The following is a 225708-nucleotide window of genomic DNA, read 5'->3' as shown; positions in this document are numbered from 1 at the left end:
GCCGAGCTGATCGCCACCGGGATCTCGCGCGAGGAGGCCGAGTCCGGTCCGCACGCGCACGCGATCACCCGCTGGCTCGGCAAGGACGCACCGGACCACACGCCCCGGACGACGACGCTGCACGTCACCGGGCCGGGCTGGCTGCTGGTCTGCTCGGACGGTCTGTGGAACTACTGCTCCGAGGCGGCACCGCTGGCCGACCTCGTCCGTCAGACAGCTGCGGGGTGTGGTGGCGAGCCGAGGGCCACCGCGTCCGCACTGGTCGACTGGGCCAACGCCCAGGGCGGCCAGGACAACATCACCGTCGCGCTCGCACGCATCTAAGGAGAGGGACCCGAGATGGCCGACTTCACCGCCAGCGTCTACCAGAACGAGTTCCTGCCCGACGGCGGGACCGACGTACACGCGATCGTCACGGTGAACTGCACCGGTGCCGGCGCGGCCGGGCAGTCCGGTAGCGGCGACGCGGGCGAGATCATCATCGTCGACACCTCCGGCTCGATGGGCCGCGAGGGCGTCCAGGCGGCGGCGTACGCCGCACAGACCGCGCTCGACCAGATCCTCGACGGGGTCTGGTTCGCGGTGATCTCCGGCAACGACCGGGCGCAACTGGCGTTCCCGCCTTCGTCGGAACCGGTGATGGTCCGGATGGACCCGTACACCCGGCAGGCAGCCAAGGACGCGGTGTCCCGCTTCTACGCCGACGGCGGTACTGCGATGGGTACCTGGCTGCGGCTGGCGTCGCGGGTCTTCGCGACCGTCCCGTCGCTGTCCCAGAAGCACGCGATCCTGCTGACCGACGGCGAGAACCAGCACGAGACGCCGGAAGCGCTGACCCAGGCGATCGAGTCGGTGACCGGCCAGTTCCAGTGCGACACCCGCGGCGTCGGCGTCGCCTGGCAGGTGGACGAAGTACGGCGGATCGCGCAGGCGCTGCTCGGCACCGTCGACATCATCCCGGCGCCGGACCAGCTGGCCGCCGAGTTCTCCAAGCTGATTCAGAATGCGATGAGCCGCGGTGTCGCGCAGGCCGACCTGCGGGTGTGGGCGCCGCAGGGTGCCGAGGTGCTGTTCGTACGGCAGGTCGCGCCGACGGTCGAGGACCTGACCTCACGCCGTACGGCGATCAACCCGCTCACCGGCTCGTACCCGACCGGCTCGTGGGGCGACGAGTCCCGTGACTACCACGTGGCGATCCGGCTGGCAGCTAAGGCGATCGGGCAGGAGCAGCTTGCCGCCCGTGTGCAGCTGGTGATCGGCGATCAGACCGTCGCGCAGGGTCTGGTCAAGGCGCTCTGGTCGGCCGACGAGGCGTTGACGACCCGCATCAGCCCGGAGGTCGCGCACTACACCGGGCAGACCGAGCTGGCGCAGGCGATCCAGGACGGTCTGGCCGCCAAGGCCGCCGGTGACACGGCGACTGCGACGACGAAGCTTGGCCGAGCGGTGCAGCTCGCGGCCGCGACCGGCAACGAGGAAGCGACCACGCGGCTGCGCAAGGTTGTCGACATCGACGACCAGGAAACGGGTACGGTGCGGCTGAAGCGGACCGTGGAGAAGGCCGACGAGATGGCTCTCGACACGGCCTCCACCAAGACCACCCGGGTGAAGAAATGACCGTCAACTGTCCGAGTGGGCACCCGTCCACCTCGACCGACTACTGCGACGTCTGCGGCCTCCCGATCCCGGCCGGCACACCTGCCACGGGCTCGGACCCGGCCGGTGCTGCAGCGAGTGGGTCGGCCGCTCCGGCGCCCGCGGGTGCCGGGCTCGGTTCCGGGGTCTCAGCGCCCGCCTCCCCGGACGCCGCTCCCGCGGGGCAGCTGTGCCCCAACTGCTCCGAGGCAGCCTCACTCGACGCGTTGTTCTGTGAGAACTGTGGCTACGACTTCACCACCGGCACCATGCCGCGAGCCGCGTCGGCGCTGGACCTCTCTTCGTCCGGCCCGACACCGCCTGCTCCGCCGGCGGCAGTCGCGGAGTGGGTCGTCGAACTGTGGGTCGACCCCGACTGGTACGCCGTACAGCAGAGCGACGACCCCTGCCCGTCACCCGGTCTGCCGACGGTGATCCCGTTGACCGAGAAGAGCCTGCTGATCGGCCGCCCGTCCCGCAGCCGGAACATCCACCCGGAGATCGACTGCGGTGACGACACCGGCGTCAGCCGTCGCCAGGCGCAGCTCACCACGGACGGCCAGCGCTGGTGGGTCGAGGATCTCCAGTCCTCCAACGGCACGTACGTCGCCTCCGCCGCCGGCCCGCTCCCCGAGGACCCGATCATCCCCGGCCAGCGCCAGGAGCTGAACCCGGACGACCGCATCTACGTCGGCGCCTGGACCCGTCTCGTCGTACGCAAGGCCACCCCGGAAGAGCAGGCCGGCCAGGCCTAGGACGTCGCGCCGGCCTGTGGCTCCCGGGTCCAGGTCGGCGACGGGTTGAAGCACAACCACTCGATGACGGTCGAGCCGACCACGATCGGGATGGCCCACGCCCACGGGTGGTGCGGGAGGCTGACGATCGCGATCGCGGTCCAGAGCGCGACCCAGCCCCCGCCGTACCCGCGGAGGACGCCGCGGTACCAGAGGCCGCCGGGCGCCTCGGCGGAGCGCTGGCCGAGGTAGACGAACAGGTACGACGCGATGGTGATCGGCCAGAAGTACCAGAGCCGGCCCCAGTCGTACGGGACCATCACCAGCGCGGTCAGACAGACTCCTGCGATCGTCCAGTGGTAGACCTCGCCGGCCCAGTTCAGCCCGCGGCGACGCAACGTCAGCACGATCGCCAGCGGGCCGAACAGCACGGCGAGAATCCCGGCCACGACATGCAGGATCAAGGCGATGTCACGCATCGCAGCGACTCCCCCCGGAGCTCCCTGACATGTCAGGGAGCATAGGGCGCAAGGTCGTCGCTCGTCTGCACCTCGGGCGGGCGAGTTCAGCTCTCCGGGAAGGACAGCACCCGGCGGACCGCGAAGTTCCGATATCCCATGCGTTCAAAGGACTTCGCCATCGGCACATTGCCGAAGTCCGTGTCGGCTCTGATGTGCTCTGCACCCAGCTCGGCGTGCATGTGGGTGATCTCGGCCAGGAGCTCGTCGATATACCGGTTGCCGCGATGCTCGGGCAGAACGCCGAGGTATCCGACCGTCGGTCCACCCGCGTTCGCAGACGGGATCGCGAAGCCGATCAGCTTGCCGTCTTCGTTGTATCCGAGCCGCCACCAGGCCCGGTCGCTGTTCGGCATCGACTTGTACAGGTCGAGTTCCTCGCGGGCCGCGGTCTCGACCCCGACCCGCGCGATTTCCCGCGCCGTCGCGGCATCCAGACTGCCCTGGCTGACCTGCATGAACACGTCGACGAACGCTTCGTCGTCGGCAGGTTCGAACCGCAGCCGGTTGGAGCGCGGCGGCAGGCCGTACTCCGGCTTCCACTCGTACCGCAGCCGATCGGTGATCGCGGTCAGCCCGGCCGCCGTGGCCGCCTGCGCCCGCGGCTCGAGCGCGGCAACAACCTCCGGCTGCTGCTGCCAGTCGCTGGCCAGGAAGAAGTGGTACTCCGGCTGCTCGCCATCGGCCGGCCGTTGTGCGAGGGCGTGCTTGATCAGTTCGGTCCACGCCGGGACCGCGTCGTCGTCGCCCACGTAGTACAGGCCGTCGATGCTGAACGGCAGGTCCTCGCCCGAACCGCCCCACCAGATCGCGAGGGCGCGGATCACGCCGTTCTCCTCGACGACCCAGGTCCAGTCGTCGCGGTAGTAGCCGTCGGCAACGTATTCGACGTACCGGTCGTGGGTGACGGTGTTGACGGACTTCTGCTGCTCGATCAGAGCAAGGATGGTGTCGAGGTCGGCCTCGACGGTGTTGCGAATCGTCACAGATCCTCCAGCAGGAGGCGCGGATCCGCTCAGTGCGAGCTGTGGGAGCGGGTCGGGTGCGCCGGGAAACAAGTCGGTGTGCTCATCGGTCGCTCCTTCCACTCCGGGTCTGGTCTCGCCGGGCCAGAGACTATGCGCCGACCGGGGTCATAGTCCACCTGTTATTCACACCTGGGATGTACGAACGTTTGTTTGCGGGGGAAGCGTGCAGGCATGAGAACCCTCATCGCCGCCGTGGTCCTGGCGACCACCGCCGCCTTCGGCACCACGGCCTACGCCGCCCCAACCTCCAGCACGTACGTTGTCGCCTCTGCAGCCGCGATCGACACCTGTGCGCTGAGCTCGCTGCCGACGCAGGCAGCCGACACCCTCGACCTGATCCACTCCGGCGGGCCGTTCCCGTACCGCCAGGACGGCACCGTCTTCCAGAACCGGGAGGGCATCCTCCCCGACGAGTCGAGCAGCTATTACCACGAGTACACCGTGAAGACGCCCGGCTCGTCCGACCGCGGCGCCCGCCGGCTGATCGGCGGCGGCGCGACGACCGACCCCGAGCACGTCTACTACACCGGCGACCATTACGCCTCGTTCTGCGAGGTCGACGAGAACAGCTGAACCCCTGAGAGTAGTCTCGTCGGCACGTTGAGTGATCACTCCATGGATGGAAGGACGCCTCACCGATGCCGACTCCGCGACCGGGCCGCGCTGTCCTTTTGGTAGCTGCCGGTCTGTTGCTGTCCGCCGCGTTAGTCGTCTTCGGCCGGCCTGAGGCAGGGCTGGCCGAAGCGACCGGCGATCCGCTCAAGCTGACCAACGGGTTCTACGTCGATCCGGGTTCGGCCGCGGCGGCCTACGTACGGCGGCATCCCGAGGACACCGAGCTCGCGACGAAGATCGCGGGTCAGGCGTCGGCGCGGTGGTTCGGCATGTGGAGCGGGGACGTGAAGGCGGGCGTCGCGGCGTACACGATGGCCGCGGACCGGGCCGACAAGCTGCCGGTGCTCGTCGCGGACAACCTGCCCGGTGGACCGTGCGGGATCGGCGGCGGGGCGGCGTCCGAGGCGGCGTACCGGGCTTGGATCGGGGGCTTGTCGGACGGGATCGGAGTACGGCCGGCCGTCGTGGTGCTGGAGCCGGATGCGCTGGCTCGACTCGATTGTTTCCCGCCGGCGGAGTGGGACGGGCGGATCGCGATGCTCAAGTACGCCGTCGGGCTGCTTGCAGTGAAGAACCCGAACACGTGGGTGTATCTGGACGCGGGGAACGTGGGGTCCGGTGATGCGAAGGAGATCGCGCGGCGGCTGCGGTTGGCGGATGTCGGGAAGGTCCGCGGGTTCGCGCTGAACACCGCGAACTACTTCACCACCTCTGAGTCGGTTGCTCGCGGTACGGCGCTCCTGCAGGCGCTCGGCGGCGGATCCCACTTCATCATCGACACCAGCCGCAACGGCAACGGCTCCGACGGCAGTGCCTGCAACCCACCCACCCGCAAACTAGGCACTCCCCCCGCCGTCGCCACCTCCCCCGTAGACCTCCACCTCTGGCTCCGCACCCCCGGCGAATCCGACGGCCCCTGCGGCCAAACCCCCACCCTCCCCATCCGAACCTTCTCCCCGCTCCTCGCCCACCACCTAATAACCGGCACCTAAAGGACACCGCTCCGCGGCGACAGACTTATTACCGCCTCCGGCGGCGCCGCGAACCACCCCCACGCACACCTCCACCCGGCGAGCGAACTGCGCCCAGGCGACGGCTTGCGCGTATCTCCCCCACACAACAGCAAGCGGTCCCGGGCTTTTGCCCGGGACCGCCTTTGGTGCTGTATGCTGTCGGACTTCAGGTCAGAAGTCCATGCCGCCCATGTCGGGCGCGCCGCCCGGAGCGGCTGCTGCCTTCTCCGGCTTGTCGGCGATGACGGCCTCGGTGGTGAGGAACAGGGCCGCGATCGACGCTGCGTTCTGCAGCGCGGAGCGCGTCACCTTGGCCGGGTCGATGATGCCGGTCTTGATCAGGTCGACGTACTCACCGGTTGCGGCGTTGAGGCCCCAGCCCGGCTCGAGGTTGCGAACCTTCTCCACCACGACGCCGCCCTCGAGGCCGGCGTTCACGGCGATCTGCTTCAACGGCGCCTCGACCGCGGACCGCACGATGGCGGCACCGGTGGCCTCGTCACCCTCGAGGTCCAGCTTCTCGAACGCGATCACCGACGCCTGCAGCAGAGCCACGCCACCACCGGCGACGATGCCCTCCTCGACGGCCGCCTTCGCGTTGCGAACGGCGTCCTCGATGCGGTGCTTGCGCTCCTTCAGCTCGACCTCGGTGGCCGCGCCGACCTTGATCACCGCAACGCCACCGGCCAGCTTGGCCAGCCGCTCCTGCAGCTTCTCGCGGTCGTAGTCGGAGTCCGACTTCTCGATCTCGGCGCGGATCTGGTTGACCCGGCCGCCGATCTGGTCCGCGTCACCCTCGCCCTCGACGATGGTCGTCTCGTCCTTGGTGACGACGATCTTGCGGGCCTGGCCGAGCAGCTCCAGGTCGACCGAGTCCAGCTTGAGACCGACCTCCTCGGAGATCACCTCGCCGCCGGTGAGGACGGCGATGTCGACCAGCATGGCCTTGCGGCGGTCACCGAAGCCCGGCGCCTTGACGGCGACGGCCTTGAAGGTGCCCTTGATCTTGTTGACGACCAGGGTCGCCAGCGCCTCGCCCTCGATGTCCTCGGCGATGATGGCCAGCGGCTTGCCGGTCTGCATGACCTTCTCCAGCACCGGGACCAGGTCCTTGATGCTCGAGATCTTGCTGTTGACGATCAGGATGTACGGGTCGTCGAGAACCGCTTCCATCCGGTCGGTGTCGGTCACGAAGTACGGCGAGATGTAGCCCTTGTCGAAGCGCATACCCTCGGTGAGCTCGAGCTCGAGGCCGAAGGTGTTGCTCTCCTCGACGGTGATGACGCCTTCCTTGCCGACCTTGTCCATCGCCTCGGCGATGATCGAGCCGACCTGGGTGTCCGCGGCCGAGATGGACGCGGTCGCCGCGATCTGCTCGCGGGTCTCGACCGGCTTCGCGAGCGACAGCAGCTGCTCGCTGACGGCCTCGGTCGCCTTCTCGATGCCCTTCTTCAGGCCCATCGGGTTGGCGCCGGCCGCGACGTTGCGCAGACCCTCGCGGACGAGAGCCTGAGCCAGCACGGTGGCCGTGGTGGTGCCGTCACCGGCGACATCGTCGGTCTTCTTGGCAACTTCCTTGACGAGCTCGGCCCCGATCTTCTCGTACGGGTCCTCGAGCTCGATCTCCTTGGCGATGGAGACACCGTCGTTGGTGATCGTGGGGGCGCCCCACTTCTTCTCCAGTACGACGTTGCGGCCCTTCGGGCCGAGCGTCACCTTCACGGCGTCGGCGAGGGTGTTCATACCCCGCTCGAGGCCGCGGCGCGCCTCTTCATCGAAAGCAATCAGCTTGGGCATTCTCCGCGAGTCCTCCCGCGTCGAGTCTTTGTGGTCCAGCCGGCCCGGATGCCCGCGACGGACGGCACCGACCCGCGACGCTCATGTCCCGCCGCGCTCCGGCACCTCATCGAGGCCGTCTTCTTGCACACTCCCCGGGCACGAGCACTTATCACTCTCGCCCTTGGAGTGCTAACCAAGTATTAGCACTCGACCCAAACGAGTGCAAGCCAGACCACCTGCGCTCACGCGGTGAGCGGGGCCTCCGCCGGGCCGAAGACGATGATCCGTACGCCGGTCTCGGTCCGCGGCTGGTGCCGGCTGCCGGCCCGGTAGTAGAGGTACGTCCCCGCCGGGTAGGACCGGCCGTGGTCGAGCAGCTCGCCCGACGCGACGTAGATCAACTCGTCCCGGTCGTGGACATCGACCTCCGGCCAGGTGATCCCGGCCTCGAGGTCGAAGGCGCGGACCAGCACCTGCCCGCTGGACGGCAGAGCGCGGCGGACGATACCCGGCGCGACCGGGCTGGTTTCGGCGTCATCGAGCAGGACTGCTTGAGGTTCGTTCGGCATGGTCACAATCTGGCAGCCCGGCCCAGTCCGGCAACAGGCTCCTCCCGGTCCCGCACCGGACGCATCCGGTCACAGTGACGCTACGGTGAGCCCATGCTGAACCTGCGCCCGGCCGGTCCGGACACCTGGCCAGACGTGGCTGCCGTGATGGGCGAGCGCGGCGACCCGTCCCGCTGTTTCTGCCAGTACTTCCGCCTCCGCGGCAAGGCCTGGTCCGACAGCAGCCCCGCTGACAACCGCGAGGGTCTCAAACAGCAGGTCTGCACCTCTGAGCAGCCGCCCGGAGTCCTCGCGTACGACGGGAGCACGCCGATCGGCTGGTGTGCCGTTGCCCCACGTACGGCGTACCCGCGCGTCGTCGCGTCGCCCAACTGGCGCACGGACCACCCGGATGCCTGGGTGATCACCTGTTTCGTCGTACCGGTCGGCCATCGCCGCCAGGGCGTCGCCGCGGAGCTGTTGTACGGCGCTGTGGACCTGGCCCGCTCGTACGGCGCCTCCACCGTCGAGGCCTGCGCGGTCGACACCACCGCAACAGGCCGGATCTCGTCCGCCGACCTGTACCGCGGCCCGCTGTCCGTCTACCTGAGCGCCGGCTTCACCGAGGTCAGCCGCACCAGCCCGCAGTGGGTCCTGGTCAGGTCAGCTGTGCAATGAGGTACTTCGGCGCGGTCAGCCGCCACGCCTCGGTGATCAGCTCCCCGAGCTCCTCCTCGTCGGCCAGCTCCAGCTGGATCAGCACCCACGCGAACCGACCGCCGTCCCAGGACGGTGCGTAGACCTCAGGATCCTCGGCAACGAGCGCCTCCTGCTCCTCCCGGAGCGCCTTCAGGTGGAGGCGGCTCTGGTCCTCGGACATGTACGCAAAGCTCTTGTTCCGAACCTTGAACACCGGCTGCCCCGCCCACCCCTCGTGTTCCTCGGCGCCCGGCAACCCCGCCATCACCTTCACCACCGCCTGCGCATCCATACCCCAACGCTAGGCACCCCCACCGACAGTTCCGTCAGCTGGTGACGACCACTGCCACGGTTGCACCCGGCTTCAGCATCGTCCCGGGAGCCGGTGACACCTTCAGCACCTCCCCGGGGGGATAGTTCGGCGACCTGAGCGTGTAGATCTGGGACTTCAGCCCGACCTGCCGGAGCACAGCGGCGTACGCGGACCCCGTCGGCCCGTTGAGGTCGACCCGGAGGGACTGGAAGCTCGGCACGCCGGTCCGGTCCGGCACGATCGCGATCCGGGCAAGCATGCGATCGACCTCCGCAGCACTCGTGGACGAGTCGGCGCGGAACCACACCTTGAGGGACGGGATGCTGACCGTGCTGCCACAGGTCGTGGTGTTGGCCTTCGGGTAGTTGGAGACCGAGCAGGTCGTCCGCTGCCGCTCGGCGGGAACTCCCCCGATCTGGAACTTCTCATCAGCACGGAAATCGACCCGTGGCCGGCCGTAGTACAGCTCCACACTCTCGACCCCTGCCGGACGGAACGCCCCGCAGAAGAGCGCTGCGCTCGGGTCGTCGATCAGCAGGGTGTCCTGCTTCGGCGTACCGCATTGGCTCTTGTTGGTCGGCCAGTCCGCCGGGACGGCGATCGCAGCGTGGCCGAAACCGACCATTCTCATCGCGGGCGGTGCCGGCGCCGGGGTTGGTGATGTGACGGGGGCGATTGGTCCACGCGAGGTCAGCAGGGTCGATCCACCGATCACAGCCACTACAGCAACCGCGGCGACCAGTCCCGCAGTACGGCGGTGGCGCCGGCGGGCTGCTCCGGAGTACAGGGTGTCCAGTGGGGGTGGGCCGACCGGGGTTTGCTCGGCAGTGCGTTCTAAGAGGTCTGTGAGGTTCATCGGGGGTCTCGCAGTTCTGACAGGTGTGGGTCCTGTGCGAGGGCCTTCACTGCACGGGACAGGCGGCTCTTGACCGTGCCGGCGGCGACGCCGAGGACAGAGGCCATCTGCTGTTCGTTGAGGTGCGCGTAGTAACGCAGTACGACGGCTGTGCGCTGGTCGTCGGGCAGTCCGTCGAGCGCTCGCATCACTGCGTCCGTTTCGTCGATGCCGGCGGTCGGATCGACGTCGGCGTACTCAGGCAGTACCGCTGACGGCCGCTCTCCGTGCCACCGGCGCCGTCTGGACGAGCGGAAGCAGTTGATCAACACCCGGTGCACGTACGCGTCCCGGTCGTCGGCGGCGCGGACGCGGCTCCACTTGACCAGGCAGCGTTCCAGCGTGGTCTGGACGAGGTCTTCGGCTTCAGGCGGGTTGCAGCCGAGCAGAACCGCCGCACGGACCAGCGTGGGCCAGCGCGCGGTCACGTACTCGCTGAAGTCGTCCATACCCCTCCTCACCCGTACAGACAGGGTGACGGCCCGCGCTGGTTCCCCCTACTTGATGACCGTCAGCGTGACAGTCTCACCCGGGCTCAGGAGGGTCCCGGGCGACGGCGAGACGCTGACGAGGCGGCCGGGCTTGTAGACGGTCGACGTCCTGGTGCTGATCTCAGTCCTGAGCCCCAGCTCGCGCAGACTCTTCGCGTACGCCGTACTGTCGCGGCCGTCCGTCGTCCGGGAGCTCGGCACACCGACCCGGTCGGGCAGGATCTCGATCCGCGAGAGGATCTCGTCCACCACCGATGCATCGGTGGACGAGGACGCCCGGAACCACACGTGCAACGACGGGAGACCCACCGCACCCCAACACACGTCGTCACTCGCACACGTGGTCTTCCGGCGCTCGGCGCGCACTCCGTTCACGAGGAAAACCTCGTCGACCTGGAAGCCGCTGGGCGGATCAGTACCGAGCTCCACGCTGTCGACGTCCGGCGGGCGCGGCAGGTCGCAGTACGACGCTGCAGCAGGGTCGTCGATCAGCACTGTGTCGCGGTGCGGGATGCCGCAGCGAGAGGCGTTCGTACCCCACACCTTCGGTACGGCGATCGCCGCGTGCCCGTAGCCGACCATTCGCATCGCTACCGGTCCCGGGGGCGGGTCAGGGGTGATGATCAGTGTTCCGCCGCCGTTGGAGCTCAGCGCATTGGTGACGCCGATGACGGCCAGCACCGTGATCGCGGCGGCTGCTGATGCCAGCACGCCACGGCCTCGGGTCGCATCGGGGCGAGGCTCCACCCCTTAAGTCTCAGCGCTGGGCAAGTGTCTTGTCACGAAAGTCGTCAGGGGTGGATCAGGGGTCGGTCGGTACCGATCCGGATGCCGTGAACAGCACGGAAACGGGACAGTAGAGCCATGACGAACTCCAACGCACCGTTCCAGAACCTGTCCGGCAAGGTCCTCCGTCGCTCCTCGAACCAGCGGATGCTCTCCGGCGTCTCCGGCGGCATCGCCGAGTACCTCAACGTCGACGTGACCCTGGTCCGCCTCGGCTGGGTGGGCCTCACCCTCATCACCGGCGGCGCCGCGATGATCGGCTACGCGGTCGCGTGGATCGTGATCCCGGAGTCCGACGGCAAGGCCGTGTGGCAGAACGTTCAGCAGTCGGTCAACCAGAACCAGGACTCGACCGAGAACGACATCGCCTCCCGCATCTACGACGACACCACCACCAACAACAAGCCCCCGGCGGCGTGACACCGCCTGCGCCTGTAGCGGGCGCAGCCCCAGTCACTCGGGCGGGGTGACCGCAGCGGCGGTCACCCCGCCGTCGACTGTCTAGACCTTGAGAGCCGGCCTGCGCAGTGCCGCCAGCGCCTGGTCCGGGTGGTCGGCGAAGACGCCCTGCAGACCCAGAGCGGCGAATCGCTTCAACTCTGTCGGGTAGTCAGTAGCAGTGGGCAGGAAGCGACGCTCCGCACGGAACGTCCAGACCTGTACAGCCAGACCGAGCCGGTGGGCCTGCTCGACCAGCCGGGTCGGCTCCCCCAGACAACCGTCCGCAGTACGTGGAATGACCAGGTCCTTGTGCGGCGCCAGCACCTGCGCGTACGTCGCGATCTCCCGTAGCCCGGCCGGCTCGATCAGGTCGGCGTACGTGCGACCGTCACCGGTCCGCAGGAAGTCGTTCGGCGCACTCTCCGAGTCAATCAGCTGGACCAGCGGCACCCGTGTCATCACCGAGAGCCGTCGCAGGCTCGTCGGCTCGAACGACTGCACCATGATCTCGTCCTCGCGCAGTCCGAGCGCCAGGATCCGCTCGGTCAGCAGCTCCTCCAGTGGCAGTCCGAGCCGCCGGAAGTACGCCGGGTGCTTGATCTCCGGGATCACCCCGATCGGGTGACCGAGCCGCGCGGACTCCCGCCGCGCCAGTCCGACCACCTCGTCGAAGGTCGGGATCGCCTCCAACCCGTCGTACGCCGTGTTGTTCGCCCGGAGCGCGGGCATCCGTTCCCGGGCACGGAGCGTGCGCAGCTCGGCGAGCGTGAAATCCTCGACGAACCAGCCGGTGACTGCTGTCCCGTCAACGATCTTGGTGATCTTCCGGTCGGCGAAGACCGGGTGCTCGGCGACGTCCGTCGTACTCGAGATCTCGTTCTCGTGCCGGCAGACCAGCACGCCGTCGAGGGTCGCGACCAGGTCCGGTTCCAGGTAGTCGGCGCCCTGTGCCGCGGCCAGCCGATAGGCCGCCGGCGTGTGTTCCGGGCGGTAGCCACTCGCTCCCCGATGCGCGATCACCAACATGGATCCAGGACAGGGGCCGGACATTGCCCAGCGGGAACCCGTTGCCCAACGCAAGGTGAAGGTCTACCGACCGTCACGATGGTGCGGTTCGGGGCTGTCCACAGACGCGATTAATTCGCATGCAAACTGTCGGAGCGGAGACCTAGCCTGAGGGGGCCATGAGACAACTGCCCCTCGCCGATCCCGGCGTCCCGAATCACCGCTCGCCGGCCCGCTATCTGTGGTGGGTGGCCGGCGGTCAGGCCCGCACGCTCGCGGGCGGGATGGCCTTCGGCATTGTCTGGATGGGAGCGCAGGCGTTCATCCCGGCGATCCTCGGGCGGGCGATCGACGAGGGCATCGCGGCGAAGGACGGCGAGCGGCTGCTGCAGTGGACCGCGCTGCTGTTCGCGGTCGGCGTGGTGCAGGCGCTGGCCGGCATCATGCGGCACCGGTTCGCGGTGACCAACTGGCTGATGGCGGCGTACCGGACGGTCCAGGTCGTGACGCGGAAGTCGGCCCACCTCGGGGCGACGCTGCCGAAGCATCTGGCGACCGGAGAGGTGGTCAGCGTCGGCGCCGGCGACCTCTCCTACATCGGGAACCTGATGGAGGTCTCGGCCCGGTTCGCGGGCGCGATCGTCGCGTTCGTCGTGGTCGCGGCGATCCTGCTCTCGTCCTCGACCGTGCTCGGCCTGGTGGTGCTCATCGGCGTACCGATCATGCTCTTCTGCCTCGGGCCGATGCTGCGACCGCTGCACCGGCGGCAGTCCGCGCAGCGTGAGGCGGTCGGCGAGCTGAACTCGCTGGGTTCGGACATCGTGGCCGGGCTGCGGGTGCTGCGCGGTATCGGCGGTGAGGAGTCGTTCTCCCGGCGGTACCGGAGTGAGTCGCAGGAGGTGCGGAAGGCGGGTGTGCGCGTCGCCGGCATCCAGTCGATGCTGGACGCGGCCCAGGTGCTGCTGCCCGGGATCTTCGTCGTGCTCGTGGTCGGCCTGGGTGCGCACTTCGCGCTCCGTGGCGATCTGAGCGCCGGGTCGCTGGTCGCGTTCTACGGGTATGCGACGTTCCTGGTGCTGCCGCTGCGGACGGCGACCGACTTCGCCAACCAGCTGATGCGTGGGCTGGTCGCGGCGGGCCGAGTGATCCGCGTGCTGAAGCTGGAGCCCGACATTACCGATCCCGCTGCGCCGCTGCAGCTGCCGGACCACGGCGACCTGGTCGATCCGGTCTCCGGCGTACGGGCGCGCGACGGACTGCTCACCGCGGTCGTCTCCGCCGAGCCGGACAGCTACGCCGAGCTCGCGGACCGCCTGGGGCGGTACGACGAATCGAGCGAGGTCAGGTACGGCGGCGTGACGCTGGCCAGCGCTACCCGAGCGGATGTCCGGGAGCGGATCCTGGTGAGCGACACCGGCTCGCAGATGTTCACCGGCGTACTGCGGACCGAGCTCGACCCGGACGGCCGTCGTACCGATGACGAACTGATGGCAGCGATGCGTACGGCGTCCGCGGAGGACGTGCTGGTCGCGCTGCCGGACGGGCTCGACTCCGAGGTCGAGGAGAAGGGCCGCTCGTTCTCGGGCGGTCAGCGCCAGCGGCTGGTGCTCGTGCGGGCGCTGCTCGCGGACCCGTCCGTGCTGGTGCTGGTCGAGCCGACCTCCGCCGTGGACGCGCACACCGAGGCGCGGATCGCGGAGCGGTTGCGCGACCACCGAGCCGGCCGGAGCACCGTCGTACTGACCGCGAGCCCGCTCCTGCTCGACCGCGTCGACGAGGTCATCTTCGTTGCCGCCGGCCGAGTGGTTGCCACCGGCAAGCACCGCGAGCTGCTCGAGAGCGAGCCGCAGTACCGCCGGACCGTCACCCGCCAGACCGAAGAAGAGGAGGCCCTCCGATGAGGCAGATCCTGCCCGTCGCCGGGCCGGTCGAGATTCGGCAGCATGCGCGCCGGCTGGCGCGGCGGCACCCGCGCAACCTGTTGATCGCGCTGCTGCTGCACGTGCTGGCGGCGGTGTCCGGGCTGGCGGCGCCGCGGCTGATCGGTGACCTGGTGGAGGACGTGCAGAACGGCACGACCGCCGCGAAGGTCAACGAGGTCATCGTGGTGATCGCGGTCTTCATCGTCGCGCAGTCGTTGCTGACGCGCTGGGCGCGGTACCGGTCGTTCGCGCTGGGCGAGCAGGTGCTGGCGGAGCTGCGTGAAGAGTTCGTGGACAACGCGTTGGCGCTGCCGATCGGGACGGTCGAGCGGGCCGGCACCGGCGATCTGCTGTCGCGGACGTCGCGGGACGTCGACACGTTGTCGCGGACGGTGCGGTTCGCCGTACCGGAGACGATCATCGCGTTCGTCACCGTGATCTTCACGGCTGTCGCGACCGTGCTGGTCGGGGTCTGGGTGCTGGTGCCGCTGGTCGCGATGGTCCCGCTGCTGTGGCTGAGCACGAAGTGGTATCTGCGTCGCGCGAAGGACGGGTACCTGCGGGAGAACGCGGCGTACGCGCAGATGACGAGCTCGCTGGCTGAGACTGTCGAGGGTGCTCGGACTGTCGAGGCGTTGCGGCGGTACGACGATCGGGTTCGGCGCGGGGATGTGGATATCCGCGGGTCATATCTGGCCGAGCGCTACACGTTGTTTCTGCGGACTGTGTACTTCCCGGTGGCCGAGTTGGGCTATCTGGTGCCGGTCGTGGGGACGCTGCTGTTCGGTGGGTGGCTGCACCTCAACGGTCATGTCTCGCTCGGTGCGGTGACGGCTGCTGTCTTGTATGTGAACCAGCTGATCGATCCGGTTGACCGGTTGCTGTCGTGGTTGGACGAGCTGCAGTCCGGTGGTGCGGCGTTCGCGCGGCTGCTGGGGATCAGCGACGTACCGGACGACCGGACGCCGTCGGGGCAGAAGCCTTCGTCGGAGCTGGTTGAGGCGCGCGATGTGCGGTTCTCGTACGTCGAGGGTCGCGACGTACTGCACGGTGTGGATCTGACCATCCAGCCGGGTGAGCGGATCGCGATGGTCGGGCCGTCGGGTGCCGGCAAGTCGACGCTGGGGCGGTTGGTCGCGGGTATCCACCCGCCACGGACCGGTTCGGTGACGGTCGGCGGTGTCGGCATGACGGAGCTGCCGCTGGACGAGCTCCGCAAGCAGGTCGCGCTCGTGACCCAGGAACACCACGTCTTCGTCGGCACACTGCGAGACAACCTGTCGATGGCGCGACCGTCAGCGTCCGACGCCGAACTGCTGGAGGCGCTGGAAGCAGTCGACGCCCGCGAGTGGGCGCAGGCGCTACCCGACGGCCTGGACACCCGAGTCGGCTCCGGCCAGCTAGCACTAACACCTGCGCAGGCGCAGCAGTTGGCACTAGCCCGCCTGGTCCTAGCCGACCCCCACACGCTCGTCCTAGACGAAGCAACCTCCCTGATCGATCCCCGAGCCGCCCGCCACATGGAACGCTCCCTAGCCGCAGTACTAGAGGGCCGGACAGTAATAGCCATCGCCCACCGCCTCTACACCGCCCACGACGCCGACCGAGTAGCAGTAGTAGAAGACGGCCAAATCACAGAACTAGGCAGCCACGAAGACCTAGTAGCCCGCCAAGGCTCCTACGCCGCCCTCTGGAACTCCTGGCACGGCTGATGCTGAAAGACCCCCGCCAGGCTGGCGGGGGTCTTTTAGCGTTTGCGTAGTAGGAGTACTGCTGAATCCACATGTGGAGGCGGGGTAAACGCCTTGCGGGGAAGCCGAAGCCCAATAGACGGGTCGTAGTACCGGAACCACCGATTAGCACCGGGCGCCTCGCCGCGCGCCCACCGGTTCGCCACCTGCCGCTGAAGCACCAGATCAGCCGACACCAACCGCGATCCCGGCGCCAACAACCGCTTCAGCAACAACGTAGAGACGTTGTACGGCGGACTAGACACCACCCGGAACGGCCGCGACGGCAACCGAAGATCACCGGCATCAGCACGAACCACCGTCACCGGCGCATCAGCAAACCGCCGACGTAACCGATCGGCACGACCAGGATGGAGTTCGACGGCGACCACCCGGGCACCGGCCCGGACCAGCGGTGCAGTCAGCGCACCGAGTCCGGCCCCGACGTCGAGGACGAGCTCACCGGGTTTGACCCCGGCCGCGTCCACAACCCGTTGGGCCCAACGACTATCGAGCGGATGCCATCCCCAGGCACCCCTCGCCTGCCCGGAGCCGGGCACGACGGACCATCACGAAGTACGTAATCATGCAACGGACCCTAGATCGTCGAACCCCAACAGCTCAAAGCATTTTCGGCGCCGCCCCGAGCGACAGAACCGTCTCCGTCGTACGCCGCTCCGCCAACTCGAGCCGGCTCCGCTTCGCCACCGACGTGCCCTTCGCAAGCTCCCGCCGTACGTCGAGAAGCCGCACCGGCAGCACATCAGTCATCAACAGCGGCGCGAACTCAGCCTGCTCGGTCGACCACCGATCGCCATCCCGCTTGAACGTGAAGCGGACCAGCAGCCCCTCGGCCTTCGTGCTCTCGGGCTCGCGATGCGCGGCGACCAGATTGCCCAGCCCGTACGCGACCCACTTCCCGTTGATCTGCTCCATCGGCTGCACGACATGCGCGTGGTGACCGATCACCAGATCAATGTTGCTATCAGCAAGCAGTTCCGGCGCGACCTCCCGCTGCTGGTCATTCAGCTTGCTCGAGTACTCCGTACCCCAGTGGCAGCTGACCAACACGAGATCAGCCCCACGATCCTTAGCCTCCTGGGCCTTCCGAGCGATCGTCTTCGCATCGATCTTGCCCGCACGCCAGGTCTGCCCGTTCGGATACGGCAACCCGTTGAACCCGAACGTGAAACTCAACGAAGCGATCTTCACCCCACCGACGTCAACGATCGTCGTCTGTTCAGCCTCGGCCCGCGACCGCGCCGTACCCGCGTGCTTCAAACCCACCTTCTCCAAGGTGTTGAGCGTCCGGTCGACACCGTTCGCACCGCCGTCGAAGCTGTGGTTGCTGGCCGTCGTGCACAGGTCGTACCCGGTCTGCTTCAGCGCGCTCGCGATCTGCGGAGGCCCTTGGAAGAGCGGGTAGCCGTGGTACGGACCACCGGCAGGTGCGAGCGGGGTCTCCAGGTGCGCGATAGCGAGATCCGCCTTCTGCACAAGGGGTTTCACGCTGCTCATCAGCGGCGCGAAGTCCCAGTCCCCGCCCTTGCCGTCACGCTTCGCCGTCGTCCACAGGCGTTCGTGAAGCAGAACGTCGCCAGTCGCGACAACCGTGATCCGATCGGGCTGGTCGCCCTGTTTCGGGTTCGCGGTCGTGGTGCTCTTCGTGCCGTGATCGCTGGTCGTATCCGCGTAGGTGTCCGCGATGCAACCGGTCGTCGCCAGCGCCGCGGCGCCGGCCAGCATGCCCCCGAGCACCGCACGTCGTCGTACTGCCATCCCCACCCCCTTGTTGCCGATGAAGACGCGGCACCCAAGGATTTGGTTGGGACGGAGATCTGATCGTGTCCTACGCGATCAGGTTCGTACTGCCGGCCTTCCCTTCCGGCCGGCTGTCCTGGCAGGCGTCGACCAGGTCGTCGAGGGAGATCTCGAGCGTGGCGGCGACGGCAGCCACCGTGAACAGGGCCGGCGTCGGGATCCGGCCGGTCTCGATCTTGCGCAGCGTGTCGACCGAGACGCCGCACGCCGCAGCCACCTCGACCATGCTGCGCTCGCCGCGCGCCTCGCGGAGCAGACGGCCGAGCTGACGACCGCGTTCGCGGTCCCAGGTGGACAGAGGTGGTCGGACCATGAGTGTGATAATAGTACCGGTATAGTTATCCGGTGAAGTCGAGTCGCGAACGAGGAAGCACACGATGGTCGAGTTGAAGATGCCAGCGGAGATCGAGCAGATGCGCGAGGCCGGACGGGTCGTCGGTACTGCGCTGGCCGCGGTGAAGAAGCAGGCCGCAGCCGGGGTCTCGCTCCGCGAGCTCGACGAGGTGGCCCGCGACGTACTGCGTTCCGCCGGGGCGGTGTCGCTTTTCGAGGGGTACCAGCCGGGGTTTGCGACGTCGCCGTTCAGCGGGGTGATCTGCACCTCGGTGAATGACGCCGTACTGCACGGGTTGCCGAGTGACCTTCGCCTAGAGGATGGGGACCTCCTCAACGTCGACTGCGGTGCGTCGGTCGACGGATGGTGCGCGGATGCAGCGACCAGCTTCTGCGTCGGTACGCCGCGAGCCGAGGACCTCGAGCTGATCGCGACCACCGAGGAAGCACTTGCGGCCGGCATCGCGGCCGCCGTCGAAGGCAACCGCATCGGCGACATCAGCGCCGCGATCGGACGCATCGGCAAGCGCGACAACGTCGGCACCAACCTCGACTTCGGCGGCCACGGCGTCGGCCGCCGCATGCACGAAGACCCCCACATCGCCAACGGCGGCCGCCCCGGCCGAGGCCTCAAACTCCGCGCCGGCCACGTCTTCGCCATCGAACCCTGGTTCTGGTCCGGCCCCGGCTCGACGTACGTCATCGACCAAGACGGCTGGACCCTCCGCTCCGCCGACACCACCCGAGGCGCCCACGCCGAACACACCGTCGCCATAACCCCCGAAGGCCCCCAAATCCTCACCCTCCCCTAAGTACTGCGGTCATCCCACGCTCCGGACTACGCGCGGCTCCTTCGTCGCCGTGCTACGCCGTCACCCCACCCACCCTCCGGCTATCGCCGGAACATCCCCTTCCGGCTATCGCCGGACGTGCGCGCTTATCGCGCGGTCGACCGACACGTGTACCCGCGAACCGCACGACCGCGAGGGCACGCGAGGCCCGCGCAGTCGCCCCCGCCCACCAGGACGTGAGCCGCCGCCGCGGATCGACCGCGTCTGCGCCATCGGCGTCGGCGTCATCCGCAGCATCCGCGCCATCGGCTGCGGCGACTGCGGCGACTGGTGGGTGCCGTCGTGGTCAGGCGGGGCTGGTGCTGTCGTGTCTATTCGCCTGCGAGGTCCTCGTCGGCTACTTGCCCATCTGTCAGAGGCTATCTACGTGTCCTCCGTAGAAGGTCACGCGTGTAGCAGGGTGGAAGCCGATGGATTGGTAGAGCGCGGCGGCTGGTGGGGATTCGAAGCCGATTTTGAGGTGGCGGGCGCCGTTGGCTGCTAGGCGGTCGATGCCTGTGGTGAGCATGGCTCGGGCTAGGCCTCGGCGGTGGTATTCGTCTTCGACTCTTACCGGCTCGACGAGACCAACCTTGGTCACCGGGTCGAACCAGTAGAGCGAGTACGCGACGGCTCGGCCGTCGAGCGTCTCGATGGCGAGGTCGAGCGCTGGGTCGTACAAAGAACATCGCCGAAGGCGCTCGCCAACCTGGTCGCCGTTCCGGTGGCGCATCGGGTGCCGAGTGCCCGGTCGTTGCGTGCGGTCGACGAGGACAAAGCCCTCGGGAGGCGTGTCGATCCGCGGCCGGTCGATGGCATCCATCCAGGCAATGCTTGATCGCTCACCGGCAACGAGCCCAGCTCCGTCAACCAGTTCGCGCAGCTCGCGATCGTCATCACGCACAGGAACCTCGAACGAACCCGCCGCGTGACGCCGGACCTGCGCCACCGCGCCTGCCCAAACCTCATTCAGAGAAGGGCTCGTCGCCCCCGGGACGATGATCGGGTCACACTGCCAGACATCGTCGGCCCAACTCGTCAACAGAATCCCGGCCACCGGCCCGTCATCATCGACCCAGAACAGTTGGTCGACAACGTCCGAGCGACGCGCCTTCCGCGACCACCACTGCACATCGGCCGCCTCCCACACACCAGCCTCAGCCTCGGATAGTCGGACGCGCTGCAACAACGCAGTAGCCAGCGTCAGTGCTTGATCCCCCGGGACTTCGACTTCCCGCACAGGCAACACGCTCACCCCCTCCCCCATACGGTGGACGTATCAGGTTAGGTGGTGGGGAGGGGCGACCGGTGAGAAGGAGAGCTGTCGCCATCGTCGTGGTGGTGGGCTGCGTGGGGGTCGGCCTTGCGCTTCGGGGGTCTGACGATCCGGAGCGCGTCAACGAGGGCGATGCTTTCGGCAAGGCGGACGGTTCATACGAGATCGGCATTCACACCGCGCGGATCAACGATGACGTCTGGTACTTCGCGCCGGCCATCACCAATCAGTCGTCGGAGAAGTTGATGCTGGAGGACGTCGAGCCCGGAACCTTGCCCGACGGTCTGAGCTTTGTCGGAGCCAGACTCTTCGACAAAGAGGCGTTCATCGCCGGCATTCCGATGTCGTGGGACAGCAGCGGTGGCTCAGCCAACGATGATCCGTCGACGAAGCCGTCAACGGCGGTCGAGGGCTTCACGCTCCTCCCGGGACAGACGTTGCCGGATGACAAGATCGTCTACTTGCATCTGCGGGTCACCACCAGCCGGCGGCCGCTCAAGTCCGATGGCGTCAGGTTCATCTACGAGCAACGTGGCAAGCGTTACGCACAGACGCTGAGCGCGAATCTGACGATCGCTCCATCAACACCTCAGCGATAAGCGGCAGCCGGCGTCAGAAGAGAGGTTGTTGATCCGGGACTTCTGGCGGTGGTTGGCGGCGGGGTGGGGGGCGGAAGCGGGTGGTGGTGGGGTCGGGGTCGCCCCAGCCGGATTCTGCGCCGTCGACGACGCCGGTGGGATTCATGCCGTTGATGGGTTTGGAGCGGTGGGAGGAGCCTCGGCCGAAGCCGTGTTTGTCGAGGAGGGGACGGGCCTTGTCCTCGAAGGCTTTGCGGTAGCTGGGGCTGGCGTAGGAGCCGTGGGCGTAGAGGGATTCGTAGCGGGAGACCAGGTCGGGGTGGTCGTGGGCGAGCCAGCTCATGAACCAGTCTTTGACGCCGGGGCGTAGGTGGAGGATGAGCGTGGTCACACCGGTCGCCCCCGCTTCGGCCAGTTGGGCGAAGAGATGGTCCAGGTGGTCGGCGGAGTCCGTCAGCCAGGGCAGGACGGGCGCGACCATGACACCGCACGGGAGGCCCGCCTCGCGGATGGCGCGGATGAGATCCAGGCGCCCGCGAACCGACGGTACGCCGGGCTCGAGGCGGCGGCGTAGCTCTTCGTCGCCTAACGCCAATGAGATGCCGATGCCGACCCGCACTTCGCCGGCCGCTGCAGACAACAGCCCCAGGTCTCGCCGGAGCAAGGTGCCCTTGGTCAACACCGACAGGGGTGTGCCGGACGCCGCGAGGGCTTCGATGATGCCGGGCATCAGGCGGTAGCGACCCTCAGCACGCTGGTAGGGATCAGTATTGGTGCCCAGGGCAACTTGCTCGTGGTTCCAGGACGGGCGGGCCAGCTCACGTCGCAGTACGTCGGCAACGTTGGTCTTCACCACGATCTGGCGGTCGAAGTCCTGGCCGGTGTCGAGCTCCAGGTACTTGTGGGTCGGTCGAGCGAAGCAATACCTGCAGGCGTGCGTGCACCCGCGATACGGATTGACCGTCCAGTTGAACGGCAGACCCGTGCCAGGCACCGAGTTCAGCGCGGACCGCGCAACTACCTCATGGAACGTGATCCCCTGGAACTCCGGCGTCGTCACCGACCGGACCAGCCCCGCGATCAACCCGAGCCCCGGCAAGGTCCCCGGAGTCTCGACGTCGATTTGCTGACCGGCCCATCTCATGCCATATAGTCGAACACATGTTCGAGCTTGCAAGCAAGTCAGCGAAAGGCGTCGGCGTTGGCGAGCGCCCATTCGCGGTACGTCAGCGCGGGCCGGCCGATGAGCTCGGGCACCGCCGGCTCGGGCTTCATCGGCCACTCCGCCATCATGCGGAAGCCATCGAGCAACCACTGCGCCGTCTCCAGTCCGATCGCTGGCGCAAGTTCGTCGAGGTATTCCTGCGGCGTCTGTTCGATGAAGCGCACCTCGCGCCCGATCGCCTCCGCAATCTGTTCGACTTCCTCCGGCGGCGTAAGCGCCTCCGGCCCACTCATCATGATCTTCTGGCCGTTGAAGCGTTCCGACAGCAGCACCACCCGCGCCACAGCGGCGATGTCCCCGAGGTCGATCGGCGTCTGCACAGCCCCGGCGTACGGCGCTCGTACGACGCTCTCGGCCTTGATCGACGGTGCCCAGCCGAGCGTGTTGTTCATGAACTGGCCCGGTCGCAGGAACGTCCAGTCGAAGCCGCCCGCCTCGATCGCGCGCTCGATCCAGTAGTAGTGCCACGCCGACGGATCCCCCTGCGCCTCATACTCGGCCGGCTCCCCGGACAGTACGACGACCCGCCGTACGCCGGCATGCTGAGCACAGCGGACGAAGTCGTCGACGTACGCCGGAAGCGGCGCGAGGTAGACCGTGTCGATGCCGGCCAACGCAGCCGGAAGCGTCGAAGGCCTGCCGAGGTACCCGCGAGCGATGTCCACCTCGTCCGGCAACGCCGCCCGGGCCGGATCGTTGGTCAGCGCCCTGACCTCCGCACCCGCCGACACCAACTCGTCCACGAGCAACCGCCCCACGCTCCCGGTCGCCCCTGTCACCAAGATCGTCATGCCACTCCCCTCTCGCCGACAATTCTCGTAGGGTATACGAGAATTCAAACCACCGCCTATCGTTGTCGACGTGAGCGAGCGCCGGAGCGGTCAGGGTCAGCCAGACAAGACGCTGGCGTTGCTGTGGCGAAACCACCGCCGCCCAACGGCCGAGCCAGGACCGAACGAGCCTGCCAGGCAGCGCGGCGCGGGCCGGCGACCGTCGCTCAACGTGGACGATGTCGTGCAGGCAGGCATCCGGCTGGCGGACGAGCAAGGACTCGCGGCGGCGTCGATGGGCGGCCTCGCCAAGGAGCTCGGCGTCGGCACGATGACGCTGTACACGTACGTGCCGTCGAAGGACGAGTTGCTGGATCTGATGGTCGACCAGGTGCTCGTCGAACGCGAGCTGCCCGGCCCAGGTGCATCACGCCCCGACGACTGGCGCGCGCAGGTGGAGATCTACTCGCAGCAGACCCGCGCGATGTTCCAGCAGCACCTCTGGATGTCGCAGGTCTCGACGATCCGCCCGCCGGTCGGCCCGGGCATGCTGGCCGGCCGCGAGTACCTGCTGTCCGCGGTGATGGGCCTCGGCCTCAGCGCGACCGAGACGAACACGGCCGCACTCGCGATCACGACGTACGTCGACTCCGCGGCCCACCTCGAGGCCGAGAGTCGACTCGTCGAGCGCGCCACGGGGCAGACCAACGACGCCTGGTGGTACGAGCGGAACGACCTGTGGGAGACGTACTTCGACGTCGACAGGCATCCCACGATGACCGCGATCTGGCATGCGAACGGCTACGAATCCACCGCAGCCGACTCGTACCGCTACGGCCTCGACCGCCTGCTCGACGGCATCGAAGCCATGAAACCCCTATAAATCAAGGGAGATCCAGGCGGGATCATGATCCGTCCCGTCCCGCGCCAGCTTGCGACGACGGCCGATGAACGAACCGGTCAACCGCGGCGCCAGCGCCGGCGACAACCAGATCTGGTCGATCAGATCGAACGTCCGCGGCTGCCCGGACTCCTTGAACGTCGACGTCCACGCCGGGCTCGCCGGCAACTCCACCGTCGTCTGCACAGTCCCGACCTCGGTCGGCGCCGTCAACGCGCTGACCAGCCCGGCCTTCTCGTAGGCGACCAGCGCGGGCGAGTCCGGAGTGTCGTTCATGTCGCCGCACAGCAGATACCGCTGCCGCGTGCTCATCCGCGACGCCATGATCCGCACGATGGTTTCGGCCTGCTGCGTCCGCAACAGCTGCGCCGCCGCCTCGGCCGCAGCCTGGTCCGGCACCTTGAAATCGACGTACTTCGACTTCAGGTGCGTGCCGAACACCGTCAGGATCCGCCGGCCGCGGTCGTCCAGGATCTCCGCCTCGACCAGATCGCGCGAGAAGATCGGCCGATCCGGTACGTCGGGATGGAACGTCCGCTGATAGCTCGTCACCCCGCCGATCGGCCGGCGCGACAGCAGCCCGATGTCGATGAACCGCGTCGAGTCGTTGCCGTCGATCACCATCACGTGCTGGTACGCGCCGTTCAGGTGGTCACGGTTGAACTCCCGCAGTACGTCGACGTTCTCGACCTCCTGCACGATCCAGACGTCGACGTCCGGAGCGAGCAGCCGCTCCGCCACCCGGTTGGTATCCTCGGGCTTCTTCGCTGTCAGCAGCTTGCCGTTCCCGTCGAGCTGCAGCCGCCGCCGGTGCTCGTCGTCGAACGTGTACGTCGCCGGCACCGAGCCGGTCCCGTTCGCCAGCACGTCGACCGCACCCTCGAAGTTCCACCGGTCGAACAGGTTGTTCAGGTTGAACGTGCCCACCGTGAGAGCCATGTCCCCCACCTCCCCTAACGGAAAGGTACGCCGCCGTCACGAACTCCAAACGAACTTTCAGGTGCGGATACCCGACAAAACATCGGCGCCGACCGGATTGAGACTGTGCCGGACGGAGCTGCCGATTCGGTGCGTCGTAACGAGGCCCGTGTCGTGCAGGATCCTCGCGTGTTCGCTGGCCGACGCCATCGAGATCCCGACGCGCGCCGCCAACTCACTGGTCGAACACGCGCCGATCGAGATGCCCTTCAGCACAAGCGCTCTCGTCTTCCCCAGCAGATCGGCAACGGCGCGATCGCGGTCCGGACGCCGTACGACGACCTCCGGCGCACCAGGGTCGTGCCGCACCGGGTAAACGAGCACGGGTGGCAGCGTCGGGTCGAGCAGCATCATCGGGTACTTCCAGCAGAAGAACGACGGCACCAACCGCAACCCCCGGCCTTCCAGGTACAGGTCGCGGTCGATGTGCGGCGTGTCCACCGAGAGCACCGGCGCCTCCCAGCGCAGTGACTGATGCAGCTCCGGGATCAGCGACTCGAACCCGTTGCTGGCCACGGTGTCGTTGTGCCGCGCAACGGCCGGCTGGATCGTGGTCGCGATCATCGGCATCTGCGGCGCGATCTTGGTCCGGTGGAACGAACGCAGGCCATGCACCAGCCGGGACATCACCTTCGTGTCACCGGTCGCGAGCCGCCGGGTCCAGGCCGGCAGCCGGACGCTGTCCGACAACCGCCGCAACTCCGACCTCAGCTGAACAGCGGGTGTCGCCGCGACCGCGGTCAACCCGGCATCGAGTCCGTCCCCCGCCGCCCGCGGCGTGAGGAAATCCGGCGAGTACCCGACCGGCGGCGTCAACGCGAGCAGCTCCTGCTCGAGCGCGCTCAAGCGGGATCTCGCCCGCTCCCGCCAAGCCCCGAAGAGCTCCGGCTCCTCGTCCCCTTGCAGAATATGGAGCCCCAGCAGGACCTCCCACAACGGATCCGGCCGCTGCGCGATGGTCGTCCTGGCCAGGTCCGTGCATTCGAAATGAATGCGGAACACCACGACCCCCTCCCCCGAGGAAGTCACCCACCGTGGTCAGTAGGCGACCCTTCGACAGTAACAGCCGAAGGGTTCACCCGCTGTGACGAATTACTCCCACTCGATCGTGCCCGGGGGCTTGCTCGTGACGTCGAGGGTTACGCGGTTGATCTCGTCGACTTCGTTGGTGATGCGGGTCGAGATGCGCTCGATCACGTCGTACGGCAAGCGGGCCCAGTCGGCGGTCATCGCGTCCTCGCTGGTGACCGGCCGCAGTACGACGGGATGCCCGTACGTGCGGCCGTCGCCCTGGACGCCGACCGACCGGACGTCGGCCAGCAGGACCACCGGGAACTGCCAGATGTCGCGGTCGAGACCGGCCGCGGTCAGCTCGGTCCGCGCGATCAGGTCGGCCGCGCGGAGGATGTCCAGCCGCTCGCGGGTGACCTCGCCGATGATCCGGATGCTCAGGCCGGGGCCCGGGAACGGGTGCCGGTAGACCATGGTCTCCGGGAGGCCGAGCGCCAGGCCGAGCTCGCGGACCTCGTCCTTGAACAGCGTCCGCAGCGGCTCGATCAGGCTGAACTGCAGGTCGTCGGGCAGACCGCCGACGTTGTGGTGCGACTTGATGTTCGCCGCGCCGGTGCCGCCGCCGGACTCGACCACGTCCGGGTAGAGCGTGCCCTGGACCAGGAACTCGATGTGCCGCTCGGCGTCCACCTTGCGCGCGGTCACCTCGAACGTCCGGATGAACTCCCGGCCGACGATCTTCCGCTTCTGCTCCGGATCGGTCACCCCGGCCAGCGCGGACAGGAACTGCTCCTCGGCGTCGATCGCCTCGAGCCGGATCCCGATCGCGGCGACGAAGTCCTTCTCGATCTGCTCGGACTCGCCGGCCCGCTGCAGACCGTGGTCGACGTACACACAGGTCAGCTGGTCGCCGATCGCCTTGTGCACCAGGGCCGCCGCGACCGCGGAGTCGACGCCGCCGGACAGCGCGCACAGCACCTGCTTGTCGCCGACCTGCTGCCGGATCAACTCGACCTGCTCGTCGACGACGTTGGTGGTCGTCCAGTCGCCCTTGCAGCCGGCGATCTGGTAGAGGAAGTGCTCCAACACAGCCTGCCCGGCCTGCGAGTGCAGGACCTCCGGGTGCCACTGAACGCCGGCCAGCCGCCGGTCCAGGTCCTCGAACGCCGCGACCGGCGCCCCCTCGGACGCAGCCAGTACTGCGAAGCCGGCGGGCGGCGCGTGGACGGCGTCGCCGTGCGACATCCACACGTTCAGGTCCTCGGGGATGTCCGCGAGGAGCGTGCCCGGTTCGCTGACGGTGACCGGCGTACGGCCGAACTCGCGCAGGCCGGTACGGCGTACGTCGCCGCCGAGCGTCTGCGCCATCGCCTGGAAGCCGTAGCAGATCCCGAACGCCGGTACGCCGGCCTCGAACAGCCCGGTCTCGACCCGCGGCGCGCCCTCGGCGTACACCGACTGCGGGCCGCCGGACAGGATGATCGCCTTCGGCTCGCGTGCCAGCATCTCCTCGACCGGCATCGAGTGCGGCACGATCTCGGAGTACACCTTCGCCTCGCGCACGCGGCGCGCGATCAACTGCGCGTACTGCGCTCCGAAGTCGACAACCAGGACCAACTCATGCTCTGCCACCCGCAAAGCCTATCGGTGCAGGTCAGCAGGGCTGTAATCCGCAGGCCGGGCGGTCACCGGCAGCGGGTCGCTGGTGATCTCCAGGCCCGGGAAGCGGCGTCGCATCGCTGCCTCGTAGCGGGTGGCGGCGGCCTGGTCGCCGATGTAGTCGGAGATCTGGTGCGGACCGAACCACAGCCGCACTCGGCACCGGGAGGATGAACTCACGAGCGCGACGCTAGCGACGTCAGTTGTCCCCGGTGTTACCGTCCGTTACAACCAGGAGACGCTTCGGCGCGCGGAACGAGAGCAGGTCGATCATCGGCGGCTCGTCCACCAGCCGCACACCGGCCAGCAGTTCCCGAGCACACTCCAACGCCACCCGAGCCTCCAGCCGAGCAAGCCCGGCGCCGAGGCACCGGTGGATGCCGATCCCGAAGGCCAGATCGGCAGGCCCACCATGCCCGCTCAACCCAAGCAGAACCGGCGCCCCCGCCGGCACCTCCGCCTCTCCAATCACAGTCGGCCGAGCAGCAACCCGCCGCCAAGTCGGCACGGAGGAAGCCTCCCGGAGCACTTTCTCCACAACTCCAGCCGGTTCGATCAGCTCACCAACGGACCGGTGGAAGGCGGTGGAGATCAGTTGGGTGGTGGTTTCCTGGCCGGCTATCAGCAGGAAGTAGCCGACCGCGCAGACTTCCTCATCAGTCAGGCCGAGGGAGACCAGCGTCCCGAACAGATCGTCGCCGGGCGTCTTCCGCGCAGCCGTCGTCCGAGTCCGCAGCCACGCGTAGAACTCGGCCGCACTGTGAGCCAGCTCCAGCTGCCGATCCTCGTCCGGCCAGCCCCAGAACAGTTCGAGCGAGTCCAGGCTCCAAGCCTTCAACGCAGGTACGTCGACGTCCGCGACACCGAGCAAGTGGAGCAACACAAGCGCCGGCGGGTCCGCCGCGATCGCGTGCACGAGGTCCACCTGCTCTCCGGCCGCGAGACGCACCGACGCCGCCTCGACCCGCGCAGACGTCAGCTCACGCGCAAGCGGCTCAACAGCAGCCACCCGCGCCGGACTGAAGAACCGCGCAACCGCAGCCCGGATCGGCCGGTGCGACTCACCCGCGTTGTTCGCCAGCGTCGGCGGCAGCGCGAACCCGACCCCCGACAGCACCCGCAACGCCTTCACCGACAGCGGAGTATGTGCGAGTACGGCGTTGTCCGGCCGGAACGTCTCCGGATCCAGCAACACCTCCCGCGCCAACGCCGGATCGTCGACAACCCAGTAGCCCAGCGCCTCGTCGTACCGAGCCGGACAACCGCTCACTCGAACCAGCTCGGGACCGCGGCCTTGAAGGCTTCCTGGTCGAGCGATCCCGCGCCGGCGGGGATCCGGCCGATGACCGGCACTCCTGTCACCGCCGGCAGGTCCGCCAGGTTGCACTCCTCGGCGAGGTCCGGCTGCTCCGGCCACGAGCCGATCACGAGCCCTTCAATCGGCAGGCCTCGCGATCGCAGCGCCTCGACGGTCAGCCCGGCATGGTTCAGCGTCCCCAGGCCGGCCCGCGCGACCACCACGAAACAGAACGGTGTCGTCAGCTGCCCGGCAAGATCCGCAAGGTTGTTGCCCTCAGCATCCAACCCGACCAGGATGCCGCCGGCGCCCTCCACCAGCACGGTGTCGTTCGTCAGGGTCAGCTGGTCGATCGCCTTGGCGTGGGCGGCGACCGGCGGCAACGTGACGCCCTGCCGTCGCGCGGCCGTGGTCGGCGCCAACGGATCGCGCAGGCGGACGCCCTCGTGCAGCTTGGTCAGACCGGTCAGCCGGTGTACGTCGTCGAGGTCCCCCGGCTCGTCCGGCCCGACCCCGGTCTGCGCCGGCTTGACGACAGCGACCGTCCCGACGGCCCGGACAGCCAAGGCGGCGGTGGTGATGGTCTTGCCGACCTCGGTGTCGGTGCCGGTGACGAGGATGATCATGAGACCTGCCCGATCGCGTCGACGATCACCGCACACGCACGGTCGAGATCGTCGCTGGACAGACCTGCGTGGGCGGTCAGACGGAGCCGGGAGACTCCATCAGGCACAGACGGCGGCCGGAAGCTGCCGACGAGTACGCCGTTGCGCCGGCACACCTCCGCTGCCTCGACCGCCTGCTGCGGGCCGGGCATCGGGACCGACACGACCGCTCCCGACGACGGCGGTACGTCGCACGCCGCCGCCAGCCGAGCCGCCGCCGCGTGAACCGCAGCGGGACGATCCGGCTCGGCCTCGAGTACGCCGAGCGCTGCCAGCGCGGCTGCGCAGGCGGCCGGGTTCAGGCCGGTGTCGTAGATGAACGGGCGCGAGCGGTTGATCAGGTGCTCGCGCAGAACCCGCGGCCCGAGGACGACCCCGCCCTGGGAGGCCAGCGACTTCGACAGCGTCATCGTGACGACCACATGATCCAGTCCGGCGAGCCCCGCGGCGTGGACCGACCCGCGCCCGCCTCCGGTGACCCCCAGCCCGTGGGCCTCGTCAACCAACAGCACGGCCCCACGCGCAGCGGCAACAGCTGCCAACTCGGTCAGCGGCGCTTCGTCGCTCAGCACACTGAACACCGACTCAGTCATCACAACAGCGTGTGGTTCGTTGCGCTCGGCAAGTACCTTCTCAACGGCTTCCACGTCGTTGTGCGGGACGATCTCGACGCGGGACCGTGCCAGCCGACACGCGTCCACCAGCGACGCATGGATGTGTTCGTCGGATACGAGCAGAGTTCCGGGGCCGCCGAGCGCGGTGACCACGCCGAGGTTGGCCAGGTACCCGGACGAGAACGCGAGCGCGGACTCCTGACCCACATAGGCAGCCAGCGCGGACTCGAGCTCCTCGTGCAAGGTCGTCGTACCAGTCACAAGCCGCGACGCCGTTGCTCCAGAACCCCACATCCGCACCGCGTCAGCGGCGGCCGTCATCACGCGCGGATCACGCGCGAGACCCAGATAATCGTTCCCTGCAAGGTCGATCAGGTCGTCGTCCGCGTCGCGCGCACGCAGCCGCCGGGTGAGACCCCGCGCCTCCAACGCGGCCGCCTTCGGGGCGAGCCAGTCCTCGAGCATCAGCCGGCCTCCTCGATCGCGCCGGTGATCCCCGCCGCGATGATCGCGATCTCCTCGTCGGTGCAGACGTACGGCGGCATCGTGTAGACGAGGTCGCGGAACGGGCGCACCCACACCCCACGCCGCAAGGCCGCATCAGTCATCCGCGGCAGATCCACCGGCCCACCGAGTTGTACGACGCCGACCGCGCCGAGCACGCGCACGTCCTTCACCGCAGGCAACTCGCGCGCCGCGGCCAGGCCCGACGACAGCCCAGCAGAAATCGCGCCCACCCGCGCGGCCCAGTCCTGGGACAGCAGCAGATCGATCGAGGCCAAGGCGACCGCGCAGGCGAGCGGGTTCGCCATGAAGGTCGGGCCGTGCATCAAGGCGCCGCCCGGGCCGTTCGAGACGGTCTGGGCGACATCCGTCGTACAGAGCATCGCTGCGAGCGTGAGGTAGCCGCCGGTCAATGCCTTGCCGACGCAGAGGATGTCGGGCTCGACGGAGGCGTGTTCGGAGGCGAAGAGTGTGCCGGTGCGGCCGAAGCCGGTGGCGATCTCGTCGAGGATGAGGAGGAAGCCGTGGCGGTCTGCCAGCTCACGTAGTACTCGCAGGCAGGCAGGGCTGTACGGATACATGCCGCCGGCGCCTTGGAGGATCGGTTCGACGATGATCGCGGCGATCTCGTCCGAATGTTGCTCGGCAAGCGCGGCGACGGACTCAGCCCAAGCCTGCAGCTCAGGATCGTCGGCAGGGCGGTCGAAACCGGCGGGCGGCTGTGGGCCGAAGACTTGTTCCTTCAGTGCGCCGGTGAAGAGCGAATGCATGCCGTTGACCGGGTCGCAGACGCTCATCGGGGCGAAGGTGTCGCCGTGGTAGCCGCCGCGGACCGTCAGCATCCGGGTCCGGCCGTTGTTGCCGCGGGCAACCTGGTACTGCAGGGCGAGCTTGATCGCGACCTCGACCGAGACCGAGCCCGAGTCGCAGAAGAACACATGCCGCAGCGGCGCAGGCGTGATCTCGACCAGCCGCTCGGCCAGCCGGATCGCCGGCTCGTGGGTGAGCCCGCCGAACATCACGTGGCTGAAGTCGTCGACCTGGCTCTTCACCGCGGCGTCGAGCACCGGGTTCCGGTAGCCGTGGATCATGCACCACCAGGACGCCATCGCGTCGATCGCCTCGACCGTCCCGCCGGCACCGTCGTCCAACTGCAGGCGCACGCCGGACGCGCCCCGGACCAGCCTGACCGGCGACGGCTCGGTGAGCGACGAGTACGGATGCCAGAGCAGCGCCGAATCCTGCTGTAGCAGTCCATTGACCGACTGTGACACCGTCTCCCGCCTCCATCCTGAGGATCCACCACGGTAATCGCTGGGCGCCGTCGGCGGCGTCGCGGGTGGCCAGGATGTGGGCGACGTCTCCTACTGCTGCGTGCCGGCCGTTGCGATATGCAACGTCACCGCGTCCGGATGCAACCGCGACCGCGCCATCGCGGTCACCGTCTTTCCGCCTTCGACCGACTCGTCGCGAATCCACTGCACCGGCGCCGCCAGCCCGATCCGGGCGACCTGCGAAGCGGTCTCCAGGAAGTTCCGCGACTCCACCACGGTCCACGGCCGGTCCCGCTCGTACGTGATCGCCTCGGCGGTCCGCACCGGCCGCTGCCACTGCCCGTCGGCGGTGCGCTGGTTGCCGTACAGCAACTGCCCGTCCGGACGCAGTACGGCGATCCGGTCGGTCCACTCGCCCGCGTCGATCAGCTCGGCGGCACGCAGTACACCGGCGTACCCGGCGTCGTGGACGCTTTGCGGTGCGAGCCGGGCGAACCCGTACGCCTCCAGACCGCGCAGGTGACGCTCGAGGACGCCGAGTCGGCTGAGGGCCTCAGGTACTGCGAGGATCGCGACCTCGACCTGGTACCCGGCGGCCTTGAAGCGCTGGGCCGAGTCGGCGAACGCGTCCGGGTCGAGGAGCTCGGTCTCGACGATCGCGTCGTACCGCTGCTCGAGCACGTGCGCCTCGGCCATCGCGTACCAACGCCGCCCCTCGGCCTCGACGTCCTCGCTCGGCGTCGGCGGTACGTCGGTGATCGGCTGGTAGAAGCGTGGGTGGTACGGCTCGTAGGCGGCCGGGTTGAGGATGATCGGACGACCGCGGTGGCGCAGGATCGCGGCGACCAGCGCCGTGATCGTGGCTTTGCCGTCACCCGGCTGACCGCCGACGAGCACCACCACCGGCTGCTCCTGCCGGCTCCCGCCGAGCTGGTCGGGCACGATCAGGTCGCGGAAGATCCGCGCACTCTCCCCCGCATCCAGCAACTCCCGGTCGGCCGCCGACCCGGTCCCCCACAGACTCGTCACGACTACTCCAGTGTCCCGTCGTCGTCCTCGTCTTCGTCACTCTCGTCCTCGTCGACGAGGTCGTCGTCCGCACCGTCGTCGTCGGCTTCGTCGGCTTCGTCATCGACGTCGTCATCATCGTCTTCGTCTTCGTCGTCGATGATGAGCAGGTCGTCGGCCTCTTTGCGGATCCGCTTGATCGCTCGCGTGTCCAGCGGGGTGAGCTCCAGCCCGCGCGCCGCCCAGGCCTGCTGTTCGGTCCGCCGGCTCGTCGCGACCTCGGGATCGGCCGCGACGTCCTCGGCCGTGATCGGCCTGGCATAGAAGCCGATCGCCTGCCGCACACCCTCCTGCGCGATCTCGAACGCCATCGCATCCGGCGCCGACCACCTCGCCGTACCGAGCTCGGTGAGCACGTTGACGGCGGCGACGTTAACCACACGTGGACTTTAGCTGATCGTCCGGGTCACGCCGGCACCGGAGCACACCGCGCTGAACGACAGATGAACCCCTGGCGCAGTTATGTTTCCAACGCTGCGACGGGAAGGGAACCGGCTACCCGATCGCAGCGTCTGCTTCTTCGCAAACCACGTCAGCTTGAACGCAACCTCAAGCATCGGAAAGCCGCGGTGGGCGCGGCTCGCACGGATGGGACAGTCATGGCTTTCGGTAGGTCAAACAACAACAACAGCAACGGCAAGAAGAAGAACGAGGCCGAGCACACCTCGGGAGCGCGTCCGTCCACCGAGCAGACGCACCAGGAAGGCCAGACCCGGCGCCAGAAGGACCAGGGTGGCCGAAAGGCGCACAAGGCCGGCCGGGTGAAGCTCAACCCGAACACCGCCAACGGCCGGGCTGCAGCCGCAGCCAAGAAAGCCGAGAAGAAGAAGGGCAACGGCCGCTAACAGCGGCTGATGCTGCGGGCCGTCCGGCAAGGACGGTCGCGGTGGCCGGGGCGATCGCGGTGCGGTCTGCCCCGGCTTGCTGTTGTCAGCGGCGCCGGGAGCCGCGGTTGGAGGGCCGTCCGGCCTGGCCGCCGCGACCCGATCTACCACCGCCGTGCTTGCCACCGCTGCCGGCGGCACCGCCGGATTTGCCGGCGGTGTCGCCCGAGCTGCGGCGTGCGGCACCCGACTTGCCGGAGCCGCCGGGCTTGCTTGGCGTAGACCGTGCGGCCGGGGCTTCGAGGGCGGACTTGACCGCGTTGAAGGCGTCGTTGGCGTTGCGGGCCGGGCGGACGCCGGTCAGTTTGGGGATGGCCGCGCGCTGCCGGCGGGTGTGGGTCTGGATGCGCTCGACGACCCGGCTCCGGACCTCGTCGCGATCCGCGTCGTTCAGGTTCTCGACCGCCTTACCCCGATCGAGCGCCACGTCGAACCACTCGGTGTACCCGTGCGTGTGGACGACCTGGTTGGGCGACTTCTGCCCCAACCGCCGGTACTGCGACATCACGTCGTACCGCTCGTCCAACCCGAGCACCTCGTCGCGCAGTCCGAGCTCGACCTGACGGTCGTACGTCGCCGCAACCCGCTCATCGATCTCGCTCGCGGACCGATCGACCGACAACACGACCTGCCGGGTAGCCGGCGCGACCGCCCGTTCCGGATCGTTGCCCATGGCCCGTGCCAGTGCGTTCACGATCGCGTCGTAGTTGTTCTCGTGGATCTTCCCGGCGCCCTTCGGGTCGAGCCGGGTGAGTACGGCGTACGCGTCCTCGGCCATGCTGCGCGGGAAGTCGCGGCGGATCGCGTTCCGCGCCTCGGCGACCGCGTCCACCTCCCAGCCCTCCAGCAGCGAGCGGACATAGACACTCGTACCGCCGACGATCACCGGCACGCCGCCGGACGACCAGGTCTCCTCCATGTGCCCGCGCGCCTGTGAGACGAACGTCTCCAGCTCGAGCTTCCGCACCGGCTCGGTGACGTCGATCATCGTGTGCGGGATGCCGCGCATCTCTTCGGGCGTGGTCTTGCTGGTGCCGATGTCCATGTACCGATAGACCTGCCGCGAGTCGGCGGAGACGACCATCGTCGGCAGCCCGAGCTCGTCCTGGATCCGCAGACACAGGTCGACCGACACCGCGGTCTTGCCGGCCGAGGTCGGCCCGTACAGAGCGACCAGCAGGCGAGGGACGGCGTCGGGCATGCCCACCAGCCTAGCCGGGCTCAGCCCGAGGTCAGTTCACCGTGGACCGAGCAGCGCGCCGACCAGCCCATCGGGTGGACCTGGACGACCATCCGGCGGCGGCACTCAGCGCAGTACCGCGGCGGCTCCAACGCGAGCGCCCAGCCGCAGTCGTCGTGCCCACCGGCGGTCAGCTCCAGGCCGCAGCGGCCGCAGTACACCTCGGTCACAACGTCTTCTGCAGCTCTTTCACCGGCATCTTCAGCTCGGTGAGCAGGTCGAGGTCGGCCGTCGCCGGGCGGCCCAGGGTGGTCAGGTAGTTGCCGACGATCACGGCGCTGATCCCGCCGAGCAGCCCCTCCCGCGTACCCAGATCGCCGAGGGTCAGCTCGCGGCCACCGGCGTACCGCAGGACCGTGCGCGGCATCGCGAGCCGGAACGCGGCGATGGTCCGCAGCGCGTCCTTGCCGTCCATGACCTCCATGTCGCCGAACGGCGTACCGGGCCGGGGGTTGAGGAAGTTCAGCGGCACCTCGTGCGGGTCGAGCTCGGCCAGCTGGGCGGCCAGCTCGGCACGCTGGTCGAGCGTCTCGCCCATCCCGACCAGTCCGCCGCAGCACAGCTCCATGCCCGAGTCGCGGATCATCAGGCAGGTCTCCCAGCGCTCCTCGAACGAGTGTGTGGTGACGACGTCGCCGAAGTACGACCGGGCCGACTCGAGGTTGTGGTTGTACCGGTGCACGCCCCAGGACTTCAGCTCGTCGACCTGCTCCTGGGTGAGCATGCCGAGCGAGCAGGCGATGTTGATGTCGACCTCGGCGTTGATCGCCTCGATGCCGGCCTTCACCTGGCTCATCAGCCGCTGGTCCGGTCCGCGCACCGCGGCGACGATGCAGAACTCGGTCGCGCCGGTCTTCGCGGTCTCCTTGGCGGCCTCGACCAGCTCGGGGATGTTCAGCCAGACCGACCGGACCGGCGAGGTGAACTGACCGGACTGGGAGCAGAAGTGGCAGTCCTCGGGGCAGCCGCCGGTCTTGAGCGAGATGATCCCCTCGACCTCGACCTCCTCGCCGCACCACTTCACCCGGACGTCGTGCGCGAGCGCGAGCAGTTCGGGCAGCCGGTCGTCGGGAACGTTGAGAACCTCGACCAACTGCTCCTGGCTCAGCCCCGTGCCCTGCTCCAGAACCTGCTCACGTGCCACGTCCAGGATGTCGCTCATACCTTCTCCTGCCTCATCAGAACGGTCGGCTCAGAGTAGGTCAGACGGGTACGCCGGTTCTGCGGCGGGCGTCACGTGCAACACCTCGAACCGAAGTGCCTCACGACCACTCTCCGCACTCCCCGGAAAAGAATCTGGATATTTCTGCGGAACCTCGTAACCCCCCGTAGATGGGCTCGTTGATGTGTACGAAGGCGGTTACCGCAAGGAAGACCGCCACCTGATTACCAGGAGCAACAAAAGCTGATCATTACGATCAGCACGCAGAGTGGTCACAAGGCCTCGAAGCGCTGGGAATCGGATGTAAGGTAGTAACCAAGAGCTCGGGTCGCCAGCCATGGTTGGTGACCCGATCCCAAAGCGCCGGGCGCCTCACCCCGGCTTGAGTGGGTCCCTCGGGAAACGATTTGGGCGGAAACGTTCCCGAGGGACCTGCTCCCTTTTCTGAAGCTTTTCCAAAACCTCAGCAAAGTTACTGCTGAGGTTTTTTCATTTGCCTTTGAGGTATTCCTCGCAGTTTTGTTACGGCTTCGTCACGGACTGTTTCGGGAAGATCGGGAGCCGGAGCGCACCGGGTGCGTCATCCGGGACGACCGGGTTCGACGGCTTCACCGGTTGCACCCGCTGGTACGCCGTACCGATCGCCGGCCGCGGGTCGTCGCCGCCCTTGTTCGGCCAGAACGACAATGCGCGCTCGGCCTGGGCGGTGATCGTCAGCGACGGGTTCACGCCGAGGTTCGCGGAGATCGTCGAGCCGTCGACGATGTGCAGACCGTCGTACCCGTAGACCCGGTGGTACGGGTCGACCACGCCGGTCTCGGCCGAGTCGCCGATCGCGCAGCCGCCGATGAAGTGTGCGGTCATCGGCACGTTGAACGGCTCGCCGATCGTGCCGCCCGGCGTACCGTTCATCAGCTTCGCCATCCGCCGGACCACCTGGTTCGCGACCGGGATCCAGGACGGGTTCGGGGCGCCGTGGCCCTGCTTGGACGTCAGCCGCCAGCGGCCGAGCCGGTCCCGCTTGCCGTACGTCGTGATCGAGTTGTCCGCGGTCTGCATCACCAGCGCGATCACGGTCCGCTCGGACCAGTGCTTGAGGTCGTACAACTTGCGGATGTTCCTCCGCTGTACGCCGAGCTCCCGCAGCCAGGTCCGCCAGCGCGGCTTGTCCCCGTCGCCGTCGGTCAGCACGGTCTGCAGCAGCGACATCACGTTGCTGCCCTTGCCGTACCGGACCGGCTCGATGTGGGTGATGTCGTCCGGATGGAACGACGACGTGATCGCGACCCCGCGGCTGTAGTCGACGTCGCGGTCCTTCGAGATCGCGCCGAGCAACGACTCCGAGTTGGTCCGGGTCAGCACGCCGAGCCGGTCGGACAGCTGGCGAAGCTTTCCCTCGTCGCGCAGCCGGTGCAGCAGCTTCGCCGTACCGAGAGCCGACGCGGCGAAGATCACTTGCTGCGCGGTGAAGCGCCGGGTGAGCTTCTTGTTGGAGGTACGGCGGGTGTCAACGGCGTACCCGCCGCCGGCCAGCGGCTCGACCGAGGTCACGGTGGTCAGCGAGTAGACCTCCGCGCCGGACTTCTCGGCCAGGTAGAGGTAGTTCTTCGTCAGCGTGTTCTTCGCGTTGTGGCGGCAGCCGGTCATGCACTCGCCGCAGTCGATGCAGCCGGTACGACGCGGGCCTGCGCCCCCGAAGTACGGGTCGTCGACCTCGACACCCGCCTCACCGAAGAACACGCCGACCGGCGTCGGGTGGAACGTGTCCCCCACGCCCAGATCGTCGGCGACCTGCTTCATCACCTTGTCCGCGGGCGTGAAGCCCGGGTACGTCGTGACGCCGAGCATCCGCTTCGCCTGGTCGTAGTACGGCGCGAGCTCGGACTTCCAGTCGGTGATGTGCGCCCACTGGCGGTCGGCGTAGAACGCGGGCAGCGGTTCGTACAGCGTGTTCGCGTAGACGAGGCTGCCGCCGCCGACCCCGGCGCCGGACAGGATGATCACGTCGCGCAGCGCGCTGATCCGCTGGATGCCGTACATGCCGAGCTTCGGCGCGAACAGAAACCGCTTGGTGTCCCACGAGTTCTTCGCGAACGTAGTGTCCTCGAACCGCGCACCGGCTTCGAGTACGGCGACCCGGTAGCCCTTCTCGGTCAACCGCAGCGCCGACACCGACCCACCGAAGCCGGACCCGACGATGACGACGTCGTAGTCGAAACTCACGGGCGGCCGATCTTCTTCAGCACCCGGAGCGCGCCGGTCATCAGCTCGGCGAACTTCTCGTCGGACAGGCCGTGCGAGGCTGCGATCGGGATCAGTCGTTGGGTGGCGATCGCCTGCGGTTCGACGTACCGGCGGATGCCTTCGACGCCCTGGCGGCGGCCGAGGCCGGACGACCGCATGCCGCCCATCGGTGTGTCGATCGAGCCGAACGTCGCGCCGTACCCCTCGTTGACGTTGACCGTGCCGGCCATCAGCTGCGCGGCGACCGCGCGACCACGGCGGCCGTCGCGGGTCCAGACGCTCGCGTTCAGGCCGTACTCGCCCTCGTTCGCGCGCTGGATCGCCTCGGACTCGTCGGAGAACCGGTAGATCGAGACGACCGGCCCGAAGGTCTCGTTGTCGAAGCACTCCATCGCGGGCGTGACGCCGGACAGCACGGTCGGCTCGTAGAACAGCGGCCCGATATCCGGTCGCGGCTTGCCTCCGGCCAGCACCGTGGCGCCCTGCGCGCGGGCGTCCTCGACATGGCGGGTGACCGTCTCCAGCTGCGCCTTCGAGATCAGCGAACCCATGTCGACGTCCCAGCCGCTGCCGGCCGAGAGGCGGAGCTTCTTCACCCGGTCGACGAAGGCCGTGACGAAAGCGTCGTACACCTGGTCGGCGACGTACAGCCGCTCCATCGAGACACACAGCTGGCCCGCGTTCGCGAAGCACGCGCGTACGGCGCCTTCGGCGGCACGGTGGATGTCGGCGTCACGCAGTACGAGCATCGGGTTCTTGCCGCCGAGCTCGAGGCTGCAGCCGATCAGCCGCTCGCCGCATTGCTTCGCGACGAGCCGGCCGGTCCTGGTCGAGCCGGTGAAGCAGATGTAGTCCGCGTTCTGGATCAGGGCACCGCCGACGGTCGGGCCGTCACCATTCACCGCGAGCCAGGCCTCCCGCGGCAGGCCGGCTTCGTACAGCAGCTCGATCCCGCGGAGTGCGGTCAGCGGGGTCTGGCTGTCCGGCTTGTGCACGACCGTGTTGCCGGCCAGGATCGCGGGCAGCCCGTCGCTGATCGCCATCGTCAGCGGGTAGTTCCAGGGCGAGATGATGCCGACGACACCCTTCGGCACGAACCGCTCCTCGGCGCGGGTCAGCACCGGGAAGATGCCGAGCTTGCGCTGCGGCTCGAGCAGTTCCTGCGCCTTGCGACCGTAGTACCGAGCGGTCAGCGCGACGTGCGCGAGCTCCTCGAACGCCTGCTTCCGCGCCTTGCCGGACTCGCGGATGATCAGGTCGACCAGCTCGTGCCGGTGGTCGAGGACCAGGTCGTGGTACCGCAGCAGGATCGCGGCGCGCTCGGCGAGCGGCACCCGTCGCCAGCTCTGCTGCGTCTTCCGGGCCAGCCGGACCGCCGCGACCACGTCGTCCTCGCTCGACACCGGCAGATCCGCGATCGGCTGCCCGGTGGCGGGTGCGTACGACGTCCTCGTACCTGCCGTCGCCCGCAGCAGCCCCGACAACCGGCGGATGACCGACTGATCGGTCGCGTACGACGCGGTCGGATCGAGCTCCGGATCCGCGGGAATCGACGTCTGCTCGCTCATCTGCCTAGGCTACCTGCCGGTAATCGACAGTGTCAGTATCAGATCCCCATTAAGCTGAGCGGCTGAAGCCTGCGAAGGGGTGGAACGTCAAGATGGTGGACAGCGGGGGGCTCTGGACGCCCCCTGAGGACGAGCTCGGCGAAGCGCTGCAGACAGCCCAGGTGCTGATCGAAGAAGGCCGGGCCGACGAGGCCGGGCCGTACCAGCAGCGGGTCATCGAGCTGGCCAGGGAGCGGGCCGAAGGGTCTCCGAACCACTACGAGGCCAAGCATCTGATGGCCGCGACCCAGTACGAGCTGGCCGGCTCACTGAACGCATCGGGCCGGCACGAGGAGGCCCTGGTCGCGCTGCACGAGGCCCAGCTCGGCTACACCGAGCTGCAGGATGCCGGCGTGCTGGATGCGACCAGCTTCCTCGCCGACATCCGCGCCCGGCGCGCGATGACGCAGGCGCATCGCGGTCACGGCGCCACCGCAGTACTGGAGATGGACGGCGCGGTGATCGCGTACGGCCAGCTGGTCGGCGGCGCGGACGGGCTGAAGCACCAGCCCGACTTCGCCCGGGTGCTCGCGATGAACGCCCTGATCCTGCGCCGGTACGGCGACCCCGCGCTGGCAGTGGCATCCGCGGACGCGGCGACCCAGCTGTTCCTGCAGCTAGCGGACCAGATCAACGAGAGCCCACAGTCATTGTCGTACGCGCGCTACCTCTGTACAGCGACCGCCGTGTCGGCCGACGTCCACGCCGCCGAAGGACGACTCGACCTCGCGCTCGAGGCGGACGAGATCGGGCTGACGACAGCCGACACGCTCGCCGACTCGGACTCGACGACCGACATGCGCACCCTGGTCGCCGCCCTCGTCCGGAAGGGGAAGCACCTCGGCATCATCGGCCGGCTCGAGGGCGAAGCGTGCCTGCGGACGGCGTACGACACCGATGGCGAGACGGCGGTCCGGGTGGTCGAGGAGCTGGACCGTGGGCTGCCGTTGACGCTGGTCGCTGCGCTGGAGAACGCGGAGATCAAGCTGGGGCCGTACGAGCAATACCACCGGCTGCTGGCGTTGAGCGAGCCGGCGCCGGGGATGACGCTGGCGACGGTCTCGGGCCGGACGGACCCGGAGTCGGCCGCCGTACGTGCGACCGAGCTGGCGGAGCTCGTGCGGCCGCTGCTGACGCAGGACGCGGACGCGGCGTTGACGCTGGGGCTCGAGGCGCACTACCTGTTCGCGATCTCGTCGGAGCGCGAGTCGCACCGGATGCGGTACGAGACCAGCACGTATGTGCCGATCTGGGCGCAGCTCCTGCTGGACGTGTCCGAGGCGTACTACCAGGCCGGCCGGACCGAGATGGCGCTCGACCTGGGCGGCTGGTGCGCGGAGGTCGCGACCGCGCTGATCCCGTTCACCGACGACAACGAGACGATGAAGGACCTGGCCGGGTCCTGCTACCGGCACCACGGCGACCTGCTTGCGGCCGCCGGCGACCTGACCGCGTCGCACCACGCCCACGAGGCCGCACAGCAACTCCAGCTCGGCGGTTGACGTCCAGCCCGGCCGGGCGGACGCTGACGCTGGGAGGGGGTGCGGGCGATGGATGTCGTAGAGCTGCACAACCGCACTGTCACGGACTTCGCTGAGCTGGCCGCAGAAGTCGCAGAGAACCAGTGGGCGGAGCCGACACCGTGCTCGGACTGGGACGTCCGGACGCTGGTGAACCACGTGGTCGGCGAGGAGCGCTGGACCGTACCGCTGATGGAGGGCAGGACGATCGCGGAGGTCGGCGACGCCTTCGACGGTGACCTGCTCGGGGACGATCCGGCAGGTACTGCGGCTGCCGCGGCCCGCGAGGCGACCGCCGCGGCGGCCAGGACCGTCGACAAGGTGCATCTGTCGTACGGCGACGAGGACCCGGACGAATACCTGCGCCAACTCGCGGCCGACCACCTGATCCACGGCTGGGACCTGGCGGTCGCGATCGGCGCGCAACCCCGCCTCAAGCCCGACCTGGTCGCCGACGTCGCTTCATGGTTCGCAGAACGCGAGGACATGTACCGCAAGGTCGGCATGATCGGCCCCCGCCTCGAAGGCTTCACCGACCCGGCCGACCAGCTCCTCGCTGCCTTCGGCCGCGACCCGCACTGGAGCCCGGCGGGTTAGATGTCCTGGGCGTCGGCGCGGAGGGCGCCGACGAAGAGGCCGGCTTCCATCTCGGTCATGCCGGTCTCGGAGACGACCAGGGCGGTGGCCTGGTGGAGCTCACCGGCGGCCTTGAGGGCGCGGGTGCGTTCGGCCAGGTTGGTACCCGGTCGGCGTACCAGCGGCGTACCGGTGGTGGGCGGCACGTAGCGGCCGAGGCGGATGTCGTCGACCAGTTCCTTGGACTGCTTCAGGTCCAGTCCGGTGCGGTCGCGGATCAGCTTGACCGCGAGCACTGCCTTCTTCGTGGTGATCAGGAAGCGGATCTGGTCCACGTCATCGGGAGACAGTTGGCCCCGCGCTGCGGCGAGGGCAACATTGTCCGTGTCCTGGCTGCTCCGTCGGCTGAAAAGTCCCATGCGGCAATCCTTCCAGAACCCTTCAAGCTGTGGGGACTCGTAGCATTTCGCTCAGCCTGCGAGCAGATTGCGGATCTCGTCCCAGGCCCGTGCGCCGAGCTCGCGATCGGCCTCCTCGGTGCCGCCGCGCGCCATCCGCTGACCGGCGGACTTCGGGTCCTCTCCCGGCAGCACCGGCCGATGTCCTGCTTCCGGCCCGACCACGATCCGGGTACGGCGTTCACCGCGCCGCCGGACGATCTCCTCCGCGAACTCCACCGACGGCCACACCCGGTCGTCCCCACCGGCGATCAGCAGTACTTCGCCGATCCGCTCGACCGGGATCCGAGCCTGCTCCGCATCGGCAAACCGCTGCACGCTCTGGCGGTACAAGCCGGTGTAGCTCGGCGGATCGTCCTCCGCCTTCCACTCAGAGTCGAACGGTACGAACGGCAGCGGCTGGCCCTGCCACGTCCACGCCGACCGCTGGCTCCCGTCCTCCAGGACCCGGGCCCAGACGTAGGCGCTCGGGGCGAACGCGACAACCGAGTCCACCCGATCGTCGAGCGCGCCAAGCAGGAGCGCAGCCTCGGCACCCCACGAGCTGCCCATCACGACCAGTCGATCGTTGCGGGCCGCGAGTTCGTCCAGCGGGAACGACTCCAGCGGCACGTCGTGTGTGACGGTCCACCGCGGCGCGAGGACGTCGTACCCCTCCGCCTCGAGCAGACGGGCACGCTGAACGTCCGGCGCCCCACTCGAGCCGTGCAGGAGGAGTATGCCGGTCCTCAACCTACGACGACCTCGACCCGCTGGAACTCCTTGAGCTCCGTGTAGCCGGTGGTCGCCATCGCGCGCTTGAGGGCGCCGACCAGGTTCATCGTGCCGTCCGGGACCCAGGACGGGCCGAACAGGATCTGCTCCATCGTGCCGGTGACGCCGACCTCGACCCGCTCACCGCGGGGCAGGTCCTGGTGCCAGGCCTCGGCGCCCCAGTGGTACCCACCACCCGGCGCGTCGCTCGCCCGCGCCAGCGGCGAACCGACCATCACCGCGTCCGCGCCGCAGGCGACCGCCTTCGCCACGTCGCCGGACCGCCCGACCGAGCCGTCCGCGATCACGTGCACGTACCGACCGCCGGACTCGTCCATGTAATCCCGCCGCGCCGCCGCCACGTCAGCGACCGCCGACGCCATCGGCACCGCGACGCCGAGCACCTTCCGCGTCGTGTGCGCCGCGCCGCCGCCGAAGCCGACGAGCACGCCGGCCGCACCGGTCCGCATCAGGTGCAACGCCGCCTGGTGCGTCGCGCACCCGCCGACGATCACCGGTACGTCGAGGTCGTAGATGAACTGCTTGAGGTTGAGCGGCTCGGCCTGCCCGGAGACGTGCTCGGCCGACACCGTCGTACCGCGGATGACGAACAAATCGACGCCCGCATCCACGACGTGCTTGGCGAACTGCTTGGTCCGCTGCGGCGACAGCGCGCCGGCCACGGTCACGCCGGAGTCGCGGATCTCCTGCACCCGCTGGGAGAGCAGCTCGGGCTTGATCGGCGCCGAGTAGATCTCCTGCAGCCGGTGCGTGGCCTGCGTCTGGTCGAGGCTGGTGATCTCCTCGAGCAGGCTGGTCGGGTCCTCGTACCGGGTCCAGAGACCTTCGAGGTTCAGTACGCCGAGACCGCCGGCCTTGCCGATCGCGATCGCGGTGGCCGGCGACATCACCGAGTCCATCGGCGCGGCCAGGATCGGCAGCTCGAACCGGTACGCGTCGATCTGCCAGGCGACCGAGACCTCCTCGGGGTCCCGCGTCCGCCGCGACGGCACGATCGCGATGTCGTCGAACGCGTACGCCTGCCGCCCACGCTTGGCGCGGCCGATCTCGATCTCGGTCATCTGGTTCCTAACGGGTTGCAGGCGGTGTCAGCGGCCGGAGTAGTTCGGGGCCTCGACCGTCATCTGGATGTCGTGCGGGTGGGACTCCTGGAGGCCGGCGGAGGTGATGCGGACGAAGCGGCCGTTGTCCTGGAGCTCCGGAACCGTGCGGGCGCCGGTGTACCACATCGACTGCCGCAGGCCGCCGATCAGCTGGTGCGCGACCGCCGACAGCGGGCCCCGGTACGGAACCTGGCCCTCGACGCCCTCGGCGATCAGCTTCTCGTCGGAGCCGCCGTCGTGCTGGAAGTACCGGTCCTTCGAGTACGACTTGCGCAGCCCGCCGGACTGCATCGCGCCGAGCGAACCCATCCCGCGGTACGCCTTGAACTGCTTGCCGTTGATGAACACCAGGTCGCCCGGCGACTCCTCGCAACCGGCCAGCAGCGAGCCCAGCATGACCGTGTCCGCACCGGCGACGAGCGCCTTGGCGATGTCTCCGGAGTACTGCAGGCCGCCGTCGCCGATGACCGGGACCCCGGCCGGCTTGCACGCCAGCGAGGCCTCGTAGATCGCGGTGACCTGCGGTACGCCGACGCCGGACACGACCCGCGTCGTACAGATCGAGCCCGGACCGACGCCGACCTTGACGCCGTCCGCACCGGCATCGACCAGCGCCTGGGCGCCCGCACGGGTGCCGACGTTGCCGCCGACGATGTCCACGCCGCGGGTCGCCGGGTCGGCCTTGAGCTTGCGGATGATCTCCAACTGCGCCTGGGAGTGACCGTGCGCGGTGTCGACGACCAGCACGTCGACGCCGGCCTCGACCAGCGACATGGCGCGCTTGTACGCCTCGCCGAAGAAGCCGATCGCGGCGCCGACCATCAGCCGGCCGCTGGCGTCCTTCGTGGACAGCGGGAACTTGTCCCGCTTGACGAAGTCCTTCAGCGTGATCAGGCCGGTCAGCTTGCCGGCGTCGTCGACCAGCGGCAGCTTCTCGACCTTGTGCTTGCTCAGCAGGGCCATCGCGTCGTCGGCGGAGATGCCCTGCTTGCCGGTGATCAGCGGCTGCTTGGTCATCACCTCGCGGACCGGGCGGGACAGGTCGTTCTCGAAGCGCATGTCGCGGTTCGTCACGATGCCGACCAGCACACCGGCGTCGTCGACGACCGGCACACCGGAGATCCGGTACTGCGCGCAGAGCGCGTCGGCCTCGCCGATGCTGGCGTCCGGGCCGATCGTGATCGGCTGCGCGATCATGCCGGACTCGGAGCGCTTGACCAGGTCGACCTGCTGGGACTGGTCCTCGATCGAGAGGTTGCGGTGGAGGACGCCGAGACCGCCCTGGCGGGCCATCGCGATCGCCATCCGGGCCTCGGTGACGGTGTCCATCGCGCTGGACAGCAGCGGGATGTTCACCCAGACGTTGCGGCTGACCCGGGACCGGGTGCTCGCCTCGGAGGGGATGACGTCGGACTCGTTCGGCTGCAGCAGCACATCGTCGAAGGTCAGGCCGAGGACGGCGAACTTGTCGGGAACTCCAGCGGGTGTGATGTCCATGGGTAAAACAAGCACCTTTACACGGCGAGTACGGAACCCCATCGTATCCGCGCGCCCACCGAGCCCCGAATCGGCCGTCCACAGCACTCCGCCCGCCGCAGTTGCGCGGCGGGCGGAGCGGGTGGTCGGTTACTTGTTGACCGGCGCGTTGACGATGTTCAGGATCGCCAGGACATCCGCGTCGGCGGTCGACCCGTGGGTGCGCTCGATCGCCGCGTGCTTGCCCTCGGGGTACTGACCGGTCGAGTGCTTGCCCTTCGGGTAGGCCTTGCGGACCGAGCCCGTGGTGACCTTCCCGCTCGAGTGCTTCCCGGCCCCGGCCTTCTTGGCCGATGCCGGCTTCTTGGCGGTCGCCTTCTTCGCCGTCGGCGGCTTGCCCGCCTGCGACTCACCGAAGAACAGCTTCGCGCTCTCGATGGTGACCGGCTCACCCGTGGGCGTCGGCAGGACCGGGCTCAGGATGTCGCCGATGATGCTCGCCGGGTCCTTCTGGTCCGGAACCTGGGTGACCGGGTCGCTCGGCTTCTGCTCGTCACCCGGCGTGCTCGTATCCGAACCGCTGGTGCCGCTCGCCCCGGTCCCGTCGGTGCCATCGGTCTGGCCCGTGTCGCCGGTGGGCGTGCTGGTCGGGTCGCCGGTCGTCGTGTCGCCCGTACCCGTGTCGACGTTCGCCGGCGGCGTGGTCGTGTCAGTGCCGGTCGGCGTGGTCGGCGGCGGCTCCGTCGGCGTGGACGGCGGTGGCGTGTCGGTCGGAGTCGACGGCGGCGGAGTCGGCGTCGTCGTACCGTCCGTGTCGCCGCCGCCGGTCGTGTCGGTCGGCGGGTCGGTCTTGGTGTCGGTCGGCTTGTCGGTGTTGACGTTGCCCGGGTCGTTCGTCTTGATCCCCGTCGGCACCGGAATCGTCGGCTTGTCCAGGATCGCCATCGGCTTGTCCGTCGGCTCGACCACCGGCGTCGGCGTCGACTTGATGTCGATCGAGTTCGGGTCGACGATCAGCGAGCCGCCCTTGCCGGCTTCCTGCGCAGCGCGCTCGGCCTGGACCTGCTGCTTCTTGTAGTCCTTGCCGACCTTGACGATCTTGGTCTTGTCCATCACCGGCAGACCGTCGAGGTCTTCCTTCGGGAAGCTGGTCTGCGGACGGACCGCGTCGACCATCTTCTCGATGACCTTCTCGTACGGCGACAGCGGATCACCGTTGACCGCGGCGGCCACCCCGGAGACCGACAATGCGGCCACCGCCGCCACCCCGAGCGCCAGACCACGCGTCGCCATCTTGCGGGCGAACGGGTCGGTGATCGGGTTGAGCGCGGCACAACGTGCCAGGAAGCTCTCCGGATCGTCGATGGTCTCCACCGGGAGCTCGTCCTCGACCTCAACCGCCAGCCGTAGCTCGGCCAGCAGCTGAACGGCCGCGTCGTACTCGCCCGCCGAGCGGGCGGACTCCCCACCGGCGGCGAGCAGATCGAGCAGCGCGTCATCGGCCTCGATCGCGTCCAAGTCAAAACGGTCAGCCATGATGCTCCTCCCCTGCTCTTCCTCGTTCCAGCTGTGCTTCATGCCCCACAAACCCCCTGAGCGTGTTCAACGCTCGATGCTGTGCGACCCTCACCGCCCCCGGTGTCATCCCCAGTGCCCGGCCGGTCTCCTCGGCTGACATCCCCGCTACCACCCGGAGTCGCAGGATCTCCCGCAACTTCTCCGGCAACTTGTCCAGCAGCCCCATGATGTGCTGGACCTCCGACTGCCGAACCGCACGCTCCTCCGGCGTCGGCGACTCGTCCGCGCCGTCCGGCAGGTCCGGCGTCGAGACGTCGGCAACCGCGAACGCACGCTGGGCATCGGCGACCTTGCGGGCCGCGATGCCGTAGACGAAAGCCTCGAAAGGCCTCCCCTCGTCGCGGTACCGGCTCAGCGCGCCGAATACTGCGACACAAACCTCTTGTGCGACGTCGTCGACCATGTCGGCGCCGCCGGGATAGGTCCACAGACGGGACCGTACGTATCGGTGCGCCACAGCGCGCACTCTGGTGAGCAGGTCATTGAGAGCTGTTCGGTCCCCGTCGCCGGCCAGCGCGGCAAGATCCCTAAGCTCGACCCGGTCGTGGGTGTCAGGTACTCGGACCTCGGTCACCCCTCGCCCCCTCGTGTTCAGACCGGTCAGCCTGAAAGATGGTACGGCGCTCAACTCTTCTTGCCTAGTGGCAATTCGTGGTCACTACCGGCCACTTGATCACGATCTGTCACTACTCACGAGTTCACTGATCTCGCTCTCGACCAGCCGTGCCAGATCCACGTCCGTTCCGGCGAAATAGCCGGCCAGTTCGAGCGACAGGATCCCGTGCAGCCGGGTCAAAAACGAGACTGCTCGGTCCGATCCGCCCGTGGCGTCGACCAGCACGCTCATGATGGTGTCGTCGGGTACGGGCGTCCCGTAGATCAACAGATAGCGCTGCGGGTTCGCGAGTGCCCAGGTGCGGATCACCTGAGCCAGCGCGACCACGTCCGCGCCCCCGTCGTACGCCGATCTGACCGTGTCGGCGAGGTTGCTGTACGCGTCGCGGATCAGCTCGGTGATGAGCTCGTCGCGGCTCTCGAAGTACCGGTAAAGGGCCGGTCCGCTCACGCCCATCTGCTTACCGATCGCGTTCAAGGACAGGGCCGAGACGCCGGCCTCGGCGATCTGCGTCCAGGCGTGCTGCTTCACCTCGTCACGCATCTGAGCGCGATACCGCTCCCGTGGACCATCCACGGTGAGAGCCTCTCACGGCGCGGTGAAGCGGATGAGTTCGGAGGCGTGCTCGCCGCCCCAGTCGATCGGCGTACGACCGGTCTCCAGCCAGCCTGCGCGCCGATACAGGTGTACGGCGGCGCCCCGGTTGTCGACCACCTCCAAGGAGAGGTCGCGGTCGAGGGCCGCAGCAGTGGTGACACAGTGCTGCAGGAGTTGGCGGCCGATCCCCTGGCCTGTTGCCTTGGGATCGACGAACAGCCGCTCGACCTCCGCGGCCGGACCTGCAGCGGTGAGGATGACGTGTCCGACCACCTGTTCAGCGTCCACAGCCACCCAGATACCGAGTGCGTCCTCCGGGGTCAGCCACCGTGCCGGGTCGGTCGGCCAGTTGATCGGGTAGCCAGCTTGCTCGTGGACGGCTCGGAGGATGTGGACACAAACAGGCAGGTCTTCGTCATGACGCTCTCGAATCAGCACAGGCCACATAGAAGCACCGCCCGGCAGGAGACCTGCCGGGCGGTGCTGGGTACTGCGGTGTGCTGCCAGGAATCAGTGACCGTGGCCGTGGCCGTGACCGGCCGCCGCGGGCTCCTCTTCCTCGGGCTTGTCGACCACCAGCGTCTCGGTGGTCAGCAGCAGCGCGGCGATCGAGCCGGCGTTGGCGAGCGCGGACCGGGTCACCTTGACCGGGTCCAGCACGCCCTGGGCCAGCAGGTCGCCGTACTCGCCGGTGGCCGCGTTGAAGCCGCTACCGAGCTCCAGGTCGGCGACCTTGGCGGTCACGACGTAGCCCTCGTAGCCGCCGTTCTCGGCGATCCAGCGCAGCGGCTCGACGATCGCCTTGCGGACGATCCGGACGCCGGCGAGCTCGTCGCCCTCCAGGCCGAGGCCCTCGTCCAGCACCGCGGCCGCGTGCACGAGAGCGGAGCCGCCACCGGCGACGATGCCCTCCTCGATCGCGGCCCGGGTCGCGGACACCGCGTCCTCGATCCGGTGCTTCTTCTCCTTCAGCTCGACCTCGGTGGCCGCGCCGACCTTGATCACGCAGACGCCGCCGGCCAGCTTGGCCAGCCGCTCCTGCAGCTTCTCGCGGTCCCAGTCGGAGTCGGTGCGCTCGATCTCGGACTTGATCTGGTTGACCCGGCCCTCGATGTCGTCGGCCTTGCCGGCACCCTCGACGACGGTCGTGTTGTCCTTGGTGACCACGATGCGACGCGCCGTACCGAGCACCTCCAGACCGACCTGGTCGAGCTTGAGGCCGACCTCCGGAGCCACGACCTGCGCGCCGGTGAGCGCGGCCAGGTCCTCCAGCATCGCCTTGCGGCGGTCACCGAAGCCCGGCGCCTTGACGGCGACCGAGGTGAAGTTGCCGCGGATCTTGTTCACCACGAGGGTGGACAGGGCCTCGGCCTCGACGTCCTCGGCGATGATCAGCAGCGTCTTGCCGGACTGCACGACCTTCTCCAGCAGCGGCAGCAGGTCCGCGATCGCGGAGATCTTGCCCTGGTGGATCAGGATGTACGGGTCCTCCAGCACCGCTTCGCCGGCCTCGGCGTCGGTGATGAAGTACGGCGAGATGTAGCCCTTGTCGAACTGCATACCCTCGGTGAACTCGAGCTCGGTCCCGAAGGTGTTCGACTCCTCGACGGTGATCACACCGTCCTTGCCGACCTTGTCGAACGCGTCCGCGATCAGCGTGCCGATCTCGGCGTCGCGGGCGGAGATGGTGGCGACGTGGGCCATGTCGCCCTTGTCGTCGACCGGCCGCGCGGTCTCGATCAGCTTGGCCGACACGGCCTCGACGGCCGCCTCGATACCGCGCTTGAGGCCCATCGGGTTGACGCCGGCGGCGACCGCCCGCAGGCCCTCGTGCACCAGCGCCTGCGCCAGCACCGTCGCGGTGGTGGTGCCGTCACCGGCGATGTCGTTGGTCTTGGTGGCGACCTCCTTGGTCAGCTGCGCACCAAGGTTCTCGAACGGGTCGTCCAGCTCGACCTCACGAGCGACGGTCACACCGTCGTTGGTGATGGTCGGGGCGCCCCACTTCTTGTCCAGGACGACGTAGCGGCCCTTCGGGCCCAGCGTCACCTTCACCGTGTTCGCGAGCTTGTCGACGCCGCGCTCCAGCGCGCGCCGAGCGTTCTCGTCGAACTCGAGGATCTTCGGCATGAAAAATCCAGTCCCTCTCTGAAATCGCTAGATCGTTGCAGGCTCGAACCATCGCCGCTCCGACACCGACTCCGCCCCGGCACCGGAGTACGGCACCAGGGCGGTGTCAGTCAGGAACAGCGAGCGATCGTCACTTGCTGACGACTGCGAGGATGTCGCGGGCGCCCAGGATCAGGTAGTCCTGGCCGTCGTACTTGACCTCGGTGCCGCCGTACTTGGAGTAGATGACCTTGTCGCCGACAGCGACGTCCAGCGGGACGCGGTTGCCGTTGTCGTCGATCCGGCCCGGGCCGACGGCGAGGATCTCGCCCTCCTGCGGCTTCTCCTTGGCGGTGTCCGGGATCACCAGGCCGGACTTCGTGGTCTGCTCGGCTTCGAGCGGCGCGACGAGGACGCGGTCCTCGAGCGGCTTGATCGTGACCGACACTTGCTGACCTCCACGGTCGATTTGCTTGGCTGCGTTCATGGTGGTCGCGCTCCCCTGCCGTCGCGGGGGTCAAGGGCCGGACCGCTGGCACCCTCGCATCGAGAGTGCCAACACCGAATCTAGGCCGCGATTAGCACTCGGTCAACTCGAGTGCCAAAGGATTCTCAGCCTGAGACGTATGACCCGGTGATCATCGAGGTACAGAATGTGTTCATGGCTCTGCCCAAGCTGTCCGGCCGGACGATCGCACTCCTGGCCGCCGTCGCCGCGGTCGCGGTCGGAGCCGTTGCCGCGAACGCATCGAAGCACGAGTCACCGGCCGCCGCCGCCCCCGCGGCCGCCCCGGCGCCGAAGCCTTCGACCGACCAGAACGTCTCCCACGACGCCACGGCCGCCGAGCTGAAGGCAGCCGCCGCGCTGCCGCAGTGCCGGTCGGCCCGGCTCGTCCCGGTCAACCGCAGCTGGGGCATCCCGATGCCGTCGATCTACGCCAGCACCAGCACCACCTGCAACCTGATGTACGGCGACGACCCGTACCGCGGCTCCAACCGGTACGGCGACCCGGACACCGCCATCCAGGTCCTCCAACGCAACCTGAACTTCTGCTACGGCTCCAAGCTCGCCATCGACGGTATCTACGGCAGTAATACCCGCGCGGTGATCAAGCAGGTTCAACGCAAGCACCACCTGGTCGTGGACGGCATCTACGGTCCGAAGACTCGCTCGGCGATGAACTGGCGGCTGTACTCGATGGCAACGAGAAGCTGGAGCAGGAGCTGTTCCAGCCCGCTCTAGAGTTCTCCGAGTGACAGTCACCGCGTTGCTCGACGGGCCGGGCGCCGACGTGCTCGCAGCAGCGTGTGCGGAGTACAAGCCCGGTCGTGAGCTGCAGCTGGTTGAGAAGCTCAGGCGCCGGTACGACGCGACGCTGGTGACTACGGCGGTCACACAGGCCGCGCTGCGGCACCGGGCGGTCGCCAAGTTCGGCGCGGACGCCGAGCGCATGTACTTCACCCCGGACGGTCTGGAGCAGGCCACACGGACCACAGTCGGGACCCACCGCGCTGTACGCCTCGCAGCCACCATGCCGGGTGCCAGCGTGGTCGACCTGGGCTGTGGGATCGGTGGTGACCTCATCAGCGCCGCCCGCGCCGGTCTGCGGGTGACCGGTGTCGAGCGCGACCCCGAGACCGCAGCCACGGCCCGTGCCAACCTGGCCACCCTCGGTCTCGCCGGTGACGTACTAGTAGGTGAAGCCGAGTCGACCGACCTCGCGCCGTACGACGTGGTGTTCGCCGATCCTGCCCGGCGTGCGGACGGGCGGCGGGTGTTCGACCACAACGCCTACTCGCCGCCATGGTCGTTCGTACTCGAGCTGCTGCAGCGGACTGCCTGCGTGAAGGTGGCCCCCGGCATCCCGCATGACGCGATCCCCGCCGGCGTGGAGGCCGAGTGGATCAGCGACTCCGGTGAGGTGAAGGAGGCCGCGCTGTGGTCCGGCCAGCTCTACGGCGGTACGCCGCGCCGCGCGACTCTGCTGCCCAGCGAGGCCACCGTCTCGGACGCACCCGAGTCTGAGGTCGGCCCGGTCGGTCAGTACATCTACGAGCCCGACGGTGCCGTCGTACGAGCCGGCCTGGTCACAGCGGTCGCCGCAGCGGTCGACGGCTGGCTGCTGGATCCGCGCATCGCTTATGTGACTGCAGCGGAGTACGTCGCGACGCCGCTCGCCTCGGCGTACGAGGTGCTGGAAGAGCTTTCCTACAAGGAGAAAGCGCTGCGTTCCTGGGTTCGCAGCCAGGACATCGGGACGCTGGAGATCAAGAAGCGCGGCGTGGATCTCGATCCGGCGCAGCTGCGGAAGAAGCTCGCCCCGAAGGGCTCCGCGTCAGCGACGCTGATCATCACCCGCATCGGACGCGACGCGGTCGCCTACTCATGCCGCAGAGTGACAAGCAATGCCTGACAGCCGACCACTCCGCTCAGAGCTCTTCCCAGCTGCCGGCGCGCACGAGTGGGCTTCCGGCGACACCAGCCCGATCCAGACTCACGACGAGGGTCACCTGGTGTACGCCGCCCGCGGGGTCCTCTCCGTACACACCGACCGCGGTACGTCGATCGTCCCCGCCAACCGTGTCGCTTGGACGCCGGCCGGATTCACCCACCAGCACAGCGCGCACGGCGAGACCGACATGCGCATCGTGTTCCTGCCGGCCGCACTGGCGCGGCGCATCCCGGACCGACCGGCCGTCTTCCTCGCGTCCGGACTCGCTCGCGAGGTGCTGCTCGCCCTCACCAGTCGCCAGTTCGACGACGCCGCCCGCGCCCGCCTTCAGCGAGTCCTCGTCGACGAGCTGCACGAAGCGACCGAGCAGCCACTGCAACTACCGGAACCACGCGACGACCGCCTGCGCACGATCGCGCAACACCTCCGCGAGAACCCAGCGGACAACACCTCCCTGGCCGACCTGGGACGCAAGGCCGGCGCCGGCGCACGCACACTGAGCCGCCTGTTCCACGACGAACTCGGCATGACGTACTACGAATGGCGCACGCAGCTGCGCATCTACCACGCGCTCGTCCTGCTCGCGGACGGCCACGACACGACGTACGTCGCGCACGCCTGCGGCTGGGCGAACCCGAGCGGCTTCATCGCGGCGTTCGCGGCCGTCGTCGGAACAACTCCCGGGCAGCACTTGCGTTCGACGCATATTCGAACATATGATCGATAACGCGAGCGGGTCTCCGGGTGACAAGCCGGCGGGCGAGGTGCTGCGTCTGCTGCTGCAACTCCCCGGAGGCCCGCCACTAATCGTTCAACCCTGATTCATCTGGGTAAGGCAGGCTGACAGCGGAACCGGTTGGCCGCTGACCGTTCGCCTGGGGAGCAAGCGGTGCGCGTTACCCCCGGGCCTCTGCCACCTCATTGATCCGCACGGAACCGTTCCTTCACCGGCAACCGGAGCCGCGCCAGCGCGATGCCGCCGATCGCCGACACCACGTGCTCGCCGGCCTCCGGCAGAACCTCGCTGCCACCGGCCGGGGTCCCCCGGACGAAGTCGGCCACCAACCGGTCCCAATCCTTCGCACGCCGCAGCATCGCGTGCCCTTCACCCGCGAGCGAGTACGTCGTCACCGCCGCCCCGGCCGCCCGCAGCCTCGCCGCGTACGCCGCGGTGCCGGCCGGATCAGTGATCGTGTCATCGGTGCCGTGGACGAACGTGATCGGCACGCGAACCGCGACGAGCGGCTCGTCGACCGGCAGCCACGGCGCGAGCGCGAGCACGGCCGCCACCCGAGGATGATCGGCGACGGCAACGACCGCTCGCCCGCCCATCGAGTGCCCGATCAGGAACACCCGCGAGATCACCGGCGGCAGTTCGTCCAGCACGGTCCGCAGATCGGTGGCAGCGTCACCGCCGTCGTTCCACCCGCGGAAGCGATACCGCAGGAACCCGACGGCAGCCTCCGGCGCGGCAGACCTCGCGGCGAGGGCGAACGGCCACATCCGAAGTAGCGCGGGTCGCCACAGAGTCGGGTCCTCGTGTGAGTGCTCCTGCCCGCCGTGCGCGAGCAGCACCAGATCGGTCGCCCCCGCCGGGTGCCGGACGAGATCGACACCCGGAGACCTCACAGCTGCGTGTACAGCTCGGTCGGATCCTGGCGGATTGCCATCATCCGGCCCGGCGTGGTCTCGGTGAATCCGTACGAGCGGTAGAGCTCGTGCGCGTCGGCGGTCGCGAGCAGAATCTGCCGCAGACCCTTCAACTCCGGGTGCTCCAGCAGCGTCGACACGACGAACCGGCCGAGACCGTGTCCGCGATGCGAGTCCAGCACGAAGACGTCTGCCAGCCACGCAAACGTGGCCCGATCGGTCACCATCCGCGCGAACGCCACCAGCGCACCGTCCGCGTCGTACACCCCGAGGTTCAATGAGCCCGCGATCGACTTCTCGACCACCTCGCGCGGGATTCCGGCCGCCCAGTACGACGTAGTCAGGAAGCCGTGCACCACGTCGACGTCGATGCGCGCGACATCGTCATCGGCCTCGAAGCCGTCCGCCCCGGTCCATCTCACTTGTTCAGTACCTCCGTGATCGGCATCGACGAGTCAGCAGGCAGATCCAGCGGCGACGGTGCCCGGCCGGCCCGGACGAGCTCCGAGCCCAGCGCGGCGACCATCGCACCGTTGTCGGTGCACAGCCCCGGCCGCGGCACGCGTACGGCGATACCCGCCGCCGACGCGCGCTCTTCCGCCATCGAACGGAGTCGCGAGTTCGCGGCGACGCCGCCGCCGATCAGCAGATGCTCGAAGCCGCGGTCCTTGCACGCGTCGATCGCCTTGCGGGTCAACACGTCGCACACCGCCTCCTGGAAGGCGGCAGCGACGTGGTTCACCGGCACGTCCTCGCCGTCCCGCCGGCGCGCCTCGACCCACCGCGCGACCGCGGTCTTCAACCCGGAGAACGAGAAGTCGAACCGGTGCCGCTCGAGATCCCGCTGCGACGTCAGCCCGCGCGGGAACGTCACGTACAGCCTGTCCCCGCCGTCACGCGCCGCCTTGTCGATGTACGGCCCACCGGGGAACGGCAGCCCGAGGACCCGCGCGACCTTGTCGAACGCCTCGCCCGCCGCGTCGTCGATCGTGCTGCCCATCGGTACGACGCCGTCGGTGATGTCCTCGACCGACAGCAGCGACGAGTGCCCGCCGGACACCAGCATCGCGACGCAGCCCTTCGGCAGATCGCCGTGCTCCAGCGTGTCGACGGCGACGTGTGCCGCCAGGTGGTTCACGCCGTACAGCGGCTTGTCCAGCGACAGCGCCAGACCCTTCGCAGCTGCGACGCCGACCAGCAGGGCACCGGCAAGCCCGGGCCCGCTGGTCACCGCGACCGCGTCGACGTCGGTCGGCTTGATCCCGGCCGTCTCGCACGCGCGCCGGATCGTCGGCACCATCGCCTCGAGATGCGCCCGGCTGGCCACCTCGGGTACGACGCCACCGAACCGGGCGTGCTCCTCGACACTCGACGCGATCGCGTCGGCGAGCAGCGTCTGCCCGCGCACGATCCCGACGCCGGTCTCGTCGCACGACGTCTCGATCCCCAGGATCAGGGGCTCACTCATCGATCCTCCACCGCATGATCACCGCATCCTCGCCGTCACCGTAGTACCCACGCCGCCGGCTGATCTCTTCAAAACCGAAGCCCGCATACAGGCCCCGCGCCGATTCATTGCTCAAGGCAACTTCAAGCAGCACGGTCCGTCCCGCACACCGGTCCAGGGCCGCCGTCATCAGCTGCCCGCCGATCCCGGTCCGGCGCTCGTCGGGCGCCACCGCGATCCGCAGTACCTCGACCACGTCCTCGACCACCGGCGGCAACAACAGCACGACGTACCCGACAACCGCGCCTTCGTCCGCGACCAGGATCACCCGGTCCTCGGACAGCCGCTCGAACTCGTCCGACCAGCCGACCGTACTCCAGGCCTCCGGCCCGAAGCACAGCTCGTCCAACGCGACCAGCGCAGACTGATCGTCCGCGCGAGCCGCTCTGATCGCAGGTCTCACAGCACGCTCTTGGGCCCGGCGGACATCGTCACGTCCGGCCGGCGCAGGTACAGCGGCTCCGGCGCGACGACCTCGAGCGTCCGAGTCGCCACACCCGTCGCCAGCACTTCGGCCGACGGGTACTCCGCAACGTCGGCGTCCGCCACGCCCAGCACATCGGCGTACAGGACTGCTCCGCGACCGATCACCGGCAGACCGGACAGCACGTGCGCGACCTCGGCCGGCTTGTCGACGGCGGGTCCCTCCAGGCGACGCCGGCTGCCGTCCGCGGCGGGACCGTCGTACAGCGCCCAGTAGATCTCCTTGCGCCGCGCATCCGTCGCGACCGCGACAGGCAACGACAACGACGACTGCCGCGCGAGGATGTCCAGGCTGCAGACGCCGGACACCTCGATGCCCAGCACCTCGCCCATCGTCCGTGCGGTCACGAGCCCCACCCGCAACCCGGTGAACGGACCTGGGCCGACGCCGACAGCGATGCCGGTCAGGTCGCGCGGCGTGATGCCGGCTGATTCCAACGCGGCCGCGATCGCAGGCGCGAGCAACTCGCCGTGGCGTAGCGCGTCCACGGTCGTCGACGAGGCAACGATCTCGCCCGTCGGCGTGGCCAGCGCGACGGTGACCGCGGCGCTCGAGGTGTCAAAGGCAAGCAACATGTCAGTTCTTCTCCAGTACAGACACCCGTACGCCGGACGCGGCCCAACGCGAACCCACCGGCGTGATCCGCAGCGACCGGGTCTCGTCGGTGTCGTCGTCGCCCCGGGTGATCACAACGTCCAGACGCTCCGGCGCCAGGGCTTCGGCGATGCCGTGCCCCCACTCGACGACCGTCACCGCGTCTTCGAGACTGGCGTCGAGGTCGAGGTCGTCCAGCTCGGCGAACCCGCCCAGCCGGTACGCGTCCACATGCACCAGCGCCGGCCCACCGGCCAGCGAAGGATGCACGCGCGAGATGACAAAGGTCGGCGACGTCACGGCACCTCGCACCTTCAGTCCGGTGCCGAGTCCCTGGGTGAACGTCGTCTTACCTGCGCCGAGGTCGCCCGACAGGACCAGGAGGTCGCCTGCCCGGAGCTGACCGGCCAGCTGTTCACCGATCGCCTGCATGTCCTCGCCGGTCGGCACGGTCAGCTCGACGGGCAGGGCCTTCGCATAGATCAGGTTCTGCGCTTGCTGGTCGACCACGGAGTACCCGCGCCGCCGCCAGAACTCGACCGTGTCCGGCAGTTCGACCCGGGCGATCAGGTTCACCCTGCTGAGCCCCCGCCGTACGGCGACCTGCTCGGCGCAGCCGACCATCGCCGAGGCGACACCGCGGGCCTGGCTGCGCGGGTCGACGGAGACGCGGCGCAGGTTGAGGACGTCACCGGTCTGCTCGAACAGCATCGCCCCGGCCGGGGTGCCGTCGATCAGCACCAGCAACCCACCGTGCTCGGCAACGGCCGCGGCGACGGTGATGGCGTTCTCGGACAACGCCGTCGACGGCGGGTCGAGCACCCGCCGCGCAGAGAAGGCGTGATGGATCACGGTGACGATGTCGTCGACGTGTTCGGCGGTCGCATCGACGACGTGCAAGTCGGTCATGAGGGTCCTAGGGATTGTTCGGCTCGTTCGATCATCCCAAGGAGGGCTGCGGTGAATTCACGGTGGTGCTCGATCAGGCCCAGGTGGCCGCAGTTCTTCACCTCGACGAGCTCGGCGCCGGGCACCCGCCGGACGATCTCCTCGGCGTGCGCGAACGGCGTCAGCTGGTCCTTGTCGCCGCCGATCACCACGCACTCGACCTTCTGCAGCGGCTCGAGAGAGTCGAACTTGTCGTGCAGCGCGAAGATCGGGTAGAACTCCGCGATCACCTCGATCGGCGTCGCCGCGATCATCTCGTTGACGAACTCGGTGAACGCCGGCGGCACCTCGGAGCCGAACGAGTACTTCCGGGTCAGCAGGTAGCTGATGTCCGAGCCGGCCTTCCGGCTGCGCTCGACCACGTCCGGGATCCGCGCCAGCGCGGCGACCGTCGGCGTCGCGAGCGACCGCGCGAGCATGCCGAGCTTGCCCGGGAAGACGATCGGTACGCCGTCCAGCCCGCCCGCGCTGGTCGAGCACAGGCCAACGCCGATCACCCGGTCGCCGAACAGCTCCGGATGCTGCTCGGCCAGCGCCATGATCGTCATACCGCCCATCGAGTGGCCGATCAGGATCACCGGACCGGTCGGCGCGAACTGCTCGATGATCCCGTACAGATCCTGGCCGAGCTGTTCGATGCTGACGTGTTCCTTCGGCGACCGGCCGGACCGCCCGTGCGAGCGCTGGTCGTAGAACACCATCGTGCCGATGCCGGCCAGGTCGCGGCGCTCGAAGTGCCAGGCGTCCATGTTCAGCCCGTAGCCGTGCGCGAAGATCACGGTCAGGTCTTCGGGCGGCAGCGGTAGCTTCCGACCGAGTCGGCGCTTCGGCGGCGGAGCAGGTCGCCGGGACCGCTTCAGTTCGTCCACTTCGACGTACAGCTCGACGCCGTCGTCGGCGGTGAAGATGTACGGCGTACCGCGCTGCGACCCGAACGGCTCGGCCTCGAGCTGCTTGCGCTGACCCGATCTCCGGCCGATGACTGTGCGCTCGACCGCGACTCCGGCCGCGGCCCCCGCTGCCAGCACTCCGACCGCGGCTCCGATCAAACCGGCAGTCCGCCCTGCTTTGGACATTGCCGGTCTACCTTTCGCTGTCGACGTACCTGCGCGGGATCCGGGCGCCCAGGCGGGTGACGATCTCGTAGTTGATGGTGCCGGCCGCGTCGGCCCAGTCGTCCGCCGTCGGCTCGCCCGACGTACCCGGGCCGAACAGCACGACCTCGTCGCCCGCCGCGGCCTGGTCGTCCTCGAGGTTGACCACGCACTGATCCATGCAGATCCGCCCGACGACAGTACGACGCTGACCGCCGGCCTGGACCGGGGCTCCGTTCGACGCGTGCCGCGGCAGGCCGTCGCCGTACCCGAGCGGGATCAGGCCGAGCGTCGACGGACGCGGCGCCGTCCAGGTCAGCCCGTACGAAACACCCGCACCGGCCGGCACCCGCTTGACCATCGCGAGCCGTGCTTTCAGCGTCATTGCCGGCTTCAACCCGAGCTCTGACGACGGCAGCGCATGCCCGAACGGCGACAGGCCGTACGTCGCGACGCCCGGCCGGACCAGGTTGAAATGCGTCTCCGGCAGCGCCAGCGTCGCACCCGAGTTCGCCAGGTGTTTGAACTCGGCGTCGATGCCGAACGACTCCGCCACCTCTATCGCTTCGGTGAAGGTCGCCAGCTGGGACTCGTTCACCGGGCTCTTCGGCTCGTCGGACGACGCCAGATGCGACCAGATCCCCTTGATCTCGATCCGTCCGGCCGCCTGCTCACGCACCGCGGCCCGGATCAACGCCGGCCACTCCTCCGGTACGGCGCCACCGCGCGACATACCGGTGTCAATCTTGAGGTGCACGCGGGCCGGCCGATCCGTCACGCCCGCCGCCAGCTCGTCAATCTCCCACGGCGCACCCGCAGACAGGTCGATGCCGGCGTCGATCGCGTCGGTCAGCGGCTCGCCCGGCGTGGTCAGCCAGCAGAAGATCGGTCCGGTGTCACCGGACTCGCGCAGCGCGAGTGCCTCCTCGAGTACTGCGGCGCCGATCCAACCGGCACCGGCCTCGCGGGCGGCGCGGGCGACCTGCACCATCCCGTGCCCGTAGCCGTCGGCCTTGACCACGGTCATCACCTGCGCGCCCGCGGCACGGGCACGCAGCGTGGTCACGTTGTGGCGGATCGCCGCCAGATCGACGACCGCCTCCGCGCGGACCGGGTGTGACTGATGAGTAGACATGGTCATCCCAGTGTCTCAGGCGCCGTCGATCAGGTCGGCCAGGGCCGTCATGTTGTGGAGAACCGTATCCGCATCGGAAAGTTTCGCCGGGTCCGTCATACCGGCGTACCCGAACACCTTCATGCCGGCCGCGACCGCCGCCGCGACGCCGAGCGGACTGTCCTCGATCACCAGGCAGTCGGCCGGCTTCACGCCCATCGATGCGGCTGCATGCAGGAAGAGGTCGGGCGCCGGCTTGCCGTGAGCAACGTCCTCGGCGCTGAAGATCCGCCCCTCGAAGCGGTCCAGGAACCCGACCGCGGTCAACGCCGTACGGATCCGTTGGTGGGTGCCGGAGGAGGCCAGGCAGTAGGTGATGCCGCGGGCGTCCAGGTGATCGAGGACAGCCTCAACGCCCTCGATCGCCTGGAGCTGGGCGAATCCCGCGAAGAGCCGCTGGTGGTACCGGTCCTCGAGATCCGCCGGCAGCGGATGCCCCAACTGCGCCTCGGTCTTCTGCCGCATCGAGGCCATCGAGCCGCCCATGAAGTCCCGCACGGTCTCCTCGAAGGTGTACGGCAGCCCCGCCTCGGTCAGCAGCTCGGCCAGGATCGTGTTGGCCAGCCGCTCCGAGTCCACCAGCACACCGTCGTTGTCGAAAATCACGAGTCCGATCACGACAGAAACCCTAAGCGGCCACTGCTCGAAGCAGTGGCCGCCGGGGTACGCGAGAGCTGTCCGGGGGTCAGTTCTCCTGGATGGAGAAGTCGGTGAAGTTGAAGCGCTGCTTGGTGTTGCCGGTGGAGACGACCTCGACTCCGTAGTCGACCTGCCAGGTCGTGGCCTTCGGGGCCCAGCCACGGGTCTGCATGTCGTTGAAGAAGCTGGCCAGCGGCATCGTGCCGGACTTCTGCGTCACCTGGGACACGTACGCGGTGTAGCCGTTCTCGTGCCAGACGTCGTACTTGAAGCCGCCGAACGTCACGGTGCCGACCTTGTCACCGGCCGGGACCTGCTTGGAGTTGTCGGTCCAGATCATCAACTCGTTGTTCAGGTCGTCGCCGATCCAGACGTCGAACGCGACGTTGTAGATGCAGGCCGGGCAGTTGGCCGGCGTCGTGGCCGCGAACTTGGCCGACTGGATCTTCGACAGCGGTACGTCGTTGTAGTCCTTGTGGACGTTCGGGTACGCCTGAACACCCTTGTCACCGGGCAGCGGCTGGGTCACGTCGAGGAACCAGTTGTTGTAGTTGCAGGCGCTCAACGTGTACGTGCCGTTGTCGTTGTTCCACATGTTGTTGTGGACGTAGTACGCACCGAACGTCCGGCCGTCACCCTGGTTGTTCGTCGAGGTGGTGACGAACGACGGCTTGGTGCAGGTCGCGCTCGGGCTGCCGGTCGACGTGGGCGTCGTCGTGGTCGGCGGGGACGTCGGAGGGGTCGACGTGGTCGGGGGCTTGGTCGGCGTCGACGTGGTGTGCGTCGGAGTCGCCGTGGGGGTGGTGGTCGTCGGCGGCTTCGTCGGCGTGGCCGTCGTGGTGCTGGTCGGCGTCGGCGTGGTCGGCTGGGCCGGCACCTCGGCGAAGTCGTAGTGGACCGTGTACGTCAGCTTGGTGCCGGCGCGGTACTTGTTGCCGTCGTACCGGACGGCGCGCAGCCGGTAGCTCTTGTCGGTGGTGCGGCTCGGGTCGATCGACACCATCGCGGGACCGGAAGCGGTCGCGGTGATCGCGACGGGCTTCTGGGTGAATCCGTGCAGGACGGTGCAGCCGGAGTACGCGTCGATGACGCAGGTTTCGACGCGTCCGACGTTCGGGAGGGCAGTTACCGTGCTGTCCGCGGCGTTCGCGGTCGATACCGGCGAGTCCTTGGACGCGTGGACGGCGATCGGTACTGCGACCAGGCCGGCCACGGCGAGGAGGACCGCAGGCAGGATCACGCGGCTCCGGGCAGTTCGGATGGGGGGCATGCGGAGAGTTCCTTAGTGTGCTCGACGGGTCGCACTGTTGCCCCAGAACTTCAGTGTGGCCCTCAACTGTTCGATTGGATCCCCAGAGGGGCCGGTACATCCGGCCTTGTCGTGCTATTCGCTCTCGCGTACGGCCGTGACGTTATCGAACCGTGATCATGCCTGCCAACCCTGGGTCCCGATTTAACGCAACGCGAACGTGCCGGGTGACGTCCTTGGGGTGTGAACAAACGGATGATCGCTGTCGCCGGAGCCGTGCTTCTGCTGGCTGGTTGTGGGCAGAACACCGACCCCGGTGCGTCACCTGTGGGCAAGACGTTCCTGTCGACCTCGGTCACCGAGGACGGGCAGCCGAAGCAGCTCGCGCCGAAGACCCGCGTCCGGCTGCAGTTCACCGATGACGGCCGGCTGGTCGCCGACGCCGGCTGCAACTCGATGCAGTCCAAGGTGTCGACGAAGGACGGCAAGCTCGCGCTCGACGGTGAGCTGGCCTCGACCGCGATGGGGTGCCCCGGCCCACAGCAGGGCCAGGACTCGTGGCTGGCCGGCATCATCAGCGCGAAGCCGACGTGGAAGCTCGACGGCAACAAGCTCGATGTCACCGCGGGCAGTACGACGATCTCGCTCGAGAACCGCGAGATCCTGGAGCCTGACCTCCCGCTCGACGGCACCCGGTGGATCCTGAGCAGTGTGATCTCGGGTGACAGCGTCGGCCATTTCGCCGGTTCCGAGAACGTCTGGCTGACGCTGAACGGCGAACGCGTCACCGGCTCGACCGGTTGCAACGACTTCCAGGGCGTCGTCGCACGGTCGACCGGAAAGCTCACCTTCGGCGAGCTCGCCACCACGCGCCGGGCCTGTGCCGGCAACCCCGCGATGCTGGAATCCCAAGTACTGAAGGGATTGAAGGGCGAGATGACCTACCACATCTCCGGCGCGACACTGCAACTGCGTTCCGCCAACGGCGGCCTGGACTTCACGGCGGTACGCTGAGGCAAGTGGGTGAGGAACACTGGACAGGTCTGGTGATCGCACCGGACGACCGGTTGGACAACGACTTACTACTCGCCATAACTCTCGCGACCGGGAGCACCTTCATTTGTGTCGGCCGCGACGACCTCGGCATCGTCTATCAGGCCGGGTCCGAACGAATCATCGAGGTCGAGTGCGCCGACGTCGGCGCCAAGGCTCTCTTCCTCCGCACCCGCTCCTTCGAGCGGACGTCGGCGATCATCGACAGCATCAAGCGCCACACCCGCACCTGGACCGAGCAACAGCTGCGTACCCAGCTCGAGGACGCCCTGACGGACGACCCCTACGCGCTGGTTTCGTTGCTCATGGCAACCGGTGGCCTGCCGCCGCAAACCGCCACGTCGGACCTGCTGCTGCGGGCGTTGGAGCACCCGAGCGAGCAGGTCCGGGAGGCGGCGGACTATGCGATCCGGATATCGAAGGCCTGGACCTCGTTTCGCGTTGTCTCGTAGGAGACCAGCAGGTGGCCGTGGTCCTTCAGTTGGGTGCGTTGGGCCGCGGTCAGCGGGATCGTCCAGTGCTGGACGCCGCGGGTGATCGCCTGCGTCTTCTGGTTGACCAGGTGGCCGCTCATGTTCGGGGACCACGGTGGGGTGGCGCCGTCCGTGATGGCGCACGGGGTGAAGCCGTAGTCCGGTGGCGGGTCGGTGGTGCAGGACGTTGTCCACACCGGGATCGCGTTGATGTCACCGCTCGTCAAGAACGCCCTCGCCGTACCGGTCCCCTTCGACGAGGTGACCAGATCGACACCGGTCGGGCGGACCTTGCTCGACAGGATCTTGAGGTCGTCGGTCGGGACTCGACCCGAGATCGGTACGCCGTTTCGCGCCGATTGCGCGATCGTCTGCGGCGACAGGGCACCGTTGAGGTTCGGGTTCGAGACGTTGGGCGGTGTCGGGGTGGTCGGGCGATCAGCCGGCGGGGTGTAGCCGGGGAGCGTCGCGAGGCCCCAGCGGTACGGGTCGGACTGGACGGACCCGAGCGCCGACCATGCCAGTCGCGTGCTCATGTCGATATGCCGCAACGTCGTCGTACCAGGAGCTGACGTGTCGTCGTTGTCGTACGGCGTGATGTTCAGGCCGAGCCGTGACGGGTCGACGGCGGCCGGGAGGTCGGCGAGCGGGATCTTGACCTCGAGGTCGTACCCGCCACCGGCGTACGCGTGCGGCACGGTCGTCTCGTTGCTGCCGACCCACTGCGCCGTCGATGCGACCTGGACGCCCGGTGCGTTGCCCGTGTCGAGGGCGCCGCTCGAGTAGCCCTGGTGGTTGTCCGCGTCGCGTTCCCAGCACGGCGCGCCGCTCTGGGTGAACGGGAAGATGCCGAGCTTGAACGTGTTCGCCGTGTCCTTCAGCGCCTCGGACGCGTTGCCGCGCGGGTCGAGCAGGATCTCGACGGAGTCGGCCTGCCAGTGGCCGACGCATTCCGCCGGGGTCACGGCGTACGACTGGTAGTCGTCGCGGACGTGGATGAAGAAGTACAGCGCGTCGTCGGACCAGCTGACCTTCGCCGTACTGCCTTCTCCTGTTGAGGAAACGCCGCAGTCGTCGACGCCGGTGCAGGTCGCCGCGCCCTGCCAGATGCGGCCGAGGTCGAGGGTCTGGCCCGGGTACTCGCCCGGCTCGGCCTTGCCGTCGACCACCGGCGTCGCCTGCGGGATGACGGTGGTCGGTACGAGCGTGAGAGTCAGTGTCTCGGTGCCGGTCGCGGTGTGGATCGGGATGCTGACGTTCTGCTGGGCGGGCAGGGTCGTGTCGGTGTTCGTCAGCTTGAACGTGACGGTCTGGTCGGCGCCGGGCTGCACGTCGTACGGCTTGGACGTCGCGTCGATGGTGAAGTCCGGTGGCAGGTCGAGCGAGACCGCGCCGGTCTGCTGGGTGGCGGACCAGTTGTGCACGACGACCGGGATGTCGATCGTCTGGCCGATGCCCATCGACTGGATCGCCTGCGAGCGCCCGAGGCGGTTGGCCTGCGGGGCGGTGTTCTGCAGCCACTGGTCGTACTCCGCCCAGTTACCCCAGCGCTGGAAGCGTCCCTCGGCGGCGGCGACGATGCGTACGACGTTGTCGGTGTAACCGGTCGCGTGCTTGGTGGTGTAGAGCGCGGAGATCTTCGAGTTCTGGTCGACGGTCGCGTTGGCGGCCGGGGTCACGGTGAAGGTCAAATCCGCGGACGGCTTGTCCTTGACCTGCTGCGGTGCGCTGACCGACCAGCCGGCCGGTACCGTCAGCGCGACGTTGCCCTTGGCAAGCTTTCCATGGGGTGCCTTCAGGTGGACGGTCGCCTGGAAGGGCTCACCGGCGACGTTGTAGAAGCGGCTGAAGGTGATGTACTCGAGGGTGCCGAGCGGGAGGCCGCCCGGGTCCGGCTTCTTCGCGCCGAACAGGATCGCGTCGTCCCGGCCGGACGCGGCGTTGCTGTTCGGCTGGAACGGTACGAACGACTCGGTCATGCCGAAGCGCGGGCACGCCGGGACGGAGACGCCCTTGTACATCACGCGGCTCTGGGTCGGGTACGCCGCGCGTCCCTCGTCGGCCACCTGCTGCCAGATCTTCGGCGTACCGGCGGTCTGCGCCTGCGAGTTGCCGGCCGGCCAGGTGTACGGCGAGTTGTAGCCGGTCCACACGCCGGCGACGGTGTCGAGGCCGGTCGGGGTGAATCCGGTGGTGCAGTTCGCGGCGGTCGTCGTACCGCCGGTGCCTGTGGTGCTGCCGCCGGAGAAGACCTTCTTCACCTGCCAGGTGCTGAGCGCGTGCGGGCCGGTGAGTTGCTCCGGGAACATGTTCGGGTCGGCGGCGGCGAGTACGCCTTCCCAGATCAATCTGCCGGCCTGCTGGTGGTTACCGTGACCGGCCGCGAGCGTCGGCGTGAAGCCGATGTAGATCTCGGGCTGCGTCTCGCGGATTACGCGGGTGACGCGTCGGAGCGTCTCCTGCTCGTCCCAGAAGTACTGCGTCAGCGGCGCGCTCTGGTTGTAGAAGAAGTCGATCCGGTCGAGGTTGAAGATGTCGACGGTGCCGGAGCGGTAATGCGCGACGCGGTCCTCGTTCTCCCGGCGCAGGCCGAGATCTGGTCCGAGCTCGTTGCCGGCTGCGTTCCCGCCACCCTCACCGCGGGTGACCTGGATGACGCCACACTTCACGCCGTACAACTGATGCCACACCCCACACGGCCCGATGATGCTCGTGTCGTCGTCGGGATGGGCCCACTCCCCCATCACATCGATCTTCGTCCGCGCATCCGCGACGTACTGATGCGGTTGCGCAACAGCCGGCACAGGCAGAACGGCCAGCAGGACAAGCACGACAAACCCCACAAAACGCTTCACGTGCACACTCCAAAGGCGGCGGAGGCACCAGCAAGAACAGTCCTACGTCCGGTGAGGTGCCCCGCGCAACAGGAATCGCGCGCCTGCCCATGCGGTACTGCGGTCAGCCCCCGCGTGCTCCGCAGGCGCTCCCCTCATCGCTCCGCTCCTCAGCCGCACCAGCTGCGCCCGCTCCCACCCACCCCCCGGCTTATCGCCGGTACGTCCTTTCCGGCTATCGCCGGACCGGCGGGCTGCCGCCCGCACCCGTGCGCGCTGCCGCGCGTCGACCGCCGTGTGATGCGGCCTGCTGCTCGTGCCTGACTGGAGCTCGACCCGCAGCGTGCCGTTCCCGCAGCTCTCGGCGGAGTCTGCCGGCTGCAGCCCCCGGAGTGCGCGCTGCCGGGCCTCAGCCGCCTCGTGACGCCACTTGCTCGTGGTGCGGCTTTAGCAGGCGGGTGTTTACGGACTGTTGGGTTCTGCGTGCCAGGTTTGCCAGAGTTGGCCGTAGGGGCCGTTGGTGGTTACTAGGGTTTGGTGGGTGCCTAGCTCTACTAGGTGGCCGGCTTCCATGACGGCGATTCGGTCGGCGTCGTGGGCGGTTTGTAGGCGATGGGCTATTGCGATGACCGTGCGACCCCGTAGTACAGCGGCCAGGGAGCGTTCGGTTTGGCGGGCTGTTTTGGGGTCCAGGAGGGCGGTTGCCTCGTCGAGGATGAGGGTGTGGGGGTCGGCCAGGACGACTCTTGCCAGGGAGAGTTGTTGGGCGCTGGCGTCGTCGAGGGTGGTTTCTTCGCCGAGCTCGGTGTCGAGGCCGTGGGGTAGGTCGTTCCACCAGGTGGCGCCGACGGCGGTCAGTGCGGCGTGGAGTTCGTCGTCGGTCGCGGTTGGTTTTGCGATGAGGAGGTTGTCGCGGACGGTGTCGTGGAAGACGTGGTGGTCCTGCGTGATCAGTACGACGTGCTCGCGCAGCTGATCCGGCGGCAGGTCGGCAACCGGCGTACCGCCGATCGTCACCGACCCGATGTGCGGCCGGTCGAGACCGGCGAGCAGACGTGCGAGGGTCGACTTCCCGGCTCCGGAGGTTCCGACGATGGCCAGCCGTTCGCCGGGCTGCACGACCAGATCGATCCCGTGCAGTACGTCGCGAGCGCCCGTGTAGCTGTAGTGAGCGTTGTCCACCCTGATGCGGTCGCCGGCGACGCTCTCGACCCGCGGGGTCAGCTCAGCTTCGGGGATGTCCGCGAGGCCTTCGACCCGGGCGTACGACGCTCCGGCGCCTTGCAGCTGTTCGATCCAGAGCATCAACGTGTCGAGCGGGCCGACGAGTTGGCGCAGGTACACCGTTGCCGTCACCACGACGCCGAGGCTGACCAGGTCATGCGCGTAGAGCGCGCCCCCGATCAGCAGCACTCCGACCACCGGCAGCGCCAGCGCGATCTCCGACCAGGGAAACAGAACAGTCCGCAGCCACAGCGCGGCCAGACGCGCGGACCGCGCTTGGGTGATGGAGGCTTCCGCGGCCTCCGTACGGCGGCGTTCCAATCCGAGCAGCTCGACCGTACGGGCGCCCTTCGCCGTACTCGCGACAACATCGGCGATCTCTGCACCAGTCGAGGCGACGGCCAGGTAGACCGGTCGCGCACGTCGTACGTACCAGCGAACCGCCGCGCCGACGCCCAGCAAGCACACGAGCCCGCACAACCCGAGCCGCAGATCCAGGAAGAGCACCGCGACGATGAGGAACAGAGCATGGACGGTCGCCACGAGAACCTCAGGCACAGCAGATCGCAGCGTCAGCGCGACGAGCGATGCATCCGTGCTTCCCCGGGAGATCAGATCGCCCGTCGGAAGATGATCCGCGACTCGCGGGGGCAGCGCGAGGGTCCGCTGCAAGAAGCGTTCGCGTACCCGCGCCGCCGTACGCTCGCCGAACCGATAGCCGATCTTGAGCGCCCACCACGCGAGCACGGTCTGTACGACGGTGAACAGCAGCGCGCCGAACGCGAGCCGATCCACCGCGCTGAGCACGTCGCCGGAGCCGGCCCGGATCGTGTCGATGATGCGACCGAGCAACCATGGACCGACCAGGCCCGCCGCGGCCGCAAGCCCGTTGACCAGGACGACGCCGACCACCGAACGACGGTCCGCGCCCAAGTCGCGGATCAACGCAGCGCGTACTTCGGCGGGACCCGCGACCGGCAGTTGCGTACTCATTGGTCATCACCCTGGGCCCGCGATACGAGGTCGCGATAGTAGGGATCGCTGCGCAACAGTTGCGCGTGCGTTCCGACCGACGACACCTTGCCGTCGACCAGAACGATGACGTCGTCAGCGCGGTCCAGTACGAGCGGCGACGTAGTCGTGATGACCGTGGTCGTGTCGCGCCGTACTTCGCGGATCCGGTCGATCATCGCCGCCTCTGTGTTCGCGTCGACGGCAGAGGTCGGCTCGACGGCGAGCAGCACGTCGGGTGTTGCGTAGATGGCGCGGGCGAGCCGGATTCGTTGCCGCTGGCCACCGGACAGATCTGTCCCACCGGCGGCGATCGTCGCGTCCAGACCACCGGGGAGCGCCTCGACGATGTCCTCGGCGACGGCGACACGAAGCGCCGTACGAATCCTCTCGTCGTCAGGCTCGATGCGTCCGGCAACAACATCCCGAACGGTTCCGGCGAACACTTCCGCATCATTGTCAGCGACAACCAAACGGCGCCTGAACTCCTCGCGGGCGGGCTCGTCGATCTCCATACCTGCTTGGGAATCGGTGTGCACCTGCCCGAGCCGCTCGATCACCCCGATCGCCTCAGCCGGACGCGCGGTGACCAATGCCGTCAGAGCGCCGGGCTTGATGATCACCCCCGAGACGGTGTCGACCAACGGGACCGTACCGATCGCCGCAGGATCGCCATCGTTGCGTCGAGCAACTGGCAGGTTGAGCAGGTTGATGATTCGTTGCCCTGCCACCCGAGCGCGGGCGATATCCCCGCCACCCTCGATGAAGAACGACACGGGTACGACGAGCACTGCGACGTACCCGTAGACGGCGACGACATCGCCGATCGTGATCTCGCCTGTTGCCGCCATCCGCGCCGACAGCCAAACGACCGCGGCGAGGAAGAGCGCGGGCAGGCCGGTCGACAACGCAACAACCCAACTGGTCGGCCCGGCGACGCGGTAGCCACGTCGTACCAATCGCTGTGACTGGTCTTGATAGCGCTCGGCGACGAACTGCTTGCCGCCGAGGCCGTTGAGGACGCGTAGTCCGGCGAGTACGTCGACCAGCCGGATCGTCAATCGTCCTTGGTGCACGCGGTATTCGCCGCCGGTGCGTTCGATGCGCTGCAGGAACGGGCCGACGGCGATGGCGAGCAGCGGTACGCCGGCGAGAACCACGGCGGCGAGCAAGGGGTTGATCGTGAACAGTACGACCGCGACAACGGCGTACGCGATGACCGCGCCGACGCCGGGGCCGGTGACGGTCAGCGCCATGGCGACCGTGTACACGTCGGCCATTCCGACCGTCACCACCTCGCCGGCGCTCACCCGCCCTGACAACGAGGCGCCCAAGCGGGAGGTGTGCCACACCGTGGCACGGACCGCGCGGAACGACGCGTCCATCCTGACCTTGGTCATCGTCCGATGCCGCGCGATCCCGAGCAGCGCGTTCATCACACTGACGGCCAGCAGGAGCAGAGCCCAGCCGACCAGAGCCGAGGTGTCATCGGCCACGAGTCCGTCGTCAACAGCCCGGGACAGCACCCACGGCGGCACAGTCAACCCGACTGTCCACACGGTCCCCAGCACCGCACCCCACACGATCCGCCGCGGCTGCGACCGAGCAAGCCAGTACAGCAACCGCATCGGACTCGCCAGATCCCCGGCCCCCGGCGGGGCCCACGTCTCGGCCATCCGATCCAGCCATCGACGTACAGCCGCCTTCCCCCGCGGTCCACCGTCGCTGGCCATGCCCAGATCCTTTCAGCATTACCCGCTCATCTTCGACTTTGTGACCGCATTCACAAGGTCGGCAATGCGAAGACGGCGCAGAAGCACCTGCCGATCTACTGGTGGTCGACCCGCTTGGCGGAGTCAGGTTCCATCGGGGTGGCACTCCAACTGGACAGCAGCGCGAGTTTCTCCTCCGACGGGGAGCCCTTGTCGGCGGTGTAGACGATCACCGTCTGACCGTTGTCACCCGGCAGCGGAAGCGCCTGGTAGTTGAGCTGCATCTCGCCGACGGCCTCGTGGAAGAACCGCTTGATGCCGTGTGTGTGCTCGAACAGCCGGTAGTCGGCCCAGAACCTGACGAACTCCGGCGAGGCCACACTCAGCTCACCGACCAACTCGGTGAGCCGTTCGTTGCAGACACCGGCGACCGCCGCGGCCCGCAGGATCGCGACCGTCTCGGCGGCGATCTTCGCCCAGTCCAGATAGATCTGCTTCGGTCGAGGGTCGAGGAACATCCAGCGCGCGAGGTTGCGCTCCCGGATCGGCATCGCGTCGAAATCGTCGAGGAGCGCCTTGGCGGCGTGGTTGATACCGAGTACTTCGAGGTGCGGACCGAGGATCACCGCCGGCACCGGATCGAGCGCGTTGATCATCGCGAGCGCGGCGGGCCGTGCCTTGACCAGAGGGGGACGGCGGCGGGGGTGGACGCTGTCGGAGCTGAGCAGGGACCGGAGGTGCTGGCGCTCCAGCTCATCCAGCCGCAGCGCGTCCTCGATCGAGGCGAGCACCTGTTCCGAGATGTTGCCGACCCGGCCCTGCTCGAGTTTCACGTAGTAGTCGACGCTGACCCCGGCCAGGATCGCGACCTCTTCGCGTCGCAGTCCCTTGACCCGGCGGTGCGTCTGCGAGGGCGGCAGGCCGACATCCTCCGGCGTCAGTGACGCCCGCCTGGAGGTGAGAAAGTCGCGCAACTCGCGACTGCCGTGCATGTCCACCATTATGGCGTCGATCGACCCCGGTGGCGCGGGCGAAGGTGGCTCGCTCAGTACCAGGTGGCGGCGTACCAGGTATCCCCTTCTGCCGGCGGTCCGCGGCGGCTCCAATCGAGATATCGACCGGTCGCACCGTGCGACCGGCACTGCTCAAGGACCTCTCGGATGCCACTACCCGCAGCCCCGGCGATCATCACCTCCTCGCCGTTCTCCTCGATGCGCGGCCATCACGCCGCGATCCGCTACCCCGACTTCGAGGCGGCCCGTTCGTTCTGGGTCGACACGATGGACTGGCGGATCCTGCAGATCTGGCCGTACGGCGACCTGACGCTCGCCTATGTCATGCCGCCCGAACAGAACGACTTCCACCTCGAGATCCTGGCCGGACCCGGCGCCCGCGCCCAGACGATCTTCCCCGATGTCGATGCCAGCCTGGCCTCGCCGGGCTTCAACCACGTCTGCCTGTCCGTCGATTCGGTCGACGACACTCTCGCGGTACTGCGCGAGCGCGGCGTCGATGTCGTCAATCCGCCGTTCGAAATGGCCGACATCAGCGCTCGACTGGCTTTCTTCCGCGACCCGTGGGGGAACATGTTCGAGCTTTCCGAGCGCATCGGCCCGGACGATCACGGGGCGATCTTCGCCCGCCCGTTGGCAGGCTGGCTCGATTCCACGGAGACATCATGAAGCGGTACTCCGGGTTGGACGACGAACGCGACGACGTACCCGTAACGCAGCTCGGTGCCGGGCACAGCGGCGAGGAGCTGACGCTGGCGTCGGCGTGGGAAGCGATCAGCGGTGTCGGGTGCACCGACCAACTGCTCGACTGGCCGCCTGACGTGTTCGCGCTCACCAATGTGCTGCTCGATCGCACGGAGGCCTTCCGCTTCGCGCTGTCGCCGCCGGCGGGGGCGCAGTGGCCGCCGGCCGGCGCCGATGACTGGTCCGATTCCGTGGTGACCGCGGGCCGGGAGTGGAGCGCATGGGTCGAGGATCCTCGCGACCCTGTGCCGGCCGGGCTGGCCGAGGAATGGGCCATCGTGCTGAAGCACGCCGACGTACCGTTGGCCGATCTGGCGGCGGGCCGCGATTGGCGGGTCTGTCAGGCGCTGTTGTCGTTGCATGCCATGGCCGACGAGGCGTGCGCGGGGCTCGGGCGCGCCACCGAACGCGCTGAGGGACCGGGCGCCAGGTACCGCGCTCGGGCGCGGGAGTGGCTGGCCCGGACGGGATCCCTGGCGCGGGTAGCGCCGCGGCGCGTACGGGTGTTGCCCAAGGTTCGTACGCCGCCGAGCGGCCGGACCGCGTTCTCCCGGTACGCCTGCGTCCAGGGCGCCGGACTCGAGGCGAGCTGGCACAAGATGCCGGTCCGGCATCTTGGGACCGATCCGCGGGCGGAGTACGTCAACTTGTTGTTGCTGCCGTGGCCGTTGCGGATCCGCGCGTCCGACTTCCGCGCCGTGGAGGGATCGGTGCAGTGGCAGGAGCGCGACCCGTTCGGATTCTTCGAGTTCGCGCCCACCGAGCGACTCGACCTGGACCTGGTGGATCGTGTCCTCACCGCTGCGTTGGACGAGGTCGACGACGTCGATGTCGTCGTACTGCCGGAGGCCGCCATCGACGAGACCGAGATCGAGGGGCTCGAGACTGTCCTGAGCCGGCACGGGGTCAGCTACCTCACGGCCGGGGTTCGGCAACGCTCACCAGGTCCGGGGCAGCTCCCGCGCAACGGGGTGCATATCGGCGTCGAGCCGAGGCTGCGCAAGGCCGCGGGACCGTCCGACGGCCCTGACCGGCAGTGGTTCCACATCCGCCAGGACAAGCACCATCGGTGGGCGCTCGACGCGAACCAGATCGCGCAGTACCACCTCGCCGGCGCCCTGCACCCGCAGGTGCAGTGGTTGGAGACGATGGCCGTACCGCCGCGGTCGCTGCAGTTCGTGTCGGTCGGCGAGGAGATCACGATCGTCTCGCTCGTGTGCCAGGACCTGGCCGAGACCGACGAGATCGCCGACGTCATCCGGTCCGTGGGACCGACCGTGGTGCTCGCCGTATTGCTCGACGGACCGCAGCTGGCCTCTCGCTGGGCCGCGCGGTACGCGAGCGTCTTCGCCGACGATCCGGGGTCGAGTGTTCTGACGCTGACGTCGTACGGCATGGCGCAGCGGAGCCGGCCGCCCGGGCGTGAGGCCTCTCCGATCGTGGCGCTGATGAAGGAGGCGGACCAGGAGTACCGCGAGATCCCGCTTGAGCCGGGCGCGCAGGCGGTGCTGCTGACGGCCAGCGGGTCGCGGGCGACCCGGCGTACGGTCGATGGCCGTCGGCCTGTCGACACCGGCACGCATTACACCGGGGCCGCCGTCCATCAGATTCGCGCCGTCGAGGCGGGCTCGAGACCAACCGAGGTCGTGGCTCCGCTGCCGCGGGTGCTCGATATCGACGACGTCACGATTCTGACCGGGTGGGCGGAGGCGGTGGCGGAAACCCTCGCCCATGCTCCCGAGCGGATCCCGGCGCTGATGGCTGATCTCCGGCCGGGCGCACCCTGGCGGTCCGAGTTCGGAGTCCCGGAACCGTCGGCAGAACTCGCCGGTGCGCTCGAGTCGCTCGACCGGGTGATGCGCGAGGCCGGTGCGCCGACGTACGACGCGATGTTGACCGCCGTCCGTGAGGACCGCCCAGGCGAACAGCCGTTGGACGCCCTCGTACGGACGGTCCTCCGATCAACGCTGGAACAACGCCGTTCCCGAGGTCAGCTGCGTAGCAGGTAGCGCGTGGCTTCAGGGAGGGCGGCGGCTACCGAAATCGCGGTGGTGGGGCCGGAGGAGGAGGCGAGGTTGGCGGCTGCGGCGTGAAGGTAGGCACCGAGGCTGGCGGCATCCAGTGGAGAGAGGCCGCCGGCCAGGAGGGAGCCGCAGAGGCCGGCGAGTACGTCGCCGGCTCCTGCGGTGGCTAGCCAGGGGGTGGCGTTGGAGTTGACGCGGACTTGGCCGTCGGGGGCGGCGATGACGGTGGTGGCGCCTTTGAGGAGGACGGTGACGTCGTAGCGTTCGGCGGCCAGGCGGGCGTGTTTGAGGCGTTCGGCCTCGACGGTGGCTCGGTCCACGTCCAGGAGGCGGGCTAGCTCGCCGGCGTGAGGGGTGGCCAGTACGTCGACGTGGTCGCCGGAGTCGTCGAGTGCCTTCAGGCCGTCGGCGTCGAGGACGACCGGCTCCTCGGCGTCGAGGAGTTCACGGATGCGGGGGATGTCGAGTTCGTCGCCCAGGCCGGAGCCGATCGTCCAGGCCTGTACGCGGCCGTTGCCGGCGACGATCTCGGGATGGGCGGCGCGGACGGCTTCTGCGACGGGGTCGGGGCCGACGTACCGGACCATGCCGACCGGGCCGCCGAGGGCGCCGGCGGTGGCGATGACGGCGGCGCCTGGGTACTGCGTTGAGCCGACCATCAGGCCGAGTACGCCGCGGGAGTACTTGTCGGACTCGCCGTGCGGGACCGGGTACAGGTGGCGGATGTCGGCGGCCTGGAGGGACTCGACCTCGGCGGGCGGGAGGTCGAGGCCGATCTCGACGAGGTGGACCGGGCCGCAGGCGGTGGCGGCGGGGTCGATGAAGTGGCAGATCTTGTGGGTGCCGAAGGTGACGGTGAGGGCTGCGTTGACGTGCGGCTCGGGGGTCTCGCCGGTGTCGACGTCGACGCCGGACGGGGTGTCGACGGCAACAATCGGTACGTCGAACTGCTCGGCCAGCTGGACCGCCGCGAGAGCGTCCGGGCGGAGACCGGGCCGCCCGCCGATACCCACGATGCCGTCGATCACGACGTCGGCGCCCCGGATGTCCTCGACCGAGCCGACGCGACCGCCGCACATCTTGAGCGCCTCGAGGCCCTCGGCATGCGCCTTGTCGGACAGCAGTACAGCGGTGACCTGGGCGCCGCGGCGTGCGAGTCGGGCGCCGGCGTACAGCGCGTCGCCGCCGTTGTCGCCGGAGCCGATCAGGAGGACGACGCGGGCGCCGTACGTGCTGCCAAGGAAGTTGCTGATGGCAACTGCTAGCCCGGTGGCGGCCCGCTGCATCAACGTGCCCTCGGGGAGGCGGGCCATCAGGTCGGCCTCGGCGGCGCGGACCTGCTCGACGGTGTGCGCGCTGCGCATGGTCAGCCCTCCAGGATCACCACGGCCGAGGCGATGCCCGCGTCGTGGCTGAGCGACAGGTGCAGGTTCTGTACGCCGAGCCGCGACGCCTGCGCCGCCACGGTCCCGCTGATCTCCAGCCACGGCCGGCCGGTCTCGTCGGTCTGTACTTCGGCGTCGTGCCAATGCATGCCCGCGGGAGCGCCGAGCGCCTTGGCCAACGCCTCCTTGGCCGCGAACCGAGCCGCCAGCGAGGCCGGCGGCTTCACCGCCTCGAGCGGTGTGAACACCCGCTCCCGCAAATTCGGGGTCCGCTCCAACGTCCGCATGAACCGATCCACGTCGACCACATCGATACCCACGCCGACGATCATGCGGGCCAGCCTAACCCCGGGGTTCAGCCGTGGAGTCGCGGACTCTCATGTCCACCGCCAGGTCCAGGCGGAGCGCGGTAGGTGTCCGGCCGCGGGACAGGTCGAGGACCACGCGGGCCGCGAGCTCGGCCATCTGGTGGAGTGGTTGGTGGACGGTGGTCAGGGCGGGCGTGACGAACTGGGCGACCGGGAGATCGTCGTACCCGACGACGGACAGGTCCCGCGGGACCTCCAGCCCGAGTTCGCGCGCGGCCTGATAGACGCCGAGCGCCTGCATGTCGCTACCGGCGAAGATCGCGGTCGGTCGATCGGGCAGCCGCAGCAGCGCGAGCGCCTCGCGGTACGCGCCGCCGACCTCGAAGTTGCCGTACCGGATCAACGACGGGTCGACCTCCACACCGGTCGACCGCAGAGCGTCCGTGTAGCCGTCCACGCGCTGCCGCGAGCAGAGCGTCTCGATCGGTCCGCCGATCATCGCGATCCGGGTGTGGCCGAGTGTGCGGAGATGGGCCGTGGCCATCCGGCCGCCGCTCCAGTTCGCCGAGCCGATCGACGGTACGTCGTCACCCACGTCCCCGACCGGATCGACGACCACGAACGGGATCCCTCGCGCCTCCAACTGCGCGCGCTGGTCCGCGTCGAGGTCGGAGAACACCATGATCACGCCGAGCGGCCGCCGGTTCAGCACCGATTCGATCCATTGCTGGCGCGGCCGCAGCGCACCACCGCACTCCGACAGCACGAGCTCGACACCCTCGGCGCGAGCGACCTCCTCGACGCCGCGGATCAGCTCCATCGCCCATTCGCCGCCGAGCTGGTTGAACACCAGGTCGATCATCGGGCTGGCCGCCGTCCCCGGGCTCCGGCGTCGGTAGCCGTACTCCTGGATCAGGCTCTCGATCCGGGCTCGGGTCGCCTCGGCTACATCCGCGCGGCCGTTGAGCACCTTGGAGACGGTCGGCACCGACACGCCGGCCTCTTCCGCAATTTTCGCAATGGTCGGTCGCTCGCTCACCACACCCCCTGGCTCGAAACTTTCGAGCCAGCTTAGCGGTGGATCGTGCGGCCGTGGGTATCCGGTACGCCGCTGAGCCGGTAGAAGAACGTGTTGACCTGGTCACGCCACTCCCGCGCGTTCGCCAACTGCGCCTCGAACCGGGCCGTGATGTTCTCCCGTACGACGGGTTCGAACCGCTCGGCGATCACCCGCCAGCGCGCCACCATCGCCTCCACCTCGGCGTACCCCTGGAAGTGGGTGTCGTAGATGTGCTGCAACACCGTGCTGCCGTTGTGCAGTACGTGGTCATAGGCAACGTGATGGAAGAACAGCAGCAGTTCGTCGGGACAGGTGGTGAGGTCTTCGTACGTGCCGGCGAGCGGCTCCGGGTACTGCCCGGTGAAGCCTGACCCGGTCTTCACGGTCCGATCGACGCCGACGCCGTATCGATCCGCGAAGTGATAGGTCCCCCGCGCGGAGTACTCGTATCCGTTGACGCTCGGCCCGTAATGCGTTTCCGGCGTGACCATGAACCCGACGCCCAGCGGCGCGGTGTAGCGCTCGTACGTCCGCCACGAACCGGACATGATTGTGACCAGCTCGCTCCGCGTCCGGTCGTCCATTGCGAACGTTGCCGCGGCCCACTCGTGCAGCAGGCTGACCGGATCCGCATGCGGCTCCCACGCCAGCCGGCCGAACGCGTAGAGGTTGCTCTGGGCAAGTTTGTGGCCGGTCCAATTGGGGTCGTCGCCAACGTTGGAGACGGCAACGATCGCGCCGATGCGGTCGGCAACCGTCGTACCGCCGCCACCAGAGGTGTCAAACTGCAGGATCTCTCGCCACCATGGCGCGAGGTAGCAGAGGTCCTGCTGCTGGCCGGAGTACTCCTGCGTCACCTGCAGCTCGAGCGCGAACACGGTCTCCTGCAGCTCGCCGAGCAGCGGCGACACCGGCTCGCGGACCTGGAAGTCCGTCGGTCCGTGCTTGACCTGCAGTACGACGTTCTCCTCGAAGCGCCCGTCGAGCGGGATCAACTGGTCGTACGCGGCCCGCGCGCGATCCGTGCTGCGATCACGCCAATCATGCTTCTGCTCGCCGGCGTACCGCCAGAAGACCGTCCCGCCGTACGGCGCGACCGCCCGCGCGAGCAGGTTCGCGCCCTCGGGATCGCGGCCCGCCCGCACCACGAGCCCGCCGAAGTCCGGTACGGCGTCGTACACGCGACTGATCGTGGCCGACCACCAGCGAGCCACCCGCTCGTCGAACGGGTCGTCGGTGAACTCGACCGAGAGGCTGACCGCGATCCCGTACTCGCGGAACACGCCCGCCAGGCGAGCCACCTCGGGCAGGTCGGCGTTGGCGAGTCCGACCGCGTTGATCCCGATCGACGCCAGCAGGCGCGCGTACGCACGGACCCTGGTGAGATCGGGCACCACGCTGCCGTCGCGGAAGAATATCGAGCGACCTGAGTACCCGCGTTCGACCACACCGGACAGCTGATCCCAGTGGTCCAGCATCCGGATCGGTACGGCCGGCTGCTCGACGACGGTGAAGTCGCCGGTCATCCACTCGAAGTACCGGAGCAGGTAGAAGTAGCCGTAGAGCAGTCCGTGTCCGCCCTCGGCCGCAACGACGAGATCGTTGCCGCGTCGTACCACCACGAACCCTTCGACGCCCAGACCGTGCTCAGGTACGGCGGCCTCGACCTCGCGCCACAACGGGGTCTCACGGACACGCGTCATGGTGCACACGGCAACTTGTACGTCGGCGGGAACGCGGCGCGTCTGCCGGAGCTCGGCACGGATCGTCTGAGCCAGCGCCCCGGAGGCATGGACAGTCACCTCGGGGAGCCGCTGCGTACCGAGCCAGGCGGAGTCGTCGGTCATCGGTCGGTGATCATTCCACACCAGGCGGTCACCGAAAGTTTCGAACCCGTACCGCGGTTGAGACAAAGCCCACGTCGGCCCGATGTGGGTGCATTCCGTGCCGGTGGGAAGAATGGGCCACATGCTGCAGCCGTCGCGGGAGGTGACTCCCTACACCGAGCTCGACCGGGCCACCTGGGCGCAACTGGCCGAGACCACGGTCTCCCCGCTGACGGCGGACGAGGTCGAGCGGCTGCGCGGTCTCGGCGACGAGATCGACATGGACGAGGTCCGCGAGGTGTACCTGCCGCTGTCGCGGATCCTCTCGCTGTACGTCCGGCACGCCCGCGCGCTGCACGCCGACACCGAGAGCTTCCTCGGCAAACCGGCCGCGACCCGCACCCCGTTCGTGATCGGCATCGGCGGATCGGTTGCCGTCGGCAAGTCCACGACCGCGCGTCTGCTGCGCGAACTGCTGGCCCGCTGGCCCGAGCACCCGCGGGTCGCGCTGGTCACCACCGACGGCTTCCTCTGGCCGAACGCCGAGCTCGAGCGGCGGAATCTGATGCAGCGCAAGGGATTCCCGGAGTCGTACGACCGCAAGGCGCTGCTGCGCTTCGTGGTCGAGGTCAAGTCGGGCATGGACGCGGTCGAGGCGCCGGTCTACTCGCACCTCCACTACGACCGCATGCCCGGCGTACGCACCACCGTCGAGCAGCCAGACATTCTGCTGCTCGAGGGGCTCAACGTCCTGCAGCCGGCGCCCCGGCACGCGGACGGGAAGAGCGGTCTCGCGGTCAGCGACTTCTTCGACTTCTCGGTGTACGTCGATGCCGCCGCCGACGACGTCCGCTCCTGGTACGTGGCGCGCTTCCTCAAACTCTGGGAGACGGCGTTCCGCAACCCCGAGTCGTACTTCGTCCGGTACGGCGAGCTGAGCCGCCAGGAAGCGATCAAGAAGGCGGAGTCGCTCTGGGACGGCATCAACGGCCCGAACCTGCGCGAGAACATCCTCCCGACCCGCTCTCGCGCGACCCTGGTCCTCCGTAAGGGCCCTGACCACGCGGTCCGCTGGGTCAGGCTGCGGAAGCTCTAAGCGCCGGTACGACGGCTACCGCGACGACTGCGGCGGTCAACGCGAACGCGACCGAGAAGCCGACGCCGCCCACGACCGCGCCGAAGATCAGCGCGCCGGCGCCCCAGCCGCCGTCGTACGCGAGGTTCCAGAGCGCGCTGACCTGGCCGTAGCGGGAGCGGTCGACGCGGTTGTACATCAGGGTCAGGGTGAGGTTCTGCGCGGCGCCGAAGCCGATGCCGAAGCAGGTCGAGCCGATCAGGATCGCGACGGCGCTCGGGAGGAAGACGAGGGATCCGGCGCCGACTGCAGCGAGGATCAGAGCGGGGGCGAGCAGCTTCGCGGGGCCGACCCGGTCGGCGTAGCGACCGGCTAGCCAGCGGGCGATGGGTGCGGCGATCGCCTGTAGGAGAAGGGCTGTGGCGATGAGTGACTGCTTGTCGCTGGCAACCGCTAGCGGCAGGAAGGTGACGCTGATGCCTGCGGCAACAGTCACCGCAGCGAAGATCAGGGTCGGGGTGAGGAGGCCGCTGCGTCGTACTCCGCCGAGGACCTTTACGTGCTGCTCTTCTTCGGCGTTCACGTTTGCGGGGAGACCGACCAGGGCGAGGAGGCCGGCCAGCGAGGCGATTGCGGCGAGGATGAACAGTGCGCCGAAGCCGATCACGTTGATCAGGTAGACGCCGAGCGGGAGGCCGATCACCGCAGGTACGCCGACGGCCACGCCGTACACACCGAGCGCCTCGCCGCGCCGGGTCGACGGGGTGAGGTCAGCGACAAGCGCGACCGCACCGACGACCAGGATCGCGAGGCCGGCACCGCGGACGATACAAACGGCGAGCACGAGCGGCAGCGCTGCGGAGGTGAGCAGGACCAGCGAAGGCGCGCCGAGAAGCACGAGCCCAAGTCCGAGGACGACCCGATATCCCCACCGAGCCAACATCCGCGGCACGAGCACCTCGACAGCCACTGCGGAGAACATCATCGCGGCGGTCGACAGCCCGGCACCCACGCCACCGGAGCCGTTCGCAGCCAGGTAGAGCGGGACGACCGAAGTCAGCAGATACATGCTCAAGCCTGAACCAAACACCATCACCAACAGACGCCCGAACTGACCGGTCAGCAACCGCTCCCCCGCGGGGGAGGAGGACGCCGCAGGTGCGGAGCCCGCCACAAGCGCGGACCCGGCGGGCGACGCGGCCGCGGGGAGCGGGTGGGTGGGGAGGTCGTAGGTGGTGGTCATGGGACTTACGCTAGAGAGATACCGGTCTCCGTTACAGATCCAGTTATGTGCCGTCCGAGAGGACCAGTTGGTCGGTGATGAAGGCGGCGAGCCGGTTCAGGGCGGCGTCGATCTGGGGCAGGGTGACTGCGCTGCAGGACAGGCGGAGGGCGTTGATCGGGGTGTCGCCGTCGTAGAAGTGGCTCATCGGGGTCCACAGGACGCCGTACTCGTGGGCCGACTTCTCCAGGAGGGTGTCGTCGACCGGGAACGGGACGGTGACGACGACGAAGAAGCCGCCGGCGGGGACGGTCCAGGTGATTTCGCCGTTCGGGAAGCGGGTGGCCAGGCCGTCGGTGATCGCCTGGAGGTTGGCCGCGTAGACCGCCCGCTCCCGTCGGTTGGCCGCGACGAGGCTGCAGTCGTTGGCCAGCAGCTTGCCGCCGACGACCGCCTGCGCAACCGGCGAGGTGTTCACCGTCAACATGCTCTTCAGCTTGGAGAGCTCATCAGCGAGCACACCCGCGCCAACCGTCTGATCCGCGACGACATACCCGACCCGCGCGCCCGGCAGACCGGTCTTCGCAAACGAGCCGAGGTAGATGACTCGTCGGGACATGTCGAGCGACTTCAACGTAGGGATGCGCTCATGACCCTCCGCCGGGAACAGCCCGTACGGGTTGTCCTCTAGGAGCAGGAGGTTCTCCCCAGCGGCCAGCTCGAGCAGCCGGCGGCGGGCCGACAAGTCCATGCTCAGCCCGGACGGATTGGCGAAGTCCGGCATCACATAGCACGCCCGCGGCCGCCGCCCCTCCGCACGGACCGACTTCAGCACGGTCGCGAGATCGTCCCCCTCCCCCACCGGTACAACGGGCAGGTCGACGAGCCGGGCCGCGCCGGTGATGCCGACGTACGTCGGGGAGATCGCGAGCAGCACGTCCTCATGGCCGGCACGGAGGGCGCGCAACGTGAGGACCATCGCCTCCTGGCAGCCGACCGTAACGACGATCGCCTCCGGATCGACGTGGATGTCTTCGTCGATCGCGAGGTTACGGGCGACCAGGTCCTGGATGATCCCCTTCGTCCGCCCGTACTGGAAGATCGTCCGCCGCACCGCGGCCTCGTCGTACCCCTGGTCCCGCAGGTACTGCGCGAACAGGTCGAGGTACCGATGCAGATCCTCGAGCGCGAAGAACTCCTCGGTCGGCCGACCCGCGGCGAGCGAGATCGCCTCCGGGTAGTGGTGCGAGACCTCGTTGAGGAAGTTCATCGAGTTCAGCGCCCGGTCGGTGAGCGAACCGTGCAGATCACTCAACTCCAGATCGGCCATGTCGCTCTCCCCACGCTCAGTTCCCGCACGGCGGCCAGATCCGCGCACCCCGCCAGCAGCATCGCGTCCCGCACCTCCCGCCCGAGCAACGCCAGCGCCTCATCCACGGCGTCCACAGCAAGGGCCCACAGCAACGGTCGCCCCACGAGTACGCCGGAAGCACCCGACGCGACCGCCTTCAGTACGTCCAGACCGCTCCGTACGCCGCTGTCCAGCAACACCACGCAATCCTTGCCGACCGCATCGACAACCGGACCCAAGGCATCGATCGACGCGATCGCCCCGTCCAGCTGGCGACCTCCATGATTCGACACCACAACGCCGTCGGCACCTATCTCAACCGCTCGACGAGCGTCTCGCGGATCCAGAATCCCCTTGATCACGAGGGGAATCGGACACAGCGACCGCAACCACTCCAGGTCCCGCCACGACACGGCGGGCTCGAAGACGGACGCGGTGTGCGCGGCCACCGCCGACACCCCCGGCACCGCGTCGTGCGCTTCTGTCACTTTGTCGACAAGGTTCTCCGGCGCGATGTCCGGCGGGAGCGCGAACTGGTTGCGAATGTCCCGCAATCGCCGACCCATCACCGGCACGTCGACCGTCACCATCAACGCGCCGCAACCGGCGTCCACCGCCCGCTCGACCAAGCTGGTCACGACCCGGCGGTCCCGCAGCCAATAGAGCTGGAACCAGGACGGCGCGACACCAGCGATCTTCTCGAGCGGGACGCTGCTCAGCGTGCTGATGGTGTACGGAATGCCCGCGCGCGAGGCCGCTGCCGCGAGGTGCAGCTCGCCCTCGGGGTGCAGGAGCTTCTGGTATGCCATCGGAGCAACCGCGATCGGAAGCTCCCACCGCGTGCCGAGAACCATCCAGGACGGGTTCGGCTTTGCCAGGCCGGTCAGGATGCGAGGGGTCAGCGTGATCGCGAAGAAGGCGGCGCGGTTGAGGCCCACCGTCTGCTCAAGACCGCTGCCGCCGGCAACGAAGTCGTACACAGCCGCGGGGAGAACGTCGCGGGCGAGCGGTTCGTAGTCGGCGAGTGACTCAGCCATCCGTGAAGATCCTGCCCAACCAGGTCGACGCCTCGCTCATCGCCTTCTTGCCTCCGTCGAGGATCCCGGACATCGCGAAGAAGCCGTGGACCATACCGTCGTACCGGCTGAGGGTGGTTGGTACGCCGGCAGCGTGGAGCTTCTCGGCGTAGTACTCGCCCTCGTCGCGCAGCGGGTCGTACTCGGCGGTGATCACCAACGCGGGCGGGAGGTTCGCGTGCGACTCCGCGAGCAAAGGTGAGGCCAGTGGATTGGTGCCGTCTGCGGGGTCCTTGAGGTAGTGCTTCCAGTACCAGTTCACCGATGTGTTGTTGAAGAGGTACGGGTCGGTGCCGGTGCGCATCGAGATCGTGTCGGAGCCGTAGAGCGTGTTCGGGTACACGAGCAACTGTCCCGAGATCGCAGGACCGTTGTTGTCGCGGGCAAGCAAGGTGACGGCCGCGGCAAGGTTGGCACCGGCACTGTCGCCGCCGACGACGAGGCGCGACGAGTCGTGCGCGGCGATCCACTTGACCGCTTCGTAGCAGTCGTGAACCGCGGTGGGGAACGGGTGTTCGGGCGCCAGCCGATAACCGACGGTGATGACCTGGCACGGTACGGCGTTCGCCAGCTTGCGACTGATGCCGTCGGCAGTGTCGATGCTGCCGAGCGTCCACCCGCCGCCGAAGAAGTACACCAGCGTCGGCAGCGGACCCGTCAGGTCGGGGCGATAGACCCGTAGCGGCAGGCCGGCGTCGGTCGTGATGTCCTCGACGTGATGAACCGGCTCGACCTCACCACCTGCGGCCCGGATCGAGGCCAGGTCCGCCTCCCGGGCCTCAGCCAGGGTCTGGGTGTACAGCTGCGGTACGTCGTTCGCCTCGCGTTCGGCGCGCATCGCCTCGACCTGCGGGTCCAACGGCATCGGTTCACCCCAATCGGATCGGCATGGACGCATGTCCACGCAGCAGCAGGCTGTGACTGCGAACCGGCTCCCCCGCCAGCTCGACCTGCGGGAATCGCTGGAACAACTGACCGAACGCCGCCCGCCCTTCCATCCGGGCAAGCCCCGCGCCGACGCAGTAGAACGGACCCGCACCGAAGGACAGGTGCTGCAGATCCACCCGGTCCGGATCGAACGTGTCGGCGTCCGGATGCTTGGCCGGATCCCGGTTAGCGGCGCCCGGCAGGATCAGCACCAAACTGCCCTCGGCGATCGTCTCGCCGCCCAGTTCGAGATCGACCGACGCCTTCCGGCTGATCAGCTGGACCGAGCTCTGGTGCCGCAGGATCTCTTCGACGCAGTCGGCCGCCCTGGCCGGTTCGTTGCGCAGGGCATCGACCAACTGCGGCTGGGCGAGCAGCAGCTCGAGTCCGTTCGTGAGCAGGTTCATCGTCGTCACGAAGCTGGCGTTGACCAGCACGAGCAGGTTGTCGATCAGCTCCTGTTCGGCAAGCTCCGAGTCCACCAGCGAACTGACCAGATCGTCACGCGGTTGGACCCGTCGGTCGGCGAGCATCCGCGCGTAGTAGTCGTTCAGCTCGTCCGCGGCCTGGTTCGCCGCAGCCAATCGCTCCGGCGCCTTGCCACCGAGGTCGAGGTAATCGTCGATGGCCTTGGTCCGGTCCCGGAACCAGCCCAGGTCCGATCGCGGGATGCCGAGGAACGTACCGATGACCGTGATCGGCAAGCGGTACGCGAAGTCGACGAAGTCGATTACCTGACCGTCCCGCCCGGCCTTCCCCAGGTCGTCGAGCAGCTCGGTCGCCAACGCCTCCACGACCGGTTCGAATCCGGTCAGCCGGCGCGGCGTCAGTACCGCCTGGAACACCTTGCGCATCCGCAGATGCTCCGGCTCGTTCTTGAACATCATCGACCCGCCGAGTCGGCGCAGTACCGAGTCGCGAGGGTCGGGGTCGGCCGTCAGCAGCCGGTGGAATCGCGTGTCCTTCAAGGCTTCCTGCGCCGCGTCGTACCCGTTCACGACGACGGCGTACGGCGAGGTGCCCGGCTCGAGGCGGCAGACCGGACCGATCCGATGCAGCTCCGCGAAGAGCGGCATCGGATCGCGACGGCCCTGCTCGGAGCCGAGGGCGGCGAGAATCTCGTTCGCACTCCGAGCAGCCATGTCAACGCACCAGGTTCAGCGGGACCGAGGCCGCCATCAGCTGGTAGCCGGCGTCGTTCGGGTGGATGTGGTCACCCGAGTCGATGTCCGCACGCAGCTTCGACGGCGCTGCCGGGTCGCGCACGACCTTGTCGAAGTCGAGCACGCCGTCGAACTCGTGGCTCGATCGCAGGTAGCTGTTCACCGCCTGCCGGGTGGCCTCCTTGGCCGGCGTCCAGCTGTCCGTGCCGGAGAGCCCTTCGAACGGCGTGATCGTCGTGACCAGGCTGCGGATGCCGCGCTCCTTGGCCTGCGCGTTGACCTGTCGCAACGCGCCGATGATCTCGGCGGCCGAGTCGTCGGACATCCAGATGTCGTTGATGCCGAGCTCGGTGATGACGGTGCGTACGCCGGTCTGCGCGAACACGTCCTCGTTCAACCGGGCCAGCGAGTTCACGCCGACCTCGCCGAAGCCGGGGAACGCCCCGTTGTCGGACGGTTCGGTGCCCTCGTGGTTGAGCCGGCTGCCGGCCAGACCCGCGTTCAGCACGCTCGGGAGCGGCTTGTGTCCGGCCGATGCGGCCAGTCGCTCGGCGAGCTGGTCCGGCCAACGGTTGTTGGCGTTCGGCGTGCTGTTGGTGCCGTCGCTGATCGAGTCGCCGAGTACGACGATCGAGCCGGCCGAGTCGTCGGTCTGGACGTCGACGCCGGACAGGAAGAACCAGCAGCAGCGACGCGTCGTCGGGTAGTTCACGCCGGTCGGGTCGCTGACCCGGTTGCCGGTGCCGACGAAGTTGTCCTGGATCGACGAACCGTGGAACGTCGTCGGGCCGGTGTTGTCCTGGAAGTACAGGCTGACAACAAGGTCGTCGAGGGTGCCGATCCGCAGGTTGACCGGGTCGCTCAGCAACTCGCTGCCCTTGACCATCGACGCGCTACCCGATCCGTTGAACGTCAACGTGCGCAGGGTTGCCGGGTCGATGTCCGACAGTTCCGGCGTCGCCTTGTTGGGCTTGGCAACGGTTGCGGCCGCGACCGTCACGGTCTTCTCGCCGTAGATGTTCGACAGCCGGACCCGGATCCGGTTGCCGCCGACGGTCGGGCGGATGTTCAACCGGACGCTCTGGTCGGTCAGCCCGAGGTTGGTCGAGCCGGTGGCGTCGCCGTGGGTGACCGCGGTCGCCCACGTACCGACCCACTCGGCGTCGTTGTGGCCGCTCAGACTCGAGCCGGCCAGGCTCGATCCGGCGAGAGTGAGGGCCGCGGTGACCGCAACCGCGCGCCAACTGCTGGAAATGGACATGAACTGACCTCCAGGCGGAATGGATGCGGACGGAACGTAATACGCCAGAAGGAATCCGGTCAATGAATCAGAATGCATTTCTTCCGGTCTTCGCGCAGGGGTTAGCGGACCGGTTCCGACCCCGAATCGCAGGGGTATTCCTTCACACCGCGCAGGTCGCCGATCGAGTAGAGTCAGAAGGGACGGCTGGGGGTGGCCGGAGCCTGAGGGGAACCAGACGAAAATGCCGCCTGAATTCGTCCTGCCCGGAAACAGTACCAATTACGTGGGCCAGGTCCTGCAGCTGTTCCAGGAATTCTCTGAACGCCCCGCGTTAGCACGCGGTGACCGAACCGCGACGTACGGTGAATTGATCGCCGACGTACTGCGTTTTGCCGCCGCCTTTCGCGATGCCGGCGTCCGTCCGGGCGGCAAGGTCCTGGTGATGGCGGCGAACTGCTTCGACGCCCCGGCGCTCCAACTAGCCCTGCACCTGCACGGTTGCCGGGTGTTGTGGAGCGCGCCGATCACCTCCCGCCGCGAGATCGATCGCTTCGCGGCGCTGGCCGACGCCGACCTGTTCGTGTACGACGATGCGAGCGAGCTCGGCCAGGCGTTGGCGGACTCGCTCGCGCCGATGCCGGCGTACCGGATCGCCGAGCTCGACACGTCGACGCCGTACGAGATCGGCGCGACGCCCGCACCGGACTCGGTGTTGCAGACCAGCGGGACGACCGGCGATCCGAAGCTCGTGCATCACACGCAGGCGTTCTACGAACAGATCCTCGAGCTGGCCGCGGCCTTTGTCGCACAGGGGTTCCCTATGCTCCGGCACTACTCGGGGTCACCGCTGTGGCTGGCGAGCGGGCAGATCACCACGTTCTTCAACCTGTTCACCGGTGGCGTGCTGTTCCTCACCGACACGTGGTCGCCGGACGAGTTCTACCGGATCGTGCCGACCGAGCGGATCACGTCGACGTACGTGACGCCGCCGATGCTCTATGAATTGCTTGATTACCAGGGTGGCGCAGAGGTCGATTGCAGCAGCCTGTTCATGTTCAACGTCGGCGCCGGTCCGGCGACGCCGGCGAGGTTGCGGCAGGGGATCGCACGCTTCGGTCCGGTACTGCGGATCGTGTACGGGCTGAGCGAGTGCGTCGTGGTGACGGCGCAACCCGGGCTGACCGAGGATATGCGCCTCGCGTCGGCGGGGATGCCGTACGGCGATGTCCGGATCGAGATCCGCGACGACGACGGGAAGATGCTGCCACCGGGGCAGACCGGTGAGGTGTGGGTGCAGAGCAATCTGGTCTTCGCCGGTTACCTGAACCAGCCCGAGCTCACCGCGGAGACCCTCGTCGACGGTTGGCTCCGCACGCGAGACGTCGGCTACCTCGACGAGGAGGGCTATCTGTTCCTGGTCGATCGCGTGCACGACATGATCGTCACCACCCGCCGCAACTGGGCGATCTTCTCCCGCCCGATCGAAGATGCGTTGAGCACTCACCCGTCGGTCAGCACCGCGGCGGTGATCGGCGTCCCCGACGCGGTCGTAGGCGAGGCCGTGCATGCGTTCGTGGTCGCACGTTCGCAGGTGTCGGCTGAGGAGTTACAAGCGCTGGTGACCGACACGCTGAACGAGATGTGGTCACCGGAGACGATCGACTTCGTCGACGAGCTGCCGCTGACCAAGATCGCGAAGGTCGACAAAGTTGCCCTCCGCAAACTCTACGCCGAACTGCACCCGCAGCCATGACACCCAGACGCGGTCTCGTCATCCTGTTCGTCGCGGACGTACTGTCCGCGGTCGGCAGCCGGATCACCATGGTCGCGATCCCGTGGCTGGTGCTCGTCACCACCGGAAGCGCCGCCCGGATGGGTCTCGTCGCCGCGGTCGAGCTGGTGCCGTACATCATCGCGAGCATCATGGCCGGCCCGATCATCGACACCCTCGGACCTCGTCGTACGTCGATCCTCGCGAACCTCTCGAGCGCCGTCGCGGTGGCGGCGATCGCGGCCACCACCGGCCTCGGCTTCGCCGCCCTGCTGGTCCTCGTCGCCGTCGCCGGTGCACTCCGCGGTGCCGCCGACCGCGCCAAGGATCTGTTGGTACGTCCAATGGCCGAGGCAGCCAACGTCGAACTGATCCGCATCACGTCTCTGCACGAAGCCCTCGCCCGCGGCGCGACCCTGCTCGGCGCACCGCTCGGCGGTCTGCTGATCTTCTGGACCGACGCCGCCAGCGTGCTGTGGATCGACGCGGTGACCTTCGTGATCTGCGGTGTCCTGGTCGCCGCCTTCGTCCGCCCGCCCGAGGTCGTCGCGGACACCCGCCGCGACAAGTACTTCCGCTCGCTGGCCGAAGGGTTCTCGTTCGTACGCCGGGACGAACTGCTCGCGACGATGCTGATCACCACGTTCACGATCAACATCTTCGCCAGCGCGAGTACGGCGGTCTTCATCCCGGTCTGGGTCCGCGACGAACTCGGCTCGCCCGCCGGTCTCGGTCTCACGCTCGGCGCATTCTCCGCCGGTGCACTGCTCGGCAGCATCACGTTCGCCATACTCGCCACCAAGGTGCCGCGCTATCTGACCTTCGCCATCGGAGCCTTCGTGGGCGGCAGTCCCCGGCTGCTCGTACTCGGCCTGAGCGACAACCTGGCCCTCGTCATGGTGGTCACCTTCCTCTCGGGCATCGGGATCGCCGCGATCAACCCGGTCTTCGGCGCCGCCCTCTATGAACACGTCCCGAAGCAGCTGCAGGCCCGCGTCATCGGTTTGGTGGCAGCGACGTCCTTCGCCGGTCTTCCCCTGGGTGCGCTGCTCGCGGGTGAGTTGGTCAGCGCACTCGGACTGACCCAGGCCTTGATCTGGTCCGGCATTGCCTGCCTGGTCGTCAGTGTGTTCCCCTTGGTCCGTCGTGGCCCTGGGAAGGTTCTCGACGCACCAAGCACAGTGGAGGCAACATGAACGAAGCCACTGACCCCTACTGCCTCCGCCCCGGCGAGAGCCTCGAGCTCCTCGCAGACCATCCGTGGCGGAGGTTCGTCGTCCTGGGCGACAGCGTCGCGCAGGGACTGTGCGAGCCGGTCGACGGCTACAGCGAACTCCAGTGGGCGGACCGCATCGCCGCCGAGCTCCGCGCCGTACGTCCCGATCTCGCCTACCTCAACCTCGGCGTCAGCGGACTGCGTACCCGCGAGATCCTCGCCACTCAGCTCGAGCCGGCTCTTGCCTTTGGCGCCGATCTCGCACTGGTCGTTGGCGGCGGCAACGATGCGTTCCCGGCGACGTACGACGCCGACCGCGTCGATCGCGAACTGACCCTGATGATCACCACGCTGCAGGGCGCCGGCGCGGACGTGATGACGCTCGGCATGTTCGACATCTCGTACAGCCCGGCCGTCGCCGACTGGCTCCGTCCGGGCCTCAGGCAACGAATGCGTACTCTCTCCGATCGCACCGCCGCGATGGCCGATCAGCTCGGCACGATCCACGTCCAGCTCACCGACCACCCGCTGTCGACCGACCCGAGCCTCTACAGCAGCGACGGTCGCCACGGCAACGCGCGAAGCGATGCCGTGGCGACCGCCGAGACACTCCGGGCGATCGGGCGCCGACTCAAGGCATCAGCAGCAGACCGCTCGTCAGCGCACCCTGGCCAACGTTGACCACCGGACCGGCGCCCGGGACCGTGAAGCGGAGGTAGGCGCCGGCCGGTATGCCTGCGAACAGGTACGGCGCGACGCAGAACGGCACGTCTGCCTCCTGGGTCTCCTCGGACTCGAGGTGCACGAACTGCATGGTGAGTCGATCGACCTCGATGTGCCGCTGGACGATGTAGCCGCCCTCACTCAGCGCTTCCTCGACCGCGTTCGCCCAGGTTGCCGCATCGACTTCGGGACCGACCACCACGCCGACACCGCCATACGAACCGTTCGGCTTGAGCACCCACTCGCGCTGCTCGGCGAGGACCCGCTCACGCAGGACCGCCGACAGAATCTCTGTCCGCGGCACGTGCTGGCGGACGACCTCCGCGTCCGCCGGGTCCAACTCGTAGAGGTCGCTCCACAGCCAGGCCAGGATCGTCTTGCTCGCCAGCAACCAGCTCGCGGTCGCGGTGAACATCCGCACCGACCGGCTCGCGACCGCAGTCCCCAACGCATCCAAGCCGTCGCTCGGCTTCATACCTTGCGGCACGAACATCCGCAGTACGGCGTCGATCGGACCGTCGTCGACGCAGAGCCGGCCGTCGTCGTCCAACGTCAGCCACTCGACCGGGTACACCCGCATGTCGAGGCCTAGCTCCCGGCCGCGCTCGCTGAACGATTCGAGCAGCTTGATCATCGCGAGCCCGTCCTGCGATCCCGGGTACGTCCCACCCGTGGTGAAGACCATCGCCAACCGGTCGTCACCGGTCAACTGCAACGCCGACCGCACGGCCTCGTACCGCGCATCGACCGCCGACGCCGGCGCCTCCAGCCCCAGCTCGTCCAGCACCGGGTCGCCTGCGTAGGCGTCGAGGAACCGACGAGCGACGCCGTCCGAGTCGTGTGCGCCGCCAAGTGCGCTGTCGATGTTCGCCTCCACGACGTACGGCGTGCCGTCGCTGAGCAGGATGTCCGCGCGAACCCCACCGAGCAGGTCCTCGGTCAACGGCAGGTCCTCGTCGAGCAGATCGATGTACCCGACCGGCATCCCGAGCGCCCGGCGCAGCTCTCCCGCAGTGCCGGCACGCCGCTGACATGCTGCCAGAATCAGCCGAGCGATGGTTGCCGATATCCCCGTCATCGAGTCGTAGGTCGCCGCAGACATGATCGGCGGCCGCAGCGGACGCCACTCCTTGTTGTGCGTCGCCACCCCTTCGTACACCTCGCGCCACGCGGCTGTCCCCCGCCGTACCAGCGCCGTACGGGTTGCTTCAGGCAACTGTTGCCACACATCAGTCATTTGTCCTCCAGTACGGCGTTGATCGCGGCAACAAGTTGGTCCCGCCCGGGCTGGATCGCCCGGTCGAGGGCGAGTGCGAACGGCAGGACGGCGCCGCTCGGGCGGGTCACCCGGCGGGGCGCGGCGTCCAGGGTTAAGCGTTCGGCGGCGACCGCAAGGATCTCGGCGGCGAATCCGCTGGTGCGGTTCGAGTCGTCGATCACCACCAGGCGGCGGGTCTTCGCGACCGACGCGGCCAAGCCGTCGACGTCGAGCGGGTAGACGGTCCTCGGGTCGAAGATCTCGACGGAGATGCCCACTCCGGAGAGTTCGTCCGCGACCGCCAGCGCATCGTGAACCAGGTGGCCGAGGGCGACCACCGTGACATCGGTTCCGGACCGCGCCACTCGCCCACTACCGAGTGGGATCGGTGCCAGCGTGGTGAAGTCGACGTCGTCACGGACGCCCAGGGCGGCAGATGGAGCGAAGAACACGACCGGGTCGTCGTCTCGGATCGCCGATACGAGCAGACCGTAGGCGTCGGTCGGCGTCGCTGGGACGACGGTCTTCACGCCGACGTGGGCGAGGAGTGTGTAGGGGTGATCCGAGTGCTGGCCGGCCCAGCCGGTCCGGGAGCCTGACCCGGTGACGACGTACGTCACGGGGACTTTGCACTGGCCGCCGGTCATCAGGGAGAACTTGTGCGCCTGGTTCGCGATCTGCTCGAAGACCAGGAACAACAGCGACGGGATCTGGAACTCGATCACCGGGCGCATCCCGGCCAGCGCGGCACCAGTCGCGAAGTTCGTGAACGCTTGCTCCGACAGCGGGGTGTCGAGCACGCGGTCCGGGCCGAAGCGGGACAACAGTCCCGCGGTCAGGTTCGACGCGGCGACCCGGATGTCCTCGCCGAGCAGGAACACCGACGGATCGGTGTCGAGGGAGTCGGCGAGGGCTCGGTTCATCGCTTTCAGGTAGGAGAGCTTCGGCATCAGGGCATCACCGCGTACAGGTACTTGAGCGCGTCGGCCGGATCCGGATGCGGACTGCCCAGCGCGAACTCGGTCGCCGCGTCGAGCAGCGCTTCGATCTGCGCGTCGACCTCGGCCCGCTCGCCTTCGGACAGCCGGGCGCCCTGGATCTCGACCGGATCCCGCGACCGGCCGGACGCGAGCTGATCGGCCGAGCGGTAGTCGAGCCGGGCGCGATGCTCGAAGGTGTGGTGTGCGTCGAAGCGATAGGTGAGGCACTCCAGGAACATCGGCCCCTTGCCGGACCGAGCCCGCGCGACGGCCGCAGTAGTTGCCTTGAGCACCGTCTCCGGGTCCTGTCCGTCGATGGTGAACGCCGGCATGCCGAACGCCCGCGCGCGACCCGTGATGCTGCCCGCCACCGCCGACTCGACCGGCATCGTGGTCGCGTAGCCGTTGTTCTCGCACACGAAGATCACCGGAATCCGCCAGAGCGCAGCCAGATTGAAGGCCTCCAGCAACATCCCTTCGTTCATCGCGCCGTCGCCGAAGAATGTGACCGCGACCGTGTCCCGCCCTTGCCGCCGGTGCGCCCAGGCAGCACCGGTCGCGATGGACCCGGCCGCCCCGACGATCGCGTTCGCGCCAAGGATGCCGAGGCTGAAGTCCGCCGCGTGCATCGAGCCGCCACGACCTTTGTTCAGCCCGGTCTCCCGCCCCATCAGCTCGGCCAGCAACCGGCCGGGGTCGACACCGCGAGCCAGCACGTGGCCGTGTCCGCGGTGCGTGCTGGTGATCACGTCGGCCGGGGTCAACGCCGCGCAGACGGCCGCGGCGATCGCCTCCTGGCCGACGTACGGATGGATGCCACCGACGATCTCCCCGGACCGCACGAACTCGATCGCCCGTTCCTCGAACCTGCGGATCAGCCGCACGGTCCGGTAGAGATCGACGGTGCTCATGTGGTCAGGCCTTCACAGCCGCGAGGATCGCGTCCCACAGGCGGGCGCGGGCGGCAAGGGCGTTGTTGATGGTGTCCGCGCAGGCGTCCCACTTGGCCTGGTCGTCACCGCACAGGTCGGTGACCATCTGCATCGCCATCGGGGTGTGCTGCTCGCCGTCCACCTCGATGTGCCGCTCCAGATAGTCGACGAAGGTGTTGAGGCGGTTCGACCGCTCGTTCACCGCGACGACCTGCTGGAACATGTCCGGGATCAGGTCCTCCCGCCCGAACGCGAACGCCGCCGCCTGGCAATGGATCGGCGCGTTCTCAATGATGTCCCACGTCGTCCCGGCGAAGTCGATCGACGCCTGCGGTACGTCGGCAGCCTTCAGCGAGTCGACCACCGAACCGCCGCCGCGCAGCAGGTCGATCAAGTGGTTGATCGCCGAGGTGTCCGCGCCGGCCTCGACCATGCCGTTCACGTACAGCTCGAAGTGGCTGATGAACCCGTCGCCGAGTTCGTCACTCTCCTCGACCATCACGATGTCGTTGATCAGCCGCCGGCTGCTGCTGTGCGAGGTCGGGATCCACGGCACGGTGACGCAGGTGAGTTCGCGCTGCAGTGACTTGAGCAGCGACATGAAGTCCCAGACGGCGAAGACATGGTGCTCCATGAAGGTGACGAGTGCCTCGTGCGTGTCGAGGTTGGCGTACAGCGGGTGCTGGACGACCTTGTCGCGGGCCTCGCTGACGGCCTTCTCCAACTGCTCGATGCCTGGGTGGGTCTGACCCCAGTCGTAACGGGACATGTCCTGATCTCCTAGCGGTCGGCCCAGAGCGTTGGGCAGTAGTCGGGGTCCGCGTAGTCCGGGTGGCCGTTGGGTGTCCGGCGTACCAGGACGTCGTGGTTGTAGGCGGCAAGAGTTCCGTCGCTGAGCGGGAACTCGCGGTACCTGTTGGCGCCGTCCTGCAGGTGCAGGGAGATCGCCCGGCGCGGGCGGTCGCTGACGTTGGCGCCGCTGCCGTGGTACGTGCGGCAGTGGTGGAAGTTCATGTGACCGCGCGGGATCGTGATCGGCACCCTGGTCACCTCGGCGCCGTTGTACGCCGCGTTCTCGGCCAGCATCTGGTCGAGCTGCGACCGGTCCCGCTCGGCGAAGTGGCGTACGACGGTGTCGTCGGAGCCGATCTCCTGCCAGCGGTGGCTGCCGTCGACCATCGTGATCGTGCCCATCTCCGGCGGGCAGTCGTGGAACGGGATGAACGCGGTGAGCATCCGGTCCGACGACGAGGACGACCAGTAGTGCTTGTCGAAATGCCAGGGCACGATGTTCGACGGCTCACCCGAGATCGGCGGCTTGTAGATCAGCGTCGACTGGAAGATCCGGATCTCGTCGGTCTGCGCGAGCCGGGCCGCGACCGCGCCGATCAGCGGTTTGCGGAGGATCTTGGCCAGACCGTCGTGCTCGTAGTGCACGTAGTCGTTGTGCCGCTGGACGTCGCCCTTCGACGGGTCCCAGTACGCCAGCTTCGGCGGGGCCAGCGGGAGGGCGCGGTCGCGCTCGCCGGCGTAGTACCGCTCGCTGGCGTTCACCAGCTCGTCGGTCTCGTCGTCGGTCAGCAACTTCTTGGACAGGTACCAACCGTGCTCGTTGTAGAAGGCAACGTCTTCGTCGGTGGGGAGGAGCTCGATCTCCTCTTCGGACAGCTTGAACTCCAAGGTCATGAGATCCCCTCGAGCTCGCGTTCCTTCGCCTCGTACAGGGCCTTGATGTTGCCGCTGCCGAACGTCATCGCGCCGCGGCGCTCGATGATCTCCAGGAACAGCGTGCGGCGGACGTGCATCGACTCGGTGAAGATCTGCAGGAGCTGGCCCCAGTGGTCCCGGTCGACCAGAATGCCGAGCTTCTCCAGGTCCTCGATCGGCGTCTCGACCTCGCCGACCCGTTCCGGCAACGCCTTGTAATACGTCGACGGCGAGGCGAGGAAGTTGACGCCTCGACCGGCCAACGTGCTGACCGCCTCGACGATGTTGCTGGTACGCAGGGCGATGTGCTGTACGCCGGCGCCCGCATGCCAGCTGAGGAAGTCGTTGATCTGGCCGGGCCGACGGTTCGGGTCCGGCTCGATCAGCGTGAACGTGACGTGCTTCGACGGGCTCTGGACAACGGTCGACTCCATCCCCTGCCCCGCGACCTCGATGAACTCCTCGAAGATCGGCAGGAACCCGAAGACCTTCTCGTAGAACTCCACCGTCGGCTTCAGCTGACCCGACGGAACGCAGATCGCCAGGTGGTCGATCTCGCTGAACAGCTTCTCGTCCGGCCCGCCGGCCGGTTCGGTGATCTGGATCGCGCCCGGCAGGAACTCGTGCCGCGGTCCGCGTCGTTCGACCAGTCGGTGGATGACATCGCCGAACCCACCGACCTCGGCGATGACCACAGTGGTCTCTTGATCCGTGTAGATCACCGGCGCGGCGACGGATTCGGCGCCCCGGGCAAGCAATTCGGTGTAGGCGCCGGCCGCGTTGTCGACCTCGAGGCCGACCACGGCGACTCCGTCTCCGTGCCGCTGGACGTACGACGCAGCCGGATGGTCGGCGACGAGCCCGGACGTCAGCACGATCTGTACCGCGTCCTCGCGCAGCAGCAACGAGCGTTGTCCGGGCAGACCGGTCTCGGGACCGCCTTGGCCGTGTATCTGCAGCCCGAACGCGTGCCCGAGGTAGAACGCCGCCTGCCGAGCGTCGCCCACGTACAGCTCGACGTGGTCGATCCCGTAGATCTCCATTACGCCTTCCCCTCACTGTTGATATCGCGCCTGTCCGGCGTACTGGCGGCGCCGAGGAGCAGGCTGACGTTCTGACCGCCGAAGCCGAACGAGTTCGACAACGCGTACTCGAGCCGGACCTGGCGGGGTTCCTTCCGGACGTGGTCCAGCGGGCAGGCCGGATCCGGGTCCTCCAAGTGGTACGTCGGGGGCAGCAGCCCGGTCGTGATCGCGCCGACCGCAGCGATCGCCTCGACCACCCCGGAGGTGCCGAGCATGTGCCCGGTCAACGCCTTGGTCGAACTGACCGCCGGCTGGTACCCACCAAAAGCTTTGCCAATAGCAACCGACTCCGCCACGTCCCCGAGCTTCGTGCTCGTCCCGTGTGCATTGACGTAGCCAACCTGCTCCGGCCTGACGCGCCCGCTTGTCATCGCCAGCCGCATGCACGCCGCGGCGCCGAGGCCGTCGGGGCGAGGAGCAGTCGGATGATGCGCATCCGAGTTCACTCCGTATCCCGCAACGTCCGCATATCCCCGGGCGCCCCGGGCTGCGGCATGCTCCGTCCTCTCCAACACCAGGAGCGCGGCACCCTCACTCAGCACAAACCCGTTCCGCCGCATGTCGAACGGTCGACTCGCCTCAGCTGGGTCCTCCCACCCACGAGCCAGCGCCCGCGCATTGGCGAAGGTCTCCGCAAAGGTCGGGAACAACGGCGCCTCGCTAGCCCCGCACACCACCACGTCCGCTTCACCGGACCGGATCAGCCGGACCGCGTCCGCGATCGCCTGCGCCCCGGACGCACACGCCGTACCAACCGACGACGTATACCCACGGATTCCGTAGCGGATGGCAACCCGGGCGGCCGGCATGTTCGGGAGGATGCCCGTGAGGAGGTACGGGCTGACTGCGGCCCGGCCGCGTTCGGCGCGAGAGAGGACCTGCTGTTCGAGGGTCGCCATACCGCCGACCCCGCCGAGGATCACGCCGATGCGATCGGGGTCGACGTTGTCGCCGACGATCAGACCGGCATCGGCCAGCGCGTCCGCAGCGACGAGTTGGGCGAGGATGACGGTGCGGTCCATCACCTTCCCGTCCGGCCCCTTGATGAGATCGCCGGCGTCGAAGTCCGGCAGGATCCCCGCCAGCTCGATCGAGTTGGCGATCGGATGGTCCGCAGGTGGTTTCACGATGCCGGATCGCCCGTGTAGCAAGGCGTCGTACGCCTCGGGGGCGCTTCGGCCGACCGGTGTCATCAGGCCGATCCCCGTGATCGTGGCGTTCATGAGCGAGCCTCCCGGAGAGCGACCTTGCGGACCTTGCCGGTCACCGTCACCGGCACCTCGCCTGTGCCGACCGCAGTGACGTTGCGAAGAATCGCGGCCACCTCGTCCCCGACGGCTGCCTTCACGTCGGCGGTGCGATCGCGGTCGAGGGCGTCCGCGGAGAGTTCAAGGAGTACGTCGGCGACGTACCGGCCGTTGTCCGGGGTGATGATCACCGTGCAGTCGTCGACCTCGGGGAGGGCCGCGAGGATGCGTTCCTCGGACATCGACGTGAAGAGCTGCGGGCCCTCGAAGCCGGCGACCGCATCCGGTACGCGATCGAGGTGGAAGTAGTGGCCGGTGTCGTCGCGGTACACCAGGTCGCCGGTGAGGAACCAGCCGTTCAGCCGGAAGCGGTATGTGGTGTTCGAGTCGTTCCAGTAGCCCGGCGACACGGTCGGCGAGCGGAAGCCGAGCAGACCGACCTTGCCCGGCGGCAGTTCCTCGCCGGTCGAGCTGAGTACGGTCGCGCGGGCGAACTCGTACGGCTTGCCGATGCAGCGGCCATAGTGGTCGCTGTCGATCGTGTGCGTGATGTGGAAGCCGTTGTGGCCCATCTCGCTGGAGCCGAGGCCGTCGATGAAGTGACTGCCGCGGACGGTCTGCCGGCCCTCCCGGGTGACCGTCTCCCGGGTGCCGACGGCAACGAGTTTGCGGATGTGCGGTTCGTGCGCGCAGTCCCCGGTGTTGAACCACATCCGGACCGAGTCGAGGTCGTGGTTGCTGAGGTCTTCGCGAGCGAGTCCGGCCCAGGTGACCGCGAATCCGTAGACAGCGTGGGGTTTCCAGCGCTCGATGTTCTCCAGGACGTACGGCGCGTCCTGGCTGGAGAGCAGCAGCATCTCGGCGCGGTTGCCCAGCACTTGGTTGACCATCAGGATCGTCGCGGTGTGCGGGATCGGCAGCGCGTTCAGAATCCTGTCGGTGCCTTGCGCCTGCGGCATGGTCAGGAGGTGCTTGAGGGCCGCGTACAAGGTGGTGTGCGTGTGCAGGACAGCCTTCGGTACGCCGGTAGTGCCGCTGGTGTGCGTGATCACGACCGGGTCGTCGGCGTGGTGCTGGTAATGCTGCGGTGCTTTGGCCGGATCGCCTTGGCCGAGGTCTCGCGGCTCAGCCAGTATGTCGGTCTCGAGCAGCGGGCGGTGGTTGGCGTCGGCGAGGACGGCTGTGACGCGTAGGCGGCGGATGTACTCGTCGGCGATCGGCGGGGCCATCTTGCCGTTGAGGAGGGCGGGGATGGCGCCGATGCGAGTGAGGGCCAAGAAGCTCAGGACGATGTCTTGCGCTTCGGTGGCCCAGATCGCGATCACGTCGCGGCGGGTGATGCCGTGTTCGTGCAGCCACGCCGTACGGGCTTGAACGCGTTCGTCGAGTTCGCCGAGGGTCAGTGGATGTTCGGCCGGGAAGTGGTCGACGGGGGTGTCGAAGGTCAGGCCGGGGCCGTTCGGGTCGGCGCCGTACTTGAGCACTGTTGCGAGGACGTTGCCGGTGCCGATGGCCGGGTCCGCGGCCAACTTGGCTCTCAGGCTCTTCATACCGGGTCTCCACTCACCATCCGGGCGAACGCGTGATCGGCGTCCACCTCCACGATCAACACGCGCTCGGCATCACCGTCGTCGAGCAGCAAGGCGGCCTCCTCGAGCCCGCCCTCGGTCACACACACCACCGGGCCGCGTAGCTCCCACTTCGCCGCGATCCAGCCGGCGATGCTGTTCGGCACCGACTGGAAGAAGTACAGCGGGCCAATGCGCTTGCCCTCAGCAACTGCTTGTTCGACATGTTCGGCGCTGACGCGATCACCGTCGCCCACGAGCACGATCCCCGTCAGCGCTTCGGTCTCCACCTGATTCAGACACCGCTCGGCCGCCGCAACCACCATCGGGTTGAACGCCGACCCCACGAACCCCGGCACTCCCGGCGGCTCCCCGCCGTCCCAACGCCCCTCGGCCAACGTCTTCATCCGGCCCGCACCACCAATGCCGTATTGGCTCCGCCGAACGCCGAGTTGAGCGACATCGCGTACGGCGAGGTCACCAGCCGCGGCGCATCCAGAATCAGATCAACCGCACACGCAGGATCCGCCTCCAGGAACCCGGCATTAACCGGCAACTTCCCCTGCCGAAGCACAGCCACCGTCACCACAAACTCCACCAACCCGGACGCCTCCAACGCATGCCCATGCAATCCCTTGGTGGAAGACACAGCCGGCCCGGCGAGCTGTCTCAGCGCGGCGGCTTCGGATGCGTCGGCGTAGGTGGTGCCGGTGGCGTTGGCGTTGATGTAGGTGATGGCTTCGGGTGGGAGGTCGGCTTTGCGGAGGGCTGAGTTGATGGCGGTGGCCAGGCCTCGGCCGTCGGGGGCTGGTTGGACGGGGTGGTAGGCGTCGCCGGAGCGGGCGCAGCTGACCAGCTCGGCCAAGCCTTCGCCGGCCTGCAGGACAACCGCGGCCACGCCGTCGCCCAGCAACGTGCCGGTGCGGTGCAACGAGAACGGTCGGAGAGCGCCGTCGGTCGACAACGCTCGGCCTGCGTCGAAGAGGGCGAATTGATAGGGCTCGACCAGGTAGGCGGCTGCTACTACAACCCGGTCGACGCGGCCCAGGCGGATAAGGGTGGCGGCGTCGGCCAGGGCTGTGGTGGCGGAGACGCAGGCTGAGGTGTAGGTCCGTAGTTGGCCGAAGTCGTGGATCGGTGGCGTGTGCAGGGCGAGCAGGAGCGGTGTCGTGCTGCGGTCGACACCGGCCTGCAGGCATACGTCGGCGATCGCTTGGTCGAGTTCTTCGTCGAGCATGCCGGCATCCGCGGCGATCGCGGCATGGTGCGTACGGCGGTTGCTCGTGTCGAACCGCGTGACCTCGGCGAAGGCCGGCGTACCCGACAACTGCGCTGCAGGACCACGACCCAAGGCAGTCATGATCGACATGCCGGTCACGGCGACCGGACGCGGTTCAGACATGGCTGGTCAGCACTTCGCGGAGTACGGCGACCGCGTCGTCGATGGTGCTCATGCGTTCGAGCTGGTCGTCGTCGAGCGCGACGCCGTACCGCTGCTCGACCTGATGGACCAGCCAGGCCAGCTCCATCGAGTCGAGGCGTTCGGCGTCCGGCGGGCGCGGGCCGACGCCGGCCAGCCAGTCGAGGATCTCGGCCCGCCCGGGCGGGGGTGGGGTCGAGGTCATCAGACCTGCTGAGCTACCCGGCCGGCCACCTCGGTGGTGAACTCACCGACCGTCATCAACGCCAACTGCTCGGACTCGTCATCGGAGAACCTGACCCCGAACCGGTCCTCGACCCGCACCGACAGGTCCGCCAGCGCCAGCGATTCCAGGTCCACCCCGGCCGGGCCGAGCGTGGTGTCGTCGTCGATCCCCTCGGTGTCGTAGTTCATGTCCTGCAGCTGCGCGATGACGAATGCGCGAACCTCGTCCTTCATCGGGATACCCTTCTTTCGGTGGGCGGTTGTGTACATGTCTGGTTGGCGCCGGCCGGCGCGGAGCCGCGCGCGGCGGCTCACGGACTGCTGCTCGACCTGGCCGGCACGCTTATCCCGGACCCGCAGCTCGGCCACGATCCGGCGGGTCGTCCCGAGGTCCCGGGGCTGGCGGTGAGCCTCAGCCACAGCCACCACCTCGTGGTGGTCGCGGCCTCGACGGACGGTCCGATCGGTGTCGACCTCGAGGAGGTCCAGCCCCGCCAGGTGCAGGAGCTGGCCGACCGTTGGTTCGCACCGGCGGAGTTGGCCTGGATGTCGACTCAGTCCGACGGGTTCCTGCGGTTGTGGACAGCCAAGGAAGCAGTAGGGAAGGCGCTCGGGCGTGGGTTGCGAGGGTCCGGGTTGCGGCGGGTGATGCCGCTGGGCGGTGGCATCATCGAGTCGGAGCCGGAGCTGCTGGTGACGTACGTGCCGTGGCCGGGCGCGGTGCTCGCGCTCGCGGCGCCGGTCGGGTTGACGGAGATCGTCGTACATCAGGAGACCGCTTTGCGCAGCGTGGACAGGTCGCGGACGAGCTTGCCGGTCGTTGTCCGAGGCAACTGATTGAGCAGGTGCACGGTGCGCGGACGCTTGTACGTCGCCAGCTGCTGGGCCAACTCCGCCTCGAGATCCACCAACGACCGCGGCTGGTTCAGCTGCACATATGCCGTGATCGCGCCGTCGAACGCGACCACCGCCGCCTCGACCCCGCGCAACGACGCGAGCGCTGCCTCGACCTCCGTCAGGTCGACCTTCAACCCGCCGACCGACACCTGCGAATCCAGCCGGCCCTTGATGCTCACCAGCCCCGTCTCCGGATCCACGACCCCGGCGTCCCGCGTATGCAGCCAGCCGTCGGCCCAGCGGGTCGGGTCGGACAGCCCGAGGTACGGCGACTCCGCGCGCGCCACCTGGAGTTCGCCGTCGACGGCGCGGACCGAGATCCCCGGCGCGGGCCGGATCGCCGGACGGTGCTGGCCGTACAGGTCGGTGCCGATCACCCCGACCTCGGTCATCCCGTACATGTTCCCGAGCGGTACGCCGTACTTCTCCTCGAACGCCCGCGACACCGCCGCCTGCACCAGCTCCCCACCCGTGGTCATCCGCTTGAACTGCGGCAACCACGGCGGATCCTGGACCGACGCGAGCAACCCGATGTGGAACGGCACCCCGAGCACTGTCGCCGGTGTCGTCGCCGCGCCGATCGCCTGCACGATCGCATCACCAGTGAGCCGCGCCGGCGGTTGCAGCTCGACGCCTGCATGCAGCCCGTAGAGCAGCCCGCCCACCAGACCGAGGACGTGGACCATCGACGGCAGCAGGATCAGCCGCTCGCCACGCTGCGGTACGCCGTCGATCTGCGTGTACCGCAGTACCTCCGCGACCAGGTCGTCCGCAGTACGGCCGATCACCTTCGACGGGCCGGTCGAGCCAGAGCTCAGCTGTACGACGGCGTGCGCGGTGCCGGCCGGATGACCGGAGTAGCTCGCCACGTCCGTGTCCACGTCGACGAACGTCCGCAGACCGGACTGCACCGGCCGCTCCGGCGACACGACGACCTGGGGTACCAAACGTTCGATCGCGCGGCGAACCTCGTAGTCGGTCAGCCGGTGGTCGAGCAGGATCGCCTGCCCGCCGCCGCGCCAGATGGCCAGCAAATGTGTCACGAACGCCATCGACGGCGGCAACCGCAACGCCACCGCACCACCCGGCCGGAAACCGGACTGTGCCAATTCCGTTTGCCGTTCGAGAACCAAACGGCGTAAATTCAAACGATCAATAGGATCGGCCAGCCGGAAACAAACCTCGTCATCCGGCCCGGCCAGCAGGATATCGTCGACCCACTCTGCCCCCTGCGTGGTTCCAGGCACCACGACAGCACCATCGGTCATCCGAGCTCCAAAGTTCTTTACACACAAAGGATTCGAAGACCAGCGCCCCCACCAAGGCCTGGCGATGACGCGACGATACGACACGATCACACAAAAGCGCCATGAAAGAGCGGCTCCTAAAAGCCCTCGATCGAGTCATTCAGATTCGCGAAATGGAAACCGCCGTAAATGGCGGGACCGGTTAGAAATCCAGTCGCCCACCTCGACTCGACGCAGGGTTCTCCCGCGCCGCGCGGGCCGGATCCCCAGGCACCTGCGCGTCACCGACACTTGACCCACCGTGCGCGCGTGGGTAACTTTCGCGTCGCGGGGGAGTATCTGTAATTCAATTACCTTGGCGATCGCCCGCGCCCGCCCGCACAGACTTGGTGACCCCCATGGAACTGACCCGCCGTCAGACCCTCGGACTCGCGGCGGCGACCGTCGCCGGGACGACGGTCGCTGCCACGACGAGCGCCGATGCCACCCCGGACCGCTGGGTCCGCGACACGATGCGCCGGATGACGCTCGAGCAGAAGGTCGGCCAGCTGTTCGTCTGCTACGCCTACGGCCCGGCCGCCGACACCGCCGATGCCCGCAACACCAGCCTGTACGGCGTGGCCACGCCGGCCGAGGTGGTCGCGAAGTACAACCTCGGCGGCGTCATCTACTTCACCTGGACCGACTCGACGAAGGACCCGCAGCAGATCGCCCGCCTGTCGAACGGCCTGCAGCAGGCGTCGCTCACCAACACGGGCATCCCGCTGCAGATCGGCACCGACCAGGAGCACGGCTCGGTCGTGCGGGTCGGGCCGCCCGCGACCCAGTTCCCCGGCGGGATGGCGCTCGGCGCGACCCGCTCAGCGGCGTACGCGCGCTCTGCCGGTGCGATCGCGGGGCGCGAGCTGAAGGCGCTCGGCATCACCACCGACTTCGCCCCGGACGCCGACGTCAACGTGAACCCGCTGAACCCGGTGATCGGGGTCCGCTCGGTCTCCTCCGACCCGGCGCTGGTCGCCGAGCTCGTCGCTGCGCAGGTGAAGGGCTACCAGCGCGACGGCCGGGTGGTCTCGACCGCGAAGCACTTCCCCGGCCACGGCGACACCGCGACCGACAGCCACACCGGCATCCCGGTGATCGGTCACACCCGCGACGAGTGGACCCGGATCGACCTGCCGCCGTTCCAGGCCGCGATCCGGGCCGGCATCCAGTCGATCATGACCGCGCACATCGTCGTACCGGCGCTCGACCCGTCCGGCGATCCGGCGACGCTGAGCCGGCCGATCCTGACCGGGATCCTGCGCGAGCAGCTCCGGTTCGACGGCGTCGTGATCACCGACTCACTCGGGATGCAGGGCGTCCGGGACAAGTACGGCGATGCCGAGATCCCGCTCCGGGCGATCGAGGCCGGCGTCGACCAGCTGCTGATGCCGGTCGATCCCGGACTCGCGTACAACTCGGTGCTCGACGCGGTCCGCGGCGGCCGGATCAGCGAGGCCCGGATCGACGAGAGCGTCGCGCGCATCCTCACGCTGAAGCACGAGACCGGTCTGGTCGACCACCCGTACGTCGACCTCGCGCGCGTCGCGAAGATCGTCGGTACGCCGGCCAACTACGCGGAGGCCCAGCGCATCGCGGACCGCAGTACGACGCTCCTCCGCGATGACGCCAACCTCTTGCCGCTCTCCCCCGCGCCGCGGACGATCCTCGTCGCCGGCTACAGCCCCGCGAACCTGGCAACCGCGCTGCAGTCCCGCGGCGCGACCACGATCGTGAAGGACACCGGCACGACGCCGACGGACGCCAAGATCGCCGACGCGGTCGCAGCGGTGGCCGATCTCACGGTGGTGCTGACCAACAAGGCGTGGGACACCGAGGTCACCGACAAGCAGGCCAAGCAGCAGAAGCTCGTCAACGCACTGCTCGCCACAGGCCGCCCGGTGATCGTCGTCCCGGTCCGCGACCCGTACGACGTCGCGTACTTCGACCCCGCGCCGACGACGCTGGTCACCTACGGCAGCACGGCACCGTCGATGGAAGCGCTGGCCAAGGTCCTGTACGGCGAGATCGCGCCGACCGGCAAGCTCCCGGTCGAGATCCCGACCAAGGCCGACCCGACCGTGGCCATGCACCCGTTCGGCCACGGGCTCACCTTCGACCCGAAGCAGACCCGGCTGACCGTTGCCTCGTACAACATTCATGCCGGGGCCGGTGAGGACAACGTCTTCGACCTCGACCGCACCGCCCAGGCCCTGAAGGCACTCGACGCGGATGTCATCGGACTGCAGGAGGTCGACGTCCACTGGGACGCTCGCAGCCAGTGGCTGGACACGCTCTCCGAGCTGGCGACCAAGCTCGGTATGCACTCGGCGTTCGCACCGATCTACGACTTCGACCCGCCGGCAGCCGGCCAGCCGAGGCGTCAGTACGGCGTCGGATTGCTCTCCCGCTTCCCGCTGATCCGCACCGAGAACCATCCGATCACGCGGCTGTCGACCCAGGACCCCAACCCTGTCCCCGCTCCGGCCCCCGGGTTCCTCGAAGCAGAACTCGAGATCCGCGGCCGTCGCCTCCACGTCTACTGCACGCACCTGGACTACCGGGCCGATCCGGCCGTCCGCCAACTCCAGGTGGCGGACACGCTGAAGATCCTTACCCAGGACCGCAAGAAGGATCTGCAGGTCCTCGTGGGCGACTTCAATGCTGAGGCCGATGCACCTGAGCTGGCCGGGTTGTGGACGCGCTTGACCGACTCCTGGACCGCCGCCGGTTCGACGGTCGGCGGGCCGTACACCTACCCGGCGGTGGCCCCCAACAAGCGGATCGACTTCGTCACAGTCGGTACTAGCCTGAATGTGTTGCGTGCCGAAGTGCCTCCTGAAGTGCCCACTGCGCAGGCCGCCAGTGACCACCGTCCGATGATTGCCGACCTCTCGTTCCGTCCCTGAGGAGATGTCCATGAAGCGACGTAGTTTGCTCGCCGGCGCCGGTGCGCTGGCCGCCGCACCGCTGATCGACGTACCGGCCGCCCAGGCTGCACAGGCCGCGCCGAAACGCAAGGTGATGACCGGTGCCGAGGTGCTGGCCGACGACGGCTGGCGCGCGCTGGCCGGGCAGAAGGTCGGCGTGATCAGCAACCCGACCGGGATCCTGCCGGACTTCCAGCACATTGTCGACACGATGCACGCGTCCGGGAAGGTGAACGTCGTCGCGGTGTTCGGCCCCGAGCACGGCTTCCGCGGCAGCGCGCAGGCCGGCGGTTCGGAGGGCGACCACGTCGACCCGCGTACCGGGATCATGGTCTACGACGCGTACGGCGCGGCCGCGGACAAGCTGGCCGGGCTCTACACCAAGGCCGGCGTCGAGACCGTCGTCTTCGACATCCAGGACGTCGGCGCGCGCTTCTACACCTACATCTGGACCATGTTCGAGGCGATGCTCGCCGCGGTCCGCACCGGCGCGAAGTTCGTCGTACTCGATCGTCCGAACCCGGTCGGCGGCTACGCGCGCGGTCCGATGCTGAAGCCCGGGTACACGTCCGGTGTCGGCAAGAAGGAGATCGTCCAGCAGCACGGTATGACCGTCGGCGAGTTGGCCCGCATGTTCAACGCGGAGTACCTCCCGCTCGAGCCGAACGGCGGCCGGCTGAAGGAGCTCCAGGTCATCGAGGTCGCGAACTGGAAACGCGACCAGTTGTACGACGACACCGGGCTGACCTGGGTGATGCCGAGCCCGAACATGCCGACGCCGGACACCGCGCTGGTGTACCCGGGCCTGTGCATGTTCGAGGCGACGAACATGTCCGAGGGCCGCGGTACGACACGGCCGTTCGAGCTGATCGGCGCGCCGTACGTCGACTACCGGTGGGCGGAGGCGCTGCAGACCAAGCACATCCCGGGCGTCGCGTTCCGCGAGGCGTATTTCACGCCGACGATCAGCAAGAACGCGAACGTGCTGTGCGGCGGCGTCCAGGTCCAGATCACCGACCCGAACCGCGTCGAGGCGATCACCGCGGCGACGCACATGATCGTCGAGGCCCGTAAGCTCTACCCGGAATTCACCTGGCGGGAGGAGACCCCACCCGGCCGGTGGATCGATCTCCTGACCGGGTCCGATCGGTTCCGGACCATGCTTTTGGCGGATGCGACCGCCGAGGAGATCGTGGCAGCCTGGAAGTCCGAGACCGACGCCTGGACGGCGCGGCGGGCGAAATACCTTCTGTACAAGGGCGCGCACCGATGAGACGGCTGGCGGCGCTCACGATTGCTTCGGCGGTGATGGTGACGATGGGAACGCCTGCGGTTGCTGGCGGCAACAATTCTGGCCGGTTCGACCACCCCTACGACGGGTACGCGCCGAAGTCGACGCTGCTGCGCGACGAGACCCCGGCCAAGGCCGGCCTCGATCCCGCGCCGATCGACGCGGCGCTGGCCCAGGTGGCCGGCTGGACCCAGCCGAGCGGGACGACGAAACCGTTGTACGCCGGCGCGGTCACGCTGCTCGGCCACGACGGGAAGATCGTCACCCGGACGGCCACCGGCCTGGCGCTGAAGTACGCCGACGGCGCCGGCACCGAGCTGCCGCCGGACCAGCAGATCCCGATGCGGACCGACACGATCTTCGACATGGCGTCGGTCTCCAAGCTGTTCACGTCGATCGTCGTGATGCAGCTGGTCGAGAAGGGCAAGATCGACCTGGACGCGCCGATCGCGTCGTACGTCCCGGAATTCGCGGAGAACGGCAAAGCGGCGATCACGATCCGGCAGGCGCTCACGCACACCACCGGGCTGCCGTCCTGGCTGCCGTTGTGGAGCGCACAGCCCGACCCGGCCTCGCGCCTGCACATGGCGCTGACCGCGAAGCTGATCAACCCGCCGGGCAGCACCTATCTCTACAGCGACCTGAACCTGATCTCGCTCGGCGAGGTCGCACACCGGGTCACGGGCAAGACCCTCGACAAGCTGGTCGCAGACGGCATCACCAAACCGCTGCAGATGCGCGACACCGGCTACAACCCGGACCCGAAGAAGAAACCCCGGATCGCAGCCACGGAATTCCAGACCTCCCCGCCGCGCGGGATGGTGTGGGGCGAGGTGCACGACGAGAACGCCTGGTCCCTGGGCGGCGTCGCCGGGCACGCGGGCGTTTTCAGTACTGCGGACGACCTCGCCGTACTGGCACAGACGTTCCTGAACGGCGGCAGCTACCGCGGCGCGCGGATCCTCAAGGAATCCTCGGTCACCGCGATGATCACGAACTTCAACCAGGGCTTCCCGGGGAACGACCACGGCCTCGGCTTCGAGCTCAACCAGCGTTGGTACATGGGCGGACTGTCCGGACCGCGCGCGGCCGGCCACACCGGCTACACCGGTACGTCGCTGGTGATCGACTTCGACTCACGCTCGTTCGCGATCCTGCTGACCAACCGGGTCCACCCGAGCCGCGACTGGGGCAGCAACAACCCGGCCCGCCGGGCTGTCACCCAGGGGCTCGCGCTGGCGCTCGGCGTCGGCCCGCGGCACGGCAAGGACGCCTGGTTCTCCGGTACGACGGACGGCGCGACCACCACGCTCTCGACGAAGGTCGCCGTACCGGCAGGCGGAGCCAAGCTCGCTTTCGATCTCTTCGTCGACACGGAGGACACGGATCTGCTGTATCTGGAGTCTTCGACCGACGGAACCACTTGGAACAAGGTGCCTTTCACAGTGCGCGATCGAGGGTCCGTGGTCGACCACGACGGCTCGATCAGCGGTTCCGGCGACCGGCACTGGCATCAGGTGACCGCCGAACTCGGCGCCGGCGACCAGACGATCCGCTGGCGGTACACGAGCGACCCGCTGTACCAAGGCCGCGGTATCTACGTGGATGGTGTGAAGATCACGAGCGGGACTGGTGTTCTTCTCGACGGTGAACGAACGCCTGAATCATTTACCGCAACAGGTTGGAGACTTTCGCGTCGGTGACCCCACTTCGTGCATAGTCGCCGTACCGTGGCTGTCATGAATTCAACAACCTCTCCTGAACCCACGGGCCCGCTGCTGGTCCGGGTCCGCGCGGTGATGCCCGCGCTGGCGCCGGCCGAGCAGCGGGTGGCGAACGCGGTCCTCGCGGACCCGGGCGGAGTGGCGGCGATGACGATCTCCGAACTGGCCGAGGTGGCCTCCACCTCGGAGACCACGGTCATCCGGTTCTGCAAGCAGATCGGCGTCCCCGGCTACCCGCAGCTGCGCCTGCAGTTGGCGGCCCAGTCGGCGCAGGAGAGCATCCGCCCGGAGGTGGGCGGCGACATCGAGCCCGGCGACTCGCTGGCCGACGTTGTCAGCAAGGTCGCGTTCGCCGACGAGCGGGCGGTCCGCGAGACCGCGCAGCAGGTCGACGTGGACGCGCTGGCCAAGGTCGTCGACGCTGTCGTGAAGGCCCCGCGGGTCGACCTCTACGGATTCGCGGCGAGCGCGTTCGTGGCGCTCGACCTGCAGCAGAAGCTGCACCGGATCCGGCGGGTGGCCTTCGCCTGGTCCGACGTACATATCGCGCTGACCAGCGCCGCGCTGCTCGGTGAGGGTGACGTCGCGATCGGCATCTCGCACACCGGCACCACGGTCGAGGTCGTCGAGGCGCTCGAGGAGGCAGCCAAGCACGGCGCCACCACGGTCGCGGTGACAAACTTCCCGCGGTCGCCGCTGGCGCGTACCGCGGACCTCGTCCTGACCACGGCCGCGCGCGAGACGACGTACCGCTCGGGAGCGATGGCTTCGCGGATCGCGCAACTGACGGTGATCGACTGCCTGTTCATCGGCGTCGCCCAGCAGGTGCTCCCGGATGCCCGCAAGGCGCTCGAGGAGACCGCCAGCGCGGTCCGCGGGCACCGGCTCAAAGGTTCCGAGTGACGTCAACCGTTTCCGTCAAAGATGAACGGAATTGAAAATCCTTCAGTAGAAAACTAACATCGATCCTGTGACCTCACCGACCGAGCAGCGCAACCCGAGGACGCTCGCCATCGATGCGGTGGGCACGTCCGAGATCCTCCAGATGCTGAACAACGAGGACGCCCGTGTCGCAGGCGCCGTCAGCGCAGTGATCCCGGAGCTCACCAAGGCCGTCGACGCCGCCGTCGAGGCTGTCCGCGGCGGCGGCCGGGTGCATTATTTCGGCGCCGGTACGTCGGGACGCCTGGCGGTCCTTGACGCCGCCGAACTGCTGCCCACGTTCCACGTGCCGGACGGACTGGTGGTCGCCCACCACGCCGGCGGGATGGAGGCGCTGCTGCGCGCGGTCGAGAACGTCGAGGACTCCGAGGACGGCGGCGCCGCGGACGCGGCCGCGGTCACCGGTCAGGACCTCGTCGTCGGCCTCGCCGCTTCCGGAAGCACGCCGTACGTCGCCGGTGCGTTGAAGGCCGCCCGCGCGGCCGGGGCGACCACCGTGCTGGTCACGTCGAACCCGGACGCTCCGCTGGCGCCGCTGGCCGATGTCGTGATCGCCGCGGACACCGGCCCGGAGGTCATCGCCGGCTCGACCCGGCTCAAGGCCGGCACCGCGCAGAAGATGATCCTGAACGCGTTCTCGACGACGCTGATGATCAAGCTCGGCCGCACCTGGTCCAACCTGATGGTCGACCTGGTGGCGACCAACAAGAAGCTCCGCGGCCGCATGCTCCGCATCCTGGCCGAAGCCACCGGCGCCGACGAGGCTGCCTGCGAAGCCGCTCTGGCCGAGGCGGACGGCGAGCTCAAGCCGGCCCTCGTCCACCTCCTGACCGGATCACCCGTCGCCGAGGCCCGGGCCGCCCTGGAGGCCGCTCACGGCCGCGTGGCCACCGCCCTAGCTGAGCTCGGCAACCCCAGCTGATCGCTGCACCGGCTGGTGGACGACGAGGGTCACCACGATCAACGCCATGAACACCGCCGTGAGCGCGAACGGGATCGGGATCAACGGATCCAGCAGGACCAGGACGGCGCCCAGCGGTACGACGACGTTGACGGTCCGGTCGGCGTTGTCGCGGATGGCGATCCACCAGGTGCCGAGGACGAAGATCGCGATCGGGATCGTCACCGTGTAGGACGCGGCGACCTCGCTGAGCTCGGTGTGATGCGTGATGCTGTCGATCTCGACCTCGATACCGGCCGAGAACGCACCGGCCGCGGCGAACACGAAGTAATGCACGTAGCCGTACCGCAGCGAGCTTGCGAACGACCTGATCGCGGTGTGGTGCGGCGGCCAGAAGTAGATCCACCACATCGCCGCGGTGACGACGAGCGTCAGCACCGACAGCGCGATCAGCGGGCCGAGCGACTCGTGGTCGTGGACGGCCTCGATGATCGCGTTGGCGGACGCGAGCAGGCTCTCGCCGAGCAGGATCAGCGTGAACAGCCCGTACCGCTCGGTGATGTGGTGCGGGTGCCACGGCGTTGTCCATCGGCGCTCCGCCACCACCGGTACGGCGAGCTCGGCGAGGACGAACAGGCACCAGGCGATGACGACCGTCGTACCGGACATCGCCAGCGTGGTCAGCCACAGCACCTGCACGATCGCGATCCCGCCGGCGTAGCGCAGCGTCGCCTGCCGGCTCTCCCCGGCGTAATGGGATGCCCGCAGCCACTGCGCGATCATCGCGACCCGCATCACGACGTACCCGATCACCACCACGGTGAAGTCGCGGTCGGCGAAGACCTGCTCGATGCCGGCGGCGACCACCAGGACGCCGCTCATCTGCACGATCGTGAGCACCCGGTACAGCCAGTCGTCGGTCGCGAACGAGGTGGCGAACCAGGTGAAGTTCATCCACGCCCACCAGATCGCGAAGAACACCATCCCGTAGGACATCAAGCCCTCGGCGATGTGCTTCTCGGACAGGGCGTGGTGGAGCTGGGCCGCGGCGACACTCACCGCGACCACGAACACCAGGTCGAAGAACAGCTCGAGCGAGGACGCCGTCCGGCCGGGCTCGTGCGGGTCCCGTGGGCGCATGGGGATCAACCGTGACCGCGTCGTCGTCGGAGCTGTCATGGCGGACAGGCTAAACGGAAATGTCCACCGAGGGGCGGAGTTTCGCGGCCGCGGCCAGAGCGTCATGGGCCGGGTTGTCCTCGAAGCCCTTGAGCAGCGCGGGGTCCGCCGGCCGGTCGAGGTGCGGGAGGGCGATCTGCTCGTACGCCGCCTGGAACCGCGGGCCCCAGCGACGGGTCCCGAGGCGGGCGGTGCGGGAGCAGTTGTCGACCATGTACGCGACGTCGCGGGCGTGCATGTACGGCAGCAGCGAGTCGACCGCCTCGATCACGGACTCGTTCACGATCTCCGACCACGCGTGCCCGCGGGTGGCGAACTCGTCGACCTGCGCCATCATCGTCGCCACGAACAGCCCTGCGGTGACCGGATCGATCGCGCCGGGCGCTCCCCGACGGGCGTGGACCTCGGCGCTGTGCGACCACATCGGGCTGCCGCCGATCTCGGTCATCGGCCGGGTCGCGAGCCGCTGCTCGGCCAGGATCACGCTGCGCAGTTCGGTGCCATCGGCAACTTCGTCGTAGATCTCCGCGACCAGGTCCCGGGCCGGCTGGTACGCCGCGGAGTACGCGCGGTCGAACAGATCCACGTCACCGCTCGCCGCCCGGACCGCCACCAGCCCGTCGGTCGAGATCGTCCGCGCGATCGGCCCGGTGATCGCCTCGGTGGAACGCTCGTACGCCGTCACCGGATCAGCCCCGTCGATCCGGAAGTGCCGGTACATCGCTTCCACCAGCCCGTGGACGGCGCCGAGCAGGATCGCCCGCTCCCCCACGATGTCGGACCGGTACTCGTCCTGCAGCGTGGTCGCGAACGTGTACGGCGACCCGAGCCCGATCGACCACGCCAGCGCCCGGTCCCACGCATGCCCATCCGGATCCGCCTGTACGGCGATGCTCGCGTTGATCCCGGCGCCGTTGACCGTCTCACCCTGCACGTAGAGACGCCGTACCGAATCTCCCATTCCCTTCGGGCAGACCGCGATCACCGGATGCCCGTCCGGAAAAGCCGACCCGATCGCCTCCAGGTGTCCGAGCAGGAAACCGTGGGACAGGCCAATGGTCGCGCCCGGCTTGAGCACGCCGAAGATCTGCTCGTGATTGGCCGCCAGCGCGGCATCCGCGATCAGCAGGATCACCAGGTCCGAAGCGCCGGCAACCTCGAGCCAGTCCCCCAGCGTGCCGTCGGCCTCGCTGAATCCTTCGGCCCGCGCATCCTCCGCCGACGCCGACCCGGGCCGGAGCCCGACGCTGACAGCGATCCCTGTGCCGGCGAGCGAATCGCGCAGGTTCAACGCCTGCGCCCGCCCTTGCGGGCCCCACCCGAGTACGCCGATGCGCTCAACCCCGTGCAGCGCCTCGGGCAGCAACGGGAACAGATCCCGCCCGCCCCGCACGATGGACTCGGTCCCACCCGGCACGACCATGCTCTCGACCTGAAACACCGAACTCTTCATGCCCACCAGTCAACGGGCGGCACGACCATTGCAGCAAGCGCAATGTCCGCACCGCCCCGTTGCAGGGACTGAAAGGCTAGGGCTCCAGACCGACGGCCTTCAGCGGGTTCGGCCAGGACTTCAATGCCGCGTGGAGAGCCGGGTCCTCGGTCGTTGCCAGGGCCTCGGTGTGGGCTTCGGTGATGACATCGGCGATCTTGACCGGCGCTCCGGTGTTGGCGGAACGAACGGCGGCTTCGACCATGGCGAGGCTTACTACGTTGGAATGCACCTCGGACTGCGGGGGTGTCGACGTACGGACCGCGTTGACGAACTCGACCAGCGAGCCGGCGATCTCTTGCGGCTCGTCGGACATGGTGGCGGGGAGGGGCTCGCCGGATGCGAGCTCGGCGACGGGTTCGTTGTCGCCGTCCCAGGTTGCTGTGCCGCCGGAAGTGCTCGCGCGCCAGAAGCCGTTCCAGGACGTTTCCAGGCCCGGCGCGCACCAGCTGCCGGCGAAGGTGAAGCGGGTGCCGTCGGCGTACGTGAAGATCGCGGACGCGGCGGCGTTGCCGTCGAACCAGCTCCACGGCGGGTTGTACGAATCGCAGTACACCGAGACCGGCTCGGAGCCGATCAGCTTGCGGGACAGGTCGAACTGATGGATCGCCATGTCGACCAGGAGCGGCTCGGCCATGCGTTCACGGAAGCCGCTGAAGTGCGGGGCCTTGTAGAACTCGCAGGACAGCGTGCCGATCGGACCCAGCTCGGCCAGCTGTCGTTGGAAGGCTGCTACGGCGCGGAAGTAGCGGCGGGACTGCGAGACCATCAACAGCTTCCCGCTCACCTCCGAGGCCGCCACCATCTGCAGGCACTCGCGGACCGTCTCGGCCAGCGGCTTCTCACACAGCACCGGAAGCCCACGCAGCAAGGCATCCACGCTGACCTTCGGATGCGCGACCGGGACCGTCACGTCGATCACCGCGTCGGCCCCGCCGGCCAGCTCATCGATCGACGTCGCGACCGGGACGTCGGCGTATCCGTGCTCGTCGGCTGCCGCACGGGCCACGTCCAGGTCAAGGTCGACCAGGCCGACGAGTTGTACAGACGGGTTTGCGGCGATCGTGCGGAGCCAGGCGCGGCCCATGCCGCCGGCGCCGACCTGGAGGAGGCGCAAGGGGTCAGGCATCCGCAGGCTCCTCGATCGGGCCGGTGTAGCCCTTACCGTTGAAGAAATCGTCGGTCTCGTAGCGCAGCAGGGTCGGCAGCGCCCGCTCGGGAAGATCGGCGCGCGCCCACTTGACGCCGTTCGCGATCACCTTGCGGACGTCCTTGTGGTGATACACCGGGAAGTCCTGGTCGCCGGGCGAGAAGTAGAAGATCTTCCCGTGCCCGCGGCGGAACGTACAGCCCGAGCGGAACACCTCGCCGCCGGAGAACGAGGACACGAAGACCAGTTCGTCCGGGACCGGGATGTCGAAGAACTCGCCGTACATCTCCTGCTGCTCGATCACGATCGGGTGCGGGACGCCCTGCGCGATCGGGTGGGTCGGGTTGATCGTCCAAACCAGCTCACGGTCGCGTTCACTGCGCCAGCGCAGGGTGCACGTCGTACCCATCAGCTTGCCGAAGATCTTCGACCAGTGACCGGAGTGCAGCACGACCAGGCCCATACCCGACAGCACGTGCTGATACACGCGGTCGACTACCTTGTCCTCGACCTCACCGTGCGCGGCGTGGCCCCACCAGACGAGTACGTCGGTGTTGGCCAGCACCTCCTCGGTCAGGCCGTGCTCCGGCTCGTCCAGAGTCGTGGTGGAAACGTCAGCGGCGTCGAGGTTCTCGCGGATGCCGGCGGCGATGGTCTCGTGCATGCCGTCCGGGTAGATCTCCCGGACGTGCGGCTCGATCTGCTCGTGCCGGTTCTCGCCCCAGACGAGTACTTTCAGCGTCATATTCGTTGTCCTTAAGGATTATTTGACGGCTCCGCCGATGGCGCCGGCGGCAATGTATTTCTGTGCGGCGACCAGCAGCACGATGGCCGGGATCGCCGAGAGCACCGCGGTCGCCATCACCGCGTTCCAGTTCTGCACCTGCGTGCCGAGGTACTGATAGATCCCCAGCGTCACCGGCCGTACGCCGCCCTTCGTGGTCAGCGTCAGCGCGAACAGGAAATCGCTCCAGGAGAAGAGGAAACTGAACAGTCCCGCGGTGATGAGCGAGTTCTTGCTGATCGGCAACACGATCGCCACGAACGCCCGGAACAACCCCGCGCCGTCCACCCGCGCGGCCTCCACCAGCGACGGCGGCAGCGACATCATGAACGAGCGCAGGATCAGGATCGCGAACGGGATACCGCTGCTGCAGTTCGCCACGATCAGCCCCGGGATCGAGTTCAGCAGCCCGATCCGTTCGTACGCCGTGTACAGCGCGTTCGCGATCACGATCCCCGGGATCATCTGCGAGATCAGGATCGCCAGCAGCCCGATCGACACCCAGCGGGACCGGAACTGCGAGAGCGCGTACGCACACGGTGTCGCGATCGCGAGACTCAGTACGACGGTCCCGGCCGCGATGATCATGCTGGTGACGAGGTTGCCGCCCTGCTCGTCGAGGGCGCGTTTGTAGCCGGTGAACGTCGGGTGCAACGGCAGGAAGCCCGCGGTCAGCGTGTTCCCGGACGGTTGCAGCGAGGCGTTGACCATCCAGTAGACGGGGAACAGCATCACGGCCAGGATCACGATCCCGATGACGGTGTACGCCGTACGTCGCATGCTGCCCTCCTACTCGTCGACCGCGCGGCGGGTGCTGCGCAGGTAGAAGATCGCGAACACGAACGAGATCGCGATCAGGATGTTGCTCAACGCGGCGCCCTGCCCGAACTTGAAGTCCACAAAGGATTTCTCGTACGACTGGGTCGCCAGCGTCTGCGTCGCGTTCGCCGGTCCGCCGCCGGTGAGGCCGAGGATGATGTCCAGGACCTTGATCGTGTAAACGACGCCGAGCATCAGCACCACGCCGGCCACCGACCGCAGGTTCGGCCAGGTGATGTAGAAGAACGCGCGCCACCCGGTCGCACCGTCGAGCTGCCCGGCTTCGTACAGCTCGTCCGGGATCTCGGCGAGACCGGAGTACAGCAGCGTCACGTTGAACGGGATGCCGATCCAGATGTTCACGCCGATCACCGCGATCAGCGCAACCGACGGCGAGTTCAGCCACGGCACCGGATCGTTGACGATGTGCAGGCCCATCAGGGTCCGGTTGAGGATGCCGCTGTCCTGCTCGAGGATCGAGCGCCAGGTCGCGCTCGACACGATCAGCGGCAACAGCCACGGCAGCAGGAGCAACGAGCGCAGCAGGCCGCCGAGCGGGAAGCGATTGCGGAAGAACAGCGCCAGCCCGAGCCCGATCACGAACTGGAACGCGATCGACCCGATCGTGAACAGCGCGGTGTTCAGCATCGCGTCCGAGAACAGCTTGTCGTGCACGACCGCGCTGTAGTTCTGCAGCCCGACCCAGGGCGCTGCCCCGGTGAAGAACGTCTTCAGGGTGTAGTCCTGCAGGCTCATCAGCAGGTTCTTCACCACCGGGTAGCCGAAGAGCGCCACCATGGCCACCGCGGCCGGCAGGACGAACAGGATCTTGGTCAGGTCCTCACCACGGTGGCGCCGGCCGCGAACCCGCTCGCGGCCGGCCACCGTCGTACGTGTCAGAGCCACCATGGATCAGCCGCCGGAAGCCTGCTTGAAGGCGTCCTGGGCCGAGGCCTTACCGGTCAGCGCCAGCTGGATGGCCTGGTAGATCACCTTGGCGGCGTCGGGCCACTTGTCACCCAGCTTGCCGGTCCGGGCCCGGGCCGTCTTCACCTGCTCGGCGAAGGCCTTCATCGAAGGCACGTCCTTGGCGTACTGGTCGAGCAGCGCGAGCTTGGTCGGCAGCGTGAACCGGGCCTTCGCCCAGGCCAGTTCGTTCTCGTCCGAGTTCAGGCACTTCACGAAGTCCGCGGCCTTCTGCTGCTTGGCCTGGTCCTTGTTCAACGGGACCGTCCAGGCCTCGCCGCCGAGCGGTGCGACCGGCGTCTGGTCCGGCTTGTTCAGCGGGAACGTGACCACGTCCCACTTGATCTTCGGGTTCTTGTTCAGCGACGGGATCTGCCACGGGCCGTTCACCATCATCGCGGCCTTACCGGCGATGAACTGGTCGTTGACGTCGCCCTGCGTCCAGTTGATGACGCTCTTCGACGCCGACCCCGACTTCACCAGGTCGACCCACAGCTGCAGGGCATCCGCGACCTGCGGGCTGGTCAGGTCAGTCTCGTCGCCGCCGTTGGTCCACATCGCCGGCAGGAACTGCCACGAGCCTTCGTACGTCGCGTTCGCGTTGAACGCCATCCCGTACCGGCCGGGCTTGGTCAGCTTCTTGGCCGCGGCCTTCAGCTCGTCCCAGGTCTTCGGCGGTTGGACGCCGGCCTCGGCCAGCATGTCCTTGTTGTAGAACAGCGCGATCGTGTTCGTCACCGGCGCCAGCCCGTAGAGCTTGCCCTGGTACGACGTCGCGTCGACCATGCCCTTGATCACTCCGTCGCTGGTCAGCCCCATGTCGTTCAAGGGCGCCAGCGCGCCGGTCGCGGCGATCTGCTGTACGTCGGGGTTGTCGAGCATCAGCACGTCGGGCAGCGTCTTCGAGGATGCCTGCTGCAGCACCTTCTGGATCAAGGTGTCACCAGGCACCGTCTCCCGTTGGATCGTGATTCCGAGCTGCGACGCGCAGGAGTCAAGTCCCTTCTGTACAAGGGATTTGTCCGGTTCGTTGTTGTAGTAGTCCAGGATCGTGAGGCTCTTGACGCTGTCGCCGGACGAGGACGACGACTGGCCACCGCCGCCGTTGTCACCGCAGGCGACCAGCAGGAGCGACACCGTCGTCGCACCCGCCAGCGCGGCAGCGATCCGCTTGCTGATCATGACATCGGGCTCCTTCTAAGCGTTTAACCAACGGACGAGGAAAAATTTCGATGCACTTGTCGATTGGGCGGTAAACCGCTTAACTGAGGCGTTGAAGGACTATGTTCCGTAGGTCACATCGCTGTCAAGAGTTCAGAGGGGGTCGGATCGATGGTCACGATGCGCGACGTTGCGGAGCGGGCCGGGGTGTCGATCGCGACGGTCTCGTTCCTGCTGAACGACACGAAGCCGGTAACCGCGACGACCCGGGCGCGGATCGAGGCGGCGATGGCTGAGCTCGGGTACCGCCGCAACGTGGTGGCCCGGGCGCTGGCGAGTCGGCGTACGCACATCATCGCGATGGCGTATCCGGCGCTCGACCACAAGTTCGGGTTCTCGGCGGCGGAGTTCTTCACCAGCGCGGCGGATGCGGCGCGCAAGCAGGACTACCACCTGGTGCTCTGGCCGGTCGGGAACGACGGGACCGAGTTGAAGGAGCTGGTCGGGCAGGGGTTGGTGGACGGCGTCGTACTGATGGAGGTCCAGCTGGACGATCCACGGGTGACGGTCCTGCAGGAGACGTCGACGCCGTTCGCGTTGATCGGACGGACGTCGTCGTTGGAGGGCCTGGCCCACGTCGACATCGACTTCGACCGGACGGTCGAGGATGCGGTCGGGCATCTGTACGAGCTCGGCCATCGGCGGATCGTGCTGATCTCGGGCAACCTGACCGATCCGGTGTTCAGCACCTACGGGCCGTACGTGCGCTCGGAGTCGGCGTACCGGCGGGTGGCGGCGGAGTACGGGCTGGAGATCGTGGTGATGGAGAGCTCGGGTTCGACGCAGTCCGGGCAGGAGGCGATGGCTCAGTTGGTCGAGGCGCATCCGGACACGACGGCGGTGCTGATCGTCAACGAGTTCGCCGCGCTCGGGGCGGTCGCGGGGCTGAATCGCCTTGGTTACAAGGTTCCTGAGGACATCTCGGTCCTACCGTTGCTGATGGCACCGGAAATGGCGGCACTGACGAATCCACAGCTGACGATCATGCGAACGCCCGGTCCGGAGCTGGGGCAGCTGGGCACCGAATCGCTGATCCGCCAGGTCGAGGGGGCCGACCCACTTCCGCCCCAGCTCGTGCCGGCCAAGCTCTATCCGGGCGCTACGGTCGCAGGTCCCAGAGCGCCGCGATCAAAGGCCGGGGCAGGTCGGCGCGCCGCACGCAAAGCCCGATCGTAAGCGTCTCCAGTGCAGCCGGCACCTCGACCAGCCTGTCCCGCACAGCCGACGACTCCAGCACCAGCCGCGGTACGACTCCTGTCCCACATCCCAACGCTACAAGGGCAAGCAGCGCTTCATGCCCGTCCGGCTCGGCTGCAATCACCGGCTTGGTAGCGGTGGAGCGAAACCAGCGGAAGGCCGCCTCCCGCACCAGCCCGCGCGCCGGCACGACGTACGCCTCGTCCACGGTGCCCTCGCGAGCCTTCACCAGCAGCAGATCCGTGACAACAACCGGCCGACTGACCAGCGTTTGCGGGAGCCGCTTCGGGATCCCCGCAACCGCGGCATCCACCTCGCCCTCGTCCACCGCGCGAGCGCAGCCGCCGCATCACCGGTCCGCACATCGAGCCGGATCTGCGGATGCGCCGTACGCAACGGCGCCAACAGAACCGGGAGCAACGTCTGGCACGCGGTGACGGTCGCGAAGATCCGCAACTCCCCCGTCAGCCCGGCCGGCTCGTCAGCCCCTGCACGGTAGTCGTCCCACAGTCCCAACGCCTGCTCGGCGTACGCCGAGAACCGCCGCCCCTCGGCGGTCAGTACGACACCCCGCGGCCCGCGATCGAGCAACCGGGCGCCGACCCGCGTCTCCAGTCGCTGGATCGTACGGGTCAGCGTGGCCGCACTGACGTGGCATTCGAGGCTGGTGCGTCCGTAGTTCAGCGTCCGCGCCAGATGCAGGAACAGCTCCAGCTCTCGATGCTCCACTACAGCTTCAGTGAAGTCGCAACCACGTCGGCGAGGGAATGGGCGATCTCGTGCGCGGTGTCCGAGGACTCGGCCTCGACCATGACGCGGACGAGCGGCTCGGTGCCCGACGGGCGGAGCAGGACCCGCCCGGAGTCACCCAGGCGAGAGGTGGCTTCCGCGACGGCGGACTGGACTGTGGCGTCGGTGCCCGCGCGGTTCTTGTCCACGTCCTTCACGTTGACCAGCACCTGCGGGAGGCGGGTCATCGCGCCGGCCAGGTCGGCCAGGCTCTTCCCCGTCTGCGCGACCCGGGCCAGCAGCATGACCGCGGTCAGCGTGCCGTCGCCGGTGGTGGCGTGGTCGGACAGGATCACGTGTCCGGACTGCTCACCGCCGAGCTTGTGGCCGCCGGCCTTCATTGCCTCGAGCACGTACCGGTCGCCGACCTTGGTCTGCTCGACCGCGATCCGCTCCCGGACCATCGCCTGGACGAAGCCCAGGTTGCTCATCACGGTCGCGACGACGGTGTCGTTCGACAGCCGGCCGCTGTCGCGCATCGCGAGCGCCAGTACTGCGAGGATCTGATCGCCGTCGACGAGCTCGCCGTTCGCGTCCACCGCCAGGCAGCGGTCGGCGTCACCGTCGAGCGCGATGCCGACGTCGGCGCGGTGACCGATCACCTCACGCTGCAGACCCTCGATATGCGTGGATCCGCAGTTCAGGTTGATGTTCAGACCGTCCGGAGCCGCGGCGACCGTGACCACCTCGGCGCCGAGCCGGCGCAGTGCCTCCGGCGCGGTCTGCGAGGCCGCGCCGTTCGCGCAGTCGATGACGACCTTGAGCCCGTCGAACCGGTTCGGGGCCGAGCGGACCAGGTGCGAGACATACGTCTCGAAGCCCTGCCCGTCGTCCATCACACGGCCCACGGCCGCGCCGGTCGGACGCTGCCACTCCTCGTTCATCCGGGCCTCGATGGCGTCCTCGATCACGTCGTCGAGCTTGATCCCGCCGCGAGCCAGGAACTTGATGCCGTTGTCCGGCATCGGGTTGTGGCTGGCGGACAGCATCACACCGAGGTCGGCACCGGTCGAGCCGGTCAGGTACGCGACGGCCGGGGTCGGCAGTACGCCGAGCCGGACGACGTCGACGCCGGCGCTGGCAAGACCAGCGACAACGGCGGCTTCGAGGAACTCACCACTGGCACGAGGATCCCGGCCCACAACGGCGCGCGGCCGGTGCCCTTCGAAGGCACCGGCCTCGCCGAGTACGTGAGCTGCCGCGACCGAAAGGTCGAGCGCCAGCTCCGCGGTCAGGTCCACGTTCGCCAGGCCACGGACTCCGTCCGTACCGAACAAACGCCCCATCAGGTGATCAGCGCTTGCTGTACTGAGGCGCCTTACGGGCCTTCTTGAGTCCGGCCTTCTTGCGCTCCTTGATCCGCGCGTCGCGGGTCAGCAGGCCGGCCTTCTTCAGACCCGGACGGTTGGCCTCGAGGTCCGCCGCGTTCAGGCAGCGGGCGACGCCGAGCTGCAGCGCACCGGCCTGGCCGGTGATACCGCCGCCGTTGATCCGGGCGATCACGTCGTACGAGCCCTCGAGGCCCGCGACGACGAACGGCTCGTTCACGTGCTGCTGGTGGACCTTGTTCGGGAAGTAGACGTCGAGGTCCTTCCCGTTGATCTTCCACTTGCCGGTGCCCGGGACGATCCGGACGCGGGCGACGGCCTCCTTGCGGCGACCAGTGGCGCCGGCCGGGTTGATGACCGCGACCCGACCCGTCTCGGCGCGCTGCTCCGGAGCCGGGTTGGTCTCGGAGGTGTAGGCGACCGGGCCCTCGTTGTCGATGGGGACCTCGGGGTCGAACTCTTCGGTCTCGGTGGTGATGTCGCTCACGCTGTGAATCCTCGTTTACCTGGTTCGTCGATCGCTTACTGGGCGATCTGGGTGATCTCGAACGGCTTCGGCTGCTGGGCCGTGTGCGGGTGCTCCGGGCCGGCGTACACCTTCAGCTTGGTCAGCAGCTTCCGGCTCAGGCGGTTCTTCGGCAGCATCCCCCAGACGGCCTTCTCGACGGCCTTACGCGGGTCCTTGTCGAGGATCTCGCCGATCGGCGTCGCGGTCAGACCACCCGGGTGACCCGAGTGGCGGTACGCCAGCTTGTCGGTCCGCTTGGTGCCCGACAGGGCCACCTTGGAGGCGTTGACGACGATGACGAAGTCGCCGCCGTCCACGTGCGGTGCGAACGTCGGCTTGTGCTTGCCGCGCAGCAGGGTGGCGATCTGGACGGCGAGCCGACCGAGCGTGACGTCGGTGGCGTCGATCACGTGCCACTCACGGGTGACGTCAGCAGGCTTCGGGCTGTACGTGCGCACGGTCGTTGACCTTCGTTTCTCAGAGGTTGACAAATCTGGACGTCGGCGAGCGGTCCGCCGACATGAGGTCAGGACCTGGAACGCACAACAGCAGCCCAGAATACCGGCGACGGCATGCGCGGGTCAAAGCGAGCCCACACGCCGAGGGGACCCCGGCTTGGAAGCAGCTGAGGACCGCACTAGTTTAGCGGTGAAGATTGCAGTCCGAACCCGCGTCCCGCCGGCTGATCTACCCTCATTCATCCAGGCGATGACGCCAGCTTCCGAAGAGGGCATTGTGACCGAACAGTCGCTCACCGTCCGGGACAACCGGACCGGCAAGGACTTCGACCTTGCCATCACCGATGGCACCATCCGTGCCGCCGACCTCAAGCAGATCAGCGCATCCGACGGCGACGGCGGGCTCGCCACCTACGACCCCGGCTTCGTCAACACGGCTTCCTGCCGTTCCTCCGTCACCTTCATCGACGGCGACAAGGGCATCCTGGAGTACCGCGGGTACCCGATCGAGCAGCTCGCCGAGCAGTCCAACTACCTCGAGGTCGCGTACCTCCTGGTGAACGGCAAGCTGCCCAACAAGGCGGAGTACGAGGCCTGGGCCCACGACGTGACGTATCACACGTTCGTGCACGAGAACCTGAAGACCTTCATGCAGGGCTTCCGGTACGACGCACACCCGATGGGCATGCTGCTGGCCTCGGTCGGCGCGCTGTCCACGTTCTACCCCGAGTCGCGCAACATCTTCGACGAGGAGTCGCGGGCGCTGCAGATCCGCCGGCTGATCGCGAAGATGCCGACGCTCGGCGCGTTCGCGTTCCGGCACGCGCAGGGCAAGCCGTACGTGTACCCGGACAACGAGCTCAGCTACACGGCGAACTTCCTGTCGATGCTGTTCAAGATGAGCGAGCCGAAGTACGCCGCCGACGACCGCCTGGTGCGGGCGCTGGAGATCCTGTTCATCCTGCACGCCGACCACGAGCAGAACGCGTCGACGAACGCGGTCCGCGCGATCGGCTCCACCCAGGTCGACCCGTACACCGCGGTGGCCGGCGGGATCGGGGCGCTCTACGGCCCGCTGCACGGCGGCGCCAACGAGGCAGTCCTGAAGATGCTCCGCCGGATCGGCTCGGTCGACCACGTCCCGTCGTTCATCGAGGGCGTGAAGAACGGCGAAGAGCGGCTGATGGGCTTCGGCCACCGGGTCTACAAGAACTACGACCCGCGCGCCAAGATCATCAAGAAGGCCGCCGACGACGTCTTCGAGGTCACCGGCATCAACCCGCTGCTGAAGATCGCCGTCGAGCTGGAGAAGATCGCGCTGGAGGACGAGTACTTCGTCTCCCGCAAGCTCTACCCGAACGTCGACTTCTACTCCGGCCTGATCTACGAGGCCCTGCAGTTCCCGCCGGAGATGTTCACCGTCCTGTTCGCGATCCCGCGCACCTCCGGCTGGCTGGCCCAGTGGCTCGAGATGCTCGGCGACGGCGACCAGAAGATCGCCCGCCCCAAGCAGATCTACACCGGCGAACGCGGCGTCCAGTACGTCCCCATGGGCGACCGCTAACTCTCCACCCAGCCGCCGCGAACCGGACACCTGCAAAGGACACCGCTTCGCGGCGGCTGTCTTGTTTGGCCGCCTTCGGCGGCGTACGAGTGTGATGCGCGCGCACGCGGATCGCCGCAGACAACCGCCCGCCCGCGAAAGGACACCGCTTCGCGGTGACTGCCTTCTTCGGCCGCCTTCGGCGGCGTGCGAGCCGGACCCGCCTCGACGCGATCGCCGCACACAACCGCAGCCGCCGGGAATCACCGCCGCGTTCTGTCCATGGGCGCTGTTACGTTCGGCGGATGGGGACGTTGGTGGGGAAGGTCGCCCTTGTTACGGGCGCCAGTCGTGGGGTGGGGAAGGGCATCGCGCTCGGGCTTGGGGAGCAGGGGGCGACTGTCTATGTGACAGGGCGGTCTGAGGCGGGCGGGGCGGCTCCTACGCCGTTGCCCGGGACCGTGCAGGAGACCGCCGCCGAGGTAACCGAGCAGGGCGGGCGAGGGATCGCGATCGCGTGTGATCATCGCGACGACGAGCAGACCAGACGCGCGGTTCGGCAAGTCGTGGAGGAGGCCGGGCGTCTCGACGTGCTCGTGAACAACGTCTGGGGCGGATACGAGTACTTCTGGGACGGCACGCCGTTCTGGGAGGAGGCTGGTTTCTGGACGCAGCCGCTCGAGCGCTGGGACGCCGCGTTCCAGGCCGGCGTACGGGCTCACTACGTGACGACTGCGGCTGCGGCGCCGGCGATGGTGGCTGCGGGCTCGGGGCTGATCGTCAACGTGTCGTCGGAGGGCGCTGAGAAGACCGATACGGGTGTCGCGTACGGCGCCGCGAAGGCCGCGACCGACCACATGATCGCCTGCATGGCCCACGAACTCCGCGATCACGGCGTGACTGCGGTGTCGGTCTACCCGGGCCTGGTCCGCACGGAGTCGGTCCTGCGAGCGGCCGAGTTCATGGACCTGACGGTCTCCGAGTCCCCACTCTTCGTCGGCCGGGCAGTAGCAGCTCTGGCCGCCGACCCGGACGTAGCCCGCCACACCGGGCAGGTGGTCCGCACCTCATCCCTGGCCGAGGAGTACCACTTCTCCGACCCCGTCCCCCGCTGAACTAGCCCACGAGCTGAGGCGCAGGGGATCCAGTCCGCGAACGCCGCCGAGGGCGGCAACCAGAACAGTCGCTGCGAAGCGGCCTCCTAAGCAGGCTCGAGAGAAGCCAACTGGTGCGCCGATCACGTGCAGCCGGGGTGCGCTGCGCAGACGCCGCCGAAGGCGGCCAACAAGACAGCCGCCGCGAAGCGGTGACGTTCTCGGGGCTCCAGAGGCAGCATCTGGTGCGCCGATCACGTTCAGCCCGGGTGCGGTCCGCACGCCGCCGAAGGCGGCCAACAAAGCGGCCGCCGCGAAGCGGTGGTCCTTTTCGCCTGCGCTCGAGAGGCAGCAGTTGGTGCGCTGATCACGTGCAGCCGGGGTGCACTGCGCATACGCCGCCGAAGGCGGCCGGCAAGACAGCCGCCGCGAAGCGGTGTCCTTTGCGGGCGCTCGGGAGGCAGCACCTCGCGCCGATCACATGCAGCTGGGGAGACGGTCGCGCACGCCGCCGGAGGCAGCCGACAGGACAGCCGCCGCGGAGCGGTGTCCTTTGGATTGGGGATGGCCCCGGGCGGGCTTGGTGCCTCGGTCCGGGGCCATCGGGGGGTTCTGGGGGTTAGGACGCGGCGGGGGTGGGGGACGGTTCCCGGAGGTGGGTGATGAGTTGGTCTACCTGGCCGCGGGCTCGGATCATCGCCAGGTGGTCGATGTAGTCCCGCGACTCGACGATCAGCCCGTCGCGGATCCGGAGTACGAAGATCGCCGGCACGGTGAACGGCTCGCCGGTCGCCAGCACGGTTCCGGCGTACTCGAACTCGGCGACGATCACCTCGGGGTCGGCTGTCTGGTGCACGCGGATGTTGGCCGGCTGGAAGCGGACCACCTCGCTCACCCGCGGGCCGGTCACGCCGAAGTGCTCCGCGAGGGCGGCGCGGGACAGCAGCGGGTGGTCGCCGTACGGGTTCATCGGGTGGCGTACGTCGGTCTGCTCGGCGTACAGCCCCGGCAGTACGGCGAAGTCGCGGTCGGCGACGCCGTGTACCAGTTTCAGGAAGACCTCTTCGGGAGTCATCGGATTCCTCACAGGAGATAAACGGAGTGATGACTTCGAATATATGGAGTAACGACTTCGTTTACAACCCTGGGCCGGTTCGCGGCGTCTCTTAGGCTGAGGGCGACGGAGGGGAGCTGGGGTGCGAGCAGACGCGCGCGACAACCGGGCCAGGATCATGACCGCGGCGGACGATGTCTTCGGGCGATCGCCGGGCGCGTCCACGGATGACGTCGCGCGGCTGGCGGGGGTCGGTATCGCCACCGTGTTCCGGCACTTCCCGACCAAGACCGAGCTGCTCGAGGCCGTACTGACATTGCGGCTCGAACGCCTGCGGGACCGCGCGCTGGAGCTGGCCGGCAGCGATGACCCGGGCAAGGCGTTCTACGAGTTCTTCACGCAGGTGGTGACCGAGTCGGCGTCGAAGCTGGCCATCGCCGAGGCGCTGACCGCGGCCGGCGCAGCTGCCGGCGAGGAGGCACGGGCGGCCGGCCACGGCATGCGAGAGGCATTCAACGGCCTACTCACCGCGGCCCAGCGCGCCGGGGCAGTGCGGTCGGACGCGGAGATGGCCGAGGTGTACGCGCTGATGATCGGCGCGTCCCGCGGCGCGACCGCGGCCAAGCTCGAGCCGCCGGTGCGCGACCGGATGCTCGCCCTGATCTACGACGGCCTGGCGCCGCGTTCGTGAGACGCCGCTGGCGCTCCTGGTCCCGCCTCCGCCGGGTCCTGATCTCAGCAGCCCTCGCCGTCGTCGTGCTGGTGATCGCACCTCTCGGCACCTACGCCGCCTCACTCCGACTGCAGTACTCCGGTGACCCAACCGCCCGCACGCGCAATCACGACGCGCTCTGGCTCGGCCACGCCTGGGTCGACGGCCGCAAGACCGCTGCCGATGTCACCGCGCTGGCCCAGCGCCTGCAGAGCACCGGGATCCGCGATCTGTACGTACACACCGGCCCGCTGGAGCACGACGGTTCGTTGCCGCTGGCAAAGGTTTCGCCGAAGGCGCGCTGGTTCGTCGACGCGATGCACGCGGCGGCCCCCGCCGTACGCGTGCAGGCCTGGCTCGGCGACGTCGTACAACCGGGCAAGAACCCCGGCATGGACCTCGACGATCCGGCCGTCCGCGAGCGGGTGGTCGCGTCGGCGAAAGCCGTGCTGGCACAGGGTTTCCAGGGCATCCACTACGACTTCGAGCCGGTCCGCTCCGGCTCGAAGGGCTACCTGGCCGTTCTGGACGAGACCCGCGCGCTCCACACCACGCTGTCGGTCGCAGCCGCGCAGATCGACCCGCTCTGGTACCTGCACGCGATCCCGATCGACAAGTGGTGGTCACAGGAGTACTTCGCCCAGGTGGCGAGCCGGGTCGACCAGATCGCCATCATGTCGTACGACACCGCCATGCCACTGGAGTCCCTGTACGGCGGCTACGTCGCGAAGCAGACCAAGCTGGCGCTAGAGGTCACTCCCCCGAACACAGTCCTCCTCATGGGCCTCCCGGCGTACTGGGAGAGCAATCCGTCCCACTGGGGCCACGCCGAGACGGTCCCCGCAGCAGTCCGCGGCGCCCGCCTCGGCCTGGGCGACTCAACCCGTCAGAACTTCGGCCTGGCCCTGTACGTCGACTTCGCCGCCACCGAGGCCAATTGGACGGCCTACCGCGACGGCTGGTGCCTCGCGCCTTAGCGAGCGCGCTCCACCCGGCCCTCGTCCCAGACTGGTTCGTCCGGTTCGTACACGGACCCATCGGCACCAAAGACGAGGTACCGGTCGAATCCGCGAGCGAACCACCTGTCGTGGGTCACAGCGAGCACAGTGCCGTCAAAGGCATCCAGCCCGTCCTCCAACGCCTCCGCGGACTCCACGTCCAGGTTGTCCGTCGGCTCGTCGAGCAGGAGCAGCGTCGCACCGGACAGCTCCAGCAGCAGGATCTGGAACCGCGCCTGCTGCCCTCCGGACAGGCTGTCGAACGTCTGCTCGGCCGCGTGCGCCAGCTCGTACCGGTCCAGCTTCCGTGACGCCAGCTCACGCCCCATGCCCTCACGGTGGTCGTCACCGCGGTGCAGGATCTCCAGCAACGTCCGGCCGACCAGCTCCGGGTGCTCGTGCGTCTGCGCGAACCAGCCGGGCCGTACTCGCGCACCGAGCTTGGCGTTGCCGGTGTGCGCCACCGGGGCGATCTTCACCTCACCGACCGGCTGGTGCTCCACATCCGGATCCGAACCGCCGTTGGCGAGCAGCCGGAGGAAGTGCGACTTCCCGGACCCGTTCGATCCCAGTACGGCGACACGTTCGCCGTACCAGACCTCCAGGTCGAACGGCTTCATCAGACCGGTCAGCTCGAGCTGGGTGCACACAACGGCTCGTTTGCCGGTGCGGCCGCCGGTGAGGCGCATGCTGACCTTCTGCTCGCGCGGCAACGCCTGCGGCGGCCCAGCCTCCTCGAACTTGCGCAGCCGGGTCTGGGACGCCCGGTACCGCGATGCCATGTCGGAGTTGTACGCCGCCTTCTGCTTGTACATCAGCATCTGCGCCCGGAGCTTCGCGTGCTCCTCGTCCCAGCGCTTGCGCAGCTCCTCGAACCGCTCGAACCGGTGCCGCCGGGCCTCGTGGTACGTCGCGAAGCCGCCGCCGTGCGTCCACGCGGTGTTGCCGGCCGCACCCAGCTCGACGGTGACGATCCGGGTAGCGGTGTTGGCCAGCAGCTCGCGGTCGTGGCTGATGTACAGCACGGTCTTGTCGCTGGTACCCAGCTGCTCCTCCAGCCAGCGCTTCCCCGGTACGTCGAGGTAGTTGTCCGGCTCGTCCAGGATCAGTACCTCGTCCGGACCGCGCAGCAACGCCTCCAGCACCAGGCGCTTCTGCTCACCACCGGACAGCGTCTTCACCTCACGCCAGCGACAGCGGTCGAACGGTACGCCGAGTGCCGCCGTCGTACACACGTCCCAGAGAACCTCAGCGTCGTACCCGCCGACCTCACCCCAGTCCGACACGGCCTGTGCGTACTTGAGCTGGGTCTTCTCGGTCTCGTCCTCCATCATCGCCAGCTCGGCCTTGTCCAGCTTGGCCGCGGCCTCCTGGATCGGCTGCGGCGCGACGGCCAGCAGCAGGTCACGGACGGTCGACGAGTCCCGCACCGAGCCGACGAACTGCCGCATCACCCCCAGCCCGCCGGACCGGGAGATGCTGCCGCTGTGTGCCTTCAGGTCGCCCGCGATGATCCGGGTCAGCGTGGTCTTGCCGGAGCCGTTCGCACCGACCAGAGCGACCTTCGCACCGTCACCGACCCGGAACGTGATGTCGTCGAGCAACACCCGCCCGTCCGGCAACTCGTACCCGACACCGCCGACATCCACGTGACCCATCCCCCCAGTCTGACCGGCCTGTACAGCCCACGCGACCAGTTATCGTGACGCGCGTGGCAACCGTCGTTCTCGGCCCGGAGATCCTGCCCGGCACCCGTGAGTACGCGTGGGTGACATTCGTCGTCGAGGCGGTCGAACGCCGTACCGGCCGGCCGTCGTCCTGGAACCGGCGGTTGTACGAGGACCGGACCGGCGTGCTCGCGGCCGCAGTACCGTCCGGACCGATGGTGGTCAACCGCGCGGTCATCCTCGACCCGGTCATGCGCGCGTACGACGCACCGGAGACGCTCAGCCGGCAAGGTCTACAGCGGGCCTGCCTCGGCGTCGCGGTGATCGTGCACGAGACCGACCACCACCAGGCCGAGCTGGGCGACGCGTCAGCGCCCGATGCGATTCAAGAGCTGAGTCCTGAGGACGAAGCACTGAGCGAGGGCCTCGCGGAGGTGAAGGCGACCCGCCTGACCGGTCTGATCATGCAGGACATCCAGATGGACCAGGCGATCCCCGGCTCTATCGGAGCCTTCAGCGGCTCGCTGTATCCGGGCTTCCAGGCAGGTGTCGACGGAGTGCTCACCGGTCTGCACAGAGTCACCGGTCTGCCACGCGAGGACGTCCTGTCGGCCGTCGAGCAAACACCTCGGCTGCAGCGCTACAACGCGATGGCCGACCTGGTCATCGCCACCCGCCTGGCCGGGCTGATGCCGCCTGCGCACATGCCGGAGGTCCGGCAGAGTCTCAGTCGGCCACTGCGTCACGAGCTCGCCGGGCTGCACAAGTACGAGTCGCCGCACCGCGACCCGTTGGCGCTCGACGGTCTGGGACGGGAGTTCTCCGCCCGCGCGATCCGCAATCTCGAGCGCACGCTCGACACGATCGAGCAGCAGTACCGGCAGTCGTCCGGCGGGCTGGAAACCGCACACCTGCGGCAGTTCCTGGACCACGGCACCCAGTCCGGCAGTGGTGGCGGGGCAGCCGCCGGTGGAGGCGCGGCGGCGTCCGGTACTGCGGCGGCGGCCCCTCCGGCGTGGCGCGCGGACAGGTTCCGCTCGGGCGGCGGAGCGGCTCGGTAGGCGACCCTCTGGCGAGGGATGATCAGCGCCGATGGACGCATATCGTGAGGCGCAGCGGCTGTACGCCGAAGCAATGTTGTCGACCGCCACGGGGCAGGAGCGAACCGCTGTACTGCAGCAGACACTGCAGCGGATCGGCGAGCTGGTACCGGCCGCGGCGCCGGGCGACAAAGCCGCCGTACTGCTGATGAACAGCTCCATCGCGGAGCTGATCGCCGGGGAGGCACGGTGAACGAGCTGCTGCAACGCGGTCCCGAGATCCCCGCGGGCACCTGGGAGTACGAGTGGTTCTCCTCGGTCGTGGCCAAGACCGCAGAGTTCGCCGGCCGCCTCTCCCACTGGAACGGCAAGCTGTACGAACAGCCCGGACAGGTGAGCGGGATCTACTACCCCGACGGCAGCATGACGATCAGCCGTGAGCACGTGCTCGATCCGGCTCGTCCCGCTTACACCCCCGGCCGCACACCGCCGTACGCGGAGCTGTCCGCTGCGGCCGGCGCGACGCGGATGGCCGTCTACCAGGCGCGGCTCTCGCTGTCGGGGTACGGCGCCGACAACGACACCGACGTCCTCGCGTTCGTCCCGCACGAGGACGTCGCCCTCGAGCGCGGCCTGGCAGATCGGTTCACCCAGCGGTACGGCGCTCGGATCGCCGACGAGCTGAGCGAGCATCCGCTGCCGATTTCCGGAAGCGGTCCTGCGTTCCCGGCGTTCACGACGGCTACGGACCGCCTGCTGGCCCCGTTGGCCGGCGCCACCGGGATGGGCGCCGGCGAGCTCCGCGATCTGATCGAGCGGACCGAGATCCCGGACCGCTTCGACGTGATCGCCGACCGGGTGATCGACCACCAGGTCGGCGACCTGGTCCCCGAGACGCACCGGGCCGGACTCCGCGAGCACCTCGCCGGACCGCTGCGTCGCGGGCTCGGCGGCCTCGCGATGACGGAGTACAGCGAACTCACGCATCCCGGGTCGAAGCAGACCTGGGGCGACAAGTCGGCCGAGCTGACCGACGTGGAGTTCAGCGTCAACCTCGACGACATCAAGGCCCACTACGAGTCGTGGAACGCCGACAACCCCGGCGTCGAGCCACCCGAGCTGCCGGACGCGCTGCGCGAGACGTTCCTCGACCGCCAGGAGCAGGTCGGTCAGATCTGGGCCGACGCAGGCTGGCCGGCACAGCAACCGGCCCCGGGTCGCGAGCCGGCAACCTATGAACGAGTCACGCCGGTCGCTCGCGAGCAGGAGATCGCTAGGCTGCGGCAGTTCCTCGGGTCACACACCGGTCCCAGCCAACGCCCCGATCCGGCGGTCGATGCGACCGGACGACCCGACAACGTGCGGCAGATCGGGTCGGCTCGTCGGCCGGAGCGTGGGATCGAGTAGTTACCAGTCCTTGAGGGCGTCCAGGTAGGTGCCGCCGGACGGGCGGACCGAGCCGGTCATGAAGAGTTTGAGCGGCGCCGAGAACAAGCCGTACGTGTGCGTGCCGGTGAAGAAGCCGGCCGACTGACAGCCGTCGTACTCGACCCAGATCTCGCGGATACCGGCCGCGGTGTCGAACCGGAGCACGATCGCCTCGGACGGCTTGGCGACCTGTGGCGCGCACTTGAACACCGGCAGCTTCACGTTCCGCTCCGGCAGCACCTTGATCTCGTTGACCACCTGCTGCGCAGTCGCGGCGTTGAACGACTCCTGCCCGAGCAGCCCGGTCCCACCCTCGGCAAAGCCGTACCGACAGGCACGCAGCCCGGTCACCGGCGTGTTCACGTCAAGCCCGGTGCCGGGCGGCAGCGCGTCCGGACCCGGAGCCTTCAGGATCGGATGGTCGACCGGACAACCGGCCACCGCCGACTCGTTGGACGGCGCCAAGCCTTGTGTCCTGTTCGGAGCCTCGGCCTTGCTGTCCCCGCTGGAATTACTGTTGCTGGAGGCAACCTGTGACGCGCCGCCACCGGCGAAGCTCCACACACCTCCGATCGCGGCAGCCACCAGTACGGCGCCTGCTGCGATCGACCACGTCTGGCGACGCCGGTGTACACGTCGACGCGCCTCCCGGGCCAGTCCGGTGTTCTGCGGGTGGGTCTGTCCGACGGCCTGGTTGTGCAGGGCGGACGTGATCTTGGGGCCGAGCTCCTGCTCAGGGTCGTGCTCAGGCATCCTCGGCTCCTTCCGTGCTCAGCGTGGTTTTCAGTGCGGCCAGTGCTCGATGGACATGCGACCGGGCGGTCGCCTCCGCACAATGCAGCAGTTGTCCGATCTCGGCGTACGACAGCTCCTCGTAGAACCGCAGTACGACGGCAGCTCGTTGTTTGTCCGGCAGCGTCGCGCACAGCGCCCAGATCGCCTCCGACTCGGCGCGGGCCGCCGTACCGTCGGGAACGGCTCGTGCAGTCCGCACCGGATCGGCAGCGGGCGCCTCACGGCGACGGAACTTCCGCCACCAGGAGATGTGCGCATTCACCACCATCCGCTTCACGTACGCCTCAGGATCGTCGGCCCGGCTCACCCGGCCCCAGCGCGCACACGCAGTCGTCAGGGCGTCCTGTACGGCGTCCTCGGCCAGGTTGGAGTCGCCGGTCAGGACATAGGCGAACCGCAGCAGGGCGTCCGCCTTCTCGCTGACCCATGCCTCGAAGTCGAGCGGCCCTGTCCGAGCCTCCGCTGCCACCAAGGCTGCCTCCATACCTCCAGGACGGCGCCGGTGGCGCGTTCGTTGCAGCAGGATCCCGAACCTGCCGCTGGACGGTCCGCAGCGTAACCCAATCGGTGCTTGACGCCAGCTGTTCATCGACCGTTGCGTCGTTAGTCTGGCGCGGTTGTTCCGCCGATGAGGAAGGGCCGCAGCATGCCGGACGGGTACGAGAGGATCGACGGCCGGGTCAGCCGGGCCGAGCCCCAGGCTTTCGACTGGGCGTACCAACTGACGCTCACGCTGGGGCACACGCGGTACGACACGTTCGACCTGTACGCGCGGTCGGACTGGAACGACAACCGGAACGCCGTACGGGCCGACGGCTCGATCGTGCTGGGCGCCCGGACCGCGTACTGGATCGGGGTTTCCGGCCATCGCATGTTCGACGCGCACTACGTCGGCCAGCACCAGCCGACGCGTGAGGAAGCAGAGAACGTCAGGCAGGCGCTGGACGATTTCGTCACCGTCTACCTCGAGAAGGTCGACCCGCCTCAGCCCGCGACGACACCTGCGTTGCGGGCGCTGGACTCCGGTCTCCGCGACACGGTCGTCATCCCGAAGGTCATCGAGGGCTCGCTGATCGATCGCGCCTTTCCGGAGATCCGCGATGTGCAGGGTCGGCAGCCGTACCTCCAGGCTGCGACCGGTGCGCTCACCCAGAGACTCGGCAGCCACCTCGGGATGCAGGCCGGCGAGCTCGAAGACATGCTGGTGCGGACTCCGCCCGGACAACGCTTCGAGGCACTCGCCGATGCCCTGGTCGAGCACGACCCGCTCCAGCGCCGACTGCCGGATGGCTCATCGCGTACCCCGCCGGCGGATCACGTGGCTCGGCTGAAGGCCAACCTCACGCAGGAACTCGACGACATCTTCGAGCAGTGTGGCGAGTCCAGTCGCCAGTTCGATCAGGGCGCCGAGCGGTTCGGCAGACGAGCAGCCACGTCGGTGCTCCAACACTGTGCCCAGGCAAGAGATGCGATCGACACCGATCAGGCTGGCTATCAACAGGTCGCGAGCCTCATGTCCGTCGTACAAGCCGACCTCGCGACCGGCCGGGCCTCGGTCAGCCAGGGGCGCGACAGTGAAGCGCAGGTGCTCCAGCTCAAGCTCAACACCGACTACTGGAACGGCAGGCTGCACACCTCGGGCCTGCCCGAAGGTGCGCTCGGGTACGCCGACTCCGATCGCTCGCTGAGCTTCGACCAGGAACAGGTGATCGACGTCCTGGCGAACGCCGACCCGGCCGAGCCGCCGTCGCCGGAGCTCAGGGCAGCGGTTGACGTCGTCGCAACCGAGGCCGCCCGTCTGTGCAACCCGGTCGCGCCCGGGACCAGGCCGAACGACCCAGCAGGACAGGCGATCGAGGACCAGCTCTGCCGCGACTTCGTCGGTCAAGAGCGGGACCGTCTCTACGGAGCTCTCGGCTTCGACGCGGATCAACCTGAGCCCGACACGACCGCCACGGCGCAGGTGGTGGCGACTCTCACCGAGGCCGCCGCACGTAGACAGGGCCTGGAGCCGCACGAGATCACGGCGAGGTTGCTCACGGCACCTTCCAACGAGCGCATCGAGCGAGCGGCCGCCCTGAGCCTCGGCGAACCCGGCATGGTCGTCGATCGCAGCCGTTGGGCGGAGGCCACCAAGACCTTGGCGGGCACCATCGAGGCCACCATCACCAAGGCCGCAGACGCCGACCGGAACGGCCAGACCAAGCTGCACGCGTGGAACCGGGCCACGGCCGGCGAACGGCTGAGTCATCAGCTCACCACAGCGATCGAGAAGGCCGGCCGACCTGTCAGACAAGCAGACATCTCCGGTGACGATGCACTGCGGAAGAGCATCGCCGCGGCGACCAGCGGCCAGCCACGTCCCGGCAGCGATCGGACCAACGGCTCGGACTCGACGGCAAGACGAGGTCACCAACCGGACAAGTCCAGCCAGCGGTTCACCGGGCGCTAGCTCAGCGGGTGGCGCGAAGGACTCGGAAGCCCTTCGCGCTACCGACCCGCTCGCACGGGTAGCCCTGCTCGGTCATCCAGCGCTGCAAGGAATCGCCGCCCAGGTTCTTGCCGACGACGAACCACGCCACGCCATCGGGTGCAAGCCGGGCCAGCCAGTGCAGCAGCATCTTGTGCAGCTCCGGTTTGCCGATATGAATCGCCGGGTTCGACCAGATCTCGTCGAACAACAGATCCTCGGGTACGTCGTCCGGCAGCGCCGCGTGCACCCGATCCGCAACCCCCGCGGCCACCGCGTTCACACCGGTCAGCTCGAGCGCCCGGTTGTTCACGTCAACCGCCCACACCGTCGCCTTCGGGGCCTCCAGCGCCAGGGCACACGCAATCGGCCCGTAGCCGCACCCCAGGTCGAGGAACGTCCCGGCCCGCTTCGGCGGCTCGGTCTCCCGCAACAACACCGCCGTACCGATGTCCAGACGGTCCCGGGAGAACACACCGGTCGCCGTCGTGAAGACATACGGCTTCCCCCAGATCCGCGCCTCGACGGTACGCCGTACGTCCGCCGACTGCGGGTCCGCGGAGAAGAAGTGGTCACCCACGCTGATGCACCTCTCCCCTGACCTGCCGGGCCTGCAACGCCCGCGCAGCCAGCTCGTCGTCCGCCGGGTATCGCACTTCCTCCAGCGTCAGCCCATGCGCCGGCAACACGGACACAGCCGAGTCCCGCACCTTCCCAGCCAGTACGACGCCCGGCCACTCCACGTCCCGCCGTCCGTCGCCCACCGGGATCATCGAACCGACGAGAGCCCGCACCATCGAGTGACAGAAGGCATCCGCGATCACAGTGCCCTCCAGTTGCCCGACACCCGTCCGCTGCCACGAGAAGTCCAGCAACGCCCGCACTGTGCTGGCTCCCTCCCGCTTCTTGCAGTACGCCGCGAAGTCGTGCTCCCCGAGCAGACCGGCCGCGGCCGCGTTCATCCGGTCCACGTCGAGCGGGCGACCCACTCGGAGTACATGTCCCCGGGTCAGCGGGTCCCAGCCGGCCGGGTCGTCGCACAGGCGGTACACGTACCGGCGGGCCAGAGCGGAGAACCTGGCGTCAAAGCCCTCTGGAGCCGCCGTGACGGCTGTGACAGCTACATCCTCGGGCAGGACGCCGTTCAGCCCTCTCAGGAGCCTCAGCGGGTCTACAGCGCCTTCCACGTCCACATGCGTGACCTGGCCGCGGGCGTGGACGCCCGTGTCGGTTCGGCCCGCACAGGTCACGGTCAGCGGGTCCGGCAGCCGCAGTACGACCCGGATGGACTCTTCCAGCGTGCCTTGCACGGTGCGGAGTCCCTCTTGACGCGCCCAGCCGTGGAAGCCGGTTCCGTCGTACCTGAGGTCTATCCGCCAACGCACACGGCAATCTAACGCAACAGGGCCCCCTCACCGTGCGGTGAGGGGGCTCTGAAGGAGTGCCTACTTGTCGTCGTCCTCGGTCTCGCCGGCCTTGGCGAAGCCCGCGGCCTCGGCGTCCGCCTCGGTCTTGAACCAGACCTCGGCGACCGTCTGGTCGTACCACGGCGACTCGGTGGTGTGGTACTTCATCGAGTTCTCGTTGCCCTTGATGGTGAAGCCCTCGGGCGCGGAGCCGTCCTCGAGCGGCGCGGCGGAGTTGTCGAACTTGCCCGCGACGACGTCCTGGACCTTCTCGTCCTCCTTCGGCTCTTCAGCCTTCGGAGCGGCCGCCTTCTTGGCCGGAGCCTTCTTGGCGGTCTTCTTCGCCTTCGGCGACTCGGCCAGTGCCTCGACCAGCTCGATCTTCACCATCGGGGCGTTGTCGCCCTTACGCGGACCGAGCTTGGTGATCCGGGTGTAGCCACCCGGACGGTCGGCGTACCGCTCGCCGATCTCGGTGAAGAGCACGTGCACGACGCTCTTGTCCTTGATCCGCTTCATCACCTGACGGCGCGAGTTCAGGTCACCACGCTTCGCCTTGGTGATCATCTGCTCCGCCAGCGGCTGCAGGCGCTTGGCCTTGGCCGCGGTGGTGGTGATCGCGCCGTGCTCGAACAGCGACGTCGCGAGGTTGCTGAGGATCAGCTTCTCGTGCGCCGGGCTGCCGCCCAGCCGTGCACCCTTGGTGGGGGTTGGCATCTCGTAACTCCAGGAATCTCAGGCCCGTCGGGCCGAAGGGTTAGGGCCCGACGGGCCTTTGGTCAGCTCAGTACTGCTCGGTCTCGGCGAAGCTCTCGTCCTCGTCGTCCGCCTCGTTGCCATAGGCACCGGAAGCGGCGCGCAGGTCGAACCCGGGCGGGGAGTCCTTCAGCGACAGGCCCATCTCGGCCAGCTTCAGCTTGACCTCGTCGATCGACTTGGAGCCGAAGTTCCGGATGTCCAGCAGGTCCTGCTCGCTGCGCGAGATCAGCTCACCCACGGTGTGGATGCCCTCGCGCTTCAGGCAGTTGTACGACCGGACGGTCAGCTGCAGGTCCTCGACCGGCAGGGCCAGGTCGGCGGCCATCTGCTCGTCCACCGGCGACGGGCCGATGTCGATGCCCTCGGCCTCGACGTTCAGCTCGCGGGCCAGACCGAACAGCTCGACCAGGGTCTTACCGGCCGACGCGACGGCGTCGCGGGGCAGCATCGACGGCTTGGTCTCGACGTCGACCACGAGGCGGTCGAAGTCGGTGCGCTGCTCGACACGGGTCGCCTCGACCTTGTAGGTGACCTTGAGCACCGGCGAGTAGATCGAGTCGACCGGCATCCGGCCGATCTCGGCGTCGGCGGACTTGTTCTGTACGGCGGACACGTAACCGCGGCCGCGCTCGACGACCAGCTCCATCTCGAGCCGGCCCTTCTCGTTCAGGGTGGCGATCTTCAGGTCCGGGTTGTGCACCTCGACACCGGCCGGCGGCGCGATGTCGGCGGCGGTCACGTCACCGGGGCCCTGCTTGCGCAGGTACATGGTGACCGGCTCGTCGTGCTCGGACGAGACGACCAGGTCCTTCAGGTTCAGGATCAGCTGGGTGGCGTCTTCCTTGACCCCGGCAACGGTCGAGAACTCGTGCAGGACACCGTCGATCTTGATGCTGGTGACGGCTGCACCCGGGATGGAGGACAGCAGGGTCCGGCGGATCGAGTTACCGAGGGTGTAACCGAAGCCCGGCTCCAGCGGCTCGATCACGAACCGCGAGCGGTACTCGTCGACGACCTCTTCGGTCAGGGTGGGGCGTTGTGCGATAAGCAACTTCGTGTTCCTTTTCTGTCGCGACGACCACTATTTGAGGTCGCGATGGTTCGAAGTCCGCGCCGTACCGGCCGGCAGCCCGAGGGCCACCGGCCGGTACGCGGTCAGTTCTTCGAGTAGAGCTCGACGATCAGGTGCTCGGCGACCTGGGTGTCGATCTGCTGCCGGGTCGGCAGCTGGTGGACGAGGATCCGCAGCCGCTCGGGCATCACCTCGAGCCACGCGGGGACGACGCGCTCGGCGTGCGTCTCGCGGGCGATGATGAACGGCGTCGTCTCGACCGACTTCTGCTTGACATCGATGATGTCGTGCGCAGCCACCCGGTACGACGGGATGTTCACCTTGACGCCGTTCACGGTGAAATGACCGTGGACGACGAGCTGACGGGCCTGCCGACGCGTCCGGGCCAGGCCGGAGCGGTAGACCACGTTGTCCAGGCGGGACTCGAGGATCTGCAGCAGGTTGTCACCGGTCTTGCCGGAGCGCCGCGAGGCCTCCTCGTAGTACCGGCGGAACTGCTTCTCGAGAACGCCGTACGAGTAACGCGCCTTCTGCTTCTCGCGCAGCTGGAGCAGGTACTCGCTCTCCTTCGGGCGGCCGCGGCCGTGCATACCCGGCGGGTACGGACGACGCTCGAACGCCTTGTCGCCACCGACGAGGTCGACCCCGAGACGGCGCGACTTCTTGGTCATAGGTCCGGTGTAACGGGCCATGGTTCGCTACCTTCCTCTCTCTGGGGTCAGACCCGGCGCCGCTTGGGCGGGCGGCATCCGTTGTGGGCGACTGGGGTGACGTCCTGGATGGTGCCGACCTCGAGGCCGACCGCACCCAGTGAACGGATCGCGGTCTCACGGCCGGAGCCGGGACCCTTCACGAACACGTCGATCTTGCGCATGCCGTGCTCCATCGCGCGGCGCCCGGCGGCCTCGGCGGCCATCTGGGCGGCGAACGGGGTCGACTTGCGCGAACCCTTGAAGCCGACGGTCCCCGCGGAAGCCCACGAGATGACCGCGCCGGTCGGGTCGGTGATCGTCACGATCGTGTTGTTGAACGTGCTCTTGATGTGCGCGTGGCCGGCGGCCACGTTCTTCTTCTCCTTGCGGCGCACCTTCTTCGCGCCGGCCGCGCTGCGGCTCTTGGGAGGCATAGGTCAGTTGCTCCTGGGCTGGTCGACGGAATCGTATGCAGGCATCCGGATCACTTCTTCTTCTTGCCGGCGATCGCCTTACGGCGACCCTTGCGGCTGCGGGCGTTGGTCCGCGTGCGCTGACCACGCACCGGCAGGCCGCTGCGGTGCCGGCGACCCTGGTACGACCCGATCTCGATCTTGCGGCGGATGTCCGCGGTCACCTCGCGACGGAGGTCACCTTCGATCTTGTAGTTGCCTTCGATCCAGTCCCGGAGCTTCACCAGCTCGTCGTCGCCCAGTTCGTGGACGCGCTTGTCACCGGAGATACCGGTGGCTTCGAGCGTCTTCAGGGCGCGAGTACGACCTACACCGAAGATGTAGGTGAGAGCGACCTCGATGCGCTTGTCGCGCGGCAGGTCGACCCCTACGAGGCGTGCCATGTGGCGGTGTTCCTTTCGTCGGCAGAGGTGTGGTGGCGCGCCGCGTCCCCGCCCGCCTCGGTGAGAAGTTGTTTTTCACCGGCAGGGCCCCGGCCTCTGTTCCGGGGGCAACATCCGGGAAGTTTCTCCCGGATGAGCGTGCGCGCTGTGGTGCGAAAGTGCCTGTGTACTGCGTCGAGCTTTGTCAGCCCTGCCGCTGCTTGTGCCGCGGGTTCTCGCAGATCACCATGACCCGGCCGTGACGGCGGATCACCTTGCACTTGTCGCAGATCTTCTTGACGCTCGGATTGACCTTCATCGAGCTACTTTCTTCGACAGGTGTTGGTGGTTGTTACTTGTACCGATAGACGATCCGACCCCTGGTGAGGTCGTACGGCGACAGCTCCACGACGACCCGGTCCTCGGGGAGGATCCGGATGTAGTGCTGCCTCATCTTGCCGCTGATGTGCGCGAGCACTTTGTGCCCGTTGGACAGCTCAACACGGAACATCGCGTTCGGCAGGGCCTCGACGATGGTGCCCTCGAGTTCGATTACTCCCTCTTTTTTGGGCATGTCCTCGCACTTCTGTAGACGTGACTGGCTATGGCTACAAAGAGCCAAGGAAAAAGTGTACGCCACGCACCCATGCGAAACCCAATCGAGCCCTCCGGTCAGGTATTGGTGGCCGCCCACTGCTCGCCCGCGCGCCACACCTGTTCGGGCATCAGATCCAGAAGATCACAGGCTGCATCCATCTGTGCGAGCGCAGTGACGGAATCGCGGTACGCCGGAAGGATCGCCACGAACCGTCGCCCTTCACAGCTGAACCCGAACGGCGGCACGTCGGCCAGCGCCTCGACCGCCCGCGGGTGCAGAACCGCCATCGCGTGGTCCTCGCGGCCGTTGAACAAGCGGTACTGCGCCGTGAGGCCCTCGAGCGTGAGCGGTAGGGGCAGCAGACTGGCGGCCGCGACCGGCGAAAGGCCGGCGGGCAGCACCTGCATCGGCGGCAGGGGGCGATCCACCTGTAGGTCGAGGAAGTCGAACCCGAGCTCACGCCGCCGTACCTTGTGCCGGAACCGCCCGGTCCAGAACTCCCGGCCCCGATGCCGCCCCGTGGTCACATCCACGACCGCGGCACCCGGATCGGCGTCGAACGGTGGGAACGGCCAACGATCCCGTAGCTCCGCGTCCGACGCGCTGATCCGCCAGCCGAGCTGGTGCGCCGCGTCGGCCCACGACTGCTTGCGGCGGCCGTCACCGATCCGCAGCGCCAGCGTGAACCCGATCAGCACCAGGAACCAGGCCAGCACGAACCAGCCCACCCAGCGCGGCTCCAGCAGCAGCCCGACGAGCGCCAGCGGTACGGCGATCGCGAACCAGATCACGTAGACGACCGCAGACCCCTGATGCAGCTGCCACGCCCAATCCGGCCGGAGCCATGGGGCGGCGAGGCGGCGGCTGACCGGGGCGGCCGTCAACGGCGCCTGCCGAGGCCGCCGAGGGCGATGATCGCCCAGGGGATCAGCAGCCAGACCGGCCAGAAGGACGGCCAGTGCCCGCCGTTGCCGAGCCCGATCACGAACCAGATCACGACGTTGATCGCCACCACGCCGGTGAAACCGCCGCCCAGCGCGCCGAGCCCGTGGCGGTGCGGATGGTTGTCCTTCTTCCGCTCCGGGAAGTCACCGGGTGCAGGCGCCGGTTTGGTGTCCTGCACGACCTCGGGCGTCTTGTACGTGCTCACCGGCGGCAGGTCCCGCACGAGCGGCTCGAGCTCGCCGTACGTCTGGACGGTGTAGAGCTGGTCGAGGCGGGAGGAGAACTCGGGCTGATCCAGCCGGCCGTCCGCGAACGCGTCCCGCAGCCGTCCGGCGATCTTGTCGCGGTCGGCTTCGGTGAAACGCTGGTACGGCTGGTACTGGGGCATGTCTCAAGTGTGCCTCAGCTACGGGGCGCTCCGCGTCCCCCGACGGGTGGACCCCCGGAGTCCGTCAATCAGCCAGCGCGCCGAACGTGATCCCGAGCTCGGCCAGCTTGGCCTCGCCGCCGTCGATCGCGGTCAGCACCCACGGCCCTTGCGGAGTGAGAGTGAACGTGTGCTCGGTGTGCGCGGCCGACCGGCCGTCGTCGGTGACGACCGTCCAGTCGTCCTCGAGCGTGTGGTTGTCCTGCTTGCCGAGCGTGAGCATCGGCTCGACGGCGAGCGCCATCCCCTCGACCAGCTTCGGGCCGCGACCGGGGCGGCCGAAGTTCGGCACGTTCGGCGGCTGGTGCATGGCCGAGCCGATCCCGTGCCCGACGAAGTCCTCGACGATCCCGTACGACGAATTGGCGCGGACGTGCGCCTCGATCGCCGCCGAGATATCGGTCAACCGGCCGCCGAGCCGGGCCGCGGCGAACCCGCGCCACATCGACTCCTCGCAGATCCGGCCGAGCTCGAGCAGCTCGTCCGCGACCTGGCCGACCGGAACGGTGATCGCGGCGTCGCCGTGCCAGCCGTCGACGATCGCGCCGCAGTCGATCGAGATCAGATCGCCGTCGGCCAGCACCCGGCCGCCCGGGATGCCGTGCACGATCTCGTCGTTCACCGAGGCGCAGATCGAGCCGGTGAAGCCGTGGTACCCCTTGAACGACGGGGTCGCGCCGGAGGACCGGATGTTGTCCTCGGCGATCGCGTCGAGGTCACCCGTGGTGATACCGGCCTTGACCTCCCCGCGGAGCAGCTCCAGCGTCCGGCCGACCACCAGGCCGGCCTTCCGCATGGCGAGGATCTGTTCGCGGGTCTTGATCTCGATCCCGCGGTCCCTGAACATCATGGCTCTATTCGGTCACCGTCTTGAGCGCGGCGAGCACCCGCTCGCTCACTTCGTCGATCTCGCCGACACCGTCCACCTCGACCAGCAGGCCGCGCTCGGCGTACACCTGCAGCAGCGGCTTGGTCTCGGCGGCGTAGACGTCCTGCCGGTGCCGGACGACCTCTTCGGAATCGTCCGTCCGGCCTTCGATGTGCGCCCGCTTGGTCATCCGCTCGACCAGTACGTCGATATCGGCGACCAGCGCGACCACGGCGTCCAGCTTGTGGCCGTGGTCGGCCAGGATCTCGTCCAGCGTGCTCACCTGGGCCAGCGTCCGCGGGTACCCGTCGAGCAGGAAGCCTTCGCCGGCGTCGGCCTCGGACAGCCGGTCACGGACCATCGCGTTCGTGATCTCGTCCGGGACGTAGTCGCCGCCATCCATGTACCGCTTGGCCTCGATGCCCAGCGGTGTCTCGTCCTTCACGTTCGCACGGAAGATGTCGCCGGTGGACACGGCCGGGATATTCAGGCGGTCCGCAAGCACCTTTGCCTGCGTGCCCTTGCCCGCCCCGGGCGGACCCATCAGCAACATTCTCATCAGCGCAGGAACCCTTCGTAGTTTCGCTGCTGCAGCTGAGACTCGATCTGCTTCACCGTGTCGAGTCCGACGCCGACCATGATCAGGATCGACGTACCTCCGAACGGGAAGTTCTGGCTCGCGTTCAGCAGGACGAGAGCGACCAGCGGGATCATCGAGATCGCCGCGAGGTAGATCGCGCCCGGCAGCGTGATGCGGTCCAACACGTACTTGAGGTATTCCTCGGTCGGCCGACCCGCCCGGATCCCCGGAATGAAGCCGCCGTACTTCTTCATGTTGTCCGCGACCTCCTTCGGGTTGAAGGTGATCGAGACGTAGAAGTACGTGAAGAAGATGATCAGGGCGACGTACGTCACCATGTAGATCGGGTGGTCGCCCTTGACCAAGTTGCCCTGGATCCAGTTCGACCAGCCCTTACCTTGCTGGAACTGACTGACCAGGACCGGTAGATACAGCAGGCTGGACGCGAAGATCACCGGGATGACACCGGCCTGGTTGACCTTCAGCGGGATGTACGTCGACGTACCGCCGAACATCTTCCGTCCGACCATCCGCTTGGCGTACTGCACCGGGATCCGGCGCTGGGCCTGCTCGATGAAGATGACCGCGGCCATGATGACCAACCCGATGGCGATCACCACGACGAACGTGGCGATGCCCTTCTGCTTGCGGATGCTCCACAGCTGGGTCGGGAAGGTGGCGACGATCTGGGTGAAGATCAGGATCGACATGCCGTTGCCGACGCCGCGGTCGGTGATCAGCTCACCGAGCCACATGATCACGCCGGTGCCGGCGGTCATGGTCAGCACCATCACGCTGACGGTGAACCAGTCGTCCTTGTACAGCAGCGGCTCGGTGCAGCCCTGGAACAGCCGGCCCGGCGTCCGGGCGAGCGCCACGAACGCGGTCGACTGCAGGATCGCCAGACCGACGGTCAGGAACCGGGTGTACTGCGTGATCTTGGCCTGTCCCGCCTGGCCCTCCTTCTTCAGCGACTCCAGCCGCGGGATCACCACGGTGAGCAGCTGCAGAATGATGCTGGCGGTGATGTACGGCATGATGCCGAGCGCGAAGATCGCGAGCTGCAGCAGCGCTCCGCCGGAGAACAGGTTGATCAAGTTGTACAGGTTGGCGTTCTGGCCACCCTGGGAGATCTTGATACACGTGTGCAGAGACTGAACGTTGACGCCCGGTGCCGGCACGACGGAGCCGATCCGGAAGATCACGACGATGAAGAGCACGAACAAGATCTTCCGGCGCAGGTCCGGAGTCTTGAACGCGTTGGCAAAGGCGCCTAACACCCTGTCCTCCCACAAGTTTCCCTTGCCGCGGGCACGGCAGGGGCCTAGCTAAGCCGCTGGGCAAGAGACGAACCAGGGCTCGTCCGACCGGCGCAGGATATCAAGCACCGGGCGTTACGAGCCCTGGACCTCGTGTCACACCTCGGTCGTGGTCCCCCCAGCCGCCTGGATCTTGTCCGTGGCGGACTTGGAGAACTTGTGTGCCGAGACCTGCAGTGCCACGGTCAGCTCGCCGTCACCCAGTACCTTGACCGGCTGACCGCGACGGACCGCGCCCTTGGCGACCAGTTCGGCTACGCCGACCTCGCCACCTTCGGGGAACAGTTGTCCGAGCTTGTCCAGGTTAACGACCTGGAACTCCACCCGGTTCCTGCTCTTGAAGCCCTTCAGCTTCGGGAGCCGCATGTGCAGCGGCATCTGGCCACCCTCGAACCACTCGGGGATGTTGTTACGGGCCTTGCTGCCCTTGGTACCGCGGCCGGCCGTCTTGCCCTTGCTGCCCTCACCACGACCCACGCGGGTCTTGGCGGTCTTGGCACCGGGCGCCGGACGCAGGTGGTGAACCTTGAGCGCCATGTCAGTCGACCTCCTCGACGGTGATGAGGTGGCGAACCGCACGGACCATACCGCGAACCTCAGGCTTGTCCTCGTGGACGGCGGTGTCGCCGATCCGCTTGACGCCCAGGGTGCGCAGCGTGTCGCGCTGGTTCTGCTTGCCACCGATGCCGGAACGGATCTGGGTGACCTTCAGGCGTGCCATCAGGACGCCACCTCCGCCCGCGCCTTCAGCAGGGCCGCCGGCGCGACGTCCTCGACCGGCAGGCCACGGCGCGCGGCCACGGCCTCCGGGGTCTCCAGGCTGCGCAACGCCTCAACGGTGGCGTGCACCACGTTGATGGAGTTGGACGAGCCCAGCGACTTGCTCAGGATGTCGTGGATCCCGGCGCACTCCAGTACGGCGCGTGCCGAGCCACCCGCGATCACACCGGTACCGGGCGCGGCCGGACGCAGCATGACCACGCCTGCCGCCTTCTCGCCCTGGACCGGGTGCGGGATGGTGCCCTGGATCCGCGGCACCTTGAAGAACGCCTTCTTGGCCTCCTCGACACCCTTGGCGATCGCCGCGGGCACCTCCTTGGCCTTGCCGTACCCCACACCGACGGTGCCTTCACCGTCACCGACGACCACGAGGGCGGTGAAGCTGAAGCGACGACCACCCTTCACGACCTTGGCGACACGGTTGATGGCTACCACGCGCTCGATGTAGGCGGTCTTGTCAGCTGCCTGACCGCGACCTCCGTCGCGACCACGGCGCTCACCACCGGCGCCGCCTCCGCGACGCTGCTGGCCTCCGCTCATTTCGAACTACCTTCTTCCTTGTACGTCGCCATGTCAGAACCCGAGCCCGCCCTCGCGGGCGGCATCGGCCAGGGCTGCGATGCGGCCCTGGTACTTGTTCCCGGCCCGGTCGAACACGACCGAGTCGATCCCGGCAGCCTTGGCCCGGTCGGCGATCAGGCCGCCGACGGTCTTGGCCTTGTCGGTCTTGTTGGCCTCGGCGCCGCGCAGGTCGGCCTCCATGGTGGAGGCGGAGACCAGCGTCTTGCCGGCCACGTCGTCGATGACCTGAACGAACAGGTGCCTCGAGGACTTGGTGACCACCAGTCGCGGCCGCTCGGCCGTGCCGTTGATCTTCTTCCGGACCCGGATCTGCCGACGCAGCCGGGAGGCCGTCTTCTTGGCGGAGTGCTTGTGCGGACGCAGTCCGATCGCCATGGGTTACTTACCAGCCTTTCCGACCTTGCGGCGCACCTGCTCGCCGGCGTACCGCACACCCTTGCCCTTGTACGGCTCGGGCTTACGCAGCTTGCGGATGTTGGCGGCGACCTCACCGACGGACTGCTTGTCGATGCCGATCACCGAGAACCGGGTCGGGGCCTCGACGTTGAACGTGATGCCTTCCGGCGCGTCCACCGTGATGGTGTGGCTGTACCCGAGCGAGAACTCCAGCTGGGTCGGTCCCTTGGACAGGACGCGGTACCCGACGCCGACTATCTCGAGCTTCTTCTCGTAGCCGTCCGTGACGCCCGTGACCAGGTTGGCGATCAGGGTGCGGGACAGGCCGTGCAGTTCCTTGCTCTTGCGCTGGTCGTCCGGGCGGGTGACGGCGATCGCGCCGTCCTCCTCGCGGTTGACCGCGATCGGCTCAGCGACGACGTGCGACAGCTGACCCTTCGGACCCTTCACAGTGACCGTCTGGCCGTCGATCGTGACGTCGACGCCGGACGGGACCGTGACCGGGAGCTTACCGATGCGAGACATTTCAGTGGTCCTCCTTCCGGTTCTTCGTCACCAGACGTAGGCGAGGACTTCCCCGCCGACGCCCTTGTTCTTTGCCTGACGGTCGGTCAGCAGTCCCTGGGACGTCGAGATGATCGCGACGCCCAGGCCACCGAGGACCTTGGGCAGGCTGGTCGACTTCGCGTAGACCCGCAGGCCCGGCTTGCTGATCCGGCGGACGCCCGCAATGGAGCGCTCCCGGCTCGGGCCGAACTTGAGGTCCACGATGAGGGTCTTGCCGACGGCACCCTCCTTGGGCTCCTCCACCTTGTAGGAGGCGATGTAGCCCTCCTGCTGGAGAATGTCGGCGATACCCTGCTTGATCTTGCTGTACGGCATCGCGGTCGACTCGTGGTACGCCTGGTTGGCGTTCCGCAGACGCGTCAACATGTCTGCGATCGGGTCGGTCATCGTCATGGCCTGGGGCCTCTTTCCCGCCGTGGTTTCGCCGTTCGGCGACCTACGGTGACTAGATGGTGAGTAGGGAGAAGTTCGGGGGTGGAGACGGTCACCAGCTGGACTTGGTCACACCGGGCAGCTCGCCCCGGTGCGCCATCTCCCGCAGGCAGATCCGGCACAGGCCGAACTTGCGGAAGACCGCCTTCGGCCGGCCGCAGCGCTGGCAGCGCGTGTAGCCACGCACCGCGAACTTCGGCTTCCGGGCCTGCTTGACCTTGAGTGCTGTCTTCGCCACGTCAGTTCTCCTTGAACGGGAAGCCGAGCGCCCGCAGCAGGGCCCGACCCTCGTCGTCGTTCTTCGCGGTGGTCACCACGGTGATGTCCATACCCCGGACCCGGTCGATGCGGTCCTGGTTGATCTCGTGGAACATCACCTGCTCGGTCAGACCGAAGGTGTAGTTCCCGGTCCCGTCGAACTGCTTCGGGGACAGGCCGCGGAAGTCGCGGATCCGGGGCAGCGCGAGCGCCAGCAGCCGGTCCAGGAACTCCCACATCCGGTCGCCGCGCAGCGTCACGTGGGCGCCGATCGGCATCCCCTCGCGCAGCTTGAACTGCGCGATCGACTTGCGGGCCTTGGTGACCTGGGCCTTCTGGCCGGTGATCGCGGCCAGGTCCTTCACCGCGCCCTCGATCAGCTTGGAGTCACGCGCCGCCTCGCCGACACCCATGTTCACCACGATCTTGGTGAGCCCGGGCACCTGCATGACGTTGGCGTACTTGAACTCGTCCTGCAGCTTTCCGACGATCTCCTCGCGGTACTTCGTCTTCAGCCGCGGCAGGACCTTGGTCTCGGTTACTGCGGTGCTCATCAGATCTCCTCGCCGGTACGCCGGGCGATCCGGACGCTCCGGAAACCGGTGTACGTCGAACCGTCCGGACGGCGCTTCTGCACCTCGACACGGTTGTAGCCGACGCGCGTGGTCACCTTCTGCTTCTTGCCGTCCTTCTCGACCTCGACCAGAAGCGCCACGTTCGAGACGTGGATCGGGGCCTCCTGGGTGACGATGCCACCGGTGGTGCCGCCGCGCTGGGCCTGCTGCACCTTGGTGTGCTTCTTCACCCGGTTGACGCCCTCGACGATGACCTTCTCGTCGTCGGGGAAGACCTGGATGATCTTGCCCTCGAGGCCCTTGGACTTACCGGCGATCACACGGACCTGATCGCCCTTCTTCACGTGCAGCTTCTTCTGCTGGGCCATCTCAGAGCACCTCCGGCGCGAGCGAGATGATCTTCATGAAGCGCTTCTCCCGCAGCTCCCGGCCGACCGGCCCGAAGATACGGGTGCCGCGCGGCTCGCCGTCGGCCTTCAGGATCACCGCGGCGTTCTCGTCGAAGCGGATGTAGGAGCCGTCCGGACGCCGGCGCTCCTTCACGGTCCGCACGACGACCGCCTTCACGACGTCACCCTTCTTCACACCGCCGCCGGGGATCGCGTCCTTGACGGTGGCGACGATCGTGTCACCGACACCGGCGTAGCGCCGACCGGAGCCACCGAGAACGCGGATGCACAAGATCTCCTTGGCACCCGTGTTGTCGGCGACCTTCAGTCGCGACTCCTGCTGGATCATCTGTTGATCTCCTGGTTGTCTCGCTGGTTCTCACTCACGTGAGCCTTGCGGAACGAATAATTTCGATTGGTTGCCGATCGCAACGACCGGAACTACTTGGCCTTCTCGAGAATCTCGACGACGCGCCAGCGCTTGGTCGCCGACAGCGGCCGGGTCTCCATCAGGAGGACACGGTCGCCGATGCCGGCGGCGTTCTGCTCGTCGTGCGCCTTGAGCTTGCTCGTCCGCCGGATGACCTTGCCGTACAGCTTGTGCTTGACCCGGTCCTCGACCTCGACGGTGACGGTCTTGTCCATCTTGTCGCTCAGCACCAGACCCTCACGGGTCTTCCGGCGGCCTCGCGCCTCGGTGGTCGTGCTCACGGTCTCGTCCTTCGCGTTCTCGGTCATGCGTTGGCCTTCTCACTGTCGTCCGCAGGCTCGTCGGCCTCGGCCTCGGCCTCGGCAACCGGGGCGTCGACCTCCTCGGTGATCCCGAGCGCACGCTCGGACAGCACCGTGTAGATGCGGGCGATGTCCTTGCGGACGGCGCGCAGCCGGCCGTGGGACTCCAGCTGGCCCGTGGCAGCCTGGAACCGGAGGTTGAACAACTCCTCCTTGGCTTCACCGAGCTTGGTCATCAGCTCGTCCCGTCCGAGGTTCCGCAGTTCAGCGGCGGTCAGGGTAGCCATCAGTTCTCACCTGCCTCTCGGGAGATGAAGCGGCACTTCATCGGCAACTTGTGGATCGCGCGGCGCATGGCCTCGCGAGCGATGTCCTCCGGTACGCCGGAGAGCTCGAACAGCACGCGACCGGCCTTGACGTTGGCGATCCACCACTCCGGCGAACCCTTACCGGAACCCATCCGGGTCTCGGCAGGCTTCTTGGTCAGCGGACGGTCCGGGTAGATGTTGATCCACACCTTGCCGCCACGCTTGATGTGCCGGGTCATCGCGATACGCGCGGCCTCGATCTGCCGGTTGGTGACGTAGTGGCTCTCCAGCGCCTGGATGCCGAAGTCACCGAAGGCCAGCGTCGTACCACCCTTGGCAGCGCCGGTGCGCTTGGGGTGGTGCTGCTTGCGGTGCTTGACCCTGCGGGGGATGAGCATCGGTCAGCTCTCCGTTCCGGTCGTCTCGGCGGCCTTGTCGGCAGCCGGCGCAGCCTCGGCGGCCGGAGCCGCGTTGGTGTTGCGCGCGTTGTCCCGACGGTCGTCGCCACGGCCACCACGGCCGCCACGGTCTCCACCGCGACCACCACGGTCGCCGCGGTCGCCACCGTCACGACGGGCCGGACGGCCACGCTGCTGGGTGGCGGCGCGGGCAGCAGCCTGCGCCTCCCGCTCGGCGCGGGTACCGGCGACGTCGCCCTTGTAGATCCAGACCTTCACGCCGATCCGGCCGAAGGTCGTCCGGGCCTCGTAGAAGCCGTAGTCGATGTCGGCCCGCAGCGTGTGCAGCGGGACGCGGCCCTCGCGGTAGAACTCCGACCGCGACATCTCCGCGCCACCGAGCCGGCCGGAGCACTGGATCCGGATGCCCAGGGCGCCGCCACGCATGGTGGTCTGCATCGCCTTGCGCATCGCGCGACGGAACGCCACGCGACCGGACAGCTGCTCGGCCACACCCTGTGCGACCAGCTGGGCGTCGACCTCGGAGTTCTTCACCTCGAGGATGTTCAGCTGCACCTGCTTGCCGGTGAGCTCCTCCAGCGATCCGCGGATGCGGTCCGCCTCGGCGCCACGGCGGCCGATCACGATGCCCGGACGGGCGGTGTGGATGTCGACCCGGACCCGGTCACGGGTGCGCTCGATCTCCACGCGGGAGATGCCGGCGCGCTCCATGCCCTTGCTCAGCAGGCGACGGATCTTGACGTCCTCGCCCACGTAGTCCTTGTACAGCTTGTCGGCGTACCAACGGCTCTTGTGGTCGGTGCTGATGCCGAGACGGAACCCGTGCGGGTTAACCTTCTGTCCCACGTCAGGACTCCTTCTTCTCAGCGGTGGCCTTCTTCGCGGCCGACTTCTTGGCGGTCGCCTTCTTGGCCGGCTTCTCGGCGGCCTCTGCCTTGTCGGCGGCCTTCTTGGCCGTCTTCTTGGCAGGTGCCTTCTTCGCCGTGTCCGCGGTGTCCGCGGACTTCTTGGCGGCCGTCTTCTTGGCCGGGGCCTTCTCGACCGGCTCGTCGGTGACCCGCGGGGTGACCACGATGGTGATGTGGCTGGTCCGCTTGTCGATCCGGGTGGCCCGGCCCTGCGCACGCGGGCGGTGACGCTTCAGCGTCGGCCCCTCGTCCACGAGGACCTTGGCCACGACCAGGTCGGCCCGGCTCAGGTGCTCGGTGCCCTCGGCGTTCGCCGCGGCGCTGTCGACGACCTTGTACACGGTCGCGGCAGCGGCCTGCGGGGCGAACTTCAGAGTGGCGAGTGCGTCGTCGACGCCCAGACCGCGCACCAGATCACCCACGCGGCGCGCCTTCATCGGCGTCACGCGGACGAAGCGCGCGACCGCGAAGGCCCCGGGCTCGTCGCCCAGCAGGCTCTCGCGACGGGCGCTGATCGCCCTACGCTCTTGAACGCTCATGATGTTCGAATCTCTCCGTAGGTTGCTTTCGCTTCGTCACTGTCCCTGAGGATCAGCGACGCCGTGACTTCCGGTCGTCCTTCTCGTGACCCTTGAACGTCCGGGTCGGTGCGAACTCGCCGAGCTTGTGCCCGACCATCGCGTCCGTCACGAACACCGGCACGTGCTTGCGGCCGTCGTGCACCGCAATCGTGTGGCCGATCATGTCCGGCACGATCATCGATCGGCGGGACCAGGTCTTGATGACGTTCTTGGTGCCCTTCTCGTTCTGCACCTCCACCTTCTTCGCGAGGTGGTGGTCGACGAACGGGCCCTTCTTCAGGCTGCGTGGCATTCTGGCCGGCTCCTATCAGCGCTTCTTGCCGGCCTTGCGGCGCCGGACGATCATGCGGTCGCTTTCCTTGCGGGTGCGGGTACGGCCCTCAGGCTGACCCCACGGGGACACCGGGTGGCGACCACCCGAGGTCTTACCCTCACCACCACCGTGCGGGTGGTCGACCGGGTTCATCGCGACACCGCGGACGGTCGGGCGCTTGCCCTTCCAGCGCATCCGGCCCGCCTTGCCCCAGTTGATGTTCGACTGCTCGCCGTTGCCGACCTCACCGAGGGTGGCGCGGCAGCGTACGTCGACCATCCGGACCTCGCCGGACGGCATCCGCAGGGTGGCCATCCGGCCTTCCTTCGCGACCAGCTGGATGCTGGCACCGGCGGAGCGGCCCATCTTGGCGCCACCGCCCGGCCGCAGCTCGACCGCGTGGATGGTGGAACCGACCGGGATGTTGCGCAGCGGCAGGTTGTTGCCGATCTTGATGTCGGCGGCCGGGCCGTTCTCGACGACCGTGCCCTGCTGCAGGTTCGACGGGGCGAGGATGTAGCGCTTCTCGCCGTCCACGTAGTGCAGCAGCGCGATCCGCGCGGTCCGGTTCGGGTCGTACTCGATGTGCGCGACCTTCGCCGGCACGCCGTCCTTGTCGTACCGCTTGAAGTCGATCAGCCGGTAGGCCCGCTTGTGGCCGCCACCGTGGTGCCGGGTGGTGATCTTGCCGGAGTTGTTCCGGCCGCCCTTCTTCGGCAGCGGACGCAGCAGCGACTTCTCGGGGGTCGAACGGGTGAGCTCGACGAAGTCGGCCACACTCGAGCCACGGCGGCCCGGCGTCGTCGGCTTGTACTTGCGGATCCCCATTACGACTGGCCTCCGAAGATGTCGATGCGGTCGTCACCCTTGAGGGTCACGATCGCCCGCTTGGTGTCGGGGCGCTTGCCGAAACCGGACCGGGTCCGGCGGCGCTTGCCCTTGCGGTTGATGGTGTTGACGTCGCTGACCTTGACCTTGAAGACCTTCTCGACCGCGAGCTTGATCTCGGTCTTGTTGGCGGTCGGGTCGACCTCGAACGTGTACTTCTGCTCGTCCAGCAGGCCGTAGCTCTTCTCGCTCACGACCGGCCGGCGCAGCACGTCACGCGGGTCCTTGTTGACTCCGTGGCTCATGCCTCTGCCTCCTCGGCCTCGGTCGACGTCGCGACGGCCTTGACGGACTTGCCCTTGGGCGCGCCGGCGACGAACGAGTCGAGCGCGCTCTTGGTGAACACGACCGCGTCGCTGCACAGCACGTCGTACGCGTTGAGCTGGTCGGCCGCGATCAGGTGCACGTGCTGCACGTTGCGCAGGCTCAGCCAGGTCAGCTCGTCGGCGCGGTCGACCACGACCAGCGCCTTGCCCGGGTCGGTGACCTGGGACAGCACACTCAGCGCCGACTTGGTGGAAGGCTGGTCGCCGTCCACGAAGCTCTCGACGACGAACACGCGGCCGTCGCGGGCCCGGTCCGACAGCGAACCGCGGAGCGCGGCGGCGATCATCTTCTTCGGGGTCCGCTGGCTGTAGTCGCGCGGCACCGGGCCGTGGACGACGCCACCACCGGTGAACTGCGGCGCGCGGGTCGAGCCCTGGCGGGCGCGACCGGTGCCCTTCTGGCGGTACGGCTTGGCGCCACCGCCGGACACCTCGCCCCGGCTCTTCGCCTTGGCCGTACCCTGACGGGCCGCTGCCAGCTGGGCCACCACGACCTGGTGGATCAGCGGCACGTTGACCTGGACGTCGAACAGCTCGGCCGGAAGCTCGGCGGAACCCTTCTTGCTGACCTTGTCGCCCTTCACGACGACGACGTCGACGGTGCTCACTTCGCAGCTCCCTTCGCGGCGTTGCGGATCAGCACCAGACCGCCCTTGGGGCCGGGTACGGCGCCCTTGAGCAGGATCAGACCGCGCTCGGTGTCGATCGCGTGGACGCTGATGTTCTGCGTGGTGATCTGCTCGGCGCCCATCCGGCCGGCCATCCGCAGGCCCTTGAAGACCCGGCCCGGGGTGGCGCAGCCGCCGATGGAACCCGGCGAACGGTGCTTCTTGTGCACACCGTGGGTGGCGCGCAGGCCGTGGAAGCCGTGGCGCTTCATCACACCGGCGAAACCCTTGCCCTTGCTGGTCGCGGAAACGTCGACCCGCTCACCGGCCTCGAAGGCCTCGGCCTTGATCTCCTGGCCCAGCGTGTACTCGCTGGCGTCGGCGGTGCGCAGCTCCAGCAGGTGGCGCCGCGGCGTCACGCCGGCCTTGTCGAAGTGGCCGCGCAGGGGCTTGGTCACCTTGCGGGGGTCGATGTCGCCGAAGGCGATCTGGACGCCGTCGTAGCCGTCCCGGTCCGCCGTGCGGACACCGGTGACGACACATGGTCCGGCCTGGATCACGGTGACGGGGACGACACGGTTGTTCTCGTCCCAGGTCTGGGTCATGCCGAGCTTGGTGCCCAGCAGACCGCGCGTGTTCTTGACAGTGCTCATTGGCTGTTCGCGTCCCTCAGAGCTTGATCTCGATGTCGACACCGGCCGGCAGGTCGAGACGCATCAGCGAGTCGACGGTCTTCGGCGTGGGGTCGATGATGTCGATGAGCCGCTTGTGGGTGCGCATCTCGAAGTGCTCGCGGCTGTCCTTGTACTTGTGCGGCGAGCGGATGACGCAGAACACGTTCTTTTCCGTCGGCAACGGCACCGGGCCAGCAACCTTCGCACCAGTACGCGTCACCGTGTCGACAATCTTGCGTGCCGAGCTGTCGATGACCTCGTGGTCGTAGGCCTTCAGCCGGATGCGGATCTTTTGTCCCGCCATCGCTTCGCTTCGTCCTTCTCTATCGTCTTTCGGTGCGTTGCTCCGACCCCCGCGGTCGGGTGTGTCGCCAAACCGGTGCAATACTGCGCGGCACGCGCGTGACCCACCGCTTCTTCGACCTGGGATGGTGATCGGGGCCCGGTCTCGGACCGAACCTCGGCATGGTCTCCGGTCCGGCGCACCAGCCAGACGACAGTCTGGGGCGCGCCCCGGCGGCCTCGCCTGAGCAACCTGAATATTGTGCCAGAGATCGGCGCCGAAACGCCAATCGGGTGGCTTTCCGCCTGATCCGGTACCACCTGAGCGCCGGATCAGGCGCAAAGCAGAGGTCCGCGGGGGCTCAGTGGTGCGAGCCCTCGCGGACCTCGTGTGATCACTTGAGGATCTTGGTGACCCGGCCGGCGCCGACGGTGCGGCCACCTTCACGGATCGCGAACTTCAGGCCCTCTTCCATGGCGATCGGCTGGATCAGCTCGACCGACATGTCGGTGTTGTCGCCCGGCATGACCATCTCGGTGCCCTCGGGCAGCGTGACGACGCCGGTGACGTCCGTGGTGCGGAAGTAGAACTGCGGGCGGTAGTTCTGGAAGAACGGCGTGTGCCGGCCGCCCTCCTCCTTCGAGAGGATGTAGACCGAGGCCTCGAAGTTGGTGTGCGGGGTCGTGGTGCCCGGCTTGATGACAACCATGCCGCGCTCGACGTCCTCGCGCTTCGTACCACGGAGCAGCAGACCGACGTTCTCACCGGCCTGGCCCTCGTCGAGGAGCTTGCGGAACATCTCGATACCGGTGACCGTGGTGGTCTGCTTCTCCGGACGGATACCGACGATGTCGACCGTCTCGTTGATCTTGACCACACCACGCTCGATCCGGCCGGTGATGACCGTGCCGCGACCGGTGATGGTGAAGACGTCCTCCACCGGCATCAGGAACGGCTTGTCGACCTCGCGCTCCGGCTGCGGGATGTAGGAGTCGACCGCGTCCATCAGCTCGATGATCGACTCGCCCCACTTGGCGTCGCCCTGCAGCGCCGGGTGTGCGGCAACCCGCACGATCGGCGCGTTGTCGCCGTCGAACTCCTGCTCCGAGAGCAGCTCGCGAACCTCGAGCTCGACGAGCTCCAGGATCTCCTCGTCGTCGACCATGTCGCACTTGTTCAGCGCGACGACCATCGCCGGCACGCCGACCTGACGGGCGAGCAGCACGTGCTCACGCGTCTGCGGCATCGGGCCGTCGGTGGCGGCGACGACCAGGATCGCGCCGTCCATCTGAGCCGCACCGGTGATCATGTTCTTGATGTAGTCCGCGTGACCCGGGCAGTCGACGTGGGCGTAGTGCCGGGCCTCGGTCTGGTACTCGACGTGCGCGATGGAGATGGTAATACCGCGCTGACGCTCTTCGGGCGCCTTGTCGATCTGATCGAAGGCCGACGCCTCGTTGAGGTTCGGGTACTTGTCGTGCAGCACCTTGGTGATCGCCGCGGTAAGCGTGGTCTTACCGTGGTCGATGTGACCGATGGTGCCGATGTTGACGTGCGGCTTAGTCCGCTCGAACTTCGCCTTCGCCACTGGGGCCCTCCTAGATAAATGTTGACTACGCCGTACGCCGACGCGCTTGGGGTGTGGTGGTCAGGAGCGAGAGATTACTCGCCCCGGGCCTTCTTGATGATCTCTTCCGCCACGTTCTTCGGAACCTCGGCGTAGGAATCGAACTGCATCGAGTAGGACGCGCGGCCCTGGGTCTTGGACCGCAGGTCACCGACATACCCGAACATCTCGGACAACGGCACCAGAGCCTTCACGGCCCGGCTGCCACCGGGGCCCTCGTCCATCGACTGGATCTGGCCACGACGGGAGTTGAGGTCGCCGATCACTTCACCCATGTAGTCCTCGGGGGTGATCACCTCGACCGCGAACATCGGCTCGAGGATGACCGGATTCGCCCGGCGGGCAGCATCCTTGAAGGCCATCGAACCGGCGATCTTGAAGGCGAGCTCGGAGGAGTCGACGTCGTGGTAGGCGCCGTCCTGCAGCGTCACCTTGACGTCCACCATCGGGTAGCCGGCCAGTACGCCGAACTCCATCGCCTCCTGGGCGCCCTCGTCCACCGACGGGATGTACTCCCGGGGGATGCGGCCACCGGTGACGGCGTTGACGAACTCGTAGCCACCCTCGCCACCGGCCTCGACCGAAGTCGGCTCGATGTCGATGATCACGCGCGCGAACTGACCCGAACCACCGGTCTGCTTCTTGTGCGTGTAGTCGACCTTCTCGACCTTCTTCTTGATGGTCTCGCGGTAGGCGACCTGCGGCTTACCGACGTTGGCCTCGACCCGGAACTCGCGCTTCATCCGGTCGACCAGCACCTCGAGGTGCAGCTCGCCCATACCGGCGATGATGGTCTGGCCGGTGTCCTCGTCGGTCCGGACCTGGAAGGTCGGGTCCTCCTCGGCGAGCCGCTGGATCGCGACGCCCAGCTTCTCCTGGTCGGCCTTCGACTTGGGCTCGATGGCGACCGAGATGACCGGGGCCGGGAACTGCATCGACTCCAGCACGACCTGCTTGGCCGGGTCGCACAGCGTCTCACCGGTGGTGGTGTCCTTCAGACCCATCACCGCGACGATGTGGCCGGCGCCGATCGACGCGATCTCCTCACGCTTGTTCGCGTGCATGCGGTAGATCTTGCCGATCCGCTCCTTGCGGCCCTTGGTCGGGTTCATCACCTGGGTGCCGGTCTCGAGCTTGCCCGAGTACACCCGGATGAAGGTCAGCTTGCCCAGGTGCGGGTCGGCCGCGATCTTGAACGCCAGCGCCGAGAACGGCTCGTCATCGGCCGGCTTGCGCAGCACGACCTGCTCCGGGTCCTTGACGTCGTGGCCCTCGATGGCCGGGACGTCGAGCGGGCTCGGCAGGTACGCGTTGATCGCGTCGAGCAGCGGCTGGACGCCCTTGTTCTTGAACGCCGTGCCGGTCAGCACCGGGGTCAGCTTGCTGGCGATGGTCGCCCGCCGGATACCCGCGACGATCTGCTCCTGGGTGGGCTCGTCGCCCTCCAGGTACATCTCCATGATCTCGTCGTCGGCCTCGGCCAGCGTCTCGATCAGCTTGTCGCGCCACTCGGCGGCGATCTCGGTGTGGGTGGCCGGGATCTCCTCGACGGTGTAGTCCTCACCCATCGTGGTCTCGCCACGCCACGTCAGCGCGCGCATCCCGACCAGGTCCACGACACCGATGAAGTCGGCCTCGGAACCGATCGGCAGCTGCAGCACCAGCGGCACCGCGGCCAGCCGGTCGACGATCATGTCGACACAGCGCATGAACTCCGCGCCGGTCCGGTCCAGCTTGTTGACGAAGCAGATCCGCGGCACGCCGTACCGGTCCGCCTGGCGCCACACGGTCTCGGACTGCGGCTCGACGCCGGCGACACCGTCGAACACCGCGACAGCGCCGTCGAGGACGCGCAGCGAGCGCTCCACCTCGACGGTGAAGTCGACGTGCCCCGGGGTGTCGATGATGTTGATGGTGTGGTCTTTCCAGGTGCAGGTCGTCGCGGCGGACGTGATCGTGATGCCGCGCTCCTGCTCCTGCTCCATCCAGTCCATCGTGGCGGCGCCGTCGTGGACCTCACCGATCTTGTAGGTGATACCGGTGTAGAAGAGGATCCGCTCGGTCGTCGTCGTCTTGCCGGCGTCGATGTGGGCCATGATCCCGATGTTGCGGACCTTGGCCAGGTCGGTGGTGATTTGTACGGCCACCTCGGTGGTCTACCTCTCGATTCTGTCTTGCGTCAAAGGGGTGAACGCTGGGGTCCGGATCGGACCCCGGATCACCAGCGGTAGTGGGCGAAAGCCTTGTTGGCTTCGGCCATCTTGTGCGTGTCCTCGCGGCGCTTCACCGACGCACCGAGACCGTTGGACGCGTCCAGGATCTCGTTCATCAGCCGCTCGGACATGGTCTTCTCCCGACGGGCCCGCGAGTACGACGTGAGCCAGCGCAGGGCCAGCGTGGTCGAACGACCCGGCTTGACCTCGATCGGCACCTGGTAGGTGGCACCACCGACGCGGCGGCTCTTCACCTCGATGCTCGGCTTCACGTTGTCCAGCGCACGCTTCAGCGTGATCACCGGGTCGGTGCCGGTCTTCGTCCGGGTGCCCTCGAGGGCGTTGTAGACGATGCTCTGCGCGATCTGCTTCTTGCCGTCGACCAGGATCTTCGAGATCAACTGGGTGACGAGCGGCGAACTGTAGACCGGGTCGATGATGACCGGGCGCTTCGGGGCGGGACCCTTGCGCGGCATTAGCTCTTCTCCTTCTTCGCGCCGTAGAGGCTGCGAGCCTGCTTCCGGTTCTTCACACCCTGGGTGTCGAGCGAACCGCGGATGATCTTGTACCGGACACCGGGGAGGTCCTTCACGCGGCCGCCGCGGACGAGCACGATCGAGTGCTCCTGCAGGTTGTGGCCGACGCCGGGAATGTAGGCGGTGACCTCGATACCGCTGGTCAGGCGGACACGCGCAACCTTACGAAGCGCCGAGTTCGGCTTCTTCGGCGTGGTCGTGTAGACGCGCGTGCACACACCACGACGCTGAGGGGAACCCTTCAGGGCCGGCGTCTTGTTCTTGGACACCTTGTCCTGGCGGCCCTTGCGGACCAGCTGGTTAATGGTGGGCACCGCGTGGGTCTCTTTCTGTCGTCCGGCTGGGTTTGTTGCTCTTACCTGACCCCCGCGGTCGGGTGTGTCGCGTGCGCACGGGCGTACCGGGGCCTTAATCTCAAGACTGTCGGCAGGAAGTCCCGTGCCACGCGGCCCGACCCGTTGGACGAGGGGCACGCATGACGGCCCAAGGAAGACCCCGGGCACGATCGTTAAGACTAGCGGGTGCCTCAAGCACGGTCAAAATGAGTAATCAACCGCGGTCGAGGAGCTTCCGCTTTTCTAGTGTACAGGGCCCCCGGGGTGAGCCTTGGCAAACGCTTCCAGGGGCCCTGCTCGAATCAGGTCAGGCGCGGAACTCGACGTCGGTGATCAGGCCGTCGACGACACGGTAGAGACCGAGCTGCGGGGTGCTCCCGCCGTCGTCGTACGACACGACGTGCTCGACGACCCACTCCCCCAGCATCAGTCGCTGGACCACTTCGGTCTTGCACTGGCCGGCGTTGAAGCGCGGGCTGTAGTGCTCGCGCAGGAACCGCCGGCCCTTCAGCTCGGTGCCGTCGGCGAGCTGGATCCGCGCGGTCGGCGAGTACATCGCCAGGAAGGCCTCGAGGTCGTGCGCGTCGAAGGCGGCGTGCTCGCGGCTGATCACCCGGGCGGCCGGGGTGTCGGCGGTGACGGCCGCGACCGTCGCCATCCCCAGGTCGGCCAGCGGGGCCTGAACCGGTGCTGCGGGAGCTGGAGTGGCCTTGGGGGCCGGGGGCGGGGTCTGCCGGGTAGCGGGGCCGGCAGGGGCCTCCTCGACCGCTGTGGCCGGTTTGGCGGCGGACGGCGTCCGCCGGGTCGAGGTCGTCTTCTTGGCGGCTGGGGGTGGGACGAGGAGCTTGCCGTCGTCACCGGGCTCCTCGCCGAGGTGGGCGATGGCCCAGTCGAGAGCCTTGGTGACGGCGGCGCGTGATTCTTCGGTGTGGTCGAGCATGTCGAACCCGTGGTGCCCTTTCGGTACGTCGATGATGTCCAGCGCGGCGCCACCCGCGGAAACGAACTCCGCGACCGGACCGGCGAGCTCCTCACGCTCGAGTCCAGCTCTCGTCAGCAGCACCGGCAGGTCCTTGTGTTTGCCGATCACTTCGGCGGCGGTAACCAAATCGTCGACACCGGGCGGGGTGGCGAGCAGGGGGTAGGTCAGGGCGACGAACCGCAACCAGTCGGGGCGGCTGTCCAGCCACTCCCCGGCCAGCAGGCCCGCGCCGGAGAAGAACCACAGACCGACCCGATCAGGGTCCACCCGCGGATCAGAACGCAGTACGCCGACCGCGGCCTCCACCTCGTCCGCGGCCGCGACCAGCCGGTCGAGACCGTGGATCAGGCTGTGGTCGACGACCGCTGCTACCAGGCCTCGCCTGGCGGCCGCGGTCGCATAGCCCTTGTAGACCGGCCACTCCCGAGGCATGACCTCGAGACCGGCGGGTCCAGGACCCCCGTGCACAAAGAGAATTGCACCGCCTCGGGCGGTCCCGGGCGGGCGGTACAGGTCGATCTCCCCCAAGCGATCGACACGTACATCAGGACCATCCAGAACCCCCAAGACGAAAGGCCGCAGGTAGGCCGGCAGATCCGTCATGCACCAATCTTGGCCTATCCCGCCCACACTTTCAGCCGCCACCCCGAGTGTCTTCTCCAAGCCTGGTCGTACCGGCGCGTAAATGCCGCGAGGGCGGCACCCCCGGATGGGGATGCCGCCCTCGGGCGGGGTGACTCGAATCAGTTCTGGTACGAACCGAGGTCGAAGTCGTCGAGCGGGACCGACTGGCCCGAGGACGGGCCGAAGTCGTAGTCGTACGACTCGTAGCCGACCATCGAGTACATCGCGGCCTTCGCCTCCTCGGTGGGCTCTACCCGGATGTTGCGGTAACGGTCCATGCCCGTACCGGCCGGGATCAGCTTGCCGATGATGACGTTCTCCTTCAGACCGACCAGCGAGTCGGACTTGCCGTGGATCGCGGCCTCGGTGAGGACGCGGGTCGTCTCCTGGAAGGAGGCGGCCGACAGCCACGACTCGGTTGCCAGCGAGGCCTTGGTGATACCCATCAGCACCGGACGACCCGAGGCCGGCGTACCGCCCTCGGCCACGACGCGGCGGTTCTCCGCCTCGAACATGATCCGGTCCGCGAGCTCACCCGGCAGCAGCTGGGCGTCGCCCGACTCGATCACCGTGACCCGGCGCAGCATCTGCCGGACGATGATCTCGATGTGCTTGTCGTGGATGGCCACACCCTGCGACCGGTACACCTCCTGGACCTCGTCCACCAGGTGCTCCTGCGCCTTGCGGACACCCAGGATCCGCAGAACCTCCTGCGGGTCCGGCGTACCCTGCGTCAGCTGCTGACCGACCTCGACGTGCTGACCCTCTTCGATCAGCAGGCGGCCACGCTTCGACACCGGGTAGGCGACCTCCTCGGAACCGTCGTCCGGGGTGAGCACCAGCTTCCGGGTCTTGTCGGTGTCCTCGATCGAGATCCGGCCGGCGGCCTCCGAGATCGGCGCCTTGCCCTTGGGCTGGCGGGCCTCGAACAGCTCGACAACACGCGGCAGACCGTGGGTGATGTCATCACCCGCGACACCACCGGTGTGGAAGGTACGCATCGTCAGCTGCGTACCCGGCTCACCGATGGACTGCGCCGCGATGATGCCGACCGCCTCGCCGATGTCGACCGGCTTGCCGGTCGCCAGCGAACGGCCGTAGCACTTCGCGCAGGTACCGGTCTTGGCGTCACAGGTGAGCACCGACCGGACCTTGACCTCCTCGATCCCGGCCGCGACCAGCTTCGCGATCGACACGTCGCCCAGGTCGGCGCCGCCGGCGAGCACGACGTTGCCGTCTGCGTCCAGGGCGTCGGTGGCCAGGGTCCGCGCGTACGCGCTGGTCTCGACGTTCTCGGCGTGGACGACCTTGCCGCTCGGGTCCTTCTCGCCGATCTGCTTCGGCAGGCCCCGCTCGGTACCGCAGTCCTCCTCGCGGATGATCACGTCCTGCGAGACGTCCACCAGACGACGGGTCAGGTAACCCGAGTCGGCGGTCCGCAGCGCGGTGTCGGCCAGACCCTTCCGCGCACCGTGGGTGGCGATGAAGTACTCGACCACCGACAGGCCCTCACGGAAGTTGGACTTGATCGGCCGGGCGATGATCTCGCCCTTCGGGTTGGCCACCAGACCACGCATACCGGAGATCTGCCGGATCTGCATCATGTTGCCTCGGGCACCGGAGTGCACCATCATCCAGATCGGGTTGTCCTTGGCGAAGTTCTCCTCCATCGCCTTGCCGACCTCGGCGTTGGCGCCGGTCCAGATCTCGATCAGCTCCTGGCGCCGCTCGGACGAGGTGATCAGACCACGCTCGAACTGCTTCTGGACCTTCTCGGCCTGGGCCTCGTACCGAGCCATGATCTCCGGCTTGGACGGCGGCGTGCTGAAGTCGTCGATCGACACGGTCACCCCGGAACGGGTGGACCAGTAGTAACCGAGGTCCTTCAGTGCGTCGAGGGCGTGTGCGACCTCGACCTTGGTGTACCGCTCCGCGAGGTCGTTGACGATCCCACCGAGCTGCTTCTTGCCCACCTCGGTGTCGACGAACGGGTAGTCCGCCGGCAGCGCCTCGTTGAACAGCGCGCGACCCAGGGTGGTCTCCAGTCCGAAGCCACCGTCGGCCAGCTCGATCGCGTCGGCCGGAGCCGCGGAACCGTTCAGCCGCAGCGAGATCTTGGCCTGCAGCGCCAGCTCGTGGCGGTCGAAGGCCATGATCGCCTCGGCCACCGAGCTGAACGCCCGGCCCTCGCCCTTGGCGCCGTCCTTCAGCATCGTCAGGAAGTAGATGCCGATGATCATGTCCTGCGTCGGCATCGTGACCGGACGGCCGTCGGCCGGCTTCAGGATGTTGTTGGTCGACAGCATCAGGATCCGGGCCTCGGCCTGCGCCTCGGCCGACAGCGGCAGGTGCACCGCCATCTGGTCACCGTCGAAGTCCGCGTTGAACGCAGAGCAGACGAGCGGGTGGATCTGGATCGCCTTGCCCTCGATCAGCTGCGGCTCGAACGCCTGGATACCCAGCCGGTGCAGGGTTGGTGCACGGTTGAGCAGAACCGGGTGCTCGGTGATGACCTCTTCCAGCACGTCCCAGACCTGGGCGCGCTGACGCTCGACCATCCGCTTGGCGGACTTGATGTTCTGCGCGTGGTTGAGGTCGACCAGCCGCTTCATCACGAACGGCTTGAACAGCTCCAGCGCCATCGCCTTCGGCAGACCGCACTGGTGCAGCTTCAGCTGCGGGCCGACCACGATGACCGAACGGCCCGAGTAGTCGACGCGCTTGCCCAGCAGGTTCTGACGGAAACGACCCTGCTTGCCCTTGAGCATGTCGGACAGCGACTTCAGCGGCCGGTTGCCCGGGCCGGTGACCGGACGACCGCGGCGGCCGTTGTCGAACAGCGCGTCGACGGCCTCCTGCAGCATCCGCTTCTCGTTGTTGACGATGATCTCCGGCGCGCCCAGGTCGAGCAGCCGCTTGAGCCGGTTGTTCCGGTTGATCACCCGGCGGTACAGGTCGTTCAGGTCCGAGGTGGCGAACCGGCCACCGTCGAGCTGAACCATCGGCCGCAGGTCCGGCGGGATCACCGGGACGCAGTCGAGCACCATGCCCATCGGGCTGTTGTTGGTGGCCAGGAACGCCGTGACGACCTTGAGCCGCTTCAGGGCACGCGTCTTGCGCTGGCCCTTACCGGTCTTGATCGTCTCGCGCAGGTTGTCCGCCTCGGCCTTCAGGTCGAAGGTCTCCAGCCGGCGCTGGATCGCGGCGGCACCCATGGCGCCCTCGAAGTACTTGCCGAACCGCTCCTTCATGGCGCGGTAGAGGATCTCGTCGCCCTCCAGGTCCTGGACCTTGAGGTTCTTGAACCGGGTCCAGACCTCGTCGAGGCGGTCGATCTCGCGCTGCGCACGGTCACGCAGCTGCTTGACCTCACGCTCGGCGCCTTCCTTCACCTTGCGGCGTACGTCGGCCTTGGCGCCCTCGGCCTCGAGCTGCGCCAGGTCCTCCTCGAGCTTCTTCATCCGCTGCTCGATGTCGTTGTCACGACGGTTCTCGAGCTGCTTGCGCTCCACGTCCACCCGGCCCTCGAGCGAGGACAGGTCGCGATGCCTGGCCTCGTCGTCGACGTCGGTGATCATGTACGCCGCGAAGTAGATGACCTTCTCCAGGTCCTTCGGGGCGAGGTCGAGCAGGTAGCCGAGCCGCGACGGGACACCCTTGAAGTACCAGATGTGGGTGACCGGCGCGGCCAGCTCGATGTGGCCCATCCGCTCGCGGCGCACCTTGGAGCGGGTGACCTCGACGCCACACCGCTCACAGATGATGCCCTTGAAGCGAACGCGCTTGTACTTACCGCAGTAGCACTCCCAGTCCCGGGTGGGACCGAAGATCTTCTCGCAGAAGAGACCGTCACGCTCGGGCTTGAGCGTCCGGTAGTTGATCGTCTCCGGCTTCTTGACCTCGCCGTGCGACCACTGGCGGATCTCATCCGCGGTCGCCAGGCCGATCCGAAGCTCGTCGAAGAAGTTCACGTCGAGCACGATGTGTTATCTCCCGTTGCTAAAAGTGGTCTGAGTGAGTTGGTTGTTGATGTCAAGCGGCAACCCGCTCAGACCTCCTCGACACTGTTCGGCTCGCGCCGGGACAGGTCGATGCCCAGTTCCTCTGCCGCCCGGAAGACGTCCTCCTCGCTGTCGCGCATCTCGACCCGGCTTCCGTCGGACGAGAGCACCTCGACATTGAGGCAGAGGGACTGCATTTCCTTGACCAGAACCTTGAACGACTCCGGGATACCCGGCTCCGGAATGTTCTCGCCCTTGACGATCGCTTCGTACACCTTGACCCGGCCGACGACATCGTCGGACTTGATCGTCAGCAGTTCCTGCAGCGCGAAGGCGGCACCGTAGGCCTCGAGGGCCCACACCTCCATCTCGCCGAACCGCTGGCCACCGAACTGGGCCTTACCGCCCAGCGGCTGCTGGGTGATCATCGAGTACGGACCGGTCGAACGCGCGTGGATCTTGTCGTCGACCAGGTGGTGCAGCTTCAGGATGTACATGTAGCCGACACCGATCGGGTCCGGGAACGGCTCACCCGAACGACCGTCGAACAGGCGTGCCTTGCCCTGCCCGTTGACCATCCGGACACCGTCGCGGTTCGGCAGCGTGGAGGACAGCAGGCCGGTGACCTCGTCCTCGGTCGCGCCGTCGAAGACCGGGGTGGCGACGTTCGTCATCGGCTCGGCCGCACCGGCGCCGATCTTGATCAGCCGCTGCGCCCACTCCTCCTCGTTCTCCGGGTCGACCTCCCAGCCGCGGCTGGCGATCCACCCGAGGTGGGTCTCCAGCACCTGGCCGACGTTCATCCGGCCGGGCACGCCCAGCGGGTTGAGGATCACGTCGACGTGGGTGCCGTCCTCGAGGAACGGCATGTCCTCGACCGGAAGGATCTTGGAGATGACGCCCTTGTTGCCGTGCCGGCCGGCCAGCTTGTCGCCGACCGAGATCTTCCGCTTCTGGGCCACGTACACGCGGACCAGCTGGTTGACGCCCGGCGGCAGCTCGTCGCCGTTGTCGCGGTCGAAGACCCGGACACCGATGACGGTGCCCTCCTCGCCGTGCGGCACCTTCAGCGACGTGTCGCGGACCTCGCGCGCCTTCTCACCGAAGATCGCCCGGAGCAGCCGCTCCTCCGGGGTGAGCTCGGTCTCGCCCTTCGGCGTGACCTTGCCGACCAGGATGTCACCGGTGGTGACCTCGGCGCCGATCCGGATGATGCCGCGCTCGTCCAGGTCGGACAGCATCTCGTCGGAGACGTTCGGGATGTCCCGGGTGATCTCCTCCGGCCCCAGCTTGGTGTCGCGAGCGTCGACCTCGTGCTCCTCGATGTGGATCGAGGTCAGCAGGTCCTGCTGGACGACGCGCTGGCTGAGGATGATCGCGTCCTCGTAGTTGTAACCCTCCCAGGTCATGAACGCGACCAGCATGTTCCGGCCGAGGGCCATCTCGCCCTCGTCGGTGCACGGACCGTCGGCCAGCGGCGTACCGATCTCGACCCGCTGCCCGGCGTCGACCAGCGGACGCTGGTTGATGCAGGTGCCCTGGTTCGAGCGGCGGAACTTCGCCATCCGGTAGGTCTGGTACGTGCCGTCGTCGGCGGCGATCTCGATCAGATCGGCCGAGACCTCCTTGACCACACCGGCCTTGTCGGACACGACCACGTCGCCGGCGTCGACCGCACCGCGGAACTCCATCCCGGTGCCGACCAGCGGCGCGTCCGAGGTGATCAGCGGCACCGCCTGGCGCTGCATGTTCGAACCCATCAGCGCGCGGTTGGCGTCGTCGTGCTCGAGGAACGGGATCAGGGCCGTCGCGACCGACACCATCTGGCGCGGCGAGACGTCCATGTAGTCCACGTCGTCGACCGGCACGAGCTCGACCTCACCGTGACGGCGGCGGACCAGCACGCGCTCCTCGGCGAACCGGTTCTCGTCGTTCAGCGCGGCGTTGGCCTGCGCGATGACGAACCGGTCCTCCTCGTCGGCGGTCAGGTAGTCGACCTGGTCGGTGACCTGGCCCTCGACGACCTTGCGGTACGGCGTCTCGACGAAGCCGAACGCGTTCACCCGGCCGTACGACGCGAGCGAGCCGATCAGGCCGATGTTCGGGCCTTCCGGGGTCTCGATCGGGCACATCCGGCCGTAGTGGGACGGGTGGACGTCGCGGACCTCGAAGCCGGCCCGCTCACGGCTCAGACCACCCGGGCCGAGCGCGTTCAGCCGGCGCTTGTGGGTCAGACCCGCGACCGGGTTCGTCTGGTCCATGAACTGGGACAGCTGGGAGGTGCCGAAGAACTCCTTCAGCGCCGCCACCACCGGACGGATGTTGATCAGGGTCTGCGGCGTGATCGCCTCGACGTCCTGGGTCGTCATCCGCTCGCGGACCACCCGCTCCATCCGGGCCAGGCCGGTGCGGAGCTGGTTCTGGATCAGCTCGCCGACCGTGCGCAGCCGGCGGTTGCCGAAGTGGTCGATGTCGTCTTCCTCGACGACGATCTCGCCCTTCGGGGCCGGCAGCTCGGTCTTGCCTTCGTGCAGCGCGACCAGGTACTTGATCGTGGCGACGATGTCGTCGACGGTCAGCACCGCCATGTCGTGCGCCTCGTCACGGCCGAGCTTCTTGTTGATCTTGTAGCGGCCGACCTTGGCCAGGTCGTAGCGCTTGCCGTTGAAGTAGTAGTTCTCCAGCAGCGCCTGCGCGGCCTCGCGGGTCGGCGGCTCACCCGGACGCAGCTTGCGGTAGATGTCCAGCAGCGCGTCGTCCTGCCCGGAGGTGTGGTCCTTCTCCAGGGTCAGCCGGATCGACTCGTACTCGCCGAACTCTTCGAGGATCTGTGCGTCGGTCCAGCCGAGCGCCTTGAGCAGGACGGTGACGTTCTGCTTGCGCTTGCGGTCGAGACGGACGCCGACCATGTCGCGCTTGTCCACCTCGAACTCCAGCCACGCGCCGCGCGACGGGATGATCTTGGCGGTGAAGATGTCCTTGTCGGACGTCTTGTCCGGGGTGCGCTCGAAGTACACACCGGGCGAGCGGACGAGCTGGGACACGACGACCCGCTCGGTGCCGTTGATGACGAAGGTGCCCTTGCGCGTCATCAGCGGGAAGTCGCCCATGAAGACGGTCTGGCTCTTGATCTCACCGGTTTCGTTGTTCATGAACTCGGCGGTGACGAACAGCGGCGCGGAATAGGTGACATCCCGCTCCTTGCACTCGTCCACCGTGTTCTTCGGAGGCTCGAAGCGGTGGTCGCGGAACGACAGCGACATGGTGCCGCTGAAGTCCTCGATCGGGGAGATCTCCTCGAAAATCTCTTCCAGGCCGCTGGGGCCGGACAGGTCCGACCGCCCCTCGGCCTCGGCGGCGGCCACGCGGGCCTGCCACGTTTCGTTACCGACCAGCCAGTCGAAACTATCCACCTGAAGCGCAAGCAGATCCGGAACCTGAAGAGGCTCGGAGATCTTTGCGAAGGAGATGCGGCGGGGGCCGGTGACGTTGGAAATGCTGTCGGACTGGGGGTTGCGCGAGGCGACCAAGGGGCGTCCTTCCACGGGCTCGCAAAATCACATCGGTGCTGGGAGCGCACGCCAAGCCGCCCCAGTCAAGTCGAGACCCGAGCCGAGGCGAGGAAAAAGGCAGCGCAAAGCAATAGGCTACATGATCCAGGCAAGCCTGTCCAATGGGGTCCAATAGTTTGCCGTTGGACCACCCTCTCCGTCAAGGACCGACCCGGGGTCTCCAGCGGGTAGATCACCCACGAGCCACCCAGCGTCCTCTTGGTGCGGAGTCACCTAGAGATTACAGTCCGGCGATCTCCTGGACCAGCCATCGATCGCCGTTTCGGACCATTGTGAAGCGGGTCCGGTTCAGATCCACCCGGGGACTACCCTTCGTGATCGTGCTGGTGGTCGTCTGGTTGACGAAGATGATCAGCGTGACCCGGTCGGCGTCGCCGTCGCGGACCCCGACCTCACGGACATCGGCCTTCACCGTGGCCTTGGTCTTGGTCGCCAGTTCGCCGGCGACCTTGGCGGTCTGGTCGAACTTCTGGGCGAAGTCCGGGGTCATCGTCCCGCGGGCCGCGGCGAAGCTTTTGTCCAGGTCACGGTAGTCATAGCTCAGTGCCGTCTCGGCTGCCTTCCGGCCCGCGGCGGCCGCCTGGTCGCGGGCATCCTCGGCCTGCTTCCCGTGCCACGCCTTCACCCCGAGCACAGCCGCCACGACCAGCGTCACGACGACGACCAGACCGAGTCCGGCCAGCAGTACGTCGCTCTGCCGGCGCTCACGCTGCGTGACAACCGGAGCTTCCGGCTTCGGTTTCGAAGGCTTCGCGGGCTCAGGTGTGGCTGGTGTCACATCCTCGACCGGGGTCTCGTCAGAGCTCTCGGTGATCTTCAGATCACCCTCGGCGACATCTTGGATGCTCGCCTTCGGCCGGCGTTGGCCCGCGATGCGGGGGCGGCGGTTGCGATTGTCTGCCATCAGCCCACCACCTGGAGGTCGGCGGTCAGCCACTGGTTCTTCTCCCGGACCAGGTCGAGCTTGATCCGGTACCGGCGCTCGACCCCGTCGGTCGAGGCCGTGTTCGTCACCACTGCGTTCACGATCACCAGCACCTGGGCGGAGTCCTTGTCGTTCGAAACCACGGCGGCCTCCTTCACGTCCCCCTTGGAGGTCGCCTTGTTGGTCACCACATCGGTCTTCACGGCGTCGATCCCGGACTGGAACTCCTGTTTGAACTGCCCGGTCGAGTCGTCCAGCACCCGCTTCGAGTCCGCGTCCCAGGTCTGGTAGTCGTACGTCGTGAAGTCCAGCGCCAACTGCCGCGCCGCCTTCATCGCACCGTCGCGCTGCGAGTCGGCGGCCCGCTGCTTGCTCAGGCCGACCACCGACAGCGTCAGCCCGGCGAGTGCCACCAGGAGCAGGACGCTGAGCGCCCACGCCAGAATCATCCGGCCGTTCCGTGCCATCACTTGCTCGTCACCGGTCCGAGAATCAGGGCCTTCCAGGAGTCGCTGCCGAGCAGCTCCTCCTGACCGCCGGTCGAGCCGAGCGTCATCGCCGGCATCCCGCCGGACCCGCCGGCCTCGCCGGTGACCGGGTCGTACCCGACCCCGTAGCCGGTCCGGTTCAGGTCGCGCGACGACGGGCCCGGCTTGTTCTGCGAGCCGCGGACGTTGATCCCGCTCGACGGGCTCGCCGTACAGCCGGCCTTGGTGTTGGCCGGGGTGTTCGCGGTGTTCTGCGGGACCCGCTTGGCGGTGCCGCCGTACCCGGGCCGGCAGGCCGGCGGGGTGAGGCCGACGACCAGCCCGAAGTGGGCGTCGTAGTGCCCGGTGCCCGGGTCCTTGGCCGGTACGACGTACCCGCCCATCGCCACCGCCGGGTAGACGACGAACAGCTGCTCGACGGCATCCAGCCGGACCGCGGTCAGTTCGCTCACCGTCAGCAGGTTACCCAGCAGCACCGCGATGTCCGCGCGGTTGTCCTGGATCAGGCCGGTCAGCTGGGTGGACGCGAGCGAGCCCTGGTCGATCACCTTGCGCAGGTTCGCGTCCGAGCTGACCAGGGTGTCGGACAGCAGCGCGAGGTTCTTCGCCCAGGTCTTGATCGCGTCACCGCTGGCCACCTGGGTGGCGAGCACGGTGTCGCCGTCGTTGATCAGCTTGATCGTCTGCAGCACGTTCGCGTCCGCGGTGTCGATCAGCTGGCCCGAGCTGTCGATGATCTTCTGCAGATCGGTGCCCTTGCCCTTCAGCGCCTCGCCGAGCTCGCGGACGGTCGTCTTCAGGCTGTTCTTGTCGACCGAGTTCACCAGCTGGTCGAGGTTCAGCAGCAGTTCGGTGGTGTCGATCGGTACGGCGGTGTCCTGGCGCGCGATCTTCGAGTTGTTCTGCAGGTACGGCGCTCCGTCGCGGCGCGGCTGCAGGTCGACGTACTGCTCGCCGATCGCGGACCGGTTCGCGACCACGGCCATCAGGTCGTTCGGGATCTTGAACTTCTTCTCGATCACGAGGTTCACGTCGACGCCGTCGGACAGCAGCTTGAGCTGACCGACCCGGCCGACCGGTTGGCCGCGGTACGACACCTCGGCGCCGGAGAAGATGCCGCCGGACTCGGCGAAGCTGGCGCTGACGGTGTAGTCGGTGTCGACGATCAGCTTGTCGACCTGGGCGTACTTCGCGCCGACGAACGCGACGCCGACGACGGTGATCAGCAGGAACACCATCAGCTGGATCCGGACCGCTCTGGTGATCATTTGACCGCCCCCGGCATCAGCGCACGGGCAAGGTCGGGATCGAACCCGGACCGCTTCAGCTGCGGTGTGCAGACCGGTAGCCCGAGCAGGGTGATGCAGGTCGTCGCCGTACCGGTCGGGACCGGGAGCGTCGGCAGGATGCCGCTCTTGCCCGGGCTGGTCGGCAGATGCACCGGGAGACTGATCCGGCCGGTCGGCAGCGCCGTCGGGCCGATCGTCGGCAGAGTGATGCCGAGCAGGCCCTTGAGTGCCTTCTGCGTGTTCACGTCGAGCGTGATCCCGAGGTTGGTGAAGTCACCCTTGGCGGCGTTCGCGGCCTGGTCGGGGAACGGGTAGGTGAACAGCAGCTCCAGCGACTTCGGCAGGTTCGCCCCGGCCTCGGCCAGCTTGGTCAGGATCGGGTACAGCGACTGCAGGTTGGCGACCAGGTCCTTCTGCGCCGAGGTGATCACCCGGGTCGCGGTGTTGCCGAGGGTCGCCAGCGCCTGCAGCGTCTTGACCAGCGCGGCCCGCTGCTTGTCCAGGGTCGCGATCGACTTCGGCAGCGAGTCGATCGCGGTCGCCAGCGTCGCCTTCTGCGCGTTGAGTTTCTTGGCCAGCGCATCGACCGCGGTGATCGCGGTGACGATCCGCGCCTTGTTCTGGTCCAGGGTGCCGACGAAGGTGTTCAGCTGGGTCAGCACGTCCCGGATGGCGGGCTCGTTGCCGGTCAGCGCCTTGTTCAGCTCCTGGGTGATGATCTGCAGCTGAGCCACGCCGCCGCCGTTCAGCAGCAGCGAGAGTGCGGACAGGACTTCCTCGACCTCGACGTTGCTGGTCGTCCGCGACAGCGGGATCAGCTCGCCGTTCTCGAGCTTGCCGCGCGGCTGCTCCGACCCGGTCGGCCGCGACAACGACACGAACTTCTCGCCGAGCAGGCTGGTCTGCCGGATCGTGGCGTGCGTGTTGTCCGGCAGCGCGAGGCTCTTCGGCAGCTTGATCCGCACCTTCGCGATGTACCCGTCCAGCCAGACCTTCTCGACCGTGCCGACGGTGACGTCGTCGACCTTCACCGTCGACTTCGGCACCAGGTCCAGGACGTCGGCGAACTCGACAGTGACCGTGTACGACGGCCCCTTGATCTTCGCGCCACCCGGCAACGGCAGCGAGTACACGCTGAAATCGCATCCGGTCAGCAAGGTCACCAGGGCGATCACGCCGGCGACGATCGACGTACGGCGTTGGATTCTGGGGCGTTTCACTTGACCAACCCCCCGAGCGTCGGATCGACCGGGTCGGGGCTGTTCAGCGGGGCCTTCGCGGGCGGAGCCCACGGCGTACCGGCCGGACCGCCGCTCACGGGCGCGTTGGCGCCGGTCAGCTGGGTGATCAGCGGCAGCTTGGCGAGCGCGTCGAGGACCGGCTTCAGCGCCGAGCAGCTCGACAACGGCTGGTTCACCTGCAGCAGCAGCGAGCAGACGAACGTGGCCGGATCGTCCAGCTGAGCGGGGTTGATGCGCTGGTCCAGCGTGCCGAACTGCGGGTTGTAGATCCGGGCCAGGTTGCCGAGACCGAGCGGCGCGGTGTCGAGCACCTCGGCGATCGCGGCCTTCTCCTTCACCAGGATCTGCGACAGCTGCGTTGCTTGGCTGACCGTCGACTTCACCAGTCCCCTGTTGTCCTTGACGAACGTCGCGACCTCGCCGAGCGCGGTGGCCAGCAGCGACAAAGCGGCGCCGAGATCCTTCCGCTCGCCGGCCAGGGTCGTGGAGACCGAGGCGAAGTTCGAGTTGAACTGGCGGACCAGCTGGTCGTTCGCGGCCAGCGCGGACACGAAGGTCTGCAGCTGCCGGATCGTGTTGAACAGCGCCGAGGAGTTGCCCGACAGCGTGCTGGTCAGCTTCGAGACGTCGGTGATGGTCTGGTTCAGTTTGGCGCCCTGGCCGTTCAGGTTCTTGGCCGAGACGTCCAGCAGTCGCGCGAGCGCGCCCTGGTCGTTCGCGCCCTTCGGTCCGAGCGCCACGGACAGGTCGTTCAGGCTCTGGTAGATCTGGTCGAGCTCCAGCGGTACGGCGGTCCGCTCGATCGGGATCTGTGCGCCGTCGGCCATCACGTCACCCTTGGAGTACGCCGGGGTGAGCTGGATGTACCGGTCGGCGACGATCGACGGCGAGGCGATGACGGCTTTCGCGGTCGCCGGCACCTTGTGCTTCGCATCCCACCAGAACTTCACCCGGACGGTCCGACCGGCCGGCGTGATGCTCTCCACCTCGCCGACCTTGATCCCGAGGATCCGTACGTCGGACCCCGGGTACACCGAGACTGCGCGCGGGAAGTACGCCGTCGCCGTCACCCGCGCGGGCTTCGGCCACAGCGTCACGGCGCTGACCGCGAGGATCACCACGACCACGCCGATCGCGATCAGCCGGGACAGGGCGTTGACCTTCATCAGCCGCCACCTCCCAGGATCGCCGGCAGGCCGGGGATCGGCACCTTGGGCAGCGGGATCTCCGGGACCGGCGCGAGGTTCTGCAGGTAGGTGTCGAACCACGGCCCGGTACCGAGCGTGTTGGTGAAGACCCGGACGAACGGCGCGAGGCCCTTGATGCTCGCGTCCAGGGAGTTCTGGTTCTGCAGCAGTACGGCGAGGACCGCGTTGACCTTCTGCAGCGTCGGGGCGAGGTCCTTGCGGTTCTCCCGGACCAGCGCGGTGATCTGCGAGGCCAGCTGCTGCGTCGAGACCAGCAACTGGTGGATCAGCGCCCGCCGCGCCTGCACGGCCTGGAAGACGGTGTTGCCGTCCTTCATCAGCTTGATCAGCTGCTGGTTGCGGTCGGCAAGAACCTTGGTGACCACGTTCGAGTGCTGGAGCAACGACTTCAGCTGCTCGTCCCGGGCGGCGACGTTGCGCGACAGCCGCGACAGCCCGGTCAGCGAGGCCTTGACCTCTTCGGGCGTGTTCTTGAACGTCGCCGACAACGTGTCCAAGGCCCTGGCCAGCTGCGCGGTGTTGATCCGCTCGGTGGTGTTGGCCAGATCGGTGAACGCGTCCACGACGTCGTACGCCGAGACCGTGCGCGCCAGCGGGATCTCCGAGCCGGCCTTGAGCTGGCCCTGGCCGGCCGGGTCGAGCTTCAGGTACTTCTGGCCGAGCAGGGTCTTGATCTTCATCTCGGCGCCGGTCTGGTCGCCGAGCTTCACGCCCTTGTCGACGACGAAGTCGACCCGGACGTGGGTGCCCTCGAGCTCGACCTTGCGGACCTTGCCGACGCGGACGCCGGCCACCCGGATCTCGTCGTTCGGCTTCAGCCCGCCGGCCTCGGAGAACTGCGCGGAGTACTTCGTCCCGCCGCCGATCAGCGGCAGGTCCTGCGCCTTGAACGCGGCCAGCATGATCAGGCCGATCACGGTCAGCCCGATGACGCCGATCGTCACCTGGTTCTGCTCGCGGAAGGGCTTCACTTCTTGCACCTCGCCGAGTTGAGGTCGTAGGCGACCGGAATGCGAGTCCCTGTGGGCAGCGTGACGTTGCCGTCGAAGTTGCACAGGTAGAAGTTGAACCAGGAGCCGTACGACGCGGTGCGGGTCATCGTGTTCAGCTTCTGCGGCATGAACTGCAGGGTCTTCACCCAGATCGCCTGGGTGTCGTCCAGCGTCGACGCGGTGATCCGCAGCTTGTCCAGGTCGGCCTTGATCGGCACCCGGGTCTGCTGCAGCAGTCCGGCGGTCTTGGTGTTCAGCGAGTTGATCGAGCCGAGCGAGTTCAGGATCGGGGTGACGTCCTGGCTCAGACCGGTGATGAACTGCTGCAGGTTGACCAGCAACTGGGAGAAGTTCTGCTGCCGCTGCGAGACGATCTGCAGCGTCGAGGTCAGGTTCGTGATCAGGTCGCCGATCACCTGGTCCGCGTCGGCCAGCGTGGTCGTCAGCGACGCGGTCCTCGCGAGCAGTGACTCGATCGTGCCGCCCTCGCCCTGCAGCACCTTGATCACCTCGAAGGCGAACTGGTTCACGTCCGCGGGCGTCAATGCGGTGAACAGCGGCTTGAAGCCGTTGAAGAGCACCGACAGATCGAGCGCGGGGGTCGTGTGCTCCTTCGGGATGATCCCGTTCTTCTTCAGCCGCTCGCCGCCACCGACGCCGTCGGTCAGCGCGACGTACCGGTTGCCGACGAGGTTCCGGTACCGCAGCGTGGCATGCGTCGAGGTGTCGACGACCTGATCGGAGTCGACGCTGAAGGTCACCATCGCCAACGTGTTCTGGTACAGCTGGATCTTGTCGACCTGACCGACCTTCACACCGGCGATCCGGATGTCGTCACCCTGGTTCAGCCCGACCGCGTCGGTGAACACGGCCCGGTACTTCGTCGTCGAGTTGAAGGTGATGTTGCCGATCGTCACGGCGAGCAGCGCGGTCGCGATCGTGGTGATCACCACGAAGATGCCGAGCCGGACGGTGTCGAACGTCGTCTTCTTGTCGAAGAAGCTCACCGGGTGACCCCCCTCGGCTGTTGGTGCGCAGCTCCGGTGTCCAGGCGGGTGCATCGCAAGGCGGAAGAGGCGCACGATGCGGGTTTCATCGTGCACCGACGACAACGCAGCGAGGTGCCCGCCTGGGCGCCGGAGATGCGTGCCGAACAGTCGAGGGGGGTCACCTTAGATTCACCTGACCTCCGCGGAGCAGCGGGCCGACCATCAGCGTGGTCAGGTCCGGTACGTCGCTCGGCGCGAGACCCATCTCGGGGCCGACGACCGAATCGACGACCTTCTGCTCGGCCGGCGTACCGACGCCCTGGGTGTCCATCGCGAACCCCGGCATCGCGCGGTTCAGCTGGACGTTGAGCGGGAAGCGCTGGTTCTTGTTGTGGTCACCGATCACACCGTCGTCACCGGTGACGTACGGCGCCGGGTTCTCCTGGTTGTACGGGCCGGGCTTCTCCCCCGGGACGCTGTAGTTCCGGCCGACGCAGGTCGGGCCTCGGTGGTCCTTGTAGGCGGGCAGCTCGTTCGGCTCGTACGGCGTGGGCTGGTTGGTGATCAGTTCGAGGTTGATGTTCAGCCGGCCGTCGCGGAACGTGTCGTTGAGGACCGGCGCGGTGTCGGCCATCACCTGGAGGAAGCACGGCACCTCGGGCGAGTACTTCTCCAGCAGGTCGAGCACCGGGCGGCTGACCTGGCCGAGCCGGATCACGCGGTCCTCGTTCTCCTTGAGGAACGCGTTGCCGGTCGTCGACAGGTTCTGCACGTTGCCGAAGAACTGCTGCAGCTGCTGTTCCTTCTCCACCACGGTGTTGCCGGTGATGGTCAGGTTGCGCAGGGCGCGGACCAGGTCGGGCGTGACGTCGCCGTACAGATCGGAGACCTGGGTGAGCTTGACCAGGGCGTCCATCAGCTTCGGGATGCTCGGGTTCAGCTTCTTCAGGTAGCCGTCGAGCTGGGTCAGCGTGCCGGCGATCTCGGTGCCGCGGCCCTCGAGCGCGGTCGCCAGCGTGTTCAGCGTGGCGTTCAGGTCGGCCGGGTCGACGGCCTGCAGCAGCGGCAGCGCGTCGTTCAGCACCTTCTCGATCTCGATGCCGACCGCGGTCTTGTCGCGGCTGATCACGTCGCCGGCCTTGATGTGCCGTCCTTCGGGGCCGCTCGGCGGCACGAGTGCGACGTACTTCTCGCCGAACAGGGTCTTCGGCAGGATCCGGGCGCTGACCGCGCTGGAGATCTCGTCGACCTGGTCGGGCTTCAGCGACAGCCGGACGGTCGCCTCGTCGCCGTCGGTCGAGACCCCGCGGACCTCGCCGACGATGATCCCGCGCAGCTTCACGTCGGCGTGGTCATTCAGCTGCAGGCCGATGTGGCTGGTCTTCAGCTCGATGTCCACGGTCTTGGTGAAGACCTTCGCGTAGAACGCGTACGTCAACCAGAGCAGGAAGCACAGCACGCCGATGAAGGCGACGCCGAGGACCTTGTGCGAAATGAGTCTGCTCATCCGGCCAACCTCACGGTGGTCGTCGTACCCCAGATCGCCATCGACAGCAGCAGGTCGACGACGTTGATGACGACGATGGAGGTCCGTACGGCGCGACCGACAGCGACGCCCACACCGGCCGGGCCGCCGGTCGCGTGGTAGCCGTGGTAGCAGTGCACGAGGATGACCAGCACCGAGAACACCAGCACCTTGCCGAACGACCAGAGCACGTCTCCGGGTGGCAGGAACAGATGGAAATAGTGGTCGTACGTACCTGTGCTCTGCCCGTAGAACGTCGTCACAGTGAGCCGGGTCGCGAAGTACGACGACAGCAGTCCGACGACGTACAGCGGGATGACGGCGACGAGTCCCGCGATGATCCGGGTCGTCACCAGGAACGGCAGCGACGGGATCGCCATCACCTCGAGGGCGTCGATCTCCTCGCTGATCCGCATCGCGCCGAGCTGCGCGGTGAAACCACAGCCGACCGTCGCGGCGAGGGCGATACCGGCGATCAGCGGGCCGATCTCACGGGTGTTGATGTACGCCGAGACGAAGCCGGCGAACGCCGACGTACCGATCTGGTTCAGCGCCGAGTAGCCCTGCAGGCCGACCTCGGTGCCGGTGAAGAAGGCCAGGAACGTGATCACGCCGACCGTGCCGCCGATGACCGCGAGCGCGCCCGTGCCCAGCGTCACCTCGGCCAGCAGCCGGAAGATCTCCTTGCGGTACCGCGTGACGGACTTGCCGGACCAGGCGAGCGCCTTGATGTAGAACGCGAGCTGCTCACCGAGGTGGTCGAGCGAGTTCAGCGGCTTCTTGACCAGGTTGTCCATCAGGGCCGACACGTCACGCCCCCTTCGGCGGGACGAGCTGGAAGTAGATCGCGGTCATCGAGAAGTTCGCGACGAACAGCAGCATGAACGTGATCACGACGGACTGGTTCACCGCGTCGCCGACACCCTTCGGTCCGCCGCCCGCGTTGACACCCTTGTACGCCGCGACGACCGCGGCGATGAACCCGAACACCAGCGCCTTCGCCTGGCCCTGCCACAGGTCCGGGAGGTGCGCGAGCGCGGTGAAGCTGGCGATGTAGCTACCAGGTGTGCCGTCCTGCAGCACGACGTTGAAGACGTAACCGCCCATCACGCCGACCACGCTGACGAACCCGTTCAGGAAGAAGGCGACCAGCATCGTCGCCAGCACCCGCGGTACGACGAGACGCTGGATCGGGTCGATGCCGAGCACCATCATCGCGTCGAGCTCTTCACGGATCTTCCGCGAGCCGAGGTCCGCACAGATCGCCGAGCCACCAGCCCCGGCGATCAGCAACGCGGTCGCGATCGGCGACGCCTCCCGTACGACGGCCAGCACCGCGGCCGATCCGGTGAACGCCTGCGCGCCGAACTGCTTGATCAGGCCGCCGACCTGCAGCGCGATCACCGCGCCGAACGGGATCGCGACCAGCGCGGTCGGGATGATCGTCACACTCGCGACGAACCAGGCCTGCTGCAGGAACTCCTTCACCTGGAACGGCCGGCGGAACGTGGCCCGGCCGGTATCGAGTGCGAAGGCGAACAGCGAACCTGCGTGCTTCAGGGGGGCGGTAGCGCTCACAGTCACCTGGCGCCCACCACATTCGATTCGAACGATCCTGGCGGCGGGGTGACGCCGTTCTCGCGGCACCACTCACCCGGCTCGCGCTGGGTCGGGCGGAGCATGCCGCTGCTGGGCAGCTGCTGGATCGGGATCGGCGGCAGCGGCGGCAGCTCCTGGCCGGCCTCCGCGGCCAGCTCCTCGGCGTCCTTCTCCTCGGACATGCCGATCGGGCCGACCATCTGCGCGTTCAGGAACTGGCGGACCACCGGCTCCTCGCTGGACAACAGCATCTCCCGCGGGCCGAACATGGCCAGGTGCCGGTGGTACAGCATGCCGATGTTGTCCGGGACGGTCCGCGCGGTGTTCACGTCGTGGGTGACGATCAGGAACGTCGGGCTGAACGCCTCGTTCAGGTCGATCATCACCTGGTTCAGGAACGACGTACGCACCGGATCCAGACCGGAGTCGGGCTCGTCGACGAGGAGGATCTCGGGGTCGAGCACCAGCGCGCGGGCCAGGCCGGCCCGCTTGCGCATCCCGCCGGAGATCTCGCCGGGCAGCTTCCGCTCGGCGCCGACCAGGCCGACCATCTCCATCTTCTCCATCACGATGGACCGGATGTCGGACTCGGACTTCTTGGTGTGCTCGCGCAGCGGGAACGCGACGTTGTCGTACAGGTTCATCGAGCCGAACATCGCGCCGTCCTGGAACAGCACGCCGAACAGCCGCCGGATGTCGTACAGCTCGCGCTCGCTGCAGGTGGCGATGTCGGTGCCCTCGATCCAGACATGCCCCTTGTCGGGCTTGAGCAGCCCGATCAGCGTCTTCAGGAACACCGACTTACCGGTGCCGGACGGACCGAGCATCACGCAGATCTCACCGGCCGGCAGGGTCAGGGACACGTCGCCCCAGATCAGCTGGCTACCGAAGGACTTGGTGAGACCTTCGACGCGGACTTCTACGCCCACCGGCCCTCCTCACGGGAATGTTCTGGCTGCCCCGAACCGACGAGTACGCGGTTCCAACGACGGAGCAGTGGCCTAGGTTACGCACGAGTACGTTTTTTCGTAACCCCTAGCTGTCAAGCGGTTGCGATACTAACCATCACGTAATGGCAGAAGGGCGGCCCCCTTGCGGGGACCGCCCTTCTCTACACATTCGTTACGCTCCTTGACGGAACGTAACTGAGGTCACTTCAGGGTGACGGTGGCGCCGGCGCCCTCGAGGGCCTCCTTGGCCTTCTCCGCGGCAGCCTTGTCGACCTTCTCGAGGACGGCCTTGGGGGCCGACTCGACGAGGTCCTTGGCCTCCTTCAGCCCAAGGCTGGTGAGACCGCGCACCTCCTTGATGACCTGGATCTTCTTGTCGCCGGCGCTCTCGAGAACGACGTCGAACTCGTCCTGCTCGGCGGCCTCTTCGGCCGGCGCGCCGGCAGCCGGGGCACCCGGGGCGGCAACGGCAACCGGGGCGGCGGCGGTGACGCCGAACTCCTCCTCGAATGCCTTAACGAACTCCGACAGCTCCAGCAGGGTCAGTTCCTTGAACTGGCCGAGGAGCTCTTCGGTGCTGAGCTTCGCCATGATGGCGGTCCTTCCTGACAAATGTTGCTTGGTGATCACTGATGGGGTGTTGCGGATGAGATCTGCCTCAGCTCTCGGCTGAAGCGGTCTCCTCGGTGCTCGCCTCGGCAGGTGCCTCGACCGTGTCCTGCACGGGTGCCTCGTCCGCCACTGCGTCCTGCACAGGGGCGGCTTCGGCCGGCAGCTTGTCCTGCAGCGCCGCGAACAGGCGCGCGGCCTGCGACAGCGGAGCAGCGAACAGCGACACCGCTTGCTGCGGGGCCGCCTTCATCGCACCTGCGAGCTTCGCGAGGAGGACCTCACGCGACTCCAGGTCAGCGAGCTTGCTGATCTCGTCAGAGCCGAGTGCCTTGCCTTCCAGCACTCCACCCTTGATGACGAGCAGGGGGTTCGCCTTGGCGAAGTCACGCAGTCCCTTGGCCGCAACCACCGGGTCGCCCTTGATAAAGGCGATCGCGGAGGGGCCTTCGAGCAGCGAGTCGAACGAGTCGACACCTGCGTCCTTGGCCGCGATCTTGGTCAGCGTGTTCTTCACCACGGCGTAGTTCACGTCGTCACCGAGCGCGACTCGCAATTGCTTGAGCTGCGCAACGGTGAGACCGCGGTACTCGGTCAGCACGGCGCCGTTGGAGCTACGGAACTCGTCCGTCAGCTCCGCGACAGCGGCTGCCTTGTCCGGCCTCGCCATGGGGGTCTCCTTCTATCGGCTTCCACGCCTAGGACCCCTGAACAAAGAGAAACGCCCCTGCGCAGGCGCAAGGGGCGTGAACATGCATGCTTCACTATCCAAGTCACCTGCGCGGGCCGCCCACCTGAGTGGGACCTTCAGTCACCCTTGCGGGCAACGACCAGCGGTCTTCGGCAGTAGACAGTGTGCCTGCTGCACACACCGTTTATCAAATCGGTTGTGGATGCGGCGGGATCCAGCGGTGCATCGCGGTCGCCGCGGCCCAGCCGGTCAGCGCCATGATGACGATCGCCGGCCCCAGCCCGAGCACGGCCGTCGCCCCCGCCAGCAGCAACGGCCCGGCTCCGTTCCCGGTGTCCGCGAAGAGCCTGAACGCCCCGAGGAACTGGGCTCGTCCGACCGGTGGTGACGCGTCCGCACCCAGCGTCATGATCACGCCGGCGCCCAGCCCGTTCCCGATCCCCATCAGCAACGCGACCAGAGTCAGCGTGACGGCGGTGTGCGTGAGCGGTAGTAAGAGGTGCGCGAACCCCAGCACGAACATCGACGGTACGGCGACCCACTTGCGGCCGAGCCGGTCCATCACCGAGCCGGCGGGATAGAACAGCAGCATGTCCACCGCACCGGACAGTCCGAAGATGATGCTGGTCGTCTGGGCATCCAGTCCGATGTGCAGTGCCCACAGCGGGATCACCACCTGGCGGGACGCGCGAACGGCGCCTACCAGTAGCGCGCCGACGCCGAGAGTCCGCAGTACCGGGAAGTGGTCGCGGATGACGACCCAGGTCGACTGTGCGGCGACCGGACGGCTCCCGCGGGTGCGGCCTTCGATGTCGGGCAAGCTCAGCAGGACGCCACACGCCAGCAGCGCGGCGATCAGGTGCACCCAGTACGCGCCGTCCGTCCCGAGGAACTTCATCGCACCGGCGCCGAGGAACGGGCCGATGAAGGAACCGATGCGCTGTACGCCGCCGAGCGTGGACAGTGCGCGAGCGCGGAGCTCGATCGGCACGGCCTCGCTGAGATATGCCTGCCTGGCAAGGCCCCAGACCGCGCCGGCCAGTCCGGTGCAGCCGATAGCGATGGCCAGTCCCCAGACGTTCTGCACGACCAGACAGGCGGCTAGTGCGAGTGCGACGAGGACGGTGGCGCCCAGCATCGCTCTGCGTTCACCGATGCGGTTCGTCAGAGCACCGGCTGGGATGTCGCCGATCACCTGGCCCAGTCCGGCTGCCGCGACGACCAGTCCTGCAACAGCGACCGAGGCGCCGAGGTGGGTGGCCGAGAGCGCTACGACCGGAGCGATCGCACCCTGACCGATTCCGTACAGAAGTGCGGGCAGATAGACCGCGGGGGCGATCTTGAGGAGGCTCCTGGCTTGGGACATCACCGGCCGCCGGCCAGCGCCGTACTGCGGTCCCGTGCGGCCGGGGTGGCACCCAGCAACTCCGACACCGACCAGGCACCCGCGACGACCCTCATCCCGAACTCCTCCATCCGATCCACCGGCATCCGCATCTCGGGGCCGGACACACTCAGACAACCCGCGACCTGCCCGGAGTAGCCGAACACCGGCGCCGCCACACTGCAGATCCCTGCCGTCCGCTCGGTCCGCGACATCGCGTACCCGCGCCGGCGGATGTCCGCGAACTGCTCGGCGAGTACGTCGGGGTCCGTGATCGTCGCCGGCTGCACCCGTTCGAGCGGACCCTTCAGGACTTCCTGCTGCTGCTCGAACGGCAGGAACGCGAGCAACGACTTCCCCGGCGCACCGAGCGGTAACGCGACCGGCAGGCCGAATTCCGTGTAGGTACGGCGCAGCTGGTGGTGACTCTCGACCTGGTCCAGTACGACGCGCTGCCCGGACGGCAGCAGCTCGTGCACAGCCGCGGTCTCCCCTGTGTCATCGCGGAGTGCACGGAGCACTGGCATCGCAGCGTCCCGCAGGCCGGCCGGAATCCCACCGCTGTGCGCGAGCTGCACGACCAGCGGACCGATCGCGTACCGCCGGTGCGCCGTCTGCCGGACGAGTCCGTTCTCCTGCATCGCCAGCAACAGCCGATGCACGGTGCTCGTCGACAGGCCGGTCGCCCGGGCCAGATCACTGATCCCGAGCTCCGGAGTACGCGCGTCGAAACACCGCAGGATCGCCACAGCCCGATCGATCGACTGCACCGAGCCCCGGGTTTCCTGCATTGCGAAACTATATCCCGCCATACGGGAAACGGCGCGGGCATTCCAAAGCCCGGACCACTCGGCCCGGGCTTCGGAGGTGAGTCAGCTGAGAACGGCGAGGGCGTCGATCTCGACGAGCATGTCGGGGAGCGGCAGGCCGGTGAAGACGGTGGTGCGGGACGGCAGGACGCCGCTCGGCGTGCGGGTCGACACGAACTCGGCGTACGCCTCGTTCATCGCGGCGAAGTTGTCGCGCTCGGTGAGGTAGACGCGCAGCATCACCACGTCGTCGATACTGCCCCCGCCGGCCGTCAGGATCGCTTCGATGTTCTGCAGCACGCGGGTGGTCTGTGCCTTCACGTCGCCGTGGAACACGAACTCGCCGCTGGCCGGGTCGACCGAGCCCTGGCCGGACACCTGCAGGATGTTGCCCTTGCGGACGCCCTGGGAGAACACGGGCATCGGCGGCGGCGCGTCGGTGGTGGAGACGACGGTCTTGTCGGACATCAGGTCTGACCTCTCAGTTGTAGTCGGCACTGATCGCGTGGGCGGTGGCGAGCAGCTCGGGTAGCAGTTCGAGCACCTGCTCATAGTTCAGCAGTACGTCGGGAACCGACAGCGACACGGCCCCCACAACGCGGCCCGTGCTGTCCTTCAGCGGCGCACCGATGCAGTTGATGAACGCCTCGTGCTCCGCCTTGTCCTGCGCCCAGCCACGCTCGCTGACCGTGTCCAGCTCGTCCCGGAGCCGGTCCGGGTCAGTGATCGTGTTCGGCGTGTACTCGTGATACTCCAGCGACTCGATCAACGCCTCCCGCCGCCGCTTCGGCTGCGCGGCGAGCAGGACCTTCCCGACCGCTGTGCAGTGCAGCGCCGCAGGTACGCCGATCTGCGAGTACATGCGGACCGAGCGCACACTGTCGAGCTTGTCGACGTAGATGACCTCGCCGTTCTCCCACGCAGCCAGGTGGACGGTCTGCCCGGTCTTCTGGTTCAAGGCGCGCAGATGAGGCGCAGCAACTTCGCGTACGACGTGTTGCTCGCGCGCCACGTCCGCGAGAGCGAACAGCCGCGACCCCAGCCGGTAGCGGTGCGCGGCATCCCGGCGTACGAACCGGTCGGCCTCCATGGTGCGCAGCAGTCGCAGGACCGTGGTCTTGTGAACACCTAGCTCGGCGGCGAGCTGATCCAGCGACCGCTCACCCTCGCCGAGACTGGTGAGGATCTGCAGCGCCCGACCGAGGCTCTGACTCATGCCGGACCGATCTTCGTGGCGGCCCACTCCTCGTCGGTGCAGTTCAGCAACCGCTCGCGCACCTCTGGCGCCGGCGGCGGCGCGTGATCCTCAGGTGCCGTCAGCACTGCGGCCGCCGTCAAATGCCCCAACCGCAACCGCTGCACCATCGGAAGCCCTTGCAACGTGCCAGTGAGGAACCCCGCCGCAAACGCATCCCCCGCTCCCACTGTCTCCACGACGTCTACTGACAGCGCTGGGACCTCGGTGCGGCCGTCCGGCTCGAGCACCATCGCAGTGTGCGCATCGTCCTTCAGGACCAGAGTGCGTGCGCCCAGGCGCTCATAGAGTTCGTCCGGGTTGGCAGTCCCGGCGAAGACCTCTGCCTCATCCGCCCCGATCAGCACGATGTCAGCCGCCTTCAGCAACCGCCACAGCGGCGCCGGATCCTTGTCCCGCCACAGCACCGGCCGCCAGTTCAGGTCCACGCTCAGCAGGAACGACCGCGGCTCCGTCGCCAACCGCTCCAGCATCTGCGCACTGCTCTCGGAGATCGCTGCGGTGATGCCCGTCGTGTGCACAAGCCGTGCTTGCTTGAGCCGGTCGCTTACGGCCGGCCGGTCCAGAAACTCAGGATCCATAGCAGCGGCCGCCGAGCCGGTGCGGTAGTAGTGCATCCGCGACCGACCGTCCTCCGATTCCTTCACATAAAGGGCTGTCGGCCGGACCGCATCGACCTCCACACCCCCGACGTCGACGCCCCGCTTCTCCAGGTCCCGCAGTACGTGCTGACCGAACCCGTCGTCCCCCAGCCGCGAGATCCACGCCGTCGGAACACCGAGCGCGGCAAGCCCGCCGGCCACGTTGCACTCCGCTCCGCCGACCGACCGCCGGAACACCTCGACGTCCGCGAGCGGCCCCGGCCCACCGGCGAGCATGATCATCGCCTCACCGATGCAGACGGCGGCCGTCTCAGGGAGCGGTTCGGGCATCGGCACTCCTCGGCGACGGGGTGATGGGATGGGGTGCGTTGACGCAACTTTGGCCGCGATGCTACAACCGACGAGTCAGAATACGCAATGAACGTTGCGTATCCTGCAACTTCGACCCCAGGGGATCAGATGCCTGCTTACGATGCCGCCGCCGTCGCCGCTCTTGCTGACCAGCAGGTCAGCTGGCAGGACAAGGCTCTCCCGCCCGCCTTCTGGGGCCGGACCGTTGCCGAGATCGTCGCCGACCGGCCACCGCTCTCCCAGCTGCCCACCCCGCTGATGACGCTGTCCGCGCCCGGCCTGCGGCACAACGTGGACACGCTCGACACCTGGTGCAAGCGTCACGGCGTCGAGCTCGCGCCGCACGGCAAGACCACGATGGCGCCCGCGCTCTGGGCGATGCAGCTGGACTCCGGCGCCTGGGCGATCACGCTCGCCAACGGCTTCCAGCTCGGCGTCGCCCGCGCGTTCGGCGTACAGCGGGTGTTGATCGCGAACGCGGTGATCTCCCCGCTGCAGCTGCGCTGGATCGCGGACGAGCTCGCGGCCGATCCGTCGTTCGAGGTGATGGTGTGGGCGGACTCGATCCGCACGGTCGAGATCATGGAGGCAGCGCGCTCGGCGTACGTCGGTCCCGACGCGCGCCCGCTCGACGTGATGGTCGAGGTCGGCGGCATAGGCGGCCGGACCGGAGCCCGCGACGCCGAGACCGCTCTTGCTGTCGGTCACGCGATCGCCGACGCGTCGACGCTTCGGCTCGTGGGTGTGGCCGGGTACGAAGGTGCGATCGGGCATGGCGTCGACGAGGCGAACCTCGAGGAGGTCCGCGCGTACCTGCGCGACCTGGCCACGGTCCACCACCGACTCAAGGGTATGTACGACGCAGACGTCGTCCCCATCGTCAGCGCCGGCGGGAGCCAGTACTTCGAGCAGGTCGCGAAGGTTCTCGCATCCGAGGCCGGCGACGGCGCCCGCGTCGTACTGCGCTCCGGCGCGTACATCACCCACGACGACGGGCTGTACCGCCGGGTCTCTCCCCTCGGCGAGCACCCGCGGACGGATGGCGAGCAGCTCGTCTCGGCGATGCATGGCTGGATGCGGATCACGTCCCAGCCCGAGCCGGGGCTGGCGATCTTCGACGGCGGGCGGCGCGACTTCCCGTTCGACCAGGACTGGCCCGAGCCGCAGCTGATCCGGCCGCGGTCCGAGGGTTCGCCGATCCTGCCGGCCACCGGGATGACGGTCACCAACCTGAACGACCAGCACGGCTTCCTGCACTTCGGCGACGAGCAGGACGTGGTGATCGGGGACGAACTCCGCGTCGGCCTCTCCCATCCGTGTACGGCGTTCGACAAGTGGGGCCTGATCCCGGTCATCGACGACCCGGACGCCGCCGATCCCGTCATCGTCGACCTGGTCCGGACGTTCTTCTGAGATGACCGATCTCCTCATCACCGGGGCCCTCGTCATCGACGGCTCCGGCTCCCCCGGGTACCACGCCGACGTCGCGGTCGACGCCGGGAAGATCGTGGCTATTGGCAACGACCTGCCGGCCGCGGACCGGACGATCGACGCCGACGGGCTGGTGTTGTCGCCCGGGTTCATCGACATGCACTCGCATTCCGATCTGCAGATCCTGGTGAACCCCGACCACACCGCGAAGGTCAGTCAGGGTGTCACGCTGGAGGTGCTCGGCCAGGACGGGCTCTCGTTCGCGCCGATCGACGATCCGACGCGGGCCGTCGTGCGGCGTCAGATCGCCGGCTGGAACGGTGAGCCGGACGACTTCGACTTCAGCTGGTCGACCGTCGCCGGGTACCTCGATCGCCTCGACCAGGGCATCGCCTGCAACGCGGCGTACCTGGTCCCGCAGGGCACGCTGCGGATGATGGTCGTTGGCACCTCCAACCGTCGTGCAACGGCGGATGAGCTCGCGCAGATGAAGCAGCTCCTCGCCGACGGTCTGCGCGACGGCGCGGTCGGGATGAGCAGCGGGCTGACGTACACGCCCGGCATGTTCGCCGACACCGACGAACTCGTCGCACTCTGCGAGGTCATCGCGCAGTACAGCGGGTACTACGCCCCGCACCAGCGCTCGTACGGCAAGGGTGCCCTCGAGGCGTACGCCGAGATGGTCGACGTGGCACGCCGTTCCGGCTGCGCGCTGCACCTCACGCATGCGGTGATGAACTTCGCGCCGAACGCCGGCCGCGGGGTCGAACTCGTCGCGATGATCGACGAGGCGCTCGCGAGCGGGGTCGACCTCACCACCGACACCTACCCGTACTTGCCTGGGGCAACCACCCTGGCCGCGATCCTGCCCAGCTGGACCGCCGAGGGCGGGCTGGACGCGTTGCTGGGCCGGCTCCGCGATCCGGAGGCGCGCGCACGGATCACGTACGAGCTGGAGCAGGTCGGCTCGGACGGCTGCCACGGCTGCGTCGTCGAGTGGGACACGATCGAGATCGGCGGCGTCCGCAACCCGCTGCTGTCCGATGCCGTCGGCAGCACCATCGCTGAGCTGTCAGCGCGGTCCGGCACTCCCGCCGCCGACATCTTCTTCGACCTCCTGATCGGCGACGACCTCGCCACGTCGATCCTGCAGCACGTCGGTCACGAGGAGAACGTCCGCGCGATCATGCAGCACCCGTCGCACACCGGCGGCTCCGACGGGATCCTGGTCGGCGGCAAACCCCACCCGCGCTCGTGGGGCACGTTCCCCCGGTACCTCGCCCACTACGTCCGCGAGCTCGGCGTCCTCGAACTCGCCGACTGCATCCACCACCTCACCGGCCGTCCCGCCCGTCGGCTCCGCCTGCCCGATCGAGGGCTGGTCCGCGAGGGGTACGCCGCGGACCTGGTCCTGTTCGACCCGGACAAGATCCGCGACGCGGCCACGTTCCCCGAGCCCCGCCAGCAGGCCGAGGGCATCCCGTACGTCTTCGTCAACGGCACCGCCGTCATCGACGACTCGCACCGAACGACCACCCGCCCCGGCCACGCCATTCGCCGTACCACCAGCTGAGAGGAACTGCTGTGAACACCTTGGAGCTGCTTCGAGCCGACCGGGTGCTGACCGTCGTCCGCGCCCCGGAGATCTCCGACGCCCGCGACCTCTGCGCCGCACTGGTTGCCGGCGGCATCCATGTCGTCGAGCTCACCTACACCACCCCCGACCTCCCCCGGCACCTGGAACGCGCCGCATCCACCGCTGCGGAGACCGGAGCGGTCGTCGGCGCAGGCACCGTGCAAACCGCCGACCAGGCGACTCAGGCGATCAATGCAGGCGCCCAGTTCCTCGTCACGCCGGGCCAGGGCCTCGAGGCCGCCGCGATCGCCGACGCAGCGCGCGCCGCGGGGATCCCCGTCGTACTGGGCGCCTTCACGCCGTCCGAGGTGATGACCGCGCTGGCCCTCGGCTCGACCGCGGTGAAGATCTTCCCCGCGCATCACCTCGGCCCGAAGTACTTCAAGGACCTCAACGGCCCGTTCCCCGGCGTACCGCTGATCCCGTCCGGCGGCGTCAACGCCACCAACGCACACGACTTCCTAGCGGCCGGCGCCCTCGCCGTCAGCGCCGGCACCGACGTGGTCTCCCCCGCCGACGTGGCCGCCGCCAACTGGTCGTCGATCACCACCAAGGCGAAGACGTTCTGCGCAGCGCTCTAGCTACTGCACGGTGATGCTGCCGTAGCTGGACCGCAGGTAGAGGTGGCGGTTGGCAGCGGGATCGGTCGGGACCTGCAGGTCGGTGGAGCCTTGCGCGGCGACCGCGTCGATCGCGTACATCGCACCGGGCGGCACCTGCACCGTGAGCGAACCGTCGCTCGTGGTCGCCGACACCTGGTCGGGCGGGTTGTCGAAGCTCAGCGTGGCCGACCCCCTCTCGACATCCACCGACACCCGCGAACTCCGGACCCGCACCAGGTCCGCCGACCCGTCGGAGACGGCCAGGTTCAGCGGCGACGACACCCCCACCACATTGACGGACGATCCCTCGACCTTCGCCTGGACTGCCGCAGCCGCCGGCACCTCCACCGTCAGGTCCACCGAGCAGTGCGTATCCGGGCACCGGCTCTCGAGGACCAGCTGACCGCCGACGGTGGAGACCTTCATATCCGGCTTGGCGACGGCATAGTTCCCGTCGACGTTCACGTGCACCTTGCCGTCGACGCTGTTCAGCACCTGGGTCGGCACCCCGGCGGTGATCCGTATCCCGGCGGGTCCCGGCGCGAACGCTGCCGAGTAGCTGTACGGCAACTTGCCGCGGATCATCGACACCGTCAGGGCGGCCCCGGTGATCACGAGCACCAGCACCGGAACCAGTCCGATGATCAGCATCTTCCGCTGCGCGCTCGTCATCAGGAGTCCAGGAACTTGAGGACAGCCAGCACGCGGCGATGCTCGCCGTCGGTCGGCGTGAGGTTGAGCTTCAGGAAGATGTTGCTGATGTGCTTCTCGACGGCGCCCTCACCCACGACCAGCGCCTGCGCGATCCCGCCGTTCGACTTGCCCTCCGCCATCGCGCGGAGAACGTCCTGTTCCCGCGGGCTCAGCACTGCCAGCGGATCGACCCGCCGCGAACGCACCAGCAGCTGCGAGATCACCTCCGGATCCAGCGCCGCACCGCCGCCCGCAACCCGGCGCAATCCGTCGATGAACTGATCCACATCGGCGACCCGGTCCTTCAGCAGGTACCCGACGCCACCTGGGTTCCCACCGATCAGCTCGCTCGCATACCGCTCCTCGACGTACTGCGAGAGCACCAGTACGCCGACGTCCGCGTACTGCTCGCGGATCACCAACGCCGCGCGCAGCCCTTCGTCGGTGAACGTCGGCGGCATCCGCACGTCGACCACGCACACGTCCGGCCGATGCGCCTCGACAGCCTTCAGCAATGCGTCGCCGTCCCCGACCGCCGCGACCACCGTGCAGTCCTGCTCCTCCAGCAGCCGAACGATGCCCTCGCGCAGCAGCACCGAGTCCTCGGCGATCACCACCCGTAGCTCAGCCACAGGGCACCTCCGCGATCAGCGTGGTCCCGCCACCGGGCGGGCTGTCCACCGTGAGTCGTCCGTCCACCCCGGCCACCCGGTCCGTCAGCCCGCGCAATCCGCTGCCGCCGGCCGGATCGGCGCCACCTTGTCCGTCGTCGCGCACCTCGACCCGCAGTACGTCGCCGACCCGTGTCACCTGCACCTCCGCCTGTGCCGCCTCTGCATGCTTGGCCACGTTGGCGAGCGCCTCCGTCACCACGAAGTACGCGATCGACTCGATCGTCAATGACGGCCGGGGCTGTACGTCGACACTCAGCCGGACCGGCACCGGCGAACGAGCTGCGACCGCGGACAATGCCGCGTCCAGACCGCGATCGCTCAGCACCGGCGGGTGCAGTCCTCGGGTCAGATCGCGGATCTCGGCGATCGCCTGCATCGCCTCCGAGTGCGCCTCCTCGATCAGCGTCCGCACGGCCGGCTCCTTGTCTCCAAGACGGTTCTTCGCCCGCCCGAGGGTCATCGCCAGCGAGACGAGCCGCTGCTGGGCGCCGTCGTGCAGGTCGCGCTCCATCCGTCGCCGCTCGGCCTCGACCGAGTCGACCACCTGCTGCCGGCTCGTCACCAGCTGCGTGACGCGCTCCGACAGCGCACCGGTCTCGGACCGGCCGAGCAGGACCCGGGCGAGCTCGGCGTCCAGGGTCGAAGCCGCCCGCATCAGCAACGGCGAAGCCACCAGCAGGAACAACGCCGCCACGATCGCCACCACAGTGGCGGACTTGACCGAGTCGATCACGAACGGCCCGAGCTGCGCCTGCGACGCGGCGAACTTGTTGTAGTACGCCGGCAGCGCGATCAGCACCGGCGGCACCGACCAGACGAGCACGATCAGCACGAACCAGACGATTGCCAGCGGCAACAGCAGCACGTAGTACAGGAACTGCCGCCACATCCCCTGGTCGGTCACCGCGAGCCTCGCGTCGGCGATCCGCGATCCGGCCGCCGGCGGCGGGATCAGCGGCGGGATCGTCTGCCCGCGGGTGATCCGCGCCCGGGCCCGCTCCCAGCCGGCCACCACGTACACGAACCGGTTCGCGCCGACCGTCAACGGGATCCCGACGTACGCGAGCGGCCAGGCCAGCAAGGCGACCGCGACCGTCAGCAGGACCAGCAGGCCGGAGGTGAGCACGACCACCGCGTCGCCGAGCAGATGGATCGTTGCCAACCACAAGTACGGCGAACGCCAGAGCCGCCACGGAGCCCAGGGAACCGGGTTCGCAGCAACCGTCACCGGAACACCTCCCCGTCTCAGCGCCTGCTTGCCGTCACAACTTACGTCGTCGGGGCGGGCGGCCGGCATGAGGACAGCCCACGAGCCTGACCGGGGGTTATCCCCACCCCGGTTCGTGGGCTGACCGGACTGTGCGCGACGACCGCCGACGGGATGCTCGAAGCCATGACGACGACACTGGACACGAAGCCTTCTGACGCCCTGGACGGCAGGCTCGGCGACGCGATCGACGACCGAGTCGCGGATGCTCTCGAGGACTACATCGCCGAGGGCCGGCTGGACGGCCGGATCCGCCCACGCCGGTCCCCCCAAGGTCTGGCCGTGCTGGTTGCCGCCGGCGTCGCCGCGGTACTCCTACCGTGGTGCCTGATCCTCGCGGCCACGCTGCCGAGCACCTACCAGGCGGGCCATTGGAAGCTCACTTGGATCGGGCTCGACTGCGGCACCGCGATCGCCGCGGGGCTCACGGCGTACCTGCTGCACAAACGCAACAGGTACGCCGCGCTGACCGCGATGGCTGCTGGGACGCTGCTGACGGCCGACGCGTGGTTCGACGTGAGTACTGCGTCGGCCGGCTTCGACCGCACCCTCTCGCTGACCGAGGCACTGCTGCTGGAGCTGCCCCTGGCCGTGTGCGCGTTCGTGGTCGCGGCCCGCGAGCTCAAGACGCGATGAGCTCCATCACCGGCCCCTCGTGCAGAGCCCGATACACCTTGTCCCGCAGGGAGTTGGCCTCCGCGTCGGTCAGCGTGCGGTCGACCGGGCGGAGGACCAGCCTGACCAGCAGATTCCGCTGACCCGGCGTCAGCTGGAGGCGTTCGCGGGCAGCCGTCGGCAAGTCGTCGTACGACGTTTCGCCCAGCACCTCCAGCGACTCCGCTGCATCGGCATCCGGGCCGAGCGCGGCGCGGACCTTGTCACCAAGGACCTCCGCCGACACATCCGCTGACGCACCGACCACGACGGACAGGTCCCGTCGCACCGGCGGCATGGACGAGACCGGCTTGTACGGCAAGAGATCCAGCATCTGACTCGCCACCCGCGGCTCCGTCGACCTGAGCAGGCGGATGTCGCGGATGCCCTTGCGGAGCATCAACAGCCGGTCGAGGCCAGGCCCCATCGCGAGCCCGGTCCAGCTCTCGTCCAGGCCGGCCATCCGCAGTACGTGAGGCGCGGCGACCCCGCACTCACCGATCTCGATCCACTGATCGTCCAGCAGGACGTCGATCTGACGGCCGTGGATCGTGTACGGGTGCACGGCCGGCACAGTGCGGTAGGTCTGGCCGGGGAGGATCGTGTCGACCAGGCGGGCGATCATCTCCTCCAACTCCGGCTCCCCCAGCGTGACGTTGCGGCTGATCCGCCACAGATCGAGCTGGTGCGGGGTCCCGGTGTGCTGCCAGTCGACCGAGTCGCGGCGATAGCAGATGCCCGCACAGATCATCAGCACATCGGATGCGTCGGACTTCGCCAGCTCACGCAGCGCGGGCGGGATCATCGCGGACGTGTGACTTCGCAGTACCTCGGTGTCCGAGATGTAGCGCGTGTAGCGGGCCTCGCGGGTGACCGCGTCGGTCGCGTAGCCGAGGTTGTCGTAGTTGTCGGCCAGCGGTACGACGGGATGGTCGCGCCGGGTCCAGATCTCGGTGTACGGCCAGGCAGCGCCCAGCGACGTACGGATCGAGTCGACGATCAGCTGGACGGCGTGGGGTCCCTGCGCAGGATCGGTGAGGTCGCGGAGCGCGAGGGCAGCGTGCAGTTCTTCAACAGTGAGGACAGACATGAGTTTCTCTCCAGGATGACGGTCTCGACGGGGGGTCCACCCCGGTCGGCCGCGGTCACCTCAGGAGAGAGCGCAGCAGCAGCTCACCCCGTCGGCACCGTCGTGCCGGCCGGGGCGCAGAAATCGCTGCCCGTACTGCGTCATGCCGTCAACTGTACCGTCCGCACACCAGCCGTGCCCGCGATATTCATCTGGCCCGATCGGTACGAGTGCGACGATGGGCCGCATGCGATGGATCGACACCCTGGAAGCTGCCGCCGCCGAGAAGCTGCCCGAGGCCGTGCACCGCTACTTCCGGCAAGGCTCCGCGGGCGGCGTCAGCGTCGGCGAGGCGACCGCGGCGTGGTCGGCGTACCGCTTCCGCCCGCACGTGCTGAACGACGTGTCTGCGATCGACCTCCGTACGACGATCCTCGGCGTACCCGTTGACGCACCGATCCTGGTCTCGCCGTCGACGATGCACCGGATGGCCGACCCGGACGGCGAGCTCGCGATGGCGCGCGGCGTCGGCGCGGCGAAATCGCTGCTCGGGGTCTCGAGCAACGCGGGTACGACGTTCGCCGAGCTCGGGGCGACCGGGGTGCCGTGGTGGCTGCAGATCTACATCCTGCGGAACCGCGAGATCACCCGCCGGATGCTCGACGCCGCGGTCGAAGCCGGTGCACGAGCCGTCGTACTCACCGTCGACACACCCGTGGTCGGCCGGAAGGAAGACGACGGCGAGACGGTCTGGGACCTCGCGAAACCCGGCCAGTTCCTGGCCAACCTGCCCGAGGGCGAGTGGACCGACGACGACCTCGACAAGGCCGACGACCTGAACCCCGACGTGATCGGCTGGCTCGCCGAGCGAACCGGCCTGCCCGTGGTGGTGAAGGGCGTACTCCGCGGCGACGACGCGAAACGCTGTGCGGACGCGGGCGCCGCCGGAATCATCGTCTCGAACCACGGCGGCCGTCAGTTGGACGCCTCGATCCCGACCGCCCAGGCCCTGCCCGAGATCGCCGAAGCCGTGGCCGGCACCGGAGTCGAGCTGTACGTCGACGGCGGGATCCGTCGCGGCGAACACATCCTCGCTGCCCTGGCCCTCGGCGCCCGAGCAGTCTTCGTCGGCCGGCCCGCGCTCTGGGCTCTGACCGTCGACTCCTCCGCCGGTGTCACCCGGCTGATCAGCGAGCTGAGCGACGAGCTCGACCACACCCTGCGCCTGGTCGGCCAACCGACGCCGTCATCGCTGACCCCTGACCTTGTCACCCTCAGGAGATGACGTTGCGGATCGTTGGCCTGAACGCGTTCCTGCCCGGCTTCCGGCTCGTACACGATTTCGCCGAACAGAACGGGCACGAACTCGTCCTGGTGGTGACACTGCCCGAGACCGGCAGGTACGGCGCGGCCGACCCGATGGTCGCCGGTCTGCCGGACGACACGAACGTGCTGATCACCCGCAAGCTCCGCGCCGTCGCCGCCCCGGTGATCGCCGCACTCCAGCCTGATGTCGTCATCTCCGCCGCGTTCCCCCGGCTGATCCCGGACGAGATCCTCGAGATCCCGAAGTACGGCGCGATCAACTGCCACCCGTCACCGCTGCCGGCGGGACGTGGGCCGACACCGCAGCGACTGATCTACGAAGGTGACGAGCGGGTCGGGGCGACGGTGCATCGGACGGCGTCCGAGTTCGACACCGGCGCGATCCTCGCCCAGCGGATCGCACCGCTGCCCGAGGACCTGAACGGCACCGGACTGATGCAGTCGTGGGGCACGCTACTGCGCGAATGCCTCGCCGAGGCTGTACCGCGTCTCGTCGCCGGGGATCCTGGTGAGCCGCAGGACCCTGCTCTGGCCTCCGAGGCGCCCTTCTTCACCGACGCCGAACGGCTCCTGGACCTGACCGAGCCGTCCCGGGTCATCCGCCGCAAATGCGCGGCCCTCAACGTCACGTCTCCCAGCGCCCAAGCCGACGTGGACGGCGCGACGCACCTGATCAGTCGCACCGACCTGTCCGCAGTGGTGACCGATGCCGCCCCGGGCACGGTGGTCGAGCGCCACGACGACGGCTGGACCGTGCAGACGGCCGACCATGCCCTCCGTCTGACTCGGGCTGACAAACAGAAAGCCCCCGGGAGAACCCGGGGGCAATCAGTGTGAAGAGGTGAGGCTCAGGCCTCGACCGACTCCTCGGCCAGGTTGCGGGACAGGTTGGGGTCAACCTGGACGCCCGGACCCATCGTGGTCGAGAAGACCGTCTTCTTGATGTAGCGACCCTTCGAGCTGGCCGGCTTGAGCCGGAGGATCTCGTCGAGCGCGGCGCTGTAGTTCTCCACCAGCTGGGCCTCGTCGAACGACGCCTTGCCGATGATGAAGTGCAGGTTCGCGTGCCGGTCGACCCGGAACTCGATCTTGCCGCCCTTGATGTCGTTCACGGCCTTCACCACGTCCGGGGTGACCGTGCCGGTCTTCGGGTTCGGCATCAGACCACGCGGGCCGAGAACCCGGCCGAGCCGGCCGACCTTGCCCATCAGGTCAGGGGTCGCGACGACGGCGTCGAAGTCGAGCCAGCCGTCGGTCACCTTCTTGATCATGTCGTCGTCACCGACGAAGTCGGCGCCGGCGGCCTTCGCCTGCTCGGCCTTCTCACCGGTGGCGAAGACGAGGACCCGTGCCGTCTTGCCAGTACCGTGCGGAAGGTTGACGGTGCCGCGCACCATCTGGTCGGCCTTGCGAGGGTCGACCCCGAGACGCATCGCGACGTCCACGGTCGAGTTGAACTTCTTGCTGCCGGCGGCCTCCTTGGCCAGCCGGATCGCCTCGAGCGGCGTGTACAGGTGATCGAAGTCGATCTTCTCCGCGGCGGCGCGGTAAGCCTTGCTGCGCTGTGCCATTTACTGTTCCTCTCTGGGGTGTGGTCTCCGGGCGGCGCTTCGCCCTGCCACTACTGCGTACTGAAAGTTGGTGCCGGTCAGCCGTCGATGGTGACGCCCATGGAGCGCGCCGTACCCTCGATGATCTTCATGGCAGCGTCGATGTCACGGGCGTTGAGGTCCGGCATCTTGGTGGTCGCGATCTCGCGGACCTGGTCCTTGGTGATCTTGCCGACCTTGTCGCGCTGCGGAACGGCGGAGCCCTTCTGCAGCCCGGCGGCCTTCTTGATCATCTCCGGCGCCGGCGGCGTCTTGGTGATGAACGTGAAGGACCGGTCTTCGTAGATCGTGATCTCGACCGGTACGACGTTTCCGCGCATGGACTCCGTCTGGGCGTTGTACGCCTTGCAGAACTCCATGATGTTGACGCCGTGCGGACCGAGCGCGGTACCGACCGGCGGCGCCGGCGTCGCAGCACCGGCCTGGAGCTGCACCTTGACGAGTGCGGCAATCTTCTTCTTCGGAGGCATTCTGTCGGGTCCTTAGACTTTCTGGATCTGGTTGAAGCTGAGTTCCACCGGGGTCTCCCGGCCGAAGATCTCCACCAGGGCCTTGATCCGCTGGGCCTCGGCATTGATCTCCGTGACTGTGGCGTGCAGGGTCGCGAACGGCCCGTCGACCACCATGACCGAGTCACCGACACCGAAGTCGGCAACCTCGACCTTCTTCTTCGCCGCGGTCTTGGCGGGTGCGGCACCGGCTTCGGCTGCCGCCGCCTCGGCCGCCGCCACGACGGCCGGAGCGAGCATCTTCTCAACCTCTTCGAGGCTGAGCGGGACCGGCTTCTGGCTGTTCCCGACGAAGCCGGTCACCGACGGCGTGTGCCGCACGGTCGACCAGGACTCGTCGGTCAGGTCCATCCGGACCAGCACGTAGCCGGGGAGGACGGTGCGCTTGACCATCCGGCGCTGACCGTTCTTGATCTCGGCGACCTCTTCGGTCGGCACGATGATCTCGAAGATGTAGTCCTCCATGTTCAGGGAGTTGATCCGGTTCTCCAGGTTGCCCTTGACCCGGTTCTCCATCCCTGAGTACGTGTGCACGACGTACCAGTCGCCGATCTGGGAGCGGAGCCGGCTGCGCAGCTCCTCGAGCGGGTCGCCCGGCTCCTCCGGCTCGGCCTCTTCGGCTTCCTCGGCCTCGTCGTCGTCCGCTGCGGCGGCGGCTGCCGCCAGCGCGTCGGTGTCGGCGTCGTCGTCGGCCTCGTCCTCACCGCTGGAGAAGACCACCTCGTCGGGTGCAGCAGGCTGCTCGACAGTGGTCTCCGGGGCGGTCTCGGCGGTCTCCTCGGCCAGTTCCTCGGCGGCGTCCTCGACGTCCTCCTCGGTCACCACCTCGGCGTCCTCGGCCTCATCGGCGGCCGCAACCACGACTACCGGCTCGTCGTCGGAGGTGTCGGCGTCCGCCGGGGGCACCTCCGCCTCGTCATCGGCGGAGTACTCGTCCTCTTCCACATCCACGTCCTCGTCATCGTCGTCAGCGTCGAGGTCCGCGAACGGGTCGTCGTCATCATCATCATCGTCGTCACCGAACAGGTCGTCATCGGTGGCGTTCTCGTCGAAGTCGAGCTCGAGATCGTCGGAGTCGGATACGTCGAACTCGTCCTCGTACTCGAGGACCTCGTCGTCGCGCTCGGACACGTCGTACTCCGTCATCTGGTTCGGGGTCTTGTCTGCTTCCGGTCGGGCCGGGGCCCGGGGCCTTCGGTAGGTCGTTCGGCGAACCTCAGCCGAAGATCTTGAACATCGCCCAGCCGAAGGCGAGGTCGAGGACCGAGACGATCGCGATGACGAACACCACGAAGGTCAGCACGACCACGAAGTAGGTGGAGAGCTGCTTGCGGGTCGGCCAGACGACCTTGCGGAGCTCGGCGACCACCTCGCGGTAGAAGCGCACCAGTCCACGGCGCTGCTTGCCTTCCGCAGGCTTGCCGGCGCCGGACGGTGCCGGGGTGCGCGTCTCCGTCACGACCTACCTCTTTCGCTAGCGGCGGCCTGACCGGCCCTGCGCCGGTCAGGATTTGCAGGGCACGAGGGACTTGAACCCCCAACCTTCGGTTTTGGAGACCGATGCTCTGCCAGTTGAGCTAGTGCCCTCTGCAATCCATCCGGACGCCGCGTCGGACCTGATCTCAGGCATGCCGGATCAGGGCCACCAACGCCCGGACTAGAAGAGTGTACGGGGTCTGAGCCACCTGGTCGAACTGAGGCCCTTGCCCGCACGACCCCCTGCCGGGCGCCGCACCGCGGTCAGAACCATACAGCCTCTACCCGGTCCCAACGGACCACACCCCTGGCGTGTTCCCGGGACCGTCCAGTGGAATCGGCGGGCACCGCCGGACGCCGTGGTGCCAGGATGGAGGCCATGGGTTCCAGGATCTCGGCGCGGATCGGCGCCATCAGTGAATCGGCGACGCTGGCGGTCGACGCCAAGGCGAAGGCACTCAAGGCGGCCGGACGCCCGGTCATCGGGTTCGGCGCGGGCGAGCCGGACTTCCCGACGCCGGACTACATCGTGGAAGCGGCGGTCGAAGCGGCGCGGGATCCGAAGAACCACCGGTACAGCCCGGCCGGCGGCCTGCCGGAGCTGAAGCAGGCGATCGCGGTCAAGACCAAGCGGGACTCCGGCTACGAGATCGAGGCGGCCCAGGTCCTGGTCACGAACGGCGGCAAGCACGCGGTGTACAACGCGTTCGCGACGCTGCTCGACCCGGGTGACGAGGTGCTGCTGCCCGCGCCGTACTGGACGACGTACCCGGAGACCATCCGGCTGGCGGGCGGCGTGCCCGTGGAGGTGTTCGCGGACGAGTCGCAGAACTACTCCGTCACGGTCGAGCAGCTCGAGGCGGCCCGGACCCCGCGGACCAAGGCCCTGCTGTTCTGCTCGCCGTCGAACCCGACCGGCGCGGTCGACAGCCCGGAGACGATCGAAGCGATCGGCCGCTGGGCGCTCGAGCACGACCTGTGGGTGATCACCGACGAGATCTACGAGCACCTGACGTACGGCGATGCCCGCTCGACCTCGATCCCGGTCGTGGTGCCAGAGCTGGCCGACAAGACCGTCGTACTCAACGGCGTCGCCAAGACGTATGCGATGACGGGCTGGCGGGTCGGCTGGATGATCGGCCCGAAGGACGTCATCAAGGCCGCGACCAACCTGCAGTCGCACCAGACCTCGAACGTCTGCAACGTTGCCCAGCGGGCCGCTCTTGCGGCGGTGTCCGGCGACCTGAGCGCGGTCGACGAGATGAAGAAGGCGTTTGATCGCCGTCGACGGACCATGGTCCGGATGCTCAACGAGATCCCCGGCGTCGAGTGCCCGGAGCCGACCGGTGCGTTCTACGCGTATCCGTCGGTCAAGGGCGTGCTCGGCAAGGAGATCAACGGACGGACGGCTGGTTCCTCGGCGGAGCTGGCTGACCTGATCCTGGACGAGGTCGAGGTGGCGGTGGTGCCGGGTGAGGCGTTCGGTGCGCCGGGGTACCTGCGGCTGTCGTACGCGCTCGGGGACGACGACCTGGTCGAGGGGCTGAGCCGGATCGCCAAGCTTCTGGGCTGACTGGATTTCGCCGTGCGGGTAGGGCCTCGGTAACCTTCGGTAATGACGCAGCGGGATCTGCGGGTGCTGCCGAAAACACACCTGCATCTGCACTTCTCCGGGTCGATGCGGCATCTGACGCTGGTCGAGCTGGCGGACAAGCACGGGGTCCGGCTTCCGGACGCATTGCGGACGGACTGGCCGCCGGAGCTGTCGGCAGCTGACGAGCGCGGCTGGTTCCGGTTCCAGCGGTTGTACGACATCGCCCGCTCGGTGCTGCGGACGGAGGACGACGTACGCCGTCTGGTCCGTGAGGCGGCCGAGGACGACCGCGCCGACGGGTCACGCTGGCTGGAGATCCAGGTCGACCCGTCCGGGTACGCGAACCGGTTCCACGGGATCACGGAGTTCACCGACCTGGTGCTCGATGCCGCGCGGGATGCGTCGGAGTCGACGGGCATCTCCGTGCAGGTGATCATCGCCGCGAACCGGACCCGTCACCCGCTGGACGCACGGACGCTGGCGCGGCTGGCATCGCAGTACGTCGGCCGCGGGGTGGTCGGGTTCGGTCTGTCCAACGACGAGCGCCGCGGTACGACGTCCGAGTTCGCCCCCGCCTTCCGCATCGCCCGCCACGCCGGTCTCCTCGCCGCCCCCCACGGCGGCGAACTGTGCGGCCCCGCCACGGTCCGCACCTGCCTCGACGAGCTAGGCGCCGGCCGCATCGGCCACGGCGTACGTTCCGTAGAGGACCCCGACCTCCTGAAGCGCGTGGTCGACGCCCAGATCGCCCTGGAAGTCTGCCCCGCCTCCAACGTCTCCCTAGGCGTCTACCGCCGCCCCGAAGACGTCCCCCTCCGCCACCTCTACGAAGCCGGCGCCCGCATCGCCCTGGGCGCCGACGACCCGTTGCTCTTCGGCTCCCGCCTGGCCGAACAGTACGAAACCGCCCGCACCGTCCACGCCTTCACCGACCCCGAACTGGCCGACCTGGCCCGCTCCTCAGTCCTGGCCTCCACCGCCCCACCCGAAGTCCAAAAATCCCTCCTCACCGAAATCGACCAATGGCTAGGCACCCCCGCGACGGTTCCCGCCTGACAGCAAAATAAGTGCCGGGTGAGTTCCGGTTCAGGTCGTTGCCTGGGGGTTGGGGCGGGCCTAACTTTGCTGGCATGACGCCGACGAAGATCTTGCTGCCGGAAGATGAGATGCCCACGCGGTGGTACAACGTGCTTCACGATCTGCCGACGCCACCGCCGCCGGTGTTGCATCCGGGGACGGGGCAACCGATCGGGCCGGAGGATCTGGCGCCGTTGTTCCCGATGGACCTCATCATGCAAGAGGTTTCGCAGGAGCAGTACGTCGATATCCCGGGCGAGGTGCTCGACGTCTACCGGCTGTGGCGACCCAGTCCGCTGTACCGGGCGCATCGGTTGGAGAAGGCGCTCGATACACCGGCACGCATCTACTACAAGTACGAAGGCGTCTCGCCGGCCGGATCACACAAACCCAACACCGCCGTCCCACAGGCGTACTACAACGCGAAATCCGGCGTCCGGAAGCTCACCACCGAGACCGGCGCAGGACAGTGGGGTACTGCGCTCGCCTTCGCCTGCGCGCAGTACGACCTGGAGTGCGAGGTCTGGCAGGTGCGGGCGTCGTACGACCAGAAGCCGTACCGGCGGACGATGATGCAAGTCTTCGGCGCGACCGTGCACCCGAGCCCGTCGGACCTGACCGAGGCCGGGCGGAAGATCCTTGCCGAGCACCCCGATTCCACCGGTTCGCTCGGGATCGCGATCAGCGAGGCAGTCGAAGCCGCCGTCCAGGATCCCGAGGTGCATTACGCCCTCGGCTCGGTCCTCAACCACGTGCTGCTGCACCAGACGATCATCGGCGAGGAAGCCCTGATCCAGCTCGCAATGGTTGGCGAGACCCCCGATCTCCTCGTCGGCTGCACCGGCGGCGGGTCGAACTTCGGCGGCCTGGCGTTCCCGTTCCTGCGGGAGAAGTGGGCCGGCCGGATGTCACCGGTCGTCCGCGCGGTCGAGCCGGCCGCCTGCCCGTCGCTCACCCAGGGCACGTATGCGTACGACTTCGGCGACACCCTCGGCATGACACCGCTGATGAAGATGCACACGCTCGGCCACGACTTCATCCCCGACCCGATCCACGCCGGCGGCCTGCGGTACCACGGGATGAGCCCGCTGATCAGCCACCTGTACGAGTCCGGCGAGATCGAGGCCATCGCCAAACCCCAGTCCGAGTGCTTCGCCGCAGGCATCCAGTTCGCCCGCACCGAAGGCATCGTCCCAGCCCCTGAACCCACCCACGCGCTGGCCGCCGCGATCGAGGAAGCCCAACGCTGTAAGGAATCCGGCGAGGAGAAGGTCATCCTCACCGCCCTCTGCGGCCACGGCCACCTGGATCTGGCGGCGTACGACGCCTACCTCTCCAACACGATGACCGACCGCAGCTGGGACGACGCCGAGATCCAGTCAGCAGTCGCCGACGCCCTGACCCGTCTGCCTGCCCTTGGCTAGCGTCCGCCGCGTTTCCACCACGGCTTCGGGCGCTTGGCGACCGCGGTGAGCCAGTCCGGCGGGATGGCCCAACCGCGCGAACTCAGCGCCGCGAAGTAGTCCGTCTTCAGGCTGTCCGGCAGCCAGTACGTCGCTCTGCGCTGCCCGGACGCCTCGAAGTACGTCGTACGGTGGCGCCGGCTCCAGACCGTCGCCTGACTGGAGCTGTACGCGAGTCGCACATAGTCCCAGCGCGCCTGCTCGTCGTCCATGTCGAACCCGCGCTCGGGCACGCGTGCCGCGCCGCGAGGTTCCTGATCGATCTCGTCGATCAGCTTCTGTACGACGGCGCGGTCGTCGGTCATCTCCTCCGGCAACCGCAGCCCGACCGGATCCAGCACGACCGGGCCCAACCGCGGCCGAGCCACCTCGAGAAACACCTCGAGCAGCGCGAACCCTTCCTCGGCCCGCCCGAACAGGTCCAACTCGGCACGCAAGGTAGTAACGGCTTCCTCGACCACCCGACAACCCTAAGGGCTGTCTGCCCCAGATGGAGGGGCTGCCCCTATCTGCCCCGGGTTGCCCCGCGATGCCCCGCCGTGATCACGCTCAGCAAGCGCGACGGCGAGGCCGCAGCTGCGAAGAACGACCGATTTACGGCCACGAGGCGGTCCACGATTGCGGCCAAATCCCTTTCCCAGCAGTGTTTTCGGGGCAGTTCGGGGCATCGTGGGGCAGATCATCCACAAGGCCCGATTTCGTGGTCGCAGAGGGTGTTCGGCGTCTTACAGTTACCGCCATGTCAGAGCCCAACGAGATGTTGCGCGGCGCGCGAGAGCGCACCCCGTCGCGCCGCGCGCCGGGCGAACACATGTCCCGGGCCGAGCTCGCCGACGCGATCTGTGCCTGGCTGTGGGACACGACCGAGATCAAGTACGAGCTCGACGGCCACTACATCGCCAAGCTGGAACGCGGCGCCGTCCGCTGGCCCGGCGCCGCCTACCGTTCCGGTCTGCGGCATGTCCTCGATGTTGCCGCCGACAACGAACTCGGGTTCTTCCCGCCGTCCGGCATCGCCGTGGCCGAGCCGGAGCCGACACCGCCCTCGATGGTCGGTCACGACGACGATCTGATCCACGCAAGTGACGAGTCGATCGCGCTGCTGTCGTTCGCCGAGGAGTCCAACGTCGGCGAGCTCACGGTCGAGCAACTGCAGGCAGACATCGAGCGCATCGCCCAGTCCTATCTCCGTACGCCGACCCGACCGTTGTTCGCCAAGAGCCGAGCGATCCGCGACCGAGCCTTCGCGCTGCTCGCCGGCAACCAATCCCCCCGCCAATCCCGCGACCTGTACTCCGCGGCCGGCTTCGCCATCACCATGCTCGCGTGGATGTCCGTCGACCTCGGCCGCCCGGACATCGCCGAAAGCCACACCCGCACCGCCTGGGCCTGCGCCGAGGCCGCGGACCACGACGTACTGCGCGGCTGGATTCGCGCCACCCAGCACACCGCCGCCTTCTGGCAGGAGGACTTCGTCCGCGCTGCGGCGTACGCCGAAGACGGACTGCGGTATTCCGCCGGTACGTCGAGACTGTTCCTGGCCAGCGCAGCGTCGGTCGACAACGCCCGCGCCGGCCAGCCCGACAAAGCCCGCGACATGCTCGACCTGGCCCAACAGCTGTCCGTACGCCAGGCCGACTCCGAGCCGGGCGGCCTCCTGCTCTGTACGCCGGAGCGCGCCGAGGGGCTGTGGGCAGATACCTACCTCGCCTTCGGTCAGCCCGAGCACACGTCGAACCACGCCGATCACAGCGTCGCGCTGTTCGAGGCAGCGCCGTACGTCCTCCGGAATCCAGGGTCCGAGCGGATGGCCCGCCTGCAGCAAGCGAAGGCGCGGCTGCTCCTCGGTCAGCTCGACGGTGCGATCGAGGCCGTCGAGCCGGTGCTCGACCTTCCGCTGGAGTACCGCGTCCGCCCGCTGATTCATCGCCTCGCGGAGGTCGCGGCGCTCACCTCGCCGTACGCCCACACGCCGAAGGCGCGCATGCTCCGCGCGCGCATCGCCGAGTTCATCCAGCTCCCGGCACGGAGGAAAGAGGACCAGACATGATCAAGGACGTCCGCGATCACTGGTACTGGCGCCCCAACTGGCGGCCCGGGCGATCGTTCTACACCTGGCACGTCGTCTTCCCGGAAGACTCCGTCGTGACTGAGGTACACGCGGCGTACCAGCACCTGGTCGACTCGCTTCCCGGGATCACGCCGGTGCCGGCGCAGTGGCTGCATCTCACGGTGCAAGGAGTCGGGTTCACGGACAAGGTCCCGCGGCCGGATCTCGACCAGATCATCGAGGCGACGCGTCGGCGGCTCGAGCACTTCCGGCCGTTCGAGATCAAGCTCGGCTCGGCGGTCGTCGATGTCGAGAGCCTGCAGCTCCCGGTGGAGCCGGTCGACCGGATGCGCCGGCTCCGCGCCCAGCTGCGTGCGGCGATCACCGACGTGTGGGGCCGCGACTCGGTGCCTGCGCTGCCCGAGCTCAATCCACACATCTCGCTCGGCTACTGGAACCAGGTCGCTCCCGCCGAGCCGCTCGAGCAGCGCGTGAACGCGCTCGGCGGCGGTGTCGCCACGACCGAGCTGACCGACATCACGCTGATCGAGCTCAACCGCGACCACAACCGGTACGAGTGGACGACGTACGCGACCGTGCCGCTGGGCATCCAGGTATCGCGCGACGGATCAGGCGGATGAACGCCGCCACCTACGCCGGAGACAACGCCGCCCTGGTCATCCGAGCCCTCCTCGACTTCCGCAGCCTCTGGACAACCCACGACCTGGTCAGCACCACCGGCGTCCCGGCCCAAGACGTACGCCGAATCGTCGACCGCCTCGAACAAGACGACCTCGTCGAACGCCACGCTCCCGGGGTCGTCACCGTGCCCAACTGGCTCGCCCTACTACGCCGCTGGAACCAAGACTCCCCCTTCACCCGCACCACCCACCTCACCTATTGGCGCACCAAACCCGGCACCTCACCCCTCCTAGACCGAATCCCCACCACCCAAATCCGCCACGCCCTCACCGGCACGACCGCCGCCCAACACTGGACCCCAGAAACCCCCACCGGCCGCACTGTCATCTACACCCCAGACGCCCAAGCAGCAGCCACCGTCTGGGAACTCATACCGTCAAAAACCAAGTCGATCGTCCTAGCCGAGCCCACGCTCGACGTCGTCTACACCCGCACCCGCAAAACCCCCACCGGCCTCCGCCTAGCAGCCCCCAGCCAAGTCCTGTCCGACCTCCTAACCGGCGCCACCCCCTCCCGCCGCACCGCCGATCCACTGACCGATTGGATGCTGGACCACCCACTCGAATGGCGTTACTGACCGTAGGCGCGGATTGAGACGACGTGGGCTCGGGGGGAGCCGTTGGTGGTTTGGGGGGTTAGGCGGAGGTGGGTGGTTGGGGTGGGGGTGGGGAGGTGGTGGTGTTGGGTGCGGTGGTGGTTGTTGGTGACGACCGCGATGGGGTGCCAGGGGGCGTCGGGGGTGGGGCGGGATTCGAGGGTGTAGTTGGAGAGGAGGGTGGGGAGGGACTCGAAGGGGGTGCGGTGGTGGTGGAGGTTGATGAGGTCTTCCTGGACGTCGGCGTCGAGGATGACGACGACCTCGGCGAGTTCGACCGGCTCGGGCCAGGTGAGTTCCAGCCAGGGGTTCGGGTCCCAGGCGAGGTCTTCGGAGGACCACAGGTTGGGGCCGCCGTACGGGCGGGAGTAGCCGCCGATCACCTTCGACGCTGAGTACGCCGCCGTCTCGCCCAGGCGGACGCACAACCCGCCGCGCGGCAGGATGTGCTTCCAGGCGCGGAACTGTTCGGTCCACTCCTCGTCGGGCGCCGGATCGCGGTGGACGAAGTGCACAGTCCCCGGGAGCGCCGTCGACGCGGTGTGGACCGAGATGTCCGGCGTCTGACGCAGTACGACGAAAGCGTTCGTCGGCGCGGACGGATTCCACGACAGCGGCACCCGGATCCACCGCTTCTCACCCGCGGGTACGTCGATCGTGCAGGAACCGACCAACTCGGCCGGCAGGTAGTTCTGCGGCTTGACCGGATCATGCAGCTCGACGGTCAAGAACCCGCCGGCGGAGTCGACGAGCAACTCGAAGCCGTCCAACGACGGGTCAACGGGGATGACCATGCCGACATCGCTCGTCAACGGCAGAGTCCCCGACGACACCTCCACTACCGGTCGGGTCAACGTAGACGACGCGCTCACCGAAGCAGACAACGCAAGGTTCGCAGGATCGTCATCAACCACGCCGAGGACCGACGAGTCCGCCCGCGTCAACGCGCGCCGCACCAGGTCAAATCGAGACACCGCCAACTCCCGCGGAGACAATCCGTTGCGCAAGGCAACAGAAGCGCCGACCCCGGCCGCCTCGCCCAGCAGCGCACACGTCGCCATCACCCGCGTCGTACCGAACGCTACGTGACTAGCACTGATGTTGCGCCCGGCCATCCACAGGTTCTGTACGTTCCGCGAGTACAGCGACCGCAACGGAATGTGGTAGTTCCCGTCCGGATGCCAATGCTTCGACCCCCGCTCGGCCGCATAAACCCCACCAGGCGGATGCAGATCGATCGACCACCCACCAAAAGCCACCCGGTCCTCAAAAACCGTCTGCTCCAGAACATCCTGCTGCGTGAGCACATGGTCCCCCAGGAACCGCCGGTACTCCCGCTTCCCCGGCACCGACCCGATCCACTCGAGCGTCAGGTTCTCCGCGTCGAAGCGCCCCGAGTTCTTGATGTAGTCCCAGATCCCGTAAACGACAGCCTGCAACTCGTCCCGGATCGCCTCGTTGTCGTCCACGACGTCGAGCGACCCGCCCCACTCGATCCACCAGAACGCGCACCCGTTCATATCGGTCCGGATCACCCGTCGGTCCGGGATCGCGGTCTCGTTGACGTCCCGCGCGAACGACGGCGGCACAAACCGCACCGGCTCCCCCGCGTCCTTCGTGTAGAAGAGGATCGTGCTGCCCAGCGTGTTCGAGTCCGGCACGACCGGCGCCCACGATTCGTCGTACTCCGATCGCGGCTCGTGTCCCGTGCGGAAGTCAGCCCCCGCCAGCAGCCCGACCAGCCCGTCGCCCGAGCAGTCGACGTACGCCGGACTGACGAACCGGATCTCCTTCTCCGACCCCATCTGCCACCCGGTCACCGACTCGATCACCCCGTCAGCAACCGAAACCGACCGCACATCCGTGTTGAGGTACAGCGTGATCAGCGGCTCGGCGCGAACCGCCTCCAGCAGCACGAGATCCCAGTAGTACGGGTTCCCCAGCGGATTCCGGTACTGGTTCTCGACGAACAGCTCACCCATGATGCCGGTCTCGCGGGCGAAGCTCTGGACGCCGTGCGCGGTCGCCCCGCACACCCACACCCGCACCTCGCTGGACGAGTTGCCGCCGAGCACCGGCCGGTTCTGCACCAGCGCCACGGTGCTCCCCTGCCGCGCGGCGCCGATCGCCGCGCAGATCCCGGCGAGCCCGCCGCCGACGACGGTCAGATCGGTCTGGACCTCGAGCTGCTGCATTCAGAAACCTTTCATGTATCCGGATGTACGACGGGCTGCCCCGGCCCGTTCGGGTGATTGGCGGTGAGGTGATCGGGCACCCGCTGCGCGACCAGCACGAACAACAGCCCGGCCGTCAGTACGTCGCTCGCACGGCCGGCGAAGAACTCGGTCCAGTTGGATCCGTTCGGCGTACCGGTATCGAAGGTGACGTCGGCCAGCCGCGCGATCGGCGAGTCGACCATCCCGGTGATCGCGACGGTCAGCGCGCCCTCGTCGTGCGCCCGGCGTACGAACTCCAACGTCGTCGGATCGGTCCCGGAGCGGGTGACCGTGAGGGCCACGTCGCCGGAGCCGAGCAGGCCGGCGCCGATCTGCGACGACTGCGGCCCGTCGAAGAACCACACGGGGATCCCGATCCTCAGCAGCCGGATGTAGAGCTCCCGGGCCGGGATCGCGTCGCCCCACTCGCCGTAGATATGGGTACGCCGTGCGCCGGCGATGGCGTCCGCGACCCGCGTCGCCGCGTTGAGATCGATCGCAGCCAACGCGTTCCGCAACGCATTCGCCTGCGTCGACGCGAGCACGTTCAGCACCTGCTCGGGCGGATCGGCCGGGCCGATCGCCATGCCGATATCGCTCGCCCACCCGGCCTCGAGACCGCGGCCGACCTCCATCGCCAGGGCGGCGCGCAGCGCGGGATAACCGGCGTACCCCAGGTGCGTCGACAGGCGCGTCACCGTCGCGGCCGACGTCTGGGCGACCTCGGCCAGCTTCGTGATCGACCCGCGCGCGACCTCGTCCGGGTTCGCCAGGATGTGCTCGGCGACCCGCTGCATCGCACCGTTCAGCTCCGGCAGGGCCCGCTTGACCTGCTGCAACGGGCTCGGGCTCTCAGCTCTTTCCATGTCTGCCATCCCGTTATCGTCACGTATAGACGAACTGGGCACTCGCCACACCGTCGGTGTCGCTGACCACCCGCACCCAGTGCGCACTGAACCCCGGCGGGAACACATGCGTCCGGATCTGCCCCGGTTCCACCGTCAGTGTCTCCACCGCGCCGAACCGCCCGTGCCCGTGGAAGTCGATCTCGACCGTGATCCGCAACGGCTCAGAACCAAAGTTCTCCAAATGCAGACACTTCCCGTCGAAGCCCGTCATCAGATACGGATCCGAAGGCATTCCAGCCTCGACCGGCGTCTCCCACCACGGCCCACCCCACCCGGCTGGCTTCCCGAAACTCCACAGATCGTCCGTCTTCCCGAACCACAACCCCGACTGCGGCTCCGCCGTCGTCGGGTTCAGCCCATGACTCGGCGACGCGTTGTCCGCCCCAGCCACCAACATCCCGCGCCACGAGCAGAAGTCCCCGAGCACCCACAAATGCGTCGAGATCGGTCGCACGCCCCAGATCCGCCCGCCGTACGCCCACGGCGACAGCTCGTAGAACATCCCGTGGTGGTCCATCAGCAGCCGCTCGTGCTCGACCTCCCGGATCCGCGGCCACTCGGTCTGCCACTTGTGATCGAAACAGTGCGAGGCCTTCGGCAGCCGGTACCGCGTCCATTTCTGATCCGCCTCGGTGAACACCTCGAGGATCGCCGACGCCCGGTCCCACCCGGTCGCGAAGATCGTCCCGCCGAACTCGTGCCGCCCGCCGATCGCGGTGAACGGATCCTCCCGCAGTACCCTCCACGTCCGACCGTCGTACTCCGCCAGCCGCCCGCGCGACCGCGTGCCGGCCCACTCGGGCTCGGCGTACTCGTTGGAACACACCACGAGCCGGCCGAACGACGTGTAGCAGTCCTTGTAGTGCACCTTCATCTCGCCGTCGGTGCCGAGCTCGTCGTTGAGGTCGAAGAGCTGCGTGCACTCGTACGTCGTGAGGTCAAGCTCGAGCAGTTCCCCCTCCATCGCGAGCACGTACACGTGGGTGTCCGGCTTGGTCAGGTGCCTCGACGTACCGCAGACGCGCAACGGCTGGAGCTCGGGGATGGTGACGATCTTGTGATCGGCGGAGATCACGTGCGGCCCGAGCACGAGCTTGGAGGTCGGGAAGTGCACGAACCGGTTGGTGTACGTGCCGTCCACCCCGAGCGTCTCGGCGACGATCTCCATCGAGAAGTCGGCGTCGATCCGGCGGAGACTGACGCCCGCGCCGGACGGGGCCTTGTGCGAGTTGTAGTTCTGGACATAGAGCTTCCCGTTCCACGGCATCAGCGAACCGACGCCAAGCTCGCTGCGCGGCGGACCGAAGTCGCCGATCTGGGCAAGCTGCGGGAAGACACCTGAGACGTTGTTCATTTGATCCCTGTGTGAGTCATGGCGGCGATGAACCGCCGCTGCAGGACGACGAACACGATCAGCACCGGCACGATCGAGATCACCGAGGCGGCCATCGTCAGGCCGGGTGCGATCTGGCCCTGTTCGTCGACGAAGTTGGTCAGGCTGAGCGGCAGCGTGTAGCGGTCGGGGTTGCTGATCAGCACCAGCGGCGTCTCGTAGTCGTTCCATGACCAGACGAACGCGAGGATGCCGAGCGCGCTCATCACCGGTGTTGCCAACGGCAAGTAGATCCGGGTGAAAACGCGCCATTCGTTCGCGCCGTCCATCCGCGCGGCTTCGGCGAACTCGGCCGGCTGGCTGATGAAGAACTGCCGCATCAGGAACGTGCCGAGCACGGTGAACATGCCGGGCAGGATCAGCGCCCAGAGCGTGTCGTACAGCCCGAGCTTCTGGAAGTAGATGAACCGCGGCACCAGCAGCAGCTGCGCCGGGATGATCGCGGTCGCGAGATAGAGCAGGAACAACTTGTCGCGGCCCTTGAACGACATCCGCGCGAAGGCGTAACCGGCCATCGTCGCGGTGATCAGCTCGCCCGCGACCCGGAGTACGGCGACGAAGATCGAGCGCCCGAACGCCGGGAGTACCGAGGTCGCTCCGGACAGCACCGTGGTGAAGTTGTCCCATTGGAACGGGTTCGGGATCCACTGCATCGGGATCTTGTACGCGTCCACGTCCGGCTTCAGCGCGGTCGAGATCATCCACGCGAACGGCGCGAGGAACGCGATCGCCAGGATCCACAACGGGATCCCCCACAACCACTTGGACTTAGTCATTGAGGGCCCTCCCTCGCTGCGCCCGCCAGGTGAGCAGAGTCAGGACGAGTACGCCGACGAACGTCACCAGGCCGATCGCCGATGCGTAGCCGAACCGGTAGAACTGGAAGCCTGTTTGGTACATGTAGTACGAGATCGTCGTGGTCGAGTCGCCGGGACCGCCGGCCGTGATCAGTGCGATCAGACCGAAGCCCTGCGATGCCCCGATGATCAGCGTGACCAACAGGAAGATCGTTGTCGGCAGCAACGACGGCCAGGTGATCACGCGGAACTTCGCCCAGACGGACGCGCCGTCGATGTCGGCTGCTTCGTACAGCTGCCGCGGTGCGTCCTGCAGCGCGGACAGGTAGATCAGCGAGCAGTACCCGACACCGCCCCAGATCGCCATCACGATCAGCGCGGGCAGCGCCCAGTGCGACGAGGCGAACCAGCCCGGTTGGATGCCGAAGGCATCGAGTACCTTGTTGACCAGGCCGGCCTTCGGGTTCATCAGCATCAGCCAGGTCATGCCGATCGCGACCACGTTGACGATGTACGGGAGGAAGAAGATCGCCCGCAGTACGGCGCGACCCGGCAGCGGGCGGTTGAGCGCGATACCGAGCGCGAGTCCTCCGACGACGGTGAGCGGTACGGACACCACGACGTACACCAGCGTCAGCCCGATCGCGTGCCAGAACCCGGGATCGCGGGCGATCGCGACGAAGTTGTCGATGCCGTTGAAGGTGATGCCGCCGAGACCGGACACCAGGTTCCAGTCGGTGAACGCGAGGACGACGACGCTGATCAGCGGGATCAGAGTGAACGCGACCACGCCGAGCAGGTTCGGCGCGATGAACAGGAATCCGATCCAGCCGCGCGGTTTGATCCCGGGCGCCTTCTCGGTCCGGACCGCCGGTGCGGCCGCGACGGTTGCGGTGGCCATCAGGGCCTCCTCTCGTTACGGGCGATCGCGGCGTCGGCGAGCCGCCGTACCTCACGGATCGCGACGCCCGGGTCCTTCTCGCCCAGCCAGCACAGGTCGCGCTGCTGCTTCACGGCGAGCGTGATCTCCGGGAACCCGGTCAGCCGGGTGTCGGTCGCGAGCTTGGGATCCGCCTCGAGTACGACGCGGCGGAACGAGTCCATGTCGAAGTACTTCTCCGGCTCCTTGCCGAGCATGCCGGTGATCACCTGGTCGTCGGTGACACCGCCGAGCGCGGGCAGCTTGCCGCCCTTGAGCATCGGCGTCGCGCCCTCGGTCAGCCAGAACTTCACGAACGCCCAGGCCGCCTCGAACTTCGGCGACTTCGGGTTGATCATGATGAAGTTGCTGTACGAGCCGCCGTTCCAGTCCTTGCCGTCGACGGTCGGCGACGGGGCGAACGCGACCTTGAAGTCGTGCGGGTACTTCTTCGCGTCGTACAGGTAGCGCAGGTTGAACGGCGCGGTCGACCAGAGGTGGAACTCCTCGGTCAGGAACGAGTTCTGCTGGTACGCGTCGAGGTGGCGGGCGAGGACCTCGGTCCACGGGAACGCCGTACCGTCGGCGATCATCTCGCGGCCGACCCGGAAGCCCTGCTCGAAGTGCGGGTCGCCGAAGTTGCTGCGGTTGCCGTCGTACCAGTAGTTGGGTCCGAGAGCGATCCGGGCGATGTCGGGGACCGTGTAGGCGCCGACGGTCTTGCCGGTGGTCAGCCGCTTCGCCGTACTGCGGAACTCGTCGATCGTCCACGAGTCCGGGAGGTCGACGCCGGCCTGCTGCCGGAGCTTCTCGTTGAACAACACGAAGAACGGCTCGCGCGCGGTGGCGAGCGCCTTCACCTTGCCGTTGTCGATGTACGACCGCGGCTGCTCGGTGTCGAGGAACACCTTCAGGTCCGGGTCGTTAGTCACGCGATCAGTCAGGTCCGCCGCCAGTCCGGACCCGGCCCTGAGCGCCATCGCGCCCTGCGAATAGGTGAAGTACACGTCGATGTCGACGCCACCCTGCAGCGCGGTGTCGAGCTTGAGGTTGCCGCGATCGTCGTTCACGAACCGCGTGTAGTTCACGTCGTACTGCGGAAACTTCTCCCGAAACGCCTTCACCACATCCCCCGGCCCCGACGCCGCCGGCACCCCACCCCAAACCTGCAAAGCCCCCGACCGCCCGCCTCCACCGCCCGCCGCACACCCCGGCACCACAGCAGCCGCCAACCCCGCACCCACCCCGGCAAGAACCTCCCGCCGAGAAAATCTTTTACGCCTCACACTCCACCTCCCACCAATTTCTGCAAAAGATTAGCCACCCAACCCGCCCCTGTGAACCCCCTCTGCAAAACTTTTTCACCCAGGTACGCCGGCACCCGCGTCCGACCAGGTACGTCGACCCCGGCGGGCTACGCAGCCGCTCTGTCGTCGCTCCGCTCCTCCGCCGCGAGTTGCGGGCTGCCGCCCGCGTGCGACAACTAGGCCGGCGCCGTCGTGCGGGAACCGTCGTCGCGGGTGACTCTCGTCGCGCGACTGCGGGCCTGGTGTGACTGCGAATCCCGGGGTGACTGCGATCCCCCGGATAACTTCCACCCCTGGAGGACCGGGGCAGTCGAGGCCTCACCCCGGAGCCTGTGGCCGCACGCGATGTGGGAGGCCGTCCGTGACCGCGGTCGGCATCAACTGACCGCGGTCACGGACGGAACCAGGCCCCGGAGCTGGGTTGCACAAGCCGGCGCGGCACAGGCCGACCCAACAAGCTCACCGACTTACAGCGAGCAGTTCACCAGGACGGGTTCGTTGATCAGGGTGATGCCGAAGGCCTGTTGGACCTGGGATCGGACGTGGGTGGCCAGGGTGAGGAGTTCTTTGGTGGTGGCTCCGCCTTGGTTGGTTAGGGCGAGGGTGTGTTTGGAGGAGACTGCGGCGGCGCCGATGGTGTAGCCCTTGGAGACGCCGGCGTGTTCTATCAGCCAGGCGGCGCTGGTTTTTACGCGGCCGTCGGGTTGGGGCCATTGGGGTGCGCCGGCGGGGACCTCGGCGGGGGTGTCGAGGATGGGGTTGGTGAAGAAGGAGCCGGCGCTCCAGGTGTCGTGGTCGAGCGGGTCCAGGACCATGCCTTTGCTGCGGCGTAGGCCGAGGACGGCCTCGCGGACCTCCGTCATCGGCGCGCGGGAGCCTGGTTCGACGTCGAGGACGCGGGCCAGTTCGGCGTACCCGACCTCCGCGGACAGGTCGCCCAGCGTCAGCTGGAACGTGACCTCGAGGACCACATACCGCGACGGATCCGCCTTGAAGCGGGAGTTGCGGTAGCTGAAGCCGCAGTCGGCGGCAAACACGGTGCGCACCTCGCCGGCCACCCGGTCGAACACCCGCACCGAAGCGATCGTCTCCGCGACCTCGTGCCCATAAGCCCCGACGTTCTGCACCGGTGTCGATCCAGTCAGCCCGGGGATCCCGGACATCGACTCGAGCCCGCTCCACTCCTCAGCGATCGCGCGCTGTACGACGCCGTCCCAGTCCTCGCCGGCGGCGATGTGCACCATCGCGCCGGAGCACATATCCGAATTGACCCGGATCCCCGACGTCGCGATCTTGATGACGGTCCCGCGGAACCCGTCGTCGCCGATCACCACGTTGCTGCCACCCGACAGCAACAGCACCGGTTCCTCGGCGGCGTCCGCGTCGCGGACCGCGGTGATCAGGTCGTCCTCGGTGCTGACCTCGACGAACTTGTCGGCCAACCCGCCGATCCGCAGCGTGGTGTAGTCGGCCAGCGACACATGCGTTCTCACTGGACGCGCACGACCGCCCTGGCCCGGCCGAGCACCTTCTCCTCGCCGGCAACCGCCGTGATGTCGATCTCGGCCCGCCCCTCCGCGACCTTGTCGACCTTCGCGGAGAACGTCACGTTCACACCCTTGTCGTCATCCGGTACGACGACGGGCTTGGTGAACCGCACGCCGTACTCGATCAGGTCGGCCGGATCCGGGATCCAGTCCGTGACGACGCGTACCGCGGACGCCATCGTCAGCATGCCGTGCGCGATCACGCCGGGCAGACCGAGCGCGCCGGCCATCCGGTCGCTCCAGTGGATCGGGTTGAAGTCGCCGCTGGCCCCGGCATACCGGACCAGGTCGTCGCGCCGGAACGTGACGGTCAGCGGCGGAAGCTCGGTGCCTACCTCGATCACGATTCACCCCGGTTGTGCGAGATCGTCGACGTCGACGTGGCGATCGGGTCGCCGTCGACGGTGGTCAGGGCGGTCTCGTACATGATCACCTCGACGTCACCGGCCTTGCGGACGGTGGTGATGGTCGCGGTCGCGGCGATGTCGTCGCCGGCCTTGATCGGGCGGGTGTAGCTGAACTTCTGCGCGCCGTGCACGATCCGGTCCAGCCGCAGGCCGAGCTCCTCGTCGTTCAGCAGCTGCTCCAGCGCGCGGCTGCCGAGCATGAACGCGAACGTCGGCGGCGCCACCGCGTCATCACCGCGGTACGCCGGGTTGGGGTCGCCGATCGCATCGGCGAACTCGCGGATCTTCTCCCGGCCGACCTGGTAGGACTCGGCGGCCGCGTAGCTCCGGCCGACCATCGTGGCGTCGATCGTCATATCCCCGAAGCCTACTGGCAGACTGGGCCCCGGGTTTCCGCCGCCCACGATGCCAGAAGGGTTTGATCAGGTGACGGCAGTGGCGGCGCTCGCGAAATACGCCCCGCGGTACCAGCTCGAGGTCGGTGCGCCGGAGGGCGACGAATGGCTGCGCGTGGACCGGATTCTGGAGCCCGGCAGCCCTGAGCTCACCGAGCTGCTCAAGCGTGACGACGAGGCCAGCAACCACCGCACCGCCCACGCGAACGCGCTGAGCATGCTCTCGTTCTACGCCGGCCGCGCACCTGCGACCGCGCTGCTGCTCTGGGCGCTGGAGGGCCGCGTCCTCGACATCCGCCCGCAGAACCTCTGGGTCCGCCCACACGAGGGCCACGGCATCGCAGCGGTCGCCATACGCTCCGCCACCTTCCTCCCCGGCGGGCTGGAGACGCTGTACGACGTCGTACTCCGCCAGCACCTGCTCGCGCTGTCCGAGGAGCTGCACCAGCGGACGCGGGCCGGGCTTCGCCAGCTCCACGGCGGAGTCGCGGCCGGATGCGCGATGGGTTTCTGCGCGGCGACCCGCGAGGAGGTCACCGTGCGACCGGAGTACCTGCTCGACCGTTGGCGCACCTTCTCCACCAAAGCGCCGGGTGGACTGGCGAGACTCGGAGAGGTGGAGATCGCCGCCGGGAAGCTCGTCTACCTGCGCAACACCTGCTGTCTGTACTACACGAGCGAGGTCGGCAAGGGCACGCTCTGCGGCTCCTGCTGTCTCACTCCGCGTGACGAGCGTCTCACCGCCTACGAGGGCGGCCGCCCGATCCTGACCGTTTGAGGGCACAGCAAAGGGCCGCTTCGGCAATCCGAAGCGGCCCTCGCGAAGATGCTGAGGTCAGCGGGTCTCGCGGTGGTCGGTGTGGTCGTTGCACCGGTGGCAGTACTTCTTCAGCTCAAGACGGTCCGGGTCGTTGCGCCGGTTCTTCTTGGTGATGTAGTTCCGCTCCTTGCACACCGTGCATGCCAGCGTGATCTTCGGGCGGATGTCGGTCGACTTGGCCACTGCTACCTCTTCATGTAATGAGTACGCAACTTGGGTGATCGCACTCTCGAAAGAACTGATTCGGTAGCGGGGGCGGGAGTCGAACCCGCGACACCACGATTATGAGCCGTGTGCTCTAACCACCTGAGCTACCCCGCCGGGTGAGGTGAGCGATCCCACCCGAAGGTGGGATGCCGTTCTCCGAGCCCCTTTACGGAATCGAACCGTAGACCTTCTCCTTACCATGGAGACGCTCTGCCGACTGAGCTAAAGGGGCGGGCCGAGGAGAGAGATTACACGGTCCGCCACCCCGATGTGAAATCGAGCCGGCCGACCCTGCGTGCCCCTCAGTCCGTCCCGGAAAGCATACCGGTTCCGCGGAGTGCTTCTGACCAGATTTTCACCCGGATCCGGATGTCGAGAGGGCCCGGGCGGCTCCGTCGTACCAGTAGGACCCAGAAGAAGGAAGGACAGCTATGACTGCAATGCCGACAGTTGTCTCGGCCGAGGAGTGGGAGAAGGCTCGTGCGGAGCTGCTGGTCGCGGAGAAGGCGGCCACCCGGGAGCAGGACCGGCTCGCCGCGCAGCGCCGGCGGCTGCCGATGGTCGAGTTCGGGGAGTACACGTTTACCGGGCCGGACGGGCCGGTGACGCTGCGGGAGCTGTTCGGCGACCAGCAGCAGCTCGCGCTCTACCAGTTCATGCACTCCGGCCCGGACCACTTCTGCCCGGGCTGCACGCACTTCACCAAGCACGTCAGCAACCTCGACCTGCTGGAACGGAGCGGCCTGGCCTGGGCGACCGTCTCTGACATGCCGATCGACCAGATGGCCGGCTACTGGACCAAGATGGGCTGGGACATCCCGTTCGCCTCATCTGCGGGTACGTCGTTCTCCGCCGACTGCGGCGCGGGCGGCGGGTTCCTGCTCAACATGTTCCTGCGTGACGGCGACACCGTGTACCGCACCTACTCGACCGGCTCGCGCGGCGTCGACCGTCTGCTGTTCGTGAACCACCTCCTCGACCACGCGCCGTACGGCCGCCAGGAGGACTGGGAGGACTCCCCCGAAGGCTGGCCGCAGGAGCCGACGTACGGCTAGGACCAGACGCGGCTCGGGTACGACGAGCGCAGTACTGGCATGACCTCAGTGACGAAGGTCTCGACGGACTCCCGGTTCTCGTCCTCCGGGAGTCCGGCGACCTCCAGCGAGATGCCGGACAGCTCGTGGCCAAATGCCTCCTGGTACCGGCCGAACTTGTCGATCACCTGCTCCGGCGACCCGACCAGCACCGATCCGCCCTCGAGGAACTCCTCCAGCGTCCGGAACGGCAGCTGGTTGTGCCGTGCTCCCGGTGAGTCCATGAACGCGTCGAAGATCGGCCGGTACCCCTCGACCGCCTCCTGCGAGCTCTTCCGCACGTAGAGCCCGTTGAACCCCGCTCCGACGACAGCGTCCGCGGGATCGCGCCCGTACGCCTCCCAGCGCTCCCGGTAGTGCCGGATCAACCCGGCGTACTTCTCCAGCGGGTGGAACCCGTTCGCCGAGAACAGCGGGTCTCCCCACTTGGCCGCCAGCTCGGTGGACTCCGTCGACGACGCCGACCCGTGCCAGAGCGGGATGCCGTCCGCTCGGTACGGCCGGGGCTGCGTGGTCGCGTCCGTCAACGCCGGGCGGTACTGACCCGACCACGACACCCCGGTCTCCCGCAGCAGCCGCCGCAGCAGCTCGTACTTCTCCCGGTTGCGGTCCCACTGCCCGTCCAGCTCGTACCCGAACAGCGCGTTCTGGTCCGGGTCGTTCCCCTTGCCGATGATGATGTCCAGCCGACCACCCGACAGCTGGTCCAGCGTCGCGTAGTCCTCCGCCACCCGCACCGGATCCAGCAGCGACAGAACAGTCACCGTGGTCAGCAAGCGGATCCGCGACGTCACCGCGGCGATATAGGACAGCACAACCGGCGGCGAGGAGGAGATGAAGCGCTGCGCGTGCCGCTCACCCACGCCGTACCCGTCGAAGCCCAGTTCCTCTGCCCACTGCGCCTGCCGTACGACGTGCTGGAACCGCTCCGCCGGCGTCAACTGCACCCCGCTGATCGGATCGGGCGAGTTGTCGATCAGCGTGTAGGTACAGAACCTCATCGGAGCTTCTTCTCACCCGCGGTGACAGGCAGACCCAGGCGGTTCCCGGCGACCGGCGCAGGGCACGTCCCGTACGCCGTGAACGCGAACGGCAGGTTGATCGTCCGGTTGAAGTCAATGACCACCGACCCGTCCCGCCCGACCGGTCCGGTCGTCACGGTCCGCCAGGGTGCCGTCTCCTCGCCGTTCGTCTTGTCGTGGAAGGACAGGTTCAGCCGCCCGTCCCCCGCAGCAGTCGCGACCAGTTCGTACGCCGTACCGCCCAGCGCGACGTGCACCGCGCCGACCACGGTCACGTACTGCCGCAGATCCTCCCGCGCGGTCGACACCTCTACCCGCTGCGGCTTCGCGATCGGCGTGAAGTACCCGGTCACGACCCAGCGATCATCCAACGGGTACGTCGGTACGCCGCTGAACTCCTGCCTCGTCGCAGCACGTGGGTCCCGCTGCCGTACGGCGTACCGCCCGCCGCGGAGCACCAGCTCGACCAGGCGATCGCCGTACAGCAGCCAGCTGAGTGAACCGGCTTCTGCGACGCTGGCCGACACTGTGCCGTTCACGGGCTCGCCGCTGAGCGTCAGCTGCCCGTCGGCCGTCACGTGGGCACGCTGCTCGTCGGACCACCAGATGCCTGGCAGGCCGCGCAGTGCGACCGGTGAGGTGGGCAGCCAGTCGAAGGCGACGACGGACAGCCAGCCGTAGTCGGTGTCCAGGTCGCGTTCGCGGGCCGCGTGCCAGGTGTGCCAGTCCTGCTCGAGATCGGAGACGACGGTCATGAGGCCTTCCTCTGTTCGCGGTGGGCTACCTCGGAGCGGACCAGCGGGATGACGTACCGGCCGAAGTCGATCGCGTCGTCGTAGATGTCGTAGCCGCGGGCGGAGAAGATCCGGATGCCGAGGTCGTAGTAGTCGAGCAGCGCGGCCGCGACGGTGTCCGGCGTACCGACGAGGGCTGTCGAGTTGCCGCCGCCACCGGTGACGCCGGTCGGCGCGGTCCACAGCGCGCGGTCGTGCCGCTCGCCTTCCGCGACGGCCTTGAGCAGTCGCTGGGAGCCGGCGTTCTCCGGCGTCTTCGAACGGAGTCGGGTCGGGGCCGGTCCGTTCTTGATCCGGCCGAGGATGCTCTCCGCCTTCTCCCAGGCGAGTTCCTCGGTCGGCGCGATGATCGGCCGGAACGCGATCTGGATGGTCGGGCGGTCCGCGCGGCCTGCCTTAGCCGCCTCGGCGTCGATGGTGGCGAGCTGTTCGCGGGTCCCGGCGAGCGGTTCGCCCCACAGCGCGAAGATGTCCGCCTCGGCGGCACCGACGGCGTACGCCGCAGCGGACGAGCCTCCGAACGAGATCCGCGGCCGCGGTTGCTGGAGCGGTTTGATGTCGGCCAGGAACTGCTCGAAGCGGTAGTGCTCGCCGTTGAAGTCGAAGCGCTGATCGGACGTCCAGGCCTGCTTGAGGATCTGGATGAACTCGCGGGTCCGCCCATAGCGGTCGTCCTTCGCCAGGAAGTCGCCCTCGGCGGCCTGGTCCGCGGTCGAGCCTCCGGTGATCACGTGTACTTCGAACCGGCCGCCGCTGAGGTGGTCCAGTGTCGCGAACGTCTTCGCGGTCAGCGTCGGGTAGGCGACGTTCGGCCGGTGCGCGACGACCAGGTTGATGTGATCGGTACGGCCGGCGACGTACGCCGCGACCTGCGACGGATCGGGCGAGCCGGAGTGATAGGCGAAGAGGATCCGGTCCCAGCCGTTGTCCTCGTGGGCGCGGGCGAGTTTGGACGTGTACTCGAGGTCCAGCGGGCCGCCGGTTCGCGGCGTGACCTCGCTGGCCGGGTTGGTCCCGGCGATACCCAGGAACTCAACTGGCATGGCGTTCTTCCTTCCGTACGGTAGGTGCGAGCAGCTTGAGCAGGTCCCGGGCGACGGCGTCGTTCTGCCGGAAGCCGGGACCGTTGAAATGCGGCCGGGAGAACCCGGACGAGCCGGCCGAGCCCGACACGGACGGCCCGAGCAGGAACAGCGCTTCGTGCGTGGAGCCGTCGGCACGGATCGCGCGACACTGCGAGTCGGCCTTGAGTTGACCGCCGCCGAGACTCGTCCCGTCGGCCGCGAACAGTTCATCGGCCGCGAGTGCGCCGGAGTCGAGCAGACCGCGCAACAACGGATCAGTCGTCGCGAGTACGTCGGGCCGCGGCAACCGCGCTTCGACGAACGCCCGGGCCTGGATCTCCCCGTCAACTCCGGGGCTCTTGGCAACGAAATGGTCGTTGTCGATAGCAACGTCCAGATCGGGCCCGGCGAACCGCACGATCCCCGCCCGGTGCAATGCGAGCAGTTCCTCCAACCGCCGCGGCGGCGGCCCACTGGCCACGAACGAGAAGAACCCATGCCACTCGGTCTCGACCTTGCGCACCCGGTCCTCGTCCGACAACTGCCCTTCGGTGATCGCCCGCGACAACACACTGTAAATACTCAGCAAGGCGTTGAACACCGCCAGATCCGCCGAGTACGCCGGATCCGCCCGCCGGACCAGATCACCTTCGATCAGCCCGGTCATGAACCGCTCGAAGCCCGCGCGGTCCTCGAACGATCTCCCGGCCAGCGGCCGGTCGATCTCCGAGCGGACGAACCGGTCCGCCGGATCCGGCACCGCCGAAGCGGCTACGGCCTCGAAGCCCGGCGTCCACTCGTCCAGCGCGTTCTCGAACTCCGTCCACGAGCCGACGACTCGTTCAGGGTGGGCGGTGAACAGTTGCTTGTAATGGGCGTACGCCAGCTCCTTGTCGATCAACGGCGCAACATCGCGATCGAAGTCGAGCAGTCCGTCGCCAAGAGCCTCGGCAGTCAGATACCGCGTAGGCACCGGCTTCGTGCCGGCGACGGTGTAGCCGAGTTTCGCGTGATACGGCACGCCGCGCCGCGAGCCGACGTACAAGATCGGCTCGTCGCCCGACGGGTGGTAGGTGAGCAGCCCCTCGCACTCGTCGTACCAGCCGCCGCGCCCCTCGGTGAGCAGCACCATCAGGTCGATGAACGCCTGCCCGAACCCCCGCACAATGACCGGCGACTTCGGCCACAACCCGTCGAGGTCGACGTCCGCCGTGTAACCGGGCGGGATGTAGGTCAGCCCCGCATCCGCTGCCTGGGCCGCCCACGCCGACTCCGATGCCGTGGGCAACCGATCCAGGTAGCCGAGGGCAAGGATTACCGCGTCGGCCGCGATCTCCCGGCCTGACTCGAGAACCACCCGCTGGTCCGCGGTGAGCTCGACCGCCCGCTCGCGATGGGTGGTCACGGTCGCGGGGAGATCGCGGACGACGCGCTCCCACACCCACGCCAGGTACTCCGCCTGCACCAGCCGCGGTGGGAAGTCCATCGGCCCCGGCTGCTCCAGCCCGGCCTTCTCCAGGATCACCGCACCCTCACCGGCGACCCAGGTCGCGAGGTCCGGACCCGGCACGATCGGTCCGTCGCAGTCGACCGACTCGTCGGTGAAGATCGTGACGTCCGACGTCATCGAGTTCATCCACAACAGCCGCGACTGCTCCCGCCGCCAGATCCGCCCACCACCGACCGGATACGGATCCACCACATGGATCTCGACGTCGCGCCCGTCGAGCAGGTCCGGCGCGCTGGCCGCGAACCGCTCGAGCAGCCCGACGGTCCGCGGCCCGCCGCCGACGAACACGATCGTTGCCGGCGGCTCCTTCCAGGGATGCAGCTCGGCCACGCTCATACCTGCAGCCCGAGGTTCGAGCGCAGCGTCGTACCGGCGTACTCCTGGCGGAAGACGCCGCGGTCGCGCAGGAGTGGCACCACCCGGTCGACGAAATCATCGAGGCCGGAGGGCGTGAGATGCGGGACGAGGACGAACCCGTCGGCGGCATCCTCCTGGACGTGGTGGTTGATGGCCTCGGCGACCGTGGCCGGCGAACCGATGAACGTCTGCCGGTTCTGCTGGTTGATCACGGTCTGCCGCAGCGACCAGCCGTGCGCCTCCGCCTGCGCCCGCCACTCCGCGACGATCGGGAACGGATCGTTGTACCCGACCCGCCCCTGCGTCACCGACGAACCCACCACCGGATCCTCGGCCGGCAACGGACCATCCGGGTCGTACGCCGAGAGGTCGCGTCCCCACAGCAGTTCCGCAAGGACAAGCGCGGTCGGACCGGACACCTGCTGTTCCCGGATGTACGCCGCCTTGTCGACCGCCTCGTCGTCCGTGTCGGCGACCACGACCGTCACAGCGGGCATGATCTTCAGCGAGTCCTCGGTCCGCCCGTACTTCGACAGCCGCGACTTCACGTCCTTGTAGAAGGTCTTCCCGGCCTCGAACGTCCCGTGCCGGCTGAAGATCACATCCGCGTCGGACGCCGCGAACTCCCGCCCCTGGTCGCTGTCACCCGCCTGGATGATCACCGGCCGCCCTTGCGGTGACGGCGGCAGGCCGAACTGCCCGCGGATGTCGAAGTGCGCGCCTTCGTCCGCGAAGGCCCCAGCGCCCTCGCGGGCGAACGCGCCCGTCGCCTGGTCGAGGACCAGCTGGTCCTCGCTCCAGGAGTCCCAGAGTTTGCGTACGATCCGCAGCGATTCCTGGGCGCGGACGTACCGATCCGCCTTGTCGAGGTACCCGCCGCGGCGGAAGTTCTCGCCGGTGAACGCGTCCCATGACGTCACGACGTTCCACGCCGCGCGACCGCCGGACAGGTGGTCGAGTGTGGACAGCCGCTTCGCCAGTTCGTACGGCTCGTTGAACGTCGAGTTCACCGTCGCCGCCAGGCCGAGGTGCGTGGTGACGGCAGCCAGTGCGCTGAGCACGGTCAACGACTCGGGCCGCCCGACGACGTCGATGTCGTGGATCTTGCCCTTCACCTCACGCAGCCGCAGCCCCTCGGCCAAGAAGAAGAAGTCGAACGTGCCCCGCTCGGCCGTCTCCGCCAAGTGCCGGAACGAACTGAAGTCGATCTGCGAGCCCGCCTGCGGATCCGACCAGACGGTCGTGTTGTTGACGCCCGGGAAGTGCGCGGCCAGATGAATCTGCTTGCTCATCGCTCGCTCCCCACGTACCTGTTCGCCGGCCGCCCCAACCCGAGCCGGCCCCGCAAACTCCCACCGCGCTCCGCCGGCCCCACCAACCCGCGCTCCCGCAACCGCGGCAACAACTCGTCCGCAATCACGGGCACATCCAGCTCGAGCGACGCGGGCCGGAGATGTACACCGTCAGCCCCGGCCAATCCCTCAATCAGCTCGACAAGCCCATCCACCCCGTCGAGATGAGGCCGCACCTCAACCGACACGATCACCAGCGCGTTCAGCTGCGCGGGTACTTCGTCGACCAGGACAAGGTCGGCATCGGCCGCTGCTTCGAGAGCCTCGGGGCTGCTCACGCGGATCGCCGTGATGGGATGCCCCTGCGGCGGACGAGGAACGATCGACGGACCCTTGATGTCGAACGACGGCGACTCGAACTCGACGTAGTGCAGTTTCTCGCGGTCGACGTACCGCCCTGTGGAGGCGTCGCGGATGATCGCGTCGTCCTCCCAGGAATCCCACAAGCGGCGGCTCACGTCCACGACGTACCGCGCCTCTCGCCACGTCTCCGCAGCAGGGGCAGGCTGACGGCGGCCGACGACCGCTGCTGCGGCGGCCGATGACGACACGTCCGCGACCCAGCCACCGCGTCCGCCCGAGACATGATCGAGCGTCGCCACCGAGGCCTGCACGTGGAACGGCTCGGTGTGCGTGACAGTGA

At 67.9% G+C, this 225708-nt stretch carries 230 protein-coding genes, 3 tRNA genes and 2 pseudogenes (2 of these 235 running past the window's edge); 55 read left to right on the top strand and 180 right to left on the bottom strand.

Annotated features, from left to right (window positions below; genetic code table 11):
• The 3 genes in view from FDA38_RS36695 to FDA38_RS36685 are tightly spaced (at most 15 nt apart) and all read left to right on the top strand, a layout consistent with a single transcriptional unit that may run on beyond the window.
• Positions 1-324, top strand: partial view of a PP2C family protein-serine/threonine phosphatase gene (locus FDA38_RS36695; protein ID WP_137258779.1) — the 3' portion only. Its footprint begins 741 nt before the window's first position; 324 of the gene's 1065 nt are visible here — the last part of the coding sequence; the start codon falls outside the window, past its left edge; the stop codon is at positions 322-324.
• A 15-nt stretch (positions 325-339) separates the two neighbouring features.
• Positions 340-1617 carry a vWA domain-containing protein gene (locus tag FDA38_RS36690; RefSeq protein ID WP_137258778.1) on the top strand — a complete coding sequence of 426 codons (1278 nt, stop codon included), beginning with the start codon at positions 340-342 and terminating at the stop codon, positions 1615-1617.
• Positions 1614-2390: an FHA domain-containing protein gene (locus FDA38_RS36685; protein WP_137258777.1), complete on the top strand. Its 777-nt coding sequence runs from the start codon at positions 1614-1616 to the stop codon at positions 2388-2390. The genes FDA38_RS36690 and FDA38_RS36685 overlap by 4 nt, the downstream gene beginning before the upstream one ends.
• On the opposite strand, the gene FDA38_RS36680 is transcribed toward FDA38_RS36685, so the two are convergent.
• Positions 2387-2848 carry a hypothetical protein gene (locus FDA38_RS36680; protein WP_137258776.1) on the bottom strand — a complete coding sequence of 154 codons (462 nt, stop codon included), beginning with the start codon at positions 2846-2848 and terminating at the stop codon, positions 2387-2389. The genes FDA38_RS36685 and FDA38_RS36680 overlap by 4 nt on opposite strands.
• Positions 2849-2934: 86 nt before the next feature.
• The gene (locus FDA38_RS36675; protein WP_137258775.1) at positions 2935-3873 is read right to left on the bottom strand and encodes a GNAT family N-acetyltransferase; all 939 of its coding nucleotides are present in this window, start codon (positions 3871-3873) and stop codon (positions 2935-2937) included.
• Positions 3874-4086: 213 nt separating this feature from the next.
• On the opposite strand from FDA38_RS36675, the gene FDA38_RS36670 reads away from it, so the two are divergent.
• Both FDA38_RS36670 and FDA38_RS36665 read left to right on the top strand, forming a co-directional pair.
• Positions 4087-4488: a ribonuclease domain-containing protein gene (locus FDA38_RS36670; protein WP_137258774.1), complete on the top strand. Its 402-nt coding sequence runs from the start codon at positions 4087-4089 to the stop codon at positions 4486-4488.
• A 65-nt stretch (positions 4489-4553) separates the two neighbouring features.
• The gene (locus FDA38_RS36665; RefSeq protein ID WP_137258773.1) at positions 4554-5522 is read left to right on the top strand and encodes a glycoside hydrolase family 6 protein; all 969 of its coding nucleotides are present in this window, start codon (positions 4554-4556) and stop codon (positions 5520-5522) included.
• Between the two features lie 192 nt (positions 5523-5714).
• Here FDA38_RS36665 and groL (FDA38_RS36660) read toward each other — a convergent pair whose 3' ends face one another.
• Together groL (FDA38_RS36660) and FDA38_RS36655 are read right to left on the bottom strand one after the other, a co-directional pair.
• On the bottom strand, positions 5715-7340 hold the full coding sequence (groL, locus tag FDA38_RS36660) for a chaperonin GroEL (RefSeq protein WP_137258772.1): 1626 nt from the start codon (positions 7338-7340) through the stop codon (positions 5715-5717).
• A gap of 224 nt (positions 7341-7564) precedes the next feature.
• Positions 7565-7891, bottom strand: coding sequence for a cupin domain-containing protein (locus FDA38_RS36655; protein WP_137258771.1), 327 nt, complete (start codon positions 7889-7891; stop codon positions 7565-7567).
• Between the two features lie 93 nt (positions 7892-7984).
• Here FDA38_RS36655 and FDA38_RS36650 point away from each other — a divergent pair, with 93 nt between their 5' ends.
• Positions 7985-8548, top strand: coding sequence for a GNAT family N-acetyltransferase (locus tag FDA38_RS36650; protein WP_137258770.1), 564 nt, complete (start codon positions 7985-7987; stop codon positions 8546-8548).
• Here FDA38_RS36650 and FDA38_RS36645 read toward each other — a convergent pair.
• From FDA38_RS36645 to FDA38_RS36630, 4 genes are all read right to left on the bottom strand, one after another.
• Positions 8529-8861 (bottom strand): MmcQ/YjbR family DNA-binding protein, encoded by a 333-nt coding sequence (locus FDA38_RS36645; protein WP_137258769.1) that lies wholly within the window; start codon positions 8859-8861, stop codon positions 8529-8531. The genes FDA38_RS36650 and FDA38_RS36645 overlap by 20 nt on opposite strands.
• A gap of 34 nt (positions 8862-8895) precedes the next feature.
• Positions 8896-9513, bottom strand: coding sequence for a PASTA domain-containing protein (locus FDA38_RS36640; protein WP_233715142.1), 618 nt, complete (start codon positions 9511-9513; stop codon positions 8896-8898).
• A 221-nt stretch (positions 9514-9734) separates the two neighbouring features.
• Positions 9735-10226, bottom strand: coding sequence for a SigE family RNA polymerase sigma factor (locus FDA38_RS36635; protein WP_137258767.1), 492 nt, complete (start codon positions 10224-10226; stop codon positions 9735-9737).
• Positions 10227-10274: 48 nt separating this feature from the next.
• Positions 10275-11015 carry a PASTA domain-containing protein gene (locus tag FDA38_RS36630; protein ID WP_137258766.1) on the bottom strand — a complete coding sequence of 247 codons (741 nt, stop codon included), beginning with the start codon at positions 11013-11015 and terminating at the stop codon, positions 10275-10277.
• Positions 11016-11132: 117 nt separating this feature from the next.
• Between FDA38_RS36630 and FDA38_RS36625 the strand changes: the two genes are divergently transcribed.
• On the top strand, positions 11133-11474 hold the full coding sequence (locus FDA38_RS36625; protein ID WP_137258765.1) for a PspC domain-containing protein: 342 nt from the start codon (positions 11133-11135) through the stop codon (positions 11472-11474).
• A gap of 81 nt (positions 11475-11555) precedes the next feature.
• Here the strand turns inward: FDA38_RS36625 and FDA38_RS36620 are convergent, their stop codons facing one another.
• Positions 11556-12521, bottom strand: coding sequence for a glycerophosphodiester phosphodiesterase (locus tag FDA38_RS36620; RefSeq protein WP_137258764.1), 966 nt, complete (start codon positions 12519-12521; stop codon positions 11556-11558).
• A 158-nt stretch (positions 12522-12679) separates the two neighbouring features.
• Here FDA38_RS36620 and FDA38_RS36615 point away from each other — a divergent pair, with 158 nt between their 5' ends.
• The gene (locus FDA38_RS36615) at positions 12680-14401 is read left to right on the top strand and encodes an ABC transporter ATP-binding protein (protein ID WP_137258763.1); all 1722 of its coding nucleotides are present in this window, start codon (positions 12680-12682) and stop codon (positions 14399-14401) included.
• On the top strand, positions 14398-16134 hold the full coding sequence (locus FDA38_RS36610; RefSeq protein WP_137258762.1) for an ABC transporter ATP-binding protein: 1737 nt from the start codon (positions 14398-14400) through the stop codon (positions 16132-16134). Before FDA38_RS36615 ends, FDA38_RS36610 begins: the two co-directional genes overlap by 4 nt.
• Before the next feature lie 35 nt (positions 16135-16169).
• Here FDA38_RS36610 and FDA38_RS36605 read toward each other — a convergent pair whose 3' ends face one another.
• The 3 genes from FDA38_RS36605 to FDA38_RS36595 all read right to left on the bottom strand — a co-directional run bounded on the left by FDA38_RS36605 (position 16170) and on the right by FDA38_RS36595 (position 18286).
• Positions 16170-16712: an rRNA adenine N(6)-methyltransferase family protein gene (locus FDA38_RS36605; protein WP_137258761.1), complete on the bottom strand. Its 543-nt coding sequence runs from the start codon at positions 16710-16712 to the stop codon at positions 16170-16172.
• A 61-nt stretch (positions 16713-16773) separates the two neighbouring features.
• Positions 16774-17931, bottom strand: a complete 1158-nt coding sequence (locus FDA38_RS36600; protein WP_233715140.1) for a CapA family protein — start codon at positions 17929-17931, stop codon at positions 16774-16776.
• A 70-nt stretch (positions 17932-18001) separates the two neighbouring features.
• Positions 18002-18286 (bottom strand): helix-turn-helix domain-containing protein, encoded by a 285-nt coding sequence (locus FDA38_RS36595; RefSeq protein ID WP_137258760.1) that lies wholly within the window; start codon positions 18284-18286, stop codon positions 18002-18004.
• Between the two features lie 64 nt (positions 18287-18350).
• On the opposite strand from FDA38_RS36595, the gene map (FDA38_RS36590) reads away from it, so the two are divergent.
• A complete protein-coding gene (gene map, locus FDA38_RS36590; RefSeq protein WP_137258759.1) occupies positions 18351-19118 on the top strand; it encodes a type I methionyl aminopeptidase in 768 nt (255 codons plus the stop codon).
• A gap of 391 nt (positions 19119-19509) precedes the next feature.
• Here map (FDA38_RS36590) and FDA38_RS36585 read toward each other — a convergent pair whose 3' ends face one another.
• Positions 19510-20376: a GNAT family N-acetyltransferase gene (locus tag FDA38_RS36585; RefSeq protein ID WP_170989994.1), complete on the bottom strand. Its 867-nt coding sequence runs from the start codon at positions 20374-20376 to the stop codon at positions 19510-19512.
• Between the two features lie 110 nt (positions 20377-20486).
• Between FDA38_RS36585 and FDA38_RS36580 the strand changes: the two genes are divergently transcribed.
• Complete coding sequence (locus tag FDA38_RS36580) at positions 20487-21011, top strand: hypothetical protein (protein WP_137258757.1); 525 nt, start codon at positions 20487-20489, stop codon at positions 21009-21011.
• Positions 21012-21024: 13 nt separating this feature from the next.
• On the opposite strand, the gene FDA38_RS36575 is transcribed toward FDA38_RS36580, so the two are convergent.
• Together FDA38_RS36575 and FDA38_RS36570 are read right to left on the bottom strand one after the other, a co-directional pair.
• Entirely contained in the window at positions 21025-22134 is a 1110-nt protein-coding gene (locus tag FDA38_RS36575) for an Rv2578c family radical SAM protein (RefSeq protein WP_137258756.1), read from the bottom strand.
• Between the two features lie 38 nt (positions 22135-22172).
• Positions 22173-23006 carry an NmrA family NAD(P)-binding protein gene (locus tag FDA38_RS36570; RefSeq protein ID WP_137258755.1) on the bottom strand — a complete coding sequence of 278 codons (834 nt, stop codon included), beginning with the start codon at positions 23004-23006 and terminating at the stop codon, positions 22173-22175.
• A gap of 70 nt (positions 23007-23076) precedes the next feature.
• Here FDA38_RS36570 and FDA38_RS36565 point away from each other — a divergent pair, with 70 nt between their 5' ends.
• The gene (locus FDA38_RS36565; protein ID WP_137258754.1) at positions 23077-23868 is read left to right on the top strand and encodes a TetR/AcrR family transcriptional regulator; all 792 of its coding nucleotides are present in this window, start codon (positions 23077-23079) and stop codon (positions 23866-23868) included.
• Here FDA38_RS36565 and FDA38_RS36560 read toward each other — a convergent pair.
• The 10 genes from FDA38_RS36560 to FDA38_RS36515 all read right to left on the bottom strand — a co-directional run bounded on the left by FDA38_RS36560 (position 23863) and on the right by FDA38_RS36515 (position 33336).
• Positions 23863-24825 carry an endonuclease/exonuclease/phosphatase family protein gene (locus FDA38_RS36560; RefSeq protein ID WP_137258753.1) on the bottom strand — a complete coding sequence of 321 codons (963 nt, stop codon included), beginning with the start codon at positions 24823-24825 and terminating at the stop codon, positions 23863-23865. The two genes, FDA38_RS36565 and FDA38_RS36560, sit on opposite strands and share 6 nt — an antisense overlap.
• A gap of 57 nt (positions 24826-24882) precedes the next feature.
• On the bottom strand, positions 24883-25869 hold the full coding sequence (locus tag FDA38_RS36555; RefSeq protein WP_137258752.1) for an ArsR/SmtB family transcription factor: 987 nt from the start codon (positions 25867-25869) through the stop codon (positions 24883-24885).
• An 87-nt stretch (positions 25870-25956) separates the two neighbouring features.
• A complete protein-coding gene (guaA, locus tag FDA38_RS36550; RefSeq protein ID WP_137258751.1) occupies positions 25957-27507 on the bottom strand; it encodes a glutamine-hydrolyzing GMP synthase in 1551 nt (516 codons plus the stop codon).
• 9 nt (positions 27508-27516) lie between these two features.
• Positions 27517-27714 (bottom strand): hypothetical protein, encoded by a 198-nt coding sequence (locus tag FDA38_RS36545; RefSeq protein WP_137258750.1) that lies wholly within the window; start codon positions 27712-27714, stop codon positions 27517-27519.
• Positions 27715-27733: 19 nt separating this feature from the next.
• Positions 27734-28804 (bottom strand): cytochrome P450, encoded by a 1071-nt coding sequence (locus FDA38_RS36540; RefSeq protein ID WP_202878010.1) that lies wholly within the window; start codon positions 28802-28804, stop codon positions 27734-27736.
• On the bottom strand, positions 28801-29457 hold the full coding sequence (gene bioD, locus FDA38_RS36535; protein ID WP_137258749.1) for a dethiobiotin synthase: 657 nt from the start codon (positions 29455-29457) through the stop codon (positions 28801-28803). Before bioD ends, FDA38_RS36540 begins: the two co-directional genes overlap by 4 nt.
• Positions 29454-30575, bottom strand: a complete 1122-nt coding sequence (locus FDA38_RS36530) for an 8-amino-7-oxononanoate synthase (RefSeq protein WP_137258748.1) — start codon at positions 30573-30575, stop codon at positions 29454-29456. Before FDA38_RS36530 ends, bioD begins: the two co-directional genes overlap by 4 nt.
• The gene (gene bioA, locus FDA38_RS36525; protein WP_456073114.1) at positions 30575-31846 is read right to left on the bottom strand and encodes an adenosylmethionine--8-amino-7-oxononanoate transaminase; all 1272 of its coding nucleotides are present in this window, start codon (positions 31844-31846) and stop codon (positions 30575-30577) included. Before bioA ends, FDA38_RS36530 begins: the two co-directional genes overlap by 1 nt.
• Positions 31847-31978: 132 nt before the next feature.
• A complete protein-coding gene (locus FDA38_RS36520) occupies positions 31979-32917 on the bottom strand; it encodes a zeta toxin family protein (protein ID WP_137258746.1) in 939 nt (312 codons plus the stop codon).
• Positions 32918-32919: 2 nt separating this feature from the next.
• Entirely contained in the window at positions 32920-33336 is a 417-nt protein-coding gene (locus tag FDA38_RS36515) for a hypothetical protein (RefSeq protein ID WP_137258745.1), read from the bottom strand.
• 219 nt (positions 33337-33555) lie between these two features.
• On the opposite strand from FDA38_RS36515, the gene FDA38_RS36510 reads away from it, so the two are divergent.
• Complete coding sequence (locus FDA38_RS36510; RefSeq protein ID WP_137258744.1) at positions 33556-33801, top strand: hypothetical protein; 246 nt, start codon at positions 33556-33558, stop codon at positions 33799-33801.
• An 85-nt stretch (positions 33802-33886) separates the two neighbouring features.
• Here the strand turns inward: FDA38_RS36510 and FDA38_RS36505 are convergent, their stop codons facing one another.
• The 5 genes from FDA38_RS36505 to FDA38_RS36485 all read right to left on the bottom strand — a co-directional run bounded on the left by FDA38_RS36505 (position 33887) and on the right by FDA38_RS36485 (position 40054).
• Entirely contained in the window at positions 33887-35041 is a 1155-nt protein-coding gene (locus FDA38_RS36505; protein WP_137258743.1) for a tRNA (adenosine(37)-N6)-dimethylallyltransferase, read from the bottom strand.
• Positions 35042-35061: 20 nt separating this feature from the next.
• Positions 35062-35250 carry a biotin synthase auxiliary protein BsaP gene (gene bsaP / locus FDA38_RS36500; protein WP_137258742.1) on the bottom strand — a complete coding sequence of 63 codons (189 nt, stop codon included), beginning with the start codon at positions 35248-35250 and terminating at the stop codon, positions 35062-35064.
• Positions 35247-36242 (bottom strand): biotin synthase BioB, encoded by a 996-nt coding sequence (gene bioB, locus FDA38_RS36495; RefSeq protein WP_137258741.1) that lies wholly within the window; start codon positions 36240-36242, stop codon positions 35247-35249. The genes bsaP and bioB overlap by 4 nt, the downstream gene beginning before the upstream one ends.
• A 522-nt stretch (positions 36243-36764) precedes the next feature.
• Positions 36765-38465 (bottom strand): GMC oxidoreductase, encoded by a 1701-nt coding sequence (locus FDA38_RS36490; protein ID WP_137258740.1) that lies wholly within the window; start codon positions 38463-38465, stop codon positions 36765-36767.
• Positions 38462-40054 (bottom strand): succinic semialdehyde dehydrogenase, encoded by a 1593-nt coding sequence (locus FDA38_RS36485; protein WP_137258739.1) that lies wholly within the window; start codon positions 40052-40054, stop codon positions 38462-38464. Before FDA38_RS36485 ends, FDA38_RS36490 begins: the two co-directional genes overlap by 4 nt.
• 92 nt (positions 40055-40146) lie before the next feature.
• Between FDA38_RS36485 and FDA38_RS36480 the strand changes: the two genes are divergently transcribed.
• Positions 40147-41595, top strand: coding sequence for a hypothetical protein (locus FDA38_RS36480; RefSeq protein WP_137258738.1), 1449 nt, complete (start codon positions 40147-40149; stop codon positions 41593-41595).
• A gap of 48 nt (positions 41596-41643) precedes the next feature.
• Positions 41644-42210, top strand: a complete 567-nt coding sequence (locus tag FDA38_RS36475; protein WP_137258737.1) for a TIGR03086 family metal-binding protein — start codon at positions 41644-41646, stop codon at positions 42208-42210.
• Here the strand turns inward: FDA38_RS36475 and FDA38_RS36470 are convergent.
• The 10 genes from FDA38_RS36470 to groES form a co-directional block, all read right to left on the bottom strand.
• Entirely contained in the window at positions 42207-42608 is a 402-nt protein-coding gene (locus FDA38_RS36470) for a hypothetical protein (RefSeq protein WP_137258736.1), read from the bottom strand. The two genes, FDA38_RS36475 and FDA38_RS36470, sit on opposite strands and share 4 nt — an antisense overlap.
• A gap of 51 nt (positions 42609-42659) precedes the next feature.
• Positions 42660-43379, bottom strand: coding sequence for an alpha/beta fold hydrolase (locus tag FDA38_RS36465; RefSeq protein WP_137258735.1), 720 nt, complete (start codon positions 43377-43379; stop codon positions 42660-42662).
• Positions 43376-44482, bottom strand: a complete 1107-nt coding sequence (locus tag FDA38_RS36460) for a GuaB3 family IMP dehydrogenase-related protein (RefSeq protein ID WP_137258734.1) — start codon at positions 44480-44482, stop codon at positions 43376-43378. The genes FDA38_RS36465 and FDA38_RS36460 overlap by 4 nt, the downstream gene beginning before the upstream one ends.
• Before the next feature lie 27 nt (positions 44483-44509).
• Complete coding sequence (gene guaB / locus FDA38_RS36455) at positions 44510-46021, bottom strand: IMP dehydrogenase (RefSeq protein ID WP_137258733.1); 1512 nt, start codon at positions 46019-46021, stop codon at positions 44510-44512.
• Between the two features lie 129 nt (positions 46022-46150).
• A complete protein-coding gene (locus FDA38_RS36450) occupies positions 46151-47536 on the bottom strand; it encodes a hypothetical protein (protein ID WP_137258732.1) in 1386 nt (461 codons plus the stop codon).
• The gene (gene shbA / locus FDA38_RS36445; protein WP_134107313.1) at positions 47529-48152 is read right to left on the bottom strand and encodes an RNA polymerase sigma factor ShbA; all 624 of its coding nucleotides are present in this window, start codon (positions 48150-48152) and stop codon (positions 47529-47531) included. The genes FDA38_RS36450 and shbA overlap by 8 nt, the downstream gene beginning before the upstream one ends.
• 99 nt (positions 48153-48251) lie before the next feature.
• Positions 48252-48737, bottom strand: a complete 486-nt coding sequence (locus FDA38_RS36440) for a TetR/AcrR family transcriptional regulator (protein ID WP_137258731.1) — start codon at positions 48735-48737, stop codon at positions 48252-48254.
• Positions 48738-48782: 45 nt separating this feature from the next.
• On the bottom strand, positions 48783-49238 hold the full coding sequence (locus FDA38_RS36435) for a GNAT family N-acetyltransferase (RefSeq protein WP_380090924.1): 456 nt from the start codon (positions 49236-49238) through the stop codon (positions 48783-48785).
• Positions 49239-49301: 63 nt separating this feature from the next.
• Entirely contained in the window at positions 49302-50921 is a 1620-nt protein-coding gene (gene groL, locus FDA38_RS36430) for a chaperonin GroEL (RefSeq protein ID WP_137258730.1), read from the bottom strand.
• A gap of 130 nt (positions 50922-51051) precedes the next feature.
• Positions 51052-51348, bottom strand: coding sequence for a co-chaperone GroES (gene groES, locus FDA38_RS36425; RefSeq protein WP_130384566.1), 297 nt, complete (start codon positions 51346-51348; stop codon positions 51052-51054).
• 213 nt (positions 51349-51561) lie between these two features.
• Between groES and FDA38_RS36420 the strand changes: the two genes are divergently transcribed.
• From FDA38_RS36420 to FDA38_RS36410, 3 genes are read left to right on the top strand one after another with little or no spacing between them, the layout of a single operon-like run.
• Positions 51562-52143, top strand: a complete 582-nt coding sequence (locus FDA38_RS36420; RefSeq protein ID WP_137258729.1) for a peptidoglycan-binding domain-containing protein — start codon at positions 51562-51564, stop codon at positions 52141-52143.
• Positions 52144-52153: 10 nt separating this feature from the next.
• Positions 52154-53314 (top strand): THUMP-like domain-containing protein, encoded by a 1161-nt coding sequence (locus tag FDA38_RS36415; protein ID WP_137258728.1) that lies wholly within the window; start codon positions 52154-52156, stop codon positions 53312-53314.
• Entirely contained in the window at positions 53307-54080 is a 774-nt protein-coding gene (locus tag FDA38_RS36410; protein WP_137258727.1) for an AraC family transcriptional regulator, read from the top strand. Before FDA38_RS36415 ends, FDA38_RS36410 begins: the two co-directional genes overlap by 8 nt.
• 191 nt (positions 54081-54271) lie before the next feature.
• Here FDA38_RS36410 and FDA38_RS36405 read toward each other — a convergent pair whose 3' ends face one another.
• The 10 genes from FDA38_RS36405 to FDA38_RS42490 all read right to left on the bottom strand — a co-directional run bounded on the left by FDA38_RS36405 (position 54272) and on the right by FDA38_RS42490 (position 62713).
• Positions 54272-54982 (bottom strand): alpha/beta hydrolase, encoded by a 711-nt coding sequence (locus tag FDA38_RS36405; protein WP_137258726.1) that lies wholly within the window; start codon positions 54980-54982, stop codon positions 54272-54274.
• A complete protein-coding gene (locus FDA38_RS36400; RefSeq protein WP_137258725.1) occupies positions 54979-55425 on the bottom strand; it encodes a GNAT family N-acetyltransferase in 447 nt (148 codons plus the stop codon). The genes FDA38_RS36405 and FDA38_RS36400 overlap by 4 nt, the downstream gene beginning before the upstream one ends.
• Positions 55422-56471 (bottom strand): tRNA (adenosine(37)-N6)-threonylcarbamoyltransferase complex transferase subunit TsaD, encoded by a 1050-nt coding sequence (gene tsaD / locus FDA38_RS36395; RefSeq protein ID WP_137258724.1) that lies wholly within the window; start codon positions 56469-56471, stop codon positions 55422-55424. The genes FDA38_RS36400 and tsaD overlap by 4 nt, the downstream gene beginning before the upstream one ends.
• The gene (locus tag FDA38_RS36390) at positions 56464-56913 is read right to left on the bottom strand and encodes a GNAT family N-acetyltransferase (RefSeq protein WP_137258723.1); all 450 of its coding nucleotides are present in this window, start codon (positions 56911-56913) and stop codon (positions 56464-56466) included. The genes tsaD and FDA38_RS36390 overlap by 8 nt, the downstream gene beginning before the upstream one ends.
• The gene (gene tsaB, locus FDA38_RS36385; protein ID WP_137258722.1) at positions 56910-57569 is read right to left on the bottom strand and encodes a tRNA (adenosine(37)-N6)-threonylcarbamoyltransferase complex dimerization subunit type 1 TsaB; all 660 of its coding nucleotides are present in this window, start codon (positions 57567-57569) and stop codon (positions 56910-56912) included. The genes FDA38_RS36390 and tsaB overlap by 4 nt, the downstream gene beginning before the upstream one ends.
• A 1-nt stretch (position 57570) precedes the next feature.
• Positions 57571-58497: a tRNA (adenosine(37)-N6)-threonylcarbamoyltransferase complex ATPase subunit type 1 TsaE gene (gene tsaE / locus FDA38_RS36380; protein WP_137258721.1), complete on the bottom strand. Its 927-nt coding sequence runs from the start codon at positions 58495-58497 to the stop codon at positions 57571-57573.
• A complete protein-coding gene (locus FDA38_RS36375; RefSeq protein WP_137258720.1) occupies positions 58494-59612 on the bottom strand; it encodes an alpha/beta fold hydrolase in 1119 nt (372 codons plus the stop codon). Before FDA38_RS36375 ends, tsaE begins: the two co-directional genes overlap by 4 nt.
• A gap of 7 nt (positions 59613-59619) precedes the next feature.
• Positions 59620-60765 carry an alanine racemase gene (gene alr / locus FDA38_RS36370; protein ID WP_202878009.1) on the bottom strand — a complete coding sequence of 382 codons (1146 nt, stop codon included), beginning with the start codon at positions 60763-60765 and terminating at the stop codon, positions 59620-59622.
• 15 nt (positions 60766-60780) lie between these two features.
• The gene (locus FDA38_RS36365) at positions 60781-61422 is read right to left on the bottom strand and encodes an HAD family hydrolase (RefSeq protein ID WP_170989992.1); all 642 of its coding nucleotides are present in this window, start codon (positions 61420-61422) and stop codon (positions 60781-60783) included.
• A gap of 67 nt (positions 61423-61489) precedes the next feature.
• Positions 61490-62713, bottom strand: coding sequence for a GH12 family glycosyl hydrolase domain-containing protein (locus FDA38_RS42490; RefSeq protein WP_170989991.1), 1224 nt, complete (start codon positions 62711-62713; stop codon positions 61490-61492).
• A 234-nt stretch (positions 62714-62947) separates the two neighbouring features.
• Between FDA38_RS42490 and FDA38_RS36355 the strand changes: the two genes are divergently transcribed.
• A complete protein-coding gene (locus FDA38_RS36355; RefSeq protein ID WP_137258718.1) occupies positions 62948-63706 on the top strand; it encodes an META domain-containing protein in 759 nt (252 codons plus the stop codon).
• Between the two features lie 5 nt (positions 63707-63711).
• Complete coding sequence (locus tag FDA38_RS36350) at positions 63712-64197, top strand: hypothetical protein (protein ID WP_137258717.1); 486 nt, start codon at positions 63712-63714, stop codon at positions 64195-64197.
• Here the strand turns inward: FDA38_RS36350 and FDA38_RS36345 are convergent.
• The 4 genes from FDA38_RS36345 to FDA38_RS36330 all read right to left on the bottom strand — a co-directional run bounded on the left by FDA38_RS36345 (position 64146) and on the right by FDA38_RS36330 (position 71991).
• Positions 64146-67073, bottom strand: coding sequence for a sugar-binding protein (locus FDA38_RS36345; protein ID WP_137258716.1), 2928 nt, complete (start codon positions 67071-67073; stop codon positions 64146-64148). The genes FDA38_RS36350 and FDA38_RS36345 overlap by 52 nt on opposite strands.
• A gap of 441 nt (positions 67074-67514) precedes the next feature.
• Complete coding sequence (locus tag FDA38_RS36340) at positions 67515-69269, bottom strand: ABC transporter ATP-binding protein (RefSeq protein WP_137258715.1); 1755 nt, start codon at positions 69267-69269, stop codon at positions 67515-67517.
• Complete coding sequence (locus FDA38_RS36335) at positions 69266-71020, bottom strand: ABC transporter transmembrane domain-containing protein (RefSeq protein WP_202878008.1); 1755 nt, start codon at positions 71018-71020, stop codon at positions 69266-69268. Before FDA38_RS36335 ends, FDA38_RS36340 begins: the two co-directional genes overlap by 4 nt.
• Positions 71021-71115: 95 nt before the next feature.
• Positions 71116-71991 carry a helix-turn-helix transcriptional regulator gene (locus FDA38_RS36330; RefSeq protein WP_137258714.1) on the bottom strand — a complete coding sequence of 292 codons (876 nt, stop codon included), beginning with the start codon at positions 71989-71991 and terminating at the stop codon, positions 71116-71118.
• A 168-nt stretch (positions 71992-72159) separates the two neighbouring features.
• Between FDA38_RS36330 and FDA38_RS36325 the strand changes: the two genes are divergently transcribed.
• Together FDA38_RS36325 and FDA38_RS36320 are read left to right on the top strand one after the other, a co-directional pair.
• A complete protein-coding gene (locus tag FDA38_RS36325) occupies positions 72160-72681 on the top strand; it encodes a VOC family protein (protein ID WP_137258713.1) in 522 nt (173 codons plus the stop codon).
• On the top strand, positions 72678-74765 hold the full coding sequence (locus FDA38_RS36320; RefSeq protein ID WP_137258712.1) for a hypothetical protein: 2088 nt from the start codon (positions 72678-72680) through the stop codon (positions 74763-74765). The genes FDA38_RS36325 and FDA38_RS36320 overlap by 4 nt, the downstream gene beginning before the upstream one ends.
• Here the strand turns inward: FDA38_RS36320 and FDA38_RS36315 are convergent.
• The 4 genes from FDA38_RS36315 to FDA38_RS36300 are packed head-to-tail and all read right to left on the bottom strand — an operon-like array spanning position 74747 to position 79380.
• Entirely contained in the window at positions 74747-76144 is a 1398-nt protein-coding gene (locus FDA38_RS36315) for an NAD(P)H-hydrate dehydratase (protein ID WP_137258711.1), read from the bottom strand. The genes FDA38_RS36320 and FDA38_RS36315 overlap by 19 nt on opposite strands.
• Before the next feature lie 2 nt (positions 76145-76146).
• On the bottom strand, positions 76147-76497 hold the full coding sequence (locus tag FDA38_RS36310) for a holo-ACP synthase (RefSeq protein ID WP_130441349.1): 351 nt from the start codon (positions 76495-76497) through the stop codon (positions 76147-76149).
• A 10-nt stretch (positions 76498-76507) separates the two neighbouring features.
• Positions 76508-77512: a LacI family DNA-binding transcriptional regulator gene (locus FDA38_RS36305; protein WP_233715138.1), complete on the bottom strand. Its 1005-nt coding sequence runs from the start codon at positions 77510-77512 to the stop codon at positions 76508-76510.
• 32 nt (positions 77513-77544) lie between these two features.
• Complete coding sequence (locus FDA38_RS36300; protein ID WP_137258709.1) at positions 77545-79380, bottom strand: alpha-glucuronidase; 1836 nt, start codon at positions 79378-79380, stop codon at positions 77545-77547.
• A gap of 121 nt (positions 79381-79501) precedes the next feature.
• Here FDA38_RS36300 and coaA point away from each other — a divergent pair, with 121 nt between their 5' ends.
• Positions 79502-80455 carry a type I pantothenate kinase gene (gene coaA / locus FDA38_RS36295; RefSeq protein WP_137258708.1) on the top strand — a complete coding sequence of 318 codons (954 nt, stop codon included), beginning with the start codon at positions 79502-79504 and terminating at the stop codon, positions 80453-80455.
• Here the strand turns inward: coaA and FDA38_RS36290 are convergent.
• From FDA38_RS36290 to FDA38_RS36265, 6 genes are read right to left on the bottom strand one after another with little or no spacing between them, the layout of a single operon-like run.
• Positions 80436-81677, bottom strand: a complete 1242-nt coding sequence (locus FDA38_RS36290; RefSeq protein ID WP_137258707.1) for an MFS transporter — start codon at positions 81675-81677, stop codon at positions 80436-80438. The genes coaA and FDA38_RS36290 overlap by 20 nt on opposite strands.
• 43 nt (positions 81678-81720) lie before the next feature.
• Complete coding sequence (locus tag FDA38_RS36285) at positions 81721-82986, bottom strand: aminotransferase-like domain-containing protein (RefSeq protein WP_137258706.1); 1266 nt, start codon at positions 82984-82986, stop codon at positions 81721-81723.
• Entirely contained in the window at positions 82968-84044 is a 1077-nt protein-coding gene (locus FDA38_RS36280) for an alpha-hydroxy acid oxidase (protein ID WP_137258705.1), read from the bottom strand. Before FDA38_RS36280 ends, FDA38_RS36285 begins: the two co-directional genes overlap by 19 nt.
• Entirely contained in the window at positions 84037-84948 is a 912-nt protein-coding gene (locus FDA38_RS36275; RefSeq protein ID WP_137258704.1) for an alpha/beta hydrolase, read from the bottom strand. Before FDA38_RS36275 ends, FDA38_RS36280 begins: the two co-directional genes overlap by 8 nt.
• Positions 84949-84952: 4 nt before the next feature.
• Positions 84953-86152 carry a cytochrome P450 gene (locus tag FDA38_RS36270; RefSeq protein ID WP_137258703.1) on the bottom strand — a complete coding sequence of 400 codons (1200 nt, stop codon included), beginning with the start codon at positions 86150-86152 and terminating at the stop codon, positions 84953-84955.
• A gap of 1 nt (position 86153) precedes the next feature.
• Entirely contained in the window at positions 86154-87434 is a 1281-nt protein-coding gene (locus tag FDA38_RS36265; RefSeq protein ID WP_137258702.1) for an SGNH/GDSL hydrolase family protein, read from the bottom strand.
• Between the two features lie 265 nt (positions 87435-87699).
• Between FDA38_RS36265 and FDA38_RS36260 the strand changes: the two genes are divergently transcribed.
• From FDA38_RS36260 to FDA38_RS36250, 3 genes are read left to right on the top strand one after another with little or no spacing between them, the layout of a single operon-like run.
• On the top strand, positions 87700-89169 hold the full coding sequence (locus FDA38_RS36260) for a class I adenylate-forming enzyme family protein (protein ID WP_233715137.1): 1470 nt from the start codon (positions 87700-87702) through the stop codon (positions 89167-89169).
• The gene (locus FDA38_RS36255) at positions 89166-90383 is read left to right on the top strand and encodes an MFS transporter (protein ID WP_137258700.1); all 1218 of its coding nucleotides are present in this window, start codon (positions 89166-89168) and stop codon (positions 90381-90383) included. Before FDA38_RS36260 ends, FDA38_RS36255 begins: the two co-directional genes overlap by 4 nt.
• Positions 90380-91084 carry an SGNH/GDSL hydrolase family protein gene (locus FDA38_RS36250; RefSeq protein WP_137258699.1) on the top strand — a complete coding sequence of 235 codons (705 nt, stop codon included), beginning with the start codon at positions 90380-90382 and terminating at the stop codon, positions 91082-91084. Before FDA38_RS36255 ends, FDA38_RS36250 begins: the two co-directional genes overlap by 4 nt.
• On the opposite strand, the gene FDA38_RS36245 is transcribed toward FDA38_RS36250, so the two are convergent.
• From FDA38_RS36245 to FDA38_RS36190, 12 genes are read right to left on the bottom strand one after another with little or no spacing between them, the layout of a single operon-like run.
• The gene (locus FDA38_RS36245) at positions 91035-92363 is read right to left on the bottom strand and encodes a hypothetical protein (RefSeq protein WP_137258698.1); all 1329 of its coding nucleotides are present in this window, start codon (positions 92361-92363) and stop codon (positions 91035-91037) included. The two genes, FDA38_RS36250 and FDA38_RS36245, sit on opposite strands and share 50 nt — an antisense overlap.
• The gene (locus FDA38_RS36240) at positions 92360-93334 is read right to left on the bottom strand and encodes an alpha-ketoacid dehydrogenase subunit beta (RefSeq protein WP_137258697.1); all 975 of its coding nucleotides are present in this window, start codon (positions 93332-93334) and stop codon (positions 92360-92362) included. The genes FDA38_RS36245 and FDA38_RS36240 overlap by 4 nt, the downstream gene beginning before the upstream one ends.
• On the bottom strand, positions 93334-94275 hold the full coding sequence (locus FDA38_RS36235; RefSeq protein ID WP_137258696.1) for a thiamine pyrophosphate-dependent dehydrogenase E1 component subunit alpha: 942 nt from the start codon (positions 94273-94275) through the stop codon (positions 93334-93336). Before FDA38_RS36235 ends, FDA38_RS36240 begins: the two co-directional genes overlap by 1 nt.
• 4 nt (positions 94276-94279) lie before the next feature.
• Entirely contained in the window at positions 94280-95065 is a 786-nt protein-coding gene (locus FDA38_RS36230; RefSeq protein ID WP_137258695.1) for a DUF3050 domain-containing protein, read from the bottom strand.
• A gap of 11 nt (positions 95066-95076) precedes the next feature.
• The gene (locus tag FDA38_RS36225; RefSeq protein ID WP_137258694.1) at positions 95077-95982 is read right to left on the bottom strand and encodes a phytanoyl-CoA dioxygenase family protein; all 906 of its coding nucleotides are present in this window, start codon (positions 95980-95982) and stop codon (positions 95077-95079) included.
• A complete protein-coding gene (hppD, locus tag FDA38_RS36220) occupies positions 95979-97046 on the bottom strand; it encodes a 4-hydroxyphenylpyruvate dioxygenase (protein WP_137258693.1) in 1068 nt (355 codons plus the stop codon). Before hppD ends, FDA38_RS36225 begins: the two co-directional genes overlap by 4 nt.
• Positions 97046-98311 carry a beta-ketoacyl-[acyl-carrier-protein] synthase family protein gene (locus FDA38_RS36215; RefSeq protein WP_137258692.1) on the bottom strand — a complete coding sequence of 422 codons (1266 nt, stop codon included), beginning with the start codon at positions 98309-98311 and terminating at the stop codon, positions 97046-97048. Before FDA38_RS36215 ends, hppD begins: the two co-directional genes overlap by 1 nt.
• Complete coding sequence (locus tag FDA38_RS36210; RefSeq protein ID WP_137258691.1) at positions 98308-99885, bottom strand: class I adenylate-forming enzyme family protein; 1578 nt, start codon at positions 99883-99885, stop codon at positions 98308-98310. The genes FDA38_RS36215 and FDA38_RS36210 overlap by 4 nt, the downstream gene beginning before the upstream one ends.
• Positions 99882-100310, bottom strand: coding sequence for a hypothetical protein (locus FDA38_RS36205; RefSeq protein WP_137258690.1), 429 nt, complete (start codon positions 100308-100310; stop codon positions 99882-99884). The genes FDA38_RS36210 and FDA38_RS36205 overlap by 4 nt, the downstream gene beginning before the upstream one ends.
• A complete protein-coding gene (locus FDA38_RS36200; RefSeq protein WP_137258689.1) occupies positions 100307-101305 on the bottom strand; it encodes a beta-ketoacyl synthase N-terminal-like domain-containing protein in 999 nt (332 codons plus the stop codon). Before FDA38_RS36200 ends, FDA38_RS36205 begins: the two co-directional genes overlap by 4 nt.
• Positions 101298-101528, bottom strand: coding sequence for an acyl carrier protein (locus FDA38_RS36195; RefSeq protein ID WP_137258688.1), 231 nt, complete (start codon positions 101526-101528; stop codon positions 101298-101300). The genes FDA38_RS36200 and FDA38_RS36195 overlap by 8 nt, the downstream gene beginning before the upstream one ends.
• Positions 101528-101782 (bottom strand): acyl carrier protein, encoded by a 255-nt coding sequence (locus FDA38_RS36190; protein ID WP_137259095.1) that lies wholly within the window; start codon positions 101780-101782, stop codon positions 101528-101530. The genes FDA38_RS36195 and FDA38_RS36190 overlap by 1 nt, the downstream gene beginning before the upstream one ends.
• Positions 101783-101800: 18 nt before the next feature.
• Here FDA38_RS36190 and FDA38_RS42485 point away from each other — a divergent pair, with 18 nt between their 5' ends.
• Positions 101801-102385 carry a 4'-phosphopantetheinyl transferase family protein gene (locus FDA38_RS42485; RefSeq protein ID WP_170989990.1) on the top strand — a complete coding sequence of 195 codons (585 nt, stop codon included), beginning with the start codon at positions 101801-101803 and terminating at the stop codon, positions 102383-102385.
• On the opposite strand, the gene FDA38_RS36180 is transcribed toward FDA38_RS42485, so the two are convergent.
• A complete protein-coding gene (locus FDA38_RS36180; protein ID WP_137258687.1) occupies positions 102316-103713 on the bottom strand; it encodes a class I adenylate-forming enzyme family protein in 1398 nt (465 codons plus the stop codon). The genes FDA38_RS42485 and FDA38_RS36180 overlap by 70 nt on opposite strands.
• Positions 103714-104090: 377 nt before the next feature.
• Here FDA38_RS36180 and FDA38_RS36175 point away from each other — a divergent pair, with 377 nt between their 5' ends.
• The 5 genes from FDA38_RS36175 to murQ all read left to right on the top strand — a co-directional run bounded on the left by FDA38_RS36175 (position 104091) and on the right by murQ (position 111540).
• Positions 104091-106640 (top strand): glycoside hydrolase family 3 N-terminal domain-containing protein, encoded by a 2550-nt coding sequence (locus tag FDA38_RS36175; protein ID WP_137258686.1) that lies wholly within the window; start codon positions 104091-104093, stop codon positions 106638-106640.
• A 10-nt stretch (positions 106641-106650) separates the two neighbouring features.
• Positions 106651-107934, top strand: a complete 1284-nt coding sequence (locus FDA38_RS36170; protein ID WP_233715135.1) for an exo-beta-N-acetylmuramidase NamZ family protein — start codon at positions 106651-106653, stop codon at positions 107932-107934.
• Positions 107931-109655, top strand: coding sequence for a serine hydrolase domain-containing protein (locus FDA38_RS36165; protein ID WP_137258684.1), 1725 nt, complete (start codon positions 107931-107933; stop codon positions 109653-109655). The genes FDA38_RS36170 and FDA38_RS36165 overlap by 4 nt, the downstream gene beginning before the upstream one ends.
• A gap of 36 nt (positions 109656-109691) precedes the next feature.
• Complete coding sequence (locus tag FDA38_RS36160) at positions 109692-110579, top strand: MurR/RpiR family transcriptional regulator (RefSeq protein WP_134107253.1); 888 nt, start codon at positions 109692-109694, stop codon at positions 110577-110579.
• Between the two features lie 67 nt (positions 110580-110646).
• A complete protein-coding gene (gene murQ / locus FDA38_RS36155) occupies positions 110647-111540 on the top strand; it encodes an N-acetylmuramic acid 6-phosphate etherase (protein WP_137258683.1) in 894 nt (297 codons plus the stop codon).
• Here murQ and FDA38_RS36150 read toward each other — a convergent pair.
• The 7 genes from FDA38_RS36150 to FDA38_RS36120 all read right to left on the bottom strand — a co-directional run bounded on the left by FDA38_RS36150 (position 111514) and on the right by FDA38_RS36120 (position 119091).
• On the bottom strand, positions 111514-112698 hold the full coding sequence (locus FDA38_RS36150) for a low temperature requirement protein A (protein WP_202878007.1): 1185 nt from the start codon (positions 112696-112698) through the stop codon (positions 111514-111516). The genes murQ and FDA38_RS36150 overlap by 27 nt on opposite strands.
• 10 nt (positions 112699-112708) lie before the next feature.
• Complete coding sequence (locus tag FDA38_RS36145) at positions 112709-114151, bottom strand: ketol-acid reductoisomerase (RefSeq protein ID WP_137258682.1); 1443 nt, start codon at positions 114149-114151, stop codon at positions 112709-112711.
• Positions 114152-114227: 76 nt separating this feature from the next.
• Entirely contained in the window at positions 114228-115319 is a 1092-nt protein-coding gene (locus FDA38_RS36140) for a Gfo/Idh/MocA family protein (protein WP_137258681.1), read from the bottom strand.
• Complete coding sequence (locus FDA38_RS36135) at positions 115312-116085, bottom strand: ThuA domain-containing protein (protein ID WP_137258680.1); 774 nt, start codon at positions 116083-116085, stop codon at positions 115312-115314. The genes FDA38_RS36140 and FDA38_RS36135 overlap by 8 nt, the downstream gene beginning before the upstream one ends.
• Before the next feature lie 18 nt (positions 116086-116103).
• A complete protein-coding gene (locus FDA38_RS36130) occupies positions 116104-116904 on the bottom strand; it encodes a carbohydrate ABC transporter permease (RefSeq protein WP_137258679.1) in 801 nt (266 codons plus the stop codon).
• A 9-nt stretch (positions 116905-116913) separates the two neighbouring features.
• Positions 116914-117852, bottom strand: a complete 939-nt coding sequence (locus FDA38_RS36125) for a carbohydrate ABC transporter permease (RefSeq protein WP_137258678.1) — start codon at positions 117850-117852, stop codon at positions 116914-116916.
• A 3-nt stretch (positions 117853-117855) separates the two neighbouring features.
• Positions 117856-119091, bottom strand: a complete 1236-nt coding sequence (locus FDA38_RS36120; protein ID WP_137258677.1) for a sugar ABC transporter substrate-binding protein — start codon at positions 119089-119091, stop codon at positions 117856-117858.
• 150 nt (positions 119092-119241) lie between these two features.
• On the opposite strand from FDA38_RS36120, the gene FDA38_RS36115 reads away from it, so the two are divergent.
• On the top strand, positions 119242-120306 hold the full coding sequence (locus FDA38_RS36115) for a LacI family DNA-binding transcriptional regulator (protein ID WP_137258676.1): 1065 nt from the start codon (positions 119242-119244) through the stop codon (positions 120304-120306).
• Here FDA38_RS36115 and FDA38_RS43300 read toward each other — a convergent pair.
• The 4 genes and pseudogenes from FDA38_RS43300 to rplM form a co-directional block, all read right to left on the bottom strand.
• Positions 120230-121056 (bottom strand): annotated as a pseudogene (locus tag FDA38_RS43300) (LysR substrate-binding domain-containing protein). The gene FDA38_RS36115 and the pseudogene FDA38_RS43300 sit on opposite strands and share 77 nt — an antisense overlap.
• On the bottom strand, positions 121056-122402 hold the full coding sequence (gene glmM, locus FDA38_RS36105; protein ID WP_137258675.1) for a phosphoglucosamine mutase: 1347 nt from the start codon (positions 122400-122402) through the stop codon (positions 121056-121058). The pseudogene FDA38_RS43300 and the gene glmM overlap by 1 nt, the downstream one beginning before the upstream one ends.
• Before the next feature lie 7 nt (positions 122403-122409).
• Positions 122410-122931, bottom strand: a complete 522-nt coding sequence (gene rpsI, locus FDA38_RS36100) for a 30S ribosomal protein S9 (protein ID WP_137258674.1) — start codon at positions 122929-122931, stop codon at positions 122410-122412.
• Between the two features lie 35 nt (positions 122932-122966).
• The gene (gene rplM / locus FDA38_RS36095; protein WP_130441431.1) at positions 122967-123410 is read right to left on the bottom strand and encodes a 50S ribosomal protein L13; all 444 of its coding nucleotides are present in this window, start codon (positions 123408-123410) and stop codon (positions 122967-122969) included.
• 277 nt (positions 123411-123687) lie between these two features.
• Between rplM and FDA38_RS36090 the strand changes: the two genes are divergently transcribed.
• Both FDA38_RS36090 and FDA38_RS36085 read left to right on the top strand, forming a co-directional pair.
• Positions 123688-124974, top strand: coding sequence for a citrate synthase (locus FDA38_RS36090; RefSeq protein ID WP_233715134.1), 1287 nt, complete (start codon positions 123688-123690; stop codon positions 124972-124974).
• Positions 124975-125258: 284 nt separating this feature from the next.
• On the top strand, positions 125259-126068 hold the full coding sequence (locus tag FDA38_RS36085; RefSeq protein ID WP_137258672.1) for an SDR family NAD(P)-dependent oxidoreductase: 810 nt from the start codon (positions 125259-125261) through the stop codon (positions 126066-126068).
• A gap of 598 nt (positions 126069-126666) precedes the next feature.
• Here the strand turns inward: FDA38_RS36085 and FDA38_RS36080 are convergent.
• Positions 126667-127122 (bottom strand): nuclear transport factor 2 family protein, encoded by a 456-nt coding sequence (locus tag FDA38_RS36080; protein WP_137258671.1) that lies wholly within the window; start codon positions 127120-127122, stop codon positions 126667-126669.
• A 121-nt stretch (positions 127123-127243) separates the two neighbouring features.
• On the opposite strand from FDA38_RS36080, the gene FDA38_RS36075 reads away from it, so the two are divergent.
• Together FDA38_RS36075 and FDA38_RS36070 are read left to right on the top strand one after the other, a co-directional pair.
• On the top strand, positions 127244-127792 hold the full coding sequence (locus FDA38_RS36075; protein WP_233715133.1) for a TetR/AcrR family transcriptional regulator: 549 nt from the start codon (positions 127244-127246) through the stop codon (positions 127790-127792).
• Positions 127789-128790, top strand: a complete 1002-nt coding sequence (locus FDA38_RS36070) for a glycoside hydrolase family 18 protein (protein WP_233715132.1) — start codon at positions 127789-127791, stop codon at positions 128788-128790. Before FDA38_RS36075 ends, FDA38_RS36070 begins: the two co-directional genes overlap by 4 nt.
• Here the strand turns inward: FDA38_RS36070 and FDA38_RS36065 are convergent.
• Positions 128787-130469 (bottom strand): ABC-F family ATP-binding cassette domain-containing protein, encoded by a 1683-nt coding sequence (locus tag FDA38_RS36065; RefSeq protein WP_137258670.1) that lies wholly within the window; start codon positions 130467-130469, stop codon positions 128787-128789. The genes FDA38_RS36070 and FDA38_RS36065 overlap by 4 nt on opposite strands.
• Positions 130470-130522: 53 nt before the next feature.
• On the opposite strand from FDA38_RS36065, the gene FDA38_RS36060 reads away from it, so the two are divergent.
• From FDA38_RS36060 to FDA38_RS42480, 3 genes are read left to right on the top strand one after another with little or no spacing between them, the layout of a single operon-like run.
• Complete coding sequence (locus FDA38_RS36060) at positions 130523-131539, top strand: hypothetical protein (protein ID WP_137258669.1); 1017 nt, start codon at positions 130523-130525, stop codon at positions 131537-131539.
• Positions 131540-131570: 31 nt separating this feature from the next.
• A complete protein-coding gene (locus FDA38_RS36055) occupies positions 131571-131771 on the top strand; it encodes a hypothetical protein (protein ID WP_137258668.1) in 201 nt (66 codons plus the stop codon).
• Complete coding sequence (locus FDA38_RS42480; protein ID WP_170989988.1) at positions 131768-132925, top strand: HAD family hydrolase; 1158 nt, start codon at positions 131768-131770, stop codon at positions 132923-132925. The genes FDA38_RS36055 and FDA38_RS42480 overlap by 4 nt, the downstream gene beginning before the upstream one ends.
• Here FDA38_RS42480 and FDA38_RS36045 read toward each other — a convergent pair whose 3' ends face one another.
• Together FDA38_RS36045 and FDA38_RS36040 are read right to left on the bottom strand one after the other, a co-directional pair.
• A complete protein-coding gene (locus FDA38_RS36045) occupies positions 132926-133699 on the bottom strand; it encodes a hypothetical protein (RefSeq protein ID WP_137258667.1) in 774 nt (257 codons plus the stop codon).
• Complete coding sequence (locus tag FDA38_RS36040) at positions 133692-134210, bottom strand: SigE family RNA polymerase sigma factor (protein WP_233715131.1); 519 nt, start codon at positions 134208-134210, stop codon at positions 133692-133694. Before FDA38_RS36040 ends, FDA38_RS36045 begins: the two co-directional genes overlap by 8 nt.
• 159 nt (positions 134211-134369) lie before the next feature.
• Between FDA38_RS36040 and FDA38_RS36035 the strand changes: the two genes are divergently transcribed.
• Entirely contained in the window at positions 134370-136193 is a 1824-nt protein-coding gene (locus tag FDA38_RS36035; protein WP_137258665.1) for a hypothetical protein, read from the top strand.
• 1 nt (position 136194) lies between these two features.
• Here the strand turns inward: FDA38_RS36035 and FDA38_RS36030 are convergent, their stop codons facing one another.
• From FDA38_RS36030 to FDA38_RS35735, 60 genes and pseudogenes are all read right to left on the bottom strand, one after another.
• Positions 136195-136791 carry a class I SAM-dependent methyltransferase gene (locus tag FDA38_RS36030; protein WP_137258664.1) on the bottom strand — a complete coding sequence of 199 codons (597 nt, stop codon included), beginning with the start codon at positions 136789-136791 and terminating at the stop codon, positions 136195-136197.
• Positions 136784-137596, bottom strand: a complete 813-nt coding sequence (gene truA / locus FDA38_RS36025) for a tRNA pseudouridine(38-40) synthase TruA (protein ID WP_137258663.1) — start codon at positions 137594-137596, stop codon at positions 136784-136786. The genes FDA38_RS36030 and truA overlap by 8 nt, the downstream gene beginning before the upstream one ends.
• Positions 137597-137656: 60 nt before the next feature.
• Positions 137657-138334: a 50S ribosomal protein L17, sunset domain variant gene (rplQ, locus tag FDA38_RS36020; protein WP_137258662.1), complete on the bottom strand. Its 678-nt coding sequence runs from the start codon at positions 138332-138334 to the stop codon at positions 137657-137659.
• Positions 138335-138401: 67 nt separating this feature from the next.
• Positions 138402-139430, bottom strand: a pseudogene (locus FDA38_RS36015) (DNA-directed RNA polymerase subunit alpha); the annotation flags it as partial.
• 101 nt (positions 139431-139531) lie between these two features.
• Positions 139532-140140, bottom strand: a complete 609-nt coding sequence (gene rpsD, locus FDA38_RS36010) for a 30S ribosomal protein S4 (RefSeq protein ID WP_137258661.1) — start codon at positions 140138-140140, stop codon at positions 139532-139534.
• 26 nt (positions 140141-140166) lie between these two features.
• Positions 140167-140574: a 30S ribosomal protein S11 gene (gene rpsK / locus FDA38_RS36005; protein WP_130384622.1), complete on the bottom strand. Its 408-nt coding sequence runs from the start codon at positions 140572-140574 to the stop codon at positions 140167-140169.
• Between the two features lie 50 nt (positions 140575-140624).
• Entirely contained in the window at positions 140625-140996 is a 372-nt protein-coding gene (gene rpsM / locus FDA38_RS36000; RefSeq protein ID WP_130441462.1) for a 30S ribosomal protein S13, read from the bottom strand.
• 184 nt (positions 140997-141180) lie between these two features.
• On the bottom strand, positions 141181-141294 hold the full coding sequence (rpmJ, locus tag FDA38_RS35995; RefSeq protein ID WP_008361054.1) for a 50S ribosomal protein L36: 114 nt from the start codon (positions 141292-141294) through the stop codon (positions 141181-141183).
• Between the two features lie 33 nt (positions 141295-141327).
• Entirely contained in the window at positions 141328-141549 is a 222-nt protein-coding gene (gene infA, locus FDA38_RS35990) for a translation initiation factor IF-1 (RefSeq protein WP_012923661.1), read from the bottom strand.
• 98 nt (positions 141550-141647) lie between these two features.
• Complete coding sequence (locus FDA38_RS35985; protein WP_137258660.1) at positions 141648-142457, bottom strand: type III secretion system chaperone family protein; 810 nt, start codon at positions 142455-142457, stop codon at positions 141648-141650.
• Positions 142454-142906, bottom strand: a complete 453-nt coding sequence (locus FDA38_RS35980) for a DUF1707 SHOCT-like domain-containing protein (RefSeq protein WP_137258659.1) — start codon at positions 142904-142906, stop codon at positions 142454-142456. Before FDA38_RS35980 ends, FDA38_RS35985 begins: the two co-directional genes overlap by 4 nt.
• Positions 142907-142970: 64 nt before the next feature.
• Complete coding sequence (gene map, locus FDA38_RS35975; RefSeq protein ID WP_137258658.1) at positions 142971-143795, bottom strand: type I methionyl aminopeptidase; 825 nt, start codon at positions 143793-143795, stop codon at positions 142971-142973.
• 4 nt (positions 143796-143799) lie between these two features.
• A complete protein-coding gene (locus tag FDA38_RS35970) occupies positions 143800-144372 on the bottom strand; it encodes an adenylate kinase (protein ID WP_170989987.1) in 573 nt (190 codons plus the stop codon).
• Complete coding sequence (gene secY / locus FDA38_RS35965) at positions 144372-145673, bottom strand: preprotein translocase subunit SecY (RefSeq protein WP_137258657.1); 1302 nt, start codon at positions 145671-145673, stop codon at positions 144372-144374. The genes FDA38_RS35970 and secY overlap by 1 nt, the downstream gene beginning before the upstream one ends.
• Before the next feature lie 135 nt (positions 145674-145808).
• On the bottom strand, positions 145809-146249 hold the full coding sequence (rplO, locus tag FDA38_RS35960; protein WP_130441472.1) for a 50S ribosomal protein L15: 441 nt from the start codon (positions 146247-146249) through the stop codon (positions 145809-145811).
• A 1-nt stretch (position 146250) separates the two neighbouring features.
• Positions 146251-146433, bottom strand: coding sequence for a 50S ribosomal protein L30 (gene rpmD / locus FDA38_RS35955; RefSeq protein ID WP_137258656.1), 183 nt, complete (start codon positions 146431-146433; stop codon positions 146251-146253).
• Complete coding sequence (gene rpsE, locus FDA38_RS35950) at positions 146433-147032, bottom strand: 30S ribosomal protein S5 (protein ID WP_137258655.1); 600 nt, start codon at positions 147030-147032, stop codon at positions 146433-146435. The genes rpmD and rpsE overlap by 1 nt, the downstream gene beginning before the upstream one ends.
• 33 nt (positions 147033-147065) lie before the next feature.
• Positions 147066-147449: a 50S ribosomal protein L18 gene (rplR, locus tag FDA38_RS35945; protein ID WP_130441476.1), complete on the bottom strand. Its 384-nt coding sequence runs from the start codon at positions 147447-147449 to the stop codon at positions 147066-147068.
• A 3-nt stretch (positions 147450-147452) separates the two neighbouring features.
• On the bottom strand, positions 147453-147995 hold the full coding sequence (rplF, locus tag FDA38_RS35940; protein WP_137258654.1) for a 50S ribosomal protein L6: 543 nt from the start codon (positions 147993-147995) through the stop codon (positions 147453-147455).
• Positions 147996-148022: 27 nt separating this feature from the next.
• Positions 148023-148430 (bottom strand): 30S ribosomal protein S8, encoded by a 408-nt coding sequence (gene rpsH, locus FDA38_RS35935; protein ID WP_134107189.1) that lies wholly within the window; start codon positions 148428-148430, stop codon positions 148023-148025.
• 91 nt (positions 148431-148521) lie between these two features.
• Positions 148522-148707 carry a type Z 30S ribosomal protein S14 gene (locus tag FDA38_RS35930; RefSeq protein WP_012923674.1) on the bottom strand — a complete coding sequence of 62 codons (186 nt, stop codon included), beginning with the start codon at positions 148705-148707 and terminating at the stop codon, positions 148522-148524.
• Position 148708: 1 nt separating this feature from the next.
• On the bottom strand, positions 148709-149281 hold the full coding sequence (gene rplE / locus FDA38_RS35925; RefSeq protein WP_137258653.1) for a 50S ribosomal protein L5: 573 nt from the start codon (positions 149279-149281) through the stop codon (positions 148709-148711).
• Positions 149281-149670 carry a 50S ribosomal protein L24 gene (gene rplX / locus FDA38_RS35920; protein ID WP_137258652.1) on the bottom strand — a complete coding sequence of 130 codons (390 nt, stop codon included), beginning with the start codon at positions 149668-149670 and terminating at the stop codon, positions 149281-149283. Before rplX ends, rplE begins: the two co-directional genes overlap by 1 nt.
• A gap of 1 nt (position 149671) precedes the next feature.
• On the bottom strand, positions 149672-150040 hold the full coding sequence (rplN, locus tag FDA38_RS35915) for a 50S ribosomal protein L14 (RefSeq protein WP_012923677.1): 369 nt from the start codon (positions 150038-150040) through the stop codon (positions 149672-149674).
• A gap of 92 nt (positions 150041-150132) precedes the next feature.
• Positions 150133-150429, bottom strand: coding sequence for a 30S ribosomal protein S17 (gene rpsQ, locus FDA38_RS35910; RefSeq protein ID WP_133789407.1), 297 nt, complete (start codon positions 150427-150429; stop codon positions 150133-150135).
• Positions 150426-150710, bottom strand: coding sequence for a 50S ribosomal protein L29 (gene rpmC, locus FDA38_RS35905; protein WP_137258651.1), 285 nt, complete (start codon positions 150708-150710; stop codon positions 150426-150428). Before rpmC ends, rpsQ begins: the two co-directional genes overlap by 4 nt.
• Positions 150710-151129, bottom strand: coding sequence for a 50S ribosomal protein L16 (rplP, locus tag FDA38_RS35900; protein ID WP_137258650.1), 420 nt, complete (start codon positions 151127-151129; stop codon positions 150710-150712). The genes rpmC and rplP overlap by 1 nt, the downstream gene beginning before the upstream one ends.
• A 3-nt stretch (positions 151130-151132) precedes the next feature.
• The gene (gene rpsC, locus FDA38_RS35895) at positions 151133-151996 is read right to left on the bottom strand and encodes a 30S ribosomal protein S3 (RefSeq protein ID WP_134107176.1); all 864 of its coding nucleotides are present in this window, start codon (positions 151994-151996) and stop codon (positions 151133-151135) included.
• Position 151997: 1 nt separating this feature from the next.
• Positions 151998-152597, bottom strand: a complete 600-nt coding sequence (gene rplV / locus FDA38_RS35890) for a 50S ribosomal protein L22 (RefSeq protein WP_137258649.1) — start codon at positions 152595-152597, stop codon at positions 151998-152000.
• Between the two features lie 52 nt (positions 152598-152649).
• Positions 152650-152931 (bottom strand): 30S ribosomal protein S19, encoded by a 282-nt coding sequence (gene rpsS / locus FDA38_RS35885; RefSeq protein WP_130441496.1) that lies wholly within the window; start codon positions 152929-152931, stop codon positions 152650-152652.
• A 15-nt stretch (positions 152932-152946) separates the two neighbouring features.
• Positions 152947-153780 carry a 50S ribosomal protein L2 gene (gene rplB, locus FDA38_RS35880; protein WP_137258648.1) on the bottom strand — a complete coding sequence of 278 codons (834 nt, stop codon included), beginning with the start codon at positions 153778-153780 and terminating at the stop codon, positions 152947-152949.
• On the bottom strand, positions 153780-154085 hold the full coding sequence (rplW, locus tag FDA38_RS35875) for a 50S ribosomal protein L23 (RefSeq protein ID WP_137258647.1): 306 nt from the start codon (positions 154083-154085) through the stop codon (positions 153780-153782). Before rplW ends, rplB begins: the two co-directional genes overlap by 1 nt.
• Complete coding sequence (gene rplD, locus FDA38_RS35870; protein ID WP_137258646.1) at positions 154082-154774, bottom strand: 50S ribosomal protein L4; 693 nt, start codon at positions 154772-154774, stop codon at positions 154082-154084. The genes rplW and rplD overlap by 4 nt, the downstream gene beginning before the upstream one ends.
• Entirely contained in the window at positions 154771-155427 is a 657-nt protein-coding gene (rplC, locus tag FDA38_RS35865) for a 50S ribosomal protein L3 (protein WP_137258645.1), read from the bottom strand. The genes rplD and rplC overlap by 4 nt, the downstream gene beginning before the upstream one ends.
• A gap of 16 nt (positions 155428-155443) precedes the next feature.
• Positions 155444-155752: a 30S ribosomal protein S10 gene (gene rpsJ / locus FDA38_RS35860; RefSeq protein WP_012923688.1), complete on the bottom strand. Its 309-nt coding sequence runs from the start codon at positions 155750-155752 to the stop codon at positions 155444-155446.
• A 373-nt stretch (positions 155753-156125) separates the two neighbouring features.
• Complete coding sequence (tuf, locus tag FDA38_RS35855; protein WP_137258644.1) at positions 156126-157319, bottom strand: elongation factor Tu; 1194 nt, start codon at positions 157317-157319, stop codon at positions 156126-156128.
• Positions 157320-157393: 74 nt separating this feature from the next.
• Positions 157394-159454 carry an elongation factor G gene (gene fusA, locus FDA38_RS35850; protein ID WP_233715182.1) on the bottom strand — a complete coding sequence of 687 codons (2061 nt, stop codon included), beginning with the start codon at positions 159452-159454 and terminating at the stop codon, positions 157394-157396.
• Between the two features lie 122 nt (positions 159455-159576).
• Positions 159577-160047 (bottom strand): 30S ribosomal protein S7, encoded by a 471-nt coding sequence (gene rpsG, locus FDA38_RS35845; protein WP_130384648.1) that lies wholly within the window; start codon positions 160045-160047, stop codon positions 159577-159579.
• The gene (gene rpsL, locus FDA38_RS35840; protein ID WP_130384649.1) at positions 160047-160421 is read right to left on the bottom strand and encodes a 30S ribosomal protein S12; all 375 of its coding nucleotides are present in this window, start codon (positions 160419-160421) and stop codon (positions 160047-160049) included. Before rpsL ends, rpsG begins: the two co-directional genes overlap by 1 nt.
• Before the next feature lie 328 nt (positions 160422-160749).
• Positions 160750-161856, bottom strand: coding sequence for a nuclear transport factor 2 family protein (locus FDA38_RS35835; protein ID WP_233715130.1), 1107 nt, complete (start codon positions 161854-161856; stop codon positions 160750-160752).
• A gap of 311 nt (positions 161857-162167) precedes the next feature.
• The gene (locus FDA38_RS35830; RefSeq protein WP_137258641.1) at positions 162168-166028 is read right to left on the bottom strand and encodes a DNA-directed RNA polymerase subunit beta'; all 3861 of its coding nucleotides are present in this window, start codon (positions 166026-166028) and stop codon (positions 162168-162170) included.
• Between the two features lie 68 nt (positions 166029-166096).
• On the bottom strand, positions 166097-169579 hold the full coding sequence (gene rpoB, locus FDA38_RS35825) for a DNA-directed RNA polymerase subunit beta (protein WP_130441516.1): 3483 nt from the start codon (positions 169577-169579) through the stop codon (positions 166097-166099).
• A gap of 262 nt (positions 169580-169841) precedes the next feature.
• Positions 169842-170525 carry a hypothetical protein gene (locus tag FDA38_RS35820; protein ID WP_233715129.1) on the bottom strand — a complete coding sequence of 228 codons (684 nt, stop codon included), beginning with the start codon at positions 170523-170525 and terminating at the stop codon, positions 169842-169844.
• Positions 170525-171013 (bottom strand): hypothetical protein, encoded by a 489-nt coding sequence (locus FDA38_RS35815; protein ID WP_137258640.1) that lies wholly within the window; start codon positions 171011-171013, stop codon positions 170525-170527. The genes FDA38_RS35820 and FDA38_RS35815 overlap by 1 nt, the downstream gene beginning before the upstream one ends.
• A complete protein-coding gene (locus FDA38_RS35810) occupies positions 171013-172302 on the bottom strand; it encodes an MCE family protein (RefSeq protein WP_137258639.1) in 1290 nt (429 codons plus the stop codon). Before FDA38_RS35810 ends, FDA38_RS35815 begins: the two co-directional genes overlap by 1 nt.
• A complete protein-coding gene (locus tag FDA38_RS35805) occupies positions 172299-173543 on the bottom strand; it encodes an MCE family protein (RefSeq protein ID WP_137258638.1) in 1245 nt (414 codons plus the stop codon). The genes FDA38_RS35810 and FDA38_RS35805 overlap by 4 nt, the downstream gene beginning before the upstream one ends.
• Positions 173540-174730 carry an MCE family protein gene (locus FDA38_RS35800; RefSeq protein WP_137258637.1) on the bottom strand — a complete coding sequence of 397 codons (1191 nt, stop codon included), beginning with the start codon at positions 174728-174730 and terminating at the stop codon, positions 173540-173542. The genes FDA38_RS35805 and FDA38_RS35800 overlap by 4 nt, the downstream gene beginning before the upstream one ends.
• Positions 174730-175743, bottom strand: a complete 1014-nt coding sequence (locus tag FDA38_RS35795; RefSeq protein WP_137258636.1) for an MCE family protein — start codon at positions 175741-175743, stop codon at positions 174730-174732. Before FDA38_RS35795 ends, FDA38_RS35800 begins: the two co-directional genes overlap by 1 nt.
• Positions 175740-176771, bottom strand: a complete 1032-nt coding sequence (locus FDA38_RS35790) for an MCE family protein (protein WP_137258635.1) — start codon at positions 176769-176771, stop codon at positions 175740-175742. The genes FDA38_RS35795 and FDA38_RS35790 overlap by 4 nt, the downstream gene beginning before the upstream one ends.
• Positions 176772-176931: 160 nt before the next feature.
• Entirely contained in the window at positions 176932-178260 is a 1329-nt protein-coding gene (locus FDA38_RS35785; protein ID WP_233715128.1) for an MCE family protein, read from the bottom strand.
• Positions 178257-179075: an MlaE family ABC transporter permease gene (locus tag FDA38_RS35780; protein ID WP_130443647.1), complete on the bottom strand. Its 819-nt coding sequence runs from the start codon at positions 179073-179075 to the stop codon at positions 178257-178259. Before FDA38_RS35780 ends, FDA38_RS35785 begins: the two co-directional genes overlap by 4 nt.
• Positions 179076-179088: 13 nt before the next feature.
• The gene (locus FDA38_RS35775; protein WP_137258634.1) at positions 179089-179862 is read right to left on the bottom strand and encodes an MlaE family ABC transporter permease; all 774 of its coding nucleotides are present in this window, start codon (positions 179860-179862) and stop codon (positions 179089-179091) included.
• Entirely contained in the window at positions 179859-180806 is a 948-nt protein-coding gene (locus tag FDA38_RS35770) for an ABC transporter ATP-binding protein (RefSeq protein WP_137258633.1), read from the bottom strand. The genes FDA38_RS35775 and FDA38_RS35770 overlap by 4 nt, the downstream gene beginning before the upstream one ends.
• Positions 180807-181028: 222 nt before the next feature.
• Positions 181029-181418 carry a 50S ribosomal protein L7/L12 gene (gene rplL / locus FDA38_RS35765; protein ID WP_137258632.1) on the bottom strand — a complete coding sequence of 130 codons (390 nt, stop codon included), beginning with the start codon at positions 181416-181418 and terminating at the stop codon, positions 181029-181031.
• A 67-nt stretch (positions 181419-181485) separates the two neighbouring features.
• Complete coding sequence (gene rplJ / locus FDA38_RS35760; protein ID WP_137258631.1) at positions 181486-182106, bottom strand: 50S ribosomal protein L10; 621 nt, start codon at positions 182104-182106, stop codon at positions 181486-181488.
• A 208-nt stretch (positions 182107-182314) separates the two neighbouring features.
• Complete coding sequence (locus FDA38_RS35755) at positions 182315-183493, bottom strand: MFS transporter (RefSeq protein ID WP_137258630.1); 1179 nt, start codon at positions 183491-183493, stop codon at positions 182315-182317.
• A complete protein-coding gene (locus tag FDA38_RS35750) occupies positions 183493-184302 on the bottom strand; it encodes an IclR family transcriptional regulator (protein ID WP_202878004.1) in 810 nt (269 codons plus the stop codon). Before FDA38_RS35750 ends, FDA38_RS35755 begins: the two co-directional genes overlap by 1 nt.
• Positions 184303-184383: 81 nt before the next feature.
• Positions 184384-184788 (bottom strand): RidA family protein, encoded by a 405-nt coding sequence (locus tag FDA38_RS35745; RefSeq protein WP_137258628.1) that lies wholly within the window; start codon positions 184786-184788, stop codon positions 184384-184386.
• A gap of 13 nt (positions 184789-184801) precedes the next feature.
• Complete coding sequence (locus FDA38_RS35740; protein WP_137258627.1) at positions 184802-185536, bottom strand: IclR family transcriptional regulator; 735 nt, start codon at positions 185534-185536, stop codon at positions 184802-184804.
• Complete coding sequence (locus FDA38_RS35735; protein WP_137258626.1) at positions 185533-186507, bottom strand: sugar kinase; 975 nt, start codon at positions 186505-186507, stop codon at positions 185533-185535. The genes FDA38_RS35740 and FDA38_RS35735 overlap by 4 nt, the downstream gene beginning before the upstream one ends.
• 129 nt (positions 186508-186636) lie before the next feature.
• On the opposite strand from FDA38_RS35735, the gene FDA38_RS35730 reads away from it, so the two are divergent.
• From FDA38_RS35730 to FDA38_RS35720, 3 genes are read left to right on the top strand one after another with little or no spacing between them, the layout of a single operon-like run.
• Positions 186637-187941 carry a type III PLP-dependent enzyme domain-containing protein gene (locus FDA38_RS35730; RefSeq protein ID WP_137258625.1) on the top strand — a complete coding sequence of 435 codons (1305 nt, stop codon included), beginning with the start codon at positions 186637-186639 and terminating at the stop codon, positions 187939-187941.
• Between the two features lies 1 nt (position 187942).
• Positions 187943-189532 carry an N-acyl-D-amino-acid deacylase family protein gene (locus FDA38_RS35725; protein ID WP_137258624.1) on the top strand — a complete coding sequence of 530 codons (1590 nt, stop codon included), beginning with the start codon at positions 187943-187945 and terminating at the stop codon, positions 189530-189532.
• Between the two features lie 11 nt (positions 189533-189543).
• Positions 189544-190176, top strand: coding sequence for a bifunctional 4-hydroxy-2-oxoglutarate aldolase/2-dehydro-3-deoxy-phosphogluconate aldolase (locus FDA38_RS35720; RefSeq protein ID WP_137258623.1), 633 nt, complete (start codon positions 189544-189546; stop codon positions 190174-190176).
• Here FDA38_RS35720 and FDA38_RS35715 read toward each other — a convergent pair whose 3' ends face one another.
• The 3 genes from FDA38_RS35715 to FDA38_RS35705 are packed head-to-tail and all read right to left on the bottom strand — an operon-like array spanning position 190177 to position 192792.
• Positions 190177-190869, bottom strand: coding sequence for a DUF4097 family beta strand repeat-containing protein (locus FDA38_RS35715; RefSeq protein ID WP_137258622.1), 693 nt, complete (start codon positions 190867-190869; stop codon positions 190177-190179).
• A complete protein-coding gene (locus FDA38_RS35710) occupies positions 190869-191522 on the bottom strand; it encodes a response regulator transcription factor (protein WP_202878003.1) in 654 nt (217 codons plus the stop codon). Before FDA38_RS35710 ends, FDA38_RS35715 begins: the two co-directional genes overlap by 1 nt.
• The gene (locus tag FDA38_RS35705) at positions 191515-192792 is read right to left on the bottom strand and encodes a sensor histidine kinase (protein WP_170989986.1); all 1278 of its coding nucleotides are present in this window, start codon (positions 192790-192792) and stop codon (positions 191515-191517) included. Before FDA38_RS35705 ends, FDA38_RS35710 begins: the two co-directional genes overlap by 8 nt.
• A 165-nt stretch (positions 192793-192957) precedes the next feature.
• Between FDA38_RS35705 and FDA38_RS35700 the strand changes: the two genes are divergently transcribed.
• Positions 192958-193467, top strand: coding sequence for a hypothetical protein (locus FDA38_RS35700; RefSeq protein WP_137258620.1), 510 nt, complete (start codon positions 192958-192960; stop codon positions 193465-193467).
• Here FDA38_RS35700 and srmL read toward each other — a convergent pair.
• Positions 193454-194575, bottom strand: coding sequence for a PheS-related mystery ligase SrmL (gene srmL, locus FDA38_RS35695; RefSeq protein WP_137258619.1), 1122 nt, complete (start codon positions 194573-194575; stop codon positions 193454-193456). The two genes, FDA38_RS35700 and srmL, sit on opposite strands and share 14 nt — an antisense overlap.
• Before the next feature lie 226 nt (positions 194576-194801).
• Between srmL and FDA38_RS35690 the strand changes: the two genes are divergently transcribed.
• Both FDA38_RS35690 and FDA38_RS35685 read left to right on the top strand, forming a co-directional pair.
• Positions 194802-195839 carry an alpha-hydroxy acid oxidase gene (locus tag FDA38_RS35690; RefSeq protein WP_137258618.1) on the top strand — a complete coding sequence of 346 codons (1038 nt, stop codon included), beginning with the start codon at positions 194802-194804 and terminating at the stop codon, positions 195837-195839.
• Positions 195836-196717, top strand: a complete 882-nt coding sequence (locus FDA38_RS35685; protein ID WP_137258617.1) for a methionyl-tRNA formyltransferase — start codon at positions 195836-195838, stop codon at positions 196715-196717. The genes FDA38_RS35690 and FDA38_RS35685 overlap by 4 nt, the downstream gene beginning before the upstream one ends.
• Positions 196718-196728: 11 nt before the next feature.
• On the opposite strand, the gene rplA is transcribed toward FDA38_RS35685, so the two are convergent.
• From rplA to FDA38_RS35660, 5 genes are all read right to left on the bottom strand, one after another.
• On the bottom strand, positions 196729-197451 hold the full coding sequence (gene rplA / locus FDA38_RS35680) for a 50S ribosomal protein L1 (RefSeq protein WP_137258616.1): 723 nt from the start codon (positions 197449-197451) through the stop codon (positions 196729-196731).
• A gap of 77 nt (positions 197452-197528) precedes the next feature.
• On the bottom strand, positions 197529-197960 hold the full coding sequence (gene rplK / locus FDA38_RS35675; RefSeq protein WP_137258615.1) for a 50S ribosomal protein L11: 432 nt from the start codon (positions 197958-197960) through the stop codon (positions 197529-197531).
• A 12-nt stretch (positions 197961-197972) separates the two neighbouring features.
• The gene (nusG, locus tag FDA38_RS35670; protein WP_233715181.1) at positions 197973-198860 is read right to left on the bottom strand and encodes a transcription termination/antitermination protein NusG; all 888 of its coding nucleotides are present in this window, start codon (positions 198858-198860) and stop codon (positions 197973-197975) included.
• Between the two features lie 355 nt (positions 198861-199215).
• Complete coding sequence (secE, locus tag FDA38_RS35665; RefSeq protein WP_134107100.1) at positions 199216-199458, bottom strand: preprotein translocase subunit SecE; 243 nt, start codon at positions 199456-199458, stop codon at positions 199216-199218.
• Positions 199459-199513: 55 nt separating this feature from the next.
• Positions 199514-199586: transfer RNA gene (locus FDA38_RS35660), tRNA-Trp, on the bottom strand.
• 268 nt (positions 199587-199854) lie between these two features.
• Between FDA38_RS35660 and FDA38_RS35655 the strand changes: the two genes are divergently transcribed.
• The 3 genes from FDA38_RS35655 (at position 199855) to FDA38_RS35645 (ending at position 203570) form a co-directional block, all read left to right on the top strand.
• The gene (locus FDA38_RS35655) at positions 199855-201048 is read left to right on the top strand and encodes a pyridoxal phosphate-dependent aminotransferase (protein ID WP_170989985.1); all 1194 of its coding nucleotides are present in this window, start codon (positions 199855-199857) and stop codon (positions 201046-201048) included.
• Positions 201049-201090: 42 nt separating this feature from the next.
• Positions 201091-202125, top strand: coding sequence for an adenosine deaminase (locus FDA38_RS35650; protein WP_137258612.1), 1035 nt, complete (start codon positions 201091-201093; stop codon positions 202123-202125).
• Positions 202126-202199: 74 nt separating this feature from the next.
• Positions 202200-203570, top strand: a complete 1371-nt coding sequence (locus FDA38_RS35645; RefSeq protein ID WP_137258611.1) for a TrpB-like pyridoxal phosphate-dependent enzyme — start codon at positions 202200-202202, stop codon at positions 203568-203570.
• On the opposite strand, the gene FDA38_RS35640 is transcribed toward FDA38_RS35645, so the two are convergent.
• A complete protein-coding gene (locus FDA38_RS35640; RefSeq protein ID WP_137258610.1) occupies positions 203567-204070 on the bottom strand; it encodes a hypothetical protein in 504 nt (167 codons plus the stop codon). The two genes, FDA38_RS35645 and FDA38_RS35640, sit on opposite strands and share 4 nt — an antisense overlap.
• Before the next feature lie 278 nt (positions 204071-204348).
• Between FDA38_RS35640 and FDA38_RS35635 the strand changes: the two genes are divergently transcribed.
• The 3 genes from FDA38_RS35635 to FDA38_RS35625 are packed head-to-tail and all read left to right on the top strand — an operon-like array spanning position 204349 to position 206938.
• Entirely contained in the window at positions 204349-205659 is a 1311-nt protein-coding gene (locus tag FDA38_RS35635; RefSeq protein WP_233715127.1) for a hypothetical protein, read from the top strand.
• Positions 205656-206300 carry a 2'-5' RNA ligase family protein gene (locus FDA38_RS35630; RefSeq protein WP_137258609.1) on the top strand — a complete coding sequence of 215 codons (645 nt, stop codon included), beginning with the start codon at positions 205656-205658 and terminating at the stop codon, positions 206298-206300. Before FDA38_RS35635 ends, FDA38_RS35630 begins: the two co-directional genes overlap by 4 nt.
• Positions 206297-206938 (top strand): MarR family transcriptional regulator, encoded by a 642-nt coding sequence (locus tag FDA38_RS35625; protein ID WP_137258608.1) that lies wholly within the window; start codon positions 206297-206299, stop codon positions 206936-206938. The genes FDA38_RS35630 and FDA38_RS35625 overlap by 4 nt, the downstream gene beginning before the upstream one ends.
• Here the strand turns inward: FDA38_RS35625 and FDA38_RS35620 are convergent.
• The 9 genes from FDA38_RS35620 to FDA38_RS35580 all read right to left on the bottom strand — a co-directional run bounded on the left by FDA38_RS35620 (position 206932) and on the right by FDA38_RS35580 (position 216806).
• The gene (locus FDA38_RS35620) at positions 206932-209151 is read right to left on the bottom strand and encodes an FAD-dependent oxidoreductase (RefSeq protein ID WP_137258607.1); all 2220 of its coding nucleotides are present in this window, start codon (positions 209149-209151) and stop codon (positions 206932-206934) included. The genes FDA38_RS35625 and FDA38_RS35620 overlap by 7 nt on opposite strands.
• An 11-nt stretch (positions 209152-209162) precedes the next feature.
• Positions 209163-210038, bottom strand: coding sequence for a MurR/RpiR family transcriptional regulator (locus FDA38_RS35615; protein WP_233715126.1), 876 nt, complete (start codon positions 210036-210038; stop codon positions 209163-209165).
• A 19-nt stretch (positions 210039-210057) separates the two neighbouring features.
• Positions 210058-211434, bottom strand: coding sequence for a hypothetical protein (locus FDA38_RS35610; RefSeq protein WP_137258605.1), 1377 nt, complete (start codon positions 211432-211434; stop codon positions 210058-210060).
• Positions 211431-212249 carry a carbohydrate ABC transporter permease gene (locus tag FDA38_RS35605; RefSeq protein ID WP_137258604.1) on the bottom strand — a complete coding sequence of 273 codons (819 nt, stop codon included), beginning with the start codon at positions 212247-212249 and terminating at the stop codon, positions 211431-211433. Before FDA38_RS35605 ends, FDA38_RS35610 begins: the two co-directional genes overlap by 4 nt.
• Positions 212242-213171: a carbohydrate ABC transporter permease gene (locus FDA38_RS35600; protein ID WP_137258603.1), complete on the bottom strand. Its 930-nt coding sequence runs from the start codon at positions 213169-213171 to the stop codon at positions 212242-212244. The genes FDA38_RS35605 and FDA38_RS35600 overlap by 8 nt, the downstream gene beginning before the upstream one ends.
• The gene (locus FDA38_RS35595; protein WP_233715125.1) at positions 213171-214433 is read right to left on the bottom strand and encodes an ABC transporter substrate-binding protein; all 1263 of its coding nucleotides are present in this window, start codon (positions 214431-214433) and stop codon (positions 213171-213173) included. Before FDA38_RS35595 ends, FDA38_RS35600 begins: the two co-directional genes overlap by 1 nt.
• Positions 214434-214963: 530 nt before the next feature.
• Complete coding sequence (locus FDA38_RS35590; protein WP_233715124.1) at positions 214964-215989, bottom strand: UDP-N-acetylmuramate dehydrogenase; 1026 nt, start codon at positions 215987-215989, stop codon at positions 214964-214966.
• Complete coding sequence (locus FDA38_RS35585; protein ID WP_137258602.1) at positions 215986-216390, bottom strand: MaoC/PaaZ C-terminal domain-containing protein; 405 nt, start codon at positions 216388-216390, stop codon at positions 215986-215988. Before FDA38_RS35585 ends, FDA38_RS35590 begins: the two co-directional genes overlap by 4 nt.
• On the bottom strand, positions 216384-216806 hold the full coding sequence (locus tag FDA38_RS35580; RefSeq protein ID WP_137258601.1) for an FAS1-like dehydratase domain-containing protein: 423 nt from the start codon (positions 216804-216806) through the stop codon (positions 216384-216386). Before FDA38_RS35580 ends, FDA38_RS35585 begins: the two co-directional genes overlap by 7 nt.
• 70 nt (positions 216807-216876) lie before the next feature.
• Here FDA38_RS35580 and FDA38_RS35575 point away from each other — a divergent pair, with 70 nt between their 5' ends.
• A complete protein-coding gene (locus FDA38_RS35575) occupies positions 216877-217623 on the top strand; it encodes a DUF3175 domain-containing protein (protein WP_233715122.1) in 747 nt (248 codons plus the stop codon).
• A gap of 57 nt (positions 217624-217680) precedes the next feature.
• On the opposite strand, the gene rpmG is transcribed toward FDA38_RS35575, so the two are convergent.
• From rpmG to FDA38_RS35560, 3 genes are all read right to left on the bottom strand, one after another.
• On the bottom strand, positions 217681-217848 hold the full coding sequence (gene rpmG / locus FDA38_RS35570; RefSeq protein WP_130384703.1) for a 50S ribosomal protein L33: 168 nt from the start codon (positions 217846-217848) through the stop codon (positions 217681-217683).
• A 64-nt stretch (positions 217849-217912) separates the two neighbouring features.
• Positions 217913-217986 (bottom strand) — tRNA-Met (locus tag FDA38_RS35565).
• A 45-nt stretch (positions 217987-218031) separates the two neighbouring features.
• A tRNA-Thr gene (locus FDA38_RS35560) sits at positions 218032-218104 on the bottom strand.
• 199 nt (positions 218105-218303) lie between these two features.
• Between FDA38_RS35560 and FDA38_RS35555 the strand changes: the two genes are divergently transcribed.
• Positions 218304-218927, top strand: a complete 624-nt coding sequence (locus FDA38_RS35555; protein ID WP_137258600.1) for a DUF899 family protein — start codon at positions 218304-218306, stop codon at positions 218925-218927.
• Here the strand turns inward: FDA38_RS35555 and FDA38_RS35550 are convergent.
• The 6 genes in view from FDA38_RS35550 to FDA38_RS35525 are tightly spaced (each overlapping or abutting the next) and all read right to left on the bottom strand, a layout consistent with a single transcriptional unit that may run on beyond the window.
• Positions 218924-219967 (bottom strand): LLM class flavin-dependent oxidoreductase, encoded by a 1044-nt coding sequence (locus FDA38_RS35550; RefSeq protein ID WP_137258599.1) that lies wholly within the window; start codon positions 219965-219967, stop codon positions 218924-218926. The genes FDA38_RS35555 and FDA38_RS35550 overlap by 4 nt on opposite strands.
• The gene (locus FDA38_RS35545) at positions 219964-220743 is read right to left on the bottom strand and encodes a DUF1684 domain-containing protein (RefSeq protein WP_137258598.1); all 780 of its coding nucleotides are present in this window, start codon (positions 220741-220743) and stop codon (positions 219964-219966) included. The genes FDA38_RS35550 and FDA38_RS35545 overlap by 4 nt, the downstream gene beginning before the upstream one ends.
• A complete protein-coding gene (locus tag FDA38_RS35540) occupies positions 220740-221825 on the bottom strand; it encodes an LLM class flavin-dependent oxidoreductase (RefSeq protein ID WP_137258597.1) in 1086 nt (361 codons plus the stop codon). The genes FDA38_RS35545 and FDA38_RS35540 overlap by 4 nt, the downstream gene beginning before the upstream one ends.
• Positions 221815-223692 (bottom strand): FAD/NAD(P)-binding protein, encoded by a 1878-nt coding sequence (locus tag FDA38_RS35535; protein ID WP_137258596.1) that lies wholly within the window; start codon positions 223690-223692, stop codon positions 221815-221817. Before FDA38_RS35535 ends, FDA38_RS35540 begins: the two co-directional genes overlap by 11 nt.
• Positions 223689-225005, bottom strand: coding sequence for an NtaA/DmoA family FMN-dependent monooxygenase (locus tag FDA38_RS35530; RefSeq protein WP_137258595.1), 1317 nt, complete (start codon positions 225003-225005; stop codon positions 223689-223691). The genes FDA38_RS35535 and FDA38_RS35530 overlap by 4 nt, the downstream gene beginning before the upstream one ends.
• A protein-coding gene (locus FDA38_RS35525; protein ID WP_137258594.1) for an LLM class flavin-dependent oxidoreductase crosses the window boundary here: on the bottom strand, positions 225002-225708 show its 3' portion. The gene runs 268 nt beyond the window's last position; only the last 707 of its 975 coding nucleotides appear in the window; its start codon lies beyond the right edge, outside the window; its stop codon occupies positions 225002-225004. The genes FDA38_RS35530 and FDA38_RS35525 overlap by 4 nt, the downstream gene beginning before the upstream one ends.

It is taken from the genome of Kribbella jiaozuonensis, assembly GCF_005233875.1.
Classification (GTDB): domain Bacteria; phylum Actinomycetota; class Actinomycetes; order Propionibacteriales; family Kribbellaceae; genus Kribbella; species Kribbella jiaozuonensis.
The sequence above is the reverse complement of the archived record's forward strand: the minus strand, read 5'-3'. Positions and strand labels throughout refer to the sequence as shown.

Bases quoted from the DNA above. Each gene is read 5' to 3' on its own strand.
- FDA38_RS35980 (WP_137258659.1), bottom strand. From the start codon at position 142,906: ATGCCCCAGTACCAGCCGTACCAGCGTTTCACCGAAGCCGACCGCGAC.
- FDA38_RS36300 (WP_137258709.1), bottom strand. From the start codon at position 79,380: ATGACCGACGACTCCGCCTGGCTCGGTACGCAGCGGCTCCCCGAGGTG.
- FDA38_RS36230 (WP_137258695.1), bottom strand. From the start codon at position 95,065: ATGTCCCGTTACGACTGGGGTCAGACCCACCCAGGCATCGAGCAGTTG.
- FDA38_RS36505 (WP_137258743.1), bottom strand. From the start codon at position 35,041: ATGCCCGACGCCGTCCCTCGCCTGCTGGTCGCTCTGTACGGGCCGACC.
- FDA38_RS36245 (WP_137258698.1), bottom strand. From the start codon at position 92,363: ATGACTGATGTGTGGCAACAGTTGCCTGAAGCAACCCGTACGGCGCTG.
- FDA38_RS36055 (WP_137258668.1), top strand. From the start codon at position 131,571: ATGGACGCATATCGTGAGGCGCAGCGGCTGTACGCCGAAGCAATGTTG.
- rpsK (WP_130384622.1), bottom strand. From the start codon at position 140,574: ATGCCTCCCAAGAGCCGCAGCGCGGCCGGCGCGAAGAAGGTGCGCCGC.
- FDA38_RS35690 (WP_137258618.1), top strand. From the start codon at position 194,802: ATGCGATGGATCGACACCCTGGAAGCTGCCGCCGCCGAGAAGCTGCCC.
- rplJ (WP_137258631.1), bottom strand. From the start codon at position 182,106: ATGGCGAGGCCGGACAAGGCAGCCGCTGTCGCGGAGCTGACGGACGAG.
- FDA38_RS36485 (WP_137258739.1), bottom strand. From the start codon at position 40,054: ATGAGCGAGCAGACGTCGATTCCCGCGGATCCGGAGCTCGATCCGACC.
- FDA38_RS36450 (WP_137258732.1), bottom strand. From the start codon at position 47,536: ATGGCTGACCGTTTTGACTTGGACGCGATCGAGGCCGATGACGCGCTG.
- FDA38_RS35610 (WP_137258605.1), bottom strand. From the start codon at position 211,434: ATGAACAACGTCTCAGGTGTCTTCCCGCAGCTTGCCCAGATCGGCGAC.
- FDA38_RS35655 (WP_170989985.1), top strand. From the start codon at position 199,855: ATGGGTTCCAGGATCTCGGCGCGGATCGGCGCCATCAGTGAATCGGCG.
- FDA38_RS36510 (WP_137258744.1), top strand. From the start codon at position 33,556: ATGGCTTTCGGTAGGTCAAACAACAACAACAGCAACGGCAAGAAGAAG.
- FDA38_RS35620 (WP_137258607.1), bottom strand. From the start codon at position 209,151: ATGCAGCAGCTCGAGGTCCAGACCGATCTGACCGTCGTCGGCGGCGGG.
- FDA38_RS36190 (WP_137259095.1), bottom strand. From the start codon at position 101,782: ATGAAGGACGAGGTTCGCGCATTCGTCATCGCGCAGCTGCAGGACATG.
- FDA38_RS36340 (WP_137258715.1), bottom strand. From the start codon at position 69,269: ATGAGTACGCAACTGCCGGTCGCGGGTCCCGCCGAAGTACGCGCTGCG.
- FDA38_RS36530 (WP_137258748.1), bottom strand. From the start codon at position 30,575: ATGCTCGAGGACTGGCTCGCCCCGAAGGCGGCCGCGTTGGAGGCGCGG.
- map (WP_137258658.1), bottom strand. From the start codon at position 143,795: ATGATGTTCAGGGACCGCGGGATCGAGATCAAGACCCGCGAACAGATC.
- FDA38_RS36685 (WP_137258777.1), top strand. From the start codon at position 1,614: ATGACCGTCAACTGTCCGAGTGGGCACCCGTCCACCTCGACCGACTAC.
- FDA38_RS36210 (WP_137258691.1), bottom strand. From the start codon at position 99,885: ATGAAGAGCCTGAGAGCCAAGTTGGCCGCGGACCCGGCCATCGGCACC.
- FDA38_RS35800 (WP_137258637.1), bottom strand. From the start codon at position 174,730: ATGAAGGTCAACGCCCTGTCCCGGCTGATCGCGATCGGCGTGGTCGTG.
- rplX (WP_137258652.1), bottom strand. From the start codon at position 149,670: ATGGCCCAGCAGAAGAAGCTGCACGTGAAGAAGGGCGATCAGGTCCGT.
- rplK (WP_137258615.1), bottom strand. From the start codon at position 197,960: ATGCCTCCGAAGAAGAAGATTGCCGCACTCGTCAAGGTGCAGCTCCAG.
- FDA38_RS36440 (WP_137258731.1), bottom strand. From the start codon at position 48,737: ATGCGTGACGAGGTGAAGCAGCACGCCTGGACGCAGATCGCCGAGGCC.
- FDA38_RS35820 (WP_233715129.1), bottom strand. From the start codon at position 170,525: ATGGCAGACAATCGCAACCGCCGCCCCCGCATCGCGGGCCAACGCCGG.
- FDA38_RS36045 (WP_137258667.1), bottom strand. From the start codon at position 133,699: ATGCCTGAGCACGACCCTGAGCAGGAGCTCGGCCCCAAGATCACGTCC.
- FDA38_RS36620 (WP_137258764.1), bottom strand. From the start codon at position 12,521: ATGTTGGTGATCGCGCATCGGGGAGCGAGTGGCTACCGCCCGGAACAC.
- FDA38_RS36150 (WP_202878007.1), bottom strand. From the start codon at position 112,698: ATGACAGCTCCGACGACGACGCGGTCACGGTTGATCCCCATGCGCCCA.
- glmM (WP_137258675.1), bottom strand. From the start codon at position 122,402: ATGGGGCGTTTGTTCGGTACGGACGGAGTCCGTGGCCTGGCGAACGTG.
- FDA38_RS35650 (WP_137258612.1), top strand. From the start codon at position 201,091: ATGACGCAGCGGGATCTGCGGGTGCTGCCGAAAACACACCTGCATCTG.
- FDA38_RS36615 (WP_137258763.1), top strand. From the start codon at position 12,680: ATGAGACAACTGCCCCTCGCCGATCCCGGCGTCCCGAATCACCGCTCG.
- FDA38_RS35715 (WP_137258622.1), bottom strand. From the start codon at position 190,869: ATGACGAGCGCGCAGCGGAAGATGCTGATCATCGGACTGGTTCCGGTG.
- FDA38_RS36085 (WP_137258672.1), top strand. From the start codon at position 125,259: ATGGGGACGTTGGTGGGGAAGGTCGCCCTTGTTACGGGCGCCAGTCGT.
- FDA38_RS36470 (WP_137258736.1), bottom strand. From the start codon at position 42,608: ATGGGACTTTTCAGCCGACGGAGCAGCCAGGACACGGACAATGTTGCC.
- FDA38_RS36640 (WP_233715142.1), bottom strand. From the start codon at position 9,513: ATGAGAATGGTCGGTTTCGGCCACGCTGCGATCGCCGTCCCGGCGGAC.
- FDA38_RS35750 (WP_202878004.1), bottom strand. From the start codon at position 184,302: ATGCAGGAAACCCGGGGCTCGGTGCAGTCGATCGATCGGGCTGTGGCG.
- FDA38_RS35685 (WP_137258617.1), top strand. From the start codon at position 195,836: ATGACGTTGCGGATCGTTGGCCTGAACGCGTTCCTGCCCGGCTTCCGG.
- FDA38_RS36255 (WP_137258700.1), top strand. From the start codon at position 89,166: ATGACACCCAGACGCGGTCTCGTCATCCTGTTCGTCGCGGACGTACTG.
- FDA38_RS35580 (WP_137258601.1), bottom strand. From the start codon at position 216,806: ATGACGATCGACGCCACGATGGTCGGCCGGAGCTACGCGGCCGCCGAG.
- rplE (WP_137258653.1), bottom strand. From the start codon at position 149,281: ATGAGCACCGCAGTAACCGAGACCAAGGTCCTGCCGCGGCTGAAGACG.
- FDA38_RS36420 (WP_137258729.1), top strand. From the start codon at position 51,562: ATGGCTCTGCCCAAGCTGTCCGGCCGGACGATCGCACTCCTGGCCGCC.
- FDA38_RS36320 (WP_137258712.1), top strand. From the start codon at position 72,678: ATGAAGCGGTACTCCGGGTTGGACGACGAACGCGACGACGTACCCGTA.
- guaB (WP_137258733.1), bottom strand. From the start codon at position 46,021: ATGGACATCACACCCGCTGGAGTTCCCGACAAGTTCGCCGTCCTCGGC.
- FDA38_RS35740 (WP_137258627.1), bottom strand. From the start codon at position 185,536: ATGAGTCAGAGCCTCGGTCGGGCGCTGCAGATCCTCACCAGTCTCGGC.
- FDA38_RS36650 (WP_137258770.1), top strand. From the start codon at position 7,985: ATGCTGAACCTGCGCCCGGCCGGTCCGGACACCTGGCCAGACGTGGCT.
- rplW (WP_137258647.1), bottom strand. From the start codon at position 154,085: ATGAGCCACGGAGTCAACAAGGACCCGCGTGACGTGCTGCGCCGGCCG.
- map (WP_137258759.1), top strand. From the start codon at position 18,351: ATGGTCGAGTTGAAGATGCCAGCGGAGATCGAGCAGATGCGCGAGGCC.
- bioD (WP_137258749.1), bottom strand. From the start codon at position 29,457: ATGATCATCCTCGTCACCGGCACCGACACCGAGGTCGGCAAGACCATC.
- FDA38_RS35810 (WP_137258639.1), bottom strand. From the start codon at position 172,302: ATGATCACCAGAGCGGTCCGGATCCAGCTGATGGTGTTCCTGCTGATC.
- FDA38_RS36065 (WP_137258670.1), bottom strand. From the start codon at position 130,469: ATGGGTCACGTGGATGTCGGCGGTGTCGGGTACGAGTTGCCGGACGGG.
- FDA38_RS36330 (WP_137258714.1), bottom strand. From the start codon at position 71,991: ATGCACGGCAGTCGCGAGTTGCGCGACTTTCTCACCTCCAGGCGGGCG.
- FDA38_RS36250 (WP_137258699.1), top strand. From the start codon at position 90,380: ATGAACGAAGCCACTGACCCCTACTGCCTCCGCCCCGGCGAGAGCCTC.
- FDA38_RS35540 (WP_137258597.1), bottom strand. From the start codon at position 221,825: ATGCCAGTTGAGTTCCTGGGTATCGCCGGGACCAACCCGGCCAGCGAG.
- FDA38_RS36375 (WP_137258720.1), bottom strand. From the start codon at position 59,612: ATGTCCAAAGCAGGGCGGACTGCCGGTTTGATCGGAGCCGCGGTCGGA.
- alr (WP_202878009.1), bottom strand. From the start codon at position 60,765: ATGTCTACTCATCAGTCACACCCGGTCCGCGCGGAGGCGGTCGTCGAT.
- rplO (WP_130441472.1), bottom strand. From the start codon at position 146,249: ATGGCGCTCAAGGTTCACCACCTGCGTCCGGCGCCCGGTGCCAAGACC.
- FDA38_RS36290 (WP_137258707.1), bottom strand. From the start codon at position 81,677: ATGACCACCACCTACGACCTCCCCACCCACCCGCTCCCCGCGGCCGCG.
- FDA38_RS35625 (WP_137258608.1), top strand. From the start codon at position 206,297: ATGAACGCCGCCACCTACGCCGGAGACAACGCCGCCCTGGTCATCCGA.
- FDA38_RS42490 (WP_170989991.1), bottom strand. From the start codon at position 62,713: ATGCCCCCCATCCGAACTGCCCGGAGCCGCGTGATCCTGCCTGCGGTC.
- FDA38_RS36175 (WP_137258686.1), top strand. From the start codon at position 104,091: ATGGAACTGACCCGCCGTCAGACCCTCGGACTCGCGGCGGCGACCGTC.
- FDA38_RS36625 (WP_137258765.1), top strand. From the start codon at position 11,133: ATGACGAACTCCAACGCACCGTTCCAGAACCTGTCCGGCAAGGTCCTC.
- bioB (WP_137258741.1), bottom strand. From the start codon at position 36,242: ATGAGCGACATCCTGGACGTGGCACGTGAGCAGGTTCTGGAGCAGGGC.
- FDA38_RS36080 (WP_137258671.1), bottom strand. From the start codon at position 127,122: ATGACTCCCGAAGAGGTCTTCCTGAAACTGGTACACGGCGTCGCCGAC.
- FDA38_RS35780 (WP_130443647.1), bottom strand. From the start codon at position 179,075: ATGGACAACCTGGTCAAGAAGCCGCTGAACTCGCTCGACCACCTCGGT.
- FDA38_RS36270 (WP_137258703.1), bottom strand. From the start codon at position 86,152: ATGGCTGCTCGGAGTGCGAACGAGATTCTCGCCGCCCTCGGCTCCGAG.
- rpmD (WP_137258656.1), bottom strand. From the start codon at position 146,433: ATGGCACGCCTGAAGGTCACCCAGATCCGTTCCGGCATCGGTGGCAAG.
- FDA38_RS36315 (WP_137258711.1), bottom strand. From the start codon at position 76,144: ATGCGCAGCGCGCACACCGTCGAGCAGGTCCGCGCCGCCGAGGCCGAC.
- FDA38_RS36140 (WP_137258681.1), bottom strand. From the start codon at position 115,319: ATGCCTGACCCCTTGCGCCTCCTCCAGGTCGGCGCCGGCGGCATGGGC.
- tsaE (WP_137258721.1), bottom strand. From the start codon at position 58,497: ATGACCGACTTGCACGTCGTCGATGCGACCGCCGAACACGTCGACGAC.
- FDA38_RS36480 (WP_137258738.1), top strand. From the start codon at position 40,147: ATGGTGGACAGCGGGGGGCTCTGGACGCCCCCTGAGGACGAGCTCGGC.
- FDA38_RS35815 (WP_137258640.1), bottom strand. From the start codon at position 171,013: ATGGCACGGAACGGCCGGATGATTCTGGCGTGGGCGCTCAGCGTCCTG.
- FDA38_RS35630 (WP_137258609.1), top strand. From the start codon at position 205,656: ATGATCAAGGACGTCCGCGATCACTGGTACTGGCGCCCCAACTGGCGG.
- FDA38_RS35635 (WP_233715127.1), top strand. From the start codon at position 204,349: ATGTCAGAGCCCAACGAGATGTTGCGCGGCGCGCGAGAGCGCACCCCG.
- rpsH (WP_134107189.1), bottom strand. From the start codon at position 148,430: ATGACGATGACCGACCCGATCGCAGACATGTTGACGCGTCTGCGGAAC.
- FDA38_RS36130 (WP_137258679.1), bottom strand. From the start codon at position 116,904: ATGCGACGTACGGCGTACACCGTCATCGGGATCGTGATCCTGGCCGTG.
- FDA38_RS36325 (WP_137258713.1), top strand. From the start codon at position 72,160: ATGCCACTACCCGCAGCCCCGGCGATCATCACCTCCTCGCCGTTCTCC.
- hppD (WP_137258693.1), bottom strand. From the start codon at position 97,046: ATGGAGATCTACGGGATCGACCACGTCGAGCTGTACGTGGGCGACGCT.
- rplL (WP_137258632.1), bottom strand. From the start codon at position 181,418: ATGGCGAAGCTCAGCACCGAAGAGCTCCTCGGCCAGTTCAAGGAACTG.
- FDA38_RS35700 (WP_137258620.1), top strand. From the start codon at position 192,958: ATGACGACGACACTGGACACGAAGCCTTCTGACGCCCTGGACGGCAGG.
- rplP (WP_137258650.1), bottom strand. From the start codon at position 151,129: ATGCTCATCCCCCGCAGGGTCAAGCACCGCAAGCAGCACCACCCCAAG.
- FDA38_RS35555 (WP_137258600.1), top strand. From the start codon at position 218,304: ATGACTGCAATGCCGACAGTTGTCTCGGCCGAGGAGTGGGAGAAGGCT.
- rpmJ (WP_008361054.1), bottom strand. From the start codon at position 141,294: ATGAAGGTCAATCCGAGCGTCAAGAAGATCTGCGACAAGTGCAAGGTG.
- rplA (WP_137258616.1), bottom strand. From the start codon at position 197,451: ATGGCACAGCGCAGCAAGGCTTACCGCGCCGCCGCGGAGAAGATCGAC.
- rpsS (WP_130441496.1), bottom strand. From the start codon at position 152,931: ATGCCACGCAGCCTGAAGAAGGGCCCGTTCGTCGACCACCACCTCGCG.
- FDA38_RS36310 (WP_130441349.1), bottom strand. From the start codon at position 76,497: ATGATCGTCGGCGTGGGTATCGATGTGGTCGACGTGGATCGGTTCATG.
- fusA (WP_233715182.1), bottom strand. From the start codon at position 159,454: ATGGCCCACATCGACGCCGGCAAGACGACGACGACCGAGCGGATCCTC.
- FDA38_RS35530 (WP_137258595.1), bottom strand. From the start codon at position 225,005: ATGAGCAAGCAGATTCATCTGGCCGCGCACTTCCCGGGCGTCAACAAC.
- FDA38_RS36225 (WP_137258694.1), bottom strand. From the start codon at position 95,982: ATGACCTTGGAGTTCAAGCTGTCCGAAGAGGAGATCGAGCTCCTCCCC.
- FDA38_RS36215 (WP_137258692.1), bottom strand. From the start codon at position 98,311: ATGAACGCCACGATCACGGGGATCGGCCTGATGACACCGGTCGGCCGA.
- FDA38_RS35785 (WP_233715128.1), bottom strand. From the start codon at position 178,260: ATGAGCAGACTCATTTCGCACAAGGTCCTCGGCGTCGCCTTCATCGGC.
- FDA38_RS35835 (WP_233715130.1), bottom strand. From the start codon at position 161,856: ATGCCTCGGGAGTGGCCGGTCTACAAGGGCTATGCGACCGCGGCCGCC.
- FDA38_RS36600 (WP_233715140.1), bottom strand. From the start codon at position 17,931: ATGGCAGTACGACGACGTGCGGTGCTCGGGGGCATGCTGGCCGGCGCC.
- FDA38_RS36035 (WP_137258665.1), top strand. From the start codon at position 134,370: ATGAGGAAGGGCCGCAGCATGCCGGACGGGTACGAGAGGATCGACGGC.
- FDA38_RS36335 (WP_202878008.1), bottom strand. From the start codon at position 71,020: ATGGCCAGCGACGGTGGACCGCGGGGGAAGGCGGCTGTACGTCGATGG.
- rplC (WP_137258645.1), bottom strand. From the start codon at position 155,427: ATGAGCACTGTCAAGAACACGCGCGGTCTGCTGGGCACCAAGCTCGGC.
- srmL (WP_137258619.1), bottom strand. From the start codon at position 194,575: ATGTCTGTCCTCACTGTTGAAGAACTGCACGCTGCCCTCGCGCTCCGC.
- FDA38_RS35970 (WP_170989987.1), bottom strand. From the start codon at position 144,372: ATGAGAATGTTGCTGATGGGTCCGCCCGGGGCGGGCAAGGGCACGCAG.
- tsaB (WP_137258722.1), bottom strand. From the start codon at position 57,569: ATGTTGCTTGCCTTTGACACCTCGAGCGCCGCGGTCACCGTCGCGCTG.
- FDA38_RS36265 (WP_137258702.1), bottom strand. From the start codon at position 87,434: ATGTCCATTTCCAGCAGTTGGCGCGCGGTTGCGGTCACCGCGGCCCTC.
- FDA38_RS36275 (WP_137258704.1), bottom strand. From the start codon at position 84,948: ATGCCGTTGGACCCGCAGGTCGAGGCGATGCGCGCCGAACGCGAGGCG.
- FDA38_RS36655 (WP_137258771.1), bottom strand. From the start codon at position 7,891: ATGCCGAACGAACCTCAAGCAGTCCTGCTCGATGACGCCGAAACCAGC.
- groL (WP_137258730.1), bottom strand. From the start codon at position 50,921: ATGCCGAAGATCCTCGAGTTCGACGAGAACGCTCGGCGCGCGCTGGAG.
- FDA38_RS35545 (WP_137258598.1), bottom strand. From the start codon at position 220,743: ATGACCGTCGTCTCCGATCTCGAGCAGGACTGGCACACCTGGCACGCG.
- FDA38_RS35745 (WP_137258628.1), bottom strand. From the start codon at position 184,788: ATGTCCGACAAGACCGTCGTCTCCACCACCGACGCGCCGCCGCCGATG.
- FDA38_RS36160 (WP_134107253.1), top strand. From the start codon at position 109,692: ATGAATTCAACAACCTCTCCTGAACCCACGGGCCCGCTGCTGGTCCGG.
- FDA38_RS36680 (WP_137258776.1), bottom strand. From the start codon at position 2,848: ATGCGTGACATCGCCTTGATCCTGCATGTCGTGGCCGGGATTCTCGCC.
- rplR (WP_130441476.1), bottom strand. From the start codon at position 147,449: ATGGCGATCGGACTGCGTCCGCACAAGCACTCCGCCAAGAAGACGGCC.
- FDA38_RS36435 (WP_380090924.1), bottom strand. From the start codon at position 49,238: ATGTGGCCTGTGCTGATTCGAGAGCGTCATGACGAAGACCTGCCTGTT.
- FDA38_RS35645 (WP_137258611.1), top strand. From the start codon at position 202,200: ATGACGCCGACGAAGATCTTGCTGCCGGAAGATGAGATGCCCACGCGG.
- FDA38_RS36240 (WP_137258697.1), bottom strand. From the start codon at position 93,334: ATGCCGAAGCTCTCCTACCTGAAAGCGATGAACCGAGCCCTCGCCGAC.
- FDA38_RS36280 (WP_137258705.1), bottom strand. From the start codon at position 84,044: ATGGCTGAGTCACTCGCCGACTACGAACCGCTCGCCCGCGACGTTCTC.
- tsaD (WP_137258724.1), bottom strand. From the start codon at position 56,471: ATGAGTGAGCCCCTGATCCTGGGGATCGAGACGTCGTGCGACGAGACC.
- FDA38_RS36200 (WP_137258689.1), bottom strand. From the start codon at position 101,305: ATGTCTGAACCGCGTCCGGTCGCCGTGACCGGCATGTCGATCATGACT.
- FDA38_RS36570 (WP_137258755.1), bottom strand. From the start codon at position 23,006: ATGACGATCTTGGTGACAGGGGCGACCGGGAGCGTGGGGCGGTTGCTC.
- infA (WP_012923661.1), bottom strand. From the start codon at position 141,549: ATGCCCAAAAAAGAGGGAGTAATCGAACTCGAGGGCACCATCGTCGAG.
- FDA38_RS36575 (WP_137258756.1), bottom strand. From the start codon at position 22,134: ATGAGATGGGCCGGTCAGCAAATCGACGTCGAGACTCCGGGGACCTTG.
- rplF (WP_137258654.1), bottom strand. From the start codon at position 147,995: ATGTCTCGCATCGGTAAGCTCCCGGTCACGGTCCCGTCCGGCGTCGAC.
- rpsJ (WP_012923688.1), bottom strand. From the start codon at position 155,752: ATGGCGGGACAAAAGATCCGCATCCGGCTGAAGGCCTACGACCACGAG.
- FDA38_RS36690 (WP_137258778.1), top strand. From the start codon at position 340: ATGGCCGACTTCACCGCCAGCGTCTACCAGAACGAGTTCCTGCCCGAC.
- FDA38_RS35755 (WP_137258630.1), bottom strand. From the start codon at position 183,493: ATGTCCCAAGCCAGGAGCCTCCTCAAGATCGCCCCCGCGGTCTATCTG.
- FDA38_RS36115 (WP_137258676.1), top strand. From the start codon at position 119,242: ATGGTCACGATGCGCGACGTTGCGGAGCGGGCCGGGGTGTCGATCGCG.
- FDA38_RS36235 (WP_137258696.1), bottom strand. From the start codon at position 94,275: ATGAGCACCGTCGATCTCTACCGGACCGTGCGGCTGATCCGCAGGTTC.
- FDA38_RS35550 (WP_137258599.1), bottom strand. From the start codon at position 219,967: ATGAGGTTCTGTACCTACACGCTGATCGACAACTCGCCCGATCCGATC.
- groL (WP_137258772.1), bottom strand. From the start codon at position 7,340: ATGCCCAAGCTGATTGCTTTCGATGAAGAGGCGCGCCGCGGCCTCGAG.
- FDA38_RS36170 (WP_233715135.1), top strand. From the start codon at position 106,651: ATGAAGCGACGTAGTTTGCTCGCCGGCGCCGGTGCGCTGGCCGCCGCA.
- FDA38_RS36285 (WP_137258706.1), bottom strand. From the start codon at position 82,986: ATGGCCGATCTGGAGTTGAGTGATCTGCACGGTTCGCTCACCGACCGG.
- FDA38_RS36145 (WP_137258682.1), bottom strand. From the start codon at position 114,151: ATGAAGAGTTCGGTGTTTCAGGTCGAGAGCATGGTCGTGCCGGGTGGG.
- FDA38_RS35615 (WP_233715126.1), bottom strand. From the start codon at position 210,038: ATGGAAAGAGCTGAGAGCCCGAGCCCGTTGCAGCAGGTCAAGCGGGCC.
- FDA38_RS36120 (WP_137258677.1), bottom strand. From the start codon at position 119,091: ATGATCAGCAAGCGGATCGCTGCCGCGCTGGCGGGTGCGACGACGGTG.
- rpmC (WP_137258651.1), bottom strand. From the start codon at position 150,710: ATGGCTACCCTGACCGCCGCTGAACTGCGGAACCTCGGACGGGACGAG.
- rpsQ (WP_133789407.1), bottom strand. From the start codon at position 150,429: ATGACCGAGAACGCGAAGGACGAGACCGTGAGCACGACCACCGAGGCG.
- rplV (WP_137258649.1), bottom strand. From the start codon at position 152,597: ATGAGCGTTCAAGAGCGTAGGGCGATCAGCGCCCGTCGCGAGAGCCTG.
- rplB (WP_137258648.1), bottom strand. From the start codon at position 153,780: ATGGGGATCCGCAAGTACAAGCCGACGACGCCGGGCCGCCGTGGCTCG.
- rpsG (WP_130384648.1), bottom strand. From the start codon at position 160,047: ATGCCGCGCAAGGGTCCCGCCCCGAAGCGCCCGGTCATCATCGACCCG.
- FDA38_RS35725 (WP_137258624.1), top strand. From the start codon at position 187,943: ATGACCGATCTCCTCATCACCGGGGCCCTCGTCATCGACGGCTCCGGC.
- FDA38_RS36410 (WP_137258727.1), top strand. From the start codon at position 53,307: ATGCCTGACAGCCGACCACTCCGCTCAGAGCTCTTCCCAGCTGCCGGC.
- rplQ (WP_137258662.1), bottom strand. From the start codon at position 138,334: ATGCCAACCCCCACCAAGGGTGCACGGCTGGGCGGCAGCCCGGCGCAC.
- rplN (WP_012923677.1), bottom strand. From the start codon at position 150,040: ATGATCCAGCAGGAGTCGCGACTGAAGGTCGCCGACAACACGGGTGCC.
- FDA38_RS36665 (WP_137258773.1), top strand. From the start codon at position 4,554: ATGCCGACTCCGCGACCGGGCCGCGCTGTCCTTTTGGTAGCTGCCGGT.
- FDA38_RS36355 (WP_137258718.1), top strand. From the start codon at position 62,948: ATGATCGCTGTCGCCGGAGCCGTGCTTCTGCTGGCTGGTTGTGGGCAG.
- FDA38_RS36165 (WP_137258684.1), top strand. From the start codon at position 107,931: ATGAGACGGCTGGCGGCGCTCACGATTGCTTCGGCGGTGATGGTGACG.
- FDA38_RS35730 (WP_137258625.1), top strand. From the start codon at position 186,637: ATGCCTGCTTACGATGCCGCCGCCGTCGCCGCTCTTGCTGACCAGCAG.
- FDA38_RS36475 (WP_137258737.1), top strand. From the start codon at position 41,644: ATGGATGTCGTAGAGCTGCACAACCGCACTGTCACGGACTTCGCTGAG.
- FDA38_RS36125 (WP_137258678.1), bottom strand. From the start codon at position 117,852: ATGGTGGCTCTGACACGTACGACGGTGGCCGGCCGCGAGCGGGTTCGC.
- rpsM (WP_130441462.1), bottom strand. From the start codon at position 140,996: ATGGCACGCCTCGTAGGGGTCGACCTGCCGCGCGACAAGCGCATCGAG.
- FDA38_RS36610 (WP_137258762.1), top strand. From the start codon at position 14,398: ATGAGGCAGATCCTGCCCGTCGCCGGGCCGGTCGAGATTCGGCAGCAT.
- FDA38_RS36460 (WP_137258734.1), bottom strand. From the start codon at position 44,482: ATGACCGAGATCGAGATCGGCCGCGCCAAGCGTGGGCGGCAGGCGTAC.
- FDA38_RS36195 (WP_137258688.1), bottom strand. From the start codon at position 101,528: ATGACCTCGACCCCACCCCCGCCCGGGCGGGCCGAGATCCTCGACTGG.
- FDA38_RS36560 (WP_137258753.1), bottom strand. From the start codon at position 24,825: ATGGCTCTCACGGTGGGCACGTTCAACCTGAACAACCTGTTCGACCGG.
- FDA38_RS35735 (WP_137258626.1), bottom strand. From the start codon at position 186,507: ATGCCCGAACCGCTCCCTGAGACGGCCGCCGTCTGCATCGGTGAGGCG.
- FDA38_RS36645 (WP_137258769.1), bottom strand. From the start codon at position 8,861: ATGGATGCGCAGGCGGTGGTGAAGGTGATGGCGGGGTTGCCGGGCGCC.
- rpsE (WP_137258655.1), bottom strand. From the start codon at position 147,032: ATGAGCGGAGGCCAGCAGCGTCGCGGAGGCGGCGCCGGTGGTGAGCGC.
- FDA38_RS35605 (WP_137258604.1), bottom strand. From the start codon at position 212,249: ATGACTAAGTCCAAGTGGTTGTGGGGGATCCCGTTGTGGATCCTGGCG.
- FDA38_RS36595 (WP_137258760.1), bottom strand. From the start codon at position 18,286: ATGGTCCGACCACCTCTGTCCACCTGGGACCGCGAACGCGGTCGTCAG.
- FDA38_RS35535 (WP_137258596.1), bottom strand. From the start codon at position 223,692: ATGAGCGTGGCCGAGCTGCATCCCTGGAAGGAGCCGCCGGCAACGATC.
- FDA38_RS35600 (WP_137258603.1), bottom strand. From the start codon at position 213,171: ATGGCCACCGCAACCGTCGCGGCCGCACCGGCGGTCCGGACCGAGAAG.
- FDA38_RS36670 (WP_137258774.1), top strand. From the start codon at position 4,087: ATGAGAACCCTCATCGCCGCCGTGGTCCTGGCGACCACCGCCGCCTTC.
- FDA38_RS36635 (WP_137258767.1), bottom strand. From the start codon at position 10,226: ATGGACGACTTCAGCGAGTACGTGACCGCGCGCTGGCCCACGCTGGTC.
- FDA38_RS36205 (WP_137258690.1), bottom strand. From the start codon at position 100,310: ATGAAGACGTTGGCCGAGGGGCGTTGGGACGGCGGGGAGCCGCCGGGA.
- FDA38_RS36135 (WP_137258680.1), bottom strand. From the start codon at position 116,085: ATGACGCTGAAAGTACTCGTCTGGGGCGAGAACCGGCACGAGCAGATC.
- FDA38_RS36180 (WP_137258687.1), bottom strand. From the start codon at position 103,713: ATGACCGATGGTGCTGTCGTGGTGCCTGGAACCACGCAGGGGGCAGAG.
- rpsD (WP_137258661.1), bottom strand. From the start codon at position 140,140: ATGGCCCGTTACACCGGACCTATGACCAAGAAGTCGCGCCGTCTCGGG.
- coaA (WP_137258708.1), top strand. From the start codon at position 79,502: ATGCTGCAGCCGTCGCGGGAGGTGACTCCCTACACCGAGCTCGACCGG.